This is a genomic window from Amycolatopsis sp. H20-H5 (assembly GCF_035828755.1).
Taxonomy (GTDB): Bacteria; Actinomycetota; Actinomycetes; order Mycobacteriales; family Pseudonocardiaceae; genus Amycolatopsis.
Genome location: NZ_JAYMZS010000006.1, coordinates 1 through 172,732, shown reverse-complemented (window position 1 = coordinate 172,732; position 172,732 = coordinate 1). Strand labels below are relative to the sequence as shown.

161 protein-coding genes, 3 tRNA genes and 2 pseudogenes are annotated in these 172,732 nt (G+C 68.7%); 93 read left to right on the top strand and 73 right to left on the bottom strand.

What is annotated here, in order from left to right; all coding sequences use genetic code 11:
• The first annotated feature begins 556 nt into the window (after window positions 1-556).
• Window positions 557-2,902 carry a transglycosylase domain-containing protein gene (locus QMK34_RS05240; RefSeq protein WP_442785100.1) on the top strand — a complete coding sequence of 782 codons (2,346 nt, stop codon included), beginning with the start codon at window positions 557-559 and terminating at the stop codon, window positions 2,900-2,902.
• A gap of 54 nt (window positions 2,903-2,956) precedes the next feature.
• Here QMK34_RS05240 and QMK34_RS05235 read toward each other — a convergent pair whose 3' ends face one another.
• The gene (locus QMK34_RS05235) at window positions 2,957-4,012 is read right to left on the bottom strand and encodes a Gfo/Idh/MocA family oxidoreductase (RefSeq protein ID WP_326412108.1); all 1,056 of its coding nucleotides are present in this window, start codon (window positions 4,010-4,012) and stop codon (window positions 2,957-2,959) included.
• Window positions 4,013-4,067: 55 nt separating this feature from the next.
• On the opposite strand from QMK34_RS05235, the gene QMK34_RS05230 reads away from it, so the two are divergent.
• Together QMK34_RS05230 and QMK34_RS05225 are read left to right on the top strand one after the other, a co-directional pair.
• Entirely contained in the window at window positions 4,068-5,135 is a 1,068-nt protein-coding gene (locus QMK34_RS05230) for an ROK family transcriptional regulator (protein ID WP_326412106.1), read from the top strand.
• A gap of 63 nt (window positions 5,136-5,198) precedes the next feature.
• On the top strand, window positions 5,199-6,740 hold the full coding sequence (locus QMK34_RS05225) for a glycosyltransferase family 87 protein (protein ID WP_326412104.1): 1,542 nt from the start codon (window positions 5,199-5,201) through the stop codon (window positions 6,738-6,740).
• A 389-nt stretch (window positions 6,741-7,129) separates the two neighbouring features.
• Here the strand turns inward: QMK34_RS05225 and QMK34_RS05220 are convergent, their stop codons facing one another.
• Window positions 7,130-7,903, bottom strand: coding sequence for a deoxyribonuclease IV (locus tag QMK34_RS05220; protein ID WP_326412101.1), 774 nt, complete (start codon window positions 7,901-7,903; stop codon window positions 7,130-7,132).
• A gap of 114 nt (window positions 7,904-8,017) precedes the next feature.
• Here QMK34_RS05220 and QMK34_RS05215 point away from each other — a divergent pair, with 114 nt between their 5' ends.
• The 12 genes and pseudogenes from QMK34_RS05215 to dnaB all read left to right on the top strand — a co-directional run bounded on the left by QMK34_RS05215 (window position 8,018) and on the right by dnaB (window position 18,261).
• Window positions 8,018-8,833 carry a hypothetical protein gene (locus QMK34_RS05215; protein WP_326412099.1) on the top strand — a complete coding sequence of 272 codons (816 nt, stop codon included), beginning with the start codon at window positions 8,018-8,020 and terminating at the stop codon, window positions 8,831-8,833.
• 152 nt (window positions 8,834-8,985) lie between these two features.
• The gene (locus QMK34_RS05210) at window positions 8,986-9,912 is read left to right on the top strand and encodes a hypothetical protein (protein WP_326412097.1); all 927 of its coding nucleotides are present in this window, start codon (window positions 8,986-8,988) and stop codon (window positions 9,910-9,912) included.
• 92 nt (window positions 9,913-10,004) lie between these two features.
• Window positions 10,005-10,916, top strand: coding sequence for a hypothetical protein (locus tag QMK34_RS05205; protein ID WP_326412093.1), 912 nt, complete (start codon window positions 10,005-10,007; stop codon window positions 10,914-10,916).
• A gap of 82 nt (window positions 10,917-10,998) precedes the next feature.
• Window positions 10,999-11,328, top strand: a pseudogene (rpsF, locus tag QMK34_RS05200) (30S ribosomal protein S6); the annotation flags it as partial.
• 116 nt (window positions 11,329-11,444) lie between these two features.
• Window positions 11,445-11,960 (top strand): single-stranded DNA-binding protein, encoded by a 516-nt coding sequence (locus QMK34_RS05195; protein WP_326412089.1) that lies wholly within the window; start codon window positions 11,445-11,447, stop codon window positions 11,958-11,960.
• A 59-nt stretch (window positions 11,961-12,019) separates the two neighbouring features.
• The gene (gene rpsR, locus QMK34_RS05190; protein WP_113695352.1) at window positions 12,020-12,268 is read left to right on the top strand and encodes a 30S ribosomal protein S18; all 249 of its coding nucleotides are present in this window, start codon (window positions 12,020-12,022) and stop codon (window positions 12,266-12,268) included.
• An 11-nt stretch (window positions 12,269-12,279) separates the two neighbouring features.
• Entirely contained in the window at window positions 12,280-12,735 is a 456-nt protein-coding gene (rplI, locus tag QMK34_RS05185; RefSeq protein ID WP_326412079.1) for a 50S ribosomal protein L9, read from the top strand.
• Window positions 12,736-12,924: 189 nt separating this feature from the next.
• Window positions 12,925-13,326 carry a hypothetical protein gene (locus tag QMK34_RS05180; protein WP_326412077.1) on the top strand — a complete coding sequence of 134 codons (402 nt, stop codon included), beginning with the start codon at window positions 12,925-12,927 and terminating at the stop codon, window positions 13,324-13,326.
• 3 nt (window positions 13,327-13,329) lie between these two features.
• Window positions 13,330-13,926 (top strand): DUF3558 domain-containing protein, encoded by a 597-nt coding sequence (locus QMK34_RS05175; protein WP_326412075.1) that lies wholly within the window; start codon window positions 13,330-13,332, stop codon window positions 13,924-13,926.
• 39 nt (window positions 13,927-13,965) lie between these two features.
• Window positions 13,966-15,351: a hypothetical protein gene (locus QMK34_RS05170; protein ID WP_326412073.1), complete on the top strand. Its 1,386-nt coding sequence runs from the start codon at window positions 13,966-13,968 to the stop codon at window positions 15,349-15,351.
• Between the two features lie 17 nt (window positions 15,352-15,368).
• Window positions 15,369-16,157 carry an ESX secretion-associated protein EspG gene (locus QMK34_RS05165; RefSeq protein WP_326412071.1) on the top strand — a complete coding sequence of 263 codons (789 nt, stop codon included), beginning with the start codon at window positions 15,369-15,371 and terminating at the stop codon, window positions 16,155-16,157.
• Window positions 16,158-16,851: 694 nt separating this feature from the next.
• On the top strand, window positions 16,852-18,261 hold the full coding sequence (gene dnaB, locus QMK34_RS05160; protein WP_326412128.1) for a replicative DNA helicase: 1,410 nt from the start codon (window positions 16,852-16,854) through the stop codon (window positions 18,259-18,261).
• A 113-nt stretch (window positions 18,262-18,374) separates the two neighbouring features.
• Here the strand turns inward: dnaB and QMK34_RS05155 are convergent, their stop codons facing one another.
• Window positions 18,375-18,839: a MarR family winged helix-turn-helix transcriptional regulator gene (locus QMK34_RS05155; protein ID WP_326412070.1), complete on the bottom strand. Its 465-nt coding sequence runs from the start codon at window positions 18,837-18,839 to the stop codon at window positions 18,375-18,377.
• A gap of 69 nt (window positions 18,840-18,908) precedes the next feature.
• On the opposite strand from QMK34_RS05155, the gene QMK34_RS05150 reads away from it, so the two are divergent.
• Window positions 18,909-19,325, top strand: coding sequence for a MarR family winged helix-turn-helix transcriptional regulator (locus QMK34_RS05150; protein ID WP_326412068.1), 417 nt, complete (start codon window positions 18,909-18,911; stop codon window positions 19,323-19,325).
• A 75-nt stretch (window positions 19,326-19,400) separates the two neighbouring features.
• Window positions 19,401-20,195 (top strand): dioxygenase family protein, encoded by a 795-nt coding sequence (locus tag QMK34_RS05145; protein WP_326412066.1) that lies wholly within the window; start codon window positions 19,401-19,403, stop codon window positions 20,193-20,195.
• An 857-nt stretch (window positions 20,196-21,052) separates the two neighbouring features.
• Here the strand turns inward: QMK34_RS05145 and QMK34_RS05140 are convergent.
• Window positions 21,053-24,349: a beta strand repeat-containing protein gene (locus tag QMK34_RS05140; protein ID WP_326412063.1), complete on the bottom strand. Its 3,297-nt coding sequence runs from the start codon at window positions 24,347-24,349 to the stop codon at window positions 21,053-21,055.
• A gap of 231 nt (window positions 24,350-24,580) precedes the next feature.
• Window positions 24,581-25,591: a hypothetical protein gene (locus tag QMK34_RS05135; protein WP_326412061.1), complete on the bottom strand. Its 1,011-nt coding sequence runs from the start codon at window positions 25,589-25,591 to the stop codon at window positions 24,581-24,583.
• Window positions 25,592-25,918: 327 nt separating this feature from the next.
• Between QMK34_RS05135 and QMK34_RS05130 the strand changes: the two genes are divergently transcribed.
• The 3 genes from QMK34_RS05130 to QMK34_RS05120 are packed head-to-tail and all read left to right on the top strand — an operon-like array spanning window position 25,919 to window position 28,913.
• On the top strand, window positions 25,919-27,124 hold the full coding sequence (locus QMK34_RS05130) for an AI-2E family transporter (RefSeq protein WP_326412059.1): 1,206 nt from the start codon (window positions 25,919-25,921) through the stop codon (window positions 27,122-27,124).
• Window positions 27,121-28,248, top strand: coding sequence for a MacS family sensor histidine kinase (gene macS, locus QMK34_RS05125; protein ID WP_326412057.1), 1,128 nt, complete (start codon window positions 27,121-27,123; stop codon window positions 28,246-28,248). The genes QMK34_RS05130 and macS overlap by 4 nt, the downstream gene beginning before the upstream one ends.
• Entirely contained in the window at window positions 28,245-28,913 is a 669-nt protein-coding gene (locus tag QMK34_RS05120; protein WP_326412056.1) for a response regulator transcription factor, read from the top strand. The genes macS and QMK34_RS05120 overlap by 4 nt, the downstream gene beginning before the upstream one ends.
• A gap of 12 nt (window positions 28,914-28,925) precedes the next feature.
• On the opposite strand, the gene QMK34_RS05115 is transcribed toward QMK34_RS05120, so the two are convergent.
• Window positions 28,926-29,972 carry a hypothetical protein gene (locus QMK34_RS05115; protein ID WP_326412054.1) on the bottom strand — a complete coding sequence of 349 codons (1,047 nt, stop codon included), beginning with the start codon at window positions 29,970-29,972 and terminating at the stop codon, window positions 28,926-28,928.
• 84 nt (window positions 29,973-30,056) lie between these two features.
• Here QMK34_RS05115 and QMK34_RS05110 point away from each other — a divergent pair, with 84 nt between their 5' ends.
• Window positions 30,057-30,725, top strand: a complete 669-nt coding sequence (locus tag QMK34_RS05110; RefSeq protein ID WP_326412051.1) for a DUF1707 SHOCT-like domain-containing protein — start codon at window positions 30,057-30,059, stop codon at window positions 30,723-30,725.
• Window positions 30,726-30,823: 98 nt separating this feature from the next.
• On the opposite strand, the gene ptsP is transcribed toward QMK34_RS05110, so the two are convergent.
• A complete protein-coding gene (gene ptsP / locus QMK34_RS05105; RefSeq protein ID WP_326412049.1) occupies window positions 30,824-32,464 on the bottom strand; it encodes a phosphoenolpyruvate--protein phosphotransferase in 1,641 nt (546 codons plus the stop codon).
• A gap of 368 nt (window positions 32,465-32,832) precedes the next feature.
• Entirely contained in the window at window positions 32,833-33,711 is an 879-nt protein-coding gene (locus QMK34_RS05100) for a ribokinase (RefSeq protein ID WP_326412047.1), read from the bottom strand.
• 569 nt (window positions 33,712-34,280) lie between these two features.
• On the opposite strand from QMK34_RS05100, the gene QMK34_RS05095 reads away from it, so the two are divergent.
• The 7 genes from QMK34_RS05095 (at window position 34,281) to QMK34_RS05065 (ending at window position 39,712) form a co-directional block, all read left to right on the top strand.
• Entirely contained in the window at window positions 34,281-35,711 is a 1,431-nt protein-coding gene (locus tag QMK34_RS05095; RefSeq protein WP_326412045.1) for a hypothetical protein, read from the top strand.
• A 5-nt stretch (window positions 35,712-35,716) separates the two neighbouring features.
• On the top strand, window positions 35,717-36,466 hold the full coding sequence (locus QMK34_RS05090; RefSeq protein ID WP_326412126.1) for an ESX secretion-associated protein EspG: 750 nt from the start codon (window positions 35,717-35,719) through the stop codon (window positions 36,464-36,466).
• A gap of 25 nt (window positions 36,467-36,491) precedes the next feature.
• Complete coding sequence (locus QMK34_RS05085; protein WP_326412042.1) at window positions 36,492-36,896, top strand: hypothetical protein; 405 nt, start codon at window positions 36,492-36,494, stop codon at window positions 36,894-36,896.
• Window positions 36,893-37,534 carry a DUF3558 domain-containing protein gene (locus QMK34_RS05080; protein WP_326412040.1) on the top strand — a complete coding sequence of 214 codons (642 nt, stop codon included), beginning with the start codon at window positions 36,893-36,895 and terminating at the stop codon, window positions 37,532-37,534. The genes QMK34_RS05085 and QMK34_RS05080 overlap by 4 nt, the downstream gene beginning before the upstream one ends.
• A gap of 416 nt (window positions 37,535-37,950) precedes the next feature.
• Window positions 37,951-38,838, top strand: coding sequence for a helix-turn-helix domain-containing protein (locus QMK34_RS05075; protein WP_326412038.1), 888 nt, complete (start codon window positions 37,951-37,953; stop codon window positions 38,836-38,838).
• Entirely contained in the window at window positions 38,726-38,965 is a 240-nt protein-coding gene (locus QMK34_RS05070) for a DUF397 domain-containing protein (protein WP_326412036.1), read from the top strand. The genes QMK34_RS05075 and QMK34_RS05070 overlap by 113 nt, the downstream gene beginning before the upstream one ends.
• Window positions 38,966-38,974: 9 nt before the next feature.
• A complete protein-coding gene (locus QMK34_RS05065; RefSeq protein WP_326412034.1) occupies window positions 38,975-39,712 on the top strand; it encodes a TetR/AcrR family transcriptional regulator in 738 nt (245 codons plus the stop codon).
• Window positions 39,713-39,765: 53 nt separating this feature from the next.
• Here QMK34_RS05065 and QMK34_RS05060 read toward each other — a convergent pair whose 3' ends face one another.
• The 3 genes from QMK34_RS05060 to QMK34_RS05050 all read right to left on the bottom strand — a co-directional run bounded on the left by QMK34_RS05060 (window position 39,766) and on the right by QMK34_RS05050 (window position 44,835).
• Window positions 39,766-40,503 (bottom strand): 3-oxoacyl-ACP reductase family protein, encoded by a 738-nt coding sequence (locus tag QMK34_RS05060; RefSeq protein WP_326412032.1) that lies wholly within the window; start codon window positions 40,501-40,503, stop codon window positions 39,766-39,768.
• Window positions 40,504-40,649: 146 nt separating this feature from the next.
• Entirely contained in the window at window positions 40,650-43,523 is a 2,874-nt protein-coding gene (gene leuS / locus QMK34_RS05055) for a leucine--tRNA ligase (RefSeq protein ID WP_326412030.1), read from the bottom strand.
• 157 nt (window positions 43,524-43,680) lie between these two features.
• A complete protein-coding gene (locus QMK34_RS05050) occupies window positions 43,681-44,835 on the bottom strand; it encodes an esterase-like activity of phytase family protein (protein ID WP_326412027.1) in 1,155 nt (384 codons plus the stop codon).
• A gap of 65 nt (window positions 44,836-44,900) precedes the next feature.
• Between QMK34_RS05050 and QMK34_RS05045 the strand changes: the two genes are divergently transcribed.
• Entirely contained in the window at window positions 44,901-45,335 is a 435-nt protein-coding gene (locus tag QMK34_RS05045) for an SdpI family protein (protein ID WP_326412025.1), read from the top strand.
• Between the two features lie 91 nt (window positions 45,336-45,426).
• On the opposite strand, the gene QMK34_RS05040 is transcribed toward QMK34_RS05045, so the two are convergent.
• Entirely contained in the window at window positions 45,427-46,008 is a 582-nt protein-coding gene (locus QMK34_RS05040; protein ID WP_326412022.1) for a YqgE/AlgH family protein, read from the bottom strand.
• A gap of 545 nt (window positions 46,009-46,553) precedes the next feature.
• Between QMK34_RS05040 and QMK34_RS05035 the strand changes: the two genes are divergently transcribed.
• The 7 genes from QMK34_RS05035 (at window position 46,554) to QMK34_RS05005 (ending at window position 59,284) form a co-directional block, all read left to right on the top strand.
• Window positions 46,554-47,720, top strand: coding sequence for an MFS transporter (locus tag QMK34_RS05035; protein WP_442785099.1), 1,167 nt, complete (start codon window positions 46,554-46,556; stop codon window positions 47,718-47,720).
• 540 nt (window positions 47,721-48,260) lie between these two features.
• Window positions 48,261-50,051 (top strand): hypothetical protein, encoded by a 1,791-nt coding sequence (locus QMK34_RS05030; RefSeq protein WP_326412018.1) that lies wholly within the window; start codon window positions 48,261-48,263, stop codon window positions 50,049-50,051.
• Window positions 50,048-50,503, top strand: coding sequence for a hypothetical protein (locus QMK34_RS05025; RefSeq protein ID WP_326412015.1), 456 nt, complete (start codon window positions 50,048-50,050; stop codon window positions 50,501-50,503). Before QMK34_RS05030 ends, QMK34_RS05025 begins: the two co-directional genes overlap by 4 nt.
• 17 nt (window positions 50,504-50,520) lie before the next feature.
• Window positions 50,521-52,008, top strand: a complete 1,488-nt coding sequence (locus tag QMK34_RS05020; RefSeq protein WP_442785103.1) for a TNT domain-containing protein — start codon at window positions 50,521-50,523, stop codon at window positions 52,006-52,008.
• A complete protein-coding gene (locus tag QMK34_RS05015) occupies window positions 52,009-54,258 on the top strand; it encodes an ADP-ribosylglycohydrolase family protein (protein WP_326412013.1) in 2,250 nt (749 codons plus the stop codon).
• 28 nt (window positions 54,259-54,286) lie between these two features.
• Window positions 54,287-57,313, top strand: a complete 3,027-nt coding sequence (locus QMK34_RS05010) for an ADP-ribosylglycohydrolase family protein (protein ID WP_326412011.1) — start codon at window positions 54,287-54,289, stop codon at window positions 57,311-57,313.
• A gap of 36 nt (window positions 57,314-57,349) precedes the next feature.
• Window positions 57,350-59,284 (top strand): TNT domain-containing protein, encoded by a 1,935-nt coding sequence (locus QMK34_RS05005; protein ID WP_326412008.1) that lies wholly within the window; start codon window positions 57,350-57,352, stop codon window positions 59,282-59,284.
• Window positions 59,285-59,291: 7 nt separating this feature from the next.
• Here QMK34_RS05005 and QMK34_RS05000 read toward each other — a convergent pair whose 3' ends face one another.
• Both QMK34_RS05000 and QMK34_RS04995 read right to left on the bottom strand, forming a co-directional pair.
• On the bottom strand, window positions 59,292-60,164 hold the full coding sequence (locus QMK34_RS05000; protein WP_326412006.1) for a class I SAM-dependent methyltransferase: 873 nt from the start codon (window positions 60,162-60,164) through the stop codon (window positions 59,292-59,294).
• A 12-nt stretch (window positions 60,165-60,176) separates the two neighbouring features.
• Window positions 60,177-61,511: a sensor histidine kinase gene (locus QMK34_RS04995; protein ID WP_326412003.1), complete on the bottom strand. Its 1,335-nt coding sequence runs from the start codon at window positions 61,509-61,511 to the stop codon at window positions 60,177-60,179.
• Between the two features lie 282 nt (window positions 61,512-61,793).
• On the opposite strand from QMK34_RS04995, the gene QMK34_RS04990 reads away from it, so the two are divergent.
• The 3 genes from QMK34_RS04990 to QMK34_RS04980 are packed head-to-tail and all read left to right on the top strand — an operon-like array spanning window position 61,794 to window position 63,881.
• Complete coding sequence (locus QMK34_RS04990; protein WP_326412000.1) at window positions 61,794-63,221, top strand: AAA family ATPase; 1,428 nt, start codon at window positions 61,794-61,796, stop codon at window positions 63,219-63,221.
• A complete protein-coding gene (locus tag QMK34_RS04985) occupies window positions 63,221-63,487 on the top strand; it encodes a hypothetical protein (protein ID WP_326411998.1) in 267 nt (88 codons plus the stop codon). Before QMK34_RS04990 ends, QMK34_RS04985 begins: the two co-directional genes overlap by 1 nt.
• A 43-nt stretch (window positions 63,488-63,530) precedes the next feature.
• On the top strand, window positions 63,531-63,881 hold the full coding sequence (locus QMK34_RS04980) for a hypothetical protein (protein ID WP_326411996.1): 351 nt from the start codon (window positions 63,531-63,533) through the stop codon (window positions 63,879-63,881).
• Here the strand turns inward: QMK34_RS04980 and QMK34_RS04975 are convergent.
• The gene (locus QMK34_RS04975) at window positions 63,878-65,311 is read right to left on the bottom strand and encodes a CCA tRNA nucleotidyltransferase (protein WP_442785102.1); all 1,434 of its coding nucleotides are present in this window, start codon (window positions 65,309-65,311) and stop codon (window positions 63,878-63,880) included. The two genes, QMK34_RS04980 and QMK34_RS04975, sit on opposite strands and share 4 nt — an antisense overlap.
• 113 nt (window positions 65,312-65,424) lie before the next feature.
• On the opposite strand from QMK34_RS04975, the gene QMK34_RS04970 reads away from it, so the two are divergent.
• The 9 genes from QMK34_RS04970 (at window position 65,425) to QMK34_RS04930 (ending at window position 76,673) form a co-directional block, all read left to right on the top strand.
• Complete coding sequence (locus QMK34_RS04970; protein WP_326411991.1) at window positions 65,425-65,949, top strand: NUDIX hydrolase; 525 nt, start codon at window positions 65,425-65,427, stop codon at window positions 65,947-65,949.
• A complete protein-coding gene (locus tag QMK34_RS04965) occupies window positions 65,946-68,168 on the top strand; it encodes a DUF6049 family protein (protein ID WP_326411989.1) in 2,223 nt (740 codons plus the stop codon). Before QMK34_RS04970 ends, QMK34_RS04965 begins: the two co-directional genes overlap by 4 nt.
• A gap of 558 nt (window positions 68,169-68,726) precedes the next feature.
• Window positions 68,727-70,532, top strand: a complete 1,806-nt coding sequence (gene murJ / locus QMK34_RS04960; RefSeq protein WP_326412122.1) for a murein biosynthesis integral membrane protein MurJ — start codon at window positions 68,727-68,729, stop codon at window positions 70,530-70,532.
• A gap of 79 nt (window positions 70,533-70,611) precedes the next feature.
• On the top strand, window positions 70,612-72,216 hold the full coding sequence (locus QMK34_RS04955) for a protein kinase family protein (protein WP_326411986.1): 1,605 nt from the start codon (window positions 70,612-70,614) through the stop codon (window positions 72,214-72,216).
• A 42-nt stretch (window positions 72,217-72,258) separates the two neighbouring features.
• Complete coding sequence (gene sigM / locus QMK34_RS04950; RefSeq protein WP_326411984.1) at window positions 72,259-72,921, top strand: RNA polymerase sigma factor SigM; 663 nt, start codon at window positions 72,259-72,261, stop codon at window positions 72,919-72,921.
• Window positions 72,918-73,676: a hypothetical protein gene (locus tag QMK34_RS04945; protein ID WP_326411982.1), complete on the top strand. Its 759-nt coding sequence runs from the start codon at window positions 72,918-72,920 to the stop codon at window positions 73,674-73,676. Before sigM ends, QMK34_RS04945 begins: the two co-directional genes overlap by 4 nt.
• A 146-nt stretch (window positions 73,677-73,822) precedes the next feature.
• Window positions 73,823-74,818 (top strand): thioredoxin-disulfide reductase, encoded by a 996-nt coding sequence (gene trxB / locus QMK34_RS04940; RefSeq protein ID WP_326411979.1) that lies wholly within the window; start codon window positions 73,823-73,825, stop codon window positions 74,816-74,818.
• A 50-nt stretch (window positions 74,819-74,868) separates the two neighbouring features.
• Window positions 74,869-75,192: a thioredoxin gene (gene trxA, locus QMK34_RS04935; RefSeq protein ID WP_326411977.1), complete on the top strand. Its 324-nt coding sequence runs from the start codon at window positions 74,869-74,871 to the stop codon at window positions 75,190-75,192.
• A gap of 335 nt (window positions 75,193-75,527) precedes the next feature.
• Window positions 75,528-76,673 (top strand): N-acetylmuramoyl-L-alanine amidase, encoded by a 1,146-nt coding sequence (locus QMK34_RS04930; RefSeq protein ID WP_326411975.1) that lies wholly within the window; start codon window positions 75,528-75,530, stop codon window positions 76,671-76,673.
• A gap of 191 nt (window positions 76,674-76,864) precedes the next feature.
• Here QMK34_RS04930 and QMK34_RS04925 read toward each other — a convergent pair whose 3' ends face one another.
• Entirely contained in the window at window positions 76,865-77,509 is a 645-nt protein-coding gene (locus tag QMK34_RS04925) for a GNAT family N-acetyltransferase (RefSeq protein WP_326411972.1), read from the bottom strand.
• 160 nt (window positions 77,510-77,669) lie between these two features.
• Between QMK34_RS04925 and QMK34_RS04920 the strand changes: the two genes are divergently transcribed.
• Both QMK34_RS04920 and QMK34_RS04915 read left to right on the top strand, forming a co-directional pair.
• The gene (locus tag QMK34_RS04920) at window positions 77,670-78,989 is read left to right on the top strand and encodes an aminotransferase-like domain-containing protein (protein ID WP_326411970.1); all 1,320 of its coding nucleotides are present in this window, start codon (window positions 77,670-77,672) and stop codon (window positions 78,987-78,989) included.
• Between the two features lie 39 nt (window positions 78,990-79,028).
• On the top strand, window positions 79,029-79,979 hold the full coding sequence (locus QMK34_RS04915) for a D-alanine--D-alanine ligase family protein (RefSeq protein WP_326411968.1): 951 nt from the start codon (window positions 79,029-79,031) through the stop codon (window positions 79,977-79,979).
• A 73-nt stretch (window positions 79,980-80,052) separates the two neighbouring features.
• On the opposite strand, the gene QMK34_RS04910 is transcribed toward QMK34_RS04915, so the two are convergent.
• From QMK34_RS04910 to rpmH, 8 genes are all read right to left on the bottom strand, one after another.
• Window positions 80,053-81,069 (bottom strand): ParB/RepB/Spo0J family partition protein, encoded by a 1,017-nt coding sequence (locus tag QMK34_RS04910; protein WP_326411966.1) that lies wholly within the window; start codon window positions 81,067-81,069, stop codon window positions 80,053-80,055.
• Window positions 81,066-81,995 (bottom strand): ParA family protein, encoded by a 930-nt coding sequence (locus QMK34_RS04905; protein WP_326411963.1) that lies wholly within the window; start codon window positions 81,993-81,995, stop codon window positions 81,066-81,068. Before QMK34_RS04905 ends, QMK34_RS04910 begins: the two co-directional genes overlap by 4 nt.
• A gap of 103 nt (window positions 81,996-82,098) precedes the next feature.
• Entirely contained in the window at window positions 82,099-82,779 is a 681-nt protein-coding gene (gene rsmG / locus QMK34_RS04900) for a 16S rRNA (guanine(527)-N(7))-methyltransferase RsmG (RefSeq protein WP_326412120.1), read from the bottom strand.
• 1,031 nt (window positions 82,780-83,810) lie between these two features.
• Window positions 83,811-84,377, bottom strand: a complete 567-nt coding sequence (locus QMK34_RS04895; protein ID WP_326411961.1) for a Jag family protein — start codon at window positions 84,375-84,377, stop codon at window positions 83,811-83,813.
• A 30-nt stretch (window positions 84,378-84,407) separates the two neighbouring features.
• Window positions 84,408-85,541, bottom strand: a complete 1,134-nt coding sequence (yidC, locus tag QMK34_RS04890) for a membrane protein insertase YidC (RefSeq protein WP_326411958.1) — start codon at window positions 85,539-85,541, stop codon at window positions 84,408-84,410.
• Between the two features lie 4 nt (window positions 85,542-85,545).
• On the bottom strand, window positions 85,546-85,851 hold the full coding sequence (gene yidD, locus QMK34_RS04885) for a membrane protein insertion efficiency factor YidD (RefSeq protein ID WP_326411956.1): 306 nt from the start codon (window positions 85,849-85,851) through the stop codon (window positions 85,546-85,548).
• A gap of 5 nt (window positions 85,852-85,856) precedes the next feature.
• Window positions 85,857-86,291: a ribonuclease P protein component gene (gene rnpA / locus QMK34_RS04880; protein ID WP_326411954.1), complete on the bottom strand. Its 435-nt coding sequence runs from the start codon at window positions 86,289-86,291 to the stop codon at window positions 85,857-85,859.
• 23 nt (window positions 86,292-86,314) lie between these two features.
• Window positions 86,315-86,458, bottom strand: a complete 144-nt coding sequence (rpmH, locus tag QMK34_RS04875; RefSeq protein ID WP_326411951.1) for a 50S ribosomal protein L34 — start codon at window positions 86,456-86,458, stop codon at window positions 86,315-86,317.
• 614 nt (window positions 86,459-87,072) lie between these two features.
• Here rpmH and dnaA point away from each other — a divergent pair.
• The 9 genes from dnaA (at window position 87,073) to QMK34_RS04830 (ending at window position 99,383) form a co-directional block, all read left to right on the top strand.
• The gene (gene dnaA / locus QMK34_RS04870; protein ID WP_326411948.1) at window positions 87,073-88,716 is read left to right on the top strand and encodes a chromosomal replication initiator protein DnaA; all 1,644 of its coding nucleotides are present in this window, start codon (window positions 87,073-87,075) and stop codon (window positions 88,714-88,716) included.
• Window positions 88,717-89,646: 930 nt separating this feature from the next.
• A complete protein-coding gene (gene dnaN / locus QMK34_RS04865; protein WP_326411945.1) occupies window positions 89,647-90,780 on the top strand; it encodes a DNA polymerase III subunit beta in 1,134 nt (377 codons plus the stop codon).
• Between the two features lie 46 nt (window positions 90,781-90,826).
• Window positions 90,827-91,717: a phosphogluconate dehydrogenase (NAD(+)-dependent, decarboxylating) gene (gene gnd, locus QMK34_RS04860; protein WP_326411942.1), complete on the top strand. Its 891-nt coding sequence runs from the start codon at window positions 90,827-90,829 to the stop codon at window positions 91,715-91,717.
• Window positions 91,718-91,739: 22 nt separating this feature from the next.
• Window positions 91,740-92,894 (top strand): DNA replication/repair protein RecF, encoded by a 1,155-nt coding sequence (gene recF / locus QMK34_RS04855; protein WP_326411939.1) that lies wholly within the window; start codon window positions 91,740-91,742, stop codon window positions 92,892-92,894.
• Window positions 92,895-93,119: 225 nt separating this feature from the next.
• Window positions 93,120-93,668, top strand: a complete 549-nt coding sequence (locus tag QMK34_RS04850) for a DciA family protein (protein WP_326411936.1) — start codon at window positions 93,120-93,122, stop codon at window positions 93,666-93,668.
• A 215-nt stretch (window positions 93,669-93,883) separates the two neighbouring features.
• Window positions 93,884-95,851 (top strand): DNA topoisomerase (ATP-hydrolyzing) subunit B, encoded by a 1,968-nt coding sequence (gene gyrB, locus QMK34_RS04845; protein ID WP_326411933.1) that lies wholly within the window; start codon window positions 93,884-93,886, stop codon window positions 95,849-95,851.
• 98 nt (window positions 95,852-95,949) lie between these two features.
• Entirely contained in the window at window positions 95,950-98,466 is a 2,517-nt protein-coding gene (gene gyrA, locus QMK34_RS04840) for a DNA gyrase subunit A (RefSeq protein WP_326411930.1), read from the top strand.
• A 35-nt stretch (window positions 98,467-98,501) separates the two neighbouring features.
• Window positions 98,502-99,260 (top strand): DUF3566 domain-containing protein, encoded by a 759-nt coding sequence (locus QMK34_RS04835; protein WP_326411927.1) that lies wholly within the window; start codon window positions 98,502-98,504, stop codon window positions 99,258-99,260.
• A gap of 49 nt (window positions 99,261-99,309) precedes the next feature.
• Window positions 99,310-99,383, top strand: a tRNA-Ile gene (locus QMK34_RS04830).
• A 70-nt stretch (window positions 99,384-99,453) separates the two neighbouring features.
• Here QMK34_RS04830 and QMK34_RS04825 read toward each other — a convergent pair.
• The 20 genes from QMK34_RS04825 to QMK34_RS04730 all read right to left on the bottom strand — a co-directional run bounded on the left by QMK34_RS04825 (window position 99,454) and on the right by QMK34_RS04730 (window position 112,776).
• Window positions 99,454-100,593, bottom strand: coding sequence for a tyrosine-type recombinase/integrase (locus tag QMK34_RS04825; RefSeq protein ID WP_326411925.1), 1,140 nt, complete (start codon window positions 100,591-100,593; stop codon window positions 99,454-99,456).
• A gap of 16 nt (window positions 100,594-100,609) precedes the next feature.
• Entirely contained in the window at window positions 100,610-100,843 is a 234-nt protein-coding gene (locus QMK34_RS04820; protein ID WP_326411922.1) for a helix-turn-helix domain-containing protein, read from the bottom strand.
• Window positions 100,844-101,145: 302 nt separating this feature from the next.
• Window positions 101,146-102,120, bottom strand: a complete 975-nt coding sequence (locus QMK34_RS04815; protein ID WP_326411918.1) for an AAA family ATPase — start codon at window positions 102,118-102,120, stop codon at window positions 101,146-101,148.
• Between the two features lie 25 nt (window positions 102,121-102,145).
• Window positions 102,146-103,084 carry a bifunctional DNA primase/polymerase gene (locus tag QMK34_RS04810; protein WP_326411915.1) on the bottom strand — a complete coding sequence of 313 codons (939 nt, stop codon included), beginning with the start codon at window positions 103,082-103,084 and terminating at the stop codon, window positions 102,146-102,148.
• Window positions 103,084-103,554, bottom strand: a complete 471-nt coding sequence (locus QMK34_RS04805) for an NUDIX hydrolase (protein WP_326411912.1) — start codon at window positions 103,552-103,554, stop codon at window positions 103,084-103,086. The genes QMK34_RS04810 and QMK34_RS04805 overlap by 1 nt, the downstream gene beginning before the upstream one ends.
• Window positions 103,555-103,620: 66 nt before the next feature.
• A complete protein-coding gene (locus QMK34_RS04800) occupies window positions 103,621-105,171 on the bottom strand; it encodes a hypothetical protein (protein ID WP_326411910.1) in 1,551 nt (516 codons plus the stop codon).
• 107 nt (window positions 105,172-105,278) lie between these two features.
• Entirely contained in the window at window positions 105,279-105,923 is a 645-nt protein-coding gene (locus QMK34_RS04795) for an HNH endonuclease family protein (protein ID WP_326411907.1), read from the bottom strand.
• A 41-nt stretch (window positions 105,924-105,964) separates the two neighbouring features.
• Window positions 105,965-106,120 (bottom strand): hypothetical protein, encoded by a 156-nt coding sequence (locus QMK34_RS04790; RefSeq protein ID WP_326411905.1) that lies wholly within the window; start codon window positions 106,118-106,120, stop codon window positions 105,965-105,967.
• A gap of 269 nt (window positions 106,121-106,389) precedes the next feature.
• The gene (locus tag QMK34_RS04785) at window positions 106,390-108,561 is read right to left on the bottom strand and encodes a cell division protein FtsK (protein WP_326411902.1); all 2,172 of its coding nucleotides are present in this window, start codon (window positions 108,559-108,561) and stop codon (window positions 106,390-106,392) included.
• Between the two features lie 24 nt (window positions 108,562-108,585).
• Complete coding sequence (locus tag QMK34_RS04780) at window positions 108,586-109,704, bottom strand: hypothetical protein (RefSeq protein WP_326411900.1); 1,119 nt, start codon at window positions 109,702-109,704, stop codon at window positions 108,586-108,588.
• The gene (locus QMK34_RS04775; protein WP_326411897.1) at window positions 109,701-109,988 is read right to left on the bottom strand and encodes a hypothetical protein; all 288 of its coding nucleotides are present in this window, start codon (window positions 109,986-109,988) and stop codon (window positions 109,701-109,703) included. The genes QMK34_RS04780 and QMK34_RS04775 overlap by 4 nt, the downstream gene beginning before the upstream one ends.
• Window positions 109,985-110,224, bottom strand: a complete 240-nt coding sequence (locus QMK34_RS04770) for a hypothetical protein (protein WP_326411894.1) — start codon at window positions 110,222-110,224, stop codon at window positions 109,985-109,987. Before QMK34_RS04770 ends, QMK34_RS04775 begins: the two co-directional genes overlap by 4 nt.
• Window positions 110,224-110,460, bottom strand: a complete 237-nt coding sequence (locus QMK34_RS04765) for a hypothetical protein (RefSeq protein ID WP_326411892.1) — start codon at window positions 110,458-110,460, stop codon at window positions 110,224-110,226. Before QMK34_RS04765 ends, QMK34_RS04770 begins: the two co-directional genes overlap by 1 nt.
• A gap of 2 nt (window positions 110,461-110,462) precedes the next feature.
• The gene (locus QMK34_RS04760) at window positions 110,463-110,684 is read right to left on the bottom strand and encodes a hypothetical protein (RefSeq protein ID WP_326411889.1); all 222 of its coding nucleotides are present in this window, start codon (window positions 110,682-110,684) and stop codon (window positions 110,463-110,465) included.
• Entirely contained in the window at window positions 110,681-110,833 is a 153-nt protein-coding gene (locus tag QMK34_RS04755; protein WP_326411886.1) for a hypothetical protein, read from the bottom strand. Before QMK34_RS04755 ends, QMK34_RS04760 begins: the two co-directional genes overlap by 4 nt.
• Complete coding sequence (locus tag QMK34_RS04750) at window positions 110,830-111,255, bottom strand: RRQRL motif-containing zinc-binding protein (RefSeq protein ID WP_326411883.1); 426 nt, start codon at window positions 111,253-111,255, stop codon at window positions 110,830-110,832. The genes QMK34_RS04755 and QMK34_RS04750 overlap by 4 nt, the downstream gene beginning before the upstream one ends.
• Window positions 111,256-111,407: 152 nt before the next feature.
• The gene (locus tag QMK34_RS04745) at window positions 111,408-111,626 is read right to left on the bottom strand and encodes a hypothetical protein (protein WP_326411880.1); all 219 of its coding nucleotides are present in this window, start codon (window positions 111,624-111,626) and stop codon (window positions 111,408-111,410) included.
• Between the two features lie 50 nt (window positions 111,627-111,676).
• A complete protein-coding gene (locus tag QMK34_RS04740; RefSeq protein WP_326411877.1) occupies window positions 111,677-112,177 on the bottom strand; it encodes a hypothetical protein in 501 nt (166 codons plus the stop codon).
• A complete protein-coding gene (locus QMK34_RS04735; RefSeq protein WP_326411874.1) occupies window positions 112,177-112,554 on the bottom strand; it encodes a hypothetical protein in 378 nt (125 codons plus the stop codon). The genes QMK34_RS04740 and QMK34_RS04735 overlap by 1 nt, the downstream gene beginning before the upstream one ends.
• 42 nt (window positions 112,555-112,596) lie before the next feature.
• A complete protein-coding gene (locus tag QMK34_RS04730; RefSeq protein WP_326411871.1) occupies window positions 112,597-112,776 on the bottom strand; it encodes a hypothetical protein in 180 nt (59 codons plus the stop codon).
• Window positions 112,777-112,886: 110 nt separating this feature from the next.
• Between QMK34_RS04730 and QMK34_RS04725 the strand changes: the two genes are divergently transcribed.
• The 3 genes from QMK34_RS04725 to QMK34_RS04715 all read left to right on the top strand — a co-directional run bounded on the left by QMK34_RS04725 (window position 112,887) and on the right by QMK34_RS04715 (window position 115,325).
• Window positions 112,887-113,729, top strand: coding sequence for a GntR family transcriptional regulator (locus QMK34_RS04725; protein ID WP_326411868.1), 843 nt, complete (start codon window positions 112,887-112,889; stop codon window positions 113,727-113,729).
• Window positions 113,726-114,565: a glycosyltransferase gene (locus QMK34_RS04720; protein WP_326411866.1), complete on the top strand. Its 840-nt coding sequence runs from the start codon at window positions 113,726-113,728 to the stop codon at window positions 114,563-114,565. Before QMK34_RS04725 ends, QMK34_RS04720 begins: the two co-directional genes overlap by 4 nt.
• A 289-nt stretch (window positions 114,566-114,854) precedes the next feature.
• Window positions 114,855-115,325: a hypothetical protein gene (locus tag QMK34_RS04715; RefSeq protein ID WP_326411864.1), complete on the top strand. Its 471-nt coding sequence runs from the start codon at window positions 114,855-114,857 to the stop codon at window positions 115,323-115,325.
• Between the two features lie 326 nt (window positions 115,326-115,651).
• On the opposite strand, the gene QMK34_RS04710 is transcribed toward QMK34_RS04715, so the two are convergent.
• Complete coding sequence (locus QMK34_RS04710; RefSeq protein WP_326411863.1) at window positions 115,652-115,990, bottom strand: hypothetical protein; 339 nt, start codon at window positions 115,988-115,990, stop codon at window positions 115,652-115,654.
• A 1,042-nt stretch (window positions 115,991-117,032) separates the two neighbouring features.
• Here QMK34_RS04710 and QMK34_RS04705 point away from each other — a divergent pair.
• The 4 genes from QMK34_RS04705 (at window position 117,033) to QMK34_RS04690 (ending at window position 120,256) form a co-directional block, all read left to right on the top strand.
• Entirely contained in the window at window positions 117,033-117,416 is a 384-nt protein-coding gene (locus QMK34_RS04705; protein ID WP_326411860.1) for a GNAT family N-acetyltransferase, read from the top strand.
• Between the two features lie 356 nt (window positions 117,417-117,772).
• Entirely contained in the window at window positions 117,773-117,964 is a 192-nt protein-coding gene (locus tag QMK34_RS04700; RefSeq protein ID WP_326411857.1) for a DLW-39 family protein, read from the top strand.
• A 31-nt stretch (window positions 117,965-117,995) separates the two neighbouring features.
• A tRNA-Ala gene (locus QMK34_RS04695) sits at window positions 117,996-118,068 on the top strand.
• A gap of 85 nt (window positions 118,069-118,153) precedes the next feature.
• A complete protein-coding gene (locus tag QMK34_RS04690) occupies window positions 118,154-120,256 on the top strand; it encodes a tyrosine-type recombinase/integrase (RefSeq protein ID WP_326411854.1) in 2,103 nt (700 codons plus the stop codon).
• A 20-nt stretch (window positions 120,257-120,276) separates the two neighbouring features.
• Here the strand turns inward: QMK34_RS04690 and QMK34_RS04685 are convergent, their stop codons facing one another.
• Together QMK34_RS04685 and QMK34_RS04680 are read right to left on the bottom strand one after the other, a co-directional pair.
• A complete protein-coding gene (locus QMK34_RS04685) occupies window positions 120,277-120,897 on the bottom strand; it encodes an HAD family hydrolase (RefSeq protein WP_326411851.1) in 621 nt (206 codons plus the stop codon).
• Window positions 120,898-120,941: 44 nt separating this feature from the next.
• A complete protein-coding gene (locus tag QMK34_RS04680; RefSeq protein ID WP_326411848.1) occupies window positions 120,942-121,784 on the bottom strand; it encodes a GntR family transcriptional regulator in 843 nt (280 codons plus the stop codon).
• Window positions 121,785-122,057: 273 nt separating this feature from the next.
• Here QMK34_RS04680 and QMK34_RS04675 point away from each other — a divergent pair, with 273 nt between their 5' ends.
• The 8 genes from QMK34_RS04675 to mobF all read left to right on the top strand — a co-directional run bounded on the left by QMK34_RS04675 (window position 122,058) and on the right by mobF (window position 132,980).
• On the top strand, window positions 122,058-122,339 hold the full coding sequence (locus QMK34_RS04675) for a helix-turn-helix domain-containing protein (protein ID WP_326411846.1): 282 nt from the start codon (window positions 122,058-122,060) through the stop codon (window positions 122,337-122,339).
• Window positions 122,339-124,462: a type IV secretory system conjugative DNA transfer family protein gene (locus QMK34_RS04670; protein WP_326411844.1), complete on the top strand. Its 2,124-nt coding sequence runs from the start codon at window positions 122,339-122,341 to the stop codon at window positions 124,460-124,462. The genes QMK34_RS04675 and QMK34_RS04670 overlap by 1 nt, the downstream gene beginning before the upstream one ends.
• Before the next feature lie 6 nt (window positions 124,463-124,468).
• A complete protein-coding gene (locus tag QMK34_RS04665) occupies window positions 124,469-124,846 on the top strand; it encodes an SsgA family sporulation/cell division regulator (protein WP_326411841.1) in 378 nt (125 codons plus the stop codon).
• Window positions 124,843-125,049 carry a hypothetical protein gene (locus QMK34_RS04660; protein ID WP_326411839.1) on the top strand — a complete coding sequence of 69 codons (207 nt, stop codon included), beginning with the start codon at window positions 124,843-124,845 and terminating at the stop codon, window positions 125,047-125,049. Before QMK34_RS04665 ends, QMK34_RS04660 begins: the two co-directional genes overlap by 4 nt.
• Complete coding sequence (locus tag QMK34_RS04655; protein WP_326411837.1) at window positions 125,046-126,461, top strand: sigma-70 family RNA polymerase sigma factor; 1,416 nt, start codon at window positions 125,046-125,048, stop codon at window positions 126,459-126,461. Before QMK34_RS04660 ends, QMK34_RS04655 begins: the two co-directional genes overlap by 4 nt.
• An 85-nt stretch (window positions 126,462-126,546) precedes the next feature.
• A complete protein-coding gene (locus tag QMK34_RS04650; RefSeq protein WP_326411835.1) occupies window positions 126,547-127,395 on the top strand; it encodes a hypothetical protein in 849 nt (282 codons plus the stop codon).
• On the top strand, window positions 127,392-128,195 hold the full coding sequence (locus QMK34_RS04645; protein WP_326411833.1) for a DUF2637 domain-containing protein: 804 nt from the start codon (window positions 127,392-127,394) through the stop codon (window positions 128,193-128,195). The genes QMK34_RS04650 and QMK34_RS04645 overlap by 4 nt, the downstream gene beginning before the upstream one ends.
• Before the next feature lie 342 nt (window positions 128,196-128,537).
• Entirely contained in the window at window positions 128,538-132,980 is a 4,443-nt protein-coding gene (gene mobF, locus QMK34_RS04640) for a MobF family relaxase (RefSeq protein WP_326411831.1), read from the top strand.
• A gap of 5 nt (window positions 132,981-132,985) precedes the next feature.
• Here mobF and QMK34_RS04635 read toward each other — a convergent pair whose 3' ends face one another.
• The 4 genes from QMK34_RS04635 to QMK34_RS04620 all read right to left on the bottom strand — a co-directional run bounded on the left by QMK34_RS04635 (window position 132,986) and on the right by QMK34_RS04620 (window position 136,877).
• Complete coding sequence (locus tag QMK34_RS04635; RefSeq protein WP_326411829.1) at window positions 132,986-133,405, bottom strand: hypothetical protein; 420 nt, start codon at window positions 133,403-133,405, stop codon at window positions 132,986-132,988.
• A gap of 384 nt (window positions 133,406-133,789) precedes the next feature.
• The gene (locus tag QMK34_RS04630) at window positions 133,790-134,239 is read right to left on the bottom strand and encodes a hypothetical protein (protein ID WP_326411826.1); all 450 of its coding nucleotides are present in this window, start codon (window positions 134,237-134,239) and stop codon (window positions 133,790-133,792) included.
• Window positions 134,236-134,907, bottom strand: a complete 672-nt coding sequence (locus tag QMK34_RS04625) for a DUF433 domain-containing protein (RefSeq protein WP_326411824.1) — start codon at window positions 134,905-134,907, stop codon at window positions 134,236-134,238. Before QMK34_RS04625 ends, QMK34_RS04630 begins: the two co-directional genes overlap by 4 nt.
• A gap of 551 nt (window positions 134,908-135,458) precedes the next feature.
• Window positions 135,459-136,877, bottom strand: a complete 1,419-nt coding sequence (locus QMK34_RS04620; protein WP_326411822.1) for an alpha/beta hydrolase — start codon at window positions 136,875-136,877, stop codon at window positions 135,459-135,461.
• Between the two features lie 62 nt (window positions 136,878-136,939).
• Between QMK34_RS04620 and QMK34_RS04615 the strand changes: the two genes are divergently transcribed.
• The gene (locus tag QMK34_RS04615) at window positions 136,940-138,136 is read left to right on the top strand and encodes a DNA glycosylase AlkZ-like family protein (protein WP_326411820.1); all 1,197 of its coding nucleotides are present in this window, start codon (window positions 136,940-136,942) and stop codon (window positions 138,134-138,136) included.
• Between the two features lie 159 nt (window positions 138,137-138,295).
• Here the strand turns inward: QMK34_RS04615 and QMK34_RS04610 are convergent, their stop codons facing one another.
• The 3 genes from QMK34_RS04610 to QMK34_RS04600 all read right to left on the bottom strand — a co-directional run bounded on the left by QMK34_RS04610 (window position 138,296) and on the right by QMK34_RS04600 (window position 140,066).
• On the bottom strand, window positions 138,296-138,934 hold the full coding sequence (locus tag QMK34_RS04610) for a pyridoxine/pyridoxamine 5'-phosphate oxidase (protein ID WP_326411818.1): 639 nt from the start codon (window positions 138,932-138,934) through the stop codon (window positions 138,296-138,298).
• Window position 138,935: 1 nt separating this feature from the next.
• Window positions 138,936-139,583: a hypothetical protein gene (locus QMK34_RS04605; protein ID WP_326412117.1), complete on the bottom strand. Its 648-nt coding sequence runs from the start codon at window positions 139,581-139,583 to the stop codon at window positions 138,936-138,938.
• Between the two features lie 66 nt (window positions 139,584-139,649).
• The gene (locus QMK34_RS04600; protein WP_326411816.1) at window positions 139,650-140,066 is read right to left on the bottom strand and encodes a DoxX family protein; all 417 of its coding nucleotides are present in this window, start codon (window positions 140,064-140,066) and stop codon (window positions 139,650-139,652) included.
• Between the two features lie 153 nt (window positions 140,067-140,219).
• On the opposite strand from QMK34_RS04600, the gene QMK34_RS04595 reads away from it, so the two are divergent.
• The gene (locus QMK34_RS04595; RefSeq protein WP_326411814.1) at window positions 140,220-140,756 is read left to right on the top strand and encodes a DUF2020 domain-containing protein; all 537 of its coding nucleotides are present in this window, start codon (window positions 140,220-140,222) and stop codon (window positions 140,754-140,756) included.
• Between the two features lie 161 nt (window positions 140,757-140,917).
• A complete protein-coding gene (locus tag QMK34_RS04590) occupies window positions 140,918-141,370 on the top strand; it encodes a DUF6918 family protein (RefSeq protein ID WP_326411812.1) in 453 nt (150 codons plus the stop codon).
• Window positions 141,371-141,440: 70 nt separating this feature from the next.
• Here the strand turns inward: QMK34_RS04590 and QMK34_RS04585 are convergent, their stop codons facing one another.
• Complete coding sequence (locus tag QMK34_RS04585; protein ID WP_326411810.1) at window positions 141,441-142,127, bottom strand: hypothetical protein; 687 nt, start codon at window positions 142,125-142,127, stop codon at window positions 141,441-141,443.
• A gap of 89 nt (window positions 142,128-142,216) precedes the next feature.
• Here QMK34_RS04585 and QMK34_RS04580 point away from each other — a divergent pair, with 89 nt between their 5' ends.
• The 3 genes from QMK34_RS04580 to QMK34_RS04570 all read left to right on the top strand — a co-directional run bounded on the left by QMK34_RS04580 (window position 142,217) and on the right by QMK34_RS04570 (window position 144,216).
• Window positions 142,217-142,777, top strand: a complete 561-nt coding sequence (locus QMK34_RS04580; RefSeq protein WP_326411807.1) for a peptidylprolyl isomerase — start codon at window positions 142,217-142,219, stop codon at window positions 142,775-142,777.
• 31 nt (window positions 142,778-142,808) lie between these two features.
• On the top strand, window positions 142,809-143,777 hold the full coding sequence (locus QMK34_RS04575; protein WP_326411805.1) for a rhomboid family intramembrane serine protease: 969 nt from the start codon (window positions 142,809-142,811) through the stop codon (window positions 143,775-143,777).
• Between the two features lie 178 nt (window positions 143,778-143,955).
• Window positions 143,956-144,216 (top strand): hypothetical protein, encoded by a 261-nt coding sequence (locus tag QMK34_RS04570; protein ID WP_326411803.1) that lies wholly within the window; start codon window positions 143,956-143,958, stop codon window positions 144,214-144,216.
• 207 nt (window positions 144,217-144,423) lie between these two features.
• Here QMK34_RS04570 and QMK34_RS04565 read toward each other — a convergent pair whose 3' ends face one another.
• On the bottom strand, window positions 144,424-144,843 hold the full coding sequence (locus QMK34_RS04565) for a PH domain-containing protein (RefSeq protein ID WP_326411801.1): 420 nt from the start codon (window positions 144,841-144,843) through the stop codon (window positions 144,424-144,426).
• A 70-nt stretch (window positions 144,844-144,913) separates the two neighbouring features.
• Window positions 144,914-145,180 carry a cell division protein CrgA gene (gene crgA, locus QMK34_RS04560; protein ID WP_326411799.1) on the bottom strand — a complete coding sequence of 89 codons (267 nt, stop codon included), beginning with the start codon at window positions 145,178-145,180 and terminating at the stop codon, window positions 144,914-144,916.
• A 200-nt stretch (window positions 145,181-145,380) separates the two neighbouring features.
• Between crgA and QMK34_RS04555 the strand changes: the two genes are divergently transcribed.
• Window positions 145,381-146,448, top strand: a complete 1,068-nt coding sequence (locus QMK34_RS04555; RefSeq protein ID WP_442785098.1) for a class E sortase — start codon at window positions 145,381-145,383, stop codon at window positions 146,446-146,448.
• The gene (locus QMK34_RS04550; protein WP_326411797.1) at window positions 146,448-146,603 is read left to right on the top strand and encodes a hypothetical protein; all 156 of its coding nucleotides are present in this window, start codon (window positions 146,448-146,450) and stop codon (window positions 146,601-146,603) included. Before QMK34_RS04555 ends, QMK34_RS04550 begins: the two co-directional genes overlap by 1 nt.
• Window positions 146,604-146,668: 65 nt before the next feature.
• On the opposite strand, the gene QMK34_RS04545 is transcribed toward QMK34_RS04550, so the two are convergent.
• From QMK34_RS04545 to QMK34_RS04535, 3 genes are all read right to left on the bottom strand, one after another.
• Entirely contained in the window at window positions 146,669-147,061 is a 393-nt protein-coding gene (locus QMK34_RS04545; RefSeq protein ID WP_326411795.1) for an SCO5389 family protein, read from the bottom strand.
• Window positions 147,062-147,163: 102 nt separating this feature from the next.
• Complete coding sequence (locus tag QMK34_RS04540) at window positions 147,164-147,898, bottom strand: ABC transporter permease (protein ID WP_326411793.1); 735 nt, start codon at window positions 147,896-147,898, stop codon at window positions 147,164-147,166.
• A gap of 12 nt (window positions 147,899-147,910) precedes the next feature.
• Window positions 147,911-148,621, bottom strand: coding sequence for an ABC transporter ATP-binding protein (locus QMK34_RS04535; protein ID WP_326411790.1), 711 nt, complete (start codon window positions 148,619-148,621; stop codon window positions 147,911-147,913).
• Window positions 148,622-148,656: 35 nt separating this feature from the next.
• Here QMK34_RS04535 and QMK34_RS04530 point away from each other — a divergent pair.
• From QMK34_RS04530 to QMK34_RS04520, 3 genes and pseudogenes are all read left to right on the top strand, one after another.
• Window positions 148,657-150,036, top strand: a pseudogene (locus QMK34_RS04530) (sensor domain-containing protein); the annotation flags it as partial.
• Window positions 150,037-150,244: 208 nt separating this feature from the next.
• Entirely contained in the window at window positions 150,245-150,517 is a 273-nt protein-coding gene (locus QMK34_RS04525) for a sensor histidine kinase (RefSeq protein WP_326411789.1), read from the top strand.
• Window positions 150,514-151,110: a LuxR C-terminal-related transcriptional regulator gene (locus QMK34_RS04520; RefSeq protein WP_442785101.1), complete on the top strand. Its 597-nt coding sequence runs from the start codon at window positions 150,514-150,516 to the stop codon at window positions 151,108-151,110. The genes QMK34_RS04525 and QMK34_RS04520 overlap by 4 nt, the downstream gene beginning before the upstream one ends.
• Before the next feature lie 68 nt (window positions 151,111-151,178).
• Here the strand turns inward: QMK34_RS04520 and QMK34_RS04515 are convergent, their stop codons facing one another.
• Window positions 151,179-152,498: an FAD-dependent oxidoreductase gene (locus tag QMK34_RS04515; RefSeq protein WP_326412114.1), complete on the bottom strand. Its 1,320-nt coding sequence runs from the start codon at window positions 152,496-152,498 to the stop codon at window positions 151,179-151,181.
• Window positions 152,499-152,609: 111 nt separating this feature from the next.
• Between QMK34_RS04515 and QMK34_RS04510 the strand changes: the two genes are divergently transcribed.
• The 5 genes from QMK34_RS04510 (at window position 152,610) to QMK34_RS04490 (ending at window position 155,158) form a co-directional block, all read left to right on the top strand.
• Window positions 152,610-153,251: an aminodeoxychorismate/anthranilate synthase component II gene (locus QMK34_RS04510; RefSeq protein WP_326411784.1), complete on the top strand. Its 642-nt coding sequence runs from the start codon at window positions 152,610-152,612 to the stop codon at window positions 153,249-153,251.
• Between the two features lie 14 nt (window positions 153,252-153,265).
• Complete coding sequence (locus tag QMK34_RS04505; protein WP_326412113.1) at window positions 153,266-154,072, top strand: ATP-binding cassette domain-containing protein; 807 nt, start codon at window positions 153,266-153,268, stop codon at window positions 154,070-154,072.
• Entirely contained in the window at window positions 154,060-154,704 is a 645-nt protein-coding gene (locus QMK34_RS04500; RefSeq protein WP_326411782.1) for a hypothetical protein, read from the top strand. The genes QMK34_RS04505 and QMK34_RS04500 overlap by 13 nt, the downstream gene beginning before the upstream one ends.
• A gap of 102 nt (window positions 154,705-154,806) precedes the next feature.
• Complete coding sequence (locus tag QMK34_RS04495; RefSeq protein WP_326411780.1) at window positions 154,807-154,938, top strand: hypothetical protein; 132 nt, start codon at window positions 154,807-154,809, stop codon at window positions 154,936-154,938.
• Window positions 154,904-155,158: an effector-associated constant component EACC1 gene (locus QMK34_RS04490; RefSeq protein ID WP_326411778.1), complete on the top strand. Its 255-nt coding sequence runs from the start codon at window positions 154,904-154,906 to the stop codon at window positions 155,156-155,158. Before QMK34_RS04495 ends, QMK34_RS04490 begins: the two co-directional genes overlap by 35 nt.
• Before the next feature lie 66 nt (window positions 155,159-155,224).
• Here QMK34_RS04490 and pknB read toward each other — a convergent pair whose 3' ends face one another.
• The 7 genes from pknB to QMK34_RS04455 form a co-directional block, all read right to left on the bottom strand.
• Entirely contained in the window at window positions 155,225-157,204 is a 1,980-nt protein-coding gene (gene pknB / locus QMK34_RS04485) for a Stk1 family PASTA domain-containing Ser/Thr kinase (RefSeq protein WP_326411775.1), read from the bottom strand.
• On the bottom strand, window positions 157,201-158,529 hold the full coding sequence (locus QMK34_RS04480) for a serine/threonine-protein kinase (RefSeq protein ID WP_326411773.1): 1,329 nt from the start codon (window positions 158,527-158,529) through the stop codon (window positions 157,201-157,203). The genes pknB and QMK34_RS04480 overlap by 4 nt, the downstream gene beginning before the upstream one ends.
• A 3-nt stretch (window positions 158,530-158,532) precedes the next feature.
• Complete coding sequence (locus QMK34_RS04475; protein WP_326411771.1) at window positions 158,533-160,002, bottom strand: peptidoglycan D,D-transpeptidase FtsI family protein; 1,470 nt, start codon at window positions 160,000-160,002, stop codon at window positions 158,533-158,535.
• Entirely contained in the window at window positions 159,999-161,567 is a 1,569-nt protein-coding gene (locus tag QMK34_RS04470; RefSeq protein WP_326411769.1) for an FtsW/RodA/SpoVE family cell cycle protein, read from the bottom strand. The genes QMK34_RS04475 and QMK34_RS04470 overlap by 4 nt, the downstream gene beginning before the upstream one ends.
• A complete protein-coding gene (locus tag QMK34_RS04465; protein WP_326411767.1) occupies window positions 161,567-162,949 on the bottom strand; it encodes a PP2C family protein-serine/threonine phosphatase in 1,383 nt (460 codons plus the stop codon). The genes QMK34_RS04470 and QMK34_RS04465 overlap by 1 nt, the downstream gene beginning before the upstream one ends.
• Window positions 162,946-163,413 (bottom strand): FHA domain-containing protein FhaB/FipA, encoded by a 468-nt coding sequence (locus QMK34_RS04460; RefSeq protein WP_326411765.1) that lies wholly within the window; start codon window positions 163,411-163,413, stop codon window positions 162,946-162,948. Before QMK34_RS04460 ends, QMK34_RS04465 begins: the two co-directional genes overlap by 4 nt.
• Before the next feature lie 102 nt (window positions 163,414-163,515).
• Entirely contained in the window at window positions 163,516-164,787 is a 1,272-nt protein-coding gene (locus tag QMK34_RS04455) for a DUF3662 and FHA domain-containing protein (protein ID WP_326411763.1), read from the bottom strand.
• 135 nt (window positions 164,788-164,922) lie between these two features.
• On the opposite strand from QMK34_RS04455, the gene QMK34_RS04450 reads away from it, so the two are divergent.
• Window positions 164,923-165,005: transfer RNA gene (locus QMK34_RS04450), tRNA-Leu, on the top strand.
• Between the two features lie 192 nt (window positions 165,006-165,197).
• Here QMK34_RS04450 and QMK34_RS04445 read toward each other — a convergent pair.
• The gene (locus QMK34_RS04445; RefSeq protein ID WP_326411761.1) at window positions 165,198-165,956 is read right to left on the bottom strand and encodes a S1 family peptidase; all 759 of its coding nucleotides are present in this window, start codon (window positions 165,954-165,956) and stop codon (window positions 165,198-165,200) included.
• 145 nt (window positions 165,957-166,101) lie between these two features.
• Window positions 166,102-166,857, bottom strand: coding sequence for a S1 family peptidase (locus tag QMK34_RS04440; protein WP_326411759.1), 756 nt, complete (start codon window positions 166,855-166,857; stop codon window positions 166,102-166,104).
• A 166-nt stretch (window positions 166,858-167,023) separates the two neighbouring features.
• On the opposite strand from QMK34_RS04440, the gene QMK34_RS04435 reads away from it, so the two are divergent.
• A complete protein-coding gene (locus QMK34_RS04435; RefSeq protein ID WP_326411757.1) occupies window positions 167,024-169,111 on the top strand; it encodes a hypothetical protein in 2,088 nt (695 codons plus the stop codon).
• Here the strand turns inward: QMK34_RS04435 and QMK34_RS04430 are convergent.
• From QMK34_RS04430 to QMK34_RS04420, 3 genes are all read right to left on the bottom strand, one after another.
• Window positions 169,065-170,747 carry a hypothetical protein gene (locus QMK34_RS04430; protein WP_326411756.1) on the bottom strand — a complete coding sequence of 561 codons (1,683 nt, stop codon included), beginning with the start codon at window positions 170,745-170,747 and terminating at the stop codon, window positions 169,065-169,067. The genes QMK34_RS04435 and QMK34_RS04430 overlap by 47 nt on opposite strands.
• A 34-nt stretch (window positions 170,748-170,781) precedes the next feature.
• Window positions 170,782-171,123: a hypothetical protein gene (locus tag QMK34_RS04425; protein WP_326411754.1), complete on the bottom strand. Its 342-nt coding sequence runs from the start codon at window positions 171,121-171,123 to the stop codon at window positions 170,782-170,784.
• A 106-nt stretch (window positions 171,124-171,229) separates the two neighbouring features.
• Window positions 171,230-171,604, bottom strand: coding sequence for an FKBP-type peptidyl-prolyl cis-trans isomerase (locus QMK34_RS04420; RefSeq protein WP_326411752.1), 375 nt, complete (start codon window positions 171,602-171,604; stop codon window positions 171,230-171,232).
• Between the two features lie 151 nt (window positions 171,605-171,755).
• Between QMK34_RS04420 and QMK34_RS04415 the strand changes: the two genes are divergently transcribed.
• Window positions 171,756-172,732 (top strand): penicillin acylase family protein (locus tag QMK34_RS04415; protein WP_326411750.1); only part of this gene is annotated, 977 nt, incomplete at its 3' end.

The window sequence follows — 172,732 nt, the reverse complement described above, 5'->3', positions numbered from 1 at the left end:
GGTTTTGCTTGAAAGGGGGCGACCTACCGTCGCGAGTTGGGAGGGCCTGGCGGCCCTAAAAGAGGGCGCGCGGCGGTGAAGTCTCCCCTCGCAGGGCTCGGGGAGACGCTGTGGTTCTGGACCACACTGTGGCTGGGGCGAACGGCTGGGGCTGGGTTTTGTTGTTGGTGTTGGAGTGGGCTGGGGTTGGGTTTTGGTGGGGGGTGACTGGTTTGGGGGCTCTTTGGTGTGGGGTGGGGCACTGAACCGAACCGGGGGGGGTTCTCGTGCGTCCTGGTAACAGGGGAGCTGCGAGAGCTTTCTGTTCCATTCGTACGCCGGTCCGGGAGGCCCGTTAGTGAACGACGATCGCACCCCCTCTTGGCCTGGCCAGGAACCCGATCCTCCGCGGCGACCGCAGAGGCCGCCGCAGCGTCCGCGGCGACCTGGGCCGCCGCCTGGTGCTCAAGGGCAGGGCGGGCAGCCGCCCCGGCGGCCTGGGCCGCCTCCTGCGTATCGGCAGCCCCCACCCGGGCAACAGCCGCCTCGGCGGCCTCGGGTCGAGCAGCCGACCGGGATGGTGCATCCCGCGCTGGGGCCGAATGACCGGGAACCGGACCTGATCACCCATCACACGCACAATGGGACCGGGCCGGACGACTTCGACTACGACAAGCCTTACTCCGGCGAGCAGGCCGCGTTCGACGAGTTCGCGCCCGGCGGCCAGGACGCCGATGGCAAGCCGGTGCTGAGCCCGGCGCAGCGCAAGAAGCGGCGGTGGCGGCGCATCCGGCGGACGCTGTACGTCCTCGTCGGCGTGTTCGTGGTGGTGCCCGCGATCGCCTTCGTGATCACGTACTTCCTCGTGGACGTGCCCTCGCCGAAGGACGTCGCGCAGACGCAGGGCCAGGCCGTGACCTTCCTGTACAGCGACGGCTCGGAAATGGGCAAGGACATCCCGAAGGGCCAGAACCGGCAGATCCTGCAGCCCGACCAGATCGCCGAGGTGATGAAACAGGCCGCGATCGCGACCGAGGACGCCTCGTTCGAGACGAACTCGGGCTTCGACGTCACCGGCATCCTGCGTGCGGGCTACAACCAGCTCACCGGGGGCACCGGCGGCGGGTCGACCATCTCCCAGCAGTACATCAAGAAGGCGACCGACAACGACGATCCCACGCTCACGCGTAAGTGGACCGAGCTCGCCAAGTCCTTCAAGATGAACCAGACGTTTGAGAAGAAAGACATCATCACCGCGTACCTGAACATCATCTACTTCGGACGCGGGGCGTACGGCGTGGGAGCGGCGTCGCAGGCTTTCTTCGCCAAGGACGCCAGCCAGCTCAACGCGTCCGAGGCGGCGCTGCTCGCGGGGCTCATCCAACAACCGGGCCGCTCCGAGAACCCCAAGGTCGCGCACGACCGGTGGAACACCGCGCTGGACCGGATGGTGACGAACAAGTACCTGAGCGCAGCCGACCGCGCCGCGGCCCAGTTCCCCGCGCCGATCCCGCTCGAGGACGCCAAGCAGCAGGCGGGCACGGTGAACCCGTTCATCAAGGCCCAGATCAAGGACGAACTGAGCGCGCAGGGCATCACCGAGGACAAGTACTACTCGGGCGGCTACAAGGTCAAGACGACCATCGACCCCCAGGCTCAGCAAGCGGCCGAGCGAGCGATCAGCGAGGGCATGCAGGGGTTCAAGGACCCCAAGCTGCTCAACGCGCTGGTCGCCGTCGACCCGAAAACCGGCGGCGTCCTCGCGTACTACGGCGGCGAGCCGCTGGTGAAGGGCCCCAACGGAGAGGATCAGGCTGGCCGGGACTGGGCGAACACCAGCCGTAACCCGGGTTCATCCATGAAGGCCTTCGACCTCACCGCGTTCCTGAAGCTGGGCAAGGGGCTCACCTCGACCTTCGACGGGTCCAACAACCGGAAGTTCGGCGACCGCGTCGTCCGCAACGCCGGGCCCGGCAGCAGTTGCTCCCAGCAGTGCACGGTCGCCGAAGCGATGGAACGTTCGGCCAACACGGTGTTCTACGACATGGTGCTGAACGTGACGAAGCAGGGCCCGGTCGCGGAAGCCGCGAAGGAAGCGGGCGTCAAAGCGGCTCCGGACGGCAACTCGACGCTGTTCACCGGGGACAACAACATCTCGCTCGGCGGCGGCAAGACCGCCATCACCCCGGTGGACATGGCCTCGGCGTATGCCACGTTCGCCGCGGACGGCGTCCAGCGTGACCGGCACTTCGTGGCACTGGTGACCAACGCGCAAAACGAGACCGCGTACGAGCCCAAGGGCGACTCGAAGTCCGTTTTCGCCAACGACACCGACCAGAGCAAGCAGATCGCCGGAAACGTGACCGCCGCGCTGAAGCCGGTGATCCCGTTCTCCCACCTGCAATGCCCGTCGGGGCACGAGTGCGCGGGCAAGACCGGCACCCAGCAGCACGAACCGAAGCCGGACGATGCCGCGTGGGCGAGGAACGCCAACTCGCAGACGTGGATGGTCGGCTATACGCCGTCTGTTTCGGCGTCGGTCTGGGTCGGCGGTGACCTCGACGAAGCGCTGTACGGCAAGACCTCCACGAGCCCGATCTACGGCTCGACGATCGCCGGGCCGATCTGGGCGAAGTTCATGGCGCTCTACCTCAAGGGCAAGCCGCCGGAGCAGTTCAGCCAGGTGAGGCCCATCGGCGGGGACGTGGCGCCGCCGCCATCGGCACCGGACACCACCGACGAGCAGCAGCCGTCGGGGGACGTGACGACGACGGAGACGGCGCCCGACACGAACACACGGGAATCGACGGATTCGACGGATCCGTCAAGGCCGGACTTCCCGACGAGGCCGACGAAGCCCTCGAAGACGAAGCCGCCGGACACGAGCGAGATACCGCAACCACCGGACATCCCCGGCGGTTAGCCGCGAAAACGGGCCCTTCACCGAGTCAGAACTGGTGAAGGGCCCTTTTCGTGGTCAGCCCAGCTTGACGACGCGACCTTCGAGACCCGAGCGGTGGGCGGCTTCGATGACGCGAAGGGTCTCGACGGCGCTCGCCGGGTCGACCGGGAACTCGCCGGACCCGTGCAGCGCGTCACGCACCTTGGCGTAGAAGTCCTGGTAGCGGCCTGCCTCGGTGGGCACGGTCGCCACGTCGTCGTTGACGCCCAGCAGCCCGGCGTCGGACTCGGGCTCGACGCCCCAGCCCTCGTCGCCCGGCCGCTTGCCGTCCTTGATCTGCGGCTCCTGCACGTCGAGGCCGTACTTCGTGAAGGTGGCCTTGTCCCCGAGCACCCGGAAACGCGGGTTACGGGTGCCCGCGAGCGCAGACGCCCACAGATGCGAACGCACGCCGTTGACGTGGCGCAGCGCGACGAAGGCGTCGTCGTCCACGGCCACGCCCGCCCGGCGGCGATCGACCTCGGCGTAGACCTCGGCCACCGGCCCGAACAGCTGCAACGCCTGGTCGACGATGTGCACGCCGAGGTCGTAGAGCAACCCGCCCGCCTCGGCCGGGTCGCCGAACTCGCGCCAGTTGTCCTTCGGCTTCGGCACCCAGCGGTCGTAGCGGGACTCGAAGCGGAAGACCTCGCCGAGCCGCCCGGAGTCGAGGACCCCGCGCACGGTCAGGAAGTCGGAATCGAACCGGCGGTTTTGGAACACGGTCAGCCCGACGCCGGCGGCCTTCGCGGCGGCGAGCACCTGCTCGGCCTCGGCCGCGGTCGGTGCGAACGGCTTGTCGACGACGACCGGCAGCCCGAGCTCGATGGCCCGCAGCGCAAGCGGCACGTGCGTGCGGTTCGGGGTGCTGACCACGACCAGGTCCAGCTCGCCCGCCTTGGCGAACAGCGCGTCGGCGTCGGGCACGATCTCGGCGGCGGGATGTTCGGCCCGCGCCTGGGCGGCCCGTTCCGGGTTCGCGGTGACGATCGCGGCGGGCACGAGGCCCGGCGTCGCGTCGATCAGCGGGGTGTGGAACACGCGCCCGCCGATGCCGTACCCGAAAATCCCGACACGCAGGTCATCAGTCATGCCACCCATTAAACAACAGTGTTGCGTAATTCGCCAGGCGTGGTTGGATCACCTCATGCCGGGAACCGGGGTCAACCTTCGCGGGCTGCGCGAGCACAACCGCGCGCTGCTGCTCGGCCAGATCCTGCGCGCGGGCGGGCTGAGTCGCGTCGAGCTCGCCGAGCGCAGCGGGCTCACCCAGCAAGCCGTGTCGAAGATCGTGCCCGAGCTGCTCACCACCGGCCTGCTCGAGGAGCAGCGCCTGCCCGCGGCCGGCGTCGGCAAACCCCGCACGCTCCTGCGCGTCCGCCCGAACGCCCGGTACGCGCTCGGCGCGCAGCTCGACCGCGACGAGCTGCGCGTGCTGCTGGTCGACCTGCTCGGCCGCCCGCTCGCCGCCGAGGTCCGCCCGCTGCGGGCCGGGTTCACCCCGGACCACGCCGTTTCCGTGCTCGCCGAAGCGGCCGAACTGCTGGTCGCCGACGTCGACCGCGCGCTCGTGCTGGGCATGGGCGTCGGCGCGGTCGGCCCGCTGGACCATCGCGAAGGCATCGTGCGCGACGCCACCAACCTGCCAGGCTGGCACGAGGTCCCGCTGCGCGAACTGCTCGCCGCGCGGACCGGCCTGCCGGTGATCCTGGACAAGAACACCAACACCGCGGCCGTCGCCCAGCACTGGCCGGACGGCGGCGGCGCGGCCACGGCCGTCGTGCTGGTCGGCACCGGGATCGGCGTCGGGCTGTTCATCGACGGACGGCTCTACCGGGGCCCGCGGACGAACGCCGGCGAGTTCGGGCACACCACACTCGCCTTCGACGGGCCACGCTGCGGCTGCGGCCGCCGCGGCTGCGTCGAGGTCCTGCACAACGCGGCGGCGAGCACCGGAGAAGCGGCGGGCCTGCTCGGCATCGGCCTCGCCGACCTGGTCCAGGTGCTGGATCTGGAGCGCGTCGTGCTGGCGGGACGGGCCGTGCACGCGGCACCGGACGTCTACCGCGAAGCCGTCGAGGCCCAGCTGGCCGAGCTCCTGCCCGTGCCGCACTGGCAGCGGATCCGCGTCGAAGTGAGCGAGCTCGGCGAGGACGTCGTGGCGCTCGGCGCCGCCGCAGAGGTGCTCACGGCGTTCTACGAAAACCCGAAGTAACGCTCTGCCACAAATACTTGGATGTAGTGGGACCTTCACCGCCATACCGCTAACATCCGCCAAGTGTCCGAGCAGACCACCGCCCCGGAGCCCGATGCGGCTCCCCTCTCCCTGACCCCAGGGGAGCGGGTCATCCCGAGCTGGACGGACCCCCTCGCGGCGGCCGCGACCAGACCCATCGGCGGCCCACTCGGGGAACACGCGGCGGTCGGCAGGCACTGGTTCTGGTCACCTCAGCGGGTGGCGCTGCTGTTCGCGATGTTCATGCTGATGCTCAGCTGGTTCGGCAAGGGCTCGTGCATCCAGCAGTACCAGGACAGCTCCGGCGCCAGCCAGCTCGACTGGCGGGCCGGACGCCCGTTCGTCGCGATGTGCTACTCGGACATCGTCCCGCTGTACTCGGCGGAACACCTCAACGACCCGCAGACCTTCCCGTACGTGTCCTCGTGGGTCGAGGACGCGGGATCGCAGAAGGCCCGCACCCGCTACATGGAGTATCCGGTGGTCACCGGCATGTTCCAGTGGGTCAACGCGCGCATCGCCCAGGGCTGGCTGGCGGGTGCGGAAGCGGGCTGGCTACCGGGCGCGCTCCCGGTGGCGGTGTATTTCAACATCACGGCCTTCTGGCTGGCGCTCGCCTGGCTGGTCACGGTCTGGGCGGTGGGCCGGACGGCCAAACGCAGACCGTGGGACGCACTCCTAGTGGCGATCTCACCCTTGATCCTGGTGCACGCTTTCACCAATTTCGACGCGATAGCCACCGCCCTGACCGCGGCAGCCCTGCTGGCCTGGTCGCGAAAACGCCCGGAAGTAGCCGGAATCCTCCTGGGCCTGGGCGCGGCAGCGAAGCTATACCCACTTTTCCTGTTGGGCGCCCTGTTCGTCCTGTGCCTGCGCAGCGGGAAGCTGAAGCAGTGGTCGATCGCGGCGGGTTTCACGGCGGCGACCTGGCTGATCGTCAACGTGCCGTTCTACCTCGCGGCGCCCCAGGGCTGGCAGGAGTTCTTCAGGCTGAACACGGTCCGCCCGATGGACCCGGACTCCGTCTACAACGTGGTGTCCTACCTCAGCGGCTGGACCGGGTTCGACGGCGTGCTGCCCCGAGGCACCACCCCGACCTGGCTCAACATCGTGGTGGCAGTCCTTTTCCTGGCCTGCTGCGCGGGAATCGCCTACATTGCCCTGACCGCCCCCCGACGCCCACGCCTGGCCCAACTCTGTTTCCTGGTGGTCGCGGCGTTCCTCCTGACCAACAAGGTCTGGAGCCCCCAGTACTCCCTCTGGCTGGTCCCACTGGCGGTACTGGCAATACCCCGCTGGCGCATCCTGCTGGCCTGGATGGTCATCGACGCCCTGGTCTGGGCCCCCCGAATGTTCTATTACCTGGGAGTGGACCACAAAGGCCTCCCCGAAGGCTGGTTCCTCAGCACGGTAATAATCCGCGACCTGGCAGTAATAGCCCTCTGCACCCTAGTAGTCCAAGAAATCTACAACCCCGCAAAAGACCTTATCCGCCAAGCAGGCGACGACGACCCAACAGGCGGAGTCCTAGAAAACACCAAAGACACCAAAAAAAACGCCCAAACAGCCTCCCCAGCCAAGTAGCGAAGAGAACCCTGGCACATCAGAAACAACAAAAACCCAACCCCAGCAGTCCGCCCCAACCACAACACCAACACCAACACCCAACCCCAGCCGTTTGCCCCAGCCACAGCGTCTCCCCGAGCCCTGCGAGGGGAGACTTCACCGCCGCGCGCCCTCTTTCAGGCCCGCCAGGGCCTCCCAACTCGCGACGGTAGGTCGCCCCCTACAAACAAAGCCGCACTTACGCTGGAAGTCGGGGCGACCTGGCGGCGCGAGTTTGTAAGCGCGCTGGCCAAAAAACACAGGCTTCTAACCACACCTCAGGACCCAACCAAAAACCCGCACTCACGCTGGGGACCAGTAACGACCCAGCGGCACGAGTTCGTAACCGCGCTGGCCAAAAAACAGGACTAAACCAGCTTCTCCCGAAGATAAGCGATATCCCCGGCTTGCCCATCCCCAGGCGTCTCCACCACCACCGGCGCCCCGGCCTCAGCCGCAACCCCCACCAGGACCTCGGGATCAATGGTCCCGTCCCCGCCGACAACGTTCGCATGCCGATCCCGGGCGGACCCGAACTCGTCCCGCGAGTTGTTCAGATGCACGAGATCAATCCGTCCGGTAATAGCCTTGACCCGCGCGACAGCTTCCCCAAGATCCCACCCAGCCGCGTACGCGTGACAAGTATCCAAACAAAACCCGGCCCCGAACTCCCCGACCTGGTCCCACAACCGCGCGATGACATCAAGTTCCCTGGTCATCGCGTTCTCACCGCCCGCGGTGTTCTCGATGAGAATCGGGACCGCGAACCCGCCCTTCTCGGCCTCCCGCTCGAACAGCTTCCGCCAGTTCGCGAGGCCCTGCTCGACGTCCTCACCTTCTCGTACGTGCCCGCCGTGCACGATGAGTCCCTTCGCGCCGATCGCGGCCGCCCCGGTCGCGTGCTGGGTGACGTTCTTCCGCGACGGGATCCGGATCTTGTTGTTCAGCGAGGCGACGTTGATCAGGTACGGCGCGTGGATGAACACGTCGACGGGTGCGTCCTTGATCGCCTCGCCGTGGGGGTGCGGCTTGGGCGCCTTCCAGCCCTGCGGGTCGGAGAGGAAGAACTGGACGACGTCGGCTTCGCGCTCGGCGACCGCGGCCAGCGGATCGTCGTCGCGGACGTGGGCGCCAATGTGCATACGAGCACGCTACTACCGGGCGAATCCCGCCCCTGAAGGCCCGCTTGGTCACGCTCGTGGAGTACCGTGAGCGCGTTCCGTGAGGCACGCTGGGTCCGAATGCCGGAGGGCTGTATGGGGAAGAACGCTGGTCGGATCACCGTTTTCGGGTTCGCGATGGCCGTTTCGGCCGCGGTCGCCTTCCCAATGACGGCGATGGCGGCGGACAGCCCGTCTCCGACGTTGAGCGGCGACTGTGACGCCACGCTGCAGAACGGGAAGACCGGCGACGGCCTCACCCTGGACGCGGGCGCCCCGCTGAACGCCCCCAACCGGCTCACCGTCGGCCTCGACTCGAAGGCCAAGTCCAGCCGCGACGGCAGGTCCCCGCTGCTCACGCTGCCGGTGGGCGACGTGGTGCGCGGTCTCGGCGTCGGCGAGGTGCCGGTGGTCGGCGACGCCGCCGCGAACACCGTGTGCCCTGCGGCGCAGAGCGTGGTGAACGGTGTCGGCAACGGAACGCAGGGGCTTCTTCAGCCGATCGTGAAACCGCCTGTCGTCGTACCGCCGAACGACCCCACCGAGCCGCCGATCCCGATTCCCCCGAACCCGCCGAAGCCCGGTGAGCCCGGCAACCAGATCGACCCGGTGGTGACCGGCCCCGGTGGCTCAGCCGGATCGGGTGGCGACGCGCTCTCCGGCATCTTCACCGGCAACGCGCTCCTGCCCGCCAACTTCGTGCAGGCCCCGGTCATCACCACGGTCATCCCCGGCCAGACGGTCCCGCTCGACGGCCAGGTGCCGACGGTCGACGAGCAGAAGTCCGGCAGCGCGCAGGCCCTGCCCGCCGCGATGACGCCCGCCAAGCTTCCACTGCTGCTCGCGGTGCTGGCGCTGGCCGTGGTCGCGGCCGCACTCGTGCGCGTCTGGCTTCGCCGCAAGCCCGCCTGACCCGAAGTCACCTTCAGTAACGCCCGCTTCCACTCGAATGCCTGACGCTTTCGAGTGAGCGGGCGTTACTCGTCTCGGATAGCGTCGTTATCACCGGTAGAGGTTCCGGGTAGAGACGTACCGGATCGGACGTGCCGAAGGGGTCGAGAGCCATGCAGGGTCGGACACGGAGGGCTACCGCCGTAGGGGCGACGGCCCTCGTTCTCGCGGGGTCAGCCGTGCTCGGCCTCCCGGGCACCGCTTCCGCCGCCGAAACCAAGACCGCCGCGTGCGGTGGTTCGGTCACGGCGAAACCGGGCGACACGATCTTCGGCACCACCCCCCTGCTTGGTATCCCACTGAACCTGGGCAATGCGGGCCCCACGCCCGGGGTGGAGATCCTGACCGGGACCATCAACGCGCTGCTCAACACTCTCTGCCGAGTCACCGTCACCGTGGTGGACACCGTCATCGCACCCGTCCCAGTGATCGGCGCACCGGTCGCCAGCGCGGTCAACCAGGGGGTCGTCGGCACGAGCCAAGGGCTCGGTAAAGCAGCGACCGACGCTGGTAAATCGCTGAGTGGCTCCAGCAAGCCCGCACCGGCGAAGCCCGGGACCGGCGGCAACCCGCAGCAACCGCCCGCGCAGGGCGGCGGCCCCGGTGGCTCCCCGGCACAGGGCGGCACCCCGGCGGGCTCGCTCCCGATCCCCGACGCGAACAGCCCCCTGCTGCCCGGCACGTTCTCCCCGAACTTCGGCGGCCTGCCGTTCGACCTGTCCACCGGCTACTCGCCGATGCGCGACTACAGCTCCATCCCGATGGCACTGGCCGGTCTGTTCACCCCGTCGCCGGGGCTGCGGTACGGCAGCCAGATCCCCGGTTACGCGCCCCAGTTCGGCCTCGTCGGGCCGGACGGCACCCCGGCCGGGAACGCGGGAATCCAAAACGCGGGACAGGCCGAAGCGCTCCCCACGGTGGGCGACGGTTTCTCGAACGGCAGCCAGTGGCCGGTGCTGATCGCGGTTCTGGCACTCTCCGGAGTCAGTGCGGGCCTGGTCCGCACCTGGGTGCTCCGCCGAATGATCGCTACTTCCTAGTCCGACCACCTAGTATCTTTCTCGGCACCGGCTCGTTGAGTACCTGTTGCACCATTTCATGCCCACCGACTCCCCACCGGAGGACAGCGCTCGTGCGGAAGACCCTGATCTGGCAGACCACCCGCAAAGCGCTCACGGTCACCGCACTGGCGGCCTTCGTCACCGGCGGCGCCTTCTTCATGAGCGGAACCGCGTCCGCGGCGACCACGCTCGCTGACGGCTGCACCGGCGCGGTCAGCGGCAGCATGGGCGACCAGGTCGCGGTCAAGGGTTCCGTCGTGAGCGGCATGGTGAAGCAGGCCGCTCAGGAAAGCGTCAAATACTTCCTGCTCATCCCGGTCAACGGCGTTAACCCGGACAAACTGTCGACCGCGATCAACGGCCAGACGATGATCGTCGGCAAAATCCCCAACACCGCGGGAAGCTCCATCGCGAGCACCGAGGTGGCCAAGTCGGTCGCCGCCGCGCTTCAGAACGCCGACGGCCTCGGCAACAGCACGAGCGACAAGCAGACCACGCTGACGAACATCACGAACAAGGTCGCGGGCGCCTGCGCCGCAGGGCTGACCACAATCGCCACGGACTACACCGCGCCGACCACGCCCAACTCGAACACAGGCACCGGTACTCAGAACGGCGGCACGTACACCGCTCCAGGCACTCCGGGGAACCTGTCGCTCGGCACCGGCGGCGTCACGGGCACCGCCCCGCAGCGCGACTACGGCAACATCCCGTCGGCTTCGCCGGGCTTCGCCGTGCCGCCGGGCGTGCGCTACCCGTCGAACAGCCCGCTGCCCGGTGACCAGCAGGCCCCGCAGTTCGGCATCGCCGGCGCGAACGGCCAGAGCGGCCAGGGCACCGACGTCCGCAACGCCGGTAACGCCGAGTCGCTCGCGTCGTCCGGGGTCGGCAGCGACGTCCAGCTGCCGATGCTCCTGGCCGTCGTCGTGCTCGCCGGAGTGACCGCCGCGCTGGTCCGCACCTGGGTGCTGCGCCGCGTCTGAACAGGGCCGGGTACGCTTACCTCGACAAAACCCTCCTGCCATGGACAGTCCATGGCCGTGAGCCCATAGGAGGTGAGTGGTTGTGTCACGCCATTACGAGGTAATGGTCATCCTCGATCCCACGCTCGACGAGCGCACAGTCGCCCCGACGCTGGACACGTTCCTGAACGTGATCCGGACGACCGGCGGCAGCGTTGAAAAGGTCGACGTTTGGGGCCGGAGGCGGCTCTCGTACGAAATCAAGAAGCACGCTGAGGGCATCTACGCCCTGCTGGACCTGAACTCCACGTCGGACGCCGTCAAGGAGCTCGACCGCCAGCTTTCGCTGCAGGAGACCGTGCTGCGCACGAAGGTCATGCGTCGCGAGATCAAGCGCGTCGCGGCCAAGGTCCCCGCGCCTGCCGCCGCTGCGGCTCCCGCTGCCGCCGCCGCTCCTGCTGCGGCCCCCGCCGCCGCGACGACTGAGGCCGCTGCTCCCGCCGCGGCCGCTCCCGCCGCCGCCAAGGCCTGAGGCGAAGGAGTCCCCCGATGGCTGGAGACACCGTCATCACGGTGATCGGCAACCTGACGTCCGACCCTGAGCTCCGCTTCACCCCGTCCGGCGCGGCGGTCGCGAACTTCACTGTCGCGTCCACGCCCCGCATGCTGGACAAGGCTTCGGGCGAGTGGAAGGACGGCGAGGCGCTGTTCCTGCGCTGCAACATCTGGCGCCAGGCCGCGGAGAACGTGGCCGAGTCGCTGACCCGCGGTGCCCGCGTGGTCGTGCAGGGCAGGCTCAAGCAGCGTTCCTTCGAAACGAAGGAAGGCGAGAAGCGCACCGTCGTCGAGCTCGAGGTCGAGGAGATCGGCCCCTCGCTCAAGTACGCGACCGCCAAGGTGAACAAGGTCAGCCGCGGCGGCGGAGGCGGTGGCTTCGGTGGTGAGTCCGGCGGATCCGGTGGCGGCGGTAACAGCGCCCCGGCCGACGACCCGTGGGGTTCCGCCCCGCCCTCCGGTGGATCCGGTGGCGGCGGCGGCGGTTTCGCCGACGAACCCCCGTTCTGAGCCTCTGCTTCAGCATCTGCGAGATACACAACCACTACGTGAACATCCAGGAGTAAACCGTGGCTAAGCCACCCATTCGCAAGCCCAAGAAGAAGGTCTGCGTGTTCTGCAAGGCCGAGAAAAAGGGCCGCCCGGAAGCGATCGACTACAAGGACACCAACCTGCTTCGGAAGTACATCTCCGACCGCGGGAAGATCCGTGCCCGTCGCGTGACCGGCAACTGCAGCCAGCACCAGCGTGACGTCGCCATCGCGGTCAAGAACTCCCGCGAGATGGCGTTGCTCCCCTACACCTCGACCGCACGCTAAGGAGGCACGTCATGGCGAAGATCATTCTCACCACCGACGTCGCCAACCTCGGTGGACCCGGCGACATCGTCGAGGTCAAGGACGGCTACGCGCGTAACTACCTGTTCCCCCGTGGTTACGCCATCGCGGCGAGCAAGGGCGCGGAGAAGAACGTGCAGACCATCCGCCGCGCGCAGGAGGGTCGCCGTATCCGCGACCTCGACCACGCCAAGGAGATCAAGGCGACGCTGGAGGGCCTCGGGGCCATCGAGCTGTCCGCCAAGTCGGCCGAGGGCTCGAAGAAGCTCTTCGGTTCGGTCACCACCACCGACATCGTCTCGGCGATCAAGGCGGCCGGTGGCCCGCTGCTCGACAAGCGCGTCATCGAGCTGAAGGACCACATCAAGACCGTGGGCAAGCACTCGGTCGGCGCCCGGCTGCACCCGGACGTCAAGGTCGAGGTTCGCCTCGAGGTCAAGGCCAAGTAGTTCCCGGCAGCTGCCGGTCAAAGAAGGCGGGACACTCCTCACGGGGTGTCCCGCCTTCTTCGCGTTCCGGAGTCATCGAGATAGGCCTGGTTTCCCCTTCCGGAGTCGGAACCAGAAGGACTGCGTTAACATCCAAGGTGCTGATCTCGCCGAACGGGGACGCGGGAAGTAGCGAAGGGGATCGAGAGCATGGGCCAGCAGCCGAACACGGTGACCGACTCGTTGACCAGCGTGCCGCCGCCCGCGCCGATCCAGGTCGGCAGCGGAGGCAGCGCCGGCGGCTACAAATTCAGCCCCGACGAGGTCCAGGGCGTCATCAACCAGTGGAAAAAGCTGCAGAGCGACCTCTTGAACGACGTCACGAACGCGCAGACCGTCGCCTCGGTCAAGCCGCCAGGTACGGAGTTCGCCAGCGGTGACTTCATCGACAAGGGTGCGAAAATCTCCGGCGACACGCTCCTCGAGCAGCACAAGCGCATGTACACGTACGTGTCGAACTACATCGAGGCCCTGGAAAAAGCGAGCGGCAAGATCAAACAGGGCGAGGCCGACGCCGCGCATGCCACTGGTAAGTCCGGTCAAGGAGTCTGAAGCATGTTCCGCACCATCCGGCTCGCAGCGGCCGCCCTCGCGGCCCTCGGCCTGCTCACCGCCTGCACCGGCAAGGCCGGCGGCACCGCTGAGCCCACCGGGTCGGCTGGGACGCCCAGTAGCACCCCCGCTGGCGCCGCGCCCCGTGTACCGGCCGCATTGCCGACCACGGGTCTGCTCGCGGACCCCTGCACCGCGCTCTCGGCGGCCCAGGTGAGCACGATCGGCCTGACCGGCGCGGGAGAGAAGGTCAACGGCTCGACAGGTGTGAACTGCAAGTGGCTCTCGACCACCTCCGACTCCAACGCGGTGGTCATCGCACCCCTGCCCGTCAACACCGGTGGCCTCAGCGACATCTACGCCGGCAAGAAGCAAGCCGCGTACTTCGAACCGGTCACCGTTTCCGGGTACCCGGCTGTCTTCAGCGAGATCCAAGACAGCCGGACCAGCGGATTCTGCGCACTCTGGGTCGGCGTGACCGACCAGCTCGCGGTCCAGGTCTCGACCCTGCTTCCGGTCGGCCAGAACACGTCCAACCCGTGTCCGATCGCGCAGAAGGTCGCGGACGCGATGATCCAGCATCTCAAGGGGGCCGCGTGAACAGCGCGGAGCTGACCGTCCTGGAAGGGGTGGCACGTCATGGGGAATGACTCCAACACCGTCGGTAAAGAGCTGAAGGACGCGGCGGTCGGCGCGGGCGTCGGTGCCGCGATCGGCTCGGTCGTGCCGGGCGTCGGCACCGTGGTCGGCGCCGGGGTCGGCGCGGTCGTCGGCAGCCTGGTCGGGCTGTTCAGCGGCGGGCCGGACGCGCAGCACGCCGAAGCGAACATCGGCGGCCGCTCGATCGACGCGCGCAAGATCTGGGAGCAGATCAGTCCGGGTAGCTCGGCGTCGCTGCACGGTGGCGCGGGCGCGGCCCAGACCCTGCAGGGCGTCCACGACGCCAGGGCCCAGCAGATCACCGCGATCAACAAGTCGATGGACGCCGCCTGGCAGGGCAACGCGGCCTCGGCGGCGCAGGGTGGCGCGCACCCGCTGGGCACCTGGTTGCAGGACTCGGCCGCGAACCTGCAGAAGAGCCACACCTACCTGAGCACCCAGGCCGAATGCTTCGACACCGCGAAGTCCAAGGTCCAGGAGATCTCGTCGAAGCCGCCCGAGTCCGGGTTCCTGGACGGGGTGAACCCGTTCAGCGACAAAGACGACGAGATCAACAAGTACAACGAGCAGGGCCAGACCAATGTCACCGCCTTCAACGCGTACTACAACGCGAGCGCGCAGAACGCGTCGAGCATGCCGCAGTTCAGCGCGTGGCAGGGCAACCAGATGTCCGATGGCACCGGCGGCGGCAACTTCGGCAACGGTGGCGGCGGCAACTTCGGGGGCGGCGGGGGCAACGTCGGCGGCGGCAGCGGTGGGTTCAACCCGCCGAAGACCAACCTCCCGAAGACCACCGTGCCGAAGTTCGACACGAAGGTGCCCACCTCCTCGATTCCGCCCGGCAGCAACACGTACCACCCGCCGACCGGCACCAACCTCCCGCCGGGCACGCACACGCCGGGCAGCGGTTACGACGGCACCACCTCGACGAGCGGCTACACCCCGCCGAGCAGCGGCGACTACTCCAGCGGGTTCGGCCCCGGCGGCGGCGGCGGCGCTGGCTTCGGCCCCGGCAGCTTCGGCAGCGGCGGGGGCGCGGGCAGTGGCTCGGGTTCCGGCGCCGGGGCCGGGGCCGGTGGCTTCGGTGTCGGCGGTTTCGGTCCCGGTGGGGCCGGTGCGTTCTCCGGCGCGGCTGAAGCGGGCGCCGGCGCGGGTGCCGGTGGGCTGCGCGGCGGTGCCGCTGGTGGCGCCGCGGGCGCCGGTTCGGGCCGTCCCGGTGCCTCCGGGATGGGCGGCATGGGTCACGGCAAGGGCGCCAAGGGCGGCGAGGACGAGGAGCACACCACCAAGTACCTCGTCTCCGAGGACCCCAACGAGCTGTTCGGCTCGGATGACCTCACCGCACCTCCCGTCATCGGCGAATGAGACCAGGGAAAACAACTGTGCTGGACCAGCCACTGAAGTTCACCACCCCGACGCTGCTCAACCTGATCAGGCGCCGGGGCGGTGAACCGCATCAGACCCTCTCGGGCATCCCGACCTGGTACGACGCCGAGGCTCAGCGAATCCTCGACCAGCAGGTCAACGCGGTGCTGACGGAGCACGGGCTGATGGGGCCACGCGGGATGGACCGCGACCTGATTTCCGTGGTCGAGTCCATCTCGCGCCCCCAGCTGGAGTACTACGGCTGGTTCGAGGGCGAGTTCGAAAACCGCCCGAAGAACTTCACCGTGCTCGCGGGCAGCGGCAGCGGCGGCGGTTTCGTGCTGATGCGCTACATCAACGAGGACGAGGTCGTCGTCAAGCACGTGCGGCCGGAGCTGCTGCTCCAGTCCTTCGTCGACCAGATCCCGCTGGGCAGGCCCGGCAACGGGCAGCCGATCGTGCTGAGCAAGAGCGAGTTCACCAGCGGCAGGCCCGCCGACGACGAGGGCGAGGTCTCGATCATGCGTGCCGCGCCCGGTCGCGGCACGCCGCCGTCGCCGATCAAGGAGGCCCAGCGGATCCTCAAGGCTCCGCGGACGGGAGCGGGCAGTCTCTACGTGGCGTCCCGCACCGAGGCCGGCACCCGGCGACGCAGCGAGCGTCCGCTGAACTTCATCGACACGGACGAAGGCCGCTGGCTGATGGAGGAGCGCCCGGGACGCGGCGACTCGCTCGTCGTGTTCACCCCGGCGACCCCGCAGATGCTGGGCGAGCGGCTGCGCAACGCCCAGAGCACGCTGAGCTGATCGGTACGGTCCGCGCCGCAGCGAACACTCGGTGAACCACGCGGGTACCGCGGGAAACCCTGGGCTGACCACCTCGTGATCGTCCTACCAGCACGTTCTCCGCAAGTGGTCACTCAGCGTGCAGGGCGGGTTCACCGAGACCTGCTGTGTACTCCGTTCAGCCGACCGGGTCATCGCTCTACCCTCCGTAGCATTCATCCACAGGTGTGGTCCCTCGTGCCGGACAGGCCCGTTCGCGACACGCCGAACGACGGAGTTCGCGCGACACGCCGAACGGGTTTCGGCAAAGTTTTCCACAGCTTTCACACAGGGTCTGACCTGCGCTTCTTTGCGAATCGGTCAAGCTTGTCCCCAAGTTGTCCACAGCGTTCGCGGCACCTGTGACTGGTTGCCCCCAGTCATCCCCAGGTTGTCCACAGGAGAGTCCCCAAGCTGAATTGCGCTAGTCCTTCCGGGGGATCTAGCGTGCCGGGCAGACCGGTACTCACGGTGTTGCCCGGCGGGCGTCCAGCAGGCGCCCGGCGTGGCAAGCACGGCGGGCGGGCCCCCTGGGACATCATCTGGGGACAGGGAGCAGGACGAGGGCCCGCCCGGGAGAGCAGTACCGACGCGCTTTCGGCGGAAAGAGTGCCCGAGCGCGGAAAATCCGGCATAATCGAACTGGTGTTCGCATGATGAGGGGGTGTTCGCGGCGGTGGCGCTGACCGACGACCGCAGTCCGATGTACGCGGAGTCCGACCCCGGTCCGAGTGAACCGGGGCCCCGGGCAGGCGAATTCGACCGCCAGCCGCCGCAGGACATCGCCGCCGAGCAGTCCGTACTCGGCGGGATGCTGCTGTCCAAGGACGCGATCGCCGACGTCATCGAAGCGCTCGGCCCCGACGATTTCTACCGCCCCGCGCACCAGGCGGTGTACGACTGCGTCCTCGACCTGTACGGCCGCGGCGAGCCGGCGGACCCGATCACCGTGTCCGCCGAGCTGGAGCGGCGCGGCGAACTGGGCCGCGTCGGCGGCGCGCCGTACCTGCACACGCTCATCGCCACGGTGCCCACGGCGGCCAACGCCGGGTACTACGCGGAGATCGTCGCGGAGAAGGCGGTGCTGCGGCGCCTGGTCGAAGCGGGCACCCGGATCGTGCAGTACGGCTACGGCGCGGCCGCGGCCGACGGCGCGAACATCGACGAAGTGGTCGACCGCGCACAGGCCGCGATCTACGATGTCACCGAGCGGCGCACCAGCGAGGACTACGTCGCACTGGAAGAGCTGCTCCAGCCGACGATGGACGAGATCGACGCCATCGCCTCCCGCGGCGGTTCGGCGCGCGGCATCCCGACCGGGTTCGCCGAGTTCGACGACGTGACCAACGGCCTGCACCCCGGCCAGATGATCATCGTCGCGGCCCGTCCCGGTGTCGGCAAGTCGACCCTCGGGCTGGACTTCGTCCGCTCGGCGTCGATCAAACACGGCCTGACCAGCGTCGTCTTCTCGCTGGAAATGAGCCGCACCGAGATCGTCATGCGCATGCTCTCCGCCGAAGCGAGGATCCGGCTGGCGGACATGCGCGGTGGCAAGATGTCCGACGACGACTGGACCCGGCTGGCCCGGCGGATGAGCGAGGTCTCCGAGGCGCCGCTGTTCGTCGACGACTCGCCCAACATGACGATGATGGAGATCCGGGCGAAAGCCCGGCGGCTCAAGCAGCGTCACGACCTCAAGCTCGTGGTCGTGGACTACCTGCAGCTGATGACCTCGGGCAAGCGCGTCGAGTCGCGGCAGCAGGAAGTCTCGGAGTTCTCGCGGCAGCTGAAGCTGCTGGCCAAGGAGATCGAAGTCCCGGTGATCGCGATCAGCCAGCTGAACCGTGGTCCCGAGCAGCGGACCGACAAGCGCCCGATGCTGTCCGACCTCCGTGAGTCCGGCTCGCTGGAGCAGGACGCGGACATCGTCCTGCTGATCAACCGCCCCGACGCCTGGGAGCGCGACGACCCGCGCGCCGGCGAGGCCGACCTGATCCTGGCGAAGCACCGTGCCGGACCGACCAGCACCATCGTGGTCGCGCATCAGCTGCACTACAGCCGGTTTACTGATCTGGCCCACGAGTAGCTTGTGTTTTTTGGCCAGCGCGCTCACAAACTCGCGCCGCCAGGTCGCCACTGGTCAGGTACGAAAGTGCGGGTTTTGTTTTTGGGTGTTGTGGCTGGGTTGGGTGGCTGGGGTTAGGATTTGTGGGTTTTTTTGGTGTAGTTGGTGATGAAGTCGGTTAGGAGGCGGGCGAAGGTTTGCTGGTCTGCTGGGGACCAGTTCGCCATTGCCTCCGCGAAGACTGCTTGGCGGAAGGCGTGCATTTTGTTCAGGCTGGCGGTGCCTGCTTCGGTTGGTGTTAAGACTGTTCGCCTGCCGTCGCTCTGATCCGCTTCGCGCTTCAGGAGGCCTAGGTCGACTGCTCGGGCTACCAGCCTGCTGGCTCGGGGCTGGTCTACTCCCAGTGCGGTGCCGAGGGTGGTGACCGTGCTTGGTTCGCCTCGGTCCGTGTATTCCTCGACTACGTCCAGGAGCTCCATCACCGCCTGCTCGGGGGCGTCTGCGGCGCGGGGGCGGGCGATCTTCGACAACGCACGGCGTGCCTGGCTCCGCCGGATGGCGATCATCGCCCGCTCGACCTCGACCACGGGATCCGTCACTGGCTTGCCTCTCCGGCCATATGCATGTATTTTTACATGCACTTGTTCGTTGACATTGAGGAGCCTCTCATGAAACCCCTCGGTTACTGGCTGGTCCACGTGCACCAGCTTCTCGAAGCCGTTCTCGACGCCACCCTGCGCACGGAATCGCTCACCCGGCGGCACTGGCAGGCACTCAACACGATCGCCAACGGCGCGGGCACCCAGGAGGGCGTCGAGCGAGCGATGGCACCGTTCGTCACCCAGGGCGACCTGATGAATCCTCTGCTGGACGACTTCCGCCACCGCGGCTGGCTCACCACCAGCACCGACGGCACCGGGTTCACGTTGACCGAAGATGGCCGCGCCGCACATGTCCGCACGCAAAACGCGGTAGTGGCGTACCGCGCCATGGTGACCGAGGGCGTCAGCGACGAGGAATACCTGACCACCCACCGAGTGCTCGAGCGCGTGGCGGCAAACCTCGAAGCCGCAACCAGGAACTGACCGACCCCAGGAATATCGCGACCCTTCCCAGTGTCAGGTACCATGTAGTTGAACTTTCAACACTTGGAGGCGGCGATGTCCTCGCCCGAAACCCAGACACGGACCCCGGTCCTTTACCTGAGCCACGGCGCCCCGCCCCTGGCGGACGACGAAACCTGGACACGCCAACTGGCGGAGTGGTCCACAGACCTCGAGAAGCCCAAGGCAATCCTGGTCGTCTCGGCCCACTGGGAAGAGGCCCCCTTAACCCTGGGCGCAACCACCACCGTGCCCCTGGTCTACGACTTCTGGGGCTTCCCCGACCACTACTACGCGGTGAAGTACGAGGCACCGGGAGCACCGGACCTGGCCGCAAAGGTCCGCAAGCTCCTGAAAACTCCCCAAACCCCAGTTCACGACGCCCCGGACCGCGGCCTGGACCACGGCGCCTACGTACCCCTGGTGGAGATGTTCCCGAAAGCGGACCTCCCAGTACTGCAGATCTCAATGCCCTCCCTGGACCCCCAGCAGCTGTTCGACCTCGGCAAACGCCTGGCCCCCCTACGCGACGAGGGCGTCCTGATCATCGGAAGCGGCTTCTTCACCCACAACCTGAGCGCACTCCGTCAGGTGGACGGCCCCAACGGCACCCCGCCCACCTGGTCGACCGAGTTCGACCACTGGGGCGCCGAAACCCTCAGCACCGGAGACCTGGACGCCCTACTGGACTTCCAGCACAAAGCCCCAGCAGCCCCCCTGGCCCACCCCCGCACAGAACACTTCGCCCCCCTCTTCGTCTCACTCGGCGCAAGCACAACCACCCAAAAACCCCAAACAAAAATAAGCGGCTACTGGCACGGCCTAGCAAAAAGATCCCTCCAATTCTCCTAACCACCCACCCCCAACCCCCAACCCCACCAAGACTTTCAAACCCACCAAGACTTCACAGTGTGCGGAACCGCCAAGACTCAGCCGAGCCAGTCACCGGTTCATCCAGACCCGCCCCCGACACGCACCACTAAGAACGCGTCTGAGAACTGTCGCAGCAGCCGCCGCTACCCTCCACAAAGGACGAAAAGTCTACCCATTCGCCCGTTTCATACCGCCATGACCGTTTCATACGTGCCCCTGAAGGCCACCATGACAGCGTTAAACGCCGTGAAGGCTCCCATCAGGGCACACGGCAAACCTGGGTAGCGACCGAAGGGGACCTTCCCTCGACTCAACCTCGCAAAAGGCCCCTTCACCAGAACAGACCATGTGAAAGTCCCCGTCAGTCACGCGGCCCTAGGAGACTGCTGAATAACAGCGTTCGGATGATTGATCAAATATGAAAGCGCTGGTCAGGCGACTTCAATTGATCTTCAGATCGACTTATTCAGCGGTCTCCTAGGCACCAAACTGGACGACATGACATCAGTTTCCGGACGCCCTCTAAAACTCGGCCACCGCTGTTTGCCGGGACCACAGGGTCTCCGCGAGCTCTGCGAGTGGAGACTTCACCGCCGCGCGCCCTCTTTCGCGGCCGCCAGGCCGCCCCAACTCGCGACGGTAGGTCGCCCCCTACAAACAAAAGCCGCACTTACGCTGGAAGTCAGGGGCGACCTGGCGGCGCGAGTTTGTGAGCGCGCTGGCCAAAAAACACAGGCTTCTAGCCGCACCTCAGGACGCAACCAAAAAAAACGGGCCCAAGAGCTGGCTGCTCTTGGGCCCGTTTCGGGGTAAATCAGTGTTCTAACGACTCATAGTCACTTGGTGTGAAAACGGCCGGTCAGGCTCGCCAGCGCCTTCTGGAAGAGGTTCAGCGGCGAGGAGTCCATCTGCGCCAGGGCCGGAACCTGCAGGTTCGGGGTGGCCTCGGCGGAGTTCAGGACGGGCAGCTCGGTGACGACCGGCAGGGTGCCGGTGGTCGGCGTGGTGCCGGTGGTCGGCAGGGTGCCGGTGGTGGGCAGTGCCACCAGGGGCAGGGTGCCCGTGGTCGGCATGCTGGTGGGGAGCGTGCCGGTGGTGGGCAGCTCGGTCAGCGGCAGGGCCACCGGGAGGGTGGTCAGCGCCGGGACGTCCGCACGCTGGGTGTTGCCGGGCAGGCCCGGGAGGTGGCCCAGGTTCTGCAGCACGGCGAGGCCGTTCAGCGAGTTGATCGGCAGGGTGCCGGTGTTCGGCAGGTCGGCGCGCTGGGTGCCGTAGTTGCCGGTCGGGACCTGCAGGCCGTTGCCGCCCAGCGAGTCCAGGGGCGAGGTCAGGCTTCCGCCACCCAGGGAGTCGAGCGAGGTCAGGCCGTTGCCGCCACCCAGCGAGTCCAGCGGCGAGGTCAGGCTGTCGCCACCCAGGGAGCCGAGGCCGTTGCCGCCACCGAGGGAGTCCAGGGAGGTGAGGCTGTTGCCGCCACCCAGGGAGTCAAGCGAACCCAGCGAGCCCAGGCCGTTGGTGCCGCCGAGGGAACCCATGGAGCCCAGCGAGGGGAGCTCGTTGGTGCCCAGCTCCGAGCCCTGGATCGGCAGGTTGAGCTGCGGCTCGTCGGTGATCACGGTGTCGTTGTGCGACAGCGCGGTCGCGTTGCCGATCAGCTCCAGCGGGACGCCGAAGACCTGGACCAGCGCGCCGACGGGCACCTGGCCGTCGACACCGGACAGGCCGCTCTCGTCGCCCACGGTGTGGCTCGCGCCGCCGACGGTGCCGACGGTCTGGTTGTCGCCGAGGGCGTGTGCCACGCCGCCGACGGTGGCCGCGTCGCCGAAGACCTGCGGGACGGCCGAGACCGGCACGTCGATGAGGTCGCCGGAGATGGCGCCTTCGACACCGGAGGTGCTGGTGTTGCCGCCGGCCTTGCCCGCGGTGGTGTTGAGACCGTTGCCGGTCGCGACGCCGCCGACGCTGGCCGCGTCGCCGAAGACCTGGGCGATCGGGAGCGCCTGGCCGCTGATGATGTTGCCGGCGATCGCGCCGCGGTCACCGTTGGTGGCCGAGTTGCCGCCCGCCGTGGACATGACGTCGTTGGTCGCGGCGCCGTGGCCCAGCGCGCCGAGGGCTCCACCGTCGCCGAAGACGCTGGCCGCGCCGCCGACCGGAACCTGCGCGATGTTGCCGGCGATGCCGCCGTCGTGCCCGTTGGTCAGCGCGTTGCCGCCGGCCTTCGAGTCGGTCAGGTTGTCGCTGGCGCCGGTGCCGATGCCACCGACCGCGCCGCCGACACCGTGACCCTGGACGGGCAGCGAGACCGGGACCTGGGCGATGTTGCCCGCGGCCGCACCGAGCGGACCGGTCGCGTGGACGTCGCCGCCCGCGGTCGACGTGGTGTCGGTCGCCGCCTTGCCGTGGCCCTGTCCGGCGACGGCACCGCCGACGCCGAACACCTGCACGGGAAGCGAGACCGGGACGGCCGCGAGGTTGGAGCTGATCGTGCCGTAGTCGTCCTCGGTGTTCCCGCCGCCACCGCCGCGGATGACCTTGGTCTCCTGCGCGGAGCCCGTGGACTGGCCGATGAACGAGCCACCGATGCCGAAGACCTCGGCGGGCAGGGCCACCGGCACCTGCGCGACGTTGCCCGAGCCCGAGGAGTTGTCGCCCTGCGAGCCGTCGTAGCCGCCGGCCGTGACCTTCTTCTCTTCGGTCGAGTGGCCGGACGCGTTGCCGATGGCCGAAGCGCCGGAGCCGAAGACCTCGGCGGTCAGCGCGTCGGCCGTGTTGGCGACGTTGCCCGAAAGCACCGAGTCGTTGCCGCGGGTGAAGGTGCCGCTGCCCGCGTTGGCGTCGGTGCTGTTGTCGTCGTTGGCGTGCGAGTTGCCGATGGCGGCGGCACCGATGCCGAACGCCTCGACCGGCAGCGCGACGGCCGGGTCGACGATGTTGCCCGCGCCGGCGGCCTGGTCACCGCTGGTGCCGATGAAGCCACCGGAGTTGACGACGCTCGAGGAGGAGCAGCCGTTCGCGCCGCGGCCGAGGGCGTTGCCCGTGGTCGCGTTGCCGATGCCGGTGCCGGCCACACACGTGACGTTGGCGATGAGGCCACCCTGCGGGGCGACGGCGTTGCCACCGAGGAACGACTTGTCCCCGTTGGTGTCGATGTAGGTCGGGACGTTCAGCGCGCTGGTGCGGGTGCCACCGGCGAACGCGTCGGCGGCGGAGTTCGACACCGTGTCGGCGTCGGAGCCCAGCGCGCCGGCGGCGTTGCCGTTGAACTTGACCGGCAGGGCGATCGGCGCACCGGCGACGTTGCCGGAGCCGGAGCCGCCCTCACCGTTGCTCTTGATCCAGCCGCCGGACTTGGCGGTGGTGTCGGCGTCGTACTCGCTGTACGCGTTACCGAGCAGGAAGGTACCGGCGTTGCCGGTGACCTGCACGGGAGTGGCGAACTGGGCGGGCACCACGTTGCCGGACAGGGCGGAGCCCTTGCCGGTGGTGGTGACGTTGCCGGTCTCGGTGGTGCTCTGGCTGGCCGAGCCGCCGTGCACCGCACCGCTGCCGCCGAGCGCGCCGACGCCGTTGCCGGCGATCTGGACGGGCGCGGCCCAGTCGAGGTCCACGACGTTGCCGGCGAGGCTCGAGTTCTGGCCCTCGGTCTTGACGTCCTGGTTGTGCGACCAGGTCTGCTGGTGGGAGCCACCTTCGACCTGCGCGTCGCCGAGCACGCCCACGGCGTTGTCAACGATCTGGATCGGGACGACGACGTCGCCGACGACCTTGTTGCCCTTGAGGGTGCGGTGGTTCGGCGTGAACGCGCCGGCACCGTCCTGCTTGGTGAGGCCACCGAGAGTGCTGTCACTCACGGGGCTGGCCTTGTCGAATTCCGCGGCGGCGGCGTTGAACGGCCGGGTGACCGGCTTCGTGCTGAGCTCGCTGTGCGCGGCGGGAACGTCGAACTGGCCGAACGGCGTGCCGATGGCGTTGTTCGCCGAGTCGATCGGGACGGTCACGTTCAGGTCGAGCGGGGAGGGCGGAACGTCGGGGTTGACGTTCTCGTCAGCTGAGGCGATGCCGGTGCCCAGCATGAACAGGCCACCCGTGACCAACGCGGTCTGGAGTCCGCGCTTTGCCCAGGACTGCATGGGGGTTTTCTCCTTCATTTGGGGTTCCCTTGCGGGTTTGAGGGGTGCTCACGGCGCGAAGCTGCGCCAGAGCACTGTGTGATGGGTGGAGCGTGATGGGTGGAGCGATGCGGGCGCACGGAAACGAACGCGTGCGAGCCGCGGTGAAGGCGGGGTAGGCAGAAGTGACGCAATGCCGGCACGTCAGAAGTGCGGGCGGAAGGGCGCGTCAGCTACCCCGCGGGAAGGTGTTCAGTCGGGAGTGACACCGGGCTGCGAGCCCGGGGTGAGCGGCATACGCCGCACGCCGGCGCGGACGGTGCCGGCCATGGCGTTGTCGACGGCGGAAACTGCCCAGGCGGGAACGCCGGAGGTCAGGCCGTCGAAGTGACCACCGGGAGCGGAGCCGCCACCGGGGACAGTCGGGATAGACACCGGTGCGAGCGGAAGCTGCATCGGGGAGAACGGGAGCGGGAAGTCGCGGTGGTCGTCGTTCGACGAACCGGTGCGGGGCTTACCGGGAAGAGCTGCCTGCTGTGCGGCGTCCGGCGCGGCGAGCGCGGCCTGGACTGCGGCGGTCAGCGGGACGGCGGTGGTTTCGGCGGTCTCGGTGACCTGGCCGGCTTCCCTCATCGGGCTGACCGGCTCGACCGGGAGACTTCCCGGGAGCCGCGGCAGGGTGACCAGGTCGCCGGTGGAGTTCGGGTCGAGCAGCTGCCAGAACTTCTGGCCGAACTCGGCCGCCTCAGGAGAAGGGGTGACAGCCTCGCCGAGGACCTGGCGGGCGTCCTCCGGCTTGCGGGCGATGTGCTCGACGGCGCCGAGCGTGCCCTGCGCCGGCTTGACGACCGTGTTCTCGGCGAGGTCGGCGACCGAGTCACTGACGCGCTCGGAGACTTCGTGGTCCATGACGCGGTGGGCGGCGTGCTGACGGGCCGGGCCACCGATCTGGCCGGGGGCGGAGCAGTCAGGCGCGGACCAGGTCGTCGCGTCCTGGAAGCAGTGGACGTCGCGCAGGGCGGCCGCGGCGGTGCCGGAGACGTCGCCCGCGAACTGGGAAGCACCGTGGGCGGCTTCGTTCATGCTCGCGACAGTGGCGTCAGTGACCGGGGTGGCCACGGTGTCGGCGGAGGCACTGGCACCGGAGATGACCCACGCGGCGGCGGTACCGGCGACGGCGGAGCCGAGGACGAACAGGGCACGCGAAGCGAGACGGCCGAAGCGCGCCGCGCCCCGTCCCTCGTTCACCGCTGCCCGTGTCACTCGTTCGTTCTCCTGCCGCTCGGATGTGTCTGATCGCCAGGCTTTCGGGGGCTGTTCGCCGTTCCTGTTCGCCGTGACAAGAACGAGATAAGCAAAGAACGGATCGTCCGCGCACCCCTGACACGACTTGATGGCCCGATCGTGTGAAGAACACAGAGTGTTTCCGACTTTCACACGGAGTGATCGTCGCTGGCGGGATGTGGTTACCCGTGAGTCCGTGATGGCTGCCGGTGTCAAGCGTCACTTCGGGCGAATCCGGGCGGCTCGCCACCGCCGGGAACGCCGGAGAAGTCCACCAGTGTCGGAGGTAACCGATACGGTGTGCCGGTGACCAAGCCCGGGCGCGGCGACGCCGAAAACCCCTTTCTGTCCGAGACTCAGGACGTCACCGGGCTGGTCCCTCGCGGCCTCCGGGTGACGGCGGCGCTGGCGTGGCGTTTCCTGGTCGTGATCGCCGCGCTCTACGTGATCGTGTTCCTGGTCGGCTACCTGTCCGTGGTGGTCATCCCGGTGTCGATCGCGCTGCTGCTGGCCGCGCTGCTGGCGCCGGCCGTGGCGGCGCTGGTGAAGCGGCGGTTCCCGCGCGGGCTGGCCGCCGCGATCGTGCTGATCGCCGGGCTGGCCGTGCTCGGCGGGCTGCTGACGTTCGTCGTGGTGCAGTTTTCCGACGGCCTGCCGCAGCTGCAGAAACAGCTCAACGACAGCCTCAACCAGATCAAGGACTGGCTGCTCAACGGGCCGCCCCACCTGCGCCAGGAACAGATCCAGGACTTCATCAACCAGGCGATCGGCTTCCTGCAGAAGAACCAGGGGTCGATCACCACCACGGCGCTGACCACCGCCAGCACCGTCGGCGAGATCCTCACCGGCTTCCTGCTGTCGCTGTTCATCCTCATCTTCTTCCTCTCCGGCGGCGAGCAGATCTGGACGTTCCTGGTGCGCGGCGTGCCGCGCCACGTGCGCAAGCGCGTCGACGTCGCCGGACGGCGCGGGTTCGCGTCGCTGGTCAGCTACGTGCGGGCGACGGCGGCGGTCGCCGTGGTCGACGCGGTCGGCATCGGCATCGGGCTGTGGATCGTCGGGGTGCCGCTGGTGATCCCGCTGGCCACGCTGGTCTTCCTTGGCGCGTTCATCCCGATCATCGGCGCGGTGATCGCCGGCGGGGTGGCGGTGCTGATCGCGCTGGTCACCAACGGTCCGCTCGGCGCGGTCGTCGTGCTCGCCATCGTGATCGGCGTGATGCAGCTGGAGAGCCACGTGCTGCAGCCGCTGCTGCTCGGCCGCGCGGTGCGGCTGCACCCGCTGGCCGTGGTGCTCGCGATCACCGCGGGGCTCGTCTCGGCGGGAATCGCCGGGGCGCTGCTGTCCGTGCCGCTGCTCGCCGTGCTCAACGCGGGCGTCCGGTCGCTGCTGCACGAGCAGGACCCCGATCCGGCGTCGGTCGACGTGCTGGCCGACAAGGCCGCCCAGCCGAACAACGCGGATCCCAAGACCGAGGAGGATCCCGAAGTCGCCACCAACGCGAAGCCATGACCCGCGACCCGGTCACCCCGATGTGGCGCGCGACGATCGCGCTGCGCGTGCTGACCCTGTCATTCGCGATCGCCACAGCCATCGTGCAGCAGGGTGCGTACCTGCGGGAATGGCTCGCCTGGACGGTCCTCGGCGTGATGACGGCGTGGACGATCGCGACCAGCGTGTGCTACGCGCGGGAGCGGACGCGCCCGCCGTGGCTGGTGGTCTTCGACCTCGTGCTGACCACCTCGTTGCTGACGCTGTCGCCGCTGATCCTCAGCGACGCGCAGTTCGCGGAGGACGTCCCGCTCATCACCACGGTGTGGGGCGCCGCGGCGCCGGTGGCCGTCGGCGCGCGGTTCGGCGCGGCGGGCGGGGTGCTCGCCGGGCTCGTCGTCAGCGTCGCGACCGGGGTCGCGCGGGGGCGGTTCGACCTCGACGTCGCCAGGGACGGGGTGTTGCTCGCGGCCGCCGGGCTGCTGGTCGGCATGGCGGCGACCCTCGGGCGCCGCTCGGCCGCCACGCTGGAGCAGGCGCTGCGGACCGAAGCGGCGACGGCGGAACGGGAACGGCTGGCCCGGTCGATCCACGACAGCGTGCTGCAGGTGCTCGCGCGCGTCCGCCGTCGTGGTGGCGAGCTCGGCGGCGAGGCGGCCGAGCTGGCGAAGATGGCCGGGGAGCAAGAGGTGGCGCTGCGCGCGTTGGTCACCACCGAGCCGGTCAAACCGAGTGCGAGCGGTACGACCGACCTGCGTGCCGCGCTGCAGCTGCTCGCGACGCCGTCGGTGCAGGTCTCGGCGCCGGCCGGAGAGGTCGAGCTGCCCGTGCACGTCACCGCTGAGCTCGTCGCGGTGACCAGGGAGGCGCTGGCGAACGTCGAGAAGCACGCCGGTGAAGACGCGAAGGCGTGGGTGCTGCTGGAGGACCTCGGGACCGAGATCGTGGTGAGCGTCCGCGACGACGGGCCCGGGATCGCACCCGGAAGGTTGGAACGAGCGGCCGAGCAGGGACATCTAGGAGTGGTGGAGTCCATCAAGGGGCGGGTACGCGATCTCGGGGGGAGCGCGGTCCTGGACACCGCACCGGGCAGTGGCACGGAGTGGGAAGTCAGGGTTCCGGCGAAGGCGAGGGGAAAGCGATGACCAAGGACAGCGAGCCCGCGGTGTCGGTGATGGTGGTCGACGACCACCCGATCTGGCGCGACGGAGTGGCCCGTGACCTGGCCGAACACGGCTTCGACGTGCGGGCGACAGCGCCGGACGGGGAGGCCGCGGTGCGCATCGCGCGGGCCGTGCGGCCCGACGTCGTACTGATGGACCTCAACCTCGGCGAGACCTCCGGGGTGGACGCGACCAGGGAGATCACCGGGATCCTGCCCGCCACGAAGGTGCTGGTGCTGTCGGCGAGCGGCGAGCACAGCGACGTGCTGGAGGCGGTCAAGGCGGGTGCCTCGGGGTACCTGGTGAAATCGGCCTCGGCGCACGAGCTGGTCGACGCCGTCCGCCGGACGGCCGCGGGCGATCCGGTGTTCACCGCCGGGCTGGCCGGGCTGGTGCTGGGCGAATACCGGCGCATGGCCGACACACCGGCCGACGGCTCGCCCCCGCCCCCACGGCTGACCGAGCGCGAGACCGACGTACTACGCCTGGTCGCGAAGGGACTGACAGCACGCCAGATCGCGGAGAAGCTCGTCCTCTCGCATCGCACGGTGGAGAACCACGTGCAGTCCACGCTGCGGAAACTCCAGTTGCACAACCGGGTCGAGCTGGCCCGCTACGCGATCGAGCACGGGCTGGACGGCGAGTAGACGGCTAGATAGCTAGCGCAGGACGGCGATGGTGCTGCCGCGCTCCGGGGGGAGCGGGGCCTTGGCGAGCCGCCACGACGGCTCGCCCGGATGCCACGCGGCGACGACGGTGTCCGCGAGCACCAGGTCACCGGCGCCGGACCAGTCGAGCGCGCAGTGTTTGAGGTCGCCGCTGTAGGGCATCGACGGCGCCTGCAGCCACTGCGGGGTGTCCAGGTCGAGCACCCAGACGTCGACGACCTGCGTGCTGGTGCTGCGCCAGCTCGGGACGCCGAACTGGATCGCGGCCCGGCGCCCGTCCGGGCTGGGCAGGAGGTCGCTCGCCTGGCCGTCCGTGCCGGGGCGCTTGAGCGCGACCTTGGTCCCGGTGTCCAGGTCGAGCACGGTGAACCCGCTCAGTTCCTCGATGAGCAGGCGGTTCCCGATCAGGCCGAGGATGTGCGGGGCCTGCTGCACCGTCCGCCCGGTGACCGGATCGATCAGGACGTCCTCGTAGGACTGTGTCCCGTCGTTGACCCTGATCAGAAGCCCTTTCGGCCCGTCCGTCCGCACGGTCGTCCCGCAGCTCGCGGACTGCCCGGCGTCGGTCTGGACCCCCGCGAACGACACGCGCTGCAGGCGGCAGTTGTCGTTGCCGTCGTCGCGGATGAGCCAGACGCCTTCGCCGTCGGCGGTCGGGGCGGCGCTGAGCGCCTTGCCGAGCGTCTGCACGGAGCCGTCGGCCGCGGAGTAGGCCAGCACGTCCGACGGCGTGGTGCACGCGGTGGGCTGGCAGACCGGCGCGGACACGAGCACCGGGTGCTTGCCCGCCTGGATGACGTAGTTGGACCGGTTTCCGCCGGGCGCGCCCGCCACGCGTGCGGTTTTACCGGTGTCGGCGTCGAACACGCTCGGCGGGGAGGTCGGGAGCAGGAGCCGCACCGAGATCCCGTCGGCGGCCGCCCCCGGCAGCCCGGCGGGCGGCGGCTGCGGCTGGGTGAACGGCGCCGCCGGCGAGCTGGGGCCCGGGGCGTCCGGCTGCCCGGCGGTGCACGCGGACAGTACGCAGCAGGCGGCCACGAGGGCCGAACACGCGCGAAATCCGGGTCTGTTCAGGGTTTTTCCCCGATCTGGCTGGTTGCTTGCGGTTCTACCATCAGATTCATGAGCGAGGAAGAGAACACGGCTACCGAGACCAAGCCGTTGAACCAGCGCGACCTGCGGGTGTCGGACGACGAACGCGAGCACGTCGTCGAGGTCCTGCAAAAAGCGATCGGGCACGGGATGCTCGACCTCGACGAGTTCAGCGAGCGCACCGAGGTCGCGCTGGCGGCGCGGACCCGCGGCGAGCTCAACGCGGTCCTGGCGGACCTGCCGGGCCTGACGCACCCGGGCGCGCAGCGGTCCGTGCCGAACCAGTTCACCCCGCAGAGTCCGTACGCGCCGCCCCCGCAGTACGGCTCCTACGCGCCCGGCCAGCGGCTGGACCTGACGGCGAAGTACTCGTCACTGGTCCGCTCGGGCCCGTGGCTCGTGCCCGCCGCGGTGTCGGTGCGCAACAAGTACGGCTCGACGAAGCTGGACTTCACCGAGGCGCAGGTCCAGACGCCGGTGGTGCACATCGACCTGGCGTGCAAATGGGGCTCGGTCGAGATCGTCATCCCCGAGCACGCGGCCGTCGACATCAACGCGATCACCGACGTCAAGTACGGCTCCCTGGTCGACCGCACGAACTCGAACGGCCGCGTCGGCAACCCCCGCTACGTACTCACCGGACAGGTCCACGGTGGCTCGCTGGTGATCCGGCACCCCCGCCAGTCCATGTTCGGCTAGGCCGCTCTGGGCAGCTTTCCTCGGCCGTCAGCTGCCCAGAGTGTCATGAAAGGGTCTTTCAGGGCAAAAAGTGTCCTGAAAGACCCTTTCATGACACTTCAGAGGAGGGCGGCGACGGCGGCTCGGGCGGCGGTGGGGTCCCCGGCGGCCAGTGCGGCGTCGGCGAGGGCCTCGCACCGGGCGAGGGTCGCCCCGGCCAGGCTCGCGCCGACAGCGCGGACCGCGGGCGCGTTCATCGACAGGCTGGTCAGGCCGAGTCCGGCGAGCACCAGCGCTAGGCGCGGGTCGGCCGCGGCCTCGCCGCAGACGCCCGCGGGCTTGCCGGTGTCCTTCGCCGCCTGGCCGATCGGCTTCAGCAGGCGCAGGAGGCCGGGCTGCCACGGGTCGTTGAGCTTGGCTACCGCGCCGAGCTGGCGATCCGCCGCGAAGGTGTACTGGGCCAGGTCGTTCGTGCCGACTGAGACGAAGTCGACGACGTCGAGAATCTCCCGCGCGGTCAGCGCCGCTGCCGGGATCTCGATCATCACCCCGGCTCGTGCGATCCCCGCGGCACGCACGCGCTCGGCGAACCAAGCGGCTTCCTCGGCCGTGGCCACCATCGGGGCCATCACCGAGACCTCGGCGCCGGAGTCCTGCGCGGCGCCCGCGATCGCCTCGAGCTGCCGGTCGAGCACCTCGGGCCGGTCGAACGCGATGCGCAGGCCGCGCACGCCCAGTGCCGGGTTCGGCTCGGCGTCGGGGGAAAGGAAGGCCAACGGCTTGTCGGCGCCCGCGTCCAGGGTCCGCACGATGACCGGCTTGCCGCGGAAGGGCGCCAGCACCGCGGTGTAGGCGGCGCGCTGCTCGGTGACCGTCGGCTCACTGGGCGCGTCGAGATAACAGAACTCGGTGCGGAACAGGCCGACGCCCTCGGCTCCCGCGTCGGCGGCGGCCTGGGCGTCCCCGGCGGAACCGACGTTGCCCAGCACCTTGACCTGGTGCCCGTCCTCGGTGGCGCCGGTGCCATCCCACTCGATCGCGACGACGGCCGCGGCGGCGACCACGGGCGCGGCCGGGTCGGCGAGCTCGACGACGCCGGTGTCACCGTCGACGGCGAGTGCCTCGGCTTCGAAGGCGAGCAGCCCGCGCACGGCGACCACGGCGGGAATGCCGAGCGCGCGGGCGAGGATGGCGGTGTGGCTGGTGGGCCCGCCCTCCTCGGTGACCAGCGCGAGGACCTTCGCCGGGTCGAGCCCGGCGGTGTCTGCGGGCGCGAGGTCTCGGGCGACGAGCACGCTGGGCGTGGTCAGCTCGGGGACGCCCGGCGGCGCGAGGCCGAGCAGCTCGGCGACGATCCGGTCGCGGACGTCGTGGATGTCGCGGACGCGCTCGGCCAGGTACCCACCGGCCGCCGCGAGCTGCTCGGCGAACCCTCCGGCGGACTGGTGGACCGCACGCGCGGCCGGGAGGTTCTGATCCTTGACCAGCTGCTCGGCCTGCGAGATCAGCGCGGGGTCAGCCGCCATGGCGGCAGTTGTATACAGGATCCCGACCGCCTCACCGCTAGCGGTTTCGGCCAGTGCTTCGAGCCGGGCGGCGACGGCTTGCGCGGCGGGCGCGATGCGGGCGGCTTCGACGGCGGGATCGGCCGGGGCGGGAGTGCTCGCGGGCTCACCGAGCGGCTCAGCGATACGGACGACAGGGCCACTCGCGCGACCGGGGCTGACGGCGACCCCGGTCAGGGACTCAGACGACGACATGGTCTAGACCATAGCTCAGTTTGTTTGTCAGCGCGGAGTGAAGTCTCCCCGCGCAAAGCTCGGGCAGACCGTGTGGTCGCGGCGAAAAGAGCTCGGGCTTTCTTGGGTTGTGCCTCGCAGTCAAGTCTCGCGCGCTGGTGACGGCCCTGGCGATGAACGCCGAGCTTGACCGCCTATCGGCGGCAGGTCCGCGGAGGTGCTGGCGAGCATTTCCCACCGCGGCCGCGAGAGTCTCGCCCAGCGGCATGATTGACGACTGGTCCGGCCGCCGGGCACCCGCGAGGGCGTTGAACCGGGCCAGGTAACCGCGCCGCCAGACGGAGTCGAACGTGTCGCCCAGGTGACTGCCAACACAGCCGGACACCGGGTCATTCCGTCAGTTCGGCGGCGATGGGGTAGGAGGTCTGCGCCCCCGACCGGGTGACGGTGATCGCCGCGACCTTGACCGCGCGGCGGGCGGCACCGACCAGGTCCGCGCCGTCGGCCAGCGCCGCGGCGAGCGCACCCGCAAAGGCGTCACCCGCCCCGGTGGTGTCAACGGCCTCGACCCGGGGTGACGCGATCTCGACGAGCCCATCGGCAGTGGCGACCACGGCACCCCGCGCGCCGAGCGTGACCACGGCCGCCCGCGGACCGAGCTCCAGCAACCGGCGCGGATCGGCCTCGGACTCACCGTCACCGAGCAGCCAGGCCGCCTCGTGCTCGTTGACGAGCAGTACGTCGAGCGCGGCGAGAGTCGCGTGGGAGACCTCAGCGGCGGGCGAGAGGTTGAGGAGAACCTTGATGCCCCGCTTACCGGCCTCGGCGACGGCGTATTCGACAGTGGGAATCGGGATCTCCAACGACGCCACCAGCACCTTGACGCCGTCGAGCGCGCCGTCGACGTCCTCGGGACGCAGCCCGGAGTTGGCGCCGGGCGAGACCAGGATCGAGTTCTCGCCGTCCGGGGTGACGGTGATGTAGGCGATGCCGGTGGGCCGCTCACTCTTGCGGACGAGGCCGATGTGCACGCCGGACCCACTCAGCGAATCGAGCAGCAGAGCGCCGTACGGGTCGTCGCCGACAGCGCCAAGCAAAGCAACGTCGGCACCGAGCCGAGCCGCCGCGACGGCCGTGTTGGCCCCCTTGCCACCAGGCGAAAGCACGGTGTCACCACCGAGAACCGTCTCGCCACCACCGGGCCGCCGATCCACCGGAACCACCAGGTCCGCGTTGGCCGAACCCACCACCAGCACCTCAGAACTCATGCCGAGCACCATGCCATGCGGCCCTTGTGCCCGACCGGGCAGAACCTCGTGCACAGATGTGAAGATGTTTGTAACTTATCCGGCGCGCGGTGCGACAATCAGTCGAGCGGCGGGACCTATTCACTCAATCGGGGGATATCCAACCCCCGGACGTCACGTTCGAGACCAGTCCCGCTCTCCTCCGACCGTCACCGCGTTCGCGCGGCGACGTGCCCCTCCCGGCTCAGGCCGGGGCCGGGCATCGTGTCGTCGGCGTCGATCACGTAGCCCCCCGAGTGATCGGCGTCGGCGGCGCCCGCCCGCTCAGCGGCGTGGAGCTGGTATGTCGCTCATTGCCACCACACGATCGGCGGACCGATCGCGGCTGAGGCCGGACTTGCCTGGTTGCCAACTGGTGACCGAGTGTCGCACGAGCCACCGACAGGACGGACCGTTTTCGGCCCCGATCGTTGGATCCGAACTTGCCCGAAACCTCCCACTGACCGTAGTCAGTGAAGTATTGTGCGTAGCGCAAGGGGAGGAGCGTGCGCCCGTTCGAACGACTGAGCGGGCGCTGGAGGGGGAGTGCAATGTTCGGCCTGCTCGGTGACCTGTTCAACGTCGCCAAACAGCTGGGGCCCGTGCTCGCGGACAAGGTGGAAGCCGCCGCGAACGAGCTGAACAACACCGCCGCCGGGATCGGCATCGGCGAGGTGATCGGCGGCCCGATCGGCGCCGCGCTGGGTGGCCTGATCGGTAGTCAGGTCGGCACCGGCGGCGACAGCCCGCAGGCTGGTGGCCTGTCACCGGGTGAGCTCGTCAAACGGGTGAACGAGGGAAAAGGCACCCAGGCGTTGCAGGAAACGCACGAAACCGGGGTCGCCCAATCGAGGCAGCAGCTGGAGATCGAGAGTCGCAGCCGTGATCTGTTCAACGGGCTCGAGGCCGCTTGGACGGGCGGCGCCTCGGACGCGGCCCGCGCGCGAATCCAGCCGTTGATCGACACTTCGGCCTCCGCCTCCGACACGTTGACGCTCAATTCCAGGTTGTCCCAAGCCCAGATCGAGCAGTTCCACGGGATGAAGAACGCGCTCCACAACGACGTCACCGACAACGTCCCGACGAAATCCGTGTGGGACGCCGGGACTCCGTGGGACACCGACACCGAAGACAAGATCAACGAGCACAACCAGAAGGCGCGCGAGAACGTCGAGCGCTATACCTCCTACAACCAGCAGTCCGAGTCGAACTCCGCGAGCCGGACCATCGACTACGGCCAGCTCGGGAACTACCAGGGCGGCGGCTTCGAGCTCGAGAACAAACCCGGCGGCAAACCGCCGAAGCCCAGCGAGAAGCGGTTCAGCCAGGACGGCAGAGACCCGGGCGATCCCCGCACCAACCCCGTGGACCCGCCTGGCTACCGGCCGCCGCAACCGGTGATTCCGCCGCCGAGCCACCTGGTCGACCCGGGGCAGCAGCATCCCGGCCAGCAGCATCCGTCCCAGCCGGGCCAGCACACACCCCCGTACCAGAACACGCCTTCGTACAACGACAACACCCGCGCCGCCAGCTACCTCCCGCCGACGCCGCCACCCGGTTATCAGCCGGGCGGCTTTGGGCCGGGTAGCCCCGGTTACTCACCGCCCGGTGGTGGCGGCGGCGGATTCGGACCGGGTGGCGGAATCGGCGGCTTCGGCGGCGGCTTCGGGCCGGGCTCCGGTTCGGACTCCGGCAGTGGGTCCGGCAGTGGGTCCGGCAAGTCCCTGCCCGGCGGCGGACGGTCGTCCGGGGCGGGGATCCCCGGCGAGTCGATGGGCCGCCCGGCGGGTGTCGGCCCGGCCGGAGCCGGTGGGCCGGGCAAGCCGGGCGCCAGCGGAATGGGTGGCGCCGGAGCAGGCAAGGGCAAGGGCGGCGGCGAGGACGAGGAGCACCAGCGCGCGTCGTACCTGCTCGAATCCGACCCGGAAAGCATCTTCGGCGGCACCGATGAACGGCCGACACCGCCGGTGATCGGACTGTGAACAAGATGCTCAACCGGCCTTATTACCTGCCGAAATCCGCTCTGCTCCGCGCCTGGCAGTGGTCCGGCCACGGCGAGCCGCCCGCGGTCCTCATGCCGGACAACTTCTGGCTCGACGACGAGACGAAGAAGCGCTTCGAGGAGAAGGTCCTCGACGTCCTGACCACCCTCGAGCTCGCGGCACGCGGCAGCCTGACACCGGACTTCACCCACGCCTTGCGCCTGCTCGCCCGCGCCCCGCAAAAGTACACGGCGTGGCTCGGCGGGATCGAGACCGACGAGACGGCTTCGGTGCTCGTCGCGGTGTCCGGTGCCGAGGCGGTCCGAGTGGTCGTCCAAGACGACAAGGCACGCATCGACCCAGTCCCGGCCGATTCGGCGGTCGAGTCACTGGTCGACCTGCTGCCTTCGGTACCTCCGGCGCGGATCGCCGCGGTGGCCATCCCGAAGTCGAGGTTCTCGGGCCGTCCGCAGTACGAGGATTCCTACGACCTCGTCGACCAGACCAACGAGTCGACCGACCCGTATCCGCAGATCCAGGCCTTGATGGCGGCGAAGCGAGCTGGCCTGCACCAGTGCTACGCGGTCAACGAGGGCAGGCGCAGCGCACCGCTGACCGCGATCGACATCCTGGGCACCGGCCGCGTGCTGACGTACGTCATCCAGCCGCCGAACGGCGAACCCGTGGTCAGTTTCCAGCCGGGGACCAGGGAGAATCTGGCCCGGTCGCTCTACGCCACCTACCGCGGCCTGTAACTGCCCGCCGAGAGGAGACCCGACCATGCCCTTCGAAGACATCAAGCCGTTCGACTTCTGGACCACAGACACTCCCCCCGCAGGTGGCGCAGCAGCCCCGGCGAGCGGGCAGGGGTTCAGCATGGACAGCGACCACATGCGCGAGATGCTGAAGAAAGCACGGGCCAATCGGAAGTTCATCGACGATCAGCGTGCAGCATCGGTAAAAATTGCCAAAGCCGATTCACCCGCGGACGAACCCGCCAGCAATAATGCAGTAAATGCCCATAACGGAGTCAATGAAACCGGTAAATACTACCTGGGACATCTGGATTACCAATTTAATTACCACACAGAGTTGATTCTCGGCATGGAGCGTGCACTCGGGCTCACCGAAGAAATTGACCGCCAAGCCGCCGAAAACCTCAAGAATCAGGGAAAATACTCGTGAATCGCCGCCACCTGGCCGCCGCCGCAACACTTGTCGCAGTCGCGTTTCCGCTGGCAGCATGCACCGGAGACCGCACCGTTCCAGGAGTGGCCAGTACGCCTACATCTGCCGGGGACAGTTCTTCCGGCGCGTCGACTCTCCCGCACCACGGCGCGCCCAAAGTTCAAGATCCTTTACCGGGCAAGGTCCTTGAGGGCAATCCGTGTGACTCCGCACTCACCCCTACCCAGGTCAAAGAATTCATCGGCGACTCGGATCCCGCAACGCGGGCCGACGACGCGCTTGGTACAGCGTGCCGTTGGCGCAACGCTCCTGGAACAGGTGCAGCATTCACCGTCGGGTACGAAACAAAAAACACTGAGGGGCTCAGTCTTTCTTACAAGACCATCAAGCCTACTGCGGCTCGATGGGAAGAACCTGCGCCTGTCCAGGGCTATCCGGCTATCGCCTACGTGCCCGACGGCATCACCGCGGCCGACAAACGACTCTGTTCGGTGGTAGTCGGTGTGAGCGACCAACTTTCGTACTCGGTCACGATGACCCTCGGCGACGCGGCAACGGCTGCACATGTGGATGGCTGCACGGCGGCGCGGGATGTGGCGGACGCGGTCATGACCAACGTCAAGGCCAGGGCCTGATCAGTGGGGTAGGAGGTCGTAGACCTTCTGGGTGCCCTCGACCACCTTGGGTTCGAGGGCGGGGCAACCAGATTGAGGAGCACCGCCATCCGATCGGCATGGAACAGGACGTGCGTGGCTCGGTGAACCTCGCGTAGGACACCGAGTACGTGAGGATCGGGCTGGCCGACGATGCTCGCCTCGATTCGACGTCGAGGACTCCGCCGCAGTTGCCCGCGTCGATGCCGGTGCCGCGTCCGGGGCCAGACCGTCGGACGGTGCCCGGCCATGGGTTTCGCTGATACAGGTGGCTCCCTGTACGGCTGATCGGGCGGGATCATTCGACGGGTTTGTGCTGGGGGCAAGCGATCCTTCCTTGGAGTGGTCCCGGTGTGTGACTGCGGCGCACACCCCAGCCGGGGACCTAGCTTGGGCGCATGCCAGCAAAGCCTTCCGACGCCAGACGTCGTGATCTCGGCGCCGAACTCCGGCGCCGTCGTGAAATCGCCGGGCTGAACGGATTGGAACTCGCCAGGAAGACGGGGTGGGCGCAGAGCACCATCTCCCGGCTCGAATGGGGGCAAGGTGCCGTCTCCGAGCTCCTGGTGATGACCTATCTCGCCCATTGCGGGGTCTCCGCCCGTGACGCCGCCGAGGTGTTGTCACTGGCTCGGGAGACCGAGGACGGCTACCTGGTGCGGCGCGATGTGCTGCGCACGTTGGTGTTGCACGAGACCACCACTCTTTCGATCACTGCGGTGGCTCCTCTGCTGGTACCCGGGCTCTTGCAGACCGAGGATTACGCCCGCGCGGTGATCGGGCTGGCCGGGATCGTCGAGGAAGCCGAGGTCGAGCCGCGGGTTTCGGTGCGCATGGGACGGCAGGAGCTGCTGAGGCGGTGGCAACCGCCGGAGTTCACCTACTTCCTGTACGAAGCCGCGCTGCGCTGCGTGATCGGCGGCATTCGGGTGATGAACGAGCAGATGCTGCACCTCGCTTTCCTTGCCGGGCGACCGCAGATCTCCCTGCGGATCGTGCCGTTCGAGGTCGGCAGAATCGCTGCGTCGGCGGGCGGTATGACGCTGATGGACTTCGCCGATCACGGGCCCGTGCTGTACGTCGAAAGCCAGTTCGCGGGCATGTTCGTGGAACGGGCGGAGGACATCAAGCTCGGCCGGACGATCCTTCGTGATCTTGGTGATGTCGCCCTGGATGAGGGACAATCGCGGGAGTTGCTTGTCCAGCTGGCAAGCGACTACGACCAGCCGACGAAGGAGCCCACTGATGCCGGAGTGGCGGAAAAGCAAGTTCAGCAACGCGAATGACGACTGCGTCGAGGTAGCGCTCGATCCAGCTGAAGTCGGGGTGCGGGACTCCAAGGCACCGGCGTCTGGGCAACTCGGGCTGCCGGTGCTCGCGTGGGAAGCGCTGCTGAGCCGTCTGACCTCCTAGAATGCCCGGATGAGCAACCCCACCCGCCGGGGTCGAGTACGAGCGGCTACCGATCAGGACATCCGGCGGACCGCGCGGACGCTGCTGGTCGAACAGGGGCCGGAGGCCGTGACGCTGCGCGCGATCGCGCGTGAGCTGGGCATCACCGCGCCCGCGCTGTACCGGTACTACGGCTCCCGTGACGATCTCATCGAGCACCTGCGGCGGGACGTCTGCGCGGATCTCGCCGCGGAACTGGCCGAGGAGATCGTCGAACTGCCCGATGACGGCATGCTTCAGCTGTTCGCCATCTGCAAGGGGTTCCGGCGCTGGGCGCTGACCCACACGAAGGAGTTCACGCTGGTCTTCGCTTCGCCGACGGGCGGCGTCGGGACCAGCGCGGGTAGTGCGCTCAGCCGCGTCGACGAGCCGTTCGGGCGCATCTTCCTGGCCGCTGCCGGGCAGGTGCTGGCGATGCACGATCTCGCCACACCGTCCACCGACGCTGTGCCGCCCGAGCTGCGCGACGACCTCGCCGTCTTCCAGGCCGACCTGCTCGCGGTGCTCGGCGAGGACGGGCAGGCGTTCCCCGCCGAAAAGCTCGACCTCGGCGTGACGTACCTGATGATCCAGTTCTGGGCCCGGCTCTACGGGCACGTCACGCTCGAGGTCTTCGGCAATTATCCGATCCCGGTGTCGAAGCCGGATGTCCTGTTCGACGCGATGCTGGCCGATCTCGCGCGTGAGATCGGCCTGTACACGCCCTAGCCGCCGCGCCCAACTTGGACTCCGGCGCTGGTCCGCGACGGCGAGCGGCCTTACTACGCCGCGTGGCCGCCGTCCACCGACACCGTCGCCGCGGTGACGTAACCGCTGGCGGGGGACGCCAGGTGGGCGACCATCGAGGCGACTTCGGCGGGCTGGCCGTAGCGGTCGAACACCGTCAAGGCCCGCTGGTCGGCGGCGTACGGGCCGTCGGCGGGGTTCAGGTCGGTGTCGGTCGGGCCGGGCTGGACGAGGTTCACCGTGATACCGCGCGGGCCTAGCTCGCGCGCCAATCCCTTGGTGAGACCGATCATCGCGGTCTTGCTCACCGCGTACAGCGTCATCCCGGGGCCGGGCACGCGCTCCGCGACGCAGCTGCCGATGGTGATCACGCGGCCGCCTTCGCCGAGGTGTGCGGCGGCGGCCTGGGTCGCGGCGAACACGCCGCGCACGTTCACCGCCAGGACGCGGTCGACGTCGTCCATGCTCGTCGCCTCGAGCGGGCCGACGAAACCGATGCCCGCGTTGTTGACCAGGACGTCGAGCCTGCCGAACTCCGCGACCGTTGCCTCCACGGCTCCCTTGACCGCGTCGGCGTCCGCGCTGTCCGCCCGGATGACGAGCGCGCGGCGGCCGAGTGCCTTGATGCGGTCACCGATGTCCGCGGCCAGGTCGTCGTTGTGCTGGTAGGTCAGCGCGACGTCGGCGCCTTCCTCGGCGAGCTTGAGCGCGGTGGCCGCGCCGATTCCGCGGCTGCCGCCGGTCACCAGTGCCACCTTGCCGTCGAGGGTCATCGCTTGTCTCCGTTCGATGTGTTGCGGGGGAACAACTCCATCGAATCGGTCGGCGGGCCTCGGCGCTGGCGTCAATCGGCCATGACGGTCCCTGAAGGCCACCATGACGGCGTATTACGCCGTGAGGGTGGCCTTCAGGGGCAGTTTTACAGGACGATGTTGATCAGGCGGCCGGGAACGACGATCACCTTGCGGGGGGTGCCGTCGCCGACCAGCGCCGCCACCTTCTCGTCGGCCAGTGCGGCCGCCTGCACGGCGTCGGACGTCGCGTCGGCGGGCACGGTGATCCGCGAGCGGACCTTGCCGTTGACCTGGATCGGGTACTCGACCGTGTCGGCCACCAGGTACTTCTCGTCGACGACCGGGAACGGGCCGTGCACCAGGGAATCCACGTGGCCCAGGCGCTTCCACAGCTCCTCGGCGACGTGCGGGGCCAGCGGCGCCAGCATCAGCACCAGCGCCTCGGCCAGCTCACGCGGCGTGCCCTCGCCCGCGCCGTACGTCTTGGTGACGTAGTTGTTCAGCTCGATCAGCTTCGCGCCGGCCGTGTTGAAACGCATCTCCGCGTAGTCCTCACGGACCCCGGCGATCGTCTTGTGCAGCTGCTTGCGGTCGGCCTCTGTCGCGTCCACTGTGGACACTCGCAGGTCGCCGGTGTTCTCGTCGACCACCAGCCGCCACAAGCGCTGCAGGAACCGCTGCGAACCGATGACGTCCTTTGTGGCCCACGGCCGGGAAACGTCCAGCGGGCCCATCGACATCTCGTAGAAGCGGAAAGCGTCGGCGCCGTACGCGTCGGCCATCTCGTCCGGGGTGACGGCGTTTTTGAGGCTCTTCCCCATTTTGCCGTACTCCTGCGTGACCACTTCGTCGCCGTGGAAGAACTTGCCGTCCTTCTCGACGACCTCGTCCGCCGGGACGTGGATGCCGCGGGCGTCGCGGTACGCGTACGCCTGGATGTAGCCCTGGTTGAACAGCTTGCGGTACGGCTCCTTCGAGGAAACGTGCCCCAGGTCGAACAGCACCTTGTGCCAGAACCGGGCGTACAGCAGGTGCAGCACCGCGTGCTCGACACCGCCGACGTACAGGTCCGTGCCACCAGGATCGTCGACGCCGTGCTCGCCCGGCCGCGGGCCGACCCAGTAGGCCTCGTTCTCGGGCGCGACGAACACCTCGGTGTTGGTCGGGTCCAGGTAGCGCAGCTGGTACCAGCAGGAACCGGCCCACTGCGGCATCACGTTGGTGTCGCGGCGGTATTTCTTGGGGCCGTCGCCCAGGTCCAGGGTGACGTCGACCCAGTCCGTCGCGCGCGACAGCGGCGGCGACGGCATGGAGTCGGCGTCGTCCGGGTCGAACGTGCGGGGGCGGTAGTCGTCGACATCGGGCAGCTCGACCGGCAGCTGGCTTTCCGGCAGCGCGATCGGCAGGCCGTCCTCGTCGTAGACGATCGGGAACGGCTCGCCCCAGTAACGCTGACGGGCGAACAGCCAGTCACGCAGCTTGTACTGGACGGTGCCCTCGCCGTGACCGTGCTCCTCCAGCCAGGCGATGATCGTCTTCTTGGCCTCGCCGATCGCCAGCCCGTCCAGGCTGATCGAGTCGTTGGCGGAGTTGATCGCCGGGCCGTCGCCGGTGAAGGCTTCGCCCTCGAAACCCTCGCCGGGGTCGACCGTGCGGACGATGTCCAGCTCGAACTTCGTCGCGAAGTCGTAGTCGCGCTGGTCCTGCGCGGGCACGGCCATGATCGCGCCGGTGCCGTAGCCCATCAGGACGTAGTCGGCGACGAAGATCGGGATCTCGGTGCCGTTGACCGGGTTCACCGCGAAGGAACCGGTGAAGACGCCGGTCTTCTCCTTGTTCTCCTGACGGTCCAGATCGGACTTGCGCGCGGCGGCCGCGCGGTACGCGGCGATGGCCTCGGCCGGGGTCTTGGCCCCGCCGGTCCAGCTGTCCTTGGTGCCCTCGGGCCACGCTTCCGGCGTCAGCTTCTCGACCAGCGCGTGTTCCGGCGCCAGCACCATGTACGTCGCGCCGAACAGCGTGTCCGGGCGGGTCGTGAAGACCTCGATGCCCGCCTCGCCCGCGATGAACGTGACCCGCGCGCCGTTGGAGCGGCCGATCCAGTTGCGCTGCATGGCCTTGACCTTTTCGGGCCAGTCCAGCAGCTCCAGGTCGTCGACCAGCCTGTCGGCGTACGCGGTGATGCGCATCATCCACTGGCTCAGGTTCTTGCGGAACACCGGGAAGTTGCCGCGATCGCTGCGGCCGTCGGCGGTGACCTCCTCGTTCGCGACCACGGTGCCCAGGCCGGGGGCCCAGTTCACCGGCGCGTCAGAGATGTAGACCAGGCGGTGCGAGTCGATGACCTCGCGCTGCTCGACCGGCGTCAGCGCGGACCAGCTACGGCCGTCGGGCGTGCTGCGCTTGTCCTGGGCGTACTCCTTCTCCAGCTCGGCAATCGGGCGCGCCTTGTCCGCCTTCTCGTCGAAGTAGGAGTTGAAGATCTGCAGGAAGATCCACTGTGTCCACTTGTAGTACTCGGGATCGGTGGTCTCGACGGACCGCCGCTCGTCGTGGCCCAGTCCCAGCTGACGCAGCTGGCGGCGCATGTTCAGGATGTTCGCCTCGGTCGTGAGGCGCGGGTGCGTGCCCGTCTGGACGGCGTACTGCTCCGCGGGCAGGCCGAACGCGTCGTAGCCCAGCGTGTGCAGGACGTTGCGGCCGATCATCCGGTGGTAGCGCGCGTAGACGTCGGTGCCGATGTAGCCCAGCGGGTGCCCGACGTGCAGGCCCGAGCCGGACGGGTACGGGAACATGTCCTGGACGAACAGCTTGTCCGAGGGAATGGAAGCGCCCGCGGTGTCGTCCAACGAGAGCGGGCCGACCGGGTTCGGCGCGTTGTACGTGCCGTGGTCGTGCCAGTAGTCCTGCCAGCGCTTCTCGATCTGGCCCGCCAGCTCCGCGGTGTAGCGGTGCTCGGGGGCAGCGTCGGACCCGCCGGTCCCGATCGCTTCAGTCATCGCCGAAATCCTCCGTGTCGCGCCTGCTCCAGAAACAACTCGACCCCCCAGCCCAAAGGGCGTGAGGGGTCGCCGCGCCGAGAGGCCGGGTGGCCGGTCAGCGCGGCAGGCTAAGAAGCAGCCGAGCGGTGTTCATGACCTCATCTTAACTTGCTGGTCAAAGGAGTTCCGACGGGACCGCCAGACCAATGAACTGGGTGACCTGGGTGTTCGAGAAGTTGTTGTCACTGACCAGCACGAGCGAGCGCTCGCCGTTCGGGAGCTTCGGGCCCCAGGTCATCCCCTCGACGTTGTCCACAGTGGACAACTTGAAGTCCGCGAGGTCCGCGAGCAGGCGCTTCTTGACCGGCTTGACGTGCTTGGCGGCCGCCAGGGACTTGACGTCGAGGACGTTCGTGGCGCCCTTCGTGTCGATCTCGTAGATGCGGATCTTGTTGCCGACGCCGGTGACGAACCCGCGTTCCATCATCAGGTAGCGGGTCGGGTCGGCCTGGTCGACGGCGAGCATCGAGGAGACACCGGTGGTGGCGAAGCCGGTCGACGGCACGGGCGAAGCGAACAGCGGTTCGTGCGGGTACGCGTACTGGGCCAGGACCGGGCCGAAGCGCGATTGCAGGGTGATCCGCGAGAGAGCGCCGCTGGTGGCTGTGGGCACCGGCCCGTCCTGCAGGAGCGGGCCTTCGACCTCACTGGCGACGAGCGAGCCGAAACCGGCGAAGGTGAGGCCCTCGAGGACCAGGTTCTGGCGCGGGCCCGCGGTCGGCGTCATCTTCTCGTTCGCGGGGATCGGCAGGTCACGGACGTATTCGCCGTCGCGCTTCGCCTGGCGGATCGAGGGGTCGATGAGCGTGGTCGCGGTGCGCTCGCCCTCCTGCGCCCAGTAGTAGTCGCCGGTCCAGGGGTCGACCCGGAGCTCTTCGGGGTCGACGGTCTGCTCGTTCTGCGGCAGCTTCGGGTCGTTCTGGGCGAGCGGCGGGTACGTCTTGCCGTCCGGCCGCAGCAGCGAGTGCGTCCCGGTGAACGTCACCGGGCCGAGGCCGTGGGCGTCGACGGTGAACTTCGCCGTGTAGAAGCGGGCGGGGTTGATCGCGGAGCGATCGTCGCAGATCAGCGCGTACCCGCCGGTGCGCTGGTCGTAGTCGATGCTGGACAGTCCGCCGACGGTCGTGCCCTGGAACGGGAGCGCGAACGGCACGGTCTGCTCGCCGATCAGGCGGATGGGGCGCGCACTGTGCGCGTCGGCGGCCGGTGCGGCCAGGAGGGTGAGGGGGAGTGCCCCGATCAGGGCAGCGGTAAAGGCACGTCGTGACATGGCGTTCAGCACAGTCGATCAGGGTATCCGGCAGGTTGCCGGAACGTCACGCTTATCCTCAAGGGGTGATCGTAGTCGCGCTGGTCCCGATCCTGCTGGGTGTGGTCGTCGCCTGGGGTGGTTTCCTCGGCTGGCGTGAGCGGCTGCCGCGTGACCGCGGCGCCGGGGTGCGCACGGCAGCGACCCTGCGCAGCGACGAAGCCTTCCGCCTCGGCAACAAGGTGGCCGGGCTGCCGACACTGGCCGGTGGCGCTGTCGGCGTCCTCGGCGGGGTGGCCGCGCTCGTGATGCCGACCGATGGCGGGCTCATCGCCGCCGCCGTCGCCGGACTGCTCGGGATGATCGCGCTGGTCATCGGCGGTGGAACCCTGGGAAACCGGGCCGCCGCGACGGTCCCGGCACCGGCTCCCGCGTCTTCGATCCCGGCCGGTTGCAAGGGCTGTGCCTGCGGCGCCGGAGGCTGTGGCGTCCTGCGGAAAACCGACCCCGCGACAGCTTGACCCGCGCTTCAGTTAACGCAACTCGTCGACGACTTGTGGTCTCTTGCGCGCGAGACACCACGACTCGTCGACGCGTTGCGGCCTGCGGGGATCAGTTGCGCTGGAGATCGCCGGGGTGGGTGGCCAGTAAGGCCGTCGGAAGGCCTTGACGGCGCAGGACCTGGCCCCAGAGATCGCGGTTCGGCGAAGCGAGGACGTCACTGGGCAGCGCGGGCACGATGACCCAGTCGTTGCGCTCGATCTCCCCGGCCAGCTGACCGGCGTCCCAGCCCGCGTACCCGGCGAACACCCGGACCCCGCGCACCTTCGGCAGCAGGATCTCCGGATCGGTGTCGAGGTCGACCAGCGCGACCGGGCCCCGCACCGCGATGACCCCCGGCACACTCGCCGCCGTCTCCCCGGTACGCAACGCCGCCAAGCACAACGCCGTCTTCTTCTCCACCGGACCGCCGACGAACACGGACTGCGGCTCCGCGACGTGATCACCCCAGCTGGGCAGCACATCGTGCACCGGCACATCACTCGGCCGGTTCAGCACGACACCGAGTGTGCCCTCCTCCCGGTGATCGATGACGAACACGACCGTCCGCCGGAAATTGGGGTCGAACATCGTGGGGGCAGCGACCAGGAGTGTTCCCGGCTCTACCTCGGCGTCCGCTGGCACGCTGCCCATGATCCCACCCCCGGACCAGAGAAATCCTCGGGTCCGGGAACAACAGCCCCACCTGCCCCGTTTGACACAGTGGCCGGCGCACTCCGTGTCCCCCGGGCTCACTGAGAAACCGCCCTTGTGGAATACCAGTCCGGCTGGAGCCACACTGCGCATAGCCGCCGTGAGGCGACTCGAGTGCGTCGGCTGCTCCTGTTCGGAGCTTTGCTCCTTCCCCTTTGCGCACTCTCGTTGTGCTGACCCGGGGGGCCGAGCCCCCCGGACCCCCCACGGTGCCTTTGGTGCCGACCCAGCGTGGTGACGTGCCTTCGGCCGTCTGGTGACGTGCGTTTGGTGCCGACACAGCGTGGTGACGTGCCTTCGGGCGTCTGGTGATGTGCGTTCGGGGTGGACCCGGGGTGGTGGTGTGCGCCCCTGCTTGGGGGTTGGGGGTGGGCTCTAGGGTTTGGGGAGTGCGGGTTTGGGAGGTGGTGGGGGCGCCGGGTTTTCGGCGGTTGCTGCTTACTCGTTTTGCTGCTCAATGGGCTGATGGGGTGTATCGGGCCGGGTTGGCCGGGGCCGTTCTGTTCAATCCGGAGCGGGCTACTGATCCGCTGGCCATTGCCGGGGGGTTTGCCGCGCTGCTGCTGCCTTATTCGGTGGTGGGGCCGTTCGCGGGGGCTCTGCTCGATCGGTGGGATCGGCGGCGGGTGCTGATTTTCGCCAATCTGGTGCGGGGGCTGGCCATCGTCGCTTCCGCCGCCGCCGTCGGGCTGGGGGCGTCCGGGCTGGGGTTGTTCTCGCTGGCGTTGCTGGCTGAGGGGGTTTCGCGGTTCGTCGGGTCGGGATTGTCCGCCGCGTTGCCGCATCTGGTGCCTGAGGCCGAGGTGGTCAAGGCCAACGCGTTCAGCTCCACCGTGGGGTCCGTGATCGCCGTTGTCGGTGGTGGGTGCGCCATCGGGCTGCGGGCGGTGCTCGGATCGGACAACGTGGGGTCCGGGTATACGACGGCGCTGGCCGCGATCGGACCGGTGGTGGCGGCGTTGGTGGCTACCCGGTTCGTGCGCGGGGTGCTGGGGCCTTCCGCGGTGGACGAGCCGTCGAACCCGGTGGTGGCCGTCGCGAGAGGACTTGTCGACGGCGGCCGGGCCGCACTGGCCGCGCCGCGGGTCACGGCCGGATTCATCGCGCTTTTCGCGCACCGCGCCTCCTTCGGCGCTTCACTGCTGGTGACGGTCTTGCTGATGCGCAACACCTTCACCAGCCACGGGCTGTTCCGGGCCGGGCTGCCCGGACTCGGCCAGGTCGCCGTGCTGGCGGGCGCGGGCATCGTGGTCGCGGGCCTGCTGACCGCGCGGCTGATCACCGCCTTCGGCCGGAGCCGGGTGGTGCTCGGCGCGTTGCTGCTGGCCGCACTGGCGCAGGCCGGGCTCGGCCTGCCGATGCTGCTGCCGACCGTGCTGCTGGCCTCGTTCGTCATCGTCGGCGCAGGTCAGGTCATCAAGCTCTGCGTCGATTCGTCCGTCCAGCTCGACGTCGCCGACGAGGCACGGGGACGGGTTTTCGCGCTCTACGACACGTTGTTCAACATCACGCAGGTCGCCGCGGTGTCGGTCGCCGCGGCCGTCGTGCCCACGGACGGACGCTCGACGGGGCTGCTGATCGCGGCCACGTTGTGCTACCTGCTCGGCGGTGCCGGGTACGTGCTGGCGCGACGCCGCGCTCACAGTCAGTGATTCGCAGGGGCAAAGAATGCCCCCGGTTCGGGCGAACGGGCCATGCGGTTGGGCCAAGGGCATTAGGGTGACCAGGACAAAGATCTCGAGCACACCGGGGGCACTGTGACCACCGCCGGCGACGACCGCGCGCGACTGGACGGGTCACCGAGCTCAGCCGGTTCCTCCCCGGCCGAATCTCCCGCTTCCGCCGACGAACCCGAGCTGCCGAGCTTCGGCCCCACCGGACCTTCGGCCGAGGGCGGCGCCCGGGTCGCGGGGCACGCGGAAAGCCCGCTCCCAGGGCCGCCGTCAGGCGGTTTCGCCGCGCAACGCCCGGCCCAGCCGCCGCGAACCGGCCCAGCGTCACCCCCGCAGTCCCACCAGCAGTCCCACCAGCAGTCCCACCAGCAGTCCCACCAACAGCCTCACCAACAGTCTCCCCAGCAGCGACCTCCACAGGCGCCGCGTCAGCAGCCACCGGCGACTCCGCCCACCGGCATCCCACCGTGGCGGCTGCCCCCCGAAGGACCTGGTCGGCAGCACCCGAGGACCGGCGGCTTGCCCCAGCAGCGCCCGCCGCATTCGGGTCCGTTCCCGCAGCGACGCCCACCCCAGCCGGGCTCGACCCCGGCACCACCCGGTGGCCCGCAATGGCAAGGCGGGCCGGGCAACGTGCCCCAGCCGCCGGACCAGCGCCGTCCCGGCCCCCCGCCGCCCGGCGGGCTGCCGCCGCGCGCGCCGCAGGTACCGCTGCCCGGCGGTCCGCAGGCTCATCGCGGGCCCGGCGGTCACCCGAGTCAGCGGCCGCCGCAGCCGCCCGGCCCCGCGCAGCACCCCGGCAACCGGCCTCCCGCCCCGCCGGGGCGGCCGCCGCACGCGAGCGAACCCCGGTTCGGCGGTCCGGCGCGGCTGCCGATGTCACCGCAGGTCCCGCGGCCGCGCCCGGCCCCGAGCCCGGCTCCGGTGTCCACAAAGGACGATTTCGGCCGCAAGCTGAACGATCGGCCGGAGCAGCCGCGTCGGTTCGACGAGGACTACCTGTTCGACCCGTCCCACCGGGCGGAGTACGAATCCGGGACCCACGACGAGATCCGCCGCGAAGCCCTGGAACGCCGTGACGGCGAGCCCGCGCTCAAGACGATGTCCGACGACGGCGCGACGGCCATCCACCGGTACGCGCTCGGCGAGCACGCCCACGAGGTCAACGAGGCGAGCCGGGCGGGCGAGGGGCACCACGGTTTCGCGCGGGCGCACGCCGGCACCAGGGTGATCGTCTCCGGGCTCAACGAGCTCCCCGACCACGTCGGCGACGTCGTCCGCTGGATCGACTTCCACGGCGAACCGCGGCCGGCCGAGCTGGCGGCCGGGCACTACGAACCGGGTGAGATCGTCGTCGAGCCGACGCTGACCAGCGCGTCGATCACGCCACCGAAGGTCGGCAAGGACGTCGAGATCCACCTCCGGGCGAAGACCGGCAAGGACATCTCGCCGTTCGCGGCGCACCCCGGCGAGCGCGAGTCGCTGTCCAGGCCCGGTGTCCAGCTGCTGGTGGAAAGCCGGGAACTGGTCGTCGACCCGGAGTCCCGGCGCGGCCGGTGGGTCATCCGGGCCGAGGAGATCGCGCCGGACGACGCGCGCCACCTCCCGCCGGACGAGGTGAAACGGAGGATGGCCGAGCGCCGCGCCCGGTTCGCCGCCGAGTGGCCGGAGTTCGAAGAGCACGTCAGGCAGCACCGGCTCGCCAAGCTGGCCGGGCCGGTCACCGCGGCGGAATCGTCCAGCGTCAGCGAGTTCGTCGACGCGGTGAAGCACCTGAACGCCGCACCCGCCGCCCCGCGACCTGCCACGCCCAAGCGGGACACCGGGTACGCCGTGCGCCCGTCGCGGATCGGCCCGGACGGCCGCCCGGTGCCGTCGGTCTCCCCGCGCGCGACCCCGGAGTACTTCAAGCACCACGCCCAGACCTACCGCGTCGACACCGCTCCCGACGGCAGCCGCACCGGGCATCTGCTCAACCTGGAGACCGGCCGGTTCGACGAGGACAGCACGCTGCTCCAGGACATCACCCCCGTCGACGAACAGCGCTTCGTCCTGGAGACGGAGCTGGCCAGGGAGCGCTGCTTGTCCGGCGGCGGGCCGATTTTCGCCCTCTACGAGACCGTTCGAGGTCTCCGGGAGCAGGCCGAAGGAAGGCCTCTCGGCCCACAAGAACGCGCCTTGATCAACGCGTTGCACAAACGTACTTTCACGATGTGGGCGGCCGAGTTCGCCAGCCAGGACGCCGGGAACGCGCCTTCGTTCGTCTTCACCGCCGCTGAAGATCCGACGCCGGAGGGCGAGCACCGATGAGCATCGAGACGCCGTCGTTCCACCAGTACTACGCCAAGACCTACCGCGTGGACGCCACTGCGGACGGCGGCCTCACCGGGCACCTCCTCAACCTGGAGACGGGCGCGTTCGACCAGGACGACAGCCGGATCACCGAGGTCCTGCGGGCCGGTTCGAGCTCGGACATCAGCAGGCTCGACGAGGCCGAGTTCATCGTCGAGACCGAGCGGGCGCGCTCGTGGCAGCTCACCGGCGACGGCCCGATCTTCGCGCTCTACGACGACATCGAGGCGCTGCACGAGCTGGCGAAGCAGGAGCGCCGGGCGTTCACCGCGCCGGAACGCGCGCGGCTCGCCGAGCTGCGGAACCGCACCTTCACGCTGTGGGAGGAAGAGTTCGCGCGCCGCGCGGTCGGACAGGCGCCGACCTTCGACTACCGCCCCCGGTTCCCGCGCGCGGAGGGCGGCACCTGATGACCGGCACCGGCGAAATGATTCACGTGGAACAACCACTTTCCGCGGACGACCGGCAGGCGCTGCTCATCCGGATCGGCAGGCTCGTCAAGGCGAACGTCGCCGATCAGGCGCGGCAGGCCGAGGTCGACTTCCGGCAAGTCGGGGACCACACCGAGCTGCGCGGCCGCAACACCGCGACGCCGCCGGAGCTCACCGAGTTGCTCGCCGAGCTCCGCACCGGGATGTACGAGCCTGGCCTCGGGACCTGGCTGCAGTCACGGTTCACCCTCGAACCCGAGGGCACGTTCGACTTCGACTTCGTCGCGGACGTCGAGCCCGCCTGGGCCGAGCCGCCGGGGGCGGGCTCGACGGCGTACCCGGACGAGCTGGCCGCCTTCCCTCGCGACGACGAGCACATCCCGGACTGGTGGCGGCTGCGCGCGCAGCTGCCACTCGGAGTCGTCTTCCGGCACGCCCGGATCGTCGACTCGTACGTCGAGGGCAAGCCGCCGGAGGTCGACCGGCCGCCGCTGGCCAAGGCCGAAGTGACGCTCGTCCTGCAGTACCTCGAGCGCGAGCCGTCCGTGCTCACCGGGGAAGGGCTCGGCGAGGACATCTTCGCGGCGGGCCCGGAAGCGGACGTGCCCGAGAGCTATCACACCGACGGGACCTGGATCTGGCACGCTTCCGTGCCGCACTACCTGCGGAAATACGGGATCCCGCCGGAGCCGGACCTGGTCGCGCACATCCGCGCCGCCCAGTTCCAGCCGCCGTACGTCGAGCACCTGATGCGCCGGACCGCCGAGGCCGAGCTGCTCGGGCGCCCCCGGCCGAAGCCGGGCCGCGCGGACGTCAAGAAGACCGACGGCGACCTCGCCGCCGAGCTGGAGACCTCGCCGAACCCGGTGCTGACCGACGAGGAGATCCTGGTCGTGCTGGTCCGGCGGCTCGGCGAGCACGACGTCTGGCCCGAGGCCTACCGCGTCGGCGAGCGGGCCGACGGGACCTGGTGCCTCAACTTCACCGCGGACGGCTGGGAGGTCGCGGCCTACGCGGGCGGCGAGCCCCTGTCGCCGCGGTACTTCGACCGGCTCGAGGACGCCGCCCAGCAGCTGCTCGGGGCGTTGCTGCTGCATCCCGCCAGGATGACGGCCGGGCACGACACCCCGCTGGAAACCGCGAAGGAGCTCGGCGACTGGCCGGTCCGGGCGGCGCCGGGTGAGCCTCCACTCACCTTGCTGCGCAACAAGCGCGTCAGCAGGCTGGTCGCCGGTACGGTCGTGCTGCGCTTCGGCGAAGAGACCGGCAATCTGGTACATCACGGCGGGGTACGGTTCGCGACGACGTCCCTGCCACTGGAAAGGGAGCGCGACGAACGGACCTACCGGCTCCGTCGGCCGCTCCACGTGATCACCGGCATCACCGTCCCGTGGGCGAACCTGCCCGGTGGCGCGGTGGCCCACGTGCTCCCGAAACCGATCGCCGAGCACGTGTCCGACGGCAGCCTGGAGAGGATCGAGTAGGTGGAATCGGCGGAAGCGGTAGCCAAGGTCGGCCAGTGGCTGCGCGCGGTGCACGGGCCGGACGTCTCCGAACCGGGCGGCGCGGGGGTGCGGGTGGACCACGAGAAGGTCCTGCGCATTCCCGAGGGCTGGTCAGTGCCCTACAACACCACGGCCTACCTCGACGAGGGCCACCCGGAGAAGGAGATCTTCCCGCCGCCGTCGGTGATCGTGCGCGAACCGGACGGCGAGCTGCGCCAGGCCCACCCGCATCCCGGTGGGCTGAGTATCCCGGTGGCGTACCCCGGGCAGGAGGCCTGGCGCGAGGTCGTCGACCCGGAGTACTCGAAAGCCGGGCTGGGCGAGCTGGGCGTGCCGCTGCAGGCCGTCGCGGGCTGGGTGAAGGTCGCCGCCGACGGCGTGCAGACCGGTGAGGAACGCGAGAACCCCGAGTACGGCTCCGGGCCGATCCGGCGCGGCTACCCGAAGCCGGACAACCGGACCGAGACGTTGCTGCTGTTCGCCAGCGTCGGCTGGCTGACCCGCGAGCAGCTGCTCATCGGGCTGCTGCGCTGCGAGGTCTACGTCCCGCTCGACCTGGAGACCGGCAAGACCAGCCGCTTCTACTTCAACGAGGACCGCGGCGAGCTCAAGGTGTTCAGTTCGACCAAGCACCTGCCCTCACGCGAGCACGGGTACTGGAAGGTCGACCTCGCGACGCTGGCCGGCTTCGAAAGCCCGCCCAACCTGGTGATCAACGGCGGCCCGGCGACCTTCGAGGACGTCAGCGGCGCCGAGCTCGCCGAAATCGCCCGGCGGTTCCCGCGCCGGGAGGCGCACGTCGACGTCAACGGCCGGTGCCCGGAAGCCGAGGAGGACCTCGAGCGCGTCGCCCGCGACACCGCGGTCAGGATGGGCCTGGCCAAACCGGTGGAGCCGCCGCTGCGCGCGGCCGAGCTGGCCCGCCGCCGTGGCTTCGAGCTGACCGTGGAGGAGTGCCAGAAAACGGTCCTCGGCGAGTCCTGGCTGCGCCGCCTCGACCTGCCGGAACCGTCGCCCGGCCGGCCCAACGACCTGCGGGCCAACGGGCTGGCGACCACGTACGACAACGAGGGCCGTCCCGTCCCGCGGCTCGACACCTTCGGCAAGTACTTCGAGCACGACAACACGCATGCGCGGTTCGGCTGGCAGCGGGTCGCGGGCGCGTATGTCGGTTTCGCGCTCGGTGAAGCGATGGGCGCCGCGGTCGACCGGCTGCGGCTCGACGAGATCCACAACCTCTACGGCCCCGACGGGGTGACCGACCTGCCGGTGGCGTTCGACCAGCCGGGCCGGATCGGGCCGCTGACCCAGCGACTGCTGTTCTACACCGAAGCCGTCATCCGCAGCCCGCACCGCGAGAAGCCGGAGTCCCGCGAGGCCGAGCAGCAGCTCGGTTCGGTGGTCCGTGGCGCGCTGCAACGCTGGCTGCACACCCAGGGCGCCCCGCTGGACAACGCGGACGGCTGGCTCGTCAAGGTGCCGGAACTGCAGGTCAGGCGTACCGCGGACGACGCCGAGCTCAACGCGTGGCACGCGCTCGCGACGGTCTCGCCGCATTCGGTGCCGATGCGCGGCCCGGACGCGCTGGTCGCCGCGCTGCCCTCGGCGATGACCGTGTCCGGCAGCGGCAGCGCGCTCAGCGGCGGCTCGCGCCAAGCTGTCCGGACGCTGGCCGGGGTCACCCATCCCGGTGAGGTAGAGCTGGTGGCCGCGACCTATCTGACCTCGGTGTTCGAGCAGGCGCTGACCGGTGAGGCGTTCAGCTTCCCGGTCTGGAACCTCAGCCGGGAGATCTTCGACGACGCGGATCCCCGCCAGAGCGGGCCGGTGTGGGCGGACCTGAAGGCCATGGTCGCCGAGTCCGTGCCGTTCTTCGGCAAGAACGGGCTGCCCGCGCTGCGGGTGCCGGAGCTGATCGGCGACGGCCTCGGCACGCTGCCGGTGCTCGGCCGGGCGTTCGCCGCGCTGTCCGGGTTCGAGAACTATCCCGAGCAGGCACTGCTGCGCGCGGTGAACCACTCCGGCCGCAGCGCGCTGACCGGCGCGCTCGCCGGGGCGTTGCTGGGCGCCCGCACGGGGATTCCCGGGCTGCCGCAGAAGTGGCTCGAGCAGCTGGAACTGCGGTACCTGATCGAGAACCTCGCGTCGGACGCCTTCTGGCACTTCGACCGGCAGTCCGCGCTGAACCAGCTCGGCCAGGAGTGGGCTCAGCGGTATCCGCGCTGGTGAAACCGGTGTGCGCACGAGGATGGGGAGCATGAACGCAGAGGAAGCCGTCCACCGTGCCCAGGAATGGCTGCGGACCTCGCCGGACGGGGACCTGACGGCGGGCGGTACGGCCGCGCTGCGGATCCGCGCGGAGCACGTCGTCCGCGCGACCGACGGCTGGACTGTCACGTACAACTCCGTCGGCTGGCTCGACGGGACCGATCCGGGCCGGGGCCTGTTCCCCGATCCGGTGGTGTTCGTGCCCGACGGCGGCGGCGAACCCACCCAGGACCAGGCGGTGGAGAGCCTGACCGAGTGGCTCGAGGTCGTCGACCCCGAGTTCGACCCGGCCGCGTTTCCCGAGCTGACGGTGCCGCGCGCCGCGGTGCTCGGCTGGGAGCAGCGCACGCTGCACGGCAAGCCGACCGGTGTGCACCGCGACAACGCGGAGTACCGGCCGGGGCCTCGGTTCGCGGGCTGTCCGGAATCGGCGGACGACGTCGGAAAACTGCTCGGCTACGTCAAGGCGGGCTGGCTCGACGAGACCCGGTTCGTCGCGATGCTGCTGGACCTCGACGTGCTGCTCGCGATCGACACGAGCGGGGCCGCGATCACCTCGGACCGGCGGTTCCTGGTCTACACGGCGCCGGAGGCGATGCCCGGGAACACGGCCGGGTGGCGCCGCATCCAGCCCAGGGTGCTGCTGCGGGACAAGCCGGGAATGGGCCTGCTGATCGACCAGGACGGCCGCTGGGCGATGTCGCTGCCCGCGAACGTCGTGGCCGGGGCCAGTGGACCCGCGCCGCACCCGGACCGGGAACGCGCGCCCGCCGACGAGGTCCCGGCCGAGCTGGCGGTGTCCTTTCCCCAGCTGGCCGCGGAATTCGGCGACGAAACGGTCACTAACCTGCGTGCACGACTCACCGAAGCCGGGCAGCGCGCCAGGAAGAACGGCTACGCGCTCAGCGTCGAAGAGTGCCTGACCTACGCCCGCGGTTACTGCTACCAGCGAACCGGGACGAGCCCGCCCGCCGACCTCTTCGCGAACGGACTGGTCACGCACCGGACGCCGGACGGCGACGCCGACCCCGTGCCGTGGACGCTCGGCAAGTTCGCGACGCAGGGCATCGCGGAGTGCGACATCGCCTGGCACCGGCTTCTCGGCGCGTACGTCGGCTTCGCGATCGGCGACGCGCTCGGCTCCGGCGCGTCGGGCGAGCTGCCGCTCGGCGGGCTGACGCGGCAGCTGTTGCTGCACACCGAGTCGCTGATCCGCGGCCTGCCGCCGGTCCCGGCGCCCGGCGGCATCCCGGCCGCCCTGCCCACGGTCGGACGGCCGGACAGCTGGCTGACCATGGCGACCGCGGACGCGGGCCCGGCGCCCGCCGAGTTCTCCACGCTCCTCGCGGCCGCGCTGCCCGCGGCGGTGAGCGGCGGCGTGCCCTCCGACGAGGTCGACAACGACGGCTACACCCGCGAGGTCGTCCGCGAAATGATCGGCGCGGTCGCCTCGGGCACCGAGGTCGGCCTGGCCACGGACGCGCTGGTGTGGCTGTTCCGCCAGGTGCTCCGCCCGGCCGACGGGCGGCGGCCCCTGTGGCACTTCCTGACCCGGCTGAGTGAACACGAGGACTTCGCGGCGGTCGGCGAGCTGGCCAAGTCCGTCGTCGCGCTGCGGCAAGACCGGAACGCCGACGGCAGTATCCAAGATGACGTCCGGTTCGACGGGATCGACGACGGCCGCACCCCGCTGTCGGTGCTCGGCCGCGCGCTGTTCGCCGCGACGAGGTGGGACCACGACCCCGAACGCGCGCTGACGCTGGCCACCCGCGCCGGGCCGATCGCGGGCGCGCTCGCCGGAGCCCTCCTCGGGGCGAGGCTCGGCGTTCCCGGCTTACCACCCGAGTGGGTGAAGTCGCTGACCCCGCTCGGCCTCCTGGACCAGGTCTCGAACGAGGCCTTCGGGTACTTCACCCGGGACGTGGCGCCCACGATCGAACCGCGGTCCCGGTTGCGTGGCAGCCTGCTGGCCGGGGCGATCGGCGACGCGCTGGGCGCGAAGACCGAGTTCGACTCGATCGACCGCATCCGCGAGCTCACCGGACCGGCCGGGATCACCGACTTCATCCCGGCCTACGGCGGCGTCGGCCGGATCACCGACGACACGCAGATGACGCTGCTCACCGTCGAAGCGCTGATCAGGGCCCACGCGCAGGCGAGGCGCGGCCTGCCAGCCGACCTCACCGAGTCGCTGCAGCTGGCCTATCAGCGCTGGCTCCACACCCAGGGCGTGCCATGGCCGAGGGCCCGCGGCCCGCAGGACACCACCGAAGAGCCCGACGGCTGGCTGATCTCCCACGGGCAGCTGTTCAGCCGCCGCGCGCCGGGGCTGACCTGCTTCAGCGAGCTGGAGGCCTACGGCAAGACGGGCGTGCGCGCGAGCGTCGACCGGCCGGTCAACAACTCCAAGGGCTGCGGCGGGGTGATGCGGGCCGCGCCGATCGCGCTGTGGTCCGACGACCTCGCGGAGGTGTTCACGGTCGGCGCGGCGAGCGCGGCGCTCACCCACGGCCACCCGAGCGGGTTCCTGTCCTCCGGCGCGTTCGCGGTGATCATGAACCAGCTGCTGCACGGGAAACCGCTGCTCGACGCGGTCGTGGCGGCACGGGCGGAGTTGGTCAAACATCCCGGGCACGAGGAGCAGACGGTCGCGCTGGAGCAGGCGCTGAAGCTCGCGCGGGACGGCCAGCCGACGCCGGAGAAGCTGGAGACGCTCGGCGAGGGGAACATCGGCGAGACGGCGTTGTCGATGGCGGTGTACGTCGCGCTGGCCACCACGGACGCGAACACCGCGCTGCTCGCGTCCGTCAACCACAGCGGCGACAGCGACTCCACCGGCTCGATGTGCGGCAACCTCGTCGGCGCGCTGTACGGCGAGGAGGCCCTGCGCCAGGACCTGCTGGAGCGGCTGGAACTGCGGGAGGTCATCGGGACACTCGCCGACGACGCGCTCGCCGAGTTCGGGCCGGACGCGCCCGTGCACGACGAGTGGTACCGGCGTTACCCGGCGCACTAGATTAGCCGGGCTTGGGGGAGAGGGGAGGGAACTGGTTTGCGTTACCGGGTAGAAGCCGCTGACCGGCCGGACGGGCTTTACGCCGCCTGGCACGAAAGTGTGTACAGCGCACAGCGGTCCACTGAGGACGGCACGTTGCTGCTCGTCGTGCTGGAGGGCGAAGAAACGCCCGAGGGGTTCGACCGCGAGTGGGAGGGCCGTCCCGCCAGGGTCGTGCCGGACGGCGAAGCGAGCACGACGTTCAGCCTGCAAACGCACTGCCGCTACGACGACGAGATCTACCAGGTCGCGCCGCACACCGGCGGGACCGAGCTGACCCTGCGCTGGACCGGCCAGGATCCGGCGCGGGCGGCCGAGCTGGGCCTGGTCGACTTCTCCACTTCGGTGTCACCCAAGCAGGTGACAGGGCTGTGGCAGGCACGCCACGACTTCGCCGAGGAGCCTGCCGAAGAGGACGCCGGGCCCGGCACGGGTGATCAGTCGGCGCTGCTGCGCGGGATAGGGCGCACCCTGCTCCGGGTGCTGCCCGCGGGCTGGCAGCGCGTCGGCGCCCAGTTCCGCCAGGTCGGCGACTACGCCGAGCTGGAGGTCCGCTCGGTCGGCGACGAGGGCAGCGGGTCGGTGTCCGTGTCGATCTCGGCTCCGCCGCAGCTCAGCGCCCTGTTCGTCCGCCTGCGCGCGGCGATGTGCCGACCGGGGACGGGCACCTGGTTCCAGGGCACGTTCACCCTCGACTCGGCGTCCCAGTTCGACTTCGACTTCGACGCGGAGAATGAGCCGAACTGGCGGCTGGCCCCCAACGAGGGCGGCCGCCCGTCGCCGCGGTCGTACGCCGCCGAACTGGCGACCTTCCCGCGCGACTCGAAGCACCTCCCGGCCTGGCTGGCCGCGAAGGCCGGGCTGCCGCTGGACGTCGAGTTCCGGCACGCGAAGGTCGTCGACGCGCACAACGAGGGCGAGCGGCCCGTCCTCACCCGCCCGCCGCTGGCGCCGGAGGCGGTCCGTGGCGTGCTCGACTACCTGTTCCGTTCACCCGTCGCGGTGACGCGGCCCGGACCGCAGCCGGACATCTTCACCCCCGGCGGCCCGGCCGACGTGCCGAACGCCTTCCACACCGACGGCAGCTGGATCTGGCCCGCCGCCGTGCCGCACTACCTGCGCAAATACGGGGTGCCGCCGGAGCCGGAGCTGGTCGAGCACATCCGCGCGAGCGGGTTCCGGCCGCCGTATGTGAGCGATCGGCTGCGCGCGACGGCCGAGGCGGAGATCCTCGGCAAGCCGCGCCCGGCGCGGTCCGAGAGCGACCTGCCCGACGAGGACGTGCTGTCTCGGATCGCCCGGGAGGGTGAACCCGCCAGGGACCTCCGGGCCGCCGACGCGCTGACCGTGCTGCACCAGCGGCTCGCCGAGCACGGCGTCGCGCCCACGGCGTACCGGATCGGCGCCCTGCCCGCGGACGGCGTCTGGACGTTGCGCAAGGCCGAGAACGGCTGGGAGGTATCCCGGCCGCCGACCGACGAGCCGGTGGCCTTCGAGCACCTGGAGGAGGCCGCGCGGTTTCTGCTCGGGACGCTGCTGCTCTATCCGGCCCGCGCGGCCGCCGGTGCGCCCGAAGAGACGGCACAGCCCGCCGACGCGCCGGTGGACTGGCCGATCCTGCCGCTGCGGGGCGAGCCGCCGCTGACGTTCTACCGCGGCAAGCGGATCGTCGTGCTGCCCGCGGGGAGCACGGTGCAGCGGTTCGGCCCCGAGACGGGCAACGTCGTGCACACGGCCTCCGCGCGGTTCGCCGAGACGTCACTGGCGTTCGAACGTGAACGCGACCGGCGGCTCTACCGCGTCCAGCGCCCGCTGCGGGTACTGACCGGGACCGCAGCGCCGTGGGGCGGTCAGCCCGGTGGCGCGACGGCCTACGTGCTGCCGCGGCCCATCGCCCAGCACGTCGAGAACGGCGCGCTGAGCCGAGTCTGAAGTCCGCTCAGCTGCTCGCGGTGATCAGGACGGCGGGGGACCACCAGTAGTCGGCGAGCAGCTCGACGCCGACCTCGGCGTATCCCGCTTCCTCGAGCTCGGCGACCCAGGCCGACGCGGGCTGCTCCCAGTTCGTCCGGCCCGCGGTGGCGTTCACGGCGTTGACAAGGCCGAGCAGCACCGGCAGCAGGAAACCCTGCGCGACCAGCGAAGCCTGCTCGCCGTACTCGGCGATCCCGCGCTCGTACCGGGTGACGAGCGAACGCAGGAACTCCGGCGAGCCCTCGGTGTACTCCGGGACGTCGAACTCGGCCAGCAGCAACGTCCCGGTGCGCGGCCGCAGCGTCCGCAGGACCTCGGCCCGGTCCGCGGGCGGGATCGACTGCAGCGCGAACGTCGACTGCGTCAGCGCCCACTCGCTGGCGGCGTCCATCATCAGGAAGTCCTGCGCGTCGTCGTCGAACGTGCTGACCTCGACGTCCAGCGCGTCGAGCCGCTCGCTCGCGGCGTCCAGCAGCGCGGTGGAGGGCTCGACGAGGTCGATCCTGGCGGGCACGTGGGTGGCCAGCTCCAGCGCGGGCACCACCGCGAGCCCGTCGCCGCAGCCGAGGTCGAGCAGGGACTCGGGCCGGGTGTCGTCGTAGCGCCTGGCCAGCTCCGCGCTGAGCCGCCGGTAGAGCTCGAGGTTCCCGCCGCCGCGGATGAACGCGGTGAACGCGGCGGGCTGGTCGTACACCGGTCCGCCGGTGTTCCCCGCCAGGTAGGTGGCCAGCTCGGTCCCGAGGCGGGAGTCCGCCTTCGCGGCGTGTCCGGCCGCGGCTTCGGTGTCCCCTTCGCGGTACGCGGTCAGCGCGTCGGTGAGGACGTCAGTTGTCGTCATGACCCCGATTGTTCAGAACGGCACCCACAACGTCACGCGGGTCCCCTTACCCGGGTTGGATTCCACCGTCGCCGTGCCGCCGACCTCCGAAAGCCGTGCGGTGATGGACTCGCTGATGCCGAATCCGGCGGGCCGCGCCTCGGGGCTGAAGCCGGTCCCGTGGTCGCGGGTGATCACCGCGATCCCGCCCGCACGCTCCTCGACGCGCACGACCACCTGATCCGTCCCGGCGTGCTTCATCGTGTTGCGCAGCGCCTCGCGCACGGCGTCGCGGATGGCGATCTGGCGGACCTCGGACAGCGTGTCGTCGTCGAGCTCGGAGATCACCAGCTGCGCGCGCAGGCCGTCCCTGGCCATCTCGGCGGCGAGGGTCGCCAGCTTCTCGCCCAGCGGCCGCGACCCCGTCTCGGCCCGATCCGAAGCCGCCGTCTCGATGAGCTGCCGCAACTCCATCGCCTGCGCCCTGGCCAGCCGCTGCACCTCGACGAGACGGTGGGCAGGATCGTGGTACCCGCCGAGCGAGATCACTTCCAGCGTCTGGAGCACGGTGTCGTGCAGCATGCGGTGCTGCTGGGCACGTTCGGCGAGCCGCCCGTTGCGGATGCCGTAGGCCAGCGCGAGCCGCGTGCCGAGGCCGACCAGCACCAGCGCCCCCGACGCGGTGAACAGCACGCCGAGCATGGTCGGGTAGACGCCGAGCGCCTGCGTGAACCCGACGTGGCCGTTGTTCACCAGGTCGGCCACCAGCCGCACCGGGAACGCGGCCACCGCGACCGCGACCGCCGCCGGGATGCCGAGCGCCAGCGTCAGCAGGGCGACCGTGCCGAGCAGGTACTTCCCTGGCACCGCCATCGCGTCGGCGAACACCGCCGACGGCACGGTCAGCGCGACCACCAGCTGGACCAGGACGGTGAACACCAGGTCGAGCGCGATCAGCTGGGCCGCCCGGTCGCTGCGGAACGGGGCCGAGCGCAGCAGCCAGAAGATGCCGTAGACGTTGAGCGCGACGGCCGCCAGCGCGACCAGGCCGGTCGGCAGCGCGCCGATGCCGTGATGCGTGGCGACGAAACCGGCGAAAGCGCCCGGCACGGACACGATCCGGTAAGCGAGCGGCACGAGCACGACGTAGCGAGCGGCCCGCAGTAACAGCCCGTCACGCTGGGTGGTGTCGACCGTGCCCGAGATCCGCGAGATCCGCCGCAGCGCGCGGACCGGCGTCGGGTCGCCGACCTCGTCGGACAGCTCACTGGTGGCCGTCGCGAGCGCGGGGGTGCCCCGCCGCAGCAAGGTCACCAGGAAGCTCGCGCTACCCGGCGACTTCGAACTCTCGGGCGCCTCGGTGGACATGGCTCTGCTCCCCGCCTAGATACCTGGTTCCACGCCCGGAGGGAGTATTCCGGCTATCGGCGCGCGGAACCAGGGACTTAGTGCGGTTTCTCGGCCTGGAGTCCTAACGTTCTTGTAATGGTTTAGGCCGGTGGGGTGAGTCCCTGCTCGACAGCCCACTGCTTGAGCTCGCCGACGGCGACCTCATTGCAGACGATCGCGACTCTGGGTAAGTAGACGTGGGCGTTGCGTGAACACCGATCAGCGAGGTTCGGTTGTCACCGAGGCGCTAACCTTGGCTACATGCTCACCAGGCTGGAAGTCCAAGGGTTCAAGAACCTGCTGGATGTTCGGGTCGATTTCGGGCCGTTCACCTGCATCGCGGGTGCGAACGGCATCGGCAAGTCGAACGTCTTCGACGCCATCGACTTCCTGTCCCACCTCGCTTCCGCCACTCTCATGGAGGCGGCGCAGAAGGTTCGAGGAGCAGCGGACGGACGCAGCGGTGATCCTCGGGACCTCTTCTGGGACGGCTACCGCGATCACGAACGTGTGATGAGCCTTGCGGTGGAGATGATCGTCCCAGCGACGGTGGAAGACGATCTGGGCTCGCCCGCAACGGCCACCACGTCGTTCCTTCGTTACGAGTTGAGCCTCGGCTATCTCCGGCGAGATGGCGAAGCCAGCATTGGGCGCTTGTCGTTGCTGTCGGAAAAACTCGTACACATCAACCGCGGCGACGCCGGGAGCCACCTCCGGTTCAAACACAGCGCGAAGAGGTTCCGGGACGCGGTTGTACTGGGCCAACGTCGCGGTGGGCCCTTTCTCTCGACCGATCAGCATGAAAGTGGGCTGGTCGTCAACGTGCACGGCGACGGCGGAAGCTACGGCAAACCACAGCCGAGAGCAGCGGCGCGGGCGGGGAGAACCGTCTTGAGCACGATCTCCACCAACGACCACCCGACGGTGCTCGCCGCTCGCAGAGAAATGGAGAGCTGGCGGCGGCTCGCACTCGAGCTCTCAGCACTCCGGACGCCTGACGGCTTCGCTGATCCTCGCTCGCTCGGCCCGGACGGACGCCATCTCGCGGCAACGCTTTTCCGAGTCGCGCAGGACGGTGTTTCGAACGGTGCCGCGCCGGATCCGGATGCCGTGTATGCCCGAGTTGCCGGACGACTTGCTGATCTAGGCGACCTCGGAGTCGAGAGCTTGAGCGTGGAACCAGATCAAGTACGTGAAGTACTCACCTTGTTCCTCCGTGAACGTGGCGGCATGCGGCTGCCTGCCCGCGCACTTTCAGAAGGCACGTTACGGTTCCTCGCTTTGTGCGTTCTACTGGAAGATCCGACCGTGACCGGTCTCATCTGCATGGAGGAGCCAGAAAACGGCATACATCCGGCCAATCTCGAAGCCATGCTCGATCTTGTCCGCGACCTCGCAGTCGATCCGAACGAAACCCCCGACGCGGACAATCCGTTCCGTCAGGTTATCGTCAATACGCACTCACCGTTCGTAGTTCAGATCTGCGATCGTGAGGACATCTTAGTAGCTGACAGCCGATTGCAGACTTCACCCGATGGCGCGACTACTCGCGCTTTGTCGCTGCTACCCATGGTCGGCACCTGGCGGGGGAAAAATTCCGAAATAACGGCCACCAACGCGGATCTAGTGGTGTATATCGCTTCACCCGCGGGGGTCCAGAACAAGCTGCCGTTGGATTTGGTCGGCTGATGACCAACGTTGTGAAGGGCTTGTTCGTCGCCGAAGGCACTTCGGACGAACCCTTGGCCAGGATCGTGGAGGAGCTGTTCCGGGCTCGCGGAATGGATCTCCGGCTGACCTCGCCACCCTTTGCCCAGCTGCCCAGAGTGCCCAAAGACGTCAAGTCTCGAGTCGCCGCCGGCGTCCGGCTGATGCAGCAACAGGTCGATTTGGTGGTAGTTCACCGCGATGCCGACAACGTCGGTAAGCGACAAAAGACGACGCGAGATCGCTGAAGCGGTCGCGCAAGCATCAGCCCAGGTTCTCTGCTGTCCGATCGTGCCGATCCGGATGACCGAAGCCTGGCTCTTACTCGACGAGTCGAGCATCAGGCAGGTCGCCGGCAACCCACGGGCACGACACCCCCTTCACCTGCCCAAGCTTCATGAGATTGAGAAGCTCGCCGACCCCAAAGACCTCCTGAAATGTGCCCTTTTAGCGGCTTCGGCCTCCACTGGCAGGCGCCGCGAACGCGAAGCCCAGCGCTTCAATCAGCAAAGACGACAGCTTTTGGAACGACTCGACCATGACGGTCCGATCGTCAAGTTGTCCAGCTGGCAACGACTCATCACGGACATCGAGGTCGCCGCGGCGAGCATCCTTCGGGGCTCTCACCGAGTGTCGGGTTAGGCCGGTGGGGTGAGTCCCTGCTCGACAGCCCACTGCTTGAGCTCGCCGACGGCGACGTCGTGCTCCAGCGGCCCGCGGTCGAGCCGCAGCTCCTTGAGGAACTTCCACGCCCGGCCGACGTCCGGCCCCGGCTTGAGCCCGAGCAGCTTCATGATCTCGTTGCCGTCGAGATCCGGCCGGACGCGCGCGAGGTCCTCCTGCTCGGCGATCAGGGCGATCCGGGACTCGAGATCGTCGTAGGTCGCCTGGAGCGCGGCCGCCTTGCGCTTGTTGCGTGTGGTGCAGTCCGCCCGGACGAGCTTGTGCAGCCGGGGCAGCAGGTCGCTGGCGTCGGTGACGTAGCGGCGGACGGCGGAATCGGTCCACTCGCCCTTGCCATAGCCGTGAAACCGCAGGTGGAGGAACACGAGCTGGGAGACGTCGTCGACGATCTGCTTCGAGAACTTGAGCGACCGCAAACGTTTGCGGACCATCTTCGCGCCGACCACCTCGTGGTGGTGGAAGCTCACGCCGCCGCCGGGCTGGAACTCCCGCGTCGCGGGCTTGCCGATGTCGTGCAGCAGCGCGGCCAGCCGCAGGATCAGATCCGGCCCCGACTGCGGCTCGTGGCTGGTCTCCAGGTCGATCGCCTGGGCGAGCACGGTCAGCGAGTGCTCGTAGACGTCCTTGTGCTGGTGGTGCTCATCGATCGCCAGCCGCATGCCGGGCACCTCGGGGAGCACCTGCTCGCCGAGCCCGGTGTCCACGAGCAGCTCGAGACCCGGCCGCGGGTCGGGCGCGAGCAGTAGCTTCGACAGCTCCGCCTGCACCCGCTCGGCGGTGATCCGCTGGATCTCCGGCGCCATCGACGTCATCGCCTCGACCACGCGCGGCGCGGCGACGAACCCGAGCTGCGCGGCGAACCGCGCGGCCCGCAGCATGCGCAACGGATCGTCGGCGAAGGACTCCTGCGGGGTCGCGGGCGTGTCGAGCACCTTGGCGCGCAGCGCGTGCAGCCCGTCGTGCGGGTCGATGAACGCCTTCGTCGACAGGTCGACCGCCATCGCGTTGACCGAGAAGTCACGCCGCAGCAAATCGCCTTCGATGCTCTCCCCGAAGGTGACCTCGGGGTTGCGGCCGACGCCGTCGTAGCTGTCCGCGCGGAACGTGGTGATCTCGAGCGTGAGGCCCTTCTTCGTGACACCGACCGTGCCGAAGGCGATCCCGACGTCCCAGATCGCGTCGCCCCAGTCGCTGACGATCTGCAGCACCCGGTCCGGCCGGGCGTCGGTGGTGAAGTCGAGGTCGTTCGAAGTCCGGCCGAGCAGCGCGTCACGGACGCTGCCGCCGACCAGGTACAGGCTGTGCCCAGCCTGGGCGAAACGGGCTGCGAGTTCCTCCGCCAGCGGGGACATGCGCATCAGTTCCGTCACCGCACTCTGCTGGGCCATCAGGTCGTTCACGGAAATCCCACCACGATGGAGGTGCACTTACTACGAACACCGATCAACACGGACACGGAGAGCCAGCGTACCCGTGCGGCCGTTTGCTCTAGCATCGCAGCATGTCTGGATCAGCCGGCCGCACCGGCGCGTCGAAGCCGGGTCGCCGGCGGAGGCGCCAGCGCGGGCGACGGCTGAACACCGTCGACGAGACCTCGGCCGGTGGCCTGGTGATGGACGCCGACCGGCAGAATGCGGCTCTGATCGGCAGGCTCGACCGGCACGGCAAACTGCTGTGGTCGCTGCCCAAGGGCCACATCGAGGACGGTGAAACGGTGGAACAGACGGCCATGCGCGAGGTGCGGGAGGAAACCGGCATCTCCGCGCGAGTGCTGCAGCCACTGGGCACCATCGACTACTGGTTCGTGGCCGAACGCCGCCGCGTCCACAAGACCGTGCACCACTTCCTGCTCGAAGCCACCGGCGGCGAACTGTCGGACGAGGACATCGAGGTCACCGAGGTGGCCTGGGTGCCGGTGACCGAGCTGGAGACCACGCTCGCCTACTCGGACGAACGCAGGCTCGTCCGCAAGGCCAAGGAACTCTTCGACCGAGAACAGCGCGCCGCCGAGGGAGCACCTGAGTGAAGCGGTTCGCCGCCGGAGTTCTAGCCATCCTGTTCCTGTGCGTGCCCGCCCTGTCTGGGGTGGCCGCGCAGGTGCAGGCCCAGCCCAACCCGCTCCAGCCCGCCCAGGAGCCGCCCCGGCTGCGGCTGGACCTCGACCAGGTGAACCCGCGCCTGATCGACTCGAACTCGACCACGCTGACCGTCTCCGGCAAGGTCACCAACATCGGCGACCGCCGGATCAGCAAGCTGCAGGTCCAGCTGCAGGTCGGGGAGCGGGAGGCCACCGAGCGCCAGTTCACCGACGCGCTGGCCGGCAACCCGTTCAACGACGTCTCCCGGTCCGGTTTCCAGCCGCTGTCCGACACCCTCGAGCCGGGGCAGAGCGCGCCGCTGCTCGTCACCGTCCCGGTCGTCGGCGGTGGCCTGCGCACGCTGCAGCTGACCAAGCCCGGGGTGTACCCGCTGCTCGTCAATGTCAACGGCACGCCGGAGTTCAGTGGACAGGCTCGGCTGGGCGCGGTCAGCATGCTGCTGCCGGTGCTCGGCGCGCCCGGCAAGCCGAAGCCGTCGTCCCCGCCGAAACCCGCCGGGCTGAGCCTGCTGTGGCCGTTCACCGACAGCGTGCCGCACGTCACCTCGGCCCCGTTCGGCGGCGCGATGACCATGGACGACGACCGGCTCGCCGACGCACTCAGCCAGGGCGGGCGGCTGTATTCGCTGCTCACCGCCGCCAGGACGGCTCAGGACGACTCCAGGCTGTCGACGGCGCTGTGCTTCGCGATCGACCCGGACCTGATCCAGACCGTCGACGCGATGACCCGCGGCTACCAGGTGCGCACCGGGAGCGGGCCGGTCCAGGGCAAGGGCGTCGGAGTCGCCAAGGACTGGCTGGCCGGGCTGAAGGCGCTCGTCGCCGGGCACTGCACGGTCACCATGCCGTTCGCCGACGCCGATCTGACGGCGCTGACCAAGGTCCGCGCCGGGGGCACCCCCGACACCGCGCTGGTCGGCGAGGCGCTCGGCGGCCCGGCCGTCATCCAGAAGCTGCTCGGCGTCCAGCCACGCGAAGGTGTCCTCTGGCCCGACGGCACGCTCGACGCCCAGGCACAGGCCGCGCTCGCCAAGGCGGGTGTGAAGACGGTGCTCACCGACTCCGGCAAGCTCCAGACCTCGTCACCGGTGACCGGCGCGGTCACCCTCGCCGACTCCGGCCTGCGGGCCCAGCCGATCGACTCGCTGATCTCCAGCGCGCTGTCCGGGACGACTGTCGCTTCTGCAGCCACTTCTACAACTACTTCTACAGCACTGCCGCAGATAGCCACCGAGAACGGCCTGGCCGCGCTCGCCTTCCGCGCCGGGCTGGGTGGGACGGCCACCCCGCAGCAACGCGGCCAGTTCCTGGTCGCCCCGCCCCGGCGGTGGGACATCCCTCAGGTCGAGCTCACCAACTTCGTGCAGCGGCTGCGCGACTACCTGGACGCCGGTCTGGTGACCGCGACCGGGCTGCCGCAGCTGCTGGACAAGGATCCGGCGGGCACCGCCTCGGCCAACGACAGCATCGGCGAGCTCACCGCCACCACCAGCGCGGACGTGCTCAACGCGATGTCCGCCATCGACAGGGACGCCGCCGGGCTCACCTCGGCGATGACCGTCGACGTCGGGACCAGGGTGCAGCCCGCCGACCTGATCGGCCCGGTCCGGACCGGGCTCCTGCGGGCCTCCTCCACGGCGTGGCGGGGCGTCGCCGGCGCGGACACGGCCACCGCGAACGCCCAGGCCGAGCTCGACGCCCTGCGCGGCCAGGTGACCATCGACCAGCCGAGACAGACCATCGCGCTGGCCTCGGGCGCGTCACCGCTGCCGGTGCACGTCACCAACGGGCTGCCGGTCGGGATCACCGTGCGGATCGCGCTGGGCAACAACGCCGGGCTGCGGCCGGAGACCGTGAGTGACAGGCCCTTCCCGGCCAACGGCGCGCTGAACCTGTACATCCCGGTCGAGGCCCTGCGTGCGGGCCGGTTCAGCGTCGACGTGTCGCTGAGCACCCCGGCGGGGACGAAACTGGGGTCGGCCACCCGATTCGAGCTGACCTCCACCGAGTACGGGGCCATCACGATCATCGTCACCGTGGTCGCGGGCGCCGCGCTGCTGCTGCTGTCCGCCCGCCGCATCTATCGCCGGGTGAAGGAAAGCAAGGCGAGCAAGCTCGCGAAGGAGACCGAGCACGCCGGGGTTTGAGTGTTTTCGGCCGTCGCCGATTACCCTGGGTCGACCGGTGTCCCAGCGGCGAAGCGCTGAGGCACTCCAGACCGAGCACTGAGGATTGGGCACGCGTTGAACAAAGAGCCGGGCTCATCACCCGAGCGTGCGGGTCGTCCTCGTCGTGAAGATAGCCCCCCGCCCAGGCGCTCTGACCGGGACGACGGGCCCCAGCGCCCGCCCCGCGCCGAGCGCCCGGACCAGGGAGAACGCCGCCAGCCACCGCCGCAGCCACCGCTTCCGCCGGTCCGCGGCGAGCGGCCGCGCCAGGCGCCGCCACCGGACGCGCGGCCCCAGCGGATCCCGTCCAGGGCAGAGCAGACCCGGCGGCTCGCGCCCGCCCCGCCACCGCCGGTGAACGGCCGCGGCGCGCCGGTCGTGCCTCCCCCCGGCGGGGGACCCGCGCCGACCAGGCGCCAGCCGTTGCCCGGCACCGGCCAGAAACCCGCCCGGAAACCGCCGCTGCCCCAACCCTCGCGGCCGCTGCCCCAGCAGCAGCCGCCGCGGCCCCCGGCCGGACCCCGGACCCCGCCGCCGGTGCGGCCGTGGGAAGACGCCCCCCGGCGCGAGCCGGACGCGACCCGCTTCATCCCGCGCACCCCCGGCGTACCGCTGGGCGCGCGCTGGCCAACGGCCGATCCTGACTCGCTGCGGCCGTACGACGCGCTCGCGACGCAGGTGATGCCCCGGATCACGGACGGGCCACTGGTCCGGCCGAGGCCGGGCTCGACAGCCGAACAAGCGGCTATCGCGAAAGCCCCTTCGCTGGCGAAGGCCAGCGGCCGGATGGCGATCGCGTCGCTGATCAGCCGCGTCACCGGGTTCCTCTGGAAGCTGCTGCTCGTCGCGGCGATCGGCGCGGGCGTGGCCAACGACTCGTTCAACGTCGCCAACACGCTGCCGAACATCATCTTCGAGCTGCTGATGGGCGGTGTGCTGGCCAGCCTGGTGGTACCGCTGCTCGTGCGGTCACAGGACGATCCCGACGGCGGCGAGGCCTACACCCAGCGGCTGATGACGGTCGCCATCACGCTGCTGGTCGTCGGCACGATCATCGCGGTGCTCGCCGCGCCGTGGTTCACCTCTCTCTACGTCGACTCGTCCGGCCGGGCGAGTCCCGAGCTGACCACCGCGTTCGCCTACCTGCTCCTGCCGCAGATCTTCTTCTACGGCGTGTTCGCGCTGCTCTCGGCGATCCTGAACGCCAAGCAGATCTTCGGGCCGACGGCGTGGGCGCCGGTGATCAACAACCTGGTCGTCATCTTCACCATCCTGGTGGTGTGGGTCATGCCGGGGGACATCCAGACGAACCCGGTGTCGATGGGCGACGTCAAGCTGCTGACGCTGGGCGTCGGCGTGACGGGCGGCATCGTGGCGCAGGCCGTGCTCCTGGTCCCGCCGCTGCTGCGCTCGGGGTTCAAGTTCAAGTGGCGCTGGGGCATCGACAAGCGGATGAAGGAGTTCGGCGGCCTGGCGCTGTGGACGGTCGGCTACGTCGCGGTCAGCCAGGTCGGCTACACGATCAACACCCGCGTCCTGACCAGCGGCACCCCCGGCGGGGTGACGGCGTACAGCAACGCCTGGCTGCTCTTTCAGCTCCCGTACGGGGTGATCGGCGTCTCACTGCTGACCGCGATCATGCCGCGGATGAGCCGGGCGGCCGCCGACGGCGACCACACCAAGCTGATCGGCGACCTGTCCTACGCCTCGCGGATCTCCACGGTGATGCTCGTGCCGATCTCCGCGGTGATGACGATCGTCGGCGGCTCGATCGGGATCGCGCTGTTCACCATCGGCAAGGGCTCGACCGACGCCGCCTCCCGACTGGGCGACGCGCTGGCCATCTCGGCGTTCGCCCTGCTGCCGTACGCACTGGTGATGCTCCAGATGCGCGTGTTCTACGCGATGAAGGACGCGCGGACCCCGGTGCTGATCATGATCGTGATGACCGTGGTCAAGGTTCCGCTGCTCTACCTGTGCCCGGTGCTGCTCGACCCGGACCACATCGTGCTGGGCGCGATGATGGTGAACGCGCTGACGTTCGTGGTCGGTGCGATGCTCGGTCAGGTCTGGCTGTGGGTCACTCTCGGTAACCTTCGGAGCAAACGGGTGCTCGGGGTGATCCTCTTCACGGTCGTGGCGAGCGTTCTCGGCGCCGGCGCGGCGTACCTCGTCGGGCTGATCGTCCCCGCGTCGTTCGGGCTGCGACTGCAGTCCTGGGTGAAGCTTTTCCTGCAAGGAGGGGTCGGCATCGTTGTTTCGTTCGGCGTGCTCATGGCGCTGAAGGTCGAGGAACTGAAGCCCGCCACGGCCAGGCTCAGCCGCTTGATCAAGCGCGGATAACGATTCACGTACGGATGACTCCCGTTCACGCGTCGTATGCTGGGTATCCTCTGTACGGGGAGCTACGCGGGAGAGTGCGGTGGATACGAGACGGAGCGAACAGGCAGGGGGCGCGAGCGACGTGGGCATAAGGGCCCAAGGAGGCTCGCTGGCCCCCGGCCGGGTGGTCGGCGATGGCCGATACCGCCTGCTCGCGCAATTCGGGGTGGACGAACGGGCCGCCGCGCACCTTTGGCGTGCCCGCGATGGGCAGCTGAAGCGGGACGTGGCGCTGACCCTGCTGGTCGGTGACCCGGCGGACGCCGAGTCCGCCCGGCTCGCCCGCCGGACGCTGGAGCGGGCCGCGCACGCGGCCAAGTTCGGGCACGGCGGCGTGGCCCGCGTGCTCGACGTGCTCAGCCTCGGCAGCGGCGTCACCTCGAGCGAAGGACTGCTCGGGGTCGTGGTCGCCGAATGGACCAAGGGCAGTGACCTGGTCGACCTCGTGGCCCAGCGCCCGGTGGCGCCCGCCGCGGCCGCCCGCATGGTGCAAGCGCTTGCGGAGGCCGTCGAGCAGGCCCATCAGAACGGTCTCGTGCTCGGTCTCGACCACCCGCAGCGGCTCCGGCTCACCACGGACGGCGCGTTGAAGCTCGCCTTCCCCGGCCCGCTCCCCGAAGCGACCCTGCGTGACGACGTCAAGGCGCTCGGCGCGGTCCTCTACCTGCTGCTCACCGGCCGCTGGGCGCTGCCAGGCGGCCCGCCCGCCATCCCGGGCGCGCCGTTGACGCCCGCCGGCCGGGTCGTCCCGCCGAGGTCGCTGGTGCCCACGGTGCCGGTGGAGCTGTCCTCGCTCGCCGTCCGCACGATCGAGGACGGTGGTCACGGCGGCATCCGGACCTCGTCGGCGATCCTGCGAGTGCTCGACCAGGCCGCCGAGGCCGAGGAGCGCACCCAGCTGATCCAGCAGGTCGGCGGGCCCGACGCCCAGCCGGAGGAAGACGGCACGATCTGGACCACGAAGAAGCCGGTCAAGGACGTCGCCCGCCGCCGCAAGCTGGCGCTGGGCGTCACCGTGCTGGTGGTCGCGACGGTGGTCATCCTGGCCTGGGGCGGGCTGATGCTGATCAACGCGTTCCAGGGCGATTCGAAGGCGAGCGGCCCGGCCATCAACGTCGCGGCGCCGTCCGAGACGTCCGCGCCCGCGCAGCCGCCCGCACAGCCGCCCAGCTCGAACCCCGCGCCGCCGCCGGCGAGCACCGGCCAGGCGGCGACCCCCGATTCGGTGAACATCTACAACCCGGACGGCAAGGGCGACTACCCCAGCCGTGTCAAGAACACGATCGACGGCGACCCTGGCACGGTGTGGCGGACCGACCAGTACCAGCAGCAGCTGCCCGCGCTGAAGTCCGGCGTCGGCCTGATCGTGAACTTCAAGGACGCGATCACCCTCAGCCAGGTGAAGATCACCGCGAACAGCCCCGGCACCAAGGTCGAGATCCGCACGGCCGACAGCAAGGACCCTGACCTCGACTCGACCAAGGTGGTCGGCACCGGCGACCTGAGCAGCGGCGAAACCACCATCGCGCTTTCGTCGCCCCAGCAGGGTCAGTACTTCCTCATCTGGATCACCCAGCTGGGTGGTGGCGACACCGGGAAATTCGTTTCGGAGATCGGCGAGCTGGCCTTCCTGCCCGCCGCCTGACGCCGATTACGCGGACTTCACGCCGTCAGTAGGCTCTCACAGGTGACGGCAGCGGCTCCCACGGATGCGGACCTCATCGCGGCTCATGCCGCCGGTGACCCGCAGGCGTTCAGCGAACTGGTCCGGCGACATCGAGACCGCATGTGGGCGGTTGCGCTGCGCACCGTCCGCGATCCGGAAGAGGCCGCCGACGCGCTGCAGGACGCCTTTATCTCGGCGTTCCGCGCGGCGGGCAACTTCCGGGCGGAATCGCAGGTCACGACATGGCTGCACCGCATCGTGGTGAACGCCTGCCTCGACCGGATCCGCCGCCGCCAGGCCCGCCCGACCGTCCCGTTGCCGGAGACCGGGTTCAACGAACCGGCCTCGCCGCGCGACTCGATGTCCGACCGCGAGACCAACCTGGTCATCAAGGCGGCACTGGACCAGCTCCCCGAGGACCAGCGCGCCCCGATCGTGCTCGTCGACGTCGAGGGCTATTCGGTCGCGGAGACGGCGAAGATGCTGAACATCGCGGAGGGCACGGTGAAGAGCCGCTGCGCGCGCGGCCGCGCGAAGCTCGCGAAGGTTCTCGGACATCTCCGGAACCCCGATGCGATTGGAGGCGTCCCAACTCACGAAAGCAAACGTGAACGCGCTACCCCGGACGTGCACCGGGGTGCCAGGCGGCCGCAGGGCACGCCGGGTAACGGGGAGGGACGATGACAGACGAGAGTCTGGGACTGGGTGAGACCGTCGGTCCGCCCTGGTCAGTCGACGTGCTCGCCGACCTGCACGCCGGGGTGCTCCAGGAGCACGAGGCGGCCGAGCTGTGGCCGCTGGTGCGGACCGACCCGGACGCGATGGCGATCCTCGGAGCACTCGACTCGACCCGCTCCGATCTGGCGGGCCTCGCGCTCGCCCCGGTCGAGCCGATGCCCGCCGAGTTCGCCGCCCGGCTCGACGCCGCGCTGGCCGGCCTGCGGCCGGAGGCTCCGCAGCTCGCCCCAGTGGTGAGCATGGAGGCGGCCAGGAAGAAGCGGAACAAGCGCCTCGGCTGGGGCGCCGGGCTGCTGACCGTGGCCGCCGCGGCGATCGCGGCCGTCGCGATCATCGTGCCCGCCTCGCAGACGGCCGGTCAGGGCAGCAGCGTGGCGCAGCCGGGAGGTCCGCCGCCGGTGGGCCCTTCCGTGGGCGGCGACGGCGCCGGAGCCGACGCGCTGGCCGGGAAGAGCCTCGGGATTCGTGACTTCGGCCCGCTCGGGAACGAGCAGCGGCTCGACGCCTGCCTCGCCGCCAACGGGCTCGACCCCGCGGTGCGCCCGGAGGGCATCCAGCCGGTGAACGTCAACGGCAAGGCCGGGGTGCTGGTCACCTTCACCACCGGCAAGCTGGCCCAGTACCGCGTCGTCGCGTTCGGCGCCGACTGCGGACCGGGCAATCCTTCGAAGCTCTTCGACAAGGTCGTCGGGAAGAAATAGCCGAAACGGACGCATCGGCGACGCGATCGCGGACGCACGCAGGCCGCGAGTAGCTGGGTGACGAGTAGTGGGCGTCACCGGCGGGAACACCGGCACCTACGATCGTGTTGAGCCTGATACACGGGCACTACGAGCGGAGGTCACCGGTGGCTGCCGAGGAAATCAGGAACTTGATCATCGTGGGATCGGGTCCTGCCGGATACACCGCTGCCGTTTACGCGGCACGCGCGCAACTCGAACCGCTGGTGTTCGAGGGCACCCAGTTCGGCGGTGCCCTGATGACCACCACGGAGGTCGAGAACTTCCCCGGTTTCCGGGACGGGATCCAGGGCCCGGACCTGATGGAGGAGATGCGCAAGCAGGCGGAGCGGTTCGGCGCGGAGTTGCGCTCCGAGGACGTCGAGGCGCTGGAGCTGGCCGGGGACGTCAAGTACGTCGTCGCCAACGGTGTCCGCTACGCCGCCCGTGCGGTCATCCTGTCGATGGGCGCGGCCGCGCGGTACCTCAATGTGCCCGGTGAGCAGGAGCTGCTCGGGCGTGGGGTGTCGTCGTGTGCGACCTGCGACGGCTTCTTCTTCCGCGACCACGACATCGTCGTCGCCGGTGGCGGCGACTCCGCGATGGAAGAGGCGACGTTCCTCACCAAATTCGCGAAGTCGGTGACGGTGGTGCACCGCCGGGACGAGTTCCGGGCGTCGAAGATCATGCTCGAACGCGCCCGCGCGAACGAGAAGATCCAGTGGAAACTCAACTCGGAGATCACCGGCGTCGTCGGCGAGGGCAAGGTCGAGGGCCTGAAGCTGAAGGACACCGTGAGCGGCGAGGAGTCCTCGCTCGACGTCACCGGGTTCTTCGTCGCCATCGGGCACGACCCGCGCAGCGAACTGGTGCGCGGTCAGGTCGACCTCGACGAGGACGGCTACGTCGTCACCCAGGGCCGCACGTCCTACACCGACGTCCCCGGCGTGTTCGCGGCCGGTGACCTGGTCGACCACACCTACCGCCAGGCCATCACCGCCGCCGGTTCCGGCTGCGCCGCCGCGATCGACGCGGAACGCTGGCTCGCCGAGAACACCGGCGCCGAAAACGCCCACGAAGCCGCTGAGCTGGTCGGCGGCGGCTACGGCGTGTCCACTCGCTGACCGCAGGCCCAGACTCGCAGCCCCTTCAGCGCTCACCCAGAGGAGAAAACATGACCAACACCGTCAAGGTGACCGATTCCAGCTTCGTCGACGATGTCCTGACCAGCGAAAAGCCGGTCCTGGTCGACTTCTGGGCCACCTGGTGCGGCCCGTGCAAGATGGTCGCCCCGGTGCTCGAGGAGATCGCGGGTGAGAACGGCGAGAAGATCACCGTCGCGAAGCTCGACATCGACGAGAACCCGAACACGGCGCGTGACTACCAGGTGATGTCGATCCCGACGCTGATCCTGTTCCAGGGCGGCAAGCCGGTCAAGACGATCGTCGGCGCCAAGCCGAAGGCGGCACTGCTCTCCGACCTCTCCGACGTGCTCTGAACCGACGTCCTCGGCGAGCAAGATCGCCTGGCCGCCGCTGAGCAGCCACTGAGCCCGGGTCCCGTGTGTATCCCACACGCGGGGCCCGGGTTTCGCCTTTCGGGGGAACGTGGGCGCATACTCGGAGATCCTGCGTGACCCGGGGGAAATCCCGGGGGCCACGATCGGGGCCTTGACGCACCGACCGGGCCTGCGTGCTCACCCAGAGTTCGCAGGGCACAATGGATGTCCTGAGTCCTTATCAGACAGCGTTCGATATCGGCCAGAGTTGATTTTCAGCCAGGGTTTCATCCGCATCGGCTTTCGCCCGATGCCCAAGGAAGAGCGAGGAGTGCATGCGGGTACTCCGCCGCGGTGACGCAGGTCCGGACGTCGCCGAGATCAGGTCCGCCCTTGCGACCATGGAGCTGCTTCCCCCGGTGAGCGAAGCTGACGGCTTCGGCACCTTCGACGTCGCCGTGGAGCAGGCCGTTCGCGCCTTCCAGCAGCGTCGTGGGCTGACGACCGACGGCGTGGTGGGTCCTGCCACATATCGATCGCTGCGGGGTGCGAGCTTCCACTTGGGCAGCCGTCTGCTGTCGAACATGATCTCGTCGCCGATGCACGGTGACGACGTGTTCGCGCTGCAGGAGCGACTGACCGAGCTCGGTTACAACGCCGGCCGCCCGGACGGTGGCTTCGGCGCGCAGACCGAGGCGGCTCTGCGGAACTTCCAGCGTGACATGGGCATGGTCGTGGACGGCATGTGCGGCCCGGAGACCATCCGCCAGCTGCGTCAGCTGTCCCCCCGCGCCCGCGGCGGCCGCCCGGTGTTCCTGCGCGAGCAGGAGCAGGTCCGGAAGGCGGGCCCGCGGCTGCGCGGCAAGCGCATCGTGATCGACCCCGGGCACGGCGGTGACGACCTGGGCGTGGTCGCCGGCGGCCTGCGTGAGGCGGACATCTCCTGGGACCTGGCCCGGCGGCTCGAAGGCCGGATGAAGGCCACCGGCATGGAGGCCCTGATCTCCCGTGGCCCCAACCACAGCCCCACCGAGGGCGAGCGCGCGCTGTTCGCCAACGAAGCGGGCGCCGACCTGTTCCTGTCCCTGCACAACGACGGCAACCCGTCGACGCGGGCGCAGGGTGTCGCGAGCTTCCACTTCGGCACCGGCAACGGCACCACCTCGACCGTCGGCGAGCTGCTGGCCGGCTTCATCCAGCGCGAGGTCGCGGCCCGCACCGGCCTGCTCGACTGCCGCACGCACTACAAGACGTGGGACATCTTCACCCGCACCCGCTGCCCCGCCGTCCGCGTCGAGATCGGCTACCTGACCAACCCGGACGACAACCGCCGCCTCTCGGACGCGGCCTTCCGCGACGTCGTCGCGGAAGGCATCCTGATCGCGGTCAAGCGCCTCTACCTCCTCGGCGAGGGCGACCAGCCGACCGGCACCTTCACCTTCGCCGACGTCCTCGCCCACGAGCTGGCGAAAGCAGAGTAAAAACCCCCGAACCAGACCAAGAGCAGCCCCCGCCCTTCCCGGGGGGCGTCCCCAGGTCCAGTCTATCCATCCACAGGTTGTCCACCGCGCTCATCAGCAATCTGTGGATAACTCGGGCCTTCTTCCACAGCTGTGCACACCCCGGGCGACAACGGTCGCGCGGGGTGTTTCTTTGTGCTAGGAGCTCTCTGTTACGCGCGGCCCAGACTGGGCTCGGCGGTGGTGATACTCACCTGGGTGAGCAGGCGCTCGAGCGCCGCCTCGACGTCTTCCTTCCAGGAAATCCCCGACCGCAGTTCCAGCCGCAGCCGCGGCCACTTCGGGTGCGGACGGACGGTCTTGAAGCCGACGCCCTGCAGGAACGCCGCGGGGAGCACGCAGCTGTGCCCGCCGTCGGGGTCGGTCTCCTCGGGCTTCGCGTCGCCGAACGCCTCGATCGCCCGGACCCCGCGCTTGGTGAGGTCCTTCGCCACCGCCTGCACCAGCATCCGGCCCAGCCCGCCGCCCTGGAACTCCGAGAGCACCTGGAAGGCCGTCAGCAGCACCGCGTCCGCGCTCGGCGGGGACGTCGGGAAGGCGAGGGAGCGGGGGACCGCGTTCGGCGGGGCGTAGAGCACGAAACCGACCGGCAGGCTGTCGCTGTAGGCGATGCGGCCGCAGGAGCCCCACTCCAGCAGCACGCTGGAGACCCAGGCCTCCTTCTCGACCTCGGTGGCGCCGTACTCCTCGGCCTGCGCCTTGAGGTGCGGCGCGAGCTCCCAGTACACGCACCGGCGGCAGGCCTTGGGCAGATGCTCGAGGTTGTCCAGTGTGACGCCCACGACGCGACGCGACACCCGAGACCTCCCTGGACCTGTCCACCCCAACCGTTTCGAGGATAGGCGGATGTGACGAGCACCGAAAGGTCGGGGACCCCACAGTGGTCCGTGGTTACACTCGATGGATCTACCAGCCGGTAGAGATCGTGTCCACCCGAGCCCCGCGTGAAGGCCTCCGATGACCGAGAACCGCCCCAGCAGGCCCCAGACCGGCCGCCAGAACCTCGACCCGCATCTGGACCGGTACGCCGCGCGCACCGCGGGCATGACCGCCTCCGAGATCCGAGCGTTGTTCGCGGTGGCCAGCAGGCCCGAGGTGGTTTCACTCGCCGGGGGCATGCCGAACCTCGCCGCCCTGCCGCTGGACTCGCTGTCCACGCAGGTCGCCGAGATCATCGCCGAGGACGGCCTGGTCGCGCTTCAGTACGGCTCCGCGCACGGCGTGCCCGCTCTGCGTGACCAGATCTGCGAGATCATGGCGCTCGAGGGCATCAAGGCGCATCCCGACGACGTCGTGGTGACCGTCGGTTCCCAGATGGGCCTCGACATGGTCACCCGGCTGTTCTGCGACCCAGGCGACGTCGTCATCGCCGAAGGCCCGTCGTACGTCGGCGCGCTGGGCTCCTTCGCCGCGTACCAGGCGAAGGTCGTCCATGTCGCGATGGATGACCAGGGCCTGGTGCCCGAGGGCCTGCGCGAGGCGCTCCGGCAGGCCGAGAAGACCGGCCAGCGGGTCAAGTTCCTTTACACCATCCCGAACTTCCACAATCCCGCCGGTGTGACGCTGGCCGTGGAGCGGCGCGCCGAGATCCTGGAGATCTGCCGTCAGCACAACGTGCTCGTGGTCGAGGACAACCCGTACGGGTTACTCGGCTTCAACGGCCAGATCTACCCGGCGCTGCGCTCGCTCGACCCGGACAACGTCGTCTACCTCGGCTCGTTCTCGAAGACCTTCGCCTCGGGCCTGCGCGTCGGCTGGGTGCTCGCGCCGCACGCCGTGCGCGAGAAGCTCGTGCTCTCGGCGGAGTCGGCCACGCTGTGCCCGCCGACCCTCAACCAGCTGATCGTGTCGCGCTACCTCTCGACGCACGACTGGAAGGGCCAGATCAAGAAGTTCCAGGAGATCTACCGCGAGCGCCGCGACGCGATGCTGTCCGCGCTGGAGCAGCACATGCCCCCCGGCTGTAGCTGGACGCATCCCGACGGCGGGTTCTACGTCTGGATGACCGTGCCGGAAGGCGTGGACACCAAAGCGATGCTGCCCCGCGCGGTCACGGCACGCGTGGCTTATGCCTCGGGCACCGGCTTCTACGCGGACGGGTTCGGCAGCCGCCAGATGCGGCTGTCCTACTGCTACCCGACGCCAGAGCGCATCCGTGAGGGCGTCCGGCGGCTCGCCGCCGTTCTGGAGTCCGAAATGGACTTGGGCCGCACCTTCGGTAGCGTGAGCACGCGCTCGATCTCGGGGCCGCAAAACCCCGCTCCGGACACGCTCTGATCGAGCGAACTGTCCACAATAGACTGAAGGAGTTCCTCGGTGGCTGACCGCACCGTGGCCGTGCTCGCCGGCGGCCTGTCCCATGAACGCGATGTCTCCCTCCGCTCCGGGCGACGGCTTTCGACGGCGCTGCGGGGCGAAGGCCTGACAGTCGAGGAGTGGGACACCGACGCAGGGCTGCTGGAGCGGCTTCGCACTCAACGGCCCGACGCGGTCGTCGTCGCTCTCCATGGCGGCGAGGGCGAGAACGGCTCGGTGCAGACGGTGCTGGAGATGCTGGACGTGCCGTACGTCGGCACCAGCTCGCAGGGCTGCCGCCGCGCGTGGGACAAGCCCACGGCCAAGGCGCTGGTCGCCAAGGCGGGCTTCGCCACCCCGAAGTGGGTCGTGCTGCCGCACAGCACCTTCCGCGAGCTCGGCGCACAGCCGGTGCTCGACGCGATGGTCGAGAAGCTGGGCCTCCCGCTGATCCTCAAGCCCGACCAGGGCGGCTCCGCGCTCGGCACCCAGGTGGTCCGCGAGGCGGCTGAACTGCCCGCGGCGATGGTCGGCTGTTTCGCCTACGGGGACACTGTCCTCGCGGAACGGTTCGTGGACGGCGTCGAGGTGGCCGTGACGGTCATCGAGACCGTCGACGGACCCGAGGCACTGGCCGCGGTCGAGATCGTGCCGGAGAGCGGCGTGTACGACTACACCGCGCGCTACACCGCCGGGCTCACCGACTTCTTCACCCCGGCCCGGATCTCCGACGACGCCGCGAAGGCGGTCGGCGAACTGGCGGTCGCGGCGCACCGGCAGCTCGGGCTCCGCGACATCTCCCGCACCGACGCTGTCGTGTGTGCCGACGGGACGATCCAGTTCCTCGAAGTGAACGTCTCGCCCGGACTGACCGAGACCTCAACCGTGCCGATGGCGTTCGAAGCCTCCGGCGCCTCGCTCGGCTCGGTCTTCGCCGGGCTCGTGGCCCGCGCGATCACCCGCGCGAGCTGACCACAAATCCCGCTACACCCCGTGTCGTTTCGTCATCGGTGAGCAATCATCACCGTGACGAAACGACCTGGTGTCATCCTTCATCGGTTTTCGATGCCGGATTTGTCGTATTCGAATCGATGAGTGAAACGATGCGTTCAAGATCGTCCACCGACCCGAATTCGAACACGATCCGCCCCTTGCGGCGGCCGAGGTCGACTTTCACCCGGGTGTCGAAGGTGTCCGAGAGCCGGTTGGCGAGGTCCTGCAAGCCCGGCGCCTGGATCGGCTTGCGCGGCACGGCCTTCGGCTTGGCCGGCTTCTCGCTCCGTTTGAGCGTGACGGCTTCCTCGGTCGCCCGGACGGACATGCCCTCCGCGACGATCCGCGCGGCCAGTTCTTCCTGACTGTTCGCGTCTTCCAGCGACAGCAGCGCTCGCGCGTGCCCGGCCGAAAGCACGCCCGCGGCGACCCTTCGCTGAACGGGGAGCGGGAGTTTCAGCAGCCGGATCGTGTTGGTGATGGCCGGACGGCTACGGCCGATCCGGCTCGCCAGCTCCTCGTGCGTGACCGCGAACTCGTCGAGCAGCTGCTGGTACGCGGCCGCCTCTTCGAGCGGGTTCAGCTGAACGCGGTGGATGTTCTCCAGGAGCGCGTCGCGCAGCATCGCCTCGTCGGCGGTCTGCCGGACGATCGCCGGAATCTTCTCCAGCTCGGCCTGCTGCGACGCCCGGAGGCGCCGCTCACCCATGACGAGCTCGTACTCCTCGCCCGGCAGCTCACGAACCACGATGGGCTGCATGAGCCCGAACTCGCGGATCGAGTGCTCCAGCTCGGAGAGCGCCTCCTCGTCGAACACCTGCCGCGGCTGCTTCGGGTTCGGCTTGATCGCGCTGATCGGGACTTCGCGATAGACCGCTCCGGCGACCTCGCCGACGTGGGAGGTCGCCGCGCCGTTGGCGGCGAACCAGCCCTTGTCGTCCCGCGAACCCGCGGCCGCCGCGGCCGAAGCCTCGGCGGAGGAGGACGGGGGAGCGGGGACGGGCGTCGCCGGTCCGGTGGGGATCAGCGCCGCGAGCCCGCGCCCCAGCCCTCCTCTGCGTTCGGTCATGCCGTCCCGTTCCTCTCCTGGTCCACCGCGCCGCGCTCGGCGATCTCCCTCGCGGCGTCGATGTAGCTCATCGCGCCCCGGGAACCAGGATCGTAAGCGAGCACCGTCTGCCCGTATCCAGGTGCCTCGGAGACCTTCACGCTGCGCGGGATGACGGTCTTCAGGACCGTGTCCTTGAAGTGGTTGCGGACCTCCTGCGTCACCTGGTCGGCCAGTTTGGTGCGGCCGTCGTACATCGTGAGCAGGATGGTGGAGACCTCCAGCTCGCGGTTCAGGTGCGCCTGGACGAGCTCGATGTTGCTCAGGAGCTGTCCCAGCCCCTCCAGTGCGTAGTACTCGCACTGGATCGGGATGAGGACCTCCTGGGCCGCCACCATCGCGTTGACCGTCAGGAGGCCCAGGGAGGGCGGGCAGTCGATGAGGACGTAGTCGACGCCGATCTCGTCCAGCACCTCGGTGGAGAGCGCCTCCTTGAGCCGCGACTCCCGGGACGCCATCGAGACCAGCTCGATCTCCGCACCGGCGAGGTCGATGGTGGCGGGCACGCAGAAGAGGTTCGGCGACTGCTCGCTGACGGCCGCCGCTTCGGCGAGCGTGACCTCGCCGATCAGCACCTCATAGATGGAGGGAGTGCCGGACCGGTGCTCGATGTTGAGCGCGGTGCTGGCGTTGCCCTGGGGGTCGAGGTCGATCACCAGGGTCTTGAGTCCGTGCACGGCGAGGGCCGCGGCGAGGTTGACTGTGCTGGTGGTCTTGCCGACGCCGCCCTTCTGGTTGGCGACGGTCATCACCCGGCGATGCGTCGGGCGGGGGAGTTTGTTGGCTTCGGGGTGCAGTACACGGGCGGCTCGGACGGCTTCTTCGGCGATCGGCGTCCAGCCCAACTCGTGGCCGGTGCTAGCGGAGTCTGACTGCGGCGGATTCACCGGTCCAGACACCTCCTCTATGTAGACGACTCGTTGGCCTTCGCACCGCGTCGTTCCCGTGGACGTTGTTTCACGTGAAACTCGGCGGCTCTGACTAGTGCGCTTAACTCCGCTTGCCTCGCGACTTGGGCTGCTTCGGAGGCAGACGGTGGATCACCACGACCGTGCTGGGCACTTCGAGTACAGCCTTGCCGCACTCGAAAATCTCCGGCTCGCCGCCACCTGCCCGGCGGACGGCGACACGGTCACGTTCGATCTCCTCGCTCGCGCTCGCTCCCTTGAGAGCGACCAGCACGCCTTCGGCACACACCAGCGGGAGGCACCAGCCCGCAAGCTTGGCGAGCGGGGCGACAGCGCGAGCGGTGACCACATCTGCTTCACCCAGTTGCTCACGCACTTGCCGCTCCTCCGCGCGCCCACGGACGACGGTGATGGGGAGTTCCAGCTTCTCGGCGACTTCGGCCAGCCAGTCGATCCGGCGAGCCATCGGTTCGACCAGAACGATATCGAGGTCCGGTCGGCTGATCGCCAGCGGTACACCTGGCAGGCCCGCACCGGACCCTACATCGATCACCCGGGCTCCCTGCGGAATCCGCTCGCCGATCACCGCCGAGTTGAGCACGTGTCGCTCCCAGAGCCGATCGACCTCGCGTGGGCCAATCAAGCCGCGCTCGACTCCATGCACTTCCAACAGCTCGACGAACCGCGCGGCCAGCTCCAACCGGTCCCCGAACACCTCCGCCGCTGCGGTTCGCACCGAGGTGCCGACGCCGTCCAAGCTCACTACCCACTCCTCATCCGACCCTGTTTCACGTGAAACGGAGCTCTGCCGATTGTCCCATGGCGAGTGTGTTTGTGGACTCGCGCGCACGGCGAGCCGTGCGCGGCGCGGGTTGGTGGTTGAGTCCAAAGGCACGGTTAGGAGCCTGTGTTTTTTGGCCAGCGCGCTCACAAACTCGCGCCGCCAGGCCGCCCCGGCCTCCAGCGTAAGTGCGGCTTTGTCTTGAAGGGGGGCGACCTACCGTCGCGAGTTGGGAGGGCCTGGCGGCCCTGAAAGAGGGCGCGCGGCGGTGAAGTCTCCCCTCGCAGAGCTCGGGGAGACCCTGTGGTCCCGGACCACAGCGGTGGCTGGCTCTTGTCGTAAGAGTGCGGTGCAAGTCTCGCGCTCGGGTGACTGGCGTGGCCAAGCGTCGTCGTGGCCTCCAAGACTTGGGCGCGCCCGGCCTTGGGCCCCAAGACTTCACTGCGCCTGGAGCCGCACAGACTCAGCCATGCCCGTCACGTGGCCTCCAAGACTCGGGCGCGCCCGGCCTTGGACCCCAAGACTTCACAGTGGGCGGAACCGCCCAGACTTGGTCGCGTTTGTCACGTGACCTCCAAGACTTGAGCGCGCCTGGCCTCGGACTCCAGACTTTACGGTGGGTGGAACCGCCCAGACTTGGTCGCGCTTGTCACCGGTTCATCCAGACTCGCCCCCGACACGCACCACCAAAACCCGGCCACCGCTGTTTGCCGGGACCACAGGGTCTCCGCGAGCTTTGCGAGTGGAGACTTCACGCCGCGCGCCCTCTTTCAGGGCCGCCAGGCCCTCCCAACTCGCGACGGTAGGTCGCCCCCCTACAAGCAAAACCCGCGCGTGCGCTGGGGGTCGGGGCGACCTGGCGGCGCGAGTTTGTGAGCGCGCTGGCCAAAAAACACAGGCTTCTAACCGTGCCTTTGGGCCCGACCAAAAACCCGCGCCCCACCCAAGTTTCACGTGAAACACAAAAAAAGCGGCCCGCCGGGTTACCGACGGGCCGCTCGCAAACCCAAACCTCAAGACTCCGGGAAAACCACCACGCGACGCTTGGGGTCCTCGCCCTCGCTCTCGCTCTTCACGCCGTCGACCGCTGCGACCGCGTCGTGCACGACCTTGCGCTCGAACGGGCTCATCGGCTGCAGCCGCACTCGCTCGCCCGTCGACACGACCGTCTCCGCGGTCGACTTGCCGAGCTCGCGAAGCTCCTCGCGACGGTCGGATCGCCAACCCGCGATGTCCAGCATGAGGCGGCTGCGGGAGCCGGTCTCCTGCTGCACGGCGAGCCGGGTCAGCTCCTGCAGCGCCTCGAGGACGGTGCCGCGGGTGCCCACGAGCTTCTCCAGGTCCTCGCCGCCGTCGATGCTGACGATGGCGCGGCCCGCTTCGACATCCAGATCGATGTCGCCGTCGTAGTCGAGCAGGTCCAGCAGGCGCTCCAGGTAGTCACCCGCGATGTCGCCCTCCTGCACGAGGACGTCGTCACCGACGCCCCCGGACCGGCGGTCGGTGGTCTCTTCCGCGGCTTCGGGCTCCGCGGCGGTTTCGTCCTGATCGGCGTCGATCGTGTCGACCGTCTCCGACATCATTCGTCTCCTCTCCGAACCGGATCCGCGTCAGCGACGCTTCCGGCCCGACTTCTTCGTCGAGTCAGTGATGAGGCCGGGAGTTCCCGTGCCGTTCTCGGACGAGCTCGCCTGCGTCTCGTTCGAGGTGGTCTGTGCCGTCGCTTCGGCTGTGTCGGCTGTCTTGCCGTTAGTCTTGGGGATGCCCGTCGATTGGGCGAAGCCGTGCGGCGAACCCGCCTTGGCGACCTTCTTCTGCTGGCCGTTCTGGTTCCGCTTCTGCTGGACCGGCTTCTGACCCACCGCGGGCTTCTGTCCGGCAGCCGGCTTCTGACCGGGCTTCGGGCCGAGCGCGTTGCGCTTCTCGATGGCCTCCGCCTTCTTGGCCTCTTCTTCCTTGTCGATCTTCGTGTAGACGAAGCGCTGCTGCATCAGGGTCCAGCCGTTGTTGGCCAACCAGTAGAAGAGGAGGCCGAGCGGGAACAGCGCACCGAAGACGAGGACACCGAGCGGGAAGACGTACAAGGTCAGCTTGTTCATCATCGCGGTCTGGGGGGTGGCCGACGCCGCGTTCTGGCGGGCGACCGAGTGACGCGCGGTCAGGTGGGTCGCGATACCCGCGACGATCATCAGCGGGATGGCGACCGGGGCGACGTTCCAGTGCCAGCCGCCTTCACCGGTGCCGCCGACGAGGCCGACGCTGTTGTGGATCGCTTCGCCGAGGTTGACGCCGAACAGCTTCGCGTTGACGTACGAATCGACGTCGTGCTGCCCGAAAAAGTAATTCTCGGTCTTGGGCCCGCCGCCGGCCGGCTTGTGCGTGAACGCGCGGAGGACCCAGTTCAGGCCGATGAAGACCGGGATCTGCAGCAGCATCGGCAGGCAGCTGCCGAGCGGGTTGACGCCGTGCTCCTTCTGGAGCTTCTGCATCTCCGCGGCCTGGCGCTGCTTGTCGTTGGCGTACTTCTTCTGCACCTTCTTCATCTCAGGTGCGAAGTCCTGCATCTTCCGCATGGACCGCATCTGGTTCACCATCGGCTTGAACATGATGCCGCGGACGGTGAACGTCAGGAAGATGATGCCGAGGATCCAGGAGAGGGCACTGGCCTCGCCGAAGACCAACCCGAAGACCTTGTGCCAACACCACAAGATGAAGGACACGGGGTAGTAGATGAAGTCGAGCACTGAACTACTCCTCGGTTGATGTACCAGGTCGCTGGGCGCGCCACGAGAAGGTCTCGGGCACCGGGTCACGGCCGGGCATGGTCCAGGGGCCGCACCGCAGCAGCCGGCGGGTCGCGAGGTACAGACCTCGAGCGGCGCCGTGCCGGGTCAGGGCTTCGACCGCGTAGGCGCTGCAGCTCGGGTAGAACCGGCACGCCGGCGGGAAGAAGGGGGAGATCGCCTTGCGATAGAACTTGATCGGCAGCAGCAACACCCACGCGACGGGCCCGGGACGGGCGTCGCCCTCGGGGTCCTCCGTGGTGGCTCGCATGCCGTTCACACCGCTGATCCGTGGTCGAGGGACACGTCGCCGGGACGTGCTGGCTGCCGGAGGGCACCATCGCCCTCGGCCCGGTGAGCCGTCGGCAGCAGGCCGAGGCGGCGCAGCGAAGCGTCGAGATCCGAGCCGAGTTCCGCGCTGGTCGCGGTGGCGGCCGGAGGTAGTGCCCGTACGACCAACGAGCTACCGGGCGGCAGTGTTCCGAGTCTCGCCGAAACGAGATGACGCAACTGACGGCTGACGCGGTGGCGGACCACCGAGTTGCCGACGGCCTTGCTCACCACAAAACCCGCCCGGGCTGTCAGAGCAGCCCCGGGCGGGTCCGTGGTCAACGCATGGACGACGAGGCGGCGCTTACCGGCCCTGGTCCCGCGCCGCATCACGACACGGAAATCCTCACTACGCCGCAAACGAGCGGCAGCCGGTAACACGGCGCGCCTCGACGACGGCCGGATCAGGCCGACAGTGTCTCGCGGCCCTTACGACGGCGGGCCGCCAAGATGCCACGGCCGGCACGGGTCCGCATGCGCAGCCGGAACCCGTGGGTCCGCGCGCGTCGGCGGTTGTTCGGCTGGAAAGTGCGCTTACCCTTGCTCACGGCTAACTTCTCCTGTGTCTCGGCCTTTTCGAACGGTTTTCGGGCCGTCCTCTGGCGTGTCGTGCAGCAGCACGGCGGTCTCTGGTGTCTCCTACCAACGTGTGGCCTCGTCACGTCGAGCGACGACAACGTGGGCACGCGAAACGCACCCGCTGCATACGGGAGACCTTACGAGGGTACGCACCTTCGCCGGGGCTTCGGCAGGGGCCCCCTTGATCACCGTCCGCGACCACCGGTCAGGCTACCCGCAGAGCACGCCGCGGCACCGAATGGCAACACGCCGTACACCGTGAAATGCTTGCTGCCCAGGACGTCTTGTGGCAGCGGACAGGGCTTGTTAGCGTGCCTGTTCTGCAAGTCACCGGTCGAGGTGCGCGGCGGCGGACGCCGCGGGGTGTGGAGGCACCCACAGACCTACGCAGACCTACGTCGAACCCGCAGGTGGCGTGGCCGCGGGTCGCCGTACATTAGTGCACAGCTGTGGACAACTATGTGGATATTTGCTGTGCGGGTGAGCGGGCGAACCTCCTGGAAGCAGCTCGATCGAGTGATTTGGCCGAGCGTGCCGAGGTGAAGCAGCCGCACACGCTTGCGAGGGGAGGGGAGTCAGGCAGGTGTCCGAGCACCAGCACAACCTTGGCGTCATCTGGGAGCAGGTGGTCCGCGAACTGTCCGACGGCACCCTGTCCCCGCAGCAACGTGCCTGGATGCGCGTCACCCGGCCCATCGGCCTCCTTGACGGGACAGCGCTGCTTGCCGCGCCCAGCGACTTCGCGAAGGAAGCCATCGAGCGAGCACTGCGCGGCGCGATCACCGAAGCGCTCTCGCGTCGTCTCGGTCGCGTCGTCTCCCTCGCGGTGAAGGTCGACAGCACCGAAGCCGTCCCTTCGCCCATGCCCCGCTACGTGACGTCCTCCGACAACGCGGAGGACCACGGCGGTCCCGCTTCGGAGACCCCGCCCATGCCCGTCGACGAAGACGACATGGTGCAGCCGGTGCGCAGGCCCCGTCCCGAGCCGCCGAAGCCGAGGCCGCCGAAGCAGGCGAAGGCCCCCGTCAACAATCACTATGTCGACAACAGTGCGATCGACAACGACGACAGCGAAGAAGAGGTGGACGAAGAGGGCGAGGCCCTCGCCGCCGCCAACGAGATCTGGCCGAAGTTCTCCGGGCGGCCGATCGCCGGTCAGCCCTACACCGCGCCCGCGCAGCCGCAGACGTCCAAGACGAAACTGAACGAGAAGTACACCTTCGACACCTTCGTCATCGGCGCGTCCAACCGGTTCGCCCACGCCGCCGCGGTCGCGGTCGCCGAGGCGCCCGCCCGTGCGTACAACCCGCTGTTCATCTGGGGCGAGTCCGGCCTCGGCAAGACGCACCTGCTGCACGCGGTCGGGCACTACGCCCAGCGGCTGTTCCCCGGCATGCGCGTGCGCTACGTCTCGACCGAAGAGTTCACCAACGACTTCATCAACTCCCTGCGAGACGACCGCAAGGTCGCCTTCCAGCGCCGGTACCGCGACATCGACATCCTGCTCGTGGACGACATCCAGTTCCTGGAGGGCAAGGAAGGTACTCAGGAGGAGTTCTTCCACACCTTCAACACGCTGCACAACGCGAACAAGCAGATCGTGGTCTCCTCCGACCGGCCGCCCAAGCGGCTGGAGACGCTGGAAGACCGGCTGCGCACGCGGTTCGAGTGGGGCCTGATCACCGACATCCAGCCGCCCGAGCTCGAGACCCGGATCGCGATTTTGCGCAAGAAGGCCGCGCAGGACAGGCTGGCCGTGCCCGGCGACGTGCTGGAGTTCATCGCGTCGCGGGTCGAGGCGAACATCCGGGAGCTCGAAGGCGCGCTGATCCGCGTCACCGCGTTCGCCTCGCTGAACCAGCAGGCGGTCGACGTCGGGCTCGCCGAGGTCGTGCTGCGCGACCTCATCCCCGACTCGCACGCGCCGGAGATCACCGCGCCCACGATCATGGGCGTCATCTCCGAGTTCTTCGACGTGACGCTCGACGACCTCTGCGGGCCCGGCAAGACGAAGGCGCTCGCCACTTCCCGGCAGATCGCGATGTACCTCTGCCGGGAGCTGACCGACATGTCGCTGCCGAAGATCGGGCAGACGTTCGGCGGCCGCGACCACACGACCGTCATGCACGCGGACAAGAAGATCCGGAAGGAAATGGCCGAGCGCCGCCGGATCTACGACCAGGTGCAGGAACTGACCTCGCGGATCAAGCAGCGGGCGCGGCAGTAGTAAAACAGCCTCCCTCCTCCAGTGAGCCCCCGGCCGACGCGGCCGGGGGCTCACTGCGTTTCGGCGCCTCTGTGCCCGTAGGAGGCCATACACGGTGTCGAATCCGTTGTGCCGCAAGGGGATGCGTAGCAGCGACGCTCCTTCGCACGCGTAAGGGGGCTTCGCCGCTTCGCCGCGTGTGTCATCGCGAACGTCGCAAAAACTCGTCAAATTTGTTTGTACACAAGGAAGTTTCCCCATGCTGTGGGTAGTTGCCCCACAGGGTCGGCGGATCCGGGAACAGCCAGAACAGGTTTTGCTCCACAATCCACCCACAGGGCATCCACAACGATGTCCACAGTGTTGCCCACAGGGATTCCACAGGCTGTCAACATTCCTTGCACAGCGCCCGTCCCTCACTCTTCAGGGCGACACGGACCGCTCCCGGGACGCACCGAGGCTGGGTACAAACCGGCGTTCGGCTGGGGATAACCATGGGGACAACCCGCCTCGAATGTGGATGACTCGGGGTGCGGCCGAAGCTGTCCACAGCGAGCCCGAACCATCCACCGATCCATCCCAGGGAAACTCCACACCCCCGCACCGGGCAGGAGCTGGGAAAACAGGGCTTGTCCACACAACCCACAGCCCCTATTACTACTGCTTTTCTTAAATCTCTCTAGAAGAAAAACAAAACAAAAACAGGCGGCGGCGAAATCTGGGGATAGCCGGGCAAACGTGTCGGCTTGTCGACATCTCGAACGGGAGGCCAAGGTGACGGCGCACCCGGTCACGGCCTAACGTGGGTGACTGCACCAGGCCTCCCGCCGAACCCGGCGTCAGGCCGGACCACACCGGCGAGTTCACCGGCCGTCGCGCTCCACCTGGCGACTCGGTGTCCTTGCTGGTCTTTCGAGCCGTAACGGGCTCGGTTGCCGAAAGGATGCGCGCATGAAGATCCGCGTCGAGCGTGACGGGCTCGCCGACGCTGTCGCGTGGGTGGCGAGAAGCCTGCCGTCGCGGCCACCGGTCCCGGTGCTGGGCGGTGTCCTGCTCGATGCGGGATCCGACGGGACGAGCGACGCGTTGACGGTGTCCGGTTTCGACTATGAGGTCTCCGCGACCGTGGGCGTCCCGGCGACGATCGCGGACGGCGGGCGCCTGCTCGTCTCTGGCCGTCTGCTGGCCGACATCACCAAGGCACTTCCCGCGCAGCCGGTCGAGATCTCGGTCGACGGCTCCCGCGCCACCATCACCTGCGGCAGCGCGCGGTTCAGCCTGCCGACCATGCCCGTCGAGGACTACCCGCAGCTGCCGTCCCAGCCCGCCTTCGCCGGCGAGCTCACCGGCGACGCGTTCGGCCAGGCCGTCACGCAGGTCGTGGTCGCGGCGGGCAAGGACGACACGCTGCCGATGCTGACCGGCATGCGGCTGGAGATCTCCGGCTCGTCGCTGACCCTCGTCGCCACCGACCGGTTCCGGCTCGCGATGCGCGAGTTCACCTGGGAGCCGACAGAGGGCCTTGCCGACGCCGCGGTCCTCGTGCCCGCGCGCACGCTCGCCGAAGCCGCGAAGACTCTCGGCGCCAGCGGGGCGACTGTCCGGCTCGCGCTCGCCAGCGGTGAAGGGCTCCTCGGCCTTTCCGGCTCTGGGCGCTACACCACGACAAGGCTGCTCGACGCGGAGTTCCCGCCGTACCGGCAGCTGCTCCCGGCGCAGCACACCTCCCGCGCGGTCATCCAGGTGTCCGCGCTCGCCGACGCGATCAAGCGCGTGTCGCTGGTCGCCGAACGCGGCACCCAGGTCCGGCTCGAGTTCGCCGACAACTCGCTGCGGCTGTCCGCGGGCGGGGACGACGAAGGCAGTGCCGAGGAAGAGATCCAGGTCGACTACGAGGGCGAGCCGGTGACCATCGCGTTCAACCCGGGTTACCTCGTCGACGGCCTCGGCGCGTTGCACGCCGACCGCGCGGAACTGACGTTCACCACCCCGAACCGCCCCGCGCTGATCAAGCCCGCGGACGAGCAGGGCAACGTCGTGCCGGGCTACCTGTACCTGTTGATGCCGGTCCGCCTGCCGGGCTGATCCGCCGCATCGACCTCCCGTATTCGTTGTGACTTAAGGGGTTTCCATGGCTCAGCTGGGACTGATCGGCCTCGGCAAGATGGGTTTCAACATGCGTGAACGGCTGCGGACCGCCGGGCACGAGGTGGTCGGCTACGACCGCAATCCCGAGGTGACCGACTCCGCGTCGCTCGCCGACCTGGTGTCCAAACTGGACGCCCCGCGCGTCGTCTGGGTGATGGTGCCCGCCGGCGACCCGACGCGGCAGACGATCATCGAGCTCGGTGAACTGCTCGCCGAGGGCGACCTGGTCATCGACGGTGGAAACTCGAAGTACACCGACGACAAGCTGAACGCCGAGCTGCTCGCCACGAAGAAGATCGGCTACGTCGACTGTGGCGTGTCCGGTGGCGTGTGGGGCAAGGAGAACGGCTACGGCCTGATGGCAGGCGGCACGCCCGCCGACGTCGAGCGCGCGATGCCGATCTTCGACGCGCTGCGCCCGGAAGGCCCGCGCGAGGAAGGCTTCTCACACGCGGGCTCGGTCGGTTCGGGCCACTACGCGAAGATGATCCACAACGGCATCGAATACGGCATGATGCAGGCGTTCGCCGAGGGTTTCGAGCTGATGGAAGCCGCGAAGGTCGTCGAGAACGTGCCCGCCGTGATCAAGGGCTGGCAGCGCGGCACCGTCGTCCGGTCCTGGCTGCTCGACCTCCTGGTGCGCGCGCTCGACGAGGACCCGGAGCTCGACGACCTCGAGGGTTACGTCGAGGACTCGGGCGAGGGCCGGTGGACGCTCGAAGAGGCGATCAACAACGCCGTGCCCGCGCCGGTCATCTCGGCCGCGCTGTTCGCCAGGTTCGCCTCCCGCCAGGAGCATTCGTCGGCGATGCGTGCCGTCGCGGCGCTGCGCAACCAGTTCGGCGGCCACGCGGTGAAGAAGGCCGGCAGCTAGCAGCCGCGCTCGCCGAGACACCGTGTATCTGCGACATCTCCAGGTCACCGACTTCCGGTCCTGGCCGCAGGCCGACCTTGCCCTGGAACCGGGCCCGACCGTGCTGGTCGGGCAGAACGGCCGGGGCAAGACCAACCTGCTCGAAGCGATCGGTTACGTCGCGACGCTGGGTTCACACCGGGTCGCGACCGACGCGCCGCTGATCCGGCACGGGTGCGAACGCGCGCTCGTCCGGGTCGCGGTGGTCAACGAAGACCGCGAGCTGACGGTCGAGCTGGAGATCACGGCCGGCCGCGCCAACCGGGCCCGGATCAACCGCGGCAACGTCGGCAAGCCGCGTGACGTGCTGGGCATACTGCGGACAGTGCTGTTCTCCCCGGAGGACCTGGCGCTGGTCCGTGGCGACCCCGGCGAGCGCCGCCGGTTCCTCGACGAGCTCCTCGTGCTGCGCGCGCCGCGTTACGCCGGGGTCCGTGCCGACTACGAGAAGGTGCTGAAGCAGCGAAACGCCCTGCTCAAGACGGCAGGAAAGCGACGTACGGGCCGCGAAGACCCGTACGCGCTGTCGACTCTCGAAGTGTGGGACGACCATCTCGCCGTCGCGGGCGCGGAACTGCTGGCCGCGCGGCTGAACCTCGTCGCGGACCTGGCGCCGTACGTGGCCGCCGCCTATCTGGGGGTGGCCCCGGACTCGCGCCCGGCGGAGATGACGTACCGGTCGAGCCTCGGCGACGCGCTGCCCGCGGGCTACGGCGTGCCCGGTGAGCAGCGCGCGGAGGCGGCGGTGCTCAAGGACGCGCTGGTCGAGGCGCTGGGCGGGGTGCGGAAGGCCGAGCTCGAACGCGGGATCAGCCTGGTCGGGCCGCACCGTGACGAGCTCGACCTCGTTCTCGGCGATGCCCCCGCGAAGGGGTACGCGAGCCACGGCGAGTCCTGGTCGTTCGCGCTCGCGCTGCGTCTGGGAAGCTACGAGCTTCTGCGTGGCGAAGCCGGGGAACCGGTGCTCCTGCTGGATGATGTGTTCGCCGAGCTGGACCGGCGTCGCCGGGCCCGGCTCGCGGAGGTGGCGGCCAGCGCCGAACAGGTGCTGGTGACCGCCGCCGTGGACGAGGACGTACCGGCCGAACTGGCCGGACACCGGTTTGTCGTGGCAGATGGTGAGGTCAAGCGTGGCTGAGTCGCGCGGCTCCCGCCCGAACCGGCCACGCGGGGTGACCGGCGCCACACCGGTTACCCACCGATCTGGGGACAAACCTGTGGACAGTGTGGATAACACCGGGAATGGGTTATCGCCCCGCGTGACCAATCGGCCTGATCAGCGGCTTGACATCCTCGGGAGGGTGGTCACCCGGCTGAGCGAGTCACTTCCCGTACCGAGCGTGACGCTGCCACTGGGCCGAACGTGAAAGACAGTCCGCTTCCGGAGAACACCGACGGCCTTTCCGGCCGTGACCTGGCGAAGGTCGCGCTCGAAGCGGCCAGGGCCAAGGCGAAAGCGCGCGGCGCCCAGCCCGGGATGCGCCGCGGCAAGGTGACCGGCGGCACCGGTGGCCAGAGCCCGCGACGTCGTCGCTGGTCCGGTCCCGGCGCCGACGCGCGCGACCCGCAGCCCCTCGGCCGGATCGTGTCGAGGCTGTCGGTCGACCGGGGCTGGAACACCAGCCTGGCGAACGGCCGGGTCTTCGGTCAGTGGACCCAGCTGGTCGGCGAGGAGGTCGCCGAGCACGCCCAGCCCGTCGCGCTGAAGGACGGCGAGCTCACCGTCCGGGCCAGTTCCACCGCGTGGGCGACCCAGTTGCGCCTGCTCCAGGGCCAGTTGCTGAAGAAGATCGCGGCCGGTGTCGGGCACGGCGTGGTCAAGCGGATGCGGATACAGGGGCCGACGGCGCCCAGCTGGAAGAAGGGCCCGCGACGGGTCGCCGGGCGCGGCCCGCGTGACACGTACGGCTGACTTCGGCCGGTTCGGCTAGCGCGCGAAGGCGGCTACAGGGTGAGCGCGCCGAGAAGCTGCTTCGCAGCCCTTCGTCACGACAGAAGTCGCCCAGGATCGATTTCGTCCGCCTGTGACGAAATCAGGGGTGTCCTAGCCGCATGTCTGCGGGCGCGGGCAAGTAGACTATTGGTGAGCGAGTGCCCGCTCGGGCGAGACGAGGAGAAAACACGCCGGTGACCGAGAACAAGAGCGAGTACAACGCGTCGTCCATCACCGTGCTCGAAGGCCTCGAAGCGGTCCGCAAGCGTCCCGGTATGTACATCGGTTCCACCGGCGAACGTGGTCTCCACCACCTCGTCCAGGAGGTCGTGGACAACTCGGTCGACGAAGCGATGGCCGGGCACGCCACCAAGGTCGAGGTTACCCTCCTCGCCGACGGCGGGGTGCGCGTCGTCGACGACGGCCGTGGCATCCCGGTCGAGCTGCATCCCAAGGAGCAGAAGCCGACCGTCGAGGTCGTCATGACCATGCTGCACGCGGGCGGCAAGTTCGACAGCGACTCCTACGCCGTCTCCGGCGGCCTGCACGGCGTCGGCATCTCCGTGGTGAACGCGCTGTCGACCACCCTGCTCGCGGAGATCAAGATCGGCGGCCGCAGCTGGCGGCAGGAGTACACGAACTCCGTGCCCGGCGCGCTCGAGGACCTCGGCGAGGCCACCGAAACGGGCACCACCATCACGTTCTGGGCCGACGACACCATCTTCGAGACCACGACGTACAGCTTCGAGACCATCTCGCGCCGGCTCCAGGAGATGGCCTTCCTGAACAAGGGCCTCACGCTTTCGCTGCGCGACGAGCGCGTCGCCGACGAGGAGACCGAGCTCGACGCCGAGGGCAAGCAGGCCAGGATCAAGGAAAAGGTCTACTGCTATCCGGGCGGGCTCGAGGACTTCGTCAAGCACATCAACGGCAGCAAGGACCCGATCCACTCCAACGTCATCTACTTCGAGGCCAAGGGCACCGGCCTCGAGGTCGAGGTGGCCATGCAGTGGAACAACGGGTTCACCCCGTCGGTCTACACGTTCGCCAACACGATCAACACGCACGAGGGCGGCACGCACGAAGAGGGCTTCCGCGCCGCGCTGACCCGTGTCGTCAACGCGTACGCGCGCGAGAAGAAGCTGATCAAGGAGAAGGACGCCAACCTCACCGGTGACGACGTCCGCGAGGGTCTCGCCGCGATCGTCTCGATCAAGCTCGCCGAGCCGCAGTTCGAGGGCCAGACGAAGACCAAGCTGGGCAACAGCGAAGCGAAGACCTTCGTGCAGCAGGCGTCGAACGAGTGGCTCGCCGACTGGTTCGAGCGCAACCCGGCCGAGGCCAAGGTCATCATCAACAAGTCACTCTCCTCGGCGCAGGCCCGGATGGCCGCCCGCAAGGCGCGTGACCTGGTCCGCCGCAAGGGCGCGCTCGACATCGGCGGCCTGCCCGGCAAGCTGAAGGACTGCCGCTCCACCAAGCCGGAGGAGTGCGAGCTCTACATCGTCGAGGGTGACTCGGCTGGCGGCTCGGCCAAGGAGGGCCGGGACTCGATGTACCAGGCGATCCTGCCGATCCGCGGCAAGATCATCAACGTCGAGAAGGCCCGCATCGACCGCGTCCTCAAGAACACCGAGGTCCAGTCGCTGATCACCGCGCTCGGCACCGGCATCCACGACGAGTTCGACCTGTCGAAGCTGCGCTATCACAAGGTCGTTTTGATGGCCGACGCCGACGTCGACGGCCAGCACATCTGCACCCTGCTGCTCACCTTCCTGTTCCGCTTCATGCGGCCGCTGGTCGAGCACGGGCACGTCTTCCTGGCCCGCCCACCGCTGTACAAGATCAAGTGGCCGCGGACCGAGCCGGAGTACGTCTACTCCGACAACGAGCGCGACGCCGTCATCCGCGCGGGTGTCGAGGCGGGCAAGCGGCTCCCCAAGGACGACGCGATCCAGCGCTACAAGGGTCTCGGCGAGATGAACGCCGAGGAGCTGTGGGAGACCACCATGGACCCGGCGCACCGGCTGCTCGGCCAGGTCACCCTGGACGACGCCGCACAGGCCGACGACCTGTTCTCCGTCCTGATGGGCGAAGACGTCGAAGCCCGCCGCTCCTTCATCACGCGAAACGCCAAGGACGTGCGCTTCCTTGATGTGTAACAGCCTTGACGTGTAACAGCCTTGATGTGTAACAGCCTGGACGTGTGATCGTCCCCTGAGCTTCGTCGCCACAGCCCTGTCCACACGAGAAGGACGACATGACGGAAACCTTGCCGCCGGAACACGACCGCGTCGAACCGGTCGACATCCAGCAGGAGATGCAGCGCTCGTACATCGACTACGCGATGAGCGTGATCGTGTCCCGCGCACTGCCGGACGTGCGAGACGGCCTCAAGCCGGTGCACCGCCGGGTGCTGTACGCGATGTACGACTCCGGGTTCCGCCCGGACCGCTCGCACAACAAGTGCTCGCGCGTCGTCGGCGACGTGATGGGCAGCTACCACCCGCACGGTGACTCGTCGATCTACGACGCGCTGGTCCGGCTCGCTCAGCCGTGGGCGATGCGGTACCCGCTGATCGACGGCCAGGGCAACTTCGGCTCGTCGGGCAACGACCCGGCGGCCGCCATGCGGTACACCGAGGCACGCCTCGGACACCTGGCCATGCACATGCTGGCCGACATCGAAGAAGAGACCGTCGACTTCTCCGACAACTACGACGGCCGCACGCAGGAGCCCAACGTACTCCCGTCGCGCTTCCCGAACCTGCTGGTCAACGGCGGGTCCGGGATCGCGGTCGGGATGGCGACCAACATCCCGCCGCACAACCTGCGCGAGGTGTCCGAGGGCGTCACCTGGGCGCTGGAGAACCCCGAGGCCACCGACGACGAGCTGCTCGCCGCGCTGCTGGTGCGGGTCAAGGGCCCGGACTTCCCGACCCGCGGCCTCATCCTCGGCAACTCCGGCATCGAGGACGCGTACCGCACCGGCCGCGGTTCCGTGCGCATGCGCGCGGTCATCGAGGTCGAAGAGGACGCCAAGGGCCGCACGATCCTGGTCGTCACCGAGCTGCCGTACCAGGTCAACCCGGACAACCTGGTCGAGAACATCGCCAACCTCGTCCGCGACGGCAAGCTCACCGGCATCTCCGACATCGCCGACGAGTCCAACAGCCGCAGCGGGCAGCGGATCGTCATCACGATCAAGCGCGACGCCGTCGCCAAGGTCGTGCTGAACAACCTCTACAAGCACACTTCGCTGCAGCAGAACTTCGGCGTCAACATGCTGGCACTGGTCGACGGCGTGCCCCGCACGCTGCGGCTCGACCAGATCGTCCGCCACTACGTCAAGCACCAGATGGACGTCATCGTCCGGCGCACCCGCTTCCGGCTGCGCAAGGCGGAGGAGCGCGCGCACATCTTGCGCGGTCTGGCCAAGGCGCTGGACATGCTCGACGAGGTCATCGCGCTGATCCGGCGTTCGCCCTCGGCCGAAGACGCGCGTCCCGCGCTGATGGAGCTGCTGACGGTCGACGAGATCCAGGCCACCGCGATCCTCGACATGCAGCTGCGGCGCCTCGCCGCGCTGGAGCGGCAGCGGATCCTCGACACCCTGGCCGAGATCGAGCTCGAGATCGCGGATCTCAAGGACATCCTCGAGAAGCCGGAGCGCCAGCGCACGATCATCCGCGACGAGCTCAAGGAGATCGTCGACAAGTACGGCGACGACCGCCGCACGAAGATCATCGCGTTTAACGGTGACGTCACCGACGAGGAACTCATCGCGGTCGAGGACGTCGTCGTCACCATCACCCGCACGGGGTACGCCAAGCGGACGAAAACCGATCTCTACCGTTCGCAGAAACGCGGCGGCAAGGGCGTGCAGGGCGCGACGCTGAAGCAGGACGACATCGTCGAGCACTTCTTCGTCTGCTCCACGCACGACTGGATGCTGTTCTTCACGAACAAGGGCCGGGTCTACCGCGCGAAGGCGTACGACCTGCCGGAGGCGAACCGCAACGCTCGCGGCCAGCACGTGGCGAACCTGCTCGCGTTCCAGCCGGACGAGAAGATCGCCCAGGTCATCGAGATCCCGAACTACGAGGTCGCGCCGTATCTGGTGCTCGCGACCCAGCGTGGCCTGGTCAAGAAGACCAAGCTGACCGACTTCGACTCCAACCGCGCGGGCGGCCTCATCGCCGTCAACCTGCGCGAAGGGGACGAACTCGTCGGCGCGGTCCTCGCGGCCGCCGAGGACGACCTGCTGCTCGTGTCGTCCGATGGCCAGTCCATCCGCTTCCACGCCACCGACGAGGCACTGCGGCCGATGGGCCGCGCCACCTCCGGCGTGCTCGGTATGCGGTTCAACGAGGGTGACGAGCTGCTCGGCATCAGCGTGGTCAAACCGGACAAGTTCCTCCTGGTCGCCACCGACGGCGGGTACGGCAAGCGCACCCCGATCGAGGACTACCCGGTGCAGGGCCGCGGCGGCAAGGGCGTGCTCACCATTCAGCACGACCGGAAACGTGGCAGGCTGGTGGGAGCGCTCATCGTCGACGCCGACGACGAGCTCTACGCCATCACCTCGACGGGTGGGGTTATTCGTACCCCGGCCGGCGACGTGCGCAAGGCGGGACGGCAGACCAAGGGGGTGCGGCTGATGAATCTCGACGAAGGAACAACTCTTCTCGCGGTCGCACGCAACGCGGACGAGCCCTCAGACGTCGCCAGTGCAGAAGGTATTGATGAGGGTGAAGACACCACGGCGTCGGAGTAGTCGCGACGCCACGCAAGGGTAAGGACTGACTCTTCGTGACACCATCCGAGAAGCCCGAAGCGCAAAGCCCGAAAGGCGGCGCGACGGCCGGTTCGGCGAGCCCGCCCTGGCAGCGGGACGGCAAGGACGGCGGTGCGGCCGGCGAGACGGACGCCGGCCGCGGCACCCCCGTCGACCAACTGGCGGCCTCGTCGGTCGCCACGGATGAGGTGGCCCCGGCGGACCACGAGCAGGACGGACGGCGCGTGAGCGACAGGGAGTACCACCCGGGCACGGGCGACTACCCCGCGGTGAGCGGCACCGCCGCGCGCCGCCTGTTCGGCGACTCAGGCGAACCCGAGACCGGCACCCCCCAGGCCGGCGCCGCACCGGCGTCAGCCACCCGGGGGCGCCCCACCCCGACAGCCCTGCGCCGCCCCGGCCGCGGCCCACGCCGGGCCAGCCTGCAGATCAAACGCTTCGACCCGTGGTCAGTGCTCAAACTTTCACTGGTCCTCAGCGTCGCGATGTTCTTCGTCTGGCTCGTCGCCGTCGGCGTCCTCTACACCGTCCTCGACGGCATGGGCGTCTGGGACAAACTGAACGGCACCTACTCGTCGCTCGTCGGCGGCGAAGGCGGCAACGCCAGCGCCGATCCGCTGATCAGCGCGGGCCGGGTCTTCGGCATCGCGGCCATCCTCGGCGCCATCAACATCGTCCTGGTATCCGCGCTGTCCACAGTCAGCGCGTTCATCTACAACGTCTCGGCCGACCTCGCGGGCGGCCTGGAAGTCACGCTCTCGGAGCGTGAGTAACCCGGTTGCAGACCACCGGGAGGCGTCCGGTAATCTTCTGGACGTCAAAGGGCCCATAGCTCAGGCGGTTAGAGCACTTCGCTGATAACGAAGGGGTCCCAGGTTCAAGTCCTGGTGGGCCCACGCAGGTCAAAGGCCGGTTCGCGATGCTCGCGAACCGGCCTTTTTGCTGCCCGGGTGACTAAGTGAGTGACTAAGCCGCAGAATCCCCCTCAGTGCTCTTGAAAATCCGGTCCATCGCTTCCGCGCCGTGCTCGACCACCGGCCGGATTTGGTGGCGGTAGACCAGCTCGGTCACCGCGGTTCCGTTGTGGCCCATCAGGCGCGAGATCTGCTCGATCGGCATCCCATTGTCCGACAGCAGTGATGCGAAGCTGTGACGCAGCTCGCGAGGCGTCCACTCGGCCGGTTCGAGCCCAGCGGCTTGGCAGATCTTGCGGAACGCGCGCCGGACGTTGCGCGCGTCCAGCTCGGTCCCCAAGTTCGACGCGAACACCAACCCGTTCTCCTGCCACCTGTTGCCCGCTACGCGCCGTGCGAACTCTTGCTTGACCTTCTGCACCCTGAGTGCCTCCACACAGCGCTGAGGGAGCGCCAGGGACCGCCGAGACTTCCGGGTCTTGGTGTCCCCGCCCTCTCGTACGGACCGCCACACCATGATGTGAGGCGGAATCGGCGGGTCCGCGTCAGGACTGCCCACCAGATCGACGTGCGACCAGGCAAGCGGCCTGAGTTCCTCGGTCCTGGCACCCAGCAGCAGGGACAGCACGACGTACGCCCAAAGCTGGGTTCGCTCGGATGCCGCCAAGACAGCCTCTGCCTGCTCGAAGGTCAACGCTTTCGACGGCCGTCCCTCTTGCCCTTGAGGAAGCTCGCACAGCACCATCACGTTCCGCTTGACCTTCTCCCGCGCCTGGGCTCGCGCGATGGCGCGGATAGGGATCGATCGGACTTCTCGGAGAGTTCGCGTTGCGAGGATCTCGGCCTTCTCTGCCAACCATTTGTCACCCTCATCTGCGGTGAGCGCCGGAAGCTTCCGTGCTCCGAGTGAGGGAATGACGTGCTTCTCAGCCAAGGTGGTCAGCTTGTCGATCGTGCGCTGTGAGCGACCGGGAAGCCCGTACTTGAGCCAGTCCCTAATAGCGTGCTCAACCGTGAAGTTCTTAGCCTCGGCCGGGGTGCCGTCTTCCAGGTCACGGATGATCTCACGCAGCTTCTTTTGAGCCTCGGTCTTGGTCTTGCCGCGACCTCTGCGCACGATCCGTTTCCCGGCCGCCGAATAGCCCACTGTGGCCTCGGCCGTCCATCGCTGCCGGGACTCGTCCCAGAACAACCCGCCGTCTCCGCGGCTACGCCGTGCGGTCATAGCAGACCCCTTCCGATTCGGTGATGAGTAGATCGACGTACTGCTGGATTGCTTGGGCGGGAATGAGCCGCGCCCGGCCTTGCGTCACGGATCGCAGACGGCCCGCGCGCAGTAGCTCGTAGATGACCGAGCGGCTCATCGAGAGCAGCCGCATAGCTTCCGGGATGCGGTAGAGGTGCCGTTCTGGCACTGCGAGCGGCATGAGCGTTGCGTCCATCGCGGGTGTCCCTTGGTGTCGTGCTGCGGGCCGGGGGCGGTGACGAACATGTGGCGGTTCCTTTCGGTCGGCGGGTGACACCCGGCGAGGGATGTCACCCGGCTGTCACTCGTGTTTGTGCAGTTCAACGGCTTGGGGTGACAAGGTGACAGCGGTGACAGCGGGAGGGGTGTCCCTGCTGTCACCCGGGCCGGGGGTGACAGGGGATTCGGGGTGTCACTCCGTTGTCACTCCCGTTTTGCCTGGTCGCAGGGTTGGAGTGACAGGGGTGACAGCGGTGACAGGCAGGGGTGTCCCTGCTGTCACTCGGGGACGACGCTGTAGGTGCCGTCTTTGGTGACGTGCAGCTGTCCCTTTTCGGCCATGCGCTTGCAGGTCACGCGCGCGGTGTTCGGGACCAGGTCGAGCGCTTCGGCGATCCGGGCGGGCTTGAGCGGCCCGTGTTCGCCGAGCAGGCGAAGGATGTCCGCGCGGCCGTCGCTCACGAGGTGTTGGCTCGCAGGCCCGTCGAGCTTGGTCCAGGCACCGGAGGTGGCGTCGAAACTCATGGCGTAGTCGGCTTCCTCGACATCGCGCCCGGTGACGTGCAGGACCCCGTCAGCCTGTCCGCGCCCGCGCTCGAGAACGAGGATCGCGTCCATCGCGCCGGTCAGGCCGTTGGTGCCGGACACGGTGGACTGGAAGTCGTCCGCGCCTTGTTTGCGGACGTGGTGGATGAGCAGGAACGGCACGCCGTAGTGGTCGGCGAGGGTCTTGAACCGCGCGGCGGCGGCGTAGTCCGAGGTATAGGCGGACCCGCCGGTGGTGTCGCTGCCGCGCATCTTCTCGAAGGTGTCGATGATGACCAGCCGCGCGCCGGAATTCTCCTCCAACCACTCGATCAGCACGGCGTCACCGCCCGCGGTCATCGTCGGGCAGGACGTTTCCAGGGTGAGCAGCGGCGCTGCCCGGCCACCGGCGGCGAGCATCTGCCGACGACGGCGCTGCAACCGGCGGCCGGTGTCCTCCAGTGCGCAGTACAGCACCGGACCGCGCTCGACCTCGATCGCGTTGAGGGCCGGGTCGCCGTTGGCGATCGCCGCGCCGATACCGAGGCTCATCCATGACTTGCCCAGCTTCGGCGCACCGGCCAGCACGTTGATTCCCTCGCACAGCAGGCCGGGCACGGCCCACCTCGGTTCCGGGAAATGCTCGGTCATCAGTTCCGCGTCGGTCCACCGGGTTCGGCGGGCGGGTGCGGTCGGTACGGCGGCCAGCGGCCGGGCAGTGGCGGTCATGGGTGAGGCTCCTAGCGTCGGGTGCTCAGGCGATCCGGCGGGGCCGGTTCGCCCCGGCCGCCAGGCCGGAGGTGATCGTGGTGGCGGCTTCGCGGGCGGTGAACTGGCGTGTGCCGATGTGCCGCCCGGCGGCGGTCATCAGCGCGGCCCGTACCTCGTCTTCGCTGAGCGCGCCCCCGGCAACGAGCTGTCCCAGGGCGAGCGCGGCGGCGTAGAGGACGGCGTTGCGGTTGGTGTGGGCGTCGGCGACCTTCCCGGCTTCGGCGATGACCGCGGCGTCGAGATACCGCGACCGGCGCCCGTATGCCGGCCGAATTGGCAGCACCGGAGCGGCGGGTGGTTCGGCCGGGGTAAGGCGTCGAGTGAGCCAGCCGGGAAGCACGGCGATCGGCCCGTCGTGCAGGTACTCGTACCGGCCATCTGCGGTTGTGCTGCCCGGTGCCACGACGTACGCGCCCCATGCGCGCGTGTCGATTTTCCAGCCGAGACCGTTGCCGCGCTCACCTTCGGTCTTGCGTAGCACCACACCCGCCGGGACGGCGTAGTACAGGTGCAGTCCCCCGGAGGGGGTCCGTACGGTCAGGGTGTCGCCGGGCAGCGACTCCCCGGCCTCGTCGGCGAGCACGGCAAGAACGTCTTCGCCGCTGTGTGCGCCGACCGCAGCCCACCGTTCCGGCACGGTCTCGCCGGGTTTGAGCCGGTCGAGGTCGAGCACGCACAGTCCGGCCGGGCCGGTGGCCAACCCGATGTTGTACGGCGCGTGCGCCCACGCTGCCTGGATCTTGTCTGTCGCGAGGGTGGCGCGGGCCTCCCACTTGACGTGCCCGGTCGCGCACCGGCCGGTGCCGGGACAGTCGTCCTCGTTGTGTCCGGCGGGCTTCTTGCTGCCCGGTCGGAGCGGGAAGACGTACCAGCCGCGGGCGGCGGCGTTGAGCGCGGCGTCGAGGCGGGTGCGGGTGTCCATCAGCTGCGCACCTCTCCGCCGGTGAGGTCCTCAAGCTCGGTGACGGCGTCGGCGAGGATCGCGGCGTGGTCGAACGCGATCTCGTCGGGCTTGCGGTGCAACCAGGTCAGCGGGACCCACGCGGCGACGCGGGCGTCGTCTCCGGCGGTCGGCTTGACCATGGCGGGCAGCACGGTGAAGAACGCGACGGTGACGTACCGGCCGCGCGGGTCGCGGTCGGGGCGGTCGTAGATGTCGAGCTGTCGCAGGTCGGTCACTCGCAGTCCGGTTTCCTCGGTCAGTTCCCGCTCGGCGGCCTGAAGGAACGTCTCTCCGGTGTCGACGTGCCCGCCGGGGAGGGCCCACCGGCCCTCGAACGGGTTCCATCGGCGCTGAATCATCAGCACGTACCAGGCGTCGGCTTTGCGGGTGAACGCGATGACGTCGGCGGTGAGGCGGGCCGACTCTGGGGTGGGGTGGTCGGTAGTCATCAAACGGTTCCTCTCGGCTGGCGGTGTGGGTGTCACGTCCCCGCTGTGAGCAGGTGCGGGGCGGTGCTAGCGGCGGGGCGTGCCGAACTGAATGCCGACCTGGAACGCGACGCGGTCATTGCCGCTGGCGACGTTGGTGACGGTGGTGTTGCCGTTTTCGTCGGTGGTGGTGATCGAGTCGCCGTCGGCGTAGTGCGTGGTCGCCTTACCGGCGGCCACTTGCGCTCGGGCGTTGGCGGCGGCGGCCTTGGCCCGTTCGATGGTGCGGCGGGTCTTCTCGTCGAGGCCAGCGTCACCGGCCTCGCGCAGGCCGGTGGTCGACACGGTGTTTCCGTTCATCACGACGGTGGCTCCGTTGACCACGGCGGCTTGGATCCCGACGGTTGCCCCGGGCTCGGCGTAGTTGACGTTGCTGATCCCGGGCCAGTCCTGGCGATTGACTTGCGACTGCTTCCGCGGCGGCGGATTTCCGGTGCTCGGGTCCTCGGTCGACGTCCGCGGCGCGGACTCCCGCTGTCGCTTGCGCTCGTTGGCCTGTGCGAACGCGTCCATGATCTGTTCCGCGGCGGACTTGGGTGCGGCGTCGGCGGGCTGCTCCGGTGTCGGATTGTTGGTAGCCATCGGGGTGTCCTTTCTGGACTGAGTGTTCGATTTGGGGCGCTCGGTGTCGCTTGCTGGGTCGGGCCAGCTGTCGGCCGTGGCGTCCTGGTCGGTGCCGGGCCAGCCGCCGGGGCTGTCGTGGTCTGCTGTCGGCCAGCTGCTCGCGTTATCGGGGGTTGTCACGTCCCCCTGTGCCTTGGGGGCGAGCCGGTTGCGGGTTCCGGCGGCGGCCTGTTCGACCTCGCCGAGGCGGCGCATCATGGCGGTGTGCCAGTCACCGCGCCCGGTCCGCTCGAACTCGGGTCGTAGTTCGTCGAGCCGGTGGCGTGCTTCGGTCGTGTCTGCGGTGGTGAAGTCGTTGCAGGGGGCGAGTTTCCACTCGTATCCCTCGTCGTCGACCTGCTCATACAGAGCGTGCGCGAACACGCTGCCGGACACCGGCCGGTCGTCGTGGAAGGCACCGCCGTGGTCGATGCCGATGACGTTCTCGTCCTGGGTCCACATCCAATTGCCCCCGTGCCGGTCGTGGTTGGCCATGACGTGGTCAGCGAGACCGAGCAACCGGCCTTGGTTGCGGTCGAGAAAGTCCGGATCGACGACCTTGTCTGCGTCGATGAACGTGTTGCCGGTGTAGCCCTGGATGTACTCGATGTGCAGCTCGGTCTCCCCGGTCCGCTCCACCGCGGCGCAGGGCAGTCCCAGCGCGGCGAGCACCGCCGCTCCCAGTTCCTCGGCGTCGGTCGCGGCGACCGGGTCGGTGGTGTTCGCGCCTTCGCCCAGCGCGGCGGCGTTCTTGTAGACCAGCTTCGTGCCATCCGCGTAGGTCAGGAGCTTCGCTCCGGCGCTCTGCCCACCCAGGTTCTTGATCTCGACCGGGTCGCCGTCCGGCACCATCGACGGCGGCCGGGTGGTGCACTCGGCGGGCCGGGTGGCCGCGACGGCGGCGCGGGCGTCGAGCACCCGCTGCTCTAGCGCGGCCACCGCGTCCGGATCACCGGCGGTGTCGGCGTTGGTCAAGGCGCGGCAGGCTCGCGACAGGCGTTGTCGGGCGGTCTGATTCGCGCGGGTGTGGCTGAAACCGCCGCCGGTGCAGCGCCGCCCACCCTCGCCGAGGGCCCGGCACATCACCGTGCCTCCGTTCCACAGTGGCCCAGCACCGCGGCCATCGCGTCCCGCTCCGCCGGGCCGATCGTGAGGTGGTACGTCGACTTCACGGCGACCCACTGAGCGACGTACCCGCACCGATCCTTGCCGGGCAGCCACTTCGCGGGATCCTGGTCGCCCTTGGACCGGTTGGACTTCGCCGTGACGGCGACCAGCACGGCCGGATCGTTGGCGTAGTGCTCCCGCTGAGCGCGGGTCCACTCGCGACTGCCGGAACGGGCGACCTCGGCGAGCGGCACCATGTGGTCGATGTCGATCGCCTTGGGGTCGGTCACGGTCACCCCGTCGTAGCGAGACACCCACGTGCCGCCGGTGACCGTGCACCGCGCGCGGGTCGTGACGCCTTTCCCTTGGCGCTTCAGGGTGTCCTCGCGGGCGTCGCACTGTCCGGAACGGATCGACCAGTGCGGCCAGTCGTCACGGTTGTAGTGCGCCCCGGTGTCTTCCGGCTTCACGGCCAGCCCGTGAAGCGCGCGGACCGCGGCCTGCACGTCGGTGGTACTGCCGCCCGCGGCCGGGCTGGCTGTCGAGCTCGGGACGTTGCAGGCGGCGGTGGTCAGGGCGAGCGCGGCCAGCGCGGCGGCGATCAGGATGCGGGTGGTCATCGACATGACTCCTTGTCGGCAGGGGATGGCGGGACGGGGGATTACTTGGCCTTCTTGATCGCCTTGCAGACCGGGCAGGAGACGCCGGTGAAGATCAGGCGTTCGCTGTTGCCCGACTCGAACACGAGCCCGCACAAGGTGGTGACCTTGCCGTTCCACCAGGACTTGGTGCCGTCGTGAATCAGTGCCTTCGCCATCTCGCGGACCTCTCGGTTGGTTACTTTGTGTGGCTGTTTTGGGCATGGGGGTACCGTCACGACCACTCGGCGCGAGTGCCGTGGGGCGGGTTAGATCGGCGGTTAGGCCGCGAAAACCGGGTTAGGTTCCTAACCTGACCGGCTAGATCGTCGGCAAGTCGCTGGCCAGCGACGAGTTAGATCGGTTAGGTGGTTAGGTCGGTCCCGCGTGGCGCGGAATTCACTCCGAAACGAGGGTGTTTCGGTGGCGCGGGATCGACCTAACTCGGTCAGTCGTCGGCGTCGAGGTCCGTGGTCGCCTGCCGGGCGAGAGCTTCACGGATTGTGACCGGATCGACCAGGTAGCGGTTCTGCGAGCTCGGGACCTTCACGCCGATCTTGGCGAGATCGGCGACCAGTTTCGTTCCGGTGAGCCCCCGGTACGGCGGCCAGGTCGGAGCGAGCGCGGAGAGCAGCGGTGCGACCTTCGCCGCGCCGATCGCGTCCTCGCCGAGGACCTCGTCAAGGTCGTCGAGCAGGTCCCGCGCCGCCTCGATCGCCGGGGCGGCCTTGGTGCCGCCGGGCAGTGCGCCGCGCTCGGTCACCGCGGTCATCGCACGATCGATGATCGGGGTGACCTGGTCGTTGTCGGACGCGACGTTGAGGAAGTAGACTTGCACGATGTCCGACCGTTCCCCGGACAGTCCCTTGCAGACCGCGGTTCCCTTGTCAGTGCCGGGAATCAGCTCGGTCGCGCGGTGTCCGGCGGCGTAGGCACCCTGTCCGAGAAGCCCGTCGTTGGCGACGTGGTCACCCACGGCGAACGCGATGCCGTTGGAACAGTTGCGTGTCACGTCCCTAGGCATGGAGTCCTTCGTAGGGGCCTGAGTGGACACGATCAGGTGGATGGCGCGCTTGCGTCCCAACCGGACAATGTCGACGAGCAGCTTCGCGATTTCCTTGCCGTACACCGGGTGCTGAATCGCGACGTGCGCCTCTTCCAGTAGGCACACCAGCGGGTGCAGACCGACGTTCTTGCTCGCGAATTCCCTGGTGACAGAGGGAATCTCGAACTTGACCAGCAGTTCACCACGCGCCTGCACCTCGGCGTGCAGCGCCTGCAAGTCATCGAGGATCTCGGCGATCTTCTCATCCTCGGCACCCATGACGTAGCGGGAGCAGCGCGGCGCGAACACCTCGAAGTCGAAGTTCGCGTCCGGCACCCAGATCCGCAGTTCCGCGGTCGGGTCGAGCGCGGCACCGGCCATGATGACCCGCGCCGCCGACGACTTCCCCTGACCAGGCATGCCACCGCAGATGGTGTTGCGTTCCATCAGCGGCGCGTCGATCGGCTGTCCTCGCAGGGTTTTCCCGAACGGAACGCCCTTGAACACGTCCACCACGCCGTCGTCGAGCAGCGGATACTCTCCCGCGCCCTCGGCGAGCGCGCCCTTGTCAGCAACCCAGATGTCCAAGATCCCTGCCTCACTTCCGGTGGTCGGCCACACTTCCTTGGCCAGCCGGTGCAAGCCGGTGGCCAGGTCCCCGCGACGGCGGGCGATCTTCTCGGCGGTCACCCCCGCAGGCAGACGCACCACGGCGTGCGTGCCGCGCCCGTCGATCCGCGCCGGGGTGAGGAACTGCAACGGCAATCCCTGCTTGAGGTAGGCGGTGATCTGCGGAATGCGCAGCGCGTTGAGCGCCGCGGCGATCGTCGTCTCGTCGATCGAGGCGTCGATCCCGCCGTCAGACGACGTGGCCAGCCACCCCGGAGACCGGCCGTGCTTGCGACCTTCACGCCACGCCCCCAGCAGCAGGCCGGTGCTCACGACGTACGGCGCGGACACGATGAACGGGGTCCAGGTCCACGCGATGGCGGTGAACACCCACTTGAGCGCGTCCATCACGCCGCCGACGACCGCGGTGAACGCACCCGCGCCGGACAGCTGGACGAACAGCCCGAGCAGCAGGACCAGCACGACGCACACCGCGAGGGTGAGCAGACCGGTCTTGACCAGCCGCCATACCAGCGTCGGCATGTCCATCAGCCGCTGGTGCCGACGTTCTTTTGCCTGCTCCTTGCGGTCGGTCCACTCCGCGACCGCCACCCGGTCGCCCAGGGCTTCAGCCGCTTTGATCTGACGCTGGTAGATGCCCATGGTCGAGGCGTCCCACGCCTTCGCCCGCCACGACGCGATGCCCTGCACCACGGTCAGGCCGTGGTTCAGCACGACCTTGGTGCGGTCGTGGGTCGCTACCGACTTGGTGACCCGGGCAACGGTGACGACGTCGTGCTTGTACGCGTCGTAGCGGGCCAGGGCGCGGGCTTTCTGCGAGGTGCGCCGCTGGTATTCCTCGTCCGAGATCAGCTCGCCCTCGATCACCTCGCCGTCGTCGGCGCGGGCGTTGAGGTGGTGAACGGTGGCCAGTTCGGCACCGCGCGTGTTGTCGGTCGTGTCCACGGTCGGGGTCCTTTCCGGTGGTGATCAGCGGTTGGCGCGGTAGTCGTCTCGCAGCTGCCGGGCGCGGGCGGCGGAGCAGTGGAGGGTCTTGCGGATCGACACCGCCGACGTCGGGTCCATCGCGCCGGACGGGTCGAGCAACGCGGCCTGGAAGTCGGTCCACAGCTGGTCGAACGACCGCGTTTTCGGTGTCCGCACCCGGTCGGGGTTGGGGGTCGACTCCCGCAGGTCAGGAGCAGAGTCGAGGGTCGCGACCGCCCCGGAGTCGCCTGCCGGGTCGAGGGTGGACGGGCCGGGCCGGTCCTGGGTGGCCAGCCACGCCGCGGCTTCCTCGGCGAGCTGCTCGGCGATCCGGTCCGCCGGATCGACCGGCGAGCGGGACTCGACGGCTTCGGTGAGCCGTCCGCGACGGTCCAGGACGTAGCGACCGGCGGCGAACACGAGCGTGGCCGTGCCGGTCGCGTCGATCTCGGCGACCGCGTGCCGCACCGCGGCGACCTGGATGCGTGAGGTCTTGCGCAGCACCCGGCGATCGATCCGGGAGGCGGCACGCTCGGTCGCCGATCGGCGCGGCGCGGCGACGGCGAGCTGATGAGCGATCACCCCGGCGACCGACGCGACACCCATGACCACCGCAGCGTCGATGCCCCGGTCGAGGCCGTGCAGGACGTTGAGGCCGAACGCGACCCCGGCGAAGGTCCACACCCCGGTCTGCAACGCCCACACCGGCCGATCCGGGCTGGACTTGCGAGTGACCTGCACCGCCAGCGCGAACGCCCACATGCCCAGCTCCGAGAGCACCGGCAAGACCGCGCCGGTGGCGTTGCCGTAGACGGCGAACCCGTAGGCCGCCATCGACGGAACCGCCATCACACCCGACGCGACCGCCAGCAGGTAGATCGGCAGGTCCACCCTGTGCGCGGACAACCACGCCCCGAGCTTGACCCGCTGAGCGGTCCGCCGGGTGCGGCGGGCGTCGCGGCTCGCGGTCCGCTTGGTGTCGGCGGTGTCGCGGTCGGTCCGCTGGTCGGCGAGATAGGCACCGCGTTCGCGGATCCGGCGCTCGGTGGCGGCCTCGGCGTCGAACCGGGCCTGTTCGGCGTCGACGACCTTGTTCGCACGTCGTTCCTCTGCCCAGCTCATGCGCCCTCCCTCGTTTCGTCTTGCTCGATCCGCCCGGCCGGGGCGGTGCTGATCAGGAGCCGCTGTGCGGCGGCCTTGTCGTGCAACGTGACCTGGTCGCGGTGCTCGCGGTACTCGTGCAGCGCCCACCGGGCACCCACCACGGCCGAGACCAGCGCGAACCAGTGCGTCACGGTGACCGCGAGAACCGCGGGCCCGGTTATGCCGGCAATCTCGGCGAGGTGCCACGTCGCCCACGTCACGGCCTGCTCGGTGCGGGTCCGCTTCTCACTGGTGACGTTCATGAGGTGCTCCCTTCCGTTGCGGGGTAGGCAAAGTAGTGGTTGATCGGGTGTTGCGGCGGGCGGGTGGCCTGGCGGGTGGCGTAGCTGTCCACCCGGTGCATGACCCCTTCCAGCACCCGAGCGATCAGCACGAGCGGGATACGGACCAGGTGCAGGATCAGGAACAGCGCGACCGCCCCGGCGAACTTGAGCAGCGCGGCCGTGCCGTAGCGCTGCAACACGTCGAAGGTGGACATCAGCGCTGCCCCCGTTTCGGCGGGGTGAGCGCCTTGTCCCACTCGGCCATCTCCGGGGCGGTGGCGGTCACGCCGACCTTCCCGGCGTGGATCGTGGCCGCGGTCAGTGCCAGCGAGGCGTGCACCTGTGCGGCGAGGAGGTACTCGTAGGAGTCGGCGTAGATCAAGCCCTCGGCGTTCGTGCATTCCCGCAGCAGCATCACGGCGGCGCGGTAGTGCATCGGTCCTGTGGTCATGGTCAGCACACCTCTCCAGTGACGGGCTTGACGTCGGTCGGCTCGGTGTCGTCGGCGAGGTACAGGAACCGGAACAGCGTCTGTCGCAGCTCGACCAGGTCCAGGCCGGTGACCATCGGGTAGCCGCGGCGGGCCAGCACGTCGGCCACGTCGAGCAGCAGGCCAAAGGTGAACCGCGGGTCGTTGTCCGGGGCGGGCAGCGGGTAGGTCCGGGGCACGGTCATCGCGTCTGTCCCTTCCGGGGGCTGGCGGTCTTCGGGGTCTGGCGGGTGGGGCGAAGCAGGCGGGCGTGGTCGGTGGTGACGGACTCGTGCAGCGCCCACGACGGTTCGGTGCGCGAGTGCGCCGGGCGAGCGGTCGGCGTGGCGCTCATGCCGCCGCCTCAAGGTCGAGGTCGAAGCAGGCCCAGCACTGGTGGGTCGAGGTCGGCACGCGGTAGGTCTGCTCTTCGGTGCAGGTCACGCACACCCGGAGCGCGCGGCGCGCGGACACCAGAGACAGCACCTGCAACGGGGACCGGGGAACGCTCGGTGCGGCCAGGTCGCGCCAGAACAGCTCGCTGACGGTCTCGCGGCTGTAGGGCCTGTGGTGGCGGAACACCAGCAACGCCGCCGGGTCCTGGCGATTGCGACACAGTCCCTCGGCGTGCAGCTGCTTGGTGGTCAGCAGCATCTCGGGAGCTTCGTTCCACCCGAAGACCGCCAGTCCATCGCGGAACCCGCGGCACTCGACGATGTGGTGGGTGTGGCCGTCGAACAGGGTGGTGGTCTGCAACTTGACCTTGCGGGGGTTCATCGGACTTCACCCCGTGGCGTGGTCGGTGCCGCGCCGTTCTGTGGGCTTAACATGGTGGACCTTCCTGTTGTCGTCGCTTACGGGTGGCGAGGGAGTGACCCGGTCCGGTGGGGCTGTTCCTGGCGGGATGGGACCGCCGGGCCGGGGCGGCGCTACAAACCGCAGATGACGAAGTTGACGAACGCGGTCTTCCCGGCAGGGTTGTCGCGTCCCAGCACGGCCCGGACCCGGGCGGCGATCTCGGGAGTCGTCTTGCCCTCGCTGTGCCAGCTGGCAATCGCCTTCACCGCGGCGGCGGCGAGCACTGGGCGGACGTTGAGCTTCTCGGCGGCGGCGTTGATCAGAACCTCGGAAAACTGGCTGTACTTCACGGAAGATCCCTTCGAAGGTGTGGTGCGGTGGCGGTTTCGGCTGGACGGGGCTAGCGGGTGCTTGCTCGCACGGCCAGCCATGCGGTGGTCAGGGAGGCGAACACGCCGACCAGGCGGTGAGCGGCCTGGTCGAGCTCCATCAGCGCGGTACCGGGCCCGGACTCGTCGACCACGCCTTCGCGACGTTGCACCGTGGCGTGGTCGAGGTAGCCGCCCTTGCCGAACGTGCGGGCCGCGGACTTGAGCGGCTCGCGCCGATCGATCACGTAGTGCGTGACCGCGTTGATGGCCGCCCCCGCGGCCAGCGCCCGCAGCGGCATCCGGTAGCCCAGCACCCGGGTCACCATGACTGCCGCGCCGACCTGACCGGCTGTGTAGGTCGCGACGTGGCGGGCGCAGTGCTTCGCGCCGTCCCTGCCGGGCTGTCCCTTGCCGATCGCGTCAGCGGAGCTCTGCACCCACTGGTCACACACCGGGTGGACGTCAGCGAACGTGGCTTGCAGCGCGGCGAACAACGCCAGCCCGCGAACCGTGCGGCCGTGGTTTGCCATCACGCGGCCTCGCTGCCCGTGGTGTCCGTGACCAGCAGGTGACGCGCCGCCGCGGTCTTGCCCTGCACCTGCATTCCGGCGACCGACCAGTGCGCGTTGACCAGAGCGCGGCGGCCGGTTCGGCGACGCGAACGGGTGGCCCGGACCTGGTCGGTGAAGTCGTAGAGGAACGCGTCACGAGCGGCGATCTCGTCGGCGGTCAGGTCGATCTCGACCGACTCGGCCAGCTCGTAGAGCGAGTCCAGGTCCCCGTCCCGCTCGATCTCGGCAAGCTCCCAGCTCTTCGCCGCGTCGTCCTGAACAGCGGAAACGTCCTCGGAGTTGAAGCCATCGAACGCGGCTTCGGCGGTGTGGCGGGTGATGTGTGCGGACCTCATTGGGTCTTCCTCTCGGTCGTTAAGAAGGGGTGACGGACGGGCCTAGTTGGACAAGCCATCGACGAACGTCACGAAGCCGCTGACCGCGCTCACCAGGAAGTTCGCCGAGTCGACCGGGTGCTTCACGACGATCACGAGCACCACGGCGACGACCAAGGTGAAGATGAGCTTCGGGAGCAGGCCACTGCCGGTCTTCAGGCCTGGGATCTGGGTCTTCGCCATCGGTATCACCCTGTCTTTGTCGGTTTGAGGGTTTGTGCGCAAACCCGATGAGAGGAACGTACATGGTCACGAACTCAGAGCGCAAGGGGGTTTGCGCACAAACTTACAAAGTGGCCTATGATGAGCACATGGAGCCTCGAAGGACCGCAGCGCATCAGCCGATCGCGCTACAGATCGCGGACGATCTCCGCATCAAGATTGAGACAGGTGCCCTCAGGTCGGGCGACTCGCTGCCGACGCTGCAAGAGCTCACGAAGATGTACAGCTGCTCGTCGACGTCAGCCCGGGGTGCCATCGCTCTGCTCAAGCAGCAGGGGTTGGTCATCGGCGGGCGCGGCCTCCCGCCGACCGTGCGTCCGCCAGCGCGTCGGGTTGAACGGAGCTCGGCCCGACATCAGGCTGAAAAGGACCTGACGCGTGAGCCGGAAGAGGTTCGGCGGAACCATGGTCTTGCCGAGGACGATATGGGTTCGTCGCTGGACGGCTTTGAGTTTGAAACCAATTACGCCATGGTTGCCGCCGACGCCGACCTTGCGGACGCGTTTCGTGTTCAAGAGGGAACGGCGCTTCTGCGTCGCGATTTTAAGCACCGCGACAAGCAAACGCGTTCGTTGGATGCCTCGTCAATATCGTGGCTTCTTCATGATGTGATCAGCAAGAACCCGAAGATATCCGATCCGGAATACGCTGCTTGGCCCGGTGGAACGATGCACCAGCTGTACACGGTCGGTATCGAGGTTGACAAGGTCGTCGACTACGTCACTTCGGCTATGCCAACGACTGTGGAATTGCAGACATGGAACCTGGCGACAGGTACGCCCCTGCTTTTGGTTCGCCGAATATCTATTGATACGACTGACAGGGTTGTTGAAGTAAGTGACGCCCAGTACCCCGCAGACCGGACGATGCTCACCTTTGAAACTCAACTGAAGCGATGGGACGAAAACAAATGACTCGCCGAATCTCGATCATCACTGCGGCCTACGCGCCGCTTGCCGAATACTTTGCCGAGACGGTCAAAAGCGTAGTCGGGCAAGAGTTGCCCGACGGGTGGGATTTGGAATGGCTAGTACAGGAGGACGGCGAGGTCCCGGGACTGGCGGGTACCGTCGCGGGCTTTCCTCAGATCTCCTACGCAGCGAACCGGGCGCACACTGGCATTGCGGCCACCCGCAATCTTGCCCTCACGAGGGCCACGGGAGACGTGGTGCAGGTTCTAGACCACGATGACGTCCTGCTTCCCGGTGCGCTCTTGCAGCTGCTCCCGCACTTTGACAAACCGTCAGTTCACTGGATAGTCGGCCAGGCAGATGACTTGCTTTCAGACGGTTCTCGGCGTGCCTACGAGTCCGCGCTGCCATTCGGCCCTGTACCGGCGGGAAGTGTCAACACCTGGGCAATGGAACACGGTGGGAACTGGCCGATTCATTGCGCGGGCCTGCTGTTGCGAACGCACCTCGTTCGTGCTTTTGGCGGTTGGGGTGGCGCGCCCGTCGATGATGACATCATTATGTTCGCTGCGCTTTCTGAGTGCGTCGACGGATTCAATGATCCGGCCACTACGTGGCTGTATCGAATTCACGAACGGCAGACACACAAAAGTGCGACGTGGCGCGAACGCAGCAATGACGGTCGCCGAATTGCACTTCAGCGGGTAGAGGCAATTCGGGCCATTGGGCTAAAGACAAGCGTCGACCTGTCGGCGGTCGAGGTGCCAAAGCCTATTCAGGTTGGCCCGGCGGCTAAGGATGACTCCGGTTTGCCGTGGTGGAAAACCGATCATTCCTAGGATGTTTCCGCTAGGTGCGCGGGCGCGGTCGAATTGCTGTTACCAAGACGGTTGCGGCGATCGCAAGTAGTAAGCTGAATCCGAAACCCCAACCTAGCCCTACGCCGACTACGAACCCGCCGACCGCGAATAGGAGAGGAAGAATCCACCGCCGACGCGGTGACAGCTGCTGAATGACCACATACTGTGGCGGTCGACGAAACGATGACATGTAGGAGCACCCCTCTTGCGTTCGTAGTCGTTCAACCTGCACATTAGACGAGTCCGGTTGCTTTGGGGAGGAAAATCTATGAGTGGACGGCCAGAAGTCAACGGCGGTGCCTACGAGTCGGGGGGATGGGATGCGGGCGAAGACTTCGTTCCGTGGACGCCTGGCGACGCGCCCGTCAGCGATGAGTTCGCCGGGATGGAAGCGCACTACGGGGGCGCGTCTGATGGACGTGCTCGGCTGGCCGAGGCGGCAGAGGAGAGCAAGGGACGCGTCGAAGTCACTCGGCGCGGCGACGACGCTCCGGTCGACAAGCCGCGGCGCTGGTGGACTGAGGACGTCCCCCGCCGGATAGAGCAAGGCGATCGAGTGACGAATCGGATGTCTGCTGGCGGCTCGATCGTGCGCACCGTTCCGGCTGGCACCGAAGGCCGGGTGACTGCAACGCGCTCGGGAATGTTCGGTGGAGACTTCGCCACTGTGGAGTTCACCAACGGCTACGTCGAGGAAGTGCGGGCCGCCGATCTCCACCGGGAAACCGGGTGGTTCTGACTTGCGGGTGACATGGGGGACCTGTCCAAGCTGTCACACCTGTCACTCTGTCACTCAACCTGCGCTTACCTGGGGAAATGCGAGTGACAGGGGAGTGACACCAGGAGTGACGGGGCTCGTCCCACACTCTCTCTATGTCACAGGTGTAACTACGGCTGAAACAGGTCGATGCCCCCTGTTCCAGCTGATCTTCGTCGTCGAACTTCAGGCCGGACCCGCTCCGAGCAGCTCTCGACGTGACGGAGCCGGAACCCCCCTCCCACGGGCAACGAGAAGGGCCTCCAGGTTGAACTTCAACCTGGAGGCCCTTCTCGTTGCTCAGTAGATCAGCAGGATGCGAGTCCAGTAGGACGGACGCGAGCGTCAAAGCCGTCGATTACGACGAAGTCTCCAACGTCCGGTTTCGGCCAGTCGGGGGTGAATCCGCCCGCCTTGTGCACAGCGGACCGTGTGATCAGCAGGGCACGCTCAAGCGCTGCTGTGTCAGTATCGGCATCCACCGCAGTTGAGACGTGAACCTTGCCCGTCGCCAGTTCAGCAGCGATGTCCGGGTCCACGGCACCTGGTTCGTCTAACAGGGCGTCCATCAGGCTTAGGAAGTGCTCTTCAAGGTCCCCAGATTCAGCCTTGACCTGGAAGCCCAGTTCGATCCAGTAGCGGGTCACTGTCCATCCCCCTTCCAGCAGGTTGCTCGTTTCAACTGCCCCTTAGCGTTGCGCACGTAGTTAGGATCTGACGGTGTGATGTGGATGACCTTTATGTGCTTCAGCTCGCAAGAGCAGTAGCACTTGTAGTACCGACCTCGCTCCACTCGCCACCCGTCACTCTCGAGAGCCTTAACCAGCTCTTCAACGTCCGCCTTCTTCCCGCCCAACGGGCCACCTTCCGTCACTTGCTTTCGGCGGTAAGTCGGGCAAGGTGTAGGGTTTCGTTTCAAGTATGCCCTAGTTCACCCGATCGGGTGTATCGATAGTGTGAATTCTTCGGCAGTATCCGCAACGGAGCGTATCAGTGCTGACACTCTATGTAGTTGGAGTCAAGCTGGACGTCCAGCACACCATGTGATGCACGCCCATGTACACCTCTAGACTGCTACGACTTGCGCATTGCTCGCTCTGCGAGGTAGGCGATGCCCGGTAGGGGAACGCGCTCGCGTTGAGCGACTGCTGCTGGTGATCGTGCGGAGGCAGTAGCGGCGTGGCGGAGTGACCCAAGGGTCTGGTCTCGGCTTTCATCCCTGTCACTCAACCGGCTCTGACCTGCATAGATTGGTATGACAGGAGAGTGACGCTGGGGGTGACAGGGATCTCCCCACGCTCTCTATGTGGCACAGGTGTACCCCCCTGCCTCAGCCGTCCTTCGTCGGTGGCCTGGGAGACCAACCGGGTGACAATCGACAGAAGCCTGCGCGGACTCGGGTGGACTTCCACGGACGCCGCGGCCGAGGTCACGGTGTGTTGCTGCTGGTCTACGCAGCCTGAATTTGGCCTGATAACGAAGGGGTCCCAGGTTCAAGTCCTGGTGGGCCCACCCTTCAGCCCGCTCGTGTTCGCGGAAAGCGCGAACACGAGCGGGTGTTTTTTGTCTCTGGGGGCCGAGCCCCCAGACCCCCACGGTGCCTTACGTTGCTGACCCAGCGTGGTTGGCGTACGGGCTTGCGCCCGTCGCCTGGTGACGGGCGGTGGGTTGGGGGGGTTTGGGGGTGGGGTGGAGAGCGACGCTGATGATTGCAGTGCTCTGGTCGCTGAACGGGATGATGGAGAGTTGACGGTCGAGGCTGCCCGCGAGGGCATCGCGAACCTGCTCGCGGTGGCAGCGGAGACAGGGATCGCGTTGTTGGCCGTTTGCCGCCGCGTCGAGGGTGACTTCATCGGATACTGCGGGCTGATCATCGGCCGGGCGACGACGGAGGCGGCGCACGCGGTGCTCGACGCGGCGATCGCGACTGGGCGGAAGCGATTGTGGTCAACGGTGGGGGTATGGAACACGCCGTCGTTGCGTGTGCTGGAGAAGCTGGGCTTCGAACGGGACCATGTCGTACCGGACAACGGCAAGGGTGAAGTGGTCTGGCTGACGCGTGCTCTCCCGTGAAAGTGCCGGTTGAGCTGCGTGAACCCTCCTGAGTCGCAGGACCGATGGGCGGGTACAGAGCAGCCCTGCCGGGAAGAGAAGTCCGGCAGGGCTGGTGTGTGGTGGTCGGCACGCGCCATGGTCGCCTCTCGGCGAAAGGCGCTACGCGGCTCCAGCCGAACGGCACTCCGCGAAGGCAAAGGGGTGAGCCCGGGGGACACAATGGGCGAACCGACCAGTGGCTGTAACCGTGCGGGGGCGCTCGGTATTCCCGGGTGTTCCACGTGGAACGGGCTTCGGGGGCCGGAACCCTCGCCTCCGGCCGTGCAGTAACATCACGGGGTACGCGGAGCAAGTCAAAGAAGAGGGGGCTTCACGTGAAGAAGCTGTTGGCACTCGCAGTCATCGCAGGCGGCGTTTTGTTCGTCGTCAAGCGCAACAAGGCCGCGAAGGCCGAAGCCGACCTCTGGCGTGAGGCCACCGCACCGACCGAGCGTCCTCTCGGCGCCGTCTCCACCAACGGCAGCGCGCCTGCCAAGGCCAGCTCTTCGGACGCGGCCAACAACTGAGTTTCCGCGGGCGGCACCACCGCCCGCACCCGGGGCTGTAGCTCAATTGGTAGAGCACCGCCTTTGCAAGGCGGGGGTCAGGGGTTCGATTCCCCTCAGCTCCACATAGTCCGACCAGTGCTTTTACCGCTCCGCTCGCTCTCCAATTTGATCAATGGGAGCTATGGTGGGTGCGGGTAAGATCAGTCCGTGGCCAAACTGGCAGCTGGCAGTGAACGCAAACGCGGTGAGATCGAGCGCCGCGGCAATTCGTTGCGCGTCAAGGTCTACGCCGGGGTCGACCCGCTGACCGGCAAACGCCTCTACCTCACTGAGTCGACGACCGACGAGAAGGAAGCCGAGCGGATCCTGACCCGGCTTCTCGCCGAGGTCGACGATGAACGCCATGCCCGCAGCAAAGGAACCTTCCGAGTTGCGATGAAGGACTGGCTGCGCCTCGCTGAACTCGCTGATGACACCCGCGAGACGTACGAGATGTACGCCCGCATCTACCTCTATCCCGTATTCGCCGACGAGCCTCTTGCGAAGATCCGCGCACGCATGCTCGAAGAGTTCTATGCCGATCTCCTGCGCTGCCGCGCGCGCTGTGATGGGAGGCCGTTCCTTGAGCACCGCATTGACGGCCCGCACGAGTGCCGCGAGGTGAAGCACAAGCGTCCACCAGGTCGACCGCCGGTCCAGGGCTACCCGCCTCACGACTGCGGGGAGAAGGGCTGTGTTGTCAGGCAGTGCTCGCCGCACGTCTGCCGACCTCTCGGGAAAGCGACAGTCCTCAAGTTGCATTTCATGATCAGCGGGACGTTCGCCGCCGCGATTCGGTGGGAATGGGTAAAGGTCAACCCCGCAGAGGTGGCACGTAAACCGCGACCGCCGGCGCCAGACCCGAAGCCGCCGACGCCGGAGCAGGCCTCCCGGATCATCGCTGCTGCGTGGGAGCAAGACGAGGACTGGGGAACGCTGGTGTGGTTGACCATGGTGACCGGGGTACGCCGCGGCGAGCTGCTGCGGATTCGCTGGCGGGACGTCGAGTTCACGAACCGGATTTTGGCTGTACATGAAACCAAGAACGACAAGCCCAGGCGTGTCTCGCTCGATGCCGCCACGATTGACGTGCTCCGGGACCTGCGTGAGCACTACGAAGTCCGAATGCGCGCGCTTGAGGTCGAGCCGACTCAGGACGCGTACCTGTTTTCCTACGCCGCTACCTACGACCAGCCATGCAACAGGTCAGGTGTGACCCACCGGTACGCGCGGATGTGCGCAGCAATCGGGATTGACAGCCACCTGCATGCCCTCCGCCACTACTCAGCGACGGAACTCATCCTGGCTGGTGTCGACATCCGTACCGTGGCCGGCCGTCTTGGCCACGGTGGCGGTGGTGTTACCACGTTGCGGGTATACGCCGCATGGGTTGCCGAAGCCGATCGGCGAGCAGCCGACATCCTTGGAGGTCGAATGACTCGCCCGAAGCGATCGAGCTCGCAGCACGAAGCGGTTCTTCTCAACGACACGCCCGTAGCCGTTCCGCGTGACGTTGCGCGCGCCGTCTGCACCCGCTGGGCGGAGCGCGGCGAGGAGTGGGTCTCTTCCACAGATGACGAGTTTGCCGAGTTGTGCCGCAGCTACCAAGCCCAGCCCCGGAACGTCATGACCGCTCGATACGGGCTGGTCGTTTCGGTTGAAACCGCCACCGGTTTACTGATTATGAAGTCGACACCGGACCCTGCTGGCGCGCTCCAGGCGCGCGCTGCTCAGCGGCTCGCCTTGCTCGGTGCGGGGCCAGTTGTGCACCAAGTCGTAGAGTCCGCGTCCGGCACATGGACCGTCATGGACCAGGTGCAACCAGGAACGAGAGTTGGTCAGTCTGCGTCGCTTGACGAGCTAGCCAATGTTCTTCGCCCGCTTGCGGGTGCCCTTCAGTCTCATGAATTCCCGCCGATCTCGTCTTGGTTGCGGGACCGCCTGATGAATGGCGGCAAGCAGGACTTACCGCCAGGCGTCGAAGCGGCGAGCAGTCAGGAACGCGATCGGGCGCTGCCGATTCTCGAACAGCTAGTCACCGATGAGTCGCACGCCTTATGCCACGGCGACCCTTCGTCGGGAAACGTGCTTCGTGGCGAGCACGGACTAGTGCTGATCGACCCTCGTGCGGTTTCGGGCGATCGTGAGTACGACGCTGCAGTGCTTGCGCTCAAGTCTGGCCATCCAGTCGGTGAGCTAGCTCGCCGACTTCAGGTCGATGTTTCTCGTGCGGAGGCGTGGGGCGTCGTCGCCGTCGCGGCTCGTGTCTGATTCGGACAAACGTGAACGGTTTACGTAGGTGCGCAAGTACCCAAAAGTTCGGGCATCGTGTCGATAATAGCGTCGGCACCCAGGCGCTTGAATCGTTCACGTTTACCCGGTTTGTTTGCGTAGCCCACGGATAGCGAGCCTGCAGCGTGGGCCGCCTCGATGTCCGTGGCGGAGTCGCCAACCATCAGGCAATCGTTAGTGGTGGCGCTAACCATTTCGGCGGCGCGCTGGAGCAGGTAGGGGTGGGGTTTGAGCAAACCCGGTTCCGGCCCTGTTCGAGACGACACGCCAGCCACGAGGTGAGCAAGGCCGTGTAGTGAAAGGTAGGCACGAACGGCACTGCTTGAGTTGTTGCTCACTATGACGACGGGGCGACTGGACGCAGCGAAGTGCCGGAGCACTGCTCCCGCCCCGGGGGTCGGCACGGCCGTGCGAACGGCGACCGTCTCCAGTCGCGCCAGTTCCGATTCTGCGCGAACCGCAGCTGACGGCTCATGTCTGGCTACATACCTTAAGAGTTCGAATGGCTCATTCGTCTCAGGTGCGGTGTCGAGCGTGAGGCAGGCCCGAAGTTCGCGCGCGACGGCGTGCGGACTGAAGTTGCTGAATACAGAGCAGACCGGGCCGTCGAAGTCGAGCAAGACGTTCGCTGTGCGCGCTAGAACGGTTGTTACAGATGTGTTTATCATAATTGGTAGTCCCGCCCCACAGTCGTCCAGAGCGACTCGAACCACGTGTGCGACTGGCGGACAAACCGTGTCGAAAGGCTGTCTTCGTCGCCGTCGACGGAGTGGTGGAACAGGGTTGCATCCTTACCCATGAGATCCCAGATTGCAGTCGGTTCGCCGTCGAGCGTGACCGTGTGTTCTTGAACCGGGTAATAGCCGAAGAAAGCTTCACTGCTGTTGATCAAATAGAGCTTGAACAGTGGCACGGCTGGATTGACCCGAACCAATGCCCGAGCACTTGGTACGAGACCAAGTTCTGCCAACTCGTTCACTGCGTCAATGATCGCGAGCGTGTGTCGCTCCATGATCCGGGTTGCTCGGGCGCGAAACGCGGGACTGTCGCTCAGGTCATCAACACGGGCAGGCAAGGTCCACGGTTGACGTGGGTCGGGCACCAGCAGTCGCACCGTCAGCGAGTCGGGTCGCAGCCGGCCGTCTCGGATTTTGTCGAGCGGCTCAGTGATCGCACCATGCAGCGTCTCGCCGGAGAAGCCCGCGAAGTCGACAGCTACCTCAGGTTCGCCGAAAGCACGTTCGAGATGGCTCCGCAGATCCACAGGCCGTTGAGTTCGCTCGCGGACGAAGACGCCGCTGCCCTGACGCGAGACAACGAGACCTTCGTCGCGAAGTAGCCGAATAGCTGTCTGGATCGTCATGCGCGCGACCCCGAACTGCTGGGACAGGTCGAGTCCGGAGGGCAGCTTCTCGCCTGGCTGGAAGGTCTTCGTCAGGATCGCTGCGCGCAGCGCATTAGCGACCTGTTGATACGGCGGCCGAGGGTCATCCGGGTCCAACTCCATGCAGCTCAGGGTACGACCTTGCCCCCCACCGGGCTAGCCAGCCTAGACAAGCATTTGACATGGCTAGCCATGCTGGCTATCTTCAAACATGCCTAGCCAAGCTATACAGGTTGGCGGTGGCGAGACAGCTGAAAACGAAGCGACCCGGGCGGGGATGCCGCCCCACCCGGGCCTCGCACCGGATGTTTGGAGACCCAGATGCAAGAACAAGGTACGACACACGAGATTCGGGCAGGTCGTGCCCAGACTCGGGAGTTGCTACGAGATGCCGCTTTGCAGACCGCATTGCGCAAGCGCTCCGCCGGGGTGCCGACCTACACCGTTCCAGAAGCCGCAGCGCTACTTAGCCTGTCGCAGGAGTACGTCTACCGGCTCATTCACGCTGACGCGTTTCCGGCGCTCCGCCTGCGGCGAAGCGGGGGACAGGGGCGCTACGTCGTTCCGGCCAAGGCTGTCGAGCAGCTGCTCGACATTGCTACCGGCGCGGGCAACTGCGTTGACGTCACCGACTGGGTCGGGGCGTGGCAGGCGGCCTCGGCTGGGGGTGCGGCCTGATGAGGACGTTCGGGTCTGCCCTGGTGGCGTCGGTGTTGATCGGTATTGGTGTGGCCTTGTCGGGCTGGCACGTGAAGGTCGCGGTGGTCTGGCCGTGGTTCGTGGTCGCGGGTGTCGCGGCCGGCGTATTCGGCCTGGCGGAGTTGATGAAGGGCAATTCGGCGCGGATTGTGACGGTCGCGCTGGGCCTGGTGGGGTTGTCGGCGTGGTTCGTGGGCTGGGTGCCGGTGGAGACGCCGGGCTACGACGTGTGGCCGTGGGGCTTGTTTCTCGGCGGTCCGGTTCTGGCCGTTGCGGCGTTTGTGGGTTTGCGGGGTCGGGGTGGTTCGCGGGGGTTGATCGGTCGGTGGTCGAGGCGGTCGCGTCGCAATGGTGGTGTGGCGTCGCGGTGGCAGATCTTCCGGGTGGCGTCGAAGTCGGCGATGCGCCGCAAGGCGAAGGTGTTGAAGCCGTCGCTGCGTCGGCAGATGTGGTGGACGCGGCGCCGGGTGCCGGTCCTTACCTATGCAACGCCGTTGGCGCGGGTCGGGCGGCAGCGGGTTTGGTCGCCGGTGGAGGACGTGACGCTGCGGTTCGGTGGCCCGCGTTCGGGTAAGACGGGGGAGTTGGCGTGCCGGATCCTTGACGCGCCGGGCGCGGTGATCGCCACGTCGACCCGTACGGACTTGATCGATTTGACGGCGAAGCTGCGCGAGCAACACGGCCCGACGTACGTGTTTAACCCGTCGGGGCTGGGGAAGCTGCCCTCGACGATCACGTTCGATCCGCTGACCGGGTGTGGGAACCCGGTGACCGCGACGCACCGGGCGAGTGACTTGCTTCCGGGCGAGGGCGGCAGCGACGAGCGGGAGCACTGGGTTACGCAGGCCCGCCGCGCGTTGGCGGCGTTGATGCACGCCGCCGCGATCGGTGAGCTGGCGATGAGCGACGTCCAGTCGTGGGTGGCCGATCCGGAGCGTGCGGCGGAAGAGGTGCTGCGGCTGTTGCGGCGCTCGGAGCCCGCGTTCGAGCAGACGGCGCGTCAGTTCCTCACGACGAACGACCGGACGAGGTCGTCGATCACGACGACGATCATGCCCGCGCTGGCGTGGCTGACCGACCCGACCGCGCGCGCCGCGGCCACGGGTGGGGCGTTTGACGTGGCGGAGCTGCTCGACTCGCGAGCGACGGTGTACCTGCTCGGCGCTGAGGAGGGTCACACCGCTCCGCTGGTGGCGGCGTTGACGGCGCACTTGGCGCGGGAGGCTCGCCGGATCGCGTCGGAGTCGCTGGGTGGCCGGTTGGACCCGGCGTTGACGTTGGTGCTGGATGAGGCGGCATTGGTGTCGCCGGTTCCGCTGGACCTGTGGACCGCCGACATGGGTGGTCGCAACGTCACGATCCACATTGGTGCGCAGTCCCGTGCGCAGCTGCGCAAGCGGTGGGGCGACACGGGATGCGCGGCGATCATGACGAACTCGGCGACCGTGTTGATCCTCGCCGGTGCCCGTGACGGGGACGACTTGCAGGCGTATTCGCTGCTGACAGCGGACCGGCACGAGATGGTCGAGTCCGAGGACGCCGACGGTCACGTGACGGGGCGGACGTCGCAGCGGGTGCCGGTGCTCTCGCCGGGGCAGATCGCGCAGTTGCCGGAGTTGCACGCGGTGATCGTGCGCCGGGGGATGCCCGCCGCGATTGGAAAGCTCCAGATGGCGTGGAAGCGGAGCGACGTGAAGGCCGTGGAGCGCCGCGAGCGGCTCGCCGAGCTGCGCGGGCAGTGGGCGGAGGCGTCGCAGCGGTGGGACAACCGGCGCGACGAGATCGCGGCCCGCTTCGGTGCGTTCGTCGACGGCCTGGCCGATCAGGTCGAACCGTGGATCGTCCGGCTTGAGGACTGGTACGCGACCCGCAAGGCCGCCCGTGCCGATGCGGTGGTGCCGGTGCAGGACCGCACCGAGCCGATGGTGCGTGCCGAGGTGGTCCGGCTCGACGTCGGCGACGCGGCGCCGGTGATGGTCGAGCGTGGGGACGCTCCGCCGGAGGAGCCGCTGGCGGTGCTGGACGCCGAGTTGGAAGCCGACGCCGCGACGTGGGCCGAGGCCGGGGCGGACGTCGCCGACGAGCGCGACGAGGGGCGGTGACCGGCGATGCGCAGGGATCTTGCGGTGATGATCGGCGCCGGTCAGACGGTGGCCACCTTCTCTTACGACGCCACCGCGCCGTACGTGGTGACGATGCGCGTGGTCGACGGCGCGGGGCCGGTGACGTGGCTGCTGGGCCGGGAGGTGCTGGCCGAGGCGTTGGTGACCGGACGGGCCGGGGTCGGCGACGTGCGGGTGACCGCCCGCGGTGATCTGGTGGTGCTCGGGCTGTCCACTCCGGACGGTGTGGGTACGGCGGTGTTGCGCCGTGACGACGTCGCCGTGCTGGTGGCGTTGACGCACCAGATCGTACGGCCGGGTGCCGAGTCCGACGCCCTGGACTGGTCTGACCTCGCGCAGTTCCCGGGGGTGAGCTCGTCATGAGCACCACCATCCGCCCGCGGGTGTGGCTGGTCGCCGGACTCGGCGCCGAACCCGACCCGACGGATCATCCCGTGGTGCGTGACCACCTGATGCGGCAGTGGATCCCCGGATCGCGGGGCAGCTACCACACCGCCGACGGACGCCACCACGCCAATTGGACCGAGCTGCACACCCGTTTCGACCTCGTGGAGGTGACCCAGTGACCAGGCCCCAGGAACCGGCCAGCGCCACAACGAGGCGGGTCAACGCGCGGGGGTTCGCCGACGGGCTCGGCGAGATCAGCGAATCCGACGCGGCGGCGTTGGTGCCACAGATCAAGGCCGGGGATTCCGAGGCGTTGGGCCAGCTGTATCGGCACGGCCGGGAGCGGGTCGAGCGGTATCTCAAGCGGCGGATGGTCGACACCACTGATGTTGAGGACGTGGTGCAGGAGACGTTCCTGCGGGTGCCGGAGATGACGAAGGACTTCAACCCGGACACCACTGAAGTCGGGGCGTGGTTGTGCGGGCGGGTCGCCCGCTGGACCTTGACCGACTACGGCCGCAAGGACCGGTTCGAGCGGCTGTCGGCGAGGGACACGGCCAGCCGGGCACTGTCGGAGTCGATCCACACCGGCCCGGTACAGGACGCGCGCGACCGGGAAGCGACCCCACTGTCGCCGCGGATGGTGCACGCGCTGGCGAAACTGGCACCCGCTCAGCGGCGCGGGATGCAGCTGCGCTACCTCGACGAGATGACCGCGGAGCAAGCCGCCGAGGTCGCGGGGTCCAGCGCCGGGGCGGTCGTGCAGAACTGTGTCGCAGCACGGAAGAAGCTGCGGGCAGAGCTGGCGGACGTGGCTCCGGTGTCGACGTCGGCGCTGGCCGGGATGAGCAAGAAGGACGCGGTGCTGACCGCGTTACGCACCGTTGGCACCGACAACCCGACCGGCGCGATGGCCTGGCTCAAAGAGCACGGCGTGAAAGTCGATGACTCCTACGTCTACGCCATTCGCAACGGCCGGCGGCCCGAGACGGCGGTGGTCGAGCCTGCCCCGAGGTCGGCCGCCGAGATCGCCGACGCGGAACACACGCTGGAGCGGGTGACGTCGTCGTCCTCGGCCACGAAGAAGGAGCTGGCGTGTGCGGCGGCTCGGCTGTACGACGCCCGCAACGGGCGGCTGCCCTCACCGGATGAGCTGACGCAGCTGGTCGACGGCGTCTCGCGCACCACCGCCGTGGTCGGCCTGCGCGCCGCGCGCCAGCAACGCGCGGACACCGATGACGCGGCCACCGCCCAGGACAAGGTCCCTCACCAGGACCAGGACCAGGACGTCGAGGACGTGGCGGAGGCGTCGGTTCGGCCCGAGCCAGCGGCGGAGATTCCCCAGCCGCGCGTGGCTGAGCCGGAGCAGCCAACGCAGGACCGGGCGGCGTCGGCGCTGGAGGCGTCGCGGCAACGGACCGACGACGCGTTGCAGGCCGCCGCCGCGGCGGTGCGGCAGCTACGGCCGGAACCCGTGCGGGTCGAGGGGGCCGAGCAGGAGCGGGCGCGGGAGCTGTCCCGCTGGCAGGCCGAGGACGAGACGGACGAGGACGCCCGCGAGAACCGGCGCGCGCTGGAGCTGGCGTCGTGACTGCTGATTCGCCGGGCCGGGCGGCCACCGTGCCGCCCGGCTCCCGGCCCCACCACCTGATTTCCACTACCACCGGGGAGAACTGATGACTGAGATTGTGACGTGTGTCCTGTGTGGACGCCGGGGTGTGCGGGACTTCGAGGCCGCCGACGCGTTGTCGTGGCGATGTGCCAACCGCGACGTCTGCCAGCGCCGTATCGACGAGTCGGCGATGGAGCGCCCGTTCGTACCGGGTGCGGCCGAGGCCCGCGCCGCCACCGGTGCCGCCTCCAACGGCGCGGGGGCGGGGTCGGCGGACGCGGCGCTGGCCGGGATCGCCCGCGAGGTCGAGGGGCTGCGCAAGACCGTCGAATCGGTGCCGTCACTGTTTCAGCAGGTCGAGGACCTAGCGCGGGTGGTGCAGGACTTGGCCGCGAGCGTCGCGGCCGGTTCGGGTGGCGGGGACGCGGCGATGTCATGGCTGGTGATGCCCGCCGATCTGCCGGTGGCACGGGCGGTGCTCGACGAGCTGTGCGGCTGGCTGCGAGAGGTGTTCCTGCGCTACCCGGACGGGGCGGGCGCGTTGGTGGAGTGCTGGCTGTGGCACCCGGACGTGGTCGAGGAACTGCTGTGGTTGATGCGGGCGTGGCTCGCGGCGTATCAGGACGAGGACGCGTCGGCGGGCCGCGCGGGGGACTGGCACGACCGGTACCGCCCGGGTGTGGTGAAGCGGATCAAGACCTCGACCGGGACGTGTTCGCTGGAGAACCACCAGCCCGGCGGCAGCCACCACCGCCACGCGCCCGTCGTGCCCCTTATCGATGCCGTCGACCAGGTCGCGGCGTGGTGGGCCACGGCCCGCGCGAATGCCGCGCCGGAGCCCACGCCGGAGCAGTTCTCGGCGGCGCACGCCGCGCAGGCTGAGCAGCGCCGTACCGGGGCGGGCCGCCGATGAGCCGGGCGCGGTGGGTGGTGTTGGCGGTGTGGTTGCCGGGCGTGCTGGTGGCGCTCGGCGCGGCGGCGGCGACCGCGCACGGCTTGTTCGAGGTCGCGCTCGGCAGCGGTGTCCCGGCGGGCATCGCCTGGATTTACCCGTTGATTACTGACGGGCTGGCGATTGTCGCCTATGTGGCGACGGCGCAGCTGACCGCGGGCGGGCGGCGTTACGCGTGGACGGTGGTGATCCTCGCGGCTGGGCTGTCGGGAATCGCGCAGGCGACCTACCTCGCCGGTGGGGTCGTCGGTGCGGAGCAGGGCGCGGTGGGCGGTGCGGCACCGTCGGGTTCGTTGTTGCGGTTCGGGGTGGGGGCGTGGCCCGCGATCGCGGCGGCGATCGTGGCGCACCTGTTGTTCATGCTCGCCGCCGACCACCGGACGGACCGGACGGACGAGACCGCCGACGGTTCAGGCTCGGCGGTCGAGGCGCTGTCGGCGACCGCCGAACGCGTGGCGTCGTCCACTCCGGCCGTTCACCCGGACCGCGTTCAGCCCCCGGCCGTTCATCCGCCGTCCGTTCAGTCGGGCCTTGTACAGCCAGGGCCGCTGGACCCGTCCGCGCGGTCGGTGGTGGATGGACGTACAGCCGAGCCCACCGATTCCATCCACTCGGAGCAGTCGCCGTTGCCTGCCGCGAGCGAGGCGAAGTCGGAGCGTCCGACCGTGTCGCCACCGTCGCCGAAGCGGGGCCTGCGCGCGCGACGGCCCGCAGGCACCAGTCGACGCACGGCTGCCTCCCGACCGTCGACCAACTCATGACCTCCGCCGAGGTCTCGCGCGGGACCGCCGGAACAGCCCTCCAAGAGCTCCGAGAGCAATCAGCACCTCTACAGCTCATCACCGAACTCACCAACAGCAATGCCAACTCATGATCACCAAGACACTCACCACAGCACCACTACCAAGAACGCCACCACAGAAGACCAAGACCACCACCAGCAACTCACCGACCAAGAAAACTAAGAAAACAAGCCAAGAAAAAGAACCTGCACACCTAGGCATCGTGATCTGTCGGGCCGGTGCGCGCTGGCGCGCGCCCGGGTTCGCGTCCCGCGTTGTTGATCTTCAGGTCCCGCGTGTTGATCATGAAATGAGGCTCTGATGTTGTCGATTTCCACGGGTTACTCGGTCAGGTACCTCACGGACGAGGTCGCGAAGGGCCGGGAGAACTACTACACGAGCGCGGTCGAGGCCGGCGAGCCTCCGGGCCGCTGGTACGGGGCGGGGGCGGCGAAACTGGGCCTGACGGGTCTGGTCGAGGCCGACACGATGGCGAAGGTCTACGAGTCGTTCCTCGACCCGCGTGATGAGGCGTTCAGCGATCCAACCCGTCAGGCGGAGGCGTCCACTTTGGGCCACACCGGGCGGAAGTATCCGACGGAGGATGAACTGTACGCGGCAGCGTTGGACGCGGAGCCGCACGCGACGGCTGAACGCCGTCAAGAGTTGCGGTTGGCCGCGGGCAAGAGCGCGCGGAAGAACGTGGCCTTTTTGGACGCGACGTTCAGCGTCCAGAAGTCGGTGACGGTGCTGCACACCGCGTTCGAGGCGCAGCAGGTCACCGCTGAACGGACGGCTGAACGCCTCACCGACGCGCTGAACGCGGCGACGTCGGCGGGCGCGGCACCGGCCGAATTGGCCGAACTGGCGCGCCAGCGTGACGACGCGCGCGCGGCGGCGGGGTCGTGGCGGACACACCGCGACGCGGTGGAAGACGCCGTATGGGCCGGGAACCGCGCGGCGCTGAGCTACCTCTCGGAGCACGCCGGGTATTCGAGGGTGGGGCACCACGGCGGTGCCGCCGGTCGGTTCATCGACGCCCACGACTTGGTCGCGGCGTCGTTCTTCCAGCACGACTCGCGCAACCACGATCCGCAGCTGCACATCCACAACGCGATCCTTAACCGCGTGCAGGGCGCGGACGGGCAGTGGCGGACGTTGGATTCCCGCGCGATCCACAAGTTTCGTGGTGCCGCTGCCGCGGTGGGGGAGCGCACCACCGAGGAGCACCTGTCGCAGGCGTTGGGGGTGCGGTTCGCGTCCCGCCCGGACGGCAAGGCCCGCGAGGTGGTGGGGATCGACAAGCGGGTGATGGACCTGTTCAGCTCGCGGCGCCGCGCGATCACGAAGAAAACGACGACGTTGGTGGAGGCGTTCGAAACGAAGTTCGGCCGCGAGCCGACGTCGCTGGAGCTGGACCGGTTGCAGCGGCAGGCGACGTTCGCGACGCGCAAGGCGAAGTCACACGACGGCGAAACCACCGAAGCCCGCTTGGAACGCTGGGATCGGGAGTTGCGCGCGGAGGTCGCCGACGGGCTCGCCGGTGTCGCCCGCGACGTGCTGAACCTGACCCACGAACCACGCGAGCCCGCGACGTGGTCACCGGACGAGGTGCTCAAGACGGCGCTGGCCGACGTCCAGTCGACCAAGGCCGGGTGGACCGCGCCGGATCTGACGCGCGCGATCTCCGACGCGTTGCCCGATCAGCTCGGCGACCTCGACGGCGCCCGGCTGGCGCAGCTGCTGGACACGCTGACCGCCGAGGGCGTGAAGCTGGCGACACCGTTGACGACCGACCGGCCGGGTGTCGCGGTGCTGCCGGACGCGCTGAAACTCGCCAACGGCCAGTCCGCGTACGAGGCCCCGGCGGGCCGGCTATACGCGACGCCGGAGCACGTGCACACCGAACGCGCGTTGGTCGCCTCGACCGCGCGCGGGGGTGCGCCCGCCCTCGATGTGTCGGCGGCGGACGGGTTCGTCTCGGCACTGGCCGATATGAAGGTGGTGCTGGGCGCGGACCAGGCCGCCGCGGTGCGCGGTGTGCTCACGTCCGGCGCGGCGGTGGAGTCGCTGGTCGGTCCGGCCGGGACGGGGAAGTCCTTTGTGGTGGGCGCGCTGGCGAAGGCGTGGCAGGACCCGAGCCTGTGGGACGGGAAGGCACGCAGGGTGGTGGGTTTGGCGTCGAGCCAGGTCGCTACCGACGTCCTCGCAGGCGAGGGGCTGACCTCACGCAATATCGCGCGGTGGCTCGGGGCTCAGGACAAGCTCGCCGAGGGCTCGACGCACCCGGAGCACGAGGCGTGGCGACTCACACCGGGGGATTTGGTGGTGGTGGACGAGTCGGCGATGGCCAATACCGCCGACCTGGCGAAGATCCAGCACCACGCCGCCGCCGCCGGGGCGAAACTGCTGCTGACCGGGGATCACCGCCAGCTCGCCGCGGTCGGAGCGGGGGGTGGGATGGAGCTGATGGCGGAGGCGGGTGCGGCGTACGAGCTGATCGAGGCGCGCCGTTTCGCCGCGCAGTGGGAGCGGGCGGCGTCGCTGCGGTTGCGCGACGGTGACGAGACCGTGCTTGGCGAGTACCACAAGCAGGGCCGGATTCTCGACGGCGGAACCCGCGAGCAGGCCGAGGCCAGCGCGGGAAAGGCGTGGCTGGCCGACACCCTCGCGGGCAAGCACTCGATCCTGATCGTGGACACCAACGAGCAGGCCGCGACCCTCTCGGCGGAGCTGCGCACCGAACTGGTCCGGCTGGGCAAGGTCGCCGAAGACGGTGTGCCGTTGGGGTTGCAGGGCACCTACGCGGGGGTCGGTGACCTCGTGCAGGCCCGCTTCAACGGCTGGCAGCTGGCGGGCGCCGACGGGAACCGGGAGGTGCCGATCAACCGCAAGCAGTACCGCGTCCTCGGCACCCGCGAGGACGGCGGCCTGGTCGTGGCCCACGTCCTCGGGCGCGAGGACGGGATCGGCGAGGTGCTCGGCGAGCGGATCACGCTGCCCGGTAGCTACGTCGAGGAGCACATCGCGCTCGGCTACGCCTCCACCGTCCACTCCGCACAGGGGTTGACGGTGGACACCGCGCATTCGGTGACGACGATGCGCAGCCGCCTCGAAGCGCTCTACGTCGGCTTGACTCGGGGCAGGTTTCGTAACACGGCGCACGTCGTGACGGTCGATGTGCCGCTGGACGCACCCGACGGCGCTGCGCTGGAGGCGGTGCGTCGCAATCCGGCTTCGGTGCTGGCGACGATGTTTGGGACCGAGGTGCCGCAGCGGTCGGCGCTGGCCGAGGCCACCGAGTCCGCGCAGGACACTGCGGCGATCCGTACTCCGGCGGAACTGCTCGCCGACGCGTCCGAGTTGGCGACCGCTGGCCGGACGGCCCGCTGGCTCGATGACTTGGTGCAGGAGGGGATGTTGACGGGCACCCAGCGGGCGCGGATCGCCGCCGAGGACGGTGGCCCGACCCTCGCCCGTGTGCTGCGTCGCGCGGAGCTGGCCGGGCACGACCCGCGCCAGGTCCTCGCCGACGCGGTAGCCGTTCGCGACTTCGACGGGTCGCGGCAGATCTCGAACGTCATCCACGGCCGTATCACCAAGAACGCGCGCCTTGAACCTGTCGGCGACTCCTACGCCGACTGGCTCCCAAAGGTTGAGGACCCGCAGTGGGGAACCTACTTGCGGTCGCTGGCCGACACCGCCGATCAGCGCCGCCGCGAACTTGGCGAACAGCTCGCCGAGGACCCGCAGCGGTGGGCGGTCGAGGCGTTCGGGCCGGTACCCGCCGACCCGGCCGCGCGCGCCGACTGGGTTCAGCGCGCCGCGGTCGTCGCGGCACACCGGGAACTGACCGGACACCAGGAGGAAGACACCGCGCTGGGTGCGGCGCCGAAGGCGGGACAGGTCGAGGCGTACGCGTCGTGGCGCTCGGCGTGGCGGGCACTCGGCCGCCCGGAGTCCGGCCGCGACGAACTCGAAATGAGCGACGGGCAACTACTCGTGCGCGTCCGCGCCTGGGATCGCGAAGAGGCGTGGGAGCCGCAGTTCGTGGAGAACGAACTCGCCGGAACCCACCAGACCAGCGAAGTCCACAGCAGGAAAGCCACGATGCGCCGCGCCCAGGCCGACACCGCCAACGACAAGGAGCGACGCGCCCGGTTGCTCGACGAAGCTGAGCAAGCCGACGCACTGGCCACCGTGCTCGACCGGCGTGCCGCCGAACTGGGCACCATTGATGAGACACGGGCGTTGTGGCTGGCTCACACCGCCGAGACCCGCGCGGCGGCCGATCGTGCCCGGTCGGAGCTGGATTCCCGGACCGTCACCGCTGAGGACGTACCGCAGGTCACCGCCGCCGAATGGAACGATGCCCACAACCGGCACCTGGTCGAGGAGGACGCCTACCGCGAGGCCACCAACGAGTACGACTTGGCCGACGTCACGAAACAGCGCGCCGACGACGTCGCGACCGTCACGGAACAGGAGGTTGTCGAGGAGACGGACGTGGCGGATGTGCGCGACATCGCGGCCGGTGAAGACAAGGCGCTGGGGTCCGACACGGTGCGGGTGCCGTCCGCCGGGGAGACCGCCGCCGAGGTCGAGCGCGCTCAGCGAGCGCTGAAAGAGATCCAGGCCCGCGAGGCCGCCGAAGCCCAACGAGCCGAGGAGGAAGCACGCACGGCCGAGATGCACCGCCGCAACACCGCTGACGCCGCCGACGCGGCGGCGAAGGCCGACGACGATGCCGTGGTGGCGTCGTGACCAGGTCAGTCGTGGGTGGGTGGCGGGCCGGGAAGCTCGATCGGGGGGTTCCCGTCCCCGAACCACGCCCACTGAAACGTCAGGTGCACCGACAGCGCCCAGCCCGGACGTTTCGTCAGCCAGTACGGCACCGGCTGGCGAAACAGCAGCTTGTCCGCGGCCAGTGCCTCCTCCTGAATGATCTCTTGATACGCCTGACCGAACCGGTTGGTGATCGGCGCGTCAGCCGTCCGCCACTGACCGTTCGGCGGGCGGACCGTGGCCCTTGCCATCCAGCGGCACGTCTGCACCACTCCGTAGTTCGCCCACGTCTGTTCCCGCTCGTACAGCTGCTCGGCGGCCAGCCACAGCCGCTCGAACTGCGCCTTGGGCACCCGCACGTTGCCCCGGGGAATCCGCTCGAAGTCACGTCCCGTCAGCTCCATATCAACGATGGTGACACCCCACACCGACAAAAACCGCCGCCGAGCAGCGCAAACGTAGGCCGAAAGAGTGACCCGCGGTCGGTGAAGAGTCCACAGAAAGGACCTGTCCTCGCCGGACGGGCAGGTCTCCAGGATGGTCGAGAAGAGCAGGCCGGTTGCGTCCGTGCGTGCCTGTCGCCCATCCCGACGACCTCCACAAGGGCTATCAAACCTGTCAAGGGGGCAGACCGCAGCCACGTTCACCAGTGCACGAAGTGCCCCCTTGACAGGCTTGATCGGGCTCACGCCAGGTCGACGGGATGGACGAAGAGGCCCCCACTAGTAGGTGGTTGAAGCGCAAAACGGCGACGCCGGCGGCCTTACCGTCGCCACATCGGGCAAAGATCAGTGCGTCTCGCTGAGGTTCACCTGAGTGAGCCGGGTACGGCTCGCTTGGTAGATGAAAGGGCCCGGTTCGTCGAGGCACTTCTCGATATCGCGCCATCGGCACATCACGACTTCAAGCTGCTCGAACTTGCCGCGCGCGTCGGCACCAGCCAGGACAACCATGCGAGCGCCGTGATCGCGAACCGCCGCAATCTCCCGGGTGTGCTGCTGGATGTTGCGGTCCCTGGTGATGACCAACCATTGGCGCCGTGCGGTCTCGGGAAGCCAGTCGACGTCCAAGGCCCCCGGCAGGATCGGGCACGGCGGTCTCTGCCTTTTGAAGATGATGCCGCCTGGGTCACCGGGGAAAGTGACGTCGCTGCGAAGGTCAGCCAGGATCCGCGCCAGGCCGAGTAAGTCGGCATCGATATAAAACCGAACCGTCGCCGACTTAACGCGTGGACTCACGCGGCACGGGCGCTCTCGTAGCTAACCGCCCACCGAACGTCGCGGGAGCTGATCCCGAAGTCCTCTGCTACCTCGGCGATCGAGGCGCCGGCGTCAACCTGTTCCCACAGGACGTCGGTGCTGATCCCTGCGACCGCAGGCCGGCCGAAACGAACATTCGGCTGAATCAGGACGCTCGACTTTGGGTCGTCGTGCGGGCGCCAGGCAGTGACAATCTCGTCTGCGTAGTGAAGTCGCTCGTGGTACTCCTCGCCAGGTGCGGTCAGCATCATCTGGCCGCCGACCGGGGCGACTAGGTAGAACTCAGGATCGAGACCAACCGACCGCTGAGTTTCCTCAATGATCAGCTTGCCCTGATAGGCGAAGGCCTTGGCGTGCGCCAGTGGGTACGGCACCCCGAGCTTGTCTCGCAGCTGTGAGATGAATGCACGGAGTTCCTTCATCGGCACCTGGTGCTTCCGGCGGTACTGCCGGAGCCAAGCGCACTCGACGAACTCGGCCCAGGTCACCGCGGGGTGACCGCCTTTTCTGGTCTCGCGGACGATCGGTTCGTACAGCTTGCCGCGACGTTCGCCGCCTTCAAGCCAGTAATTAAGCGTCGTGGGAGGCACGGCGAGTAGCCGGGCCGCCTCAGGCTCGGTATACATCTCCTGGTCCAGTACCGTCACGCTCACATCGACAGAATTGCACAACGCGATGATTTGTGACCCCACTGTAGCCTGGATCACCCACACGGAGTACAGCTGCTGTCCGTCAGCGAGCGCGAAAGCTCCAGCTCACGAGCGGGACCGCTCGTCGTTCGGCAGTCCCCCGCGATAGCCAGTTCAGTGGTCGAACCCCCGAGACTCGACTCGGCGGGGCTGACCGAGGGCCCAAGGATGACAGTGCTCAAGTTGATCAATGGGTGCCACGATGGGTGCGAATGCCAATCGGATGCATCCACCCCAGCCACTCCAGACACGAGTTGCGTCAGTGCGACCAGCGGTAGACGGCCAAGATGGGTCCGAGCACCACTTTTGCAAGGCGGGGGTCAGGGGTTCGATTCCCCTCAGCTCCACGCAGCGGAGGCTCGTGCCCGCAAGGGTGCGGGCCTTTCGCGTTTCGCCATTGCTTCTGGGGGCCGAGCCCCCAGACCCCCACGGTGCCTTTCCTTGCTGACCCAGCGTGGTTGGCGTACGGCCTGGCGGCCGTCGCCTGGTGACCTGCCCCGGGGTGGGGGTCAGTGGGCTAGGAAGTTGATTACCGCGTCTCGGCCTTTGTGGCCCTGTTCCCTGTTTTGGATTGAGTGGGACGCTCCTTTTACGACCACCAGGTTGCCGTTGGGGGCCGTGGTGGCTTCTTGGCGGGCCCATTCCAAGGGGGTTGAGAGGTCGCGGTCGCCGTTGAGGAGGAGGACCGGGACGTTGGGGAGGCGGCCCGATTCGTTGGGGGTCGGGCGCTCGGCGGGCCAGGGGAGGCAGCTTTGGATGAAGCCCTGGTTTACCGCGACCTGCGGGGTGTAGGGCCAGGTGGCACGGTCGGGGAGGGCGCGTTCGGTGAGGTTGAGCAGGGGCTTGCGCACTGCTGTCGGGGTGGCCGGGGAGCCCCAGGGGAAGCGCATGTCGGCGCAGAGAGTGGCCGCGTGCAGGCCCGCGCTGAACGAGGCGGGGTCGTCGCCGCCCGGGGCAAGGAAGCCCAGCAGGGTGTCGAGCTTGGCGGGGTCGCCCGCGCGGGCCGCGTGGATCGCGCCGATCACGTCGCCGCTGCCCTGCGGGAAGTCCTGGGGCGTGGGGTTGCGGTAGGTCGGGTCGATGAACTCGTACGTCACCACCATGTCGAAGATCCGGACGCCGTCGGCGGTGCTGCGGTGGCGGATCACCCAGGCGAGGTCCTCGGCCGGGTCGTAGCCGCAGGCCGGGGCCGTCGTGCAGGCGTCGCGCAGCACGCGAGCTTCGGCCGTCAGGCCGGTCAGGTAGAGCGAATCGCTCGCCGTCGCGTGGTGCGGCAGGATCGAGTCCAGGATGACCTTGTTGACGTTGTGCGGGTAGGCGATCGCGTAGCGGGCCGCGGTGAACGAGCCGTACGAGACGCCGTCGACCACCATTTTGGGTACGTCGAGTGCGCGGCGGAGCAGGTCGAAGTCGGCGATCGTCTGGTCGGTGCCGTAGAGGCCCGCTCGGTCGCCCAGTAGGCCGGCGCACTCCTTGACCGCGGGCTCCGACGGGGTCGCGATGTCCGAACTGCCCATCTCCGCCTGCAGGCCGGGGCAGCGGAGCGCGCCCTGCGGGCCCGTGCCGCGCTGGTCGAGCAGCACGAAGCGGTAGTCCTTGGCCACCTCGGGCAGGCGCTGGCCCGCTATCCGGGAGATCGTGCCGACGCCACCCTGGCCGGGGCCGCCGGTGAGGAACAGCAGGACGCCCTTCGGCGCGGCCGTGTTGTCACCGGTCGCGACCTGCAGGTCGAGCGTGCCGGGAACGCGGCCGGTGTGGTCCAGTGGCACAGTCAGCGTCGAGCAGGTGAAACCCGGCTGGCCGGCGCAGGGATGCTGGTTCGTCAGCCGCGGCTTCGGCGCGGGTTGCCAGGTGTCGGCGGCCGCCGTCCCGCCGAGGGCGGCGGTACAGACCAGCGTCATGGCGATCATCAGGAGCTTCGAGCGCATACGCCGATTGTGCACCCGGTGAGCGGGAGCCGGGCTACCCCCGAACGGCCATACTTGCGGACATGACGCCGGAAACGCTGCGCGAGTGGTGGTCCCATCGGCAGGGATTGGACGGTTCGCTCGTCGGCGGTTCGGCCGCCGAGGTGCTGGCCGGGACGGGCTGGGCGCGGTCCGTCGGCGGCTCGGGGCCGTATCTGGGGCTGTTCGCCAGGGGCAGGCTCACCCGGGAGGCCGTCGACGCCGCCGTCGCGCGGATCGAGGTGCACGAGCTCCCCTCCGCGCGCGGATGCACGTATGTGCTGCCCGCGGCCGACTTCGCCGTGGGGCTGGCGGTCGGTGCGGGTGTGCCGGAGGGTGAGCTCGCCGCCGCCGGGCGGCATCTCGGGGTCACCATGGCGGAGATCGAGGAGCTCTGCGCGGCCGTCGTCGACGCGGCGGAACGGGCCGCGGGGCCGCTCGATCCGGCCGCGCTCAAGGTGGCGGTGGGCAGTCCGGTGGGCAATCCCGTGGGCAACCCGGTGCGCGATCTGGGCGACGCGGGGCGCAAGCGCGGGATCGCCACGACCTTGCCGCTCGCGCTCGGGTTGCTGCAGGCGCGCGGCGACCTCCGGCGGGTTCCGGCCAACGGCAGGATCGACCAGCAGCGGTACGGCTATGTCCGCTGGCACGCCGAGCCGTCCGATGTGGACACAGCGCGTACGGAGCTGGCCAGGCGGTACTTCGGCTGGGCCGCCCCAGCCTCGCTCAAGCACTTTCGCTGGTTCTCCGGACTTACCGCCGCAGCGGCGAAAAAGGCCATCGGACCGCTGGAGCTCAAGCCCGTCGACGGCACGGACCTGCTGCTGCCCGCCGACCTCGTGGCGGAGTTCGCCGAGTTCACCCCCGCCGGTCGGCCGCACTACGCGTTGCTCGCGGGTATCGACGGAATCCATCTGCTGCACCGGGAACTGGCCAGGCTGATCGACCCCGCGGACGCCGCCCGGCCCGTGCCCGGTGGCAAGGCGGGCGCGGTGCCGGGTGCCGAGGCCGACCCGCCGTGTCACCTGATCGTGGACCGTGGGCGGGTCGTCGGTCTCTGGGAGTTCGACCCGGGAGCGGGCCGGATCGAGTACCGGTCGTTCGTGACCGCCGACGCCGGGTTGCGCGCCGCCGTCGCCGAAACCGAGGCGTTCGTCCGGGACCAGCTGGGCGACGCGCGCAGCTTCAGCCTGGACTCGCCGAAGAGCCGGGAGCCAAGGCTGGCGGCGTTGCGCGGCTAGGCCGTGTCTGGTAAATCTGTTCGATGGGCTTCGTGTTCCAGGTGGTTCCTGGCGGTGCGGGGGATTTGCCCTCGTACCGGGTTGTACTCGGGTGAATCCCCCGTGCCGTCAGGGGCCGCCTGGGCGCGAAGACCGCGGACTTGATTTGCCAGACACGGCCTAGGGCCAGAGCCGTTCGGTGGTCCAGTTTCCACCGGCGCGGCGGTAGCGCAGCCGGAGGTGGCGCCGGTCGTGGCTCGCCTGCCAGAACTCGACCTCGTCCGGGGTGACGAGGTAGCGCGTCCAGGTTTCCGGTGCCGCGGCGGGGTTTTCCTCGACCCACCGCTGCGCGTCCTCGGCCGCGCGCAGCAGCTCGGCCGGATCGGTCAGTACTTCGGACTGCCTGCCGATGTACGCCTCGACGCGGGAGGCGGGCGGACGGTCGCGGAAGTCGGCGGCCGAAACCGCCGCTGTCGCCGGGGTGACTAGTCCGCGCAGCCGCACCTGGCGGGCGCGGCCCGGCCAGAAGAACGTGAGCGCGGCGCGGGGATTTCCCGCCAGCTGCACGGCTTTCGGGCTCTCCGCGCTGGTCGCGACGTACCAGCCCGCGTCGTCGACGTCCTTGAGGATCACGACTCGCGCGTCCGGCGCGCCATCGGTGTCCACAGTGGACAGGGTGACGGCGTGGGGCGCCAGCACGTGCTCGCCCGCTTCGTTCAGCCAGTCGAGGAACAGCTCCTTCGGCGTCGCCGGGGCGGCGGCCGGGTCGAACTCCGGCAGCTCGCGCGGGAAGGAGGGCCAGCCGCGGAGTTTCGTCATGTCAGTAACCGTAGGGAGGTCGGCCCTGTGGGGGATAGCCGGGCGCGGGCGGCGCGTAGTGCGGCGGGTGCGGGGGCTGCTGTCTCTGTGCGGGCGGCGGCGGGAGCTGTGGCTGCCAGCCGGGCGGCGTGCCCTGGGCCTGCTGCCACTGCAGCTGTGCGAAGACTTCCGATGGTTGCGGGAAACAGAACGTCAGCTTGGCGTTGACCGAACTGTGCATCGCGGCGCCCCAGACCTTCCCGCCGACCCAGGCGTACAGCTGCCCGGCCGAGAGGTCCACCGCGACCATCCGGGTCTCCCCGCCGAACTGGTTGCCGGACTTGGCGGACGCGAGTTGCGCGGCGTCCGGATACACCCGCGTCCCGATGAGACCGGCGATCACGACCGACGCGGCCGTCCAGCCCACCGTGCCGCTCACGTTCGCCCTCGCGTGCTGAGTGGCCAGCCCGGTGAAGTCGTGCAGGGCCGCCGCCGTGACTTCGGGGATCGCGGCGGCCACCACGCAGTAGTTCATCGTGGACAGCAGCACCGATTCGGTGAACAGCCCCACGACGGCGGTCGTGGGGCCGATCTGGACCGAGTTCAGCCGGCCGCCGCTGCGCCGCACGCGCTCGGCCACCGCGCCGAGGTACTGCTCAGTGGTGATCAGCCTGGATCCTCCTGACGAAGACGGCACCGCCGCGCCATCGTCGCATGCCCATGGGTGAGGGTCGCGTCAGCTCGCGGCTCGCGCCGGCGTTCGTGCCGGGTCGCGGCGCAGTAGCGGGCCGAGTGACCAGCGGCCGTCCCCGGCGAACGCGATCAGCAGGAAACCGAAGCAGAACAACGTCGCCGCCTCGCCGCCGTTCTGGATCGGCAGCAGGCCGTCCGGCTGGTGCGAGGTGAAGTAGGCGAAGGCCATCGAGCCCGAGCAGAGCATCGCCGCCACGCGGGTGCCGATACCGAGCATGACGGCCGCGCCGCCGACGAGCTGGATCACCGAAGCCCACCAGGACGGCCAGACGCCGAACGCGACGACCTTGCCCCCGAACAGGCCGAACAGGCGCGAGGCGCCGTGACACAGGAAGAGGAAACCGAACACGATCCGGAACAGTGCGAGGACATGATCACGACCCTTGTCGAAGAAACTCACGACGGGGACCTCCCAGAGCAGGCGGAAAAGTGACCACCAGGCTAAGTTCGGGGCAGCGCACGAGAAACACAATGTGTGATTGATCCGATACTCACCGGTACCTGAACTTTCACCAGTGGTCGGCCGTGTGTCTTCTGGTTGACTGGACGCGCCATGCGACGCCTAGTACTCCTCGTGCCCGCCCTGGCCGCCGCGGTCTCCGTGACGGCCGGCTGCGCGCCCGCCCCCCAGCCCGCCGCCCCGTCCGCCACGCCTTCGCCGAGCAGTGCCGCACCGGCCGACCTGCCGGCCGCGCCCGAGCCCTCGGCCGGAGGCCCGTGTCCGTACCTGACGAATTCCTTCGTCTCCGACGCCAACGGGCAGAAGATTTCGAAGGTCAAGACCTCCGCCGACAAGCCGCATCCCAGCTGCTTCTTCTACGCGCTGAACGGCAAGATCCAGCTCACTGTCCGTGTCTACGTCGGCTCGGCCGACGTCGCGAAAGGACTTGTCGATCAGGCCGCGCCGGTGAGTTCCTCGAATCCCGCCACCGAGCCGACCGGCTGGCAGGGGGGCTATCAGGCGGCGGGCGAGGGTGCCGTCTACGCCGTCGGCAAGGGGTCTTCGGCCGTGATCGTGACGACCAACCAGAAGCAGAGTGTGAAAGCACGCAAGGTGACGGAGCAGGCTATCGGGGCACTGAAGCTCTAGGTGATGGCCTCCACACGTAAGAGTGAAGTTGATCTTGTACTACCCTGGGCGCCACGCGCAAGGCTTCGAGGCTCCGCGCACCGCCGGCACCGGGCAACGCCGCACAGCGGGGTACCAGGGCGGCACAAAATCGTGCATCGATCGACAAAAGGACAAGATTCGTGGCTGACACCCTCAAGGAAATCCTGCTCGACTCCAGCCGTCGCCCGGCTGTCGTGACTGACCTGCAGGGCCTCGTCGACGAAGAGGTTTCGGACAAGGGCGGCGTTTCCGGCGCCGTCGTGAAGACCAGCTTCGCCGCGGTCAAGAAGATCAAGCCGGGCATCATCCCCGCCGCTGTCGACAGCCTGCTGGACGACTTCGCCGGTGCGCTCGAGCCCTTCTACGGCGACTACAAGACCAGCGGCGGCGGCGACTTCGGCGCGTACCTGGCCGGCCGCGGCGACGAGGCCTCCGACGCACTGCTCGGGGTTACCGACTCGCGCGCCGAGACCAGCAGCCGCGACAGCATCAAGAAGGTCTACGGCAAGCTTCGCCCGAACGGCAAGAAGAACGTCGAGGAGGCCCTTCCCCGCCTCGGCCAGCTGATCGACAAGCACGCTGCCACTGTTTGATCATCTTTGCTTTGAGCACACGAAAACGGCCCGGGACCGCACCAGTCCCGGGCCGTTTTCGTTGCGGTGATCAGTTCTTCTTGTCAGGACCCGTCGTGCTCGACGCCTGCTGGCCGTTGCGCGGCGCAGCGGGCTTCGCCGGGGTGGCCGGCTTCGGCGCCGGGGTCGGGGTCGGCTTGGCGGCCGCCGCCGGCTTGGCGGGCGGGGTGGGGACTGTGCGCGGAGGCGACGGGGCGACCGGCGGCTCCTGCTTGGAGCGCAGCGCGTAGGCGGTGCCCGCGGCGACGACGCCGAGGCCGAGCACCCACGGCCAGCGACGGCGCTTGGTGCGCTCGCCCTTGGCAGCGCCCTTGGCTTCGATCAAGGCGGCGCGGAAGTCCTTCTTCGCCGACTTGAAGTCCTTCTTCCCGCGACGCTTCGACTGGCCGGCCGCCTTCGCGGCCTTGATCGCGGCCTTCTTGGCCTTGCGGCCAGGCTTACGCAGCTCAGCGGCCCTGGCGAGGGCCTCCTTGCGTGCCGCCTGGGAGCTCTTCTTGAGCTCCTTGCGAGTCAGTTCCGTCTTCTTCGCGAGCTTCTTGCGAGCGCGACGGCTGGTCTTCGCCAGCTCGCCCGCGCTCTCGACCAGCTTCTGCTCGGCGACACCGACGGCCTGGGCGGTCGCTTCGGCCCCTGCCTTGCCGGCCTCGACGGCGCGTTTACGCAGGCCGAGCGCGCCGGTCTTCACTGACTCGCTCACCGAATCTGCGGCCCGGGTCATGGCCTTCACCTCATCAATCGTTGGGATTCTGCTTCGTTGCTTGTAACCTATCGTGCCCCTTTTCCGCGGATCCTGCCGCAGATGGCACGATGAAGCTCGTGACTGAAAGCAATGGATCCCCCGTCGGTGGTGCTCTCAAGGCCACATTGCACACCAACCAGGGCGACATCCACCTGAACCTCCTGCCCGATCACGCCCCGAAGACGGTCGCGAACTTCGTCGGCCTCGCCGAGGGCACGAAGGACTACACCCAGGCCAACGCCGCCGGCACGAACTCGGGCCCGTTCTACGACGGCTCGATCTTCCACCGGGTCATCGCCGGGTTCATGCTGCAGGCCGGCGACCCGACCGGCACCGGCCGCGGCGGCCCCGGCTACAAATTCGGTGACGAGTTCCACCCGGAGCTGCAGTTCACCAAGCCGTACCTGCTCGCGATGGCGAACGCCGGGCCGGGCACCAACGGCTCGCAGTTCTTCATCACGGTGGCGCCCACCACGCACCTGAACTTCCGCCACACGATCTTCGGCGAGGTCGCGGACCAGGAGTCCCGCGACGTCGTCGACAAGATCGGCAGCACGGCGACCGGTCCGGCTGACAAGCCGCTGTCCGACGTCGTGATCGAGAAGGTCAGCATCACGCGCGAAGGCTGAGCCGGGCGTTTTTCGGTAGGTTGGTTCCATCGTGAACCAACCACCGAATCCCGCCTGGCCGCAGCAGGCCGCCCAGCCCGGCTGCTGGTGGCACCCGAACCGGCAGACCGGCCTGAGCTGCGCCCGCTGCGAGCGTCCGGCCTGCCCGGACTGCCTCCGTGAGGCCGCTGTGGGCTTCCAATGCACCGATTGCATCCAGGGAGCCCGCCGCCAGGATCGCGCGCAGCAGAAGCAGTATCAGGCGGCCGGCTTGGGCCAGCGCACGATCGCCGGGGTGCGGCCGCCGAAGTCGGTGCTCGTCACGCCGATCCTGTTCGCCGTCAACGTGCTCGTCTTCCTGGTCACGGTCGTCCAGGCGAAGAGCCCGATGGACAACAACGTTTCCTCGCTGTTCCAGTGGGGGGAGCTCTGGCTTCCCGCCACGCTCGAGGGCAACGAGTGGTGGCGGGTGTTCACCTCCGGGTTCCTGCACTACGGGCTGATCCACATCGCGGCGAACATGTTCTCGCTGTGGATGGTCGGCAGGCCGCTGGAGCTGGTGTTCGGCCGGGCCCGGTTCGTCACCCTCTACTTCGTCGCCATGCTGGGTGGCTCCGCGGCGAACCTGCTGTTCGACAACCTGGACTCGGCGCCCTCGGTCGGCGCTTCCGGCGCGTTGCTCGGCCTGATCGGCGCGTACGGCGTCATCGTGATCAAGGAACGCCTGAACCCCACCTGGCTGATCATCAACCTGGTGCTCAACGTCTACGTGACCTTCCAGGTGCCGGGCATCTCGATCTTCGCCCACCTCGGCGGGTTCGTGCTGGGCGGGCTGGCGACGGTCGCGCTGCTCTACGCGCCCGAGAAGGACAAGTTGCGCTGGCAGGTGGTCGGCATCGCGGTGCTCGTCGTCGCGGTCATCGGCCTGCTCGTGTGGCGCGACGCCCAGTTCGGGCAGGCGGCCTGCGCGTTCGGCAGCCAGCAAGGCCAGCAGGTCTACGGCTGCACGCCGACCGGCTGAACCGCGGTTCAGCCGAGTGGGTGACGTTTGCGTTGGTTGACGCCGTCGGCGCCCGGTTAGCTCACTGTTGATCATCGGCATCGACAGGGGGAGCACCGCAGCCGAACCGGAAAGATTCTCACCTGCACCGCGGTGGCCGTGCTCGCGGCGACACTGACCCCGGGGGATCGCGCAGGCGGTGGGCACCACCGGCCCCGGCACGGCGACCGGCTGGGACGTCCGGGCGACCAACGCCACCGTCGACGACCAGCGCCCGCGGCACGTCAAGGCGCACTTCCCGGGTTCACCGCGGGTCTGCGGGGTGAAGGTCAACCCGATCTGCTCGAACGCGAGCCCGTACGACATCTACGCCGAGTACGCGCCGCCCGCGGTGGGCCCGGCGATCCCGGTGTGGTCGCACGGCCCGAACGGCGACGTGACCTACTACGACAACGCCTGAGTCTTCGAACGCGTCTGAGAACTGACGTAGCAGCCGCCGCTCGAAGCCTCAAGCAACCTCTCCTTCGAAGCCGCCCTGAAGGCCACCATGACGGCGTTAGACGCCGTGAAGGCTCCCATCAGGGCACACGGCAAGCCTGGGGTGGCGACTGAAGGGGGTCCTAGGCGCCAAACTGGACGACATGACATCAGTTTCCGGACGGCCCTCTTAGCCCTGAGCCCTCAGCGCGCTGAGGACGTCCAGCACGTCGCGCGGGTCTTCTCCGAGGTCGAGACGGCCGAACACCAGCAGGTGGTCGCCGGACTCGACCTCGAGAGTCTCGGTGTCCCGGCCGAGCCGCCGCGTGGTGCGCAGCCGGATCCGGGTACCCGCCCAGGCGAGCTGGAGGGTGCCGCCGACGGTCCGGGCGCGCAGGCCCTCGACGTCGGCCGCCAGCCGTGGCCTGACCAGCGCCGAGTGGGCCGCGTAGGCCCCCACGGCGACCGTGGCCAGGCCGAAGAGCACCGCTCCAGCACGATCGCCGGAGACGGCGTCCAGGACTGTTCCGGCCAGCAGCACCACCGCGATGACCCCGGCCAGTACCACAAGGGCCGGACGTGGCGACCAGGTGGCGGGGTAGTTATCCACAGGGGTTATCCACACTGGGGATGAGTCACAACGATGTAATTCGCTGTCAAGCCGCCATCCGGAGTAATGGTCAGCGCCACCGCATCGTCATCAGCAGGCCGACGATCATCAACGCGAAGCCGATGCCGAAGTTGATGTTGCCGAGATCGATCATGAAGGGGATCTTGTCCCCGGCGATATAGTTCACGACCAGCCATACGAGGCCGAGAATCATGAGGCCGAACATCACGATCTTGTAGAACAGGTTCGACGGGCCGGCCACCTTGACCTTGACCGGCGTACGCCTGTCGGTCGGCGGGGTGTACGCCGTCTTCTTACGGACCTTGGACTTCGGCATCTGGTTCCTCGCGTGCGGTTCGGCTCGTCTGGTGGCGAAGTCCCGCTATCGGGTGCGCAACCAGCGCCACGAGCACACGTTAACGTAAACGACCGCTCAATAGCATCGTGCGGGAGTGGTCGACTTCCTGGAGTGTCCCCAGACCCGGCTGTGACAATGGCGTCACACACGGTTCGACGCAGTGCTTGAGAGGAGCTTGCGTGGCTACGCGCGAAGAGCCGGACGACCGGCGCCGCCCACCCGGTGAGAGACCGGCCGGCGAGCGACGGCGTCCCGCAGGGGGCCCCGGCGGGCAGGCGCCCGCTCCCGGCCAGCGGCGACGTCCCGTGCCTGGTCAGGGGCAACGGCGTCCGCCGGAGGGGCGGCGCTACGGCGGCCCCGGCCCCGACCAGGAGACGGTGGTGTTCGCCCCGGTCAAACCCGGCGGCGTCGCCACTCTGGAGAAGCCGCCGCCCGCTCCGCTGGGCAAGGGTGGCGTGGCGATCAGGACCGCCGGAGAACTGCTGATCACCGCCGGGCTGGTGGTGCTGCTGTTCATGGTCTACGAGCTCTATGTCACCGATCTGTTCTCCGCGGGCAAGCAGTCGGACGCGAGTTCGGCGCTGGACAACCAGTGGTCGAACGACCGCTCGCTGCATCCGGACCTGATCGACGGCCGGGCGTTCGCCCGGATCCACATCCCGTCGTTCGGCGCGGACTTCAACTTCACCATCCAGGAGGGCACCGGCGAGGCGTCCCTCGAGGTCGGCCCCGGTCACTACAAGGGCAGCGCGCTGCCCGGCGAGCCCGGCAACTTCGCCGTCGCCGGTCACCGCGTCGGCAAGGGCGCGCCGTTCAACGACCTGGACAACCTGAGCTCGTGCGACTCGGTGGTCATCGAGACGCAGAGCGATTTCTACATCTACAAGGTGCTGCCGCACGAGGACGAACGCCAGGGCTGGACCACCGGCAAGGGCGCGGACCCGAAGTGCAAGGGCGTCTCGACCCTGCAGGATCCGAACGCGGTCGACGGCGGCGCGTACGGCAAGACCACCGGCCGCGAGGTCGTGCTCCCCACCCGTGGCGACGCGGTCAACCCGGTGCCGTACGAGCCCGCCGGCACCCTGCCCGCGGCTTCGCAGGTCTCGCTGCTGACGCTGACCACCTGTCACCCGCAGTTCTCCGCCAAGGAGCGGCTCATCATCCACTCGGTGCTGACCCAGCAGGTGCCCAAGAGTCAGGTCAAGAGCTACCCGGACCTGATGCAGAAGATCGGGGAGGCCAGCTGATGTACGGGTGGATCTGGCGCAAGTTGCCCGGCCCGACGGCCGCGAAGGCGTTCGAGGCGCTGGTGCTCGCGCTCGCGATCGTGGCGTTGCTGATGTTCGTCGTCTTCCCCTGGCTCGAGCCGAGGCTGTGGTTCAACGACGTCGCCGTCCAGTAGCGAAATGCCCCTGAAGGCCACCATCACGGCGTTAGACGCCGTGATGGTGGCCTTCAGGGGACGCTCTAGCAGTCCCGGAGCTCGGGGCTCTGGTTGAGCAGCTGGCCGCGCGGGGAGACGAACGCGCGGTAGCGGTCGCTGTCCACTTCGGACATCCGGAAGACCCCCACGCGGTGGCAGTTCTGGAAGGCGAGCTTCACGCCGAAGTGACGCTCCAGCCCGCCTCGGATCGAGTCGGAGGCCAGCGCGCGCAGCAGCTGCCCGCGCGCGGCCTCGCTCGGCGGCGGGGTCTCGTGGTCGGCGAACCCGTCGGGGGAGTTCTCCAGGTCCGCGATCACCCCGGTGATGATCTCCCAGGCGTAGGGCAGCGATTCCCGGACGCAGGCGACGAATTCCGCGTCGTCCACCTCGCCGCGCTCGGCCTTCTCCAGCAGTGCGGGGGAAACATCGAGAGACAAGGGAACCTCCATGGGCGACGAGTGGACTCTTACTGGCTACCGGTCCGCTGCCCGAGCCACAAGAGAAAACGATCATCATCACCACTTTGGCGGAGACGGTCGTCACTCCCAGCGAAAAACCCTGGCCGCGATCACTCCGCTGCCCAGCGCGAACACGGCCTGGACGGCGAGCTGGAGCGGCTGCGGGCCGGACCCGGTCCAGGCGTCCTGCAGCGCCTGGACGCCCGGCGGCAGGTAGGGGCCGATCTGCTGGACGACGTGCGGCATCAGCGACCGGGGCAGGTAAACGCCGCCGAACACCATGATCGGCAGGTACGCGATCATCGCCAGCGCGCCGGCGGACTTGCCGGTCTTGGCCACCGCGGCCGCGATCAGGCCGAGGCTGAACACCGAGGTCGTCCCGAGCACGAGGGCGAGCAGGAAGCCAGCCGGGTCGCGCGGGCCGGGGATGTCGAACACCGCCGCGCCGACGGCCAGCAGCAACCCGACCCCGGCCAGCGCCACCACTGTGTTGATCAGCAGTTGTGCGGCCAGCAGCTTCCCCGGGTGCACCGGCGTGGTCGAGAGGCGCCGCAGGATCCCGGACTCCCGGTAGTTCGCGATGATCGCGGGAATGGCCTGCAGGCCGAGCATGGTCACGATGAGCACGATCAGCGACGGCGCCCAGCCGTCGATGAAGCGCGCGCCACCGGTGGCCGGGCCGGGCTCGCGCATCCCGGGGATCGAGCCGATGCCCAGCAGCAGCGCGCTGGGGAGCAGGACCCCGAAGACCGGCCATGTCGGCGTCCGGAGGGTCAATTTCGTTTCGACGGACAGGATTTTGGCGAAGGCACTCATGTCTCGTTCTCCTCAGTCGCGGCCGGTCAGGGCGACGAACGCGTCATCCAAAGTGGACTGTCCGGTGGTGTGGCGGAGTTCGGCCGGGGTGCCGGTGGCGAGCACGCGACCCGCGTCGAGCACGGCGATGCGGTCGCACAGCCGCTCGGCCTCGTCCATGAAGTGGGTGACGAGGACGACCGTGACCCCGCGGTCCCGGATGCCCTCGATGACCTTCCAGGTGTCGCGGCGGGCATGCGGGTCGAGGCCGGTGGTCAGCTCGTCGAGCACGGCGATCTCGGGCGATCCGACGAGCGCGAGTGCGATCGACACGCGCTGCTTCTGGCCGCCGGACAGCGTGCCGAACGCGCTGTCGCGCTTGTCGGTGAGGCCCAGCTGCCGCAGCAGCTCCCCGGGGTCGGCCGGGTCGCGGTAGAAGGACGCGTACAGCTCCAGCGCCTCACCGACGCGCAGCTTGTCGGGGAGTTTGCTCTCCTGGAGCTGGGCGCCGACCTTCTCTTTCAGCACCTTGCCTTCGGTGGCGGGATCCAGGCCGAGCACGGACACGGACCCCGAGTCGGGGCGGCGCAGGCCTTGCAGGCATTCGACGGTGGTGGTCTTCCCGGCGCCGTTCGTACCGAGGATCCCGAAGATCTCCCCTCGTTCCACGTGGAACGACACGTCCTCGACCGCGACGTGGCGCGGGTAGCTCTTGCGGAGGTTCTTGACTTCGACGAGTGGCATGGGAAGAACGCTAGGGAAGGCCTTGGCCTGCCGGAATGCGGTTGAACCCACAGCAGGGGTGGGGCAAGGCCCACCCCGTTACGGTGGTTCGGCACAGCGACGCCGTTGCCGCCGTGGGTGACAATTCCCGGGTGATCCGCAACTACTTCAGGTCGCTCGGCCGGGCACTGGTGCTGGCCGGGCTCGCGCTGGCGGGCCTGGTCGACCTGGTGCTCATCGTCGCGGCCTTCTGCCTGCTGTGCGTGGGTCTGGTCTTCTTCCTCGCACCGGCCTTCGAGTACGCACGACGCCGGGCGGTTGTCGCACGCGGGCTGGTGGGCCGCTGGTCGGGCGTCGACATCGAAGCGCCGTATCTGCCGGAGCCCCCGGAGCCGGTGCGTGAGGCCGACGGCTGGTACCGCGAGGGCAAGAACCTCTACAAGACACCGCGGTTCGTGCGCTTCCAGCGTCGGCTCGACTGGGTGCTCCACGACCCGGCGACCGGCCGCGACCTCGGCTGGCTCGTCGTGAACCCCCTGTTCGTACTGGTCACGGTGGCGGCGGCGCTGGTGACGGGCCCGTCGGCGATCCGGCAGGCGTGCTCGTGGACCCGCCGCTGGCTGGGGCCGCCGCCGAGCACGAGACCGCGACGCACGTTCCGGGCGCACCTCGACGCGCTCGGGTACCAGCTGGGCCTGCTCACCGTGTCGCTCGTGCAGCTCGCGGTGTCGGTGCCCGCGTTGCTGACGCTCGCGGTGGCCCCGATGCTCGCGCCGACGGTGGTGGGCGCGGCGCGCCAGATCACCAACACGATGCGGCAGAGCGTCTTCGACGCCACCGGGATCAGGATCGCGCGGCCGTACCGACCGGCGCCCGCCTTCCCCGTACCGCGCGCGGACGGGCTCTACCAGCGTCGTCAGCAGCTTTACGACACCCCGTGGTGGCCCGCGCTGGCCGACCGGATGCGCTGGGTGACCCGCGACCCCGCGAGCTGGCGCGAAGTGGCCGCCGCACCCGCGATGGTGGTGGTCCTCGTGCTGCTCATGGTCCCGACCTGCCTGCCGGTCGGTGTCGCGGTGTTCTGGCTGCCGTTCACGGCGTTGTCCTGGTGGGTCATCGTGCCGGTGGCGATCGCCTGCCTGGCGGTGGGGCTGGCCGCTGCTCCGGCGCTGCTGCGGGAGCAGGGGAAGTTCGTCAAGCTGATGCTCGGGCCGACCGAGAGCGCGCGGCTCGCGCAGCGGGTCGAGCGGGTCGAGCGGACGCGGACGGCCGCGAGCGTCGAGCAGGCCGCCGAGCTGCGGCGCATCGAGCGGGACCTGCACGACGGCGTCCAGTCGCGGCTAGTCGCGTTGGGGATGAAGCTCGGCGCGGTGGAGGCGCTGATCGACGTCGACCCCGCCGCGGCGAAACGCCTCGCGGCCGAGTTGCGGGAGTCGTCCGCGACGACCTTGGTCGAGCTGCGGCAGCTGGTTCGGGGCATTCACCCGCCGGTGCTGTCCGAGCGCGGGCTGGCCGACGCCGTGCGCGCGCTGGCGATGGACAGCCCGTTGAAGGCCGAAGTCACCATCGCCGTCGAACGGCCGCGCGGAACGGCCGTTGGAGGCGTGCGTCTATTTCGCGGTCAGCGAACTGCTCGGCAACGCCGTGAAACACGGCGCGGCTCGGCGCGTCGGCGTCGATCTGCGGTACGCGGAAGGCGAGCTGGCCGTGGTCGTGACCGACGACGGCAGCGGGGGCGCGGAGGCCGCGCGGGGCAGCGGATTGCGCGGGATCGAGCGTCGGCTGGCGGCGTTCGACGGTAGGTTGGCCGTGGCCAGCCCGCCCGGCGGCCCCACGAAGGTGACCATGGAGATTCCGTGCCTGCTCGACCCCGAACCGTCGTCGCCGAGGACCAGTACCTCCTCCGCGACGGGATGACCCACCTGCTGACCGCGCACGGTTTCGACGTCGTGGCCGCGGTCGGCACCGGCCCGGAGCTGGAGAAGGCGCTACGCGAGCACCGCCCGGACGTGTCCATTGTGGACGTCCGGATGCCGCCGACGAACTCCGACGAAGGCCTGCAGGTCTCCCTCGCCGTCCGGCGCGACCTCCCCGGCTTGCCGATTCTCGTGCTCTCCCAGCACGTCGAGCAGCTCTACGCCCGCGAACTGCTCGCCGACGGCACCGGCGCGATCGGCTACCTGCTCAAGGACCGCGTCCTCAACGCCGAGCAGTTCATCGACGCGGTCCGCCGGGTCGCGGCAGGCGGCACGGTGCTGGACCCCGAGGTGATCGCGAAACTCGTCGCCGGACACGCGAAGGACCCGCTGTCCGCCCTGACCCCGCGCGAACGCGAGGTGCTCGGACTGATGGCTGAGGGCTGCTCGAACGCGGCCATCGCCGCGCGCCTCTTCTTCAGCGAAGGCGCCGTCGGCAAGCACACGGCGAGCATCTTCGCGAAGCTCGGCATCGTCGCCTCGGACGACACGAACCGGCGCGTCCTCGCCGTGGTCGCCTACCTCGGCTCCTGACCCCTCCAGTGTCATGAAAGGGTCTTTCAGGACAAAAATTGCCTGGAAAGACCCTTTCATGACACTTTTCAGGAGCGGGAGACGCGTGTCATTTCGTCGCGCTCCACGACTTTGATGCGCTCGCGGCCGTGGGGCTCGCCGAGGGACTTCTCGTGCGCGTCGAGCTTGCCCCAGCCTGCCCAGGTGGTGAAGGGGATGCCGCGCTCGGCGAGGAAGTCGAGGATCGCGTCGGGGGAGATCTGCGTCGGCTCGGGGAGGTTGTCCGCGTCGGCCAGCAGGCTCGCCACGGTCTCCGCCGCGTCGCCCTTCGTGTGGCCGATCAGGCCGATCGGGCCGCGCTTGATCCAGCCGGTGACGTAGACGCCCAGGAGTTGCGCGTCGTCCATGTCGAGCACGCGGCCAGCCTGGTGCGGGACCGTGCCGGTGGTGTGGTCGAACGGGAGCTCGGCCAGGTGGGACGACAGGTAGCCGACCGCGCGGTAGACGGCCTGGACGTCCCAGTCGTGGAACTCGCCGGTGCCGCGGACGTTGCCGTCGCCGGTCAGTTCGGTGCGCTCGGTGCGCAGGCCGGTGACGCGGCCGTCCTCGCCGGTGATCTCGGTGGGCGAGTGGAAGAAGTGCAGGTGCAAGCGCTTCGGGCGGTCGCCGTGGTCGCGGATCGCCCAGTCCTGCAGCGTTTTGACGACCATGTCGATCTGCTTCGACGCCCGCAGCGCGGCGATGCTGCCCTCGTCGAACTCGATGTCCTCCGGGTGCACGATCACCTCGACGTTCGGCGAGTGATCGAGTTCGCGCAGCTCCAGCGGGGTGAACTTCGCCTGCGCGGGGCCGCGGCGGCCGAAGACGTGGACGTCGGTGACCGGGCTGGTCTTGAGGCCTTCGTAGACGTTCGCCGGGATGTCGGTGGTCAGCAGCTCGTCCGCGGTCTTCGCGAGGATGCGCGCGACGTCGAGGGCGACGTTGCCGACACCCAGCACCGCGACGCTCGTGGCGTTGAGCGGCCAGGTGCGGGCGACGTCGGGGTGGCCGTCGTACCAGGACACGAAGTCGGCGGCGCCGTGGCTGCCGTCGAGGTCGATGCCCGGCAGGTCGAGCGGGCGGTCGGCGGTCGCGCCGGTGGAGAAGATGACGGCGTCGTAGAACTCCTGCAGCTCCCCGAGCTTGATGTCGGTGCCGTAGTCGACGTTGCCCAGCAGCCGGATGTTCGGCTTGTCGAGCACCTTGTGCAGGGCGGTGACGATGCCCTTGATGCGCGGGTGGTCGGGCGCGACGCCGTAGCGGATCAGCCCGAACGGCGCCGGCATGCGCTCGAACAGGTCGACAGTCACGTCAGCTTCGGACTTGTCCAGGATGTCGGCGGCGTAGATACCGGCAGGACCGGCGCCCACGATGGCTACGCGAAGGGATCGGCTCACTGGTACCACGGTAAGTTAGGCCGCCCTAACAATCATTGTGATTTGGCGTACGGTCCACGGAGTGGGACCCGCTAAGCTGGGCCCATGCGCGTGCTCGTCGTCGACAACTACGACAGTTTTGTCTACAACCTGGTCCAGTACCTGGCCCAGCTCGGCGCCGACTGCACAGTCTGGCGCAATGACGTCGTCGACCTCGACAAGCTCGGCGAGTTCGACGCCGTGCTGGTCTCGCCCGGCCCGGGAACGCCCGAACGCGCTGGTCAGAGCATTGAAGTCATCCGCGCCTGTGCCGAGAAGAAGATTCCGATGCTCGGTGTCTGCCTCGGTCACCAAGCGCTCGGCGTGGTCTTCGGTGCGACCGTCGACCGCGCGCCCGAGCTGCTGCACGGAAAGACCAGCCAGGTGCGCCACGCGGGCGGCGGCGTGCTCGCCGGGCTGCCCGACGGCTTCATCGCCACCCGATATCACTCTCTTACCGTGCTTCCGGAGACCATCCCGGACGTGTTCGAGGTCACCGGCCACACCGATTCCGGCATCGTGATGGGCATGCGGCACCGCGAGCTGCCGCTCGAAGGCGTCCAGTTCCACCCGGAGTCCGTGCTCACCGAGGGCGGCCACCGGATGCTGGCGAACTGGCTGGCCTCGGCCGGGTACCCGGTTCCCGCCGTCCAGGTCGACGACCTCGAACGGGAGACCAAGGCCCTGCAGAAGGCCGCCGCTGCGTGATCGCCCCGGCCCCGCTGCTCCGGCTCAGTGGAGTCGGCAAGCGCTACGGCAAGGGCGAACTCGTGCTCGACGGCGTCGACCTGGAGATCCTGCCCGGTCGTGTGCTCGGCGTCCTCGGCGCGAACGGCTCTGGCAAGTCGACCCTGCTGCGCATCCTGGCCGCGCTTTCCCGGCCCAGCGTGGGTTCGGTGGCCGGGCGGCCGACGGTCGGGTATCTGCCGGACCGGTTCCCGGCGGGGCAGCGGATGAGCGCGCAGGCGTACCTGAGGCATATGGGCCGGCTTCGCGGACTTGACGATTTGTCGACCGGCGACGCGTTGCTGGAGCGGCTGGCGCTGGTCGGCGGCGTCCGGACGCCGCTGCGGCAGCTGTCCAAGGGCAACGCGCAGAAGGTCGGCCTCGCGCAGGCCGTGCTGGCGCGCCCGGAGCTGCTGGTCCTGGACGAACCGTGGTCCGGCCTCGACGTCGGGACGCACGGGGTCCTCGGCGAACTCGTCGCCGAGACGAAGGCGCGCGGCGCGAGCGTGGTGTTCACCGACCATCGGCCGACGGTCGTGCACGAGCACGCGGACGAGGTCTACCGGATCGACAAGGGCCGGTTGAGCGCGCCGGAGCATGTCGACGGGCCGGAACCCCGGACGCGGATCGTGCTGCACGGCCCCGGCGAGGGCGACTGGCACGCCGAGCCGGACGTGCGGCGGGCGCTGGCCAGTGACTCCCACATCGAGCTGACCGTCGACACCGGCCGCGCGGACGCGGTGCTGCTGCTCGCCCTGACCCGCGGCTGGTCCGTCCGGGAGGTGGCCCCGTGCTCGCCATGACCCGCTACCAGCTCGCGCTGCTCGGCCATTCCCAGCGGTACGCGCCCGCGGTGGTCGCGCTGCTCGCCGTGCTGGCCATCCAGTACACGGACCGTCGTTCGCCGCTGATCCCGGAGTTCGCCGTCAGCGCGGGCGGCCTGCTGATCGTCTCGTGCTGGCTGACCGTCGCCCTGCTGGACATCGAGGATCCGGTGCAGCGGCTGGTCACCTTGAGCCACGCGCGCGGCTGGCGCTCGATCATCGGGGGTTCGGTCCTCGCCGTGCTGGCCTGCGCCACCGGGCTGACGGTGCTTTCCGAGCTCTGGGCGCTCGCCGTCCACCGCTCCGCGAGCCTCTCGACGCTCGGGATCGGCCTGGTCGTGCACCTCGCGTGTGCGCTGATGGGAATCGCCGTCGGGCTGCCCTGCTCGAAGCTGCTCGTTTCTCGCGTCGGCTGGACCGTGGTGTCCGCCCTGTTCTTCCTCGGCCTGGTTCTCCTCGCGCGCTGGCTCCCGCTGGCGAACCCGATGCTCCGCGCGATGATCGACGGCACCGCGCCCGCCGGGCCGGTGCTGGTCTCGTGTGTCGCGGCCGTCGTCCTCCTCGGCGCTAGCGCGACCGGGGTCGGCATGCTGGTCCATCGCCGGGCGTAACTGCAAGTTGCAGAATTCATCTTACCTGGATGGCCCTATGCTGGTCCGATGACGCGGGATACCCTGCATCGTCACTTTGAGTGAGCGCGGGAGGAAACACGGATGTCCGGCACGGTGGTGATCAAGGCGGCCGACGCGGATCACCACCTCAGGCATCTGACCGGCTGGCTGCGCGGCGAGGACGACCTGCGGGGGCCGCGTGGACGTCGTCGTGAAGCCGATCGAGCCGGGTGAACTCGTCGGCTCGCTGGATTCCGTCGTCGTGGTGGTCACCGGCGGGACCGCCCCGGCGCTGGTCAACGCCCTGTTCGACTGGCTGGACAGCCATCAGCACGTTGACACGGTCGCGCTCAGCGTCACCGCGGACGCCACGGGCGAGCACCTGGAACTGGAGTGCGGCCCGGCAGGCGACGCGGCGAGCGTCCTGGCCGCCGTCCGCGGGCTCATCGGCTAGGCGGCCGTTTACGAAACAGGGCCCGCGAGCTGAGTGCTCGCGGGCCCTGCTTCGGTCACTAGCTGGCTATCCGCCGGGCGGGAACAGGCCTGACGTCGGCCTGGACGGCGAGGTCGACGTCGAGTCGTCCTCGCCGATGAACAGGGTGATCGACTGCGACTTCGTGATCTTCGTGTTGGCGGTCGGGTTGCTCTTGCTCACCCGGCCGGGTGTCGCGCTGCTGGACTTGTCCGCCTGGACGTTGATCGACCCGGTCCAGCCCTTGGCCTGCAGCGCCGCCTGCGCCTGGTCCTGGGTCATCCCGGTCACGTCGGGCATGTCGATCTGTTCCTTCGAGCCGTCCGACACGCTCAGCGTGACCTTGGAGTTGACCGGGGCGAAGCCGCCGTTCGGGTTCTGCGTGACGACCTGGTCCTTCGGCTTGTCGGAGGCGACGTCCTTGCGGGTGACCTGGAACCCGGCAGCCACCAGCTGCGTCTTCGCGTCGTTGAAAGCCTGGCCCGTGGTGTCCGGGACCTGCTTCTGCTCCTGCGACTTGCCGACCGTGATCTTGACCGTGGAGCCCTCGTTGACCTGCCCGCCGGGCTGCGGGTTCTGCAACTGCACCTTGCCCTGCTGGTTCGGGTCGGTGACCTCGGTCTGGTCGACGGTCTCGTCGAGCGTCAGCTTGCTCTTGGCCAGTTCTGCCTGTGCTTCGGCCTGGGTCATGTTCTTGAGGTCCGGCACGGTGGTCTTACCGGGAGCGGCGCCGATCGTCAGGGTGATCAGCGTGTTGCTCGGCACCACCTGGCCGACCGCGGGGTCGATCTTGAGGACGCTGTTGATCTCGTCGCTGGTGCAGGCGAGGCCCTCGGGGTTCGCCGGGAGGCCGCACACCACCTTCTTGTCGGCGGGCGCGATGTTGGTGAAGTTGCTCGTCCGCAGCATCTCCTTGGCCGCCGCCGACTGCTGCTTCAACACGTTCGGGATGGCTTGCGTTTCACCGCCGCTGTTGCCCTTGAACGCCCCGGCCAGCCACATGATCAGCACCACGATCAGCACGCCGATCACCGCCGCGACGATGCCGAACACCGTGCGGCGCTTGCGCTTCGCGGCGGGGTCCTCGGGGTCGTCCGCGTACTCCTCGTAGCGCTGGGGGGCGCGCCGGTCCGAGTCCATCACCTGGGTGCGCTCGTCCTCGGACATCACCATCGGCGCCGCCGGGCGCTGCCCGGACAGGGTGCGCACCAGGTCGGACCGCATTTCCGCGGACGACTGGTAGCGGTTCGCCGGGCCCTTGGCCAGTGCCTTGAGCACGACCGCGTCCAGCTCCGGCGAAACCGCCGGGTTGACCGTCGACGGCGGGTGCGGGTCCTCGCGGACGTGCTGGTAGGCGACCGCGACCGGGGAGTCCCCGGTGAACGGCGGCTCACCGGTGATGAGTTCGTAGAGCACGCAGCCCGCGGCGTAGACGTCCGAACGGGCGTCGACGGCCTCGCCGCGCGCCTGCTCCGGCGAAAGGTACTGGGCCGTGCCGATCACCGCGGCGGTCTGGGTCATGGCGGCCTGGCCGTCGTGGATAGCCCGCGCGATGCCGAAGTCCATCACCTTGACGGCGCCGTTCTTCGTGATCATCACGTTGGCGGGCTTGACGTCGCGGTGCACGATGCCGTGCCGGTGCGAGAAGTCCAGTGCCGCGCAGACGTCGGCCATGACCTCCATCGCCCGCTTCTGTGACATCGGGCCTTCGGTCTTGACGATGTCGCGCAGCGTCCGTCCCTCGACGAACTCCATCACGATGTAGGGCAGGCCACCGTTGTCGGTGCTCGCCTCGCCGGTGTCGTACACCGCGACGATCGCCGGGTGGTTCAGCGCGGCGGCGTTCTGCGCCTCACGCCGGAAACGTTCCTGGAACTGGGGATCCCTGGCCAGGTCGGCGCGCAGGATCTTGATCGCCACCTCCCGGCCCAGCCGCACGTCGTGCCCGTGGTGGACCTCGGACATGCCTCCGTAGCCGAGCGTGTCGCCCAGCTCGTAGCGGTTGGAGAGCAGTCTGGGTGTGCTCATCTCTGTGTGCCGTTCCATTCCGTCCAAGGTGTGTCCATCATGCCTGGTGAGCCCGCCTGCTCGCTGGAGCCGCGCATCGTGCGTTGCAGTGAAGCGCCGGTGGCCGAACCCGGCTCCGCCGGCCGGCCGATTGTCGGTCTGACCTGGTCAGGGGTGTTGTTCCCCAAGGGCTGTCTGCCCGGCGCCGGTTCACTGGTTTCGACGTTTCCCGGCGAGGGGGCGTTGCTCGGGCGGACCAGTTTCACGATGACCAGTGTCCCGGCCACCACGACCGCGACCAGGATCACCGCCAGCAGTACCCACCAGCCCCACTGTGCACGACGTCGCGGACGCAGTGAAGCGACGCCGGTCACCAGGTGCGGTACCGGTGGCGGAACCGGGCGCAGCACCGGATGCGACGCGGGCCCGATCGGCTGGCCGTGCTGGGTGGCGACCGGCTGCTGCCCGTGCCCGGCCGCGTAAGCCGCGTTGACCAGGCCGGACGGGGTGGGCAGCGGATGCCCGGCGCGGACGGCGGCGACCGCGTTCGCGAACTCGCCACCACTGTTGTACCGCTGCCGCGGGTCCTTGATCAGAGTTGCTTCGATGACCATCCTGGCGGCGTGCGGCACGTCCGGCGGCAGCGGCGGCGCCACGTCGCGGATGTGCATCATCGCGACGGTCACCGCGTTCTCCGACAGAAACGGCCGGTGCCCGACGAGGCATTCGTACCCGCACACGGCGAGTGAGTAGACGTCGCTCGCGGGCTCGGCGTTGTGGCCCAGCGCCTGCTCGGGGGCGATGTAGTGGGCCGTCCCCATGACCATCCCGGACCGTGTGACCGGCGCCGCGTCGGCCGCCTTCGCGATGCCGAAGTCGGTGATCTTCACCTGACCGGCGGGCGTCACCAGGATGTTGCCGGGTTTGACGTCGCGGTGCACGAGCCCGCGTTCGTGCGCGGCCTGCAGCCCGCGGCCCGCCTGCTCGAGGATGTCCAGGGTGCGCTCGGCGGAGAGCCTGCCCTCGCGGGCGAGGATCCCGGCCAGCGGGTCGCCCTCGACCAGCTCCATCACCAGGTACGCGATCGAGAGCTCGTTCGCGACCGTCTCGCCGTAGTCGTGCACCGCGGCGATGCCGGGGTGGTTGAGCGAAGCCGTCATCCTGGCCTCGGTCCGGAACCGGTGCAGGAACTCGGGATCACCGGAGAGCTCGGCCTTCAGCACCTTCACCGCGACGGTGCGGTCCAGCCGGGTGTCACTCGCCTGCCAGACCTCGCCCATCCCGCCGACGGCGATCCGGTGCGTCAGCTTGTAGCGCTCGGCCAGCAGCTGACCCGAGGACAGCATCCGCTATCCACCCCCGAGTTTGGCCTTGATGGCGGCGCGGCCGATCTCGGCGGCGACCGAGCCGCCGGTCGCGGCGAGGCCGCGGTTGCCACCGGACTCGACGATGACCGAGACCGCGATCTGCGGGTCGTTCGACGGCGCGAAACCGGTGTACCAGGCGTGCGGAGCGGTGTTCTTCGAGTCGGTGCCGTGTTCGGCGGTGCCGGTCTTCGACGCGATCTGCAGCGCGCCGTCCTTGCCACCGCCCCCGGTGAAGCCCTCCGACGCGACCATCATGTCGCGCAGGATCGCCGCGTTCGCGCTCGACAGCGCGGCCGTGCCGGTGAGCTGCGCCGGGCTGTAGTTCTCGATCGTCGACAGGTCCGGCGCCAGCACCGACTGCACGAGCTGCGGCTTCATCGCCATCCCGCCATTGGCGACGGTCGCGGAAAGCAGGCAGTCCTGCAGCGGCGTCAGCTTGACGTCACGCTGGCCGATGCCGCTCTGGTACAGCGCGCCCTGCGAGTCGAGCGGGCCGAGCCCGGACTGCGCGACGCGCATCGGCACGGTCAGGTCGCTCTGGCCGATGCCGAAGTTCTGCGCGGCCTTGGTCAGCTTGTCCTTGCCGAGCTGGCCGGCGAAGGTCGCGAACGGGACGTTGCACGAGTGCGCGAGCGCGTCCTTGAACGTGGTGCCGGGGCACGGCGCGCCGCCGTAGTTCTCCAGCGTCGTCTGCGTGCCGGGGAGCTTCACGTTGGGCGCGTTGGTGACCGTGGTGTCCGGGCCCATGCCCGCTTCGAGCGCGGCCGAGGCGGTGACCAGCTTGAACGTCGAACCCGGCGGGTAGGTCTCCGAGATCGCGCGGTTCAGCATCGGGTTCTTCGGGTCGTCCCGCGACGCGGTCCAGGCCGTGAGCTGTTCCTTGGTCGTGTGCGCGGCCAGCAGGTTCGGGTCGTACGACGGGGTGGACACCATCGCCAGGATGCGGCCGGTCTTCGGCTCCATCGCGACGACGGAACCGGTGTAGCCGCGCTGTGTCATCAGGTCGTAGGCGGCCTTCTGGACGGCCGGGTCGATGGTGAGGACCACGTTGCCGCCGCGCGGGTCGCGGCCGGTGACCATGTCCGAGAGCCGACGCACGAACAGCCGCGGGTCGGAGCCGTTGAGGATGTCGTCCTCGGCGCGCTCCAGGCCGGCGGAGCCGTAGTTGATCGAGTAATACCCGGTGACCGGCGCGTACATCGCGCCGTCGACGTAGGTGCGCTTGAACTTGTACTTGTCGTTCGACGGCTCGACCTTCGCCAGCACCGCGCCGTTGGTCGACGCGACGATCTGACCGCGCTGGCGGGCGTACTCCTCGTAGAGCACCCGCGTGTTGCGCGAGTCGGTGCGGTAGTCGTCGGCCTTGACCACCTGGATGTAGGTGGCGTTGGCGAGCAGCAGGACGACCATGACCAGCATCGCGACGCCGACCTTGCGCAGGGGGGTGTTCACGCGGTGCCTCCCTGGGACGGGTCCAGCGGTGGCTGACCCAGTGGCGGTTGACCGAGTGGCGGTTGACCGAGTGCCGGGGTCGGCGGCGGGGGAGCCACCAGCGGGGTCTCGGGACGCTGCACCATCACCGTGTGCGCCTCGGCCAGCGGGGCCTGCGGCACCGAGGGCTTCGGCCGTGCGGCGGGCTTGCGCGCGGCGTCGGAGATCCGCAGCAGCAGCGCGACGAGGATGTAGTTCGCCAGCAGCGACGAGCCGCCCTTGGACAGGAAGGGTGCGGTGATACCGGTCTCCGGAATGAGTTTGGTGACGCCGCCGACGACGACGAAGATCTGCATCACCATGGCGAACGCGAGCCCGCCGCCGAGCAGCTTGCCGAAGGTGTCCCGCACCGCGAGCGCGCCGCGCATGCCGCGCATCGCGAGGATCAGGTAGAGCATCAGCACGGCCGCGAGGCCGATGAAGCCGAGCTCCTCGCCGATCGCGGCGGTGATGAAGTCGGTATTGGCCTCCGGCACGATGTCCGGCCGCCCGGCGCCGAGGCCGGTGCCGCCCATCCCGCCGGTGCCGAGGCCGAACAGTCCCTGCGCGATCTGGAAACTGCCGCCCCGGCGTCCGTAGACCACCGGGTCCATCGGGTCGAGCCAGTTCGCGACCCGGTTCTGGACGTGGTCGAACAGGTTGTACGCGATGACACAGCCGACGACGAAGAAGCTGAGGCCCAGCGCCACCCAGATCACGCGTTCGGTGGCGACGTAGAGCATCACCAGGATGATGCTGAAGAACAGCAGCGACGTGCCGAGGTCCTTCTCGAACACCAGGATGCCGAGGCAGACCGCCGCCGAGATGAGGATCGGGCCGAGGTCACGGGCACGCGGCAGCTCGACGCCGACGATCTTCTTGCCCGCCACCATGAACAGATCCCGCTTCGACACCAGGAAGGAGGCGAAGAAGATCATCAGCAGGATCTTCGCGAACTCACCGGGCTGGATCGAGAAGAACGGGAGCTTGATCCAGACCTTCGCACCGTTGACCTCGGACACCGAGCTCGGCAGCAGCGCGGGCAGTGCCAGCGCGAAGATCCCGATCAGGCCGGCGATGTAGCCGTAGCGGGTCAGCGTGCGGTGGTCGTTCACCACGATCAGCACGACCACGAACAGCACCAGCGAAACCACGGTGAACAGCACCTGTTTGGTGACGTCGGGCGAGTAGTCCTTGCCTGCCTGGACGGCCCTCTCCGCCAGCGCCAGGTCGATCCGGTGGATCATCACCAGGCCGATCCCGTTGAGCAGCGCCACACACGGGAGGATCACCGGGTCGGCGTAGGGCGCCCAGCGCCGCACCGCGAGGTGCGCGACGGTCAGCACGCCGAGGTAGGACAGCCCCAGCCACAGAATCGAGGACGTGAGCTCCTGCTCCTGGTTCGCTTCCACCAGCACCAGCGCGATGGTGACGATGAACACCGCGAACGCCAGCAGCAGCAGTTCCGTCCCGCGCCGGGTCGGCAGCTCGCGGGGCGGATTCGTCGTGTACTGGGCGGAGACCGGTGCGGCGACTGGCTGTCCCATCAGTTACCGCCCCCCGGCGTGGGCGTCGAGCAGTCCCTCCCCGCTGGCTGGTTCGCCGTGGCCGGCGACGAGGCAGGGGGGGTGGAGACCGGAGACGACGGCGGCGCCGGCGAAGTCGGGCTGGTCGACGGCTGACCCGCCTGCGGACGGCAGTCCGCGAGCTGCTTCTTGGGCCGGAGGAACTCGTCGATGAACTTGCGGGCTTCGTCGAGATTGTCCTTCTTGACGCCGTTCTGCACGGCTATCCGCGCGTCTTCCTGTAGCGCGGGCACCCGGAGCTTGTCGGTGCACAGCTGCGCGGGCGGGCAGGACGTCTGCTCGAGCGAGTGCAGCTGGATGCCGAGGATGCTGCCGGGCACACCCCGGTAGATCACGACCTCGGAATCGGGGCCCTCACCGACGTAGTACTGGCTGAGCACGAAGTACCGGGTGGCGATCGCAGCCGCGGCCAGCACGATGAGCACGACCACCGCGCCCACCAGCCAGCGGAATCTTTTCCGGCGTTTGACCTTGGGGTCCTCTTCCGGCGGGCCCTGCGGCTCCGGCCGGGCCTGCGGCTGAGGCAGGGTCAGCGCCCGTGCCCGTGCCGCGGGCGAGTCGCCCTGGTGTCGTTCGTCGCTGCCGTCCCCAGCCGCGCCACCGACGATCGGCAGGTCGTCACCGAAGTCGACGTCGACCACGTCGGCGATGATCACGGTCACGTTGTCCGTGCCGCCGCCCTTGAGCGCCAGCTCGATCATCCGGTCCGCGCAGTCCTGGGCGTCCGGGATCTGGATGGCCTCGGCGAGCGTCTCGTCGCTGACCATGCCGGACAGCCCGTCCGAGCAGATGAGGTACCGGTCGCCGGCGCGGGCTTCGCGCACGGTGAGGGTCGGCTCCACTTCGTGCCCGGTCAGCGCCTTGAGCAGCAGCGAGCGCTGCGGGTGCACCGCTGCTTCCTCCGCGGTGATCCGGCCCTGTTCGAGCAGCTCGTTGACGAAGCTGTCGTCACGGGTGATCTGGGCGTACTGGCCGTTGCGGTAGAGGTACGCGCGGGAGTCCCCGACGTGCACCAGGCCGAGCCGGGACCCGGCGAACAGGACGGCGGTGAGCGTGGTGCCCATCCCGTCCAGGTCAGGATCCTGGGAGACGAGCTCGGCGATCGCGCCGTTGCCGTTGCCGACCGCTTCGGACAGCTGTCCGAGCAGATCGTCACCGGGTTCGTCGTCGTCGAGGGGGGCAAGGGAGGCGATGACCACCTTGCTGGCTACTTCACCGGCGGCATGGCCACCCATACCGTCGGCGAGTGCGAGCAGGCGGGGACCGGCGTACACGGAGTCCTGGTTGGTCGAACGCACCAGGCCACGGTCGCTGCGGGCCGCATAGCGGAGGACGAGGGTCATGGGCGAAGCTCGATCACCGTCTTGCCGATCCGGATGGGGACTCCGAGTGGGACTCGGAGGGGTGCAGTGACCTTAGCCCGGTCCAGATATGTGCCGTTGGTCGAGCCCAGGTCTTCCACGTACCAGTCCTCCCCGCGCAGGCCGATGCGTGCGTGTCGGGTCGAGGCGTAGTCATCGTCCAGCACCAGCGTCGAGTCGTCGGCACGGCCGATCAGGATCGGCCTGCCGTCGAGCGCGATCCTGGTCCCGGCGAGCGCGCCGTGAGTAACGAGCAGCTGCTGCGGAGATTTCCCGCCTCGCGGCTTCTTCTCTTGCTTCTTGTTCCGCCGGAACGTCGGGACGGCGACACGCAGCCCGGAGGCGGCGTAGAGGTCCGAGCGCACGACCCGCAACGCGGCGAACACGAAGAGCCAGAGCAGCACTAGAAAGCCCACTCTGGTGAGTTGTACGACCAGCTCTGGCACTTGTTGTGTCCGCTCCCGACTCTTCACGCACCTACGACGCCGGTTCGCCACAGGTCCCCCCCCCGCACGTAATTCTGCGGGACCCGCTCAGCGCGCTGCCGGTCAGCCCTGCGTTCGGAACACCAGAGACGAGTGGCCCACCCTGATCACGTCACTGTCGGCGAGCTGCCAGGTCTGCACCGGGGTGCCGTTGACCGTGGTGCCGTTGGTCGACCCGATGTCCGCCAGCGTCGCGCTCTGGCCGTCCCAGGTGATCTCCAGGTGCCGTCGCGAGACGCCGGTGTCCGGGAGCCGGAAGTCGGCGTCCTGGCCGCGGCCAACGACGTTCCCGCCCTGCTTCAGCGAGTACGTGCGGTTCGAGCCGTCGTCGAGCTGCAGGCTCGCCGCGAGCTGACGCCCGGCCTGCGCGGCGGGCGGCGCGTAGCCACCCTGCTGCTGGGCATACGGGTCGGCCGCTGGCTGGCCGTAACCCTGCTGGGCGGGCTGGCCGTACTGGTCATAGCCCGGCTGCGCCGCAGGCTGGCCGTACTGGTCGTAGCCACCCTGCTGCTGCCCGGCGTACTGGTCGTAGCCCGGCTGCTGGGCGGGCTGGCCGTACTGGTCGTAACCACCCTGCTGCGGCTGGCCGCCGTAGCCCTGGTCGTACCCGGGCTGCTGCTGACCACCCTGCTGACCACCCTGCTGGTAGCCCTGGTCATACCCGGGCTGCGCGGGCTGGCCGCCGGTCTGCGGCTGGCCGTACTGGTCATAGCCGGGCTGGCCGCCCTGCTGCTGGTAGCCCTGGTCGTAACCCGGCTGGCCGCCGCCGCCCTGCTGGGGCTGCCCGTACTGGTCGTACCCGGGCTGCTGCTGGCCACCCTGCTGTCCGTAGCCGTACTGGCCCTGCTGGCCGTACGGGTCACCCTGATCGTATTGGCCGTAGCCGGGGGGCTGGCTCATTGCTGGGTCTCCTGCGTTGCTGGGTCGTGCCGACCGTTCCGAGCCGGCGTCGTCTGGCTTGACGTCGGGATCGACGGACGAGCGTGTCCTGAACTGTCCAGTATGCAGCGCCTCGTTGCGCTCGAGCGAGACTACGACGTCACCATAGGTGTCCCAGCCTTGCTCGGCGAGGTGTTCCGCCACCGCCTTGGCCAGCACCCTGGTGACCCGCTGCTCGTCACCGGCCATGTGCTCGTGATCAGCCTGCCCCAACGACACGATGTAGTGATTCGGGGCGAGCTGACGACCACCTGCCAGCTCACGAACGTTCTCCTCGCCTTCGCGCTCGAGCGCCACCGCCACTTCCTGCGTGACGACGTTGCCGCCGAACATGCGCGCGAAAGTATTGCCCACGATGTTCTCGAGACGCCTGTCGAAGCGCTCTACGCGGCCCACCGGGACAAACCTCCTCGCTGTTGTGTCTTCCGACCCGATCCTATCTGGGTACGCCCGCTCCGACACCGCCCCCGGTGAAACCCGTTCGGACCTCCTGCTACAGTTTCCTCGCTGTCAAAGTTCCAAAGCAGGTCTGCGCGAGTGGCGGAATGGCAGACGCGCACGGTTCAGGTCCGTGTGTCCGTAAGGACGTGAGGGTTCAACTCCCTCCTCGCGCACGTGTTCAAGGCCCCCGGCTGCGCCGGGGGCCTTTTCCCGTTTTTGGGGGGTCGTTCCTTGTCGCGGGGGCCAAGCCCCCGGACCCCCATGGTGCCTTTGGTGCCGAACCAGCGTGGTCGGGTCTTGGTGGGCTGGGTTTGGGTTGGTTGCCGGGTGGGCTGGTTTTTTTGGGTTTTTTTGGTTTTTGCTGGTCAGGGTGTTGTGTTGGTGGTTAGCCAGTTGGCTATTGTGTCGGCTCGTGAGGTTGTCTCTGTTGAGGCGTGGGGGCAGTTGGGGCCCGTTGTTTCTATCGAGACCAGCTGGCCGCTTGGGGCTGCCGGGATGAAGTACGGGGCTCCTGAGTCGTAGGTGCAGGCGCTGGTCGTGGCTGCCGGGGATACGCCTCGGACGCCCAGTGTGGTCGGGGTTGTCTGGGTTACCTGGACCGTTCCCTGCTGGAGCCTTGACGAGGGCTTGGGGTCTGTCGCGGTTTGGCTGCCCCAACCGGCGAGAGTCAGGTGCTGGCCCATCGATGGGGTGACATGGTTCACCGTCAGTGGGGGCAGGTCCGTTACGGGCTGGTCCAGTCGGAGTAGGGCCACATCGCTTTGGGGGGACTGCAGGACTTGCGTTCCCCGGCGGGTTTGGCCGTTTTGGGTTTTTTCGTCTGTCAGGCCCAGCAGCACTGTCGTGGGGTACGGGGTTTGGCCCGACACCCGGTTGCGGTTCGCGTCGTGGAAGCAGTGCCCCGTGGTCACGATCCATTTCGGGGCGATCAAGGAGCCGGTGCAGTAACTCGTGTAGGTGCTGCCGTCCGGGCGCGGGATGTTCGTCATCGTCAGCTTCGCGACGAAACCGAACTGGCCCGCCGGTACGTCCGAGCCGTTGGCGACCGCGTTGGCGGGCGGTGCCGGGGCGAGTGCGGCGGTGAGGGCGAGAACTCCGGCGGTGATGAGAGCGCGAACGCGCATTCTTCCCCTTCGTCAGGTCACCGGCCGGCGGCCGATGATCGACTTCTGAGGTTATCCACCTGGGGATCCGCCGGGAATTACCAGGACGGGCGACACGGAGGAGCCCGGTTGGGGTCTTCCGCGCCGCCCGTCGGCAGGGTAGGAGTCAGCCGGTGTGCGTGGCGATCCAGTCGGCGATGACGTCCACGCGCGAGGTGGTTTCCAGCTGCGCGTGCGGGCAGTCCGGGCCGGTGCTCTCGACCGAGACCAGCTGGCCGCCGGAACCGGAAGCCACGAAGTACGGCGCGCCGGAGTCGTACGTGCAGGCGCTGGTCGTCGTGGTGGGAGCGACGCCGTGCACGCCCAGGGTCGCCGCGGAGACCTGGCCGACCGCGACCGTGCCCTTCTGGAGCTTGGTCGACGGCGTCGGGTTCACCGCGGTGAGGCTGCCCCAGCCGGCGAGGGTCAGCTGCTGACCCACCGATGGGGTGACGCGGTTCACCGTCAGTGGCGTGCTGTCCGTGACCGGCTTGTCCAGCTGAGCCAGCGCGACGTCGTTCGGGCCCGCCTGGAAGACCTGGGTCACCTGACGGGTCTCACCGGTCTGGGTGGTCTGGTCCGTCAGGCCCAGCGCGATCGCCGTCGGATACGGGACCGGGCCGGAGACCCGGACGCGGTTGACGTCGTGGAAGCAGTGTCCCGCGGTGATGATCCACTGCGGCGCGATCAGCGCGCCGGAACAGGCGCTGTTGTACTTCGACCCGTCCGGCTTCGGGATGTTCGTCATGGTGAGCTTCGCCGCGAACTTGAACTGCCCCTGCGGCACGTCGGACCCGTTGGCCACGGCCGAAGCGGGCGCCGCCACGGCGACCCCCGCGGCCATCGTGAAGAGCGCAGCAGAAAGCACAGCGCGAACGCGCATTCTTCCCCCTAGATCTGGCACCGGCCCCCGGCCGGTGCTCAAGAGCGAGCTTATCGCCGCCGCGGGTGGCGGGAAATGGTTCTCGGATGTCTCGACCGGACAGGAACCGGCTGTCCGGGACGTATCCGGCGGATTCGGGGTGACAGTGAGAATCCCGGTACGCACCGTGACGGCTGCGGTAGGGTTCGACGTCGGCGCGAGACGGGTGGGGGTATTCGTGGGCAGCGGCCAAACGGGTCACGACAACAACTTCGGCGGCGAGGCGCACACGGTCGTCCAGGCCCACGACATCCACGGCGGAGTGCACTTCCACGGGCCCACACGGCAGGTGAAGCCCGCTCGGCAGATGCCGCACACACCCAAGCACTACACGAACAACGAGCGCCAGCTGGCCGAGCTGGACAAGGTCCTCGCCCACACCGGCGACGACGACGGCCCGAAGGTCGCGATCGTCCGTGGCGCGCCCGGCAGCGGCCGCGGCACCCTCGCGGCCTACTGGGTGAACCGGCACAGTGACGACTATCCCGACGGGCATTTCGTGGTCCGGCTCGGTGCCGGGCGGGCCGGGGACGCGCTGGAGGACCTGCTGGGGGCGGCGGGGTTCGGCCCGGACGAGATCCCGAAGAGCCTGGACGGCCGATCCGGTCTGTGGCGGACCTGGACCGACGGCAAACGTGTCGCGCTCGTGGTCGACGAGGCGTTGCTGCCCGCCGACGTCAACGCGCTGATGCCGGGAAAGGGCTGTTCGGTGCTGCTGGCGGTCGAAGCGGGCAGGCTCGCCGATCTGCAGGCCCAGCACTCGGCGAAGTACGTGCGCCTCGACCCGTTGTCCAACGCTTCGGCGAAGAAGCTGCTCAGCAGGTTGATCGGGGCGGAGCGGGTCGAGGCCCATCCGGCCGCGGCCGACGCGCTCGTCGAGCTCTGCGCCGGTTCGGCCGTCGCGCTCAACGTCGCCGGATCCGTGCTCGTGGACCGCGAGTGGACCGTCGACAGGCTTGTCCGCACGCTCGAGAAGCGCGGTGTGCTGCGCGAACTGCCGCTGTCCGCGGTGTTCGACGTCGCGTACGAACGGCTGACACCGCTGGCGCAACAGTGTTATCGGCTACTGGGGGTGCATCCCGGCGGTGGTGACGTCGCGGTGGAGACCATCGCTGTCGCGCTCGGCGAGCCGGACGTTTCCGATGCCCTGTCAGAACTCCTGCGGGCGCTGACGGTCCAGGAGAGCGAAGAGGATCGCTACCTGATGACCGGTCTCCTGCGCAGGCACGCCGAGGCGAAGGCCGCCGAGGACCACGAAACGGTCCTGCGGGCGGTACTGGCGTACTACCGGGGCCGCGGGCTCATCGCCGAGTCGCTGCTCCTGCCCGACCGTGGCTGGGTGCCGGAGATCTGGCCGAAACTGGCGCTCGGCCAGGACGATGGGACGGCCGAGCAGGCCAGGGCGTGGCTCGACACCGAGCGGGCGAATCTCGCCGCGGCCGTCGAGACCGCGTATCGGCTCGGCCTCCACGAGTTCGTCTGCCAGCTCTGTTTCGTTCTTTGGCCGGTTCACCTCAAAGGGGGACAGGCCGGGGAAATGGCGAAGGTCAACGGCCGGGGGGTCGAGGCCGCGAGGGCGTTGGGCGCTCGGCTCGCCGAGGCGGTCCTCGGCTTCCAGCAGGGCTTCGCCTATCGCCAGCTTCGTGACTGGGACAAGGCTTCCGAGTGCTTCAAGGTCTCGGAGTTGGCGGCACGGCAGTCCGGCTCCGCGACCGCCGAGGCCACCGCCGTCGAGTCACTGGGGCTGGTTCGGCTCGATCAGGGGTTGCGCCTCGAAGCCGTGGAACTGCTTGAGCGGAACCTGACGATGGCGGAGGTTCTCGGCGTGGACCGGCGTCTCGCGCTCGCGCGGTTCCATCTCGCCAAAGTCGTGTCCCCCGATCGTGCCTTGCCGCTGCTGGATCAGGCCGCCGCCGAGTTGTCTGCCGAACCGGTCAACCGGCTCAAGATCGAGCTGTGGCGCGGGAAGAAGCTCGTCGAGGCGGGCAAGTTCGACGCTGCGGAGACGAAGCTGACCGCTGCCGCCGTGGCCGCCGAAGCGGGCGGCGACCACCTGGAGCGGGCCGGTGCGATCGAGTCGTTGGCCGATCTCGCTTTGGCACGTAAGGACATCCCGGGGGCGAAGGCGCTGTTGACGGAAGCACTGAACGTTTGCCGCGTCCGGGGTTTCACGGGTGAGGCTGTCGACCTCGAGGCGCGGCTGGCGGCGCTGTGATCAGCACCGTCGCGGTCGCGGTGTGGGTGGTTTCTCCCAGCTGGAGGTCGAGCTCGCCGGGCAGTCGCTCACCGGACAACTCGAGCCGGACGTAGAGCAGGGACGCGAACGCTTCGGGGGCGCCGGTGATGTCGTCCAGCCGCACGAGACGTCCGGTCGTCGTACCGAAGAGCCAGGTCGTGTCCGTGATCCGGGCCGCCGCGAGTGCGCAACCGGGCAGGGCCCGCAAGGTCTCGGTGATCCACCGGCTGGCGTCACGAGCGGTCCGGTGGACCAGCACCGCGGCCAGGCTGAGCAGGCTCGCGTCCGGTTCGGCGGTGTCGATCACCAGATGGGTGCCTGCCGGCGGGATGCCGGTGAGGTCGGCGGCCCGGCGGTCGACGGTGGTTCCGGTGACCCGAACGAACTGGGTGGTCGGAGCCGTGTGCGTAAGCGCGGGGACGGGCAGGGTGCGGACCACCGCGGGGCCAGGGGGCGGTGTCAGATCCAGCGTCTCGTAGACCAGTGAACGCAGTACCTCGGCCGACTTCCCCGGCAGGGAGGTCGCCAGGTTCGTGATCGGTGTGAGCGCGTCCGGATCGTGCTCGGCGATGGTCCGGTCGACCTGGGGGCGGAGTGGCCGCGCCAGGTCCAGCCGTGGCGCGGCGTCGAGCAGGAGACCGATCGGGGAGCCGGGATCGACGGTGCCGGCGGGGGTGGCGGCGAGCAGGATCGGCGTTTCGAGGGCCGCCGAATAGAAGGTGACCGAGCCGTGGTCGCCGATCGTGAGGTCGGCGGCGACCAGGGCGGGCTGCCAGAGTTCTTCGGACGGCAGCACCAGTACCCCGGCTTTGACACAATCCGCCAGCCACATTTTCAGCTGCCAGCCGGAATGGCCGTGGGCGATGTTCGGATGGGGCGCGAGGGCCAGCCGATAGGAATCCCACGGCAGTTCGTCCGCGAGCCGCCGGATGAGCTCGAGGCCGGTGCCGACCAAGGACTGCTTGCCCCAGGTCGAAGAAAGCACTATCAGGCGTTGGTGAGGTTCGAGGCCGAAAGCCTGCCGGTACGTTTCCCGTAGTGACCGGCTGGCCTGCATCCGATCCAGGCACGGATCGCCTGCCACGACAGCTCTTTCGGCTGCCTGCGGGCAGGACTGCCGCAGGCGGTCCAGCTGTTCTTCGTGGGAGAGCACGATCGAGGCGGGGACGACTTCACCCTTGTGCATCAACCAGGGAATGGATAAGCCGAAGACGGTTTCCGGTTTCCGGTTTCCGGTTTCCGGTTTCCGGTTTCCGGTTTCCGGTTTCCGGTTTCCGGTTTCCAAGTATTTATTGTACCCCATTCCATGGGGTATCACGGTGAGTGGCGCTCGTATCTCGTGCAGGTCGCCGCCATAGCTGGCGGCGATCGCGAGCTCGAACCTCGTCGAGACCGCTTGGCGCCACGGGATCAGCCGCACTCCGCGCGCGGCGAGGAACTCGGTCGTCCCGGCGGTGAAGGCGCTGGAACCGGGACAGGTGAACACCGTCTCGACGCGCGGGTCCCCGGCGTAGACGGCCAGCACGTCGAGCAGGCGCGTCGCGGCTGTCACGTTGTGCACCACGGCCAGCACCGTGCGGCGGGTGTCGAGGGTCTTCCAACGTGGAGCAGGCACGAAGAGCGATGTTACCGGCCCGGCGGTGGGAAGATCAGAAGCTCACGTTGCCGTGTATGTCACCCGCCTGGAGCACCTTGCCGCTCACGGCACCGGTGATCTGGTTGTTCACGCCACCGCTCTCGGCGTGCTGCTCGACGGAGACCTCGGCCCACTTCTCGCGCAGGGCCTCGGCGAACTCGGCGTCCTGGGCCTGGGCCGTCTCCAGTCGCTCGGCCAGTGCTTGGAGGGTCTTCGGGTCCTCGGGCGCGGCGGTTTCGAGGGCGGCGGTGGCCTTGACGTCTCCGGAGAACTTGCGTTTGACCAGGTCGTAGAGTCCGGTGGCCGCCTTGGTCGCGAGGGTGGTGGCGACGGCGATCAGGATCGGCTCTGGCATGGCGCTCCTCGGCGTTCGTGGGCTGCTGTGCCCACGGTAACCGAAGCGGCGCGCGGAGTGAGGCTCCCGGCGGGCGGACCACTCGCCCGCCCGCCAGGAGGACGTACTAGCTGACGGAGACGAGGTCGACCACGAAGATCAGGGTCTCGCCGGGCTTGATGACGCCGCCGGCGCCGCTGTCGCCGTAGGCCAGGTTCGGCGGGATGACCAGCTTGCGGCGGCCGCCGACCTTCATACCGGTGACGCCCTGGTCCCAGCCGGGGATGACCTGGCCGCGGCCGAGGCCGAAGTCCAGTGGCGCGCCGCGGTTCCAGGAGGCGTCGAACTCTTCGCCGGTGGAGTGCGAGACGCCGACGTAGTGCACGGACACCTGGTTGCCGGCTTGGGCCTCCTGGCCCTCGCCCAGCGTGATGTCGGTGGTCTGCAGGTCCGTGGGCGGCGTGCCCTCCGGCCGGTCGATTACGGGCTTTTCCAAGGTCATGCCCTCACGGTACCCAGAGGTCCTCACTCTCCGCAGAGCGACCGGCTGACCACGATCCGCCGAAAGGAGGGAAGAACGCGAATAGTCTTCACAATAGCCCTACCCGTCGGTAGCGTGCGTTGTGTCACTCCACAACGACAGGAGTCCAGTCATGCGACGAGGCATACGCGCTCTGACGGCGTTGGCCGCCATGGCTGTCGTGGCGGGGGTGACGCAGGGCGCGCCCGCGACCGCGAAGCCCGCAGCCGCGGCACTGCCCGGCAACGACTACTGCGCCGCGCAGTGCGGCGACATCCTGCCACCGGGGCAGAACGGCAACGCCACCCTCGCCGACATCCTGGCGCACAAGGTGTTCGGCACCCGGCCCGCGCACGCCGCCGACCAGCTGGGCAAGTACGCCTCGCTCGCCACGGGCTACCGGGGCCTGACGACCGACACGATCAACCAGTTCTTCAACGACTCCTCCTTCGGTGTGCCCGCGGGCCAGGCGGCGAGCACGATCCGGCCGCGCGCGGACGTCACCATCACCCGGGACAAGGCCCTCGGCGTCCCGCACATCCAGGGCACCACCCGATCGGGGACCGAGTTCGGCGCCGGGTATGCCGCCGGGCAGGACCGGCTGTGGCTGATGGACATCCTGCGCCGGGTCGGCCGCGGGCAGCTTTCGCCGTACGCCGGTGGCGCGGCCGGGAACCGCGAGCTGGAGCAGACCTTCTTCGCCGCCGCGCCCTACACCGAGCCAGAGCTGCAGCAGCAGATCGACGGGGCCGCCGCGAGCGGGCCGCGCGGCGCGCAGGGCCTCGCCGACTCGCAGTCCTACGTCGACGGGATCAACAAGTACATCTCCGACTCCTACAACGGCCGCTACTTCCCCGGTGAGTACGTGCTGACCGGGCACGTCGACGCGATCACCAACGCCGGGACCATCGAGCCCTTCAAGCTGACCGACCTCGTCGTGCTCGCGTCGGTGGTCGGCGCGCAGTTCGGCGGCGGTGGCGGCGGTGAGGTGCAGAACGCGATGGCGAAGCTCGCGCTGCAGGAGCAGTACGGCGTCGTGCAGGGCGAGAAGGTCTGGCAGAGCCTTCGGGCCGAGGACGACCCCGAGGCCGTGAAGACGCTGCTCGACGG

Excerpts from the sequence above, each read along its gene's own strand:
- QMK34_RS04445 (WP_326411761.1), bottom strand. The coding sequence starts at position 165,956 with ATGCGCGTTCGCGCTCTCATCACCGCCGGAGTTCTCGCCCTCACCGCC.
- QMK34_RS04820 (WP_326411922.1), bottom strand. The coding sequence starts at position 100,843 with ATGGACGCAACGCTCATGCCGCTCGCAGTGCCAGAACGGCACCTCTAC.
- gyrA (WP_326411930.1), top strand. The coding sequence starts at position 95,950 with ATGACGGAAACCTTGCCGCCGGAACACGACCGCGTCGAACCGGTCGAC.
- QMK34_RS05120 (WP_326412056.1), top strand. The coding sequence starts at position 28,245 with ATGACCAAGGACAGCGAGCCCGCGGTGTCGGTGATGGTGGTCGACGAC.
- QMK34_RS05220 (WP_326412101.1), bottom strand. The coding sequence starts at position 7,903 with ATGCACATTGGCGCCCACGTCCGCGACGACGATCCGCTGGCCGCGGTC.
- QMK34_RS05065 (WP_326412034.1), top strand. The coding sequence starts at position 38,975 with ATGAGCAACCCCACCCGCCGGGGTCGAGTACGAGCGGCTACCGATCAG.
- QMK34_RS04985 (WP_326411998.1), top strand. The coding sequence starts at position 63,221 with ATGACCAACGTTGTGAAGGGCTTGTTCGTCGCCGAAGGCACTTCGGAC.
- QMK34_RS04760 (WP_326411889.1), bottom strand. The coding sequence starts at position 110,684 with ATGACCGTGCCCCGGACCTACCCGCTGCCCGCCCCGGACAACGACCCG.
- QMK34_RS04535 (WP_326411790.1), bottom strand. The coding sequence starts at position 148,621 with ATGCCACTCGTCGAAGTCAAGAACCTCCGCAAGAGCTACCCGCGCCAC.
- QMK34_RS04990 (WP_326412000.1), top strand. The coding sequence starts at position 61,794 with ATGCTCACCAGGCTGGAAGTCCAAGGGTTCAAGAACCTGCTGGATGTT.
- QMK34_RS04770 (WP_326411894.1), bottom strand. The coding sequence starts at position 110,224 with ATGTCCACCTTCGACGTGTTGCAGCGCTACGGCACGGCCGCGCTGCTC.
- QMK34_RS04815 (WP_326411918.1), bottom strand. The coding sequence starts at position 102,120 with ATGACCGCCACTGCCCGGCCGCTGGCCGCCGTACCGACCGCACCCGCC.
- QMK34_RS04715 (WP_326411864.1), top strand. The coding sequence starts at position 114,855 with ATGAGTGGACGGCCAGAAGTCAACGGCGGTGCCTACGAGTCGGGGGGA.
- QMK34_RS04480 (WP_326411773.1), bottom strand. The coding sequence starts at position 158,529 with ATGCTGTCCTCGGGTCAGCTGCTGGCCGAGCGCTACAAGCTGACGCAC.
- QMK34_RS04910 (WP_326411966.1), bottom strand. The coding sequence starts at position 81,069 with ATGACCGAACGCAGAGGAGGGCTGGGGCGCGGGCTCGCGGCGCTGATC.
- QMK34_RS05175 (WP_326412075.1), top strand. The coding sequence starts at position 13,330 with ATGTTCCGCACCATCCGGCTCGCAGCGGCCGCCCTCGCGGCCCTCGGC.
- QMK34_RS04775 (WP_326411897.1), bottom strand. The coding sequence starts at position 109,988 with ATGAACGTCACCAGTGAGAAGCGGACCCGCACCGAGCAGGCCGTGACG.
- QMK34_RS04465 (WP_326411767.1), bottom strand. The coding sequence starts at position 162,949 with ATGACCCTCGTCCTCCGCTATGCGGCCCGCAGCGACCGTGGCCTGGTG.
- QMK34_RS04995 (WP_326412003.1), bottom strand. The coding sequence starts at position 61,511 with ATGTCCACCGAGGCGCCCGAGAGTTCGAAGTCGCCGGGTAGCGCGAGC.
- QMK34_RS04765 (WP_326411892.1), bottom strand. The coding sequence starts at position 110,460 with ATGACCACAGGACCGATGCACTACCGCGCCGCCGTGATGCTGCTGCGG.
- QMK34_RS04740 (WP_326411877.1), bottom strand. The coding sequence starts at position 112,177 with ATGGCAAACCACGGCCGCACGGTTCGCGGGCTGGCGTTGTTCGCCGCG.
- QMK34_RS04735 (WP_326411874.1), bottom strand. The coding sequence starts at position 112,554 with ATGAGGTCCGCACACATCACCCGCCACACCGCCGAAGCCGCGTTCGAT.
- QMK34_RS04970 (WP_326411991.1), top strand. The coding sequence starts at position 65,425 with ATGTCTGGATCAGCCGGCCGCACCGGCGCGTCGAAGCCGGGTCGCCGG.
- QMK34_RS04750 (WP_326411883.1), bottom strand. The coding sequence starts at position 111,255 with ATGAACCCCCGCAAGGTCAAGTTGCAGACCACCACCCTGTTCGACGGC.
- QMK34_RS04540 (WP_326411793.1), bottom strand. The coding sequence starts at position 147,898 with ATGAGTGCCTTCGCCAAAATCCTGTCCGTCGAAACGAAATTGACCCTC.
- leuS (WP_326412030.1), bottom strand. The coding sequence starts at position 43,523 with ATGACTGAAGCGATCGGGACCGGCGGGTCCGACGCTGCCCCCGAGCAC.
- QMK34_RS04425 (WP_326411754.1), bottom strand. The coding sequence starts at position 171,123 with ATGCCAGAGCCGATCCTGATCGCCGTCGCCACCACCCTCGCGACCAAG.
- QMK34_RS04720 (WP_326411866.1), top strand. The coding sequence starts at position 113,726 with ATGACTCGCCGAATCTCGATCATCACTGCGGCCTACGCGCCGCTTGCC.
- QMK34_RS05210 (WP_326412097.1), top strand. The coding sequence starts at position 8,986 with ATGCAGGGTCGGACACGGAGGGCTACCGCCGTAGGGGCGACGGCCCTC.
- QMK34_RS04495 (WP_326411780.1), top strand. The coding sequence starts at position 154,807 with ATGTCCGGCACGGTGGTGATCAAGGCGGCCGACGCGGATCACCACCTC.
- QMK34_RS05110 (WP_326412051.1), top strand. The coding sequence starts at position 30,057 with ATGAGCGAGGAAGAGAACACGGCTACCGAGACCAAGCCGTTGAACCAG.
- mobF (WP_326411831.1), top strand. The coding sequence starts at position 128,538 with ATGTTGTCGATTTCCACGGGTTACTCGGTCAGGTACCTCACGGACGAG.
- QMK34_RS04780 (WP_326411900.1), bottom strand. The coding sequence starts at position 109,704 with ATGAGCTGGGCAGAGGAACGACGTGCGAACAAGGTCGTCGACGCCGAA.
- QMK34_RS04945 (WP_326411982.1), top strand. The coding sequence starts at position 72,918 with ATGACAGACGAGAGTCTGGGACTGGGTGAGACCGTCGGTCCGCCCTGG.
- QMK34_RS04680 (WP_326411848.1), bottom strand. The coding sequence starts at position 121,784 with ATGGAGTTGGACCCGGATGACCCTCGGCCGCCGTATCAACAGGTCGCT.
- QMK34_RS04755 (WP_326411886.1), bottom strand. The coding sequence starts at position 110,833 with ATGAGCGCCACGCCGACCGCTCGCCCGGCGCACTCGCGCACCGAACCG.
- QMK34_RS05235 (WP_326412108.1), bottom strand. The coding sequence starts at position 4,012 with ATGACTGATGACCTGCGTGTCGGGATTTTCGGGTACGGCATCGGCGGG.
- QMK34_RS05000 (WP_326412006.1), bottom strand. The coding sequence starts at position 60,164 with ATGACGACAACTGACGTCCTCACCGACGCGCTGACCGCGTACCGCGAA.
- QMK34_RS04440 (WP_326411759.1), bottom strand. The coding sequence starts at position 166,857 with ATGCGCGTTCGCGCTGTGCTTTCTGCTGCGCTCTTCACGATGGCCGCG.
- QMK34_RS05195 (WP_326412089.1), top strand. The coding sequence starts at position 11,445 with ATGGCTGGAGACACCGTCATCACGGTGATCGGCAACCTGACGTCCGAC.
- QMK34_RS04520 (WP_442785101.1), top strand. The coding sequence starts at position 150,514 with ATGACCCACCTGCTGACCGCGCACGGTTTCGACGTCGTGGCCGCGGTC.
- QMK34_RS05240 (WP_442785100.1), top strand. The coding sequence starts at position 557 with ATGGTGCATCCCGCGCTGGGGCCGAATGACCGGGAACCGGACCTGATC.
- QMK34_RS05085 (WP_326412042.1), top strand. The coding sequence starts at position 36,492 with ATGCCCTTCGAAGACATCAAGCCGTTCGACTTCTGGACCACAGACACT.
- QMK34_RS05150 (WP_326412068.1), top strand. The coding sequence starts at position 18,909 with ATGAAACCCCTCGGTTACTGGCTGGTCCACGTGCACCAGCTTCTCGAA.
- QMK34_RS05170 (WP_326412073.1), top strand. The coding sequence starts at position 13,966 with ATGGGGAATGACTCCAACACCGTCGGTAAAGAGCTGAAGGACGCGGCG.
- QMK34_RS05060 (WP_326412032.1), bottom strand. The coding sequence starts at position 40,503 with ATGACCCTCGACGGCAAGGTGGCACTGGTGACCGGCGGCAGCCGCGGA.
- QMK34_RS04620 (WP_326411822.1), bottom strand. The coding sequence starts at position 136,877 with ATGCGCTCGAAGCTCCTGATGATCGCCATGACGCTGGTCTGTACCGCC.
- QMK34_RS05040 (WP_326412022.1), bottom strand. The coding sequence starts at position 46,008 with ATGGGCAGCGTGCCAGCGGACGCCGAGGTAGAGCCGGGAACACTCCTG.
- pknB (WP_326411775.1), bottom strand. The coding sequence starts at position 157,204 with ATGAGCACACCCAGACTGCTCTCCAACCGCTACGAGCTGGGCGACACG.
- QMK34_RS05180 (WP_326412077.1), top strand. The coding sequence starts at position 12,925 with ATGGGCCAGCAGCCGAACACGGTGACCGACTCGTTGACCAGCGTGCCG.
- QMK34_RS04595 (WP_326411814.1), top strand. The coding sequence starts at position 140,220 with ATGCGACGCCTAGTACTCCTCGTGCCCGCCCTGGCCGCCGCGGTCTCC.
- QMK34_RS04635 (WP_326411829.1), bottom strand. The coding sequence starts at position 133,405 with ATGGAGCTGACGGGACGTGACTTCGAGCGGATTCCCCGGGGCAACGTG.
- gnd (WP_326411942.1), top strand. The coding sequence starts at position 90,827 with ATGGCTCAGCTGGGACTGATCGGCCTCGGCAAGATGGGTTTCAACATG.
- QMK34_RS04895 (WP_326411961.1), bottom strand. The coding sequence starts at position 84,377 with ATGTCGGAGACGGTCGACACGATCGACGCCGATCAGGACGAAACCGCC.
- QMK34_RS04805 (WP_326411912.1), bottom strand. The coding sequence starts at position 103,554 with ATGACTACCGACCACCCCACCCCAGAGTCGGCCCGCCTCACCGCCGAC.
- QMK34_RS05140 (WP_326412063.1), bottom strand. The coding sequence starts at position 24,349 with ATGCAGTCCTGGGCAAAGCGCGGACTCCAGACCGCGTTGGTCACGGGT.
- yidD (WP_326411956.1), bottom strand. The coding sequence starts at position 85,851 with ATGCGAGCCACCACGGAGGACCCCGAGGGCGACGCCCGTCCCGGGCCC.
- crgA (WP_326411799.1), bottom strand. The coding sequence starts at position 145,180 with ATGCCGAAGTCCAAGGTCCGTAAGAAGACGGCGTACACCCCGCCGACC.
- QMK34_RS04660 (WP_326411839.1), top strand. The coding sequence starts at position 124,843 with ATGAGCACCACCATCCGCCCGCGGGTGTGGCTGGTCGCCGGACTCGGC.
- QMK34_RS04510 (WP_326411784.1), top strand. The coding sequence starts at position 152,610 with ATGCGCGTGCTCGTCGTCGACAACTACGACAGTTTTGTCTACAACCTG.
- ptsP (WP_326412049.1), bottom strand. The coding sequence starts at position 32,464 with ATGTCGTCGTCTGAGTCCCTGACCGGGGTCGCCGTCAGCCCCGGTCGC.
- rplI (WP_326412079.1), top strand. The coding sequence starts at position 12,280 with ATGGCGAAGATCATTCTCACCACCGACGTCGCCAACCTCGGTGGACCC.
- QMK34_RS04795 (WP_326411907.1), bottom strand. The coding sequence starts at position 105,923 with ATGACCACCCGCATCCTGATCGCCGCCGCGCTGGCCGCGCTCGCCCTG.
- QMK34_RS05095 (WP_326412045.1), top strand. The coding sequence starts at position 34,281 with ATGTTCGGCCTGCTCGGTGACCTGTTCAACGTCGCCAAACAGCTGGGG.
- QMK34_RS04610 (WP_326411818.1), bottom strand. The coding sequence starts at position 138,934 with ATGACGAAACTCCGCGGCTGGCCCTCCTTCCCGCGCGAGCTGCCGGAG.
- QMK34_RS04585 (WP_326411810.1), bottom strand. The coding sequence starts at position 142,127 with ATGACCCGGGCCGCAGATTCGGTGAGCGAGTCAGTGAAGACCGGCGCG.
- dnaN (WP_326411945.1), top strand. The coding sequence starts at position 89,647 with ATGAAGATCCGCGTCGAGCGTGACGGGCTCGCCGACGCTGTCGCGTGG.
- QMK34_RS05100 (WP_326412047.1), bottom strand. The coding sequence starts at position 33,711 with ATGAGTTCTGAGGTGCTGGTGGTGGGTTCGGCCAACGCGGACCTGGTG.
- QMK34_RS04730 (WP_326411871.1), bottom strand. The coding sequence starts at position 112,776 with ATGGCGAAGACCCAGATCCCAGGCCTGAAGACCGGCAGTGGCCTGCTC.
- QMK34_RS04975 (WP_442785102.1), bottom strand. The coding sequence starts at position 65,311 with ATGGCCCAGCAGAGTGCGGTGACGGAACTGATGCGCATGTCCCCGCTG.
- QMK34_RS05230 (WP_326412106.1), top strand. The coding sequence starts at position 4,068 with ATGCCGGGAACCGGGGTCAACCTTCGCGGGCTGCGCGAGCACAACCGC.
- QMK34_RS04470 (WP_326411769.1), bottom strand. The coding sequence starts at position 161,567 with ATGGGACAGCCAGTCGCCGCACCGGTCTCCGCCCAGTACACGACGAAT.
- QMK34_RS05010 (WP_326412011.1), top strand. The coding sequence starts at position 54,287 with ATGAACGCAGAGGAAGCCGTCCACCGTGCCCAGGAATGGCTGCGGACC.
- QMK34_RS04645 (WP_326411833.1), top strand. The coding sequence starts at position 127,392 with ATGAGCCGGGCGCGGTGGGTGGTGTTGGCGGTGTGGTTGCCGGGCGTG.
- QMK34_RS04790 (WP_326411905.1), bottom strand. The coding sequence starts at position 106,120 with ATGGCGAAGGCACTGATTCACGACGGCACCAAGTCCTGGTGGAACGGC.
- QMK34_RS05020 (WP_442785103.1), top strand. The coding sequence starts at position 50,521 with ATGATTCACGTGGAACAACCACTTTCCGCGGACGACCGGCAGGCGCTG.
- QMK34_RS04665 (WP_326411841.1), top strand. The coding sequence starts at position 124,469 with ATGCGCAGGGATCTTGCGGTGATGATCGGCGCCGGTCAGACGGTGGCC.
- QMK34_RS05215 (WP_326412099.1), top strand. The coding sequence starts at position 8,018 with ATGGGGAAGAACGCTGGTCGGATCACCGTTTTCGGGTTCGCGATGGCC.
- macS (WP_326412057.1), top strand. The coding sequence starts at position 27,121 with ATGACCCGCGACCCGGTCACCCCGATGTGGCGCGCGACGATCGCGCTG.
- QMK34_RS05050 (WP_326412027.1), bottom strand. The coding sequence starts at position 44,835 with ATGTCACGACGTGCCTTTACCGCTGCCCTGATCGGGGCACTCCCCCTC.
- QMK34_RS04615 (WP_326411820.1), top strand. The coding sequence starts at position 136,940 with ATGACGCCGGAAACGCTGCGCGAGTGGTGGTCCCATCGGCAGGGATTG.
- QMK34_RS05070 (WP_326412036.1), top strand. The coding sequence starts at position 38,726 with ATGAGGGACAATCGCGGGAGTTGCTTGTCCAGCTGGCAAGCGACTACG.
- QMK34_RS05025 (WP_326412015.1), top strand. The coding sequence starts at position 50,048 with ATGAGCATCGAGACGCCGTCGTTCCACCAGTACTACGCCAAGACCTAC.
- QMK34_RS05090 (WP_326412126.1), top strand. The coding sequence starts at position 35,717 with ATGCTCAACCGGCCTTATTACCTGCCGAAATCCGCTCTGCTCCGCGCC.
- QMK34_RS04670 (WP_326411844.1), top strand. The coding sequence starts at position 122,339 with ATGAGGACGTTCGGGTCTGCCCTGGTGGCGTCGGTGTTGATCGGTATT.
- QMK34_RS05075 (WP_326412038.1), top strand. The coding sequence starts at position 37,951 with ATGCCAGCAAAGCCTTCCGACGCCAGACGTCGTGATCTCGGCGCCGAA.
- QMK34_RS04930 (WP_326411975.1), top strand. The coding sequence starts at position 75,528 with ATGCGGGTACTCCGCCGCGGTGACGCAGGTCCGGACGTCGCCGAGATC.
- trxA (WP_326411977.1), top strand. The coding sequence starts at position 74,869 with ATGACCAACACCGTCAAGGTGACCGATTCCAGCTTCGTCGACGATGTC.
- QMK34_RS04420 (WP_326411752.1), bottom strand. The coding sequence starts at position 171,604 with ATGACCTTGGAAAAGCCCGTAATCGACCGGCCGGAGGGCACGCCGCCC.
- QMK34_RS04550 (WP_326411797.1), top strand. The coding sequence starts at position 146,448 with ATGTACGGGTGGATCTGGCGCAAGTTGCCCGGCCCGACGGCCGCGAAG.
- QMK34_RS04810 (WP_326411915.1), bottom strand. The coding sequence starts at position 103,084 with ATGGACACCCGCACCCGCCTCGACGCCGCGCTCAACGCCGCCGCCCGC.
- QMK34_RS05145 (WP_326412066.1), top strand. The coding sequence starts at position 19,401 with ATGTCCTCGCCCGAAACCCAGACACGGACCCCGGTCCTTTACCTGAGC.
- QMK34_RS04580 (WP_326411807.1), top strand. The coding sequence starts at position 142,217 with ATGAAGCTCGTGACTGAAAGCAATGGATCCCCCGTCGGTGGTGCTCTC.
- QMK34_RS04650 (WP_326411835.1), top strand. The coding sequence starts at position 126,547 with ATGACTGAGATTGTGACGTGTGTCCTGTGTGGACGCCGGGGTGTGCGG.
- QMK34_RS04920 (WP_326411970.1), top strand. The coding sequence starts at position 77,670 with ATGACCGAGAACCGCCCCAGCAGGCCCCAGACCGGCCGCCAGAACCTC.